This window comes from Agromyces badenianii (assembly GCF_003070885.1).
GTDB classification, from domain to species: domain Bacteria; phylum Actinomycetota; class Actinomycetes; order Actinomycetales; family Microbacteriaceae; genus Agromyces; species Agromyces badenianii.
In genome coordinates, this window is sequence record NZ_CP028913.1 from 964433 (window position 1) to 1191040 (window position 226608).

Here is a 226608-nt window from a genome sequence, read left to right on the forward strand (position 1 = left end):
GCGTTGTCGCGAGCCGGAGACAGGGTGCCCCACTGCTCGTACGCGATGCGCACGTCGGGAAGCACGCGCCCCGACTCGAGCGGCACCTCGCCGAGCTGCACGAACCGGCGATCGCCGACGGGGTCGCCATCTCGCCACGCACCCGTGGCGGGGGCGCGACCGGCGAGCGATGCCGCCCGCGCTTCAGTGACGATGCTCGCGGGCACCGCGTCGGCCGTCGTCTGCCAGTCCATCTCTCGATTCTTCCCGAAAGGCCACCCGGTCGTGGTTTGTTACGTGCGCCACCGGTCGCGGTTCGTCACGTTGCGCCGGTCGCGAAGGATCGCGCACATGCCCCTCATCGATCCGTCGATCTTCGCCCTTTCCCGAGCGAGGAAGGGCCAAGATCGACGGATCGACGGATCGATGGATCGATGGATGGATGGATGGATGGATCGACGGATCGATGGATCGACGGATCGACGGATCGATGAGAGACGAACGGATGCCGCGAGCCCCCGGGCGGGCTCGCGGCATCCGTTCGTCGTCGCGTGGCGGACGTCAGATCCGCGAGGCGTCCGTGGCGGCGCGCGCTGCGGCGAATCCGGCCTCGAGGTCGGCCTTCAGGTCGTCGACGTTCTCGATGCCGACGGAGAGGCGCACGAGTCCGGGCGTCACGCCCGTCGTGAGCTGCTGCTCGGGGGTCAACTGCGAGTGCGTCGTCGAGGCCGGGTGGATGACGAGCGATCGCACATCGCCGATGTTGGCGAGGTGGCTGAAGAGCGAGAGGTTGTCGACGAGCGCACGGCCCGCGTCGACGCCGCCCTTCAGCTCGAACGAGAGCACCGCGCCGACGCCCTTGGGCGCGTACGCGTTCGCCGCGGCGTACCACGGGCTCGACGGCAGTCCGGAGTAGTTGACGCTCGCGACGTCGGGGTGGCCGTCGAGCCACTCCGCGATCTCCTGCGCGTTCTGCACGTGGCGCTCGATGCGCAGCGAGAGCGTCTCGATGCCCTGGATCAGGAGCCATGCGCTGTTCGGCGAGATGGCGGCACCGAGGTCGCGGAGCAGCTGCACCCGGGCCTTGATGATGTAGGCGAGCCCGTCGCCGACCGCTGCCGTGTAGCTCGCACCGTGGTACGAGGGGTCGGGCTCGGTGAGCCCCGGGAACCTCTCGACGTTCGCCGACCACTCGAATCGGCCGCCGTCGACGATGACACCGCCGATGGTCGTGCCGTGTCCGCCGAGGAACTTGGTGGCCGAGTGGATGATGATGTCGGCGCCGTGCTCGAACGGGCGGATCAGGTACGGCGTCGCGATCGTGTTGTCGACGATGAGCGGCACGCCGGCCTCGTGCGCGAGCTCCGAGACGAGGCCGATGTCGAGCACGTTGATCTTCGGGTTGCCGATCGTCTCGGCGAAGAAGAGCTTCGTGTTCGGGCGCACGGCCCGGCGCCACTCCTCGGCGTCGTCCTGGTTCTCGACGAAGGTCGCCTCGATGCCGAGCTTGGCGAGGGTGTACTTGAAGAGGTTGTACGTGCCGCCGTAGATCGACGACGACGAGACGATGTGGTCGCCGGCCTGCGCGATGTTCAGCACGGCGAACGTGGCCGCGGACTGCCCGGAGGCCACGAGCAGCGCACCGGTGCCGCCCTCGAGCGCGGCGACGCGCTCTTCGACCACGGCCTGCGTCGGGTTCTGGATGCGCGTGTAGATGTTGCCGAACTCGGCGAGCGCGAAGAGGTTCTGCGCGTGCTCGGCATTGTTGAACACGTACGACGTCGTCTGGTAGATCGGCGTGGCGCGAGCATTGGTCACCGGGTCGGGCGCGGCCCCCGAGTGCACCTGCTTGGTCTCGAAGCGCCAGTCGGCAGTCTCGGTCATGGAAGTCCCCTCAGTGAACGGCTCGGGCGGGTCCGCCGCAGCTTTCGAGCCACGTTAGGGGGGTGCAGTAGGGCGGGCAACGGATGCCGCAACACGGCGTCACGCGCGAGGCATCCGGTCGCCCGGCTCGCCCGTTCGCCCGGTCGCGCGCGTCGCTACCGCCGCTCGCCCTCGGGCGGCAGCACGATCGTGCCGGTCGCGGTGGAGGGCTCGGGACGGAACAACCACCGCGCCCGAGGCTCGACGAGGGGCCGGAACACCCGACGAACGGGTTTCAGCGAGAGCACGATCGAGATCGCGACGCAGAAGACGATCATCGCGGGCAGCACCCAGAACGGCTGCTGGCCCGCGAGCACGCCGGTCTCCCGGAACGGGAACAGCACGAAGGTGTGCAGCAGGTAGATGTACAAGGTGGCGGTGCCGAACGGCGTGAACCACTGGGCGCTCCGCGGCATCAGCACGAGGAAGGCCACGGTGAGCAGCATGGCGAAGAGGAGCAGCCCGAGCCGGATGGCGCCCGACCACGGTTCGTCGTAGCCGATGCCCTCGTACGACTCGTCGTAGAGCATGAATCGGCGCAGCTTCAGGTCGCGCCAGGTCTCGATCGCCGCGGGCATGACGGCGAGCGTCGTGCCGAACAGCAGGATCGCGCCCGCCCGCCAGCGCCAGGCGACGGCCCGGCCGAGCTCGAGCCAACGGCCGGTGAGCTGCCACTGCCGCAGCTTCCACCCGAAGACGAAGAAGGGGAGCATGCCGAGCGTGCGCGAGAGCGCCAGGGTCGAATCGATCGTCTCGGCGTAGCCGGCACCGATCGAGATGGCGATCGAGATGAGCAGCGGATAGCGCAGCAGCACGAGGTAGGGCAGCACGATGCGCCACACCGCGAGGGCGATGAGGAACCAGAGCGTCCACGAGGCGGTCGTGAAGTCGAGTGCGAGCTCGCCGCCGAGGAGCCACCGGATCACCGACCAGATCGTCTCGAAGATGAAGTACGGAAAGACGATGTCGGTGAGGATCTGCCGCAGCGCCCGCGAGTTCGGCGGGCCCGATTTCGCGAAGTAGCCGCTCACGGTCACGAAGACCGCCACATGGAAGGAGTAGATGAAGAGGTACACGCTGTAGGCGCTGTTCGACTCGCCGATGAGCGGCAGGATGCCGTGCCCGATCACGACGAGGGTGATCGCGATCCAGCGGGCGTTGTCCCACAGGGGGACACGTCTGCGCTTGGTCGGAGTCGCCTGCGGCCTCGTGTCCATCAGTCCATTCAACCGCACACGGGTTGCCCGGCACGGCAGAATGGGCGCATGGGTGAGTTGAGGGCGGTCGTGACGGGTGCGAGTTCGGGCATCGGTGAGGCGACGGTGCGCGCCTTCCGCGCCGCCGGATGGGACGTCGTCGGCGTGGCCCGCCGCGAAGACCGTCTGCAGGCGCTCGCCGCCGAGACCGGGGCATCCGTCGTCGTCGCCGACCTCACGAGACAAGAGGACGTCGACCGCCTGCGCGACCACCTGGCTGCGACCGGGCCCGTGCACGCGCTCGTCAACAACGCCGGCGGCGCGAAGGGCCTCGACTCCGTCGAAGCCTCCGAGATCGACGACTGGGCGTGGATGTTCGAGGTCAACGTGCTCGCCCTGAAGCGCGTGACGAGCGCCCTGCTGCCGTTGCTGCGAAAGGGCGCCGTCGACCGCGGCGTCGCCGACATCGTCAACGTCACCTCGATCGCGGGGCACACGGCCTACGTGGGCGGCGGCGGGTACAACGCCGCGAAGTTCGCCGCGCACGCCCTCACCGAGGTGCTGCGGCTCGAACTCAACGGCGAACCGCTGCGGGTCATCGAAGTGGCTCCGGGAATGGTGAGGACCGACGAGTTCGCCCTAGTGCGCTTCGGCGGCGATCGCGCGCGAGCCGATGCCGTCTACGACGACGTGCCCGAACCGCTCGTCGCCGACGACATCGCGGCCGTCATCGCCGACGCGGTGCAGAAGCCGCGGCACGTCGACCTCGACCTCATCATCGTCAAACCCGTCGCCCAGGCGGCACCGCATCGGCTCACGAGGGGGCCGCTCGCCGTGCGCGCAGACGGCGACCGGTCATGATCAGGCCCCTCGCACCGGCCCCGCGCCGCCTCGCGTGGGAGCGATTCACAGCGGGGCCGCTGTTCGCGCTCGGCGCCGCGTTCATCGTGGCCTACTCGGCGCTCGTGCTCGATCCGGACCTCCCGGCCGACGTGAGCTGGGTGCTGAGCCTCGTGCTCATCGTCACGTGGATCGTCTTCATCGTCGACCTCGCGGCGCGCATCGTGCTGACCCCGCGCGGCGACAGGTGGCACTTCGTGTGGACGCATCCGATCGACGTGCTCTCGGCGGTCCTGCCGGTGTTCCGCGCGTTCCGGGTGCTCGTGCTGCTTCGCGAGGTGCCCTACCTGCAACGCCGCAGCGGCGCCGCCGTGCGCACGAACATCGTCGTCTCCGCGATCTGCTATTCGGTGTTCTTCATCTACTTCATCTCGCTCGCCACGCTGTCGGCCGAGCGGAACGCTCCCGGCGCCACGATCACGAGTTTCGGCGAGGCGCTCTGGTGGGCGGTGGTCACCGTCGCGACGGTCGGCTACGGCGATGCCTACCCCATCACGATCGCCGGCCGGCTCTACGCGGTGCTGCTCATGATCGGTGGGGTCGCGATCGTCGGTACCGCGTCGGCGACGATCATCTCGCTCATCAACGAGCGCATCGGGCAGGCGCGGCACGAGCGTCACGGCGAGACGCGCGCCGTGTCGCCGATCGAGCCGACGACCGTGTCGACGGCCGAGTCGCCGGCCGACCCGTCGGCCGCGCCGCCTGCCGACCCGCCGGCCTGACTCGAGGCCGACGCCGGCTGCGTGCGCCGGATGCTCGGCGGATACCCTGAGGGCATGACCTTCGATGCCAATGACGCCGGCCTCGGATCGGGCGCCGTCCGGCGCGAGATCCTCACCTGGGACGAGTTCGGCGATGCCGCGCGATCGCTTGCCGAGGATGTGCTCCGCTCGGGGTTCCGCCCCGACGTCGTGATCGCGATCGCCCGCGGCGGCCTGCTGCTCGCGGGGGCGATCTCGTACGCCCTCGGCACGAAGGCGTGCGGCTCGATCAACGTCGAGTTCTACTCGGGCATCGACGAGCGCCTGCCCGAGCCGGTGCTGCACCCGCCGATGCTCGATGCGCCGGCGCTCGGCGGCAAGCGCGTGCTGCTCGTCGACGACGTCTCCGACTCGGGGCGCACCCTCGCGAAGGTGCTCGGCCTGCTCACCGACGAGGGCGCCGACGTGCGCACCGCGACGCTCTACACGAAGTCGCACACCGTGCTCGCACCCGACTTCGACTACCGCCGTACCGACGACTGGATCGTCTTCCCGTGGTCGGCGTTGCCGCCAGTGGCGGCAACGGCGGCCGACGCCTCGACCGGAGCGGCGTGAGCGCCCGCCCGGCGCTGTTGCCGTGCTCGTCGCGTGGCGCGATCGGGGGTTGAGATGGCCGCCACGCTCGACGAGCTCGCGGCAGCCGGAATCGTCGATGACGAGTGGGCCGCCGCCCTCGCCCCCGTGGGCCCGCAGCTCGCCGTGCTCGGCGAGTTCCTGCGCGCCGAGACGGAGGCCGGACGCGGGTACCTGCCGGCCGGCGACCGGGTGCTGCGCGCCTTCGCTGCGCCGCTCCGCGACGTGCGGGTGCTCATCGTCGGCCAGGACCCGTACCCCACGCCGGGGCATCCGATCGGCCTCTCCTTCGCCGTCGATCCGCACGTGCGCCCGGTGCCGCGGAGCCTCGCGAACATCTACCGCGAGCTCGCCGACGACCTCGGGGTCGTGCCGCCGACCCATGGCGATCTCACGCGCTGGAGCACGAACGGCGTCATGCTGCTGAACCGGGTGCTGACCGTGCAGCCCGGCGCCCCGGGTTCCCACCGCGGCAAGGGGTGGGAGCAGGTCACCGACCATGCCATCCGCACGCTCGTCGCACGGGATGCCCCGCTCGTCGCGATCCTGTGGGGGCGGGACGCGCAGCACCTCAAGCCGCTGCTCGGCGACACGCCGCTCGTCGAATCGCCGCACCCGAGCCCGCTCTCGGCATCGCGCGGCTTCTTCGGGTCGCGGCCGTTCAGCCGCGCCAACGCCCTGCTCGAGGCGCAGGGCGCCGACCCCGTCGACTGGAGCCTGCCGGGCTGAGCGGCGGGGCCGGCAGGAGCGCGATCGCGTAACCCGTCGGCAACACGCCGCGGGTATTCTGGGCGCCATGCTGGAAGAGGAATACCAGGAACGCCGGGTGCTGCCGCCGCACCTTCGAAAGCCGGCGACCCCCGAGGCACCCTTCGAGTACACGCTCCGCGATGCTCGCGCCGCCGACCTTCCGGCGGTGCGCGAGATCTACAACTACTACGTCGCCAACTCGACGGTCACCTTCGACGAAGACGCCATGACGCTCAAGGAGTGGAAGGCGAAGTTCGCCTACCTGAGCAAGCTCGGCATGCCCTTCCTCGTGGCGGAGTCGCCCAGCGGTCAGCTTCTCGGCTACGCCCTCGTCTCGCCGTGGAAGCAGAAGCGCGCCTACCGCTTCACGGTCGAGAACTCGATCTACCTCGGCCCGGCCGCATCCGGCAAGGGGCTCGGCCGGGCGCTGCTCGCCGAATTGATCGAGCGGTCGAAGGCGGCGGGCCTCAAAGAGATGATCGCCGTCATCGCCGATCAGGGCGCCGAGGCGTCGATCGGGCTGCACGAGAAGTTCGGCTTCGAGGAGATCGGGCGCATGGGCCGAGTCGGCTTCAAGTTCGAGCGCTGGCTCGGCACGGTGCTGTTGCAGAAGTCGCTGAAGTAGCGAGCGGGCGAGGTCGCAGGCCCGAGCGAGCGGATGCCTCGGGCTCGCGTCAGACGACGAGGCCGAACTCGACCTCGGCGGCGAGCATCGCGAGCAGCACGGAGGCGAGCCCGGTCGCGAGCAGCAGGCCCGGGTGGGCGAGCCCGATCACGATCCGGCGCAGCCGGGGGCGCCCCTCCAGCAGTGACACCGGCACCTCGGTCGCCGCCGGAACACCGCCCCATCCGCGCAGGCGCGCGAGGAACCAGGAGCAGCGCACGATGAGCGCCGCCCAGAGCACGCCGGCCGCGACCGGGGTGAGGGCGGCGAGCACTTCGAACCCGATGCCCGTCAGCTCGTCCTCCTTGCCGTCGGCGGCGAGCTGGATCGAGGTCGAGATCGCGGCGCCCAAGACGACCGAACCCGACCAGGCGACGAATGCGAGCACGAGCGTGAGGTAGCGCGCGAAGAAATGACCGAACACGGACTCACGGTGCGCGAGATGGTCGCGGGGCGTCGCCCGCAGCACCACGATCGTCGCGACGAGGCTCGGGGCGACGAGCAGCACGAGCAGCAGCGCCCAGGCCCAGGTGGGCCAGTCGAGGAACGCGGCGAGCACGATCACGGCGCCGAGCAGCGCCGCCCACGCCGACCCCCACAGCAGGGGATGCCGCGTGATCGACCCGCCGATCGCTGAAGCCCTGCCGGGAGAGTCGCGTCGCCGAGACGCCGGGCCATCGGCTCGGGCCTCGGCGGGTCCGGCCGGCGCCGGGGACTCGTTCCCTGCATGCATGGGCCCACGATAGCGCCGTCGTGCCGCCCTTGGCCGTAGGCTCGAAGTCATGACGGCGCTGCACGATCACACGGCCCTCGAACTCCACCAACTGCTGCAGCGCGGCGACGTCTCGCCGGTCGAGCTGACCGAGCACTATCTCGCCCGCATCGAACGGCTGAACCCCGAGGTCGGCGCCTTCGCGACCGTGACCCCCGAGGCCGCGGTCGAACGAGCGCGGCAGGTGACGTCGCAGTTGCCGAAGGCGGCGCCGCTCTGGGGGCTGCCGCTCGCCGACAAAGACCTGCACCGGCGAGCCGGCGTGCCCGCCGGGTTCGGTTCGCGGGCCTTCACCGGTTTCGTTCCCGACGACTCCGACGAGCTCGTGCGGGCCGTCGATGCCGCCGGCGCCGTGAGCCTCGGCAAGTCGCAGACACCCGAGTTCGGGCTCCCCTCCTATACCGAGGGGGCCGGCGTGCCGCCGACCCGGAACCCGTGGAAGCTCTCGCTCGGCGCCGGCGGCTCGAGCGGGGGAGCGGCCGCGGCCGTGGCATCCGGAATGCTGCCCTTCGCGCCGGGTTCCGACGGCGGCGGGTCGATCCGCATCCCCGCCGCCTCGTGCGGGCTCGTCGGCGTGAAGCCCTCGCGCGGCAGAGTGCCCGCCGGCTCGGGGCTCACGAGCCTCGCCGGTCTCGGGGTCGCCGGGCCGATCGCCCGCACGGTCGCCGATGCGGCGCTCCTCCTCGACGGGCTGATCGCCCCGACCGGCTATCCGGCGGCCCATCGCTTCTCGGTGCGGGCGCCCGGCGACGACGGCCCGTTCCTCGGCGCCGCCATTCGCGGAGAGGGCCGGTTCCAGGTGGGGGTGATGACCGACTCGCCGTGGGATGACGCATACGAGATCGTGATCGCCGCCGAGGCGCGAGCGGCGCTCGAAGTCGGCATCGAGGCGCTCGACGGGCTCGGTCACGGAATCGAGGCGATGGCTCCGGTTCCCGAGCCGGGCTACGCCGCGGCGTTCCGCACGATCTGGCAGGCGGGGGCCGCGACGATTCCCGTCGACGGCGAGGCCGAGGCCCTCCTCGAACCGCTCACGCGCTGGCTGCTGCTGGTCGGTCGTGCGGTGCCGGCGCGTCAGCTCGCCGAGGCGCTCGCCTGGCTGTCGGGGTTCGAGGAGCGGGTCATCCGCCGATTCGCCTCGTTCGACGCGGTGCTCACGCCCGCGCTCGCCCTGACCCCGCGGCCCGTCGGCTGGTACGACCCCGACGACGGCGAGCGGAACTTCGGGCAGCAGGTGCAGTTCACGCCCTTCACCTCGTTCGTGAACGTGGCCGGCCTGCCGGCGATCACGGTGCCGGTCTCCGAGACCGTCGACGGTGTGCCGATGGGGGTGCAGCTGATCGGGCGTCCAGGCGGGGAGGCCACGCTGTTCGCCCTCGCCGCACAGATCGAGCGTCGAGCGCGACGGAGCAGGCGGACCCCGGCGCTCTGGTGAGCGCTGCGGGCTCCGCCCGCGGCGGCGATTCTGACGGAGATGACGCCGCCCGAATTGACGAACTTAGGTAAGCCTCACCTATAGTGGGAACATGCTCGGTCTCGACCTCACCCTCTCCTACAACGGCGCCCCCGTCGTGCACGGGGCGGAAATCCACCTCGAACCGGGCAAGGTCACCGCCCTCGTCGGCCCCAACGGCAGCGGCAAGTCGACGCTCCTGCGTGCGCTCGCCCGGCTGCACCAGCCCGACGCGGGGCGCGTGCTCCTCGCCGCCGACGACGGGCACACGATCAGCGAGGCAGAGGCAGAGGCAGTGCCGGGGGCCGGGCCCGCCGAGCTGCTCGATCACGGCATCGACGCCGCCACCCTGAGCGGCCGCGACTTCGCCCGCCGGGTCACCCTGCTCGCCCAGAGCCGTCCCACCCCCGGCGGCATCACCGTGCGCGAGCTCGTGGAGTTCGGTCGGCACCCGCACCGCGGTCGGTGGATCGCCGGCGACGCGGGCGGAGCCGGCATCGTCAGCCGGGCCATGGAGCTCACCGGGGTCACGGCCTTCGCCGATCAGCCCGTCGACCGGCTCTCCGGCGGCCAGCTGCAGCGGGTGTGGCTCGCCTCCTGCCTCGCGCAGGACACCGGCGTGCTCCTCCTCGACGAGCCGACGACCTACCTCGACCTGCGCTACCAGGTCGAGCTCCTCGACCTCATCCGCGAGCTCGCCGACGAACACGGCGTGACGATCGGCGTCGTGCTGCACGACCTCGACCAGGCCGCCGCCGTCGCCGACCGCGTGGTGCTGCTCGAATCGGGCCGCGTCCGCGCCGTCGGCACGCCCGCCGAGGTGCTCGTCTCCGATGTGCTGAGCTCGGCGTACGGCATCCGCGTCGACGTCGAGGTCGACGACCGCGGCTGCATCACGACCTGCCCCATCGGGCGTTACAACACCCGCGCACGTACCGAACGTCTCGTCGTCGCCTAGCGACGCCACGACCCATCCACCCCCCTCGCGTGGGACACCCCTGCCTGCGCGCCGATCGAAGGACATCATGAGAAGAGCTGCCGTGATTCGGCCGACCATCGCCCTGACCGCTGCTGCGGCCTCCGTGCTGCTGCTCGCAGGCTGCGGCACCACCGAGAACGCCGGCGAGGCGAGCGGCGAGGCCGCGATCGTCGTCACCGACGACCGCGGCGAGAGCATCGAGCTCTCGGCTCCGGCCGAGAAGATCGTCGCACTCGAGTGGAACACCGCTGAGAACCTCGTCGCACTGGGCGTCATGCCGGCCGGCGTCGCCGACGTCGAGGGCTACACGGACTGGGTGAAGTCCGAGCCGCTCGACGAGGGCGTGACGGATGTCGGCGACCGCGGTGAGCCCTCGGTCGACGCGATCGCCGGGCTCGCCCCCGACCTCGTGCTGACCACGACCGACCTCTCGGAGTCGGTCATCGCCCAGATCGAGGAGTTCGCCCCCGTGCTCGTGGTGCGCGGTGCCGACGCCTCGAACCCCATCGGCCAGATGGAGCTGAACCTCGAGCGCATCGCCACCGTCACCGGCCACGAGGCCGAAGGCGAAGAGGTGCTCGCGGGCTTCCACGAGAAGCTCGCCGAGGGCACCGCCGCGCTCGAAGAGGCCGGTCTCGCCGCTGCGCCGTTCATGATGAGCGACGCCTGGCCGAACGGCGGCCAGGTCTCCATCCGCCCCTTCGCCGAGGGCGCACTGCTCACCGCGGTGACCGAGGAGCTCGGCCTCGAGAACGTCTGGACTGGTGAGGGCGACGCCGACTACGGGCTCGGTTCGACCGACGTCGAGGGCCTCACCACGGTCGGCGACGTGGAGTTCCTCTACATCGCCAACGGCGACATCGACCCCTACCAGAACGAACTCGCCGGCAACGCGGTCTGGCAGTCGCTGCCCTTCGTGCAGAGCGGCAAGGTGCACCGTCTGCCCGACGGCGTCTGGATGTTCGGCGGCCCTTCGTCGATGAACGACTACATCGATGCCGTCGTCGCAACTCTCGCCGCCTGATCAGGCCGCAGCGCTGAATCCCGCGCCGGGCGGGGCCGCTCGGCCCCGCCTCGGCGCGGTACTCCTGCTCGCAGTCGGCCTCGTCGTGGCGACCCTGCTCGCCGCGGTGCATGTCACGCAGGGTTCTGCGAGCGTCGGAATCGTCGAACTGCTCGGCCTCCTCACCGGCGGTTCCGACGACCAGACCGCGGCGGTGCTCGTCGCCTCGCGGATGCCCCGGCTCGCCGCCGGCGTGCTCGTCGGCGTCGCGCTCGGCGTCGCCGGGCTCGTGATGCAGAGCGTCTCGCGCAACGTGCTCGCCTCGCCCGACACCCTCGCGGTGAACGCCGGCTCGTACCTGGCCGTCGTCGCGGTGGCGGCGTTCGGCATCGCCCTGCCGGTCGCGGGCGGCGGAGTCGTCGCCTTCATCGGCGGACTCGCCGCAGCCGGCCTCGTGCTCGCGCTCTCCGCCGGCGGCGGGCGCGGCGGCGGCACCGTGCGGCTCGTGCTCGCCGGGTCGGCCATCGCATTGGCGCTCAGCGCACTCACGACGATGCTGCTCCTGCTCTACCCCGAGCGCACCGAAGGCCTCTACGCGTGGGGCAACGGCTCACTCGCCCAGACGGGCATGGCGCCCATGCTGCAGCTGGGCCCCGTGGTCCTGGTCGCGGTCGCCGCGCTCTTCCTCTTCGCCCGCCAGTTCGACCTCATCGCGCTCGGCGACGACACCGCCACCGTGCTCGGCGTGCAGGTGCGGCGCACTCGGCTCATCGGCATCCTCATCGCGGTGCTGCTCTCGGCCGCCGCGGTCACCGTGGCCGGCCCCATCGGCTTCGTGGGGCTCGCCGCCCCCGCGATCGTGCGACTCATCGCCGTGCGCGTGCCGGGCATGCAGAAGCACGTGCTACTGATCCCCGCGGCGGCCCTGATGGGCGTCATCGTCGTGCTCGGCGCCGACGTGCTGCTGCGACTCGCCTTCGGCGGGCAGACGGCCGTCGAGGTGCCGACGGGCGTCGTCACCACGATCTTCGGCGCGGTGTTCCTCATCGCCCTCGCCCTCAGGGCACGCGCTTCCTCCGAGAGCGGCACCGGTTTCGTGATCGGCGCCGGGCTCTCCCCGCGCGGTCGAGGGCTCGTCATCGCGGCATCCGCGGTGCTGCTCGTCGTGCTGGCCTTCGTGTCGCTGCTGCTCGGCGACGCGAAGCTGCTCGGCGGCGACGTGCTCAACTGGGTCACCGGTCAGGCCGGCCCGCTCGTGGAGTTCGTGATGAACACGCGTGCGCCGCGCGTGGCGGCGGCGATCCTCGCAGGCGCGGCGCTCGCGCTCGCCGGCACGGTCGTGCAGGCCGTCTCGCGCAACCCGCTCGCCGAGCCCGCGATCCTCGGCGTCACCGGGGGAGCGGGCGTGGGCGCCGTGTTCGTGATCACCTTCTGGCCGTTCGCGACATTCCTCGGCGTGACGACCGGCGGCCTCCTCGGTGCCGCACTGGCCGCGCTCATCGTCTTCGGACTCGCACTGCGCGGAGGCCTCGCCTCGACCCGGCTCATCCTGATCGGGCTCGGCGTCTCCGCGGCCGCGGCCGCGATCACCTCGATGCTCATCATCGCGACCGATCCCTACAACGCGGCCAAGGCGCTGACGTGGATGAACGGGTCGACGTACGGCCGCACGTTCCCGCAGCTCATCCCGCTCGCGATCGTGATCCTCGCCTCGGTTCCGCTGCTCGCCTCGGCCCGCCGCGAGCTCGACCTGCTCGCCTTCGACGACGACACCCCCCGGGTGCTCGGCGTGCGGCTCGGCTCGGCACGGCTCGGTCTCCTCGCCGTGAGCGTCGCCCTCACCGCGACCGCTGTCGCCGCGGTCGGCGTGATCGGCTTCGTCGGTCTCGTCGCCCCGCACGCGGCCCGGGCGCTCGTCGGCTCGCGTCATGCCCTCGTGCTGCCGCTGGCCGCACTGCTCGGTGCGCTGCTCGTGTGCGTCGCCGACACCCTCGGCCGCACGATCATCGCTCCGGCGCAGCTGCCCGCCGGCCTCCTCACGGCGGTCGTCGGCGCCCCCTACTTCGTCTGGCTGCTGTGGCGTTCGCGCCGCACCGCCTGATCCCGTTCCGATAGGAGAGACACCCGCATGGCCAAGCCCGGATACCGCGTCTTCGACACCGAGGTCGGTGAGCTCCGACGGATGTCGCCGCACTTCGTGCGAGTGACGTTCCGCTCCGACGACCTCAGGGAGCTCGGCTGGGACGGCCCCGACCAGCGCATCAAGGTCGTGCTGCCGCTCGAGGGGAGCGGATTCGACGCGGTGCCGAGCGATGCCGACTGGTTCTCGGCGTGGCGGGCCCTGCCAGACGACCGGCGAAACCCGATCCGCACGTACACGATCCGCGATGCCCGCCCCGACGCGGGCGAGCTCGACGTCGACTTCGTCGCCCACGGCGACAGCGGCCCGGCGTCGCGCTGGATCTCGGCGGCTCGCGTGGGCGACCGCATGCTCGTCATCGCTCCCGACGCCACGAGCGACGAGGACTCCGGCGGCTGGGAGTGGCACCCGGGCGCCGCACGCACGCTGCTCATCGCCGGCGACGAGACGGCGGTGCCGGCGGTCAGCGCGATCCTCGAGCAGCTGCCGGCCGGCGCGCGAGGCGCCGCGTTCCTCGAGGTGCCCGAGGCCGGGGATGCGCTGCCGCTTCGTGCGCCGGCCGGCGTCGAGGTGCGCTGGCTCCCGCGCGGCGAGCGGAGCACCGACTACGGCGCACGCCTCGTCGAGGCGGTCACCGAATGGGCCGATGCGTGGGTGGCCGCCGACCCGGGGGCGGCGACCGTGCCCGCCACCGCCCCCGCAGCGGTGCGCGAACTCCCGGCGCTCGACGACGACGACGTCTTGTGGGAGGTGCCGGAGGCGGCCGACGACGGCGGCCTCTACGCCTGGCTCGCCGGCGAGGCCTCGGCGATCACGACGCTTCGGCGCCACCTCGTCAAGGGCCTCGGCGTCGATCGCCGACGCGTCGCCTTCATGGGGTACTGGAAGCTCGGCCGCGCCGAGGGGTAGGAAGGTACCCGCCGGCCTCGAGGCCGGCCTCGATCTCGAAGCGGTTCTTCAGCGGGTCGCGACCGGCGATGAAGTACAGCAACGGGAAGAGCATGCCGTACGTCAGCCATTGCTGCCTGTGCACGGCCTCGTGCCCGAGCACCCGGTCGCCGGCATTGTGGTTCGTGAGGTAGCAGCCGCCGACGCACGAGCCGCCACGGCCGAAGGTCCACTTCGGCATGCCGGTGAAGACGATGAGACCGTGCCGGCGCTCGATCGGACCGGTGCTCCAGATGAACCCCCAGATGAAGCCGACGGCCGTCGCCCACCAGTAGCCGAGCCGGCTGACGGGGGAGTCCGTCAGCCTGATGCGAAGCGTGCGGCCGGCGGTGCGGTCGGGCATGGCCCCGCTCACGCGGCCTCCTCCGATTCCGGCTCCGAGGCATCCTTCGCAGCAGGCCTGCCGAGCGCTTCGAGCAGCCGCAACCACACCTCGCTCATCGTCGGGAAGGCCGGAACCGCGTGCCAGAGCCGGTCGATCGGCACCTCGCCGACGATCGCGATGGTCGCCGACTGCAGCAGCTCCGCGACATCCTGCCCGACGAAGGTGGCTCCGACGACCGTGCCCCGCTCCTCGTCGACGACGAGGCGCGCCCGGCCCTCGTAGTCGTCGGCGAGGATGCCGGCGCCGCTGACCGAGGAGAACGCGACGTCTGCGGCGCGCACGTGCAACCCCGCGCGCTCCGCCGCCGCGACGGTGAGGCCGACCGAGACGGCCTCGGGCTCGGCGAAGACGACCTGCGGCACGGCGGAGTGGTCGGCGGTCGCGACGTGCGCGCCCCACGGGTTCGTCTGCTCCGGTCGGCCGAGCGCCCGCGCGGCGATGAGGTCGCCCGCCGCCCGCGCCTGGTACTTGCCCTGATGCGTGAGCAGAGCGCGGTGGTTGAGGTCGCCCACCGCGTACAGCCACGGGCGGTCGTCGTTGCCAGCGGCTCCGGTCACGAGCATCGTGTCGTCGACGTCGACCCAGCCGCCCGGTTCGAGGCCGATGGTCTCGAGTCCGAGGCGTTCGGTGCGGGGCTTGCGGCCCGTGGCGACGAGCACCTCGTCGGCGGTGATGCTCCCGCCGTCGTCGAGGGTGATGACGACCTCACCGGATTCACGGCGTTCGACGAGTGTCGGCTGCACCCCGAGCCGAACGGATGCCCCGAGCCCGCGCAGCCCCGCCGCGACGGCCTCTCCGGCGAACGGCTCCATGCCGCCCAGCAGGCCGCTGCGGGCGAGCACCATGACCTCGGTGCCGAATCCCGCGTAGGCGGTCGCCATCTCGACGGCGACGACCCCGCCGCCGATGATCGCGAGCCGCGCGGGGGGTTCGGTGACGCTCGTGGCCTCGCGGCTCGTCCACGGGCGGGCCTCGGCGAGTCCCGCGATCGGCGGAACGACCGGATCGGACCCCGTCGCGACGACGACCGCGTGGCGGGCGAGGTACACGATCTCGCCGCCGCCCGTGCGCTCGACGACGACGCGGCGCGCGCCGTCGAGGCGCCCGTGACCGCGCTCGAGGCCGATGCCGATGCTCTCGAGCCAGTCGGCGCCGCCCTGATCGCTCCAGTCGGAGACCCAGTAGTCCCTCCGGGCGAGCACTGCCGGCACGTCGAGACCGCCCGTGACCGCCTCACGCGCGCCGCCGACCCGCTGCACCGCACGCAGCGCCGCGGCGCTGCGCAGCAGGGTCTTCGATGGAATGCAGGCCCAGTACGAGCACTCGCCGCCCACGAGCTCCCGTTCGACCAGCACGACCTCGAGCCCGGCGGCACGCGCCCGATCGGCCGCGTTCTCGCCGACCGGCCCGCCTCCGACGACGATGACGTCGACCTCGCGTTGCATCTCGCTCCCCTCCGGCGTGCCGGCTCGTGCCGACGGCCTGCCCTCCAGCCTAGGCAGAAGGAGCGCCTGGGGCATCCCGAATCAGCCCGGTTCCGCAGCGCCCGAGGTGAGTGCGCCGACGAGACGGAGGATCGTCGGCAGATCGTCTTCGGCGGCCTGGGGCGAGGCCGGGGCGAATCCGGCGATCGCGGCGCCGGCGATCGGGAAGCGGGCGACGACGGCGCGCGCGAGCGCGACGAGCTCGGTCGCCCCGATGCCGAACGGCATCGGATACGACAGACCCGCGAGTGCTGCAGGATCGAGCACGTCGAGGTCGATGTGCACGAACACCTGCGACGCACCGGTCGCCTCGAGCGCCGCGATCACGACCGAAGGGTCGGACAGGTCCTCCACCGTGAGCGTCGTCACGTCGTGCTCGTCGATGAAGCGCCGCTCCTCGTCGTCGATGGCACGGATGCCGCCGAGCACGAGCCGTTCCGGGGCGATGCGCGTCTCGGGGTCGAGGGCGAGCCCTGCGGCCCCCTCGCCGACGATCGCGCGCAGGGTCATGCCGCCGAACCCGCCCGAGGGCGAGGTCTCGGGGGTGTTCAGGTCGGGATGCGCGTCGAGCCAGAGCACGGCGAGATCGCCGGCGGCCCGCGCCGAGGCATGGCCGACCGCCGCGAGCGAGGCGCCGCAGTCACCGCCGACCGTCAACGCCCAGTCGGGAACGCGGTCGAGTGCCGCGGCCGTGAGATCTCGCACCCGCACGAGCGTGCTGTAGCGCAGCACGCCGGTGCCGAGGGACTCGCCGGCCTCGACCGGGACCTCGACGGCGACGGTCGACGCGGACGGCAGGTCGCCGAGAATGGCGGCGGCGCCGTCGGCGTGGCTCATGGCGCGGGCGGAAACGGACCCCTGCCACTGGGGGACGACGACGAAGGTTGCTGGCATGTTCTCAAGTATCGCGCGATGCGCGGTGATCCGCTCCGTCGAGCCGCTCGAGACGAGCCCCGCAGGCGAAACGGCCGTGCCGCGCGACTCAGCGCGCGGCACGGCCGTGGTGGTCTCCGTCGCTCCGGAGACGGTCGCTCAACCGGAGATGGCGCCCTGGCCGGAACCGCCCGCCTTGAGCGCGGCGAGCCGTGCGTCGACCTCGGTGAGTTCGCCGAGGTCGTCGAGCTCGTTGAACTGCGCGTCGAGGCTCGATGCGGCGAGCTCGGCCTGGCCGCGCACGACGGCCTCCTCTCGGCGGATCTTGTCTTCGAAGCGGCCGATGTCGCTCGTCGGGTCGAGGATGTCGATCGACTTGACGGCGTCGTGCACCTGCTTCTGCGCCGCCGCGGTCTTCGCCCGCGCGACGAGCTCGGAGCGCTTGTTCTGCAGCTGGACGAGCTTCTCCTTCATGCCGTTGAGGCCCGACTTCAGCTTGTCGACGACCTCGGTCTGTGCGGCGATCTGCGGCTCGGCGGCCTTCGCCTCGTTCTCGGAGGAGATCTGGCGGCTCAGGGCGACCTTGGCGAGGTTGTCGAACTTGTCGGCGCCCGACGCGTCACCGGCGGTGCGCAGCTCGTCGCCCTTGCGGCTCGCCGCGACGGCCTTCTCGCCCCACTCGCGGGCGGCCTCGACGTCTTCGCGGTGGTCGTCTTCGAGCAGGCGCAGGTTGCCGATGGTCTCGGCGATGGCGGCCTCGGCGTCGACGATCGAGTTGGTGTAGTCGCGCACCATCTGGTCGAGCATCAGCTGCGGGTCTTCCGCCTGGTCGATGAGGTTGTTGACGTTCGCCCGCAGGAGCTGCGAGATGCGTCCGAAGATGGACTGCTTTGACATGGTCGTTCCTTTCGTGGTGGTCGGGAGTCGGTCGTGACGATGGCTGGCGGGAGGTCGGTCGTCGCTCGTCGAGCGCAGCGCGAGCCTCAGAATCGGCCTCCGCTTCCGCGCCGGGAGCGTGTCGCGGAGCCGCCGAAGCTGCCGGCGGAGCGGCCGCTCGACCGGCCGCCGCCGAACCCACCGGAGGAGCGGCCGCCGCCGAAGCCGCCGCCGAAGCCGCCGCCGAAGCCGCCGGACGAGCGCCCGCCGCCGCCGAGCACCGAGTTGATGAGGATGCCGCCCAGCACTGCGCCGAACAGGTCGCCGCCCGAACCACCGCCGACGTTGCCGCCGAAGCCGCCGCCCATGCCGCCCATTCCGCCGTCGAAGCCGCCGACGTCGCGCTGGGCGAGCGCCATGGCCTCGGCCGCAAGTCGTTCGGCGCGCTGGGCGGAGGCGAGCGCACTGGGCGGGTCGCTCGCGGCGGCGCCCTGGGCCTCGACGAGCAATCGCCCCGCCTCGGCGAGTCGCGTGCGTGCCTCTGCGCCGATCGCTCCGCGCCGGGCGACGAGGTAGTCCTCGGTGGCCTGCACCTGCGACCTCGCGGTGACGAGCGCGCGGCTGAGCTGCGCCTGCGTGCGGGCGGCCTGCTCGGCGGCATCCCGAACGCTCTGGATGGTCGCATCGATCTGTTCGTCGACCTGCACGAGCCTGGCCTGCAGGGCGATGGGGTCGCGCCCGGCGGCGCCGATGGCCGCACGGATCGAGGAGGCCTCCGACGCGACCTGGTCGGCGAGCGTCGTGGCTGCGGGGTCGGCGAGCCCCCTGGCGGTCGCGACATCCCGGTCGAGGTCGTCGACGCCGGCCGCCACCGACTTGTCTGCGGCCTCGAGGTCGGCGGCGAGTCGCTCGATGGCGGCCGTCAGCAGCTCGGCCTGGTCGACCGCCTCCTCGGCGGCACGGATGCCGACGGCGGCCTGGGCCGCGTCGCCGGCGGCGATCTCGGCGCTCGCACCGGCGAGGGCCTCCCGCGCGAAGCCGATGCGCGACTGCGCCTGCGCGGTGTTGTCGGCGACGGGGGCGATGGCGGATGCCGCATACTGCGCGCTCAGCGCTGCGAGCCGTTGCGCGGCCGGGGCGATCGTCGCCTCGGCCGCGCTCGCCGCAGCCTGGACCCGCGCGAGCTCGGCCGGCGCATCCCGTTCGAGCGCTCGCAGCTCGTCGAACTGCTCGGCCTGCTCGTCGAGGAGCGCATCGGCCTCACCCGACAGCCTGATGATGCCGCCGTACCACTCGCGCCGCTGCTCGTCGGTGTCGGGCGTCGCGTCGTCGAGCTGCTGCTGCAGGGTGAAGGCCTCGGCGAGCTTGGCCTTCGCGTCGACGAGGGCGGCCCTGAACGATTCGGTCGCCGATTCTCCGTAGGAGGCCACGGCGAAGCCGAGCTCCTCCTCGCTCGTCTTCACGGCGTCGTCGGCCTGCACCAGGGCGCTGCCGGCCTGGCGGCGCAGCTCGTCGATCGAGGGGAGCTGCACCTGGGGGCCGGCGCCGACCGCGGTGCGCTTCTTCTTGCGCCGGGCGAGCACGATCGCGATGATGCCGACGACGACGGCGGCGATCACGATGAACCAGACGAATCCCCAGCCGCCGCCCGAGTCGCCGCTGCCGGAGTCTGCGCCGCCACCGGCGATCGCCTCGGCGCCGGCGATCGCGGCGCCGGCCCAGTCTTCGGCGCGGAGCCTCGGCTCGATGACGTCGACGCTGATGCGATCGAGTTCGTCGTCGGAGAGTGCCGCGTCGCTCGCCGCCGAGAGGAAGTAGGCGCGGCCGTCGACGGCGACCGCGAGCAGGTAGTCCGCACTGCCGAGGTTGTTCGACACGGCGGTCTCGTCGGCCCATTCCACCGCTGACGAGGGGTTCGTGAACTCGTCGACGTACGCGACGAACAGCTGGCGACCGCTGCGGTCGGCAGCTGCGTCGAGGGCCGCGACCACTTCATCGGTATCGCCGCCCAGGGCGCCGACCAGGTCGACCACGGGCGACGAGCCGAAGGCGACCGGGTCTTCAGCCCACGCGACGGTCGTTGCGCCGGTGCCGATCACCGCCCCCGCGATGATCGCGAGAGCCGCGGACCACTTGCGTACTGCGTGCATGCACCAGTGCCTTTCCCCGTCCGAACGGACGATTCCGAGTCTATGGCGAGGCCGTGCGCGCCGTCCACGCCGCCCGCCCGCTCGGCTCGGGGGAGTCAGCCGACGACGATCGGCGCCGGTCGCGAGATGAGGTGGCCGGTCGACCCCTGCCGCGCCTTCGAGAACATGACGACGGCGCTCACCTCGTACGCGCCGGGGGAGAGGGCGGGCAGGTCGGCCGGCAGCGCGGGGCCGAGCTCGTCGTCGGCCGAGCATCGTCTCGTCTCGAAGGTGCCGGTGAGTTCGATCGACGCACCGGGTGCGAGTTCGATGGCTCGGCTCTCGGGGGCGGCATCGCCGCTCGAGTGCCATACGGCGATGCCCGCCTCGGCGACCGTGAGCGCCGGGGCGAGCCTGAGCTCGCCGCCGACCGGGGCATCTCCCGTGTTCGTGACCGTGACGAGGGCGTCGACGGATGCCCCGGCCCCGACGGTCGCGGGAGTGGTCACCGTCACCGTGAGCGGAACCATCGCGGCGTCCGTCGCAGCGGCGATGGGAGCGCCGCACAGGTTGACCCGCTCCGGGGCGGCGAGTTTCAGGCCGAGGGCATCGCCGGTCGCCGACTCCGGAACCGTGCCGGCCGCCGGCGACTCGCTGAGCGAGGCATCGCCCGCCGTCGTGGACACACCCGGTCCGAGCCCGCCGAGGCCCGCACTGACGACGATGCCGCCGGCGCCGAGCACGATCACCGCCGCCGCTGCGCCGCCCACGATCGCCGTGCGCCGGGAACGCCGCCGGGCCCGGCTCGCCGAGAGCACGGCGTCGACGTCGATGGGCCGCGGCGCCGCGGCATCCGCCGACGCTGCGAGCCTCTCGCCGATGCCGTCGCCCGAACCGTTGCGCTCGGGTGCCGAGCCGTTCCGCTTACCTGCCGACATGGGTGCCTCCTGTTCGCGCGGCGCGCTCGCCCGCCGGATCCATCGCCGAGGAAAGCGCCTTCAGCCCGTCACTGAGGTATCGCTTGACCGCGCCCGAGCTGATGCCGAGCACCGCGGCGATCGCGTCCACCGTCAGGTCGTCGTAGTAGCGCAGCACAATGCACGCCGCCTGGCGAGGAGCCAACTGCCGCACGCGGGCGGCGAGGTCGAGCCGCTCGTCGCTCCGTGCCGCAGGGGACTCGACCGAACTGGGAGCGAGCGCGAGGTGCCGCACCCGACGCCAGGTTCCGTTGCGCCGCGAACGGTCGATGACGGCGTTCAGGATCGCACGGCGCACGTAGGCCTCGGCGCGGGGCAGAGTGAGCCCCATGCGCGGGCGACCGAAGGTGCGCACGAGGGCATCCTGCACGAGGTCGGCCGCATCGTCGACACTGCCCGTCAGGAGATAGGCGTAGCGGCTGAGGGCATCGCCGCGCTCGACGACGAGCGCTGTCGCCACGGCGTCCCACGACCCGGTCACGCGAACTCCTCCCGACGGCGGTGATCGACCCGTCACCTGTTCAGACGATCGAGCGAGAGGATTCGTTGGGGCCGGGGACGAGAAAAGCCCCGGCCGACGGCCGAGGCTTCTCGATTCCGGTGCTGAACCGACGCGAAGCGCCACCACCACCCACAACGTGCCCCCGGAGGGATTCGAACCCCCGACCTACGGTACCGGAAACCGGCGCTCTATCCCCTGAGCTACGGAGGCGCACAGCTAGAGACATTACCACTTCACGCACCTGCTCCCGACCCGCCGACGACGCTCGGCAGCGTCAGGAGAGGCTGAGCCGGGCGACGGTGCCGAGCAGGTCGTCGCGCACCTTCGCGGTCAGGAACGCCCTCGCGCCGTGCAGCACCGGGTCATCCTCGACCCGGGTCGAGACGACCTCGGGATACCAGCGGCTGAGGCGGCGGATGCCGCGTTCCACGGCCGCGGCGAGCGCCTGACCGCCGACGATCGCGGTGGGCCCGGCGAGCACGAGGCGGCCGGGATCGAGGGTCGCGAGCAACGGCAGCGAGATGTGGGCCACGCGCTCGCCGAGCTCTTCGATGATCGCGTCGCGGGCCTCGCTCGCCGCGATCGCCTCGAGTGCCGAGCGGTGGTCGACGGAGGCGAGTCCGTGTGCTGCGGCCATCCGGCGCACCGCAGCAGCGCCCGCCAGGTCTTGACTCGTGACGGCGTGCTCGTCGAGGGCCTGCGCCGCAGCCGAGAGGGGAAGGAAGCCCACTTCGCCGGCGCCGCCGAAACTCCCGCGGTGCAGGTCGCCGGCGACGTCGAACGAGGCGCCGACGCCGTTGCCGAGCCAGAGCAGCGCGAACACGTCACGCCCTTCGCCGGCACCGGATTCGCGCTCGGCGATCGCCGCGAGGTTCACGTCGTTCTCGACGAAGACGGCCACGCCGAGCTCGGTCTCGAGGGTGCGGCGGAGGCCGGTGACCGGCCAGCCGGGGAGGGTCTCGCTGAAGAGCGTGCCCGCTTCGCCGGGGTCGACGTACCCGGCCGTGCCGATGCACACCGAGTGCACGACCGCCGGATCGGTGCCCGCGGCCTCGCTCGCGTCGCGGATCGCGTCGCGGACCTCGCGCACGGCGTCGCGCTGCGCGGGGTCGGCCGACAGCGTGGTGCGCACGACCGGCCGCTCGCCGCCGGCCGCGTCGACGACCGACGCACGCAGTTCCTCCGCCTCGATCGCGATCGCCACGCCGAGCGGCCGGTCGGTGCGCGCGGCGTAGAGCGTGGCGCTGCGGCCGGGGTTGCCGGCGACCTGGCCGCGCTCCTCGATGACGCCGGCGGCGATCAGCCGGCTCATCATCATCGAGGCAGTGGGCTTGGAGACGCCGACGAGCTCGCAGATGCGGTTGCGGGTCAGCGGTCCGTGGTCGAGCAGCGCCGAGAGCCCGACGCGGTCGTTGACCGCGCCGAGCCACGACGGCGTGCCCTGTGCTGTTCGCATGTTCGGTGCAGCGGCCGTCAGGCGGCAGGAAGATTCCCGAGCACGGCGGAGACGAGCTGGCCCGCGTCACCCGGCTCGAAGAGCACGGGGGAGTCGATGACGATCCAGTACGGACCGCTGAAGACCTGTGCCTCGCCGTGACCACCGGTCTGGCTGAAGTAGCCCTCGATCTCGGGAGGCGTGCCGTAGGTGGGCACCGGGGACGACCCCATGGCCGCGTCGTTCTTGCGTGCGTCGAGCGCCGCGGCAGGGGGAGTGGCGACGCCGATCTCGATGATCTCGCCGCTCGTCTGGTTGACCCAGCCGCACGCGGTGCCGGCCTGTTCGACGACGGCAACGACGCCCTCGCCGCTCGGTTCGAAATCGGGGGAGCCGCCGAAGTTCGGGTTGAACTCGTACACCTGCTCGAGGGTGAGCAGCTCGTCGCAGCCGATCGCGAACGGCACCGGCGGCTCGGCGGCCTCGGTGGGCTCCGCGCTCGCGGACGGCGTCTCGATCGCGGACGGCGGAGCGGCGGTGGCGCTCGGCTCGGGGGTCTCGCCGGTGCATCCGCTCAGCAGCATCACGGATGCCGCGGCGACGAGTGCGATGACGGTGGGGCGGGTGCGAGACGACTGGAGCGAGCGCGGCATGTGACGAACCTTATCAATGGCGCGGGTAGGATTTGCGGGTGACTCCCGCAGACCTTTCGCGCGCCCTGTACGACCTCGTCCTCGCCCTCGCCGAGCGACGTCGTGCAGCAGGCGACGAGGTCGAGCTGGAGCTCTCCGCGGCCGACGTCACGCTCGAGCGGCCGAAGCTCCGCGAGCACGGCGACTGGGCATCGAGCATCGCGATGCGGGTGGCGAAGCCGCTCGGCACGAACCCCCGCCAGATCGCGACCGAGCTCGCAGCGGGGCTCGCCGAGATCGACGGCGTCGCGAGCGCCGAGGTCGCCGGCCCCGGGTTCATCAACATCAGGCTCGATGCCGCCGCCGCAGGCGCGCTCGCCAAGACGATCGTCGACGCCGGCGCCGAGTACGGGCGCGGCGACTCGCTCGCCGGGAGCGTCATCAACCTCGAGTTCGTCTCCGCCAACCCCACGGGCCCGCTGCACATCGGCCACACCCGCTGGGCGGCACTCGGCGATTCGATCGGCCGTGTGCTCCGCGCCGCGGGCGCCGAGGTCGCCAACGAGTACTACATCAACGACGCGGGCACCCAGATGGAGAACTTCGGGGCATCGGTGCTCGCCGCCGCGAAGGGCGAACCGACACCCGAGGGCGGGTATCCCGGCAGCTACATCGGCGATCTCGCCGCGCAGGTGCTCGAGCGCGAGCCGAAGCTCCTCGAGCTCGACGAGCCGGTCGCGCTGCACACCGCCACCGAGATCGCCTACGAGTTGCAGCTCGCCGAGATCCGCGCCTCGCTCGACCGCTTCAACGTGCACTTCGACGTCTGGACGAGCGAGCGCCGGCTGCAGCTCAAGGGCGAAGACGGGCTGTCCGACGTCGACACCGCCGTCGAGCGCCTCCGCGCGCAGGGCCACGTCTTCGACGAAGACGGCGCCATCTGGGTGCGCACGACCGACTTCGGCGACGACAAAGACCGAGTGATCCGCCGCGGCAGCGGCGCCTACACCTATTTCGCGGCCGACGCCGCGTACTACCTCGACAAGAGAGATCGCGGCTTCCAGCACAAGATCTACCTGCTCGGCGCCGACCACCACGGCTACGTGCACCGTCTCAAGGCGCTCGCGGGTGCGGCGGGCGACGATCCCGAGCGCGACATCGAGGTGCTCATCGGCCAGCTCGTGTCGATCAACGGTGCGAAGCTCTCCAAGCGCGCCGGCAACATCATCGAACTCGACGACCTGCAGGCCTGGCTCGGCACCGACGCCCTGCGGTACACGCTCGCGCGGTACCCGGCCGACTCGCCGCTCACGATCGATCCCGAGATCCTGACCCGTCGCACGAACGACAATCCCGTCTTCTACGTGCAGTACGCCCACGCCCGCACCTGCGCGGTCGACCGCAACGCGGCATCCGTCGGTCTCGACCGCTCGGCGTTCGCGCCCGAGCTGCTCACGCACGAGACCGAGTCGGCCCTGCTCGGCGCCCTGCAGGAGTTCCCGCGCATCGTGGCCCAGTCGGCCGAACTGCGCGAGCCGCACCGGGTGGCCCGCTACATCGAGGAGCTCGCGGGGCTCTACCACCGCTGGTACGACAACTGCCGCGTGCTGCCCCTCGGCGAGGAGCCGATCGGCCCGCTGCACCACACGAGACTCTGGCTCAACGACGCGACGGGCCAGGTGCTCCGAAACGGGCTCGGTCTGCTCGGGGTGTCGGCGCCCGAACGCATGTGACCCATCGACCCGATCCGGAGGCACCGATGCCCGAGCACGAGGCGAGCGAAGCTCCGAAATCGCCAGCGGACGCGCAGCCGACCGAGGTGATCCCACCGGTCGCGGATCGCACCGCTTCGTCGACGCGCCGGCCGCTCCGCCGCGCCGCTCAGATCTGGATCGTCATCGTCGCGGTGCTCCTCGCGCTCGTCGCCCTCGCCGTCGTGGCCGATGTCGTCGCCCGCAACGTCGCCGAGCAGCAAGTGGCCGAGGCGATCGAGGCGAACCTGCCCGACGGCGTCGAGGGCGACGTCGAAGTGACGATCGGCGGGTTCTCGGCGATCGCGCAATACCTGACCGGCACGATGCAGCGGGTCGAACTCGACGCCCCGCAGCTCAGCGTCGACGGGGCGCCGATCGACGTCTCGGTCGTCGCCGAGGGGCTGCCGGTCGACTTCGAGTCGCCGGTGCAGAGCCTGAGGGCGACGATCGCGGCCGACGAGACGTCGGTCAACCAGCTGGTCGCGGTGGCCGGCGTCGAGACGGGGTTCACGCTCGGCGACGGCACGGTCGGCTACGAGGGGGAGCTGTCGATGCTGGGCCTGCCGATCTCGTACCAGGTCACGGCCACTCCGACGGCCGCCGGCGACTCGGTGCTCCTCGAACCGGCCGGCGTCGAGGTCGCGGCCGGCGGTGCGTCGATCGACGTCTCGGGGGTCATCGACCGGCTGCTCGGCGGCGAGCCGCTCGCGGTGTGCGTGGCCGACCGGCTGCCTGAGGGCGTGCAGCTCGACTCGATCTCCGTGACTCCGGGAACGGCCGTCGTCGGGCTCGACGCCGATGGCCTCACGCTCGACGCCGCGAGCCTCGAGCAGACGGGGAGTTGCCGGTAGTCGCGGCATCGACCGTCGCAGCGGCGGGCGAACGCGCCGCCGCGGATTCGGCACGGCATGTGAGCCTCGATAGACTCGCCGTACGCCGACCCACAAGGTCGGCGCGCACAGCAGGCTTCAGGAACCGATCCGGGTTCGCTCGCCGCGAGCGATCCGTGCCCGCCGTTTCCGTCCCGTGAGGTTCCCCGTGGCATCACCCGCACCCGTACCCGGCTGGCTCCGTGTGCCCGTCGACGCCAATGCGCTCGCGCCGCTCGTCTGGCCGTCGACCGCGACGCGCGACGACGCAGGCCGGCTGGTCGTCGCCGGTCGGGACGCGGCCTCCCTCGCCGCCGAGTTCGGCACGCCGCTCTACGTCGTCGACGAGGCCGAGGCTCGCGCTCGTGCGGCGCGCATCAAGCGGGCGTTCGACGATGCCGCTGCCTCGGTCGGCACGACTGTGACGGTCTATTACGCGGGCAAGGCGTTCCTTTCGGGCGCGATCGTGCGCTGGGTCACCGACGAAGGACTCGCGGTCGACGTCTGCACCGGCGGCGAACTCGCGGTCGCGCTCGCAGCGGGCGCCGATCCGGCCAGGCTCGGTTTCCACGGCAACAACAAGTCCATCGCCGAGATCGAGCGAGGCGTCGGCGCGGGCGTCGGTGCCATCGTCATCGACAGCGAGATCGAGATCGAACGAGTCGCGGATGCCGCGGCGCGCGCCGGTCGAGTGCAGGCCGTGCGGCTCCGCGTCAACAGCGGCGTGCACGCCTCGACCCACGAGTTCCTCGCGACGGCTCACGAGGACCAGAAGTTCGGCGTCTCCCTCGACCGCGCGGTCGAGCTCGGCACCCGCATCCGTTCGCACCCCTCGCTCCACTTCCTGGGCCTGCACTGCCACATCGGGTCGCAGATCTTCGATTCCGCCGGATTCGCCGAATCGGCCGAGCGACTGCTCGCCGCGCATGCGGAGCTCTCCCGGCTCGCCCCGGTGCCCGAACTCAACCTCGGCGGCGGGTTCGGCATCGCCTACACCTCGGTCGATGAGCCGGCACCCATCGAGGAGATCGCGGCGGGCATCGTGCGCGCGGTCGCGATCGGATGCCGCGAGCACGACGTGCCCGTGCCGAAGCTCGCCTTCGAGCCGGGCCGCTCGATCATCGGCCCCGCCGGCGTCACCCTCTACACCGTCGGCACGGTCAAGCCCGTGCCGATCGAGGGCGGCGTGCGGCACTACGTCTCGGTCGACGGCGGCATGAGCGACAACGCGCGCACGGCGCTCTACGGCGCCGAGTACTCCGCTCGCCTCGCCTCCCGGGTCTCCGCCGCCGCGCCGGCCCTCGTGCGCGTGGCGGGCAAGCACTGCGAGTCTGGCGACATCGTCGTCGATGCCGAATACCTGCCTGGCGACGTCGCCCCCGGTGACCTGCTCGCCGTGCCGGCGACCGGCGCCTACTGCTGGTCGCTCGCCTCCAACTACAACCACGTGCCGCGGCCGCCGGTGGTCGCCGTGCGGGAGGGTGTCGCACGGGTCATCGTGCACGGCGAGACCGAAGCCGGGTTGCTCGCCCGCGACGCCGGGCTCACAGCGCCCGACGCACCGCCGACCGTCCGCCTCGTCGAAGGGAACCCCGCATGATCGAGTACCGCTCCATTCGAGTGGGCCTGCTCGGCGCGGGCTCGGTCGGCTCGCAAGTGGCACGCCTGCTGCTCGAGCACTCCGACGAGCTCGCCCAGCGCATCGGCGCACGCATCGAGCTCGTCGGCATCGCGGTGCGCGACGTCGAGGCCAGACGCGACGCCGAGCTGCCACGCGAACTGCTCACCACCGACGCCGACTCGCTCATCCTCGGATCCGACATCGTGATCGAGCTCATGGGCGGCATCGAACCGGCCCGCACGCTCGTGCTGCAGGCGATCGCCTCGGGCGCCGACGTCGTCACCGGCAACAAGGCGCTGCTGGCGAATCACGGTCCCGAGCTCTTCGCGGCCGCCGAACAGGTCGGCGCGCAGCTCTCCTACGAGGCGGCGGTCGCCGGCGCCATCCCGATCATCCGGCCGCTGCGCGAGAGCCTCGCCGGCGACCGTGTCGAGCGCATCCTCGGCATCGTCAACGGCACCACCAACTTCATCCTCGACCGCATGGACCAGACCGGCGCCTCGCTCGAGGACGCGCTCGCGACGGCGACCGAGCTCGGCTACGCTGAAGCCGACCCGACCGCCGACATCGGCGGCTACGACGCGGCGCAGAAGGCCGCCATTCTAGCGAGCATCGCCTTCCACACGAGCGTGCCGGTCGCGGCAGTGCACCGCGAGGGCATCACGGGGGTCTCGGCCGAGCAGGTCGACTCCGCCCGGCGGGCCGGCTACGTCGTGAAGCTCCTCGCCATCTGCGAACGCCTCACCGATGTCGAAACGGGTGAGGACGGCGTCTCCGCCCGGGTCTATCCCGCCCTCGTGCCGCGCAGCCACCCCCTCGCCGCGGTGCACGGCGCCAACAACGCCGTGTTCGTCGAGGCATCCGCTGCCGGGCCGCTCATGTTCTACGGCGCCGGCGCCGGGGGAGTGCAGACCGCCTCCGCCGTGCTCGGCGACCTCGTGGCGATCGCCCGCCGGCACGTGATCGGCGGCCCGGGCACCGCGGAGTCGACCCACGCCGAACTGCCGGTGCTCGACATCGGCCGCATCACGACCCGGTACGCCATCACGCTCGAGGTCGCCGACGAGCCGGGTGTGCTCGAGCAGATCGCGCACATCTTCGCCGAGCACGGCGTCTCGGTCGAGCAGTTGCAGCAGACCGTCAGCGAGGGCTCCGAGCGGGCTACGCTGGTCATCGGGACACATGAGGCGAGGGAGTCCGCGCTCGCCGAGACCGTCGCCACCCTCGCCAAGAGCCCCGTCGTCGCATCCGTCGCGTCCGTCCTCCGAGTCGAAGGAACGTAAGTGAACCACCCCACCCCCAAGGCCAACTCGCGCCAGTGGCGCGGAGTCATCCGCGAATACGCCGACCGCCTCGACGTCACCGACGCCACTCCGATCGTGACCCTCGGTGAAGGCGGCACGCCACTCCTTCCCGCCCCGGCGCTCTCGGCCCGCACCGGCGCCGACGTGTGGGTGAAGTTCGAGGGCATGAACCCCACGGGCTCCTTCAAGGACCGCGGCATGACGATGGCCGTCACGAAGGCCGTCGAGGGCGGTGCGAAGGTCGTCATCTGCGCATCGACGGGCAACACCTCCGCGTCGGCCGCCGCCTACGCCACGCACGCCGGCATCAAGGCCGCGGTGCTCGTGCCCGAGGGCAAGATCGCGCTGGGAAAGCTCAGCCAGGCCATCGCCCACAATGCCGAGCTGCTGCAGGTGCAGGGCAACTTTGACGACTGCCTCGACATCGCCCGTGACCTCGCAGCGAACTACCCGGTGCACCTCGTCAACTCGGTCAACAACGACCGCATCGAGGGTCAGAAGACCGCGGCGTTCGAAGTCGTCGAGGTGCTCGGCGACGCGCCCGACTTCCACTTCGTGCCGGTCGGCAACGCCGGCAACTACACGGCCTACACGCGCGGCTACCGCGAAGACATCGCGGCGGGCAACGCCACCCGCCTGCCCCGCATGTTCGGCTTCCAGGCCGCGGGCTCGGCGCCGATCGTGCGCGGCGAGCCGGTGAAGGACCCCGACACCATCGCGAGCGCGATCCGCATCGGCAACCCCGCCTCGTGGGAGCTCGCCCTGCAGGCCCGTGACGAGTCCGACGGGTACTTCGGCGCGATCGACGACGACAAGATCCTCGAGGCGCAGCGCATCCTCTCGGCCGAGGTCGGCATCTTCGTCGAGCCGGCATCGGCCATCTCGGTCGCCGGTCTCCTCGAGCGCTCGGCCGCCGGGGTCGTGCCCCCGGGCGCCCGTGTCGTGCTGACGGTCACCGGCCACGGCCTGAAGGACCCGCAGTGGGCGCTCCGCACCGCCGACGGCTCCGACGTGCAGCCGACCATCGTGCCGGTCGACACCGCGCAGATCGCCTCGGTGCTCGGGCTCGTCTCATGACCGGCGCCGTCGCGGCGGGCACCGGCATCTCGCCGTCGCTCGCCGGTCGCCGCGTGCAGGTGAAGGTGCCGGCGACCTCGGCGAACCTCGGCCCGGGCTTCGACACCCTGGGGCTCGCGCTCGCGAAGTACGACGAGCTCGAGGTCTCGGTTCCGACTGAGTCGACGGGGCAGGATGTCCCGAGGCTCGACATCGAGGTGCACGGCGTGGGCGCCGGCGAGGTGCCGCTCGACGAGACGCACCTCGTCGTGCGGGCGATCGCGCACACCTTCGCGCGGGCCGGAGTGCCGCTGCCGCCGCTCAGGCTCGTGGCGCACAACAGCATTCCGCACGGGCGCGGCCTCGGTTCGTCGGGCGCCGCGATCGTCGCAGGCGTCGTCGCCGCCCAGGGGCTGCTCGACGGCATCGTCGAGTTCAGCGCCGATGAACTGCTCGACCTCGCCACCGAGCTCGAGGGTCATCCCGACAACGTGGCACCGGCCCTGTTCGGTGGACTCACGATCGCCTGGGTCACCCCCGAGGGCCCGCGGCACAAGAAGCTCATCGTGCACCGCGGCGTCTCGCCGCTCGTGCTCGTGCCCGAACACGAGATGTCGACGGCGCTCGCGCGCTCGCTGCAGCCCGAGTCGGTGCCGCACGAAGACGCGGTGTTCAACGTCTCGCGTTCGGCGCTGCTGATCGCCGCGCTCATCCAGAGTCCCGAGCTGCTCTTCCAGGCCACCGAAGACAAGCTGCACCAGCACTACCGGGCCAAGGCGATGCCCGAGACCGACCGGCTCATCCGCGTGCTCCGCGAGGCCGGGCACCCGGCCGTCGTCTCCGGCGCCGGCCCCTCGATCCTCGTGCTCGCGAGCGACCCGAGCGAGCGGGCCGCGGCCATCGCCCTCGTCGAAGCCTCGGCCGACACCGCATGGCAGGCGCTGCCGCTCGCCGTGGACTTCAAGGGCGCGACGGTGGTCAACGCGGAGCGTTGACGACCGTCGCGCAAGGCGGCAGCCCCACGGCGACATCGTCGACGTCGTCGGCGCAGCCGACGGGATCCGGCAGACGGCTCTGGTGACGCCGCCGCTCGCGGGAGACCGGCGCGTGAGCGGTGGACATCGCTCACGCGGCGTACTCTCCACAGGCGCGCGGCGCGTGTCGGGACGAACGGCTCGGTGGTGCTAGACTGGCGATGCACCCGGCAGGCGACGCATTGTTCGCGTTTCCGCTCGCTCGTGCAATTCCCGGCAATCTATTGCTTTCGCTCTCGCGCGTGTCTGCGCCTTCGTGCGCACCGTCATCGCTCGTGCAAGCGATCAGCTCTCCTGGATCCGCAACTCTTGCGCCAGGGGAAAGGAACATACCCAGTGACCAACGGAACCGACCACGCCGACCGCGTGGCCAACACCGCCCGCCTGTCCTCCATGAAGGTCGCCGAGCTCCAAGAGCTCGCCGCATCCCTCGGCCTCGGGGGCGGATCGAAGCGCCGAAAAGGAGAGCTCGTGGAGTTGATCTCCGCCCACCAGGAAGGGGCCGCCGGCGCAGAGCCGACCGCACCGGTCGAGGAGATCGCAGCCGACACCGTGCCGCCTGAGGCGACCGCGCGGGTCGAACTCGACGTGCCCGGGCTGACCGAGCCGCGCATCGAGCGCGACGCTCCGGCCGAGGCCGCGCCTGTCGCGCCGGAGGCCGCGGCCGACGCCGCGCCTACGGCCGACGCCCCGGCAGACGCTCCCGCCGCCCGTCAGCGGCGCCAGCCCCGTCGCGCCACGAGCGCGACCACCGCTGCGGTGCAGCACGTCAACGGCGGCGGTGCCGGCGTCGGCCTCGTTCCCGAGACCGACGACGCCCGCGAGGCGGCCCGCGCCGCCGTGCGCGAGGAGCTCGCTGCCGCGACCGGCGAGGGCGCCCGCGGCGCCCAGTCGGGCGATGGCGATGGCGAGAGCCCCGCTGCAGAGGAGCCCCGCCAGGGTCGCAGCCGCAACCGCGGTCGACGCGGAGGCGAGCGCGGAGACCGCGGCGAACGCGGCGACGACGCGCAGAAGGCCGAACAGCAGAAGCAGGGCGAGCGCCAGCCCGGCCGGCAGAACGGCGACCGCCAGAACGGCGACCGTCAGAACGCCGAGCAGCAGGGCGCGAAGGCCGGCGAGCCCCGTCAGGGCGGCGAGGCCGACAAGGCGAAGCAGAACGATGGCGGCCGCGGCCGTGACACGCAGGCCCGTGATTCTCAGGCCCGCGACGCGCAGGCCCGCGACAACCAGGCCCGCGACGCGCAGGCCCAGCTCGAGGGCGAGGGCGGGCGTCGCAACCGCTACCGCGACCGCAAGCGTCGTGGCCAGGGTGTCGGTGACGAGCTCGAGCCCGAGATCCTCGATGACGACGTGCTGATCCCGATCGCGGGCATCCTCGACGTGCTCGACAACTACGCGTTCGTGCGCACCACCGGCTACCTGCCCGGCCCGAGCGACGTGTACGTCTCCCTCGGCCAGGTGAAGAAGTACAACCTGCGCAAGGGCGATGCCGTCGTCGGCGCGATCAAGCAGCCGCGTGACGGCGATTCGAACAGCCGCCAGAAGTACAACGCGCTCGTGAAGGTCGACTCGATCAACGGCCAGACCGCCGACGAGGCCGCCGCACGCGTCGAGTTCCAGAGCCTGACGCCGCTCTACCCGCAGGAGCGCCTGCGGCTCGAGACCGAGCCCACCAAGCTAACGCAGCGCATCATCGACCTCGTCGCTCCCATCGGCAAGGGCCAGCGCGGCCTCATCGTCGCGCCGCCGAAGGCCGGCAAGACGATCGTGCTGCAGCAGATCGCGAACGCCATCTCGATCAACAACCCCGAGGTCCACCTCATGGTCGTGCTCGTCGACGAGCGCCCCGAAGAGGTCACCGACATGCAGCGCACGGTGAAGGGCGAGGTCATCGCCTCGACCTTCGACCGCCCGGCCGAAGACCACACGACGGTCGCCGAGCTCGCCATCGAGCGCGCGAAGCGCCTCGTCGAGCTCGGCCACGACGTCGTCGTGCTGCTCGACTCGATCACCCGCCTGGGCCGTGCGTACAACCTCGCGGCACCGGCATCCGGTCGTATTCTCTCCGGTGGCGTCGACGCGTCTGCGCTGTACCCGCCGAAGCGCTTCTTCGGCGCAGCGCGCAACATCGAGAACGGCGGCTCGCTCACCATTCTCGCGACTGCGCTCGTCGAGACCGGCTCGAAGATGGACGAGGTGATCTTCGAGGAGTTCAAGGGCACCGGCAACTCCGAGCTGCGCCTCTCGCGTCAGCTCGCCGACAAGCGGATCTTCCCGGCGGTCGACGTCAACGCGTCGTCCACGCGCCGCGAAGAGATGCTGCTCTCGGCCGACGAGGTGAAGATCACCTGGAAGCTGCGTCGCGCCCTCGCCGGTCTCGAGCAGCAGCAGGCGCTCGAAGCCGTGCTCGGCCGGTTGAAAGAGACGCAGTCGAACGTCGAGTTCCTCATGCTCATGCAGAAGTCGATGCCGGTCGCGGCCGGGCACGGCAACTCGCACGGGCACGAGACCGACCACCGCTGAGGCTCGACGTGTTCGAGTCCGTCCAAGGCCTGCTCGCCGAGCACGCGCAGCTCCAAGAGGAGCTCGCCGACCCGGCGCTGCACGCCGATGCCGCGCGGGCGAAGAAGGTCAATCGTCGCTACGCCGAGCTGAGCCGCATCGTGCACGCGCACGAGATGTGGCAGCAGGCGCAGGAGGACCTCGTCGCGGCGAAGGAACTCGCGAAGGAGGACGAGGCCTTCGCCGAGGAGGTTCCCGCGCTCGAGGAGGCTCTCGCCGAGGCGCAGGAGAAGCTGCGGCGACTCCTCATTCCGCGGGACCCCGACGACGGCCGTGACGTGATCATGGAGATCAAGGGTGGCGAGGGTGGCGCGGAGAGCGCCCTCTTCGCCGCCGACCTGCTCCGCATGTACATGCAGTACGCCCAGTCCAAGGGATGGAAGGTCGAGCTCCTCGACCAGAACGAGTCCGACCTCGGCGGCTACAAAGACGTGCAGGTGGCGATCAAGTCGAACGCGAGCGATCCGTCGCAGGGCGTGTGGGCGCACTTGAAGTACGAGGGCGGCGTGCATCGCGTGCAGCGCGTGCCCGTCACCGAGACGCAGGGTCGCATCCACACCTCGACGACGGGCGTGCTCGTCTTCCCCGAGGTCGACGAGCCCGAAGAGGTCGACATCAACCAGAACGACCTCAAGATCGACGTCTACCGTTCGTCCGGTCCCGGCGGTCAGTCGGTCAATACGACCGACTCCGCGGTGCGCATCACCCACCTGCCGACCGGCATCGTGGTTTCGATGCAGAACGAGAAGTCGCAGTTGCAGAACCGCGAGGCCGCGATGCGCGTGCTCCGTGCGCGCATCCTCGCCCGCCAGCAGGAGGAGATCGCGGCGGCGGCGTCCGACGCCCGCAAGTCGCAGATCCGCTCCATGGACCGTTCAGAGCGCATCCGCACCTACAACTTCCCCGAGAACCGCATCGCCGATCACCGCACCGGGTACAAGGCCTACAACCTCGACCAGGTCATGAACGGCGCCCTCGACCCGATCGTCGAGTCCGCCATCCAGGCCGACGAAGAAGCTCGGCTCGCGCACCTCGGCGACCAGTAGACGAGCCACGACGAGCGGATGCCCCGGACACTCGATGTCCCGGGGCATCCGCTCGTTCTGCATGGTGCGGTGTCTAGATGTGCCAGTCGTGGATGCCGCGGGCCGCGTCGGCGGTCTCGTGCGAGAGCGGCTTGAACGTCGCCGGAATGCCGACGACGAGCGAGTGCGGCGGGGCGTCCTTCGTGACGACCGCGTTCGCGCCGATCGCGCTCCAGGCGCCGATCGTGATGTCGCCGAGCACCTTCGCGCCGGCACCGACGGTCACGCCGTCGTCGAGGGTCGGATGCCGCTTCGTTCCGCGATCTGCGCCGCGTGCGGCCTTTCCGCCCAGGGTGACGCCGTGGTACAGCATGACGTCGTCGCCGACGACCGTGGTCTCGCCGATGACGACGCCCATGCCGTGGTCGATGAAGAAGCGTCGCCCGATGGTCGCGCCGGGGTGGATCTCGATGCCCGTCAGGAACCGGATCAGCTGTGAGACGAGCCTGGCAGGCAAGCGGAATCCCGCTCGCCAGAGCCGGTGCGTGAGGCGGTACCCCCAGATGGCGTGCAGTCCCGAGTACGCGAGGAACACCTCGGCGTCGCTTCGGGAAGCGGGGTCATGGGCGCGTGCCGTCGCGATGTCTTCGCGGAGCGCTCGGAAGAAGCTCACTCCCATAGTCAATCAGTCCGCATGCCGATCGGGCGCCCCATGACGCGAGCGCCTCGGCACTGCGGCACCACCATCGCGATTCGCGTCGGTGCCGCTGCTCAGTCGCGGAGGTCTTCGTAGAGCACCGTCGAGACGTACCGCTCACCGAAGTCGGGCACGACCACGACGATGGTCTTGCCGTCGTTCTCGGGGCGCCGGGCGACCTCGAGGGCGGCCCAAACTGCTGCGCCGGACGAGATGCCGCCGAGGATCGCCTCGTCGCTCGCGAGCTTGCGGGCGGTGGCGATGGCGTCACTCGTTGCGACGTCGATGACCTCGTCGTAGACCTCGCGGTCGAGCACATCGGGCACGAAGTTCGCGCCGAGGCCCTGGATCTTGTGGGGGCCCGGAGTGCCCTGCGTGAGGATGGGGGAGTCGGCGGGCTCGACCGCGACGACCTGCAGGCCCGGCTTCTGCTCCTTGAGGTAGCGCCCGGCGCCCGTGATCGTGCCGCCGGTGCCGATGCCCGATACGAGGATGTCGACGTCGCCGTCGGTGTCGGCCCAGATCTCGGGGCCGGTCGTCGCGTAGTGGATCGCGGGGTTGGCCTCGTTCTCGAACTGGCGAGCGAGGATCGCGCCGGGCGTCGACTCGACGATCTCGTTGGCCTTGGCGACGGCGCCCTTCATGCCCTCGGATCCCGGCGTGAGCACGATCTCGGCGCCGTAGGCGCGCAGCAGCACGCGGCGTTCGATGCTCATCGTCTCGGGCATGGTGAGGATCACGCGGTACCCGCGGGCCGCGCCGACGAGCGCGAGCGCGATGCCGGTGTTGCCGCTCGTGCCCTCGACGATCGTGCCGCCCGGGGTGAGCACTCCCGACTTCTCGGCCGCGTCGATGATGGCGACGCCGATGCGGTCCTTCACGCTCGCAGCAGGGTTGTAGAACTCGAGCTTGGCGAGCACCGTGGCGCCCGCACCCTCGGTCAGCCGGTTCAGGCGCACGAGCGGCGTGCGACCGACGACCTCGGTGATGTTCTCGTAGATCTGCGCCATGTGACTGCCTCTCGTGTTCGGGTACTCGCGCTCAAGACTAGGCCGGGGCCGAGGTGGAGGCGAGTGCGTTACATTCCATTGCGTGGATACGACGACCCCCGGCGCCCGAGCGCGTTCCCTGCGAGAGCTCCGCGACGAGGTCGTCGCGGGGCTGGCGTCCGCCGGCGTCACCGACCCCGAGGTCGACGCCGAACTCTTGATCGGCCACGTGCTCGGCCTCTCGCGTGGTGCGGTGCAGGCGCGCATGGTGATCGGCGGCGAGGTGAGCGAAGCGGATGCCGCGGCGCTGGCCGAGCTCGTCGCTCGGCGTGCCCGGCGCGAGCCGCTGCAGCACATCACGGGGCGCGCGGCGTTCCGAAACCTCGAGCTGCATGTCGGCCCGGGTGTCTTCGTGCCGAGGCCCGAGACGGAACAGGTCGCCCAGCTCGCGATCGACGCGCTCGGCTCGGCGGCGGAAGCCGAGCCGATCGGCATCGACCTCGGCACCGGCAGCGGCGCGATCGCGCTCGCGCTCGCGACGGAGGTCCCGCACGCGAGGGTCTGGGCGGTCGAGAACTCGCCCGAGGCCTTCGTGTGGACGCGACGCAACGTCGATGACGTCGCCGCGCCGAACCTCGAGCTCGTCTTCGGCGATCTCGCGGCGGCGCTGCCCGAGCTCGACGGGCGGGTGGCGGTGGTCGTCTCGAATCCGCCGTACGTTCCCCTCAGCGCGGTTCCGCGCGACCCCGAAGTGCGGCTCTACGATCCCGAGCGAGCCCTCTACGGCGGTGCTGACGGGCTCGACGTCGTGCGAGTGCTCTCGCAGCGCGCCCGCGCCTTGCTGCGGCCCGGGGGAGTGCTCGTGATCGAGCACGGTGAAGAGCAGTCGGCCGAGATCGCCGCCATCATCTCCGCCGACGGCTGGCGGGCGATCGCCCATCACCGCGATCTCACGACTCGCGACCGGGCGACCACGGCCGTTCGCTGAGCGGCCGTGGCCGCGGCTACTTGCCGCGCTCGGCCCGCTCGCGGGCGACCTTCTCGCGTTCGAGCGCATGCTTGATCGCCTCGCGCTCGCGCTTCTGCGCCTCGCGCAGTGCCTTCTCGGCCTCACGTCGCGCCTTCGCCGCCTCGCGGACCTCCCTGTCGCGTGGCAGGTCGAGCGCCGGCGGCAGCTCGCCTGGTGCTGCGGGGGTCTCGCCGGTTCCGACACGGCCGACGTGGTACTCGATGCCGTCGAGGATGCGCTGGAGCCCGAACTCGAAGTCCTCGTCGGTGTCACCGGGGTCCGTGCCGGGCGGTACCACGTAGCCGCCCGCGGCGAACAGCGGGCTCAGATGCGGGAATCGCTCCGACGTCACGAGTTCGGCGAGCGCCTCGAAGAAGCTCGTCCCGCTGATGTCCGCCGGGTCGGCCGCTGCCGCTGCTGCCGCGCCGAGATCTCGCTCCTGTGCGCTGGTGGCACGCCCGTAGCTCGTGAGCAGGAGCAGGGCCGACATCTTCTCGCCGTCGCTGAGCGGGAGTGAGCGCACTTCGCGAAGGAACCAGTCGACGATGAGCAGGCTGTTCGGCGTGATCGGCGCGCCCGAGATCGGGATGTCGACGAGCCACGGGTGCTCGCGGTAGGCGGCGCGCATCGCGAGCACCCAGGCCGTGACGCCGTCGCGCCATCCTCGTTCGATCGACTCGTCGGGCACGGGCGGCTCGACAGCGTCTTCCTGCATGAGCAGGATCAGGTCGTCTTTGCTCGTGACGTACCGGTAGAGCGACATCGTCGTGAAGCCGAGCGATGCGGCCACGCGGCTCATCGAGACGGCGGGCAGGCCCTCGGCGTCTGCGATCTCGATGGCCGCATCGACGATGCGCTCGATCGACAGCTCGCGCTTCGGCCCGCGCTGCGGGTTGACCGCCACGCCCCAGGCGAGCGCCACACCTCGGGGCAGCTCGGGATCGCGTCGCTCAGGCGTCACAGGGGTTCCGTTCTCGAGAGGTGTTGACGACAGTCTAGAACTGTGTATTACTTAAACAACAGTGCACCACATAAACAGTTTGCGCCATACGCAGGTGGACGCGGCGCAGACATGAGAGACGGGAAGATCCATGCCAGTCGCGATCGACACGCACGGGCTCCGCAAGCGCTTCGGCAAGACCGACGTGCTCGCCGGACTCGACCTCAGCGTGCCCACGGGCTCCGTGTTCGCCCTGCTCGGCCCGAACGGCGCCGGCAAGACGACCACCATCAACATCCTCACGACGCTCGTGCGGCCCGACTCGGGCATCGCCCGGGTCGCGGGATTCGACGTCGCGAGTGCACCCGAACAGGTGAAGCAGCGCATCGCCCTCACCGGCCAGTCGGCCGCCGTCGACGAGGTGCTGACCGGCATCGAGAACCTCGTCATGATGGGCCGCCTCTCGGGCCTCGGGCGGCACGCCGCACGCGATCGGGCCGCCGAACTCCTCGAGCGCTTCGACCTGACCGAGGCGGCACGCCGGCGGGTCGGCACCTACTCGGGCGGCATGCGCCGCCGTCTCGACCTCGCGCTCAGCCTGGTCGTCGACGTGCCGATCCTGTTCCTCGACGAGCCGACGACGGGCCTCGACACCCGCAGCCGGCAAGAGCTCTGGCGCGTCATCCGATCCCTCGCCGAGGCGGGCACGACGGTCTTCCTGACGACCCAGTACCTCGAAGAGGCCGACCGGCTCGCCGACCGCATCGCCGTGCTCGACCGTGGCCGCATCGCCGCCGAAGGCACCGCCGACGAGCTGAAGTCGCGCGTCGGCGGCGTCGTCGTCGAGCTCCGCAGCGCCGACGGCGCGCTCCTCCTCGAACTGCCGACCGACGGCAGCGTGCACGGACTCCGGGCCGCCATCGACGAGCTCGACCGTTCGCCGGCGGCGGCGGCGGCGGTCGGCGCCCAGGTCGCCATCCGCCGCCCGAGCCTCGACGACGTGTTCCTCGCGATCACCGCCCGAGCTGCGGCATCCGCCCCCGAACTCATCGAATCGAAGTGAGCGCCATGACGACCATCGCCGCACCCGAAGCCCCCGTCGCACCCGCTGTCCCCGTCGCACCGGCTCGCGTCCGGCTCGGCGCGTTCACCGCCGAGTCGACCTTCATCGCGCGCAGCTTCCGCCACTCGGTGCGCGACATCGACGCGATGCTCATGGCGGTGCTGCTGCCGACGATGCTCATGCTGATGTTCACCTTCATCTTCGGCAACGCCATCGACCCGTCCGGCGGGTACGTCGACTACGTCGTGCCGGGCATCATCCTGCTGTGCGCCGGGTTCGGCGCCTCCTCGACCGCCATCTCGGTCTCGCGCGACATGACGACGGGCATCATCGACCGATTCCGCACGATGCCGCTGCGCAGCGGTGCGGTGCTCACCGGCCACGTCGTCGCGAGCCTCGCCCGGAACCTCGTGGCGACGGGGGTCGTCATCGCGGTGGCGCTCCTCGTCGGATTCCGCCCGGTCGCGACCCCGCTCGAGTGGATCGCGCTGGTCGCGCTCGTCGCCCTGTACATCCTCGCGATCACCTACCTGTTCGCAGCGATCGGCCTCGCGGCCTCGAGCCCCGAAGCAGCGAGCGGCTACGGCTTCATTTTGCTGTTCCTGCCGTATCTCTCCAGTGCCTTCGTGCCGGTCGAGACGATGCCCGAGTGGTTGCAGTGGGTCGCCGAGAACCAGCCGATCACCCCTGTCGTCGAGACGATCCGAGGGCTCCTGATGCACACCCCGGTCGGCGATCAGGGGTGGTGGGCGCTCGGCTGGTGCGCCGGCATCATCGCGGTCTCGGTCGTCTGGGGCGCCTGGCTGTTCCGCCGCAGGGCAGGCCGCCGCTGAGCGGTCGACGGGCTCGGATGCCGCGGTGCCGCCAGCACCGCGGCATCCGCTGTTCGCCGACTGCCGGCCAGACCGCTGGTCTAGAATCGGCAGGTCATGACTGCCATCTACGACTGCTCGGTCGACTCAGAGCTCCTCACCGGTATGCGCATCGCCCGAGCCGCGATCACGCGGGGAGAACTCGTCGTGATCCCCACCGACACGGTCTACGGCGTTGCAGCCGACGCCTTCAACGCGAAAGCCGTGACCCGGCTGCTCGAGGCGAAGGGCCGCGAGCGCACCTCGCCGCCGCCAGTGCTGATCCCCGGCATTCCCACGCTCGACGCGCTCGCGAGCGAGGTGCCGCCGGCCGTCAGGCTGCTGGTCGAGGAGTTCTGGCCGGGTGGGCTCACCGTGATCCTGCACGCTCAGCCCTCGCTGCAATGGGATCTCGGCGAGACGCGCGGCACCGTGGCGCTGCGCATGCCGGCCAACCCGATCGCCCTCGAGCTGCTCGCCGAGACCGGACCGCTCGCGGTCTCCTCGGCGAACCTGTCGGGCATGCCGTCGGCGACGTCGGCGGCCGATGCCGCCGAGATGCTGGGTGACGCGGTCACCGCATACCTCGACGGCGGCCCCGCCGGGGTGTCGTACGAGCCGGTCGGCGAACGAGTGGGCGACACCTCCTCGACGATCATCGACGCGACGGCGCTCGCCCACGAGGGCGGACGCCTGCGCATCGTGCGTGCGGGCGTGATCACCCGCGAGCGCATCGCCGCGGTCGTGGGGGAGGAGCTTCTCGAGCCCGCGGGCGGCGCCGCCGCCGGGAGCGACGACGCCCCTGCCGGCGACGACGACGCCGCGGCATCCGAGGAGCCCGCGAGCCTCGACGCCGCGCCATCCGCCGACGAAGCGGACACCACCACCACATGACCCTCTTCCTCGTACTGGCCCTGCTGACGGCACTCGTGACCTTCGGCGGATCGATCCTCGTCTGGAAGCTGAGCCTGAAGTACCGCCTCTACCCGACGATCCGCGAGCGCGACGTGCACACCCGGCCGACACCGCGGCTCGGCGGCGTCGCGATGTTCATCGGCATCCTCGTCGCGTTCGGCGCCGCGGCGTTCATCTCGACACTCGGCTCGTCGCGGTTCTCGAACATCGCGATCGTGTTCCAGAACCCGGGCCAGATCCTCGCGATCCTCGGCGCGGCGCTCCTCATCGTCGTCGTCGGCGTGGCCGACGACATCTGGGACCTCGACTGGACGACGAAGCTCGCCGCCCAGTTCCTCGCCGCGGGCCTCATCACCTGGCAGGGCGTCTCGATCGTGTCGCTGCCGATCGGCGGCATCACCGTCGGGTCGTCGTGGATGTTCGCCATCATCACCGTGTTCGTGATCGTGCTCGTGATGAATGCGGTGAACTTCATCGACGGGCTCGACGGGCTCGTCGCTGGCGTCGCGTTCATCGCGAACGGCGTGTTCTTCCTGTACTCGTACCTCCTCGTGCAGCAGACCTCGCCGACCAACTACTTCAATCTCGCCTCGCTCGTGGCCATCATCCTCGTCGGCGCCTGCGCGGGGTTCCTCCCGCTCAACTGGCGCCCAGCGAAGCTCTTCATGGGTGACGCCGGGGCGCTGCTCATCGGCCTCCTCATGGCGACGTCCGCCGTCGCGGTCACGGGCCAGCTGAATCCGACCGGTGTCGGTCTCAACCAGTTCGTCGCCGCGTTCATCCCGATCCTCCTGCCGTTCGCCGTGCTCGTGATCCCGTTGCTCGACTTCGGGCTCGCCGTGATGCGTCGCCTGCGCGCCGGCAAGTCGCCGTTCTCCGCCGACCGGAAGCACCTGCACCACCGGCTTCTCGACATGGGCCATTCGCACCTCAATGCGGTGCTGATCCTCTACGGCTGGACCGCGGTCGCCTCGGTCGGATGCCTCCTCACCTATGTCTTCCCGGTCTACTTCCACATCTCCTCGTTGTGGGCCCTCGCGGCGCTCTTCGTCGGCTTCGTCATCTGCGCGGTGATCACCCTCGCCCCGTTGGGCAGGCGCAAGCGACTGACCGTCGCGGCAGAGGCCGAGACCCCCGAGGCGGATGTCGCGGGGTTCGACGAGCTCGACGGCGTCGCGGCATCAGCGGGCACACCGCCGGCCCAGGGCCCGGTTCGCGCTCAGGACGGATCGCTAGAATCGGGCGACCCCGAACCTGGAGCACGATGAACGACGCACGAGCTGAAGCCGACCGCACCCCGACCTCGAACCCCGTACTGCGCAGGGCGCTCGCATGGGGAGCCCTGCTCGCCGGGGTGATCCTCGTCGTCAGCGCGGTGCTCGGCCTCGTGTTCGCGGGCGTTCCCGGGCTGCTCGGCGCCCTGATCGGCACACTCATGGCCGTGGTCTTCATGGGCATCACCGCGGCGAGCATCCTCGGCGCCAACCGATTCGCCTCGAGCGACCTCTTCGTCGGTGCGTTCTTCGGCATCGTGCTCGGCGGCTGGATCCTGAAGTTCATCGTCTTCATCGTGCTCGTCGTCGTGCTGCGCGACGCCGACTGGCTGAACCCCACGGTGCTCTTCCTGAGCCTCGTCGCCGGCGTGCTCGCCTCACTCGTGGTCGACGTGCTCGTCGTGGCGAAGTCGCGCCTGCCGTACGTGAGCGACGTCGAACTGCCCAAGGCGCCCACCGAGGAATGAGACCCCTCGGCGATTCGTCGGTTGCCCGAAGTATTGCTAGAGTAATGGCGATCCCCCCACGGTTCTGCCCAGCTCACGCATGGGCGGCCGCGGTCCATGTTCGTCGCTGCGAGAGCCGAGCTCCACGCCCCGAAACAGGAGAAAGCGCTGCTAGCTAACGCTCTGAACCTGCTGGTTCCGATGTCAACCGATGATGGTGGCTTCCACGGGCCGTCGATCGACGAATTCTTCCCCGGGCCGTTGTTCTTCGAAGGCACCGACTTCGAGATCAACCGCATCATCCTCGTCCGCTTCGTCGCGGTCGTCGCGCTGCTCCTCGTGTTCTGGCTCGGCACCCGCCGCATGAGCGTCGTGCCCGGGCGCTTCCAGAGCCTCGTCGAGATGGGTCTCGACATGGTGCGTGTGAACATCGCCGACGACCTGCTCGGCAAGAAAGACGGCAAGCGCTTCCTGCCGATCCTCACGACGATGTTCTTCATGATCCTGTTCATGAACCTGACCGGTGTCATCCCGTTCCTGAACATCGCCGGCACCTCGACCATCGGCGTGCCGCTCGTGCTCGCGATCGTCGCCTACGTCACCTTCATCTACGCGGGCGTCAAGAAGAGCCCGAAGAACTTCTTCAAGAACTCGCTCTTCCCTTCGGGTGTTCCGTGGCCGGTGTACATCATCGTCACGCCGATCGAGCTCATCTCGACGTTCGTGATCCGCCCGATCACCCTCACGCTCCGACTCATGATGAACATGATCGTCGGGCACCTCCTGCTCGTGCTCTTCTTCGCGGCGACCCAGTTCTTCGTCGTGCAGATGAGTGGATGGTGGACCCTCCTCGGTGTCGGAACGCTGGCCTTCGGCTTCGCCTTCACGCTGTTCGAGATCCTCGTCGCCGTCCTGCAGGCCTACGTCTTCGCACTCCTCACCGCGGTCTACATCCAGCTCGCGGTCGCAGAAGAGCACTGAGCCCGGGCATCCGCCCAGAACATTCCCTAGGAAAGGAAACCCAACGTGGACGCAACCACCGTTCTCGCTGAGATCAACGGCAACATCGCGACGGTCGGCTACGGCCTCGCGGCGATCGGCCCGGCAATCGGCGTCGGCATCGTCGTCGGCAAGACGATCGAGGGCGTCGCCCGCCAGCCCGAGCTGGCCGGCCGCCTCCAGGTCCTGATGTGGATCGGTATCGCCTTCACCGAGGCGCTCGCCTTCATCGGCATCGCCACCTACTTCATCTTCGTCTGATCCATTCGCCGCAACTGAGGAGGCCAACGTGCTTCATGCAGTACTGAGCGCTGCAACCGAGGGTGGCGAGACCCACAGCCCGGTGATTCCGGAGTCGTACGACATCATCTGGTCGTCGGTCTGCTTCATCATCATCCTCATCTTCTTCTGGAAGTACGTGCTGCCGCGCGTGCAGAAGCTGCTCGACGAGCGCGGCGAGGCGATCGAGGGCAACATCGCGAAGGCCGACGAGGCGCAGCGCAAGGCGGAGGCGGCTCTCGAGGAGTACACCGCCCAGCTCGCCGATGCACGCGCTGAGGCCGGTCGCATCCGCGAGACGGCTCGCGACGACGGCAAGAAGATCGTCGCCGAGGCGAAGGATGCCGCAACCGTCGAGGCCGCTCGCGTCACCGCGAGCGCGCAGGCGCAGATCGAGGCCGAGCGTCAGTCGGCACTCGTCTCGCTCCGCTCCGAGGTGGGCACGCTGGCCATCGACCTCGCGTCCGGGGTCATCGGCGAGTCGCTCTCCGACGACGCCAAGGCGACCGCGGTCGTCGACCGGTTCCTCGCCGACCTGGAGGCCTCCGAGGTCGCCGCCGGAGGGAAGAAGTAGTCCATGGGTAGCGCTACGAGAGAGGCCCTGGCGGCATCGCGGTCCGCGCTGGCCGAGCTCGGTCGCGCCGAGCTGCCGGTCGCCGAGGCACTTCTCGCCGCCGGCCGGGTCATCGGCGAGTCCGCGCACCTGCGCAAGGCACTCATCGACAACGAGGCCGACGTCGCGCAGAAGCGTGCACTCATCGAGGCCGTGTTCGGCTCTCGTGTCCCCGCTGAGGCCGCCTCGCTCCTGGTGAGCGCGGCGTCGCGCCGGTGGTCGTCGGGCGATGACTTCCTCGCCGGCATCGAGGAGATCGGCATCCGCGTCGCCGCGGACTCGGCTCCCGACGGCGTCGATCTCGACTCCGAGCTGCTCGCGTTCGAACGTGCCGTCGCGAGCGACGCCGAACTCGAGCTCGCGCTCGGTTCGAAGCTCGCCGAATCGGCGGCCAAGACGAAGATCGTCGACCGCCTGCTCGTGGGCAAGGCGTCGCCGCAGACGGTCGCGATCGTGACGCACCTCGTGCAACAGCCGCGCGGCCGCCGCATCGGCGAACTGCTCCGGCACGGTGCATCCGTCGTCGCAGACCAGCGCGGATTCGACATCGCGACGGTCACGAGCGCGGTCCCGCTCAGCGCCGCCCAGCTGGGCCGGCTCGAGCAGGGACTGGTCGCTCAGGCGGGCCGCCGGGTCCGCTTCGACACCATCGTCGATCCCGCCGTGCTCGGCGGGATCCGCGTGCAGATCGGCGACGACGTCATCGACGGCAGCGTCGCCTCGCGCCTCAGCTCGCTGCGGCAGAAGCTTGCCGGCTGACGCCGGTTGAAACGACCGGCGTCCGCGCCGCGACACACCAGTAGCTGTACAACCGGTACAGAAAAAGGGAAAAGACAATGGCAGAACTCACCATCAGCCCCGACGAGATCCGTTCGGCTCTCTCGGAGTTCGTCTCGTCGTACGAGCCGGGCCAGGCGCAGAAGACCGAGGTCGGATATGTGACCGACGCCGCTGACGGCATCGCCCACGTCGAAGGCCTGCCATCGGTCATGGCGAACGAGCTCATCCGCTTCGCGGACGGGACGCTCGGCCTCGCGCAGAACCTCGACGAAGACGAGATCGGCGTCGTCGTGCTCGGCGAGTTCACCGGCATCGAAGAGGGCATGGAGGTGACCCGCACGGGCGAGGTCCTCTCCGTCCCGGTCGGTGAGGGCTACCTCGGCCGTGTCGTCGACCCGCTCGGCAACCCGATCGACGGCCTCGGAGAGATCACCGGCATCGAGGGCCGTCGCGCCCTCGAGCTGCAGGCGCCCGGCGTCATGCAGCGCAAGTCGGTGCACGAGCCGCTGCAGACCGGCATCAAGGCCATCGACGCGATGATCCCGGTGGGTCGCGGCCAGCGTCAGCTCATCATCGGCGACCGCCAGACCGGCAAGACCGCCATCGCGATCGACACGATCATCAACCAGAAGGCCAACTGGGAGTCGGGCGATCCCTCCAAGCAGGTGCGCTGCATCTACGTCGCGGTCGGCCAGAAGGGCTCGACCATCGCCTCGGTGAAGGGCGCCCTCGAAGACGCCGGAGCCATGGAGTACACGACGATCGTCGCGGCTCCCGCCTCCGACCCCGCCGGCTTCAAGTACCTCGCGCCGTACACGGGCTCGGCCATCGGCCAGCACTGGATGTACGACTCCAAGCACGTGCTCATCATCTTCGACGACCTGTCGAAGCAGGCCGAGGCCTACCGCGCGGTGTCGCTGCTGCTCCGTCGTCCGCCGGGACGCGAGGCGTACCCCGGTGACGTCTTCTACCTGCACTCCCGTCTGCTCGAGCGCTGCGCGAAGCTCTCCGACGAGCTCGGTGCGGGTTCGATGACGGGCCTGCCCATCATCGAGACCAAGGCCAACGACGTCTCGGCGTACATCCCGACCAACGTGATCTCGATCACCGACGGCCAGATCTTCCTCCAGTCCGACCTGTTCAACTCGAACCAGCGGCCCGCGGTCGACGTCGGCATCTCGGTCTCCCGAGTCGGCGGCGACGCACAGGTCAAGTCGATCAAGAAGGTCTCGGGCACGCTGAAGCTCGAGCTCGCGCAGTACCGCTCGCTCGAGGCGTTCGCGATGTTCGCCTCCGACCTCGACGCGGCCAGCCGCCGTCAGCTGGCTCGTGGCGCACGCCTCACCGAACTGCTGAAGCAGCCGCAGTACTCGCCGATGTCGGTCGAGAAGCAGGTCGTCTCGATCTGGGCCGGTACGAACGGCAAGCTCGACGAGGTCCCCGTCGAAGACATCCTCCGTTTCGAGAGCGAGCTGCACGACTACCTCGCCCGCAACACCGAGGTGCTGAACTCGCTGCGCGAGACCAACGTGCTCTCCGACGAGACCGCGGGCGAACTCGCCGCAGCCGTCGACGCATTCAAGCTCGAGTTCCAGACGGGCGAGGGCAAGCCGCTCGCTTCGGTCGGTTCCGAGCAGTTCGAGGCGATCGCTGAAGAAGAGGTCGTCCAGGAGAAGATCGTCAAGGGTCGCCGCTAGTCATTCCGAGGTTCCCTGAGGCTCTCGACGGGAACTGACCCCACCGGGTCGCGTCGAGAGCCTCAGCACCAGGACGACAGGACACAGGAGAAACATGGGAGCGCAGCTTCGGGTCTACCGGCAGAAGATCAAGTCTGCCCAGACGACCAAGAAGATCACGCGGGCGATGGAGCTCATCTCCGCCTCGCGGATCCAGAAGGCCCAGGCGCGCGTTGCGGCGTCCGAGCCCTATTCGACCGCCATCACGCGGGCCGTCTCGGCCGTCGCGAGCTACTCGAACGTCGCACACGTGCTGACGACCGAGCCGGAGCGCATCGATCGCGCTGCGATCGTGATCTTCACGTCGGACCGCGGTCTCGCCGGCGCCTTCAACTCGCAGGTGCTGCGTGAAGCCGAGGAGCTCACCGAACTCCTGAAGAGCCAGGGCAAGCAGGTCGAGTACTTCCTCGTCGGACGCAAGTCCGTCGGATACTTCAACTTCCGTCGCCGCTCCTTCGAACGGAGCTGGATCGGCGGCACCGACAACCCCGACTTCGACACGGCGAGGGAGATCAGCGACGCCGTGCTCGAGGCGTTCCTCCGGGACGCGAGCGACGGCGGCGTCGACGAGATCCACATCGTCTACAACCGCTTCGTGAGCCGCATCACGCAGGTGCCGGTCGTCACCCGGCTGCTGCCGCTCGAGGTCGTCGAGAGCGACGAGGCCCCCGAGACCAAGCACGAGGTCTTCCCGCTGTACGAATTCGAGCCCGACGCCGAGACCGTGCTCGACGGCCTCCTGCCCGTCTATATCGAGAGCCGCATCTACAACGCGATGCTGCAGTCTTCCGCGGCCAAGCACGCGGCGACGCAGAAGGCGATGAAGTCGGCATCCGACAACGCCGACAAGCTCATCACCGACTACACGCGTCTGGCGAACAACGCACGCCAGTCCGAGATCACCCAGCAGATTTCCGAGATCGTGGGCGGCGCTGACGCGCTGTCGTCCGCCAAGTAGCCCCTTACGAAGAGAGAGAACACATGACTGACACCGCTACCGCCCCGGCCGCGGCCGCGCCTGTGGCCGGCGCCGTCGGCCGCGTCGCCCGGGTCACCGGCCCCGTCGTCGACATCGAGTTCCCGCACGACTCGATCCCTCCGATCTACAACGCGCTGAAGACCGAGATCACGATCGAAGGCAACACCACGGTGTTGACGCTCGAGGTCGCACAGCACCTCGGTGACGACCTGGTCCGCGCGATCGCCCTGAACCCGACCGATGGTCTCGTCCGTGGCCAGGAGGTCACCGACACCGGCGCATCGATCTCGGTCCCCGTCGGCGATGTCACCAAGGGCAAGGTCTTCAACGTCATCGGCGAGGTGCTGAACGCGGCTCCCGGCGAGCAGATCGAGATCACCGAGCGTTGGCCCATCCACCGCAAGGCCCCGGCCTTCGACCAGCTCGAGTCGAAGACGTCCATGTTCGAGACCGGCATCAAGGTCATCGACCTCCTCACGCCGTATGTGCAGGGTGGGAAGATCGGTCTCTTCGGTGGTGCCGGTGTCGGTAAGACCGTCCTCATCCAGGAGATGATCCAGCGCGTCGCGCAGGACCACGGCGGTGTGTCGGTGTTCGCCGGTGTCGGCGAGCGCACCCGTGAGGGCAACGACCTCATCCACGAGATGGAGGAGGCGGGCGTCTTCGACAAGACCGCCCTCGTCTTCGGCCAGATGGACGAGCCGCCGGGAACGCGTCTTCGCGTCGCGCTGTCTGCCCTGACCATGGCGGAGTACTTCCGCGATGTGCAGAAGCAGGACGTGCTCCTCTTCATCGACAACATCTTCCGCTTCACGCAGGCCGGTTCCGAAGTCTCGACGCTGCTCGGCCGCATGCCGTCGGCCGTGGGCTACCAGCCGAACCTCGCCGACGAGATGGGCGTTCTGCAGGAGCGCATCACCTCGACGCGCGGACACTCGATCACCTCGCTGCAGGCGATCTACGTGCCCGCCGACGACTACACCGACCCGGCTCCGGCGACCACCTTCGCCCACCTCGACGCGACGACCGAGCTCTCCCGCGCCATCGCGTCGAAGGGCCTCTACCCGGCCGTCGACCCGCTGACCTCGACCTCGCGCATCCTCGACCCCCGTTACCTGGGCGAGGACCACTACCGCGTGGCCACCACGGTCAAGCAGATCCTCCAGAAGAACAAGGAACTGCAGGAGATCATCGCCATCCTCGGTGTTGACGAACTCTCCGAGGAAGACAAGATCACGGTGTCGCGTGCGCGCCGCATCGAGCAGTTCCTCTCGCAGAACACCTACATGGCGAAGAAGTTCACCGGTGTCGAGGGCTCGACGGTTCCGCTCAAGGACACGATCGAGTCGTTCGACGCGATCGCGAAGGGCGAGTTCGACCACGTGGCCGAGCAGGCCTTCTTCAACGTCGGCGGCATCGGCGACGTTGAAGAGAAGTGGGCGCAGATCCAGAAGGAGAACGGCTGAGCATGGCCAGCCTCAACGTGAGTGTCGTCTCGGCCGACCAGCAGGTCTGGTCGGGCGAGGCGGCCATGGTGGTGGCCCGCACCGTCGAAGGCGAGATCGGCATTCTGCCGGGTCACGAGCCGATGCTCGCGATCCTCGCCGGCGGTGAGGTGCGCGTCACGCTGCCGGGTGGTGAGAAGATCACCGCCAGCGCCGAAGATGGATTCCTTTCCGTGCAGGCGAATGCGGTGCAAGTCGTCGCCTCCCGGGCCCAACTCGTCTAGGAGGCGCGGATGCAGGGGGAGCAGCCGATCGACCGCCAGTTCGGTGACCTGAGCGTCACCCAGCTCATCGTGATGGCCGGGTTGCCGGGTGCGGGAAAGTCGACGATCGGGCAGATCATCGGCGCCCGCCTCGGTGCCACGGTGGTGTCCGTCGATCCGATCGAGTCTGCGATCCTGCGTGCCGGCATCGATGCTGATCAGCCGACCGGTCTCGCCGCCTACCTCGTGGCCGAAGAGATCGCCGAGAAGGAGCTCGACTCGGGCCGAACGGTGATCGTCGATGCGGTGAACGCGGGTGAGGCGGCGCGTCTGCAGTGGCGCGATCTCGCCGAGCGCGCCGAAGTGCGGTTGCGAGTGATCGAGGTGGTGTGCTCCGACGAGGCGCTCCATCGAGCGCGTCTCGAGAAGCGCGAGCGCAAACTGCCGCATCTCGAAGAGACCACCTGGCGGGCCGTCGAGCAGAGCCTTGAGGGATACGCCGCCTGGACCGGTCCGTCGTCGGCGCTGCCTCGTGTGACGATCGACAGCATCGAGTCGCTCGGATCCAACGTCGACGCGGCCCTCGCCTTCATCGGTTCGTAGTGCGACTGCTCCTCCCGCCGTCCGAGACGAAACGTGACGGCGGCGCCGGCGACTCGCTCGAGCTGGATCGCCTCTCGTTCCCAGTACTCACTCCGCAGCGAGTCGAGTCGACCGCTGCTGTCGTCGGACTCTCTGGTGAGCCGGCGGCGATGATGCGTGCGCTGAAGCTCGGACCCCGGCAGGCGCACGAAGTCGATCGCAACCGGTCGTTGCGGGAATCGGCGACGATGCCGGCGCTCGATCGGTACACCGGGGTGCTCTTCGACGCCCTCGATGCTCCGACCCTCGACGAAGATGCCCGCGCGTTCGCCGCTGAGCACGTCGTGGTGCACTCGGCCCTATTCGGCTTGGTCGGGGCCATGGACGAGATTCCGGCGTATCGGCTCTCACACGACTCCCGCGTGCCCGGACTGCGCCTCAGGCAGCACTGGCGCGCGGCGATCGTCGCGTTGCTCGAGTCGGGGGCCGACGCGGGAGTGGTCCTCGATCTCCGATCGGAGGGCTACGCCGAGCTCGGGCCGGCACCGGCGAGGGGCGAATCGGCCTTCGTGCGCGTGGTGGCCGTGGATGCGTCGGGTCGAAGTCGGGCACTGAATCACTTCAACAAGCGTGCGAAGGGGCTCTTCACCCGCGCCCTGCTGACGTCGCGCCCGCAGATCGCCTCGATCGACGAGCTGATCGAGTGGGCACACGATGCCGGGTTCACCCTCTCGTTCGCCCCGCAACACGACGCGGGTCTGCGCGAGCTCGAGCTCGTGGCCTGACGGCCGAGCACTCGAACTCGTCACCTGACCGCCTCGCAAGATCGACTGCGCCGGGCGGTCATTGCTCACGCCGCCGTCGCGTGCGTCGACCGGTGGCATCCCGCGAGGTGATCGTCGACCATGCCGGCGGCCTGCATGAGGGCGTACATCGTCGTGGGGCCGACGAAGCGGAACCCGCGCCGACGCAGCTCCTTGCTCATCGACGTCGACTCGGGCGTGGTCGCGGGAACTTCGGCGAACGAAGCGGGAGGCACGGTTCGCGGCGGAGGAGCGAAGCTCCAGAGCAGATCGTGGATCGGCAACTCGAGCTCGAGCGTCGCACGCGCATTCTGGATCGTTGCTTCGATCTTGCCGCGATGCCGGATGATGCGTTCGTCGCCGAGCAGTCGCGTGATGTCGTCGTCGCCCATCGCCGCGACCCGCTCGGCGTCGAAGTCGTGGAACACCTCGCGGAAGGCGGGGCGTCGTCGCAGAATCGTGATCCACGAGAGGCCGGCCTGAAACCCCTCGAGGCAGACCTTCTCGAAGAGCCGCACTGGATCGTGCTGCGGTGTGCCCCACTCCTCGTCGTGGTACCGGCGGTACTCGGGATCGGAAGCCCCCCACCCGCACCGGGCGAGGCCGTCGTCGCCGACGATGATCTCGGGTTTCGGGATCACGCTCACGCGGCGAACCCGATCTGCTCGTGGCCGAGCAACCAGAGCTTCGTCGAAACGCCCTCACCACCGGAGTACCCGGTGATGCGGCCGTCGGTCGCGAGGACGCGATGACAGCCGACGATGATGGGCACCGGGTTCGCGCCCACCGCGCCGCCGATGGCTCGCGCCGAGCCCGGGCGACCGACCGCGGCGGCCAGCGCGCCGTAGGAGGTGGCCTCGCCCCAGTGCAGGCGCGCGAGTTCGGCCCAGACGGCCTGCTGGAATGCGGTGCCGGTCAACCGAACAGGAACGTCGAAGTCGAGTCGACGGCCGGAGAAGTACTCGGCGAGCTGATCGCGCGCTTCGTCGAGCACGGCGTTGGGCCGCTCGGGTTCGCCGTCGTGGGGCAGCACGCCGCCGCACTCGATGGACAGGCTCGTGACGGCCTCGTCGTCGGCGACGAGTTCGAGGCGCCCGATCGGGCTGCCGAGTCGGATGAGGTACACGTTCGTCATGTTTCGAGAGTAGCCGCGGCATCCGACAGCGGCTCGCGGAAATCGGACATCGGGGAACGGGCGCGCGGAGGCGGTGCTGGGGAGGACGAGTCGACTCTGCCTCGACAGGCGTCAAGAGGCGCCCGGTCTCCACCTTCGTCGCCTCGACCGGCCTTCGCCGGCAACCGGAGCGGCATGCTCGCCGGCATGACGACCATCATCCGCGCCGAGGCGCCGCACGATCTGCTCGCACTGATTCCGTCACTCGCCGGGTTCCGGCCGGAGCGCTCCGTCGTGTGCGTCGCCTTCGCGGGCAACCGCACGGTCGGCGTGCTGCGGCACGACCTGCCACGCCAGGTGCGCGACCGCGCCCCACTCGTCTCTGCGATCGTCGGCACACTCTGCCGCATGGGCGGCGTCGATGCGATCGTGCCCATCGTCTACACCGACGCCCGATTCGACGCCGGTCGAGGTTTGCCGCAGCGGGCGCTGCTGAGCCTCCTCGTCAAACGCAGCGAGCAAGCCGGGTTCCTCGTGCGCGACGCGCTGTGCCGAGCGGCCGACGCCTGGGGGTCGCTCCTCGATCCGGACACCCCGACGACGGGGCATCCGCTCGCCTTGATCGACGAGAGTCCCGTCACCAGGCTCGTACCGGAAGCGTGCCCCGTGCTCGCCTCGGCGAACGAAGCCGCCGATCTTCCAGCGGTCGACGCCGCTGCGTCGACCGCGCTCGCCGCCGCCCTCGATGGACTCGCGGGGGACTCTCGCGGTGCCGCCCTGACCAGGCTCGGCCCGAACGGCGACCCGGTCGTGCTCGTCGAGACGCTGCTCGACCGCAGCTCCGTGCACCCGCCGCTGCGTCTCGCCTGGTTCGTGCACCTGGCGTCGCTGCCGGCCATGCGCGACGCGATGATGCTCCAGTTCGCGTTCGGCGTGGTGGTGGGCGAGGCTGCGCACGACGATGCGATGTCGACCGCCGACCGCGCCGAGGCACTCGACGAGACGGTCGACGGGCTCGTCAGGCGGGAGATGGCGAACGGCACGGTCGGCGAGGTGAGTGAGATGCTCTCGCGGCTCATGCTCGGGCAGACGAGCCTGCGACCTGACGCACGCCGTGTGGAGCGCGCACTTTCGATGCTGCGCCCGGTGATCGCCAACGCGCCCGCGACCCATCGCGTCGGACTCCTCTGCATGGCGGCATGGCTCGCCTGGTCGCTCGGCCGCGGCTCGGTGGCCGGGGCGTTCATCGATCGGGCACTGGAGATCGACGAAGGCCACTCGATGGCCGGTCTTCTCGCGGCATTCATCGGCAGCGGTGCGCTGCCCGACTGGGCCTTCAGTGCCCGGTGAGCCGGCCGACCGCGCGGGCGACGAGGGACGGCCGTTGCGTCAGCTGTTCCTCGGCGTCGGCGAATCGCATGCCGATCACCCCGAGGTTCGCCCCGATGTAGCGCAGCGGCTCGGGTTCCCAGAGCGGCGAGCGGTGGTTGACCCACGGCAATCGCGTGAGCTCGCTGTCGACGCCGTGCACGAGATCGGCCATCGTACGGCCGGCGAGATTCGTGGTCGAGAGGCCGTCGCCGACGTAGGCGCCCGCGAAACCGACTCCGGTCTTCGGGTTGTAGCTCGCCGTGGCATTCCAATCGCGGGCGACACCGAGGGGACCGCCCCAGCGATGCGTGATCCGTGCCGCGCCCAGCGACGGGAAGAGGTCGTGCAACGCGGAATGCAAGTGCGCGAAGACCGAGTCCACACGTTCGTACGCCGGATCGAGGGCACTGCCCCAGTGGTAGCTCGCGCCTCTCCCGCCGAACGCGAAGCGATTGTCGGCGGTGCGCTGGCCGTAGACGAGCAGGTGCCGGTAGTCGCTGAACGTCTGGCCGTGATCGATGCCGATCTCCTGCCAGACCTCGTCGGACAGCGGTTCGGTGGCGATCATGAGGGAGTAGAGCGGAAGGATGCGTCGGCGGACCCGCGGCAGTCGGGCGCCGTATCCCTCGGTCGCGACGATGACGTGTCGTGCCGAGACCGTGCCCTCCGCCCCGCCGGCGTCGAGCGCACGGAACCGCACTCGGCCTGCCGACCAGTCGACGACCTCGGTGCGCTCGAACACCGCGACGCCGAGGCGTTCGACGACACGTGCGAGTCCGCGGACGAGTTTCGCAGGGTGCACCCGGGCGCACGACGGGTCGAACATCGCCGACGGGGCATCCTCGTCGAGGCTCGTCGCGCCGAACCGAGCACCGACGGCGTCCTCGTTCCAGTACTCGAGCGGGTCGACGCCGAAGCGGCGGGCCTCCTCGACCTCGCCGGCGGCGAGCTCGCGCTGCGGTCCGTTCCGGGCGAAGACCAGCGTGCCGCCCATCGCGTAGTCGCAGTCGATGCCCTCGAGCGCCGTTGCACGGCCGACCTCCTCGACGGTGTCGATCATCGCGCGGCGCATCGCCACCGCCTGGTCGAACCCGTGATCGCGCTCGATCGCCGCCGCCGACTGCGGGAACAGCGCCGAGCACCAGCCGCCGTTGCGGCCGGAGGCGCCGAAGCCCGCGAACTCCCGTTCGAGCACCGCGATCCGCAGGCTCGGATCGGCCTTCGCGAGCGAGTACGCCGTCCAGAGCGCGGTCAGCCCGCCGCCGATGAGACACACGTCGAACCGTGCATTCGCAGCGAGAGCCGCACGCGGACGGAGATCGTCGAGCCCCTGGACGACGAGGTCGTCGAGCCAGAAACTCACCCGGCGGGCGGCATCGGGTGAGGCATCCGTCACCGCCGGGAGCGTTCTCGACATCAGAGCCGGTTCGAGGCTTCCGTGAGCACGCCGCGGAGCTTCTGCTCGATCTCGGCGAACTCCGCCGGGCCGATCGTGAGCGGCGGCGCGAGCTGGATCACGGGATCGCCGCGATCGTCTGCTCGACAGTAGAGCCCGGCGTCGAACAGGGCCTTCGACAGGAACCCGCGCAGCAGCTTCTCGGACTCGTCGTCGTCGAACGTCTGCCGAGACTCCTTGTCTTTGACGAGTTCGATGCCGAAGAAGTAGCCGTCACCGCGCACGTCGCCCACGATCGGCAGATCGAGCAGCTTCTCGAGTTCCGCACGGAAGAGCGGCGAGTTCTCGCGGACCCGCTCGTTCAACCCCTCCTCCTCGAAGATGTCGAGGTTCTCGAGCGCCACCGCCGCCGACACCGGGTGCCCGCCGAAGGTGTAGCCGTGGTAGAACGACGTGTTGCCCTCGGCGAACGGCGCGTAGAGCTTCTCGGAGACGATCGTCGCCCCGATGGGGGAGTAGCCCGAGGTCATCGCCTTCGCGCACGTGATCATGTCGGGCACGTAGCCGTACGCGTCGCACGCGAACATGTGGCCGAGGCGGCCGAAGGCGCAGATCACCTCGTCGGAGACGAGGAGCACGTCGTACTGGTCGCAGATCTCGCGGACCCGCTTGAAGTACCCGGGCGGCGGCGGGAAGCAGCCCCCCGAGTTCTGCACGGGCTCGAGGAAGACGGCGGCCACCGTCTCGGGGCCCTCGAAGAGGATCATCTCCTCGATGCGGTTCGCGGCCCAGAGGCCGAAGGCCTCGACGTCGTCTGCGGGAGCGCCCATCTCGGCAGCGCGGTAGAAGTTCGTGTTCGGCACCCGGAAGCCGCCCGGGGTCACCGGTTCGAACATCTCTTTCATGGCCGGGATGCCCGTGATCGCCAGCGCGCCCTGGGGTGTGCCGTGATACGCGACCGAACGCGAGATGACCTTGTGCTTCGTGGGCCGGCCCTGGAGCTTCCAGTAGTACTTCGCGAGCTTGAACGCGGTCTCGACGGCCTCGCCGCCGCCGGTGGAGAAGAACACCCGGTTGAGATCGCCGGGCGCGTACCCGGCGAGCCGGTCGGCGAGCTCGATCGCCGAGGGGTGCGCATACGACCAGATCGGGAAGAACGCGAGCTGCTCGGCCTGCTTGGCGGCGACCTCGGCGAGACGCTTGCGCCCGTGGCCGGCGTTCACGACGAAGAGCCCGGCGAGCCCGTCGAAGTACTCTCGGCCCTCGACGTCGTAGACGTGGTGCCCCTGGCCCCGGGTGATGATCGGCACCCCCGACGTCGCCATCGTCGACTGCCGGGCGAAGTGCATCCACAGATGGTCTTTCGCCTTCTGCTGCAGCGCATCGTTGTCATAGACCGTGTCGGTCATGGCCTTCCCTTCTCGATGAGCACCCGCCTTCTCAGCGAGTGCCCCAGTTGTAGAACTGCTTCTGGAGCTTCAGGTAGACGAACGTCTCGGTCGACTGCACGCCCTCGATCACGCGGATTCTCGTGTTCAGGAGTTCGAGGAGCTCCTCGTCGTTCTCGCAGACGATCTCGGCCATCACGTCGAAACTGCCCGCCGTGAGCACGACGTAATCGATCTCGGGGATCTCCGCGAGTCGCTCGGCCAGCACCCGCGTGTCGCCCGAGGTGCGGATGCCGATCATCGCCTGCGTCGTGAAGCCGAGCTGCATCGGGTCGGTCACGGCCACGATCTGCATCACGCCGGCTTCGGTCAGGCGTTGCACGCGCTGGCGCACCGCAGCCTCCGAGAGGCCGACCGCCTTGGCGACGTCGGCATAAGAACGGCGGCCATCGGCCTGCAATTGCTCGATGATCGCCTTCGAGACGTCGTCGAGCTGCACAGGCCGGTGCGCCGCGGACCGGGTTCCGTTCGTCATCCGTCGATTGTGACAGTGGCGGATGTCGCGAGCAAGCGATTCCGTCGAATTATCGCGGTCATGCAACTGATTTCGATGGATTCCCTGGCGATGAGCCAGGCGTCGTCGGTAGCATGGCCGCGAGTGGCGACCATCACGTCGCGGTCCGGGAGCGAGCCGGGCCGAGCCAGAATCGAGGACCCGAGCAATGACCATCGACACACTCCGGAACTTCGTCGGCGGCGAGTACGTCGACGGGCGCGGGGAAACGACCATCGACCTCGTCGACCCCGCCACCGAGGAGGTGTACGCGCAGTCGCCCGTCTCGACCCCTGCCGACGTCGACGCGGCGTACCGCGCGGCATCCGATGCCTTCGCGTCGTGGGGCGAGACGACCCCTGCAGTGCGTCAGCTCGCCCTCTTCCGCATCGCCGACGCGATGGAGGCGCGGGCCGAGGAGTTCGCCGACGCGGAATCCCAGGACACCGGCAAGCCGCGGGCGAGCCTCGTCGACGACGAGATCCTCCTCTCGGTCGACCAGATCCGGTTCTTCGCCGGAGCTGCCCGCAATCTCGAGGGCCGGTCGGCGGGGGAGTACCTGCCCGACCACACCTCGTTCGTCCGGCGGGAACCGATCGGGGTCATCGGCCAGGTCACGCCGTGGAACTACCCGCTCAACATGGCGGTGTGGAAGTTCGCACCCGCGATCGCCGCGGGCAACACGATCGTGCTGAAGCCCTCGGACACCACCCCGCTCGCAACACTGCTGCTCGCGGAGGTCGCCGCGGAGTTCCTGCCGGCCGGGGTCATGAACGTCGTGACCGGCGACCGCACCACCGGGGCGGCGATGATCGACCACCCGACGCCGCAGATGGTCGCGATCACGGGCTCGGTGCGGGCCGGCATGGAGGTCGCGAGAGCGGCGGCATCCGACCTCAAGCGAGTGCACCTCGAACTCGGCGGCAAGGCGCCCGTCATCGTCTTCGACGATGCCGACATCGCAGCCGCCGTCGAGGGCATCGCCGCGGCAGGCTATTTCAACGCCGGTCAGGACTGCACCGCGGCGACTCGCGTGCTCGTGCACGAACGCATCGCCGAGGAGTTCACTGCCGCGCTCGCAGCACACGCGGCAACGCTGCGCACCGGCCCGCCTCGCGAAGACGGCGTCTTCTTCGGCCCGGTGAACAACGCGAACCAGCTCGCGCAGGTCTCGGGCTTCATCGATCGGCTGCCCGATCATGCCGTCGTCGAGACCGGCGGTCGGCGCCAGGGCGATCGCGGGTACTTCTGGACGCCGACCGTGGTCTCCGGTCTGGCGCAAGACGACGAGATCATCCAGCGCGAGGTGTTCGGTCCGGTGATCACGGTGCAGCGCTTCCGCGACGAAGGCGAGGCCCTGCGCCTGGCCAACGACGTGCAGTTCGGGCTCGCCTCGTCGGTCTGGACGACCGACCACGCCCGCGCCATGCGCTTCGCGAAGCACCTCGATTTCGGCTGCGTGTGGATCAACACGCACATCCCGATCGTCGCGGAGATGCCGCACGGCGGATTCAAGCACTCGGGCTACGGCAAGGACCTGTCGAGCTATGGATTCGAGGACTACACGCGCGTCAAGCACGTGATGAGCTACATCGGTCGCTGACCCCGGGCGAACCATGGCGGGCGTTCGTTCGCCGCGCGGGCATGATGCCAGAATGATCGGCATGGTCGCAGGTCGCGTTTCGAGTTCGGCCGTGGCCGGTGCACCCGCCTGGGACGTGATCGTGGGCGACCGGTTCCTCGCCGCCCTCGCCGCGCCGGCTCCCGAGCGGGTGCTGACCGCGCTCGCCGAAGCCGCGAGCGACGGCGGGCTCTCCCTCGAAGCGCTCGTCGGGCTGATCCCCTCGGGTCGCGTCGACCCGATCGAATCGTTCGGCATCGTCTGGTGGGCCGCAGGTGCGACCACGAGCGTCACGGCGGTCGTGCGCGGCGACGCCGTCGTCGACCTCGCCTCGCCCGGCGGCAGCCGGCGCTTCGATGCGCGAGGCATCCGGCCCTGGCACCTCGCCGACTTCCGCGACGTCGTCGCGCTGCGCATCACGGACGCCGCATCCGCGCTCGATCACGTCGGGCTCGCCGGCGAGCCGGTCGTGCCGGTGCGGGCGAGTCTCCGGGCCTCGGCCGTCGAATGGGCGGCGTCGCGGTCGGCGGACGCCGAGCCCGACCCGCCGTTCGATCTCGACGCCGACACGGTGCTCGCACCGCGCCTCCACGAGTCGGGCCTGCACGGAGCCGTCGCCGACACCATCATCACCCCGCGCCGGGCTCGGGTCTCGCGCACGGCAGTTCCGCCGTCGGCGCAACGGACGGATCCGCCGCCTTCGGCCGTGCCGCGGTCGGCCCCGCAGCCGTCGGACGCGCCGCCCTCGGGCACGCAGGGTGAGGGTGCCCCGCCGGCCGGTGCGGCGGAAGCCACCGAGGTGCCTGCCGCGTCCACGGCGACGAGTATCCCGCGATTCCGGGTCGGCGACGGCGCACCCGTACCGGTCACCGCGCCGGTGCTCATCGGCCGGCGCCCGCTGCCGCCGCGCATCGCCGAAACGGGTCCGCGGCCGGAACTGCTGACGGTCGGCTCCCCGCGCGGGGTCGTCTCGGGCACGCACCTCGAGCTGCGCCTCGTGGGCACCCGGCTCGTCGCCACCGACCTGCGATCGACGAACGGAACCGTGGTGCGCACCCCATCAGGGACGCGTCGGCTGCGCGCCGGCGAGTCGATCGTCGTGCTGCCGGGCACCATTCTCGATCTCGGAGACGATACGATCATCGAGATCCTCTCCGCCCAGAGCTCCCCGGGCGCTTGACTCGAACAGACAGCAGGCTTCACAGGTGACGCAGATCGGCAACGGCAACGCCCGCCATCGGGTCACACTGCCCGACGGCTCCGAGATCACCCTCGCATGGGCCGCCGTCACCGATACCGGCCTTCGCCGCGAGGTCAATGAAGACAGCTTCATCGCGCAAGCTCCCGTCTTCGCCGTGGCCGACGGCATGGGCGGCCACGCTGCCGGCGATTTCGCGAGCGCCGCGGTCGTCACCCGCCTCGCCGAGCACGGGGGCAAGACCCTCGTCGGCACTCCCGAGATCGACCAGGCGCTCCGGCTCGCCGTGCAAGACATGGAGCGCGGCACCGGGGTCACCGATGAAGGCAGCGGAACCACGGTCACGGGCGCCGCCCTCGGAGCGATCTCCGACGAGCCCGCCTGGATCGTGTTCAACATCGGCGATTCACGCGTCTACCGGCTCGTCGGCGGCGTGCTCGAGCAGCTCACCGTCGACCACTCGATCGTGCAGGAACTCGTCGATGCCGGCCAGATCACCCGCGAAGAGGCCGACACCCACCCCCACTCGAACGTGATCACGCGTGCCGTCGGATTCCACGAGGCGCCCATCCCCGACTATCGCGCGATCGCCGTGGAACCGGGCATGCGCCTGCTGATCTGCTCCGACGGATTGACGAAAGAACTGACCTCCTACGGAATCCGGCACTTCCTCGTGGCCAATCCGAAGGCCGAGAAGGCAGCGAAACAGCTGCTCGACGCGGCTCTCGGCAACGGCGGGCGCGACAACGTCACCGTGATCGTGATCGACGTGCTCAAGGTGGTGCGACCGGCGGGTGCGCGGCGCTCCGACGACGGCGAACTCGAGTACGCCTGACGGATGCCCGGGGCGGGTGTCCGCCTTGTGCACAGGGCCCGTCGGGGCATCCCTGACGCAGATACAATGAGGGGCACCGGGCACCGGGCACCGGGCACCGCCGCCGCCGGCAACCGGGCGGTGTTCCATCGACCCGAGAGCAGGGAGGACCGTGTCGCGTCGACTGCCGTCCACCCCGCCGAACCTGCCGGGGTTCGCGTTCATCCGTGTTCTCGGCTCGGGGGGCTTCGCGGATGTGTTCCTCTACGAGCAGAACATGCCGCGGCGTCTCGTCGCCGTGAAGGTTCTGCTCGCCGAGGTCGTCAATGACGAACTCCGGCAGATGTTCCAGGCCGAGGCCAACCTCATGGCCCAGCTCTCTTCGCACCCGTCGATCCTCACGGTGTACCAGGCGAGCGTCGCCGCCGACGGCCGGCCGTACCTCGTGATGGAGTACTGCTCCGCATCGCTCGGCCAGCGGTATCGGGCCGTGCAGTTGCCGATCGCCGAGGTTCTCGCTGTCGGCGTGCGCATCGCGAGCGCAGTCGAGACCGCGCACCGGCAGGGCGTCCTGCACCGCGACATCAAGCCGTCCAACATCCTCACGACCGCCTACGGCCATCCCGTGCTCTCCGACTTCGGCATCGCCGCCACGCTCGGCCAGGCCGAGTCCAGTGACGCCATCGGCCTGTCGATCCCATGGTCGGCGCCCGAGGTGCTGCACGACGAGGTGTCGGGAACCGTGGCGAGCGAGGTCTGGTCGCTCGGCGCGACCGTGTACTCGCTGCTCGCCGGGCGCAGCCCGTTCGAGGTGCCCGGCGGCGACAACGGCTCTGGTGCTCTCATGGCACGGGTCGACAAGGCGAAGATCACTCCGACCGGGCGAGCCGACGTGCCGAAGGACCTCGAGGCGGTGCTCGCCCGCGCGATGTCGCGCAACCCGTCTGCGCGGCAGTCCAGCGCGCTCGAATTCGTCCGCGACCTGCAGTCGGTGGAGGAAGGACTCGGGCTCACCCAGACGCCGCTCGAGGTCGTGATGGACGACTGGGCGCTGACGACCGCCGTCGACCTCGACGAACGCACCCGGATCAGCGGCGCGCATGGTGTCGCAGCACCACCCGCGCGCCGACGGCGGGCTCGGGGTGCTGCCGCCCAGGGGGCCACTCAGCTCGGCGCAGACTCGCGCTCGCACGAGCCCAGCACCGGCCGCTCCCGCACGATCCCGCCGACGACGCGCCGATTGGCGTGGGGGATCTCGATCGTCTCGGTGCTGCTCATCGCGCTCGTCGGCGCGGGCGCGTACGCCGTGATCCAGGGCACTCGGTCGATTCCCGTGGTGACCGACGTGCAGGGGTTCGCCGATGCCGGTGCGGTGACCTTCGCCTGGGACGATCCGGGCCTCCAGAGCGGCGACGCCTACGTCGTGACCGTCGACGGGGAGCGTTTGCCGATGCAGCGCGAGTCACGCGTGACCGTGCCGGCCGAAGACGGCGACCACGTGTGTGCGAGCGTCGCGGTCACCCGTGACGGCAAATCGGGCGCTCCGAGCGCAGAGCGCTGCGTCGACGTGGTCATCGACATCGACGAAGGCGCATGATGGTGAACGGTCCCGCACTCTCGCGCCTGTCTCGGCCACGATCCGCGATCATCACGGCGGCAGCGACGACCGCGGTCGTCGTGCTCGTCGCGGGGGTCGCCATCGCCTCCGGTGGATACGCCGCACAGCGGGTCGACCTGGGCGACGCCGCCGTCTGGGTGGGCAGCAATGATCATCAGTCGATCGGACGTGCGAACACGGCGGTGCTCGAGCTGAACTCGGTCGTCGAAACCGGCTCCACCGACGCGGAGATCGTGCAACAGGGGGCCACCGTGCTCGCGCTCGATGCGGCGAGGGCGACGGCCGGAATCATCGATGCGACCACCTCGACCCTCACCGACAGCGTGGCCGTTCCTCCCGACGACGCAGAGCTCTCCCTCGCCGGCACGCGCGTGATCATCGCCTCCGGCGGCGACGTGTGGTCGGCGCCCGTCGCGCAATTCGCGCAGTTCGACGTCGGCACCGAGCCGATGCTGGCCTTCGGCGCCGGATCCGTGACCTCGGTCGATCCCGACGGCACGCTCTTCGCCTACACGCCGTCGACGGGTGATATCGCGCGGGTCGACGCAGCCGAGGCAGAGACCGTGGCCGCCCGGTGGCAGATCGAACCGGTCGTCGGCGAGCCCGAAGTGCAGATCACCTCGGTCGGCGACGGTTGGGCGGTGCTCGACGTCGACACCGGCCGGCTCCACCTCGAGCGAGGAGCGGTCGATCTCAGCTCGCTGATCGAGCCGAGTGACAGCCCGGTGCTCCAGAGGGCTTCGAGCGCCGGCGACGAGGTCGCGATCGCGACCCGCCAGGGACTCGTCACCGTCGGACTCGACGGAGAGGCGCCGCGCGTACGGGTGGAGGGGCGCTCCGGCCTGCCCGCCGCTCCCGTGGTGCACAACGGCTGCCTGCACGCCGCTTGGGGGTCGGGTACGGCATGGCGCTCCTGCACCGCCGGCGATCGAGCACCGGGCGACCTATCGACGGCCCCGACCACGGGCGACTACGTCTTCGTGGCGAACGGCGGCTCGATCGTGCTGAATGAGCGCACGAGCGGAAAATCCTGGGCCGCCGCCGACGAGTACGGCCTCATCGACAATTGGGATGAACTCCTCGAGATCGAGCGCGACGAGGAGACCGTCGAGCAGAACGACCCCGAAACGCAGCCGACGGTCGAGAAGAGCCAGGTGCCGCCCGTGGCCGTCGACGACGAGTTCGGCGCCCGTCCCGGTCGCACGACGACCCTGCCGGTGCTGCTGAACGACTACGACGCCAATGGCGATGTCATCGTCGTCGACGCGGTCGACGGAGACCTCCCCGCCGGCGTCGACCTCGACCTCGTCGCCGACGATCAGCAGCTGCAGCTGAAGCTCGACAACGAGGCATCCGGGGTCATCGCGGTCGGCTACACGATCGATGACGGATTCGGCGGCACCGCGCGAGCGACGGTGCGTGTGACCGTGCGCGAGGCCGACGAGAATTCACCCCCGGTGCAACACCGCCCCACGAGGGCGTTCGTCGAGGCCGGTGGCCGGGTGACGACCCCGGTGCTCGCCGACTGGGTCGACCCCGACGGCGATCCGTTCTTCCTGCAGCAGGGCACTGCCGGCGAGCCGGATTCCCTCTCATCGACCGCCGACGGCGTCGTCGTCTTCGACGAGAAGGGCGGCGCCGGTGCGGAGCGCACGGTCTCGCTCGAGGTCTCCGACGGACGCGACCTCGCCGTCGGCACGCTCGGCATCGGCGTGCGCGCGCCCGGCGATGTTCCCCTCGTGGCCGATCCGTTCGTCGTGCTCGCGACCGCCGGCCAGGAGATCCGTGTCGAACCGCTACGGCACGTGCGAGGCGGCTCCGGTCGAATCCAGCTGAGCGCGGTGCCGGCCAAGCCCGACACCCAGCTCACACCTGACTTCGACGGCGGCACCTTCAGATTCACGAGTGCCGCGGTGGGCACCCACTACCTCGAGTACACCGTGACCGACGGCGCCCACACGACGACCGGACGCGTGCGGGTCGACGTCTCCGCTCCGCCCGAGCGCGACACGACCCCGATCACGGTGCCGCACACGGCCTTCGTCCGATTGACGCAGTCGGTCGACGTCGACGTGCTCGCGACCGACATCGACCCGACGGGCGGAGTGCTCATCCTCACCGGACTCGGCGAACCCGCCGCAGAAGCCGGTGTGCAGGTCGAGGTCGTCGAGCATCGCATCCTTCGGGTGACGCTGACGCAACCCCTCGACTCGGGTTCGACCGTGTTCGGGTACCGCGTGAGCAACGGCCTCGCCGAAGCCCAGGGCGAGGTGACCCTCGTGGAGATGCAGGAACCCGAGCGCAAGCAGCCGCCCGTCGCCGTGCCCGACACCGTCTCCGCGCGCACCGGAGACGTCGTCGACATCCCGGTGCTCGCCAATGACGAGCATCCCGACGCGTTCCCGATCACCCTCGACCCCGCTCTCGAGCGCGAGCCCGATGCCGGGCTGCTCTTCGTCGACGGCGATCGTCTCCGCTTCTTCGCGCCCGACACGGCGGGGGAGTTCGAAGCGGTCTACCGCATCAACGGGCCCGACATGCAGTCCGCGACGGCCACGGTGCGCATCTCGGTGCGTGCGGCCGATCCCGAGACGAACAGCTCGCCGGTGCCGGCGACCGTGACGGCGAGAGGGCTGGCCGGCGAGACCGTGCGCATCCCGATCCCGCTCGGTGGGGCCGACCCCGACGGCGACAGCGTGCAGTTGCTCGGGCAGGAATCGAATCCCGAGCGCGGCAGCGTCACCTCGCGCGGCGCCGACTGGCTCGAGTACGAGGCAGGCGAGTACTCGGCGGGCACCGACGAGTTCCAATACGAGGTCGTCGACGCGCTCGGAGCGCGCGCGACCGGCACGGTGCGGGTGGGCATCGCGCCGCGGCTCGACGGGGCCAGGGCGCCCATCGCCGTCGGCGACTCCGTGAACGTACGCCCCGGACGCACGATCTCGGTTCGAGTCCTCGAGAACGATTCGGATCCCGACGGCGGTGCCCTCACCTTGCAGAGCGTCGAAGTGAACACGGGCGACGCGACGGCGGAGATCGTCGACGATCGACTCGAGATCGAGCTCCCCCCGGGTGAGCACGAGTACAGCTTCACCTACACGATCGAGAACGAGCAGCTCGGCTCAGCCTCGGCCTTCGTCAAGATCGTGGCGAGCGACGACGCGCCCCTCGCCCGCCCCGAAGCCTCCGATACCGTCCTGACCCTGAGCGACATCCTCGGCGAAGACCACATCGACGTGCCGGTGCTGCGCAAGGTCTTCCTGGCCGACGGCGACGAGTCCGACCTCCTCGTCGGTCTCGTCGACGGCTACGACCGAGGCGCGACGGTGCGCGAAGACGGCAGCATCCGCGTGAAGGTCGAAGACCGCCGGCGCGTGATCCCCTTCTCCGTCGCGCATCCCGAAGACCCCGCCATCGTCGCCTACGCCTTCATCTGGGTGCCCGGCCGCGACGATGCGCTGCCGCAATTGCGCTCCGATGCCCCGGCCGTGCGCGTCGTGAGCGGCGAGGCGGTCACGATCGAACTCGAGGAGTTCGTCATCGCCGCATCGGGCCGGCCGGTCAAGATCACGGATGCCGCGACCGTGCGTGCCTCGCACAGCGACGGGACGGAACTGGTCGTCGACCAGGACACGCTCCGGTACCGCAGCGAAGAGGGGTACTTCGGTCCGGCTTCCCTCTCGTTCACCGTCACCGACGGCGAGTCGGCAGCGGATCCGTCGGGGCGCACCGGGACCATCGTCATCCCCATCGTGGTGCAGCCGACCGAGAACCAGCCTCCGGCTTTCACGGGCGGAGTCATCGACTTCGAACCGGGCCAGTCGAAGACGATCGATCTCCTGAAACTCACGAACTATCCCTACGCGGATGCTCGCAAGGAGCTCGTGTACCGACTGCTCCCGCCGCCGGTCGAGGGGTTCCGATTCACGCTCGACGGCGACGAGCTCACGATCCGGGCCGAGGAGTCCACGGCCAAGGGCAACCGGGGTGCCGTCGCAGTCGGGGTGTCCGACGGCGCCGGCGACGGCAAGCCCGGGCGCATCGAGCTGCGGGTCGTGCCGTCGACGAAGCCGATCGCCCAGCCCGTCGCAGACAGCGCGGTCGCTGCGCGGGGCCGCACGACCTCGATCGACGTGCTCGCGAACGACGGGGCCACGAACCCGTTCCCCGACGTGCCGCTCCGGGTCGTCGACGTGCGCGGACTCGACTCCGACAGCCTCCCCGACGGCGTCTCGATCGTGCCGAGTGACGACCGTTCGACCCTGAACGTGACCGTCGCCGCCGGAGCAGCTCCGGTCAACTCATCAGTGCAGTACCAAGTGGCCGATGCCACCGACGACCCCAGCCGGTATGCGTGGGGAACCGCCACGATCTCCGTGCAGGACCGGCCCGATCCCGTCACTGGCGTGCAGGTGACCGGGTTCGGCGACGAGACCCTCGATGTCGTCTTCGGCGCCGGGGCGTTCAACAACTCGCCCATCACCGGCTATGAGATCGCGCTCGTCGACGCGAGCACCCGTGACGTGCTGCGTTCGTCGGATTGCGCGGCGACCACGTGCACGGTTCCGACTTCCGGCAACGGCCAATCGAACGCGGTCTTCCTGCGGGTGCAGGCGCGCAACGGGATCGGACTCTCCGACCCGGTCGAGGCGCCTGGCCCGATCTGGTCGGACGTCATCCCGCCTCCGCCAGGCGGCCTGCGTGCGCTGCCGCGCGACGGCCGGCTGCTCATCGAGTGGACGCCGGTGTCGACGGGTGCCGGCAGCGCCGTCGGCTCCTACGTGGTCACGGTCGCCGGCGTCTCGAACGAGGTGTCGGCGGGTGCGGCGTGCACGGCGACGCTCTGCTCGACCGAGTCGCAGCCGCTCGAGAACGGCAGCCAGGTGCCGATCACGGTCAGCGCCCGCAACCAGGCGTACCCGGCGCTCGCGGTCTGGACCGAGGCCGGCGGCTCAGGCACGCCGTTCGGTCCACCGGTCGCCGGCGGCATCTCGGTCAACGGCGACGCGACGGCCGGCACGGTCACCGTCTCCTGGGAGCCGTTCGCGGCGAACGGCGACGCGATCGGCGGGTACTACGTGCAGCGTCTCGTCGACGGTGCGACCAGTGTTCCGAGCGGCGCCCAGGCGTGCTCGGTGACCACCCCGGCGCCAGGCTCGGTCGTGGCGCCGTCGGGCGGCGGCAGCGTCGCCGAGGTCGTGCAGGTCGGCCCTGAGACGACGAGCGTCCAGTTCGCGGGCACCGCGGCCGAGTCCACGCGCTACTCGTTCCTCGTCTGGGGGTTCAACCGTGCCGCGTGCGTGAACACCGAAGTCGCCGGCACCGTCGTGCGCCCGGCGCCCGGGAGCGTCCAGAGCGTTGACAGTCGTATGCTCTTCCGCACCACCGAGCTCTACGACCGGTACATCGACGGTGTGTCGCCGGGGGCATGGCGGTACAACATCGTGGCCGTCGACCACAACGGCGCACAGATCCCCGGCACCCTCCGCAGCTTCGGCGGATCGGGATGGGCTCAGGATCTCTTCGCACGTCCATATGGGGAATCGGTGCGATTCCAGGTGCAGGCGTGCTCGGTCTGGGGCAGTTGCGGGCCGTGGTCGGCCGTGCTGCCGTCCGACTCGAGACCCTCACTCACCTTCGCACTGCCGAGCCGTGTCTGGGACGGCGCCTCGAAGCAGTGGTCGTGGACCGCGGCACCGTCGAACTCCGGCCTGCCCGCGGCGTTCCGGTGCGGCGTCGACGGCAACCCCGGCGGGCGCACCGCGCAGACCGAGACCAGCTGCCAGGTCCCCGAAGCCAGCCCCGATGACCGGGTCTGGTTGGATGTTGAGATCGCGGGCATCGTCGTCCGCTATGAGAACCGCTGAGAAGGAGCCGGACATGACCATGACCCCCGAGGAGGCGACGCGGTTCGCCGCGACGCTCGACCGGCTCGTCGGCGCGGTCGAGGAAGTGCTGCTCGGCAAGAACCGGGTCATCCGGCTCGCATTCACGGCATTCCTCAGTGAAGGACACCTGCTGCTCGACGATGTGCCGGGCACCGGCAAGACCTCGCTCGCCCGGGCCATGGCGCAATCGATCGAGGGCACGAGCAACCGGGTGCAGTTCACGCCCGACCTCCTGCCCGGCGACATCACCGGGGTCACGGTGTACGACCAGCGGTCCGGCGTCTTCGAGTTCCACCCGGGGCCGGTGTTCGCGAGCATCGTGCTCGCCGACGAGATCAACCGGGCGAGCCCGAAGACCCAGTCGGCGCTGCTCGAGGTCATGGAGGAGGGCCAGGTCACCGTCGACGGGCAGAGCCATCTGGTGGGGCATCCGTTCATGGTCATCGCAACGCAGAACCCCGTCGAGCAGGCCGGCACGTATCGGCTCCCCGAGGCCCAACTCGACCGGTTCCTGATGCGGACCTCGATCGGATATCCCGACCACGCCTCCACGATCCGGATCCTCGAGGGCGCCGATCAGCGCGCGCACGAGCACCGCGTCGAACCCCAGCTCGCCGCCGCCGAGGCAGTCGAGATGGCGGCGATCGCCCGCACCGTCTACGTCGACCCGACGATCCACGACTACGTCTCGCGGTTGGTCGACTCCACGCGCACCGCTCGCGAGGTGAGGCTCGGCGTCAGCGTGCGCGGGGCGCTCGCGCTCATCCGGGCCGCCAAGACCCACGCCGCCGGTCGAGGGCGCCACTACGTGGTACCCGACGACGTGAAGGCGCTCGCCGAACCCGTGCTCGCACATCGGTTGATCCTCGACCCCGAGGCAGAGTTCGACGGCGTCACGGCGTCGAACATGATCGCCCAGGTGCTCATCGAGACACCGCCGCCCTCGACCAGGCAGGCGGTGTGACGCTCACTCAGACTCGAACGACGATTCCCGAGGAAGCCAAGAAAGAGGGCCTGCTCGCGGTCGTCATCAGTCGCGCCGTCCAAGCGACACGCACGGCGGATGCCGCGGTCACGCGAGCGACCGAGGCCGTGCACGGTGTCGTGACACCGATCGGCTGGGCGGTGATCGCCGGTGCCGCGCTCGCACTCCTCATCGGATACGGGTGGGGCTGGCTCGAGCTCATCGCACTCGGCTGGGGACTGGCGGTGCTCGTCGCTGCGGCATCCGTGTGGCTCATCGGCCGCGGCGCCGGCTCCATCCGGCTCGTGCTGCCGTCGCCCCGAGTGGTCGTCGGGGAGCCCGCCGAAGCCCGGCTGATCGCGGCGAGTCCAGGTGGACGCAGGTTCGGCGGAGTCCAACTCGAGCTCCCCGTCGGCCGCCGTGTCGTCGAGCGGGTGCTGCCGGCGCTTCCCCGCGGCCGCGCCTTCGATGAACAGTTCCGCATCCCGACCGAACGCCGAGGCGTGATCGCCATTGGTCCTGCGCGCACCGTGCGCGCGGACCCGATCGGCCTCATGCGGCGCGAGTTCGTCTGGTCGGACACCGTCGATCTGCACGTGCACCCGCGAACGGTTCCGATCGCCGCTCTCAGCTCCGGCTTCATCCGCGACCTCGAGGGCACGCCGACCCGTGACCTCACCGCGAGCGACATCGCCTTCCATGCGTTGCGTGAATACGTGCCCGGCGACGACCGGCGATTCATCCACTGGCGAAGCTCGGCCAAGACCGGCACGTTCATGGTGCGCCAGTTCGAGGAGACCCGGCGCAGCCGGCTCATGGTGCTGCTCGACCTCGATCCGGGCGCCTACACCGACGAGGCGGAGTTCGAGCTCGCGGTCAGCGCCGCGGCATCCGTCGGCGCACGTGCGATCCGCGACGCCCGGACGGTCTCGTTCGTCGTCTCGGGGCACGCATCGACCGCCGGAATACGGCAGAACGCCATGCGGGAACTGCCGACGGTCTCGCGCGACCGCCTTCTCGATGCGCTCTGCCTCGTCGAGACCGAGGAGACCGCGGTGATGCTCCCCGACGTCGCACGTGCCGCCGCGGAATCGCTCGCGGGCGTCTCGCTCGCCTTCCTCGTGACCGGCACCGCTCGCGGAATCGCACCGTTGCGCTCAGCGGCGACCCGCCTGCCGCCCGGCGTCGAGACGATCGCCGTGCAGTGCGCACCCGAGGGTGAGGCGACCGCTCGCACGATCGCCGGACTCACCGTGTTCGGCATCGGGTACCTCGAAGACCTGCGTGCGATGCTCGCGAGATCGGCATCCGTCGCATGAGCGCCCGCACTCCCGCCGGCGCGACCCGATTCGGTCCCACGCTCGTGACGATCGTGCTCGTGGTCGCGATGCTCGCCGCGGCGATGGTGCCGTGGTGGCCGATCTACGAGAGCCCCGAGTTCGTCATCGCCGCCGCGGTCGGGATCGTCGCCGGAACGATCATCGGCGTCGTGGGCGCCCGCTACCGGCTCCAGTCCTGGATCACCGTGCTCTCCATGTTCGGTGCGTTCCTCGTGCTCGGCGTGCCGGCCGCGGTGCCGGGCCGCGCGATCGCCGGGGTCCTGCCGACACCCGCCGGCATCGTCGAGCTCCTCGCCGGTGCCGCGCTCTCGTGGAAGCAGCTCGTCACGATCTCGGTTCCCGTCGGCTCCTACCAGGCCCTGCTGGTGCCGCCGTTCCTCCTGGCGCTCGTGGCAGCGGTGATCGCGATCTCGATCGCGCTGCGGAGCCGGCGGCCCGCGGCGGCAGCACTGCCGCCCGCAGTGCTCCTCATCGTCGGCATCGCGCTCGGTGTGGTCCATTCGGCGCTGGCCGTCGAAGCCGGCATCGCGTTCCTCATCGCGGCGGTGGCCTGGCTCGTCCGCGTCGCGATCGCAGCTCGGCGGGCGATCACGAGCGGTCGCCGCGTCGAGGCCGCACTCACCGATGCGCGCCGAGTGCTCGGAGCTTCGGCGCTCGTGGCCATCGCGGTCATCGGGGCCACCGCGGCATCCCTCGCCCTGCCGGTGCCGCCGCGCAACGTCGTGCGGGCCGAGCTGCAACCGCCGTTCGAACCTCGCGACCACGACAGTCCGCTCGCGGGGTTCCGTGCCGCGTTCAGGGACGACGTCGCCGAGCGGACGATGCTCGACGTGCGCGGCCTCCCCGACGGAGCCGGCCTTCGCGTCGCGACCCTCGACACCTACGACGGCATCGTCTACTCGGTGGGCGGAGCCGACGGAGCCTCCGCCTCGGGTCGATTCACGCGGGTGCCGTACCGACTCGACCAGTCCGGCATCAGCGAACAGAACGTGCCCGTCGAGATCGAGGTCGAGGTGCAGGGGTATTCGCAGGTGTGGGTGCCGGGCATCGGCCGGCTCGAGCGGATGACCTTCGGCGGCACCCGGGCGGAGACGCTCACCGAGTCGTTCTTCTACAACGACGTGACGAGCACCGGTGCGGTGCAGAGCGCACTCCGCGCCGGCGATCGGTACACGGCGACGTCGGTGGTGCCGGTCGAACCCGCCGACCTCGTGACACTGAGCCCGGGCACGAGCGTGCTGCCCACCGCGCCCGATCTGCCCGAGAACCTGGCGCGGCTGCTCGACGAATGGGCGCCGGCGTCAGATGATCCCGGCGAGCGGCTGCGCGCGGTCGTCGAGGGCTTCCATGCGAACGGCTATGTCAGTCACGGCCTCGATGAGGAGGAGCCGAGCCGCTCGGGCCACTCGCTCGATCGCCTCGAGGAGCTCGCGGTCGAGAAACCGATGATCGGCGACGGCGAGCAGTACGCCGTGGCGGCCGCGCTCATGGCCCGGAGCATCGGCTTTCCGGCGAGGGTCGTCGTCGGCTACCTGCCGAGCGACGGCGTCGGTTCGGAGGAGCCGGACGGTTCGGAGGCGACGGACGGTTCGGAGGAGCCGGACGGGGCGGATGCCTCGACCCCACCCGTTCCGAACGGCGTCACGAGGTTGCAGAGCAACGACCAGCAGGCGTGGATCGAGGTGCAGCGGGCCGACGGAGCGTGGATCGCAGTGGACCCGAACCCGGTGCCGCGTGAGATCCCCGAGCGCGAGCCAGACCAACCGACGATCGTCTCGCGGCCGCAATCGGTTCTGCCACCGCCGGCGGAGCGCACACCGGTCGATGACCTGGGATCCGACTCCGAGACGCCCCCCGACGATCCCGATGACGATGCGCAGGCCTGGCTCCAGGTGCTGCTCGGGGTGTTCGGCGTCGCCGGACTGGTGCTCGCCGGCCTCGCCGTGATCGCGAGCCCGTTCCTCGCCATCATCGTCGCGAAGCTGCGGCGCAGGCGGCTCCGGCGCCGAGCCCCGACAGCGGTCGAACGCATCGAGGGCGGCTGGCAGGAGTTCGCCGATGCGGCCGCCGACTACGGCTACGCCATCAGCCCGACGGCGACCCGTTCCGAGCAGGCTGCGACCGTCGGGGGTCTCGCACCCCTCGTTCTCGCCTCGGTCGTCGATCGGGCGGTGTTCGCCCCTGACGGTCCGTCCGACGGCGACGATCTGCGCGTGTGGGATTCCGTCGATGAGCTGCAGCAGCGCCTCGGTGCGCCGCGACCGCTCCGCGAGCGGTTGCGGGCTTCGGTCTCGCTGACCTCGCTCGGCGGGTACGCTGTCTCCCGGAGAGGAGCGCGGTCGTGACGTGTCGGATCTGCGGGGCCGAGCTCCCCGACGGGGCCATGTTCTGCGGCGAATGCGGCAGCTCGACGAGCGCGACCCCCGAGTCCCGGCGTCGACCCGATCCGAGACCCGGCGACACCACGGTGATCGAGCGGCCGGCGAGGCGCAACAGCGGGGTGATCAGCATTCCGGTCGACGGTTTCCGCGCGGTCACGGCGATCGAGCCGGTGGATGCCGCGGGCCTCGCCTCGCCCGCTCCGGCGGCGCACCCCGAGACCGTCGAGCCGCCGGCATCGACGAGATTCGTGCTCACCTTCAGCACCGGCGAGACCCGCACGGTGTTCGGATCCGGCCTCATCGGCCGTCGGCCGATGCCGCAGCCCGGCGAGCAGTTCGATCACCTCGTGCAGATCGCCGATCGCTCGCTGTCGGTGTCGAAGACGCACCTGGAGTTCGGGGAGCACGACGGCACGCTCTGGATCGCCGACCGGTTCTCGGGCAACGGCACCATCGTGCGACGCCCCGATGACGGGGCGGTGCGCTGCGAATCCGGACGACGATATCTCGTTCCGAGGGGGAGCCGGGTGGAGCTGGCGGAGCAGTTCTTCGTCGTCGCTTGAGCGCCGGCGAAGCATCGGCCCGGCGTTTTCGGAGTGTCGAGGAGGGACCTGTCCTCCACAGCGGCCGGAGCCGTGCCGTGGCACCCTGAACGCGACGACGACGGGCGATGCCGCCGATCGCCGTGATCGGATCTGTTCGTGGAACGATTCGAGCATGCACCCCGGTCGGTCGAGACTCCGCTCGCGCTGCCGCCTGCGCCCGCTGAACCGGCCCGGGGCGGTTTCCCGGTTCTGGCATCACTCGCCCCAGTTGCGGGTGCGGTCGGGCTGTGGGCGATCACGGGGTCGGTGTTCTCGTTGCTCTTCGCGACGATCGGCCCGTTGGTGGCGATCGCATCGATGGTCGATGGGCGGAGGTCGGCACGGCGTCTGCGCCGGCGTGCGGCCACCGAGCGGCGGCAACGACTCGACGACCTCGCGATCGAGGTCGGCCACCGTCACGAACACGAACGGCGGTCGGCATGGCGCCGGTGGCCCTCACCTCGCCTGGTGCTCGAGAGCGATGACCACTCGGCCTGGCGCGATGGTGCTCCGCCGCCGATCGTGCTCGGCCGGGGCGCCGTGCCGAGCACGATGCGGGTCGATGGGAGCCCGGTCGATGACGCCGACCGGGAGTTGCTGCTCCTCGCGACGAGGCTCGATGCGGCTCCGGTGCTGGCCGATGCCGCAAGCGGCATCGGGTTCGTGGGCGAGCTGTCGCTGGCGCGAGCTGCGGCCCGCGCGGCGGTGGTGCAGCTCGCGTATCACGCGAGCCCGCAGGCCTTCACCATCGACGGCCCAGGCCGCTGCGGCGACGATCCGTGGGGATGGATGCGCGCACTGCCGCACACCGACGGCCCCGGCCGCGCGACCATGGTCGTCATCGACCGGGAGGTGCACGGAGCCGGCGACCGGGGCGAGTCCGCCCGAAGGGTCGGGAACCGCGGCGACCGCGGCCTCTCGGGGCGCGGGGCGGCGGGGTCGCCGGTTCCGCCGAGCATCCTGCGCGGCGATTCCCCGATCGCAGTCGTCGCGGTCGCGGGCGACGCCGCCGAACTGCCGCCCGGACTCGAGACGATCGTCGAGCTCGACGGTCCCGATATCGCGACCCTGCGGCGGCGGGGCGGTGCCGACGATTCGCCGCTGACGCCGTTCCTGATCGGCGTCGCCGAGGCATCGGAATGGGCTCGTTCGGCGCGGCTGGCGGCCGAACGATCCGGTTTGGGCGGCCGATCGCGTGCGCTGCCGCAGCACGTGAGGGTCGAAGAACTGCGCCAGCCGGTCGTCGCCGAGCGAGATCGTTCGACGCTCCTGGCAGCGGTCGGCCTCGTCGACGACGGCGTGCTCGAGCTCGACCTCGCGCGGGGAGGGCCGCACGCGCTCGTCGCAGGCACGACCGGTAGCGGGAAGAGCGAATTCCTGCTGGCCTGGATGGTCGCGCTCGCGGCGGTGTACCCGCCATCGCTCGTCTCGTTCCTCCTCGTCGATTTCAAGGGCGGCGCGGCGTTCGAGCCCATCCGCATGCTCCCGCACGTCACGGGCATCGTCACCGACCTCGACGAGGCGGAGGCCGAACGCGCGGTCTCGAGCCTGCGGGCCGAACTCAGGTATCGCGAGACCGTGCTCGCCCGGGCAGGAGCGCGCAGCATCGCCGAACTCAATCACGAGGTCGACTTGGCGAGGCTCGTGATCGTCATCGACGAGTTCCAGGCGATGATCGAGCGATTCCCCGACTTCGGCGCGATCATCGGCGACATCGCCGCGCGAGGCCGGTCGCTGGGCGTGCACCTCGTGCTCGCCTCCCAACGCCCCAACGGCGTCGTGCGCGAGCAGGTCACCGCCAACTGCGCCATGCGCGTATCGCTTCGGGTCATGCGGCGATCCGACAGCGAGGCCGTGGTCGGCAGTCCGTCCGCTGCGGAGATCCCGCCCGACTCCCCGGGTCGAGGGGTGGTCGATCGAGGCGACGGAATCCCCGTTCCCTTCCAGTCCGCCATCGCCGGGCCGGCGTCGATCGCGGCGACGGCCGCGGCAGCGAGAGGTCTCGCGCCTGCTCGTCGCCCCTGGCTCGATCCGCTGCCGGCGCCGCTCACACGGGCGGCACTCGCGGCACTCGCGGCGCTCATCGCCGAGCCGACGTCGCCGGCGCGCGAGTGGAGCACCCTGGAAACGGGGGAACCGGCGGTCACCGACGATCTCGTGATCGGCCTGCTCGATGAACCCGAGCTTCAGCGGCGCAGTCCCGCCGGTTGGTCGCCGCGCCGCGACGGTAGCCTGCTCGTGATCGGCGCGCAGGGCAGCGGCCGGAGCAACGCGCTCGCCGCGGTCGAGGAGGCCTCCGCTTCCATGTTCGGGCGGGGCGCCGTGCTCCGGCTCGAGGGCCGGCGCAGCGCGATCTGGGACGCACTCGTCGGCGCGCAGGCAGCCGTTCGCGATGCCACGGCGCCGCCTCGGCTCATCGTGGTGATCGACGACCTCGACACGTGCTTCAGGGCGTGGCCCGAGGAGTACCGCCATGCAGCGCTCGAGATGGTCGAGTCGCTGATCAGGGAGGGGCGCGGCCAGGGCGTCTCGGTCGTCGCATCCACGACGCATCTGCACGGGCTCGGCGCCGGTCTCCGCGACGGCTTCGGCGCGCGACTGCTGCTCCGCCATGCCACCCGTTCTGATCTCGTGCAGTCAGGTGGTCGGGGCGAGCTCTGGCGAGCCGCGGATGCCCCGGGATCGGGGCAGTGGCGAGACCACCGCGTGCAAGTGGTGCAGGCGGCGGGCCGCATCGCCGCGGCGCAGCCCGCCGTGCCGGAGCTTGAGCTGCATCCCGATCGGCTGTACGCGATCGCTGCGGCCGCTCCGCGCGCGGCTGCCGCCGTGGTCGCCGCACTGGGCCGGTCGCCGCTCCTCCTCACCGCCGGCGGTGAGGCCGTCGTGCGAGCCGCGCTCGCCGCCCATCCTGGCGATGCGCCGCCCGTGATCGTGGGTGACGGCGAAGCGTGGGCGGCGAGCTGGGGACTCGTCGCACAGCTCCGCGAAGACGCTGCGCTCGTCGTCCACGGCGGTGCCGCCGAGTATCGGGCCCTCGTGCGAACCCGCGAGCTGCCACCGCTCCTCGATGAAGGCGCGCGACAGTGCTGGGTCGTCGAGCCTGCCGCCCCGGTGCGACGCGCGACCTGGCCGAAACGGCTCGACGACTGAAACCGAGCTGAATCGCCCTCAACAGTGCTGATTCCGAACGAGATGTTCGCAGAAATTAACGATTCGGACATGATCGTGTGAAATCCGTTCGGCAGTGTGGCAGGATCTTCCCACCCTTGCACTGCCGCAAACCCGAACGGAGTTCCCCGTGAGTCGACGCCCTCTTCCCCAGGACCCGATGATCCGCGCGCTCATCGCGCAGGCCCGTCGAGCGCAGCTGAACCGCCGCACGCTGCTCGCCGGTGCCGGCGCGGGTGCTGCGGCACTCGCCCTCGCGGCCTGCTCGACCGGTGGTGCGCAGGGCAAGCCCGACGCCGCCGTCGATGATTCGGCCAACGACCCGACCCTCAATTGGGCGAACTGGGCGGCCTACATCGACGAAGACGACAGCGGCGCCTACCCCACCCTCGAGCGCTTCACCGAGGAGACGGGCATCACGGTCAACTACGAGGTCGCCGTCGACGACAACAACACCTACTACGGCAAGGTGAAAGACCAACTCGCCCTCGGCCAGGACATCGGCGCCGACACGGCGGTGCTCACCGACTGGATGATCGCGCGCTGGATCCGATTCGGCTACGCCCAGAAGCTCGATCACGCCAACATCCCGAACCTCGCGAACCTCAGTCCCGCACTTCGCGACCCCGACTTCGACGCAGGGCGGGAGTACTCGGTGCCGTGGCAGGGCGGCTTCGCCGGCATCTGCTGGAACACGGAGGCGATCCCGGGCGGCATCGAATCCGTCGATGACCTCTGGAGCCCCGATCTCAAGGGCCGCGTCGGGGTGCTCTCCGAGATGCGCGACACGATGGGCCTCATCATGCTGCAGAACGGCATCGACATCGCCGGCGACTGGGGCGACGACGACTTCACGGCCGCGATCGACGTGCTCCGCACGCAGGTCGACAACGGTCAGGTGCGCAACATCAAGGGCAACTCCTACCTCGAAGACCTGAAGAGCGAAGACACGCTCGCGGCGATCTGCTGGTCGGGCGACATCACGGTGCTCAACGCCGAGGCGGGCGACAAGTGGAAGTTCGCGCTGCCCACCGCCGGCGGAACGATCTGGAACGACAACTTCCTGGTGCCGATCGGTTCGCCGCGCAAGACCAATGCCGAGAAGCTCATCAACTACTACTACGAGCCCGAGATCGCGGCCGAGGTGGCGGCATGGGTGAACTTCATCACCCCGGTCGTCGGAGCCAAGGAGGCCGCCATCGCGATCGACCCCGAACTCGCCGAGAACCAGCTCATCTTCCCCAACGAGGAGACCCTGGCGAACGCGCACATCTTCCGCTCCCTCGACGGCGCCGAGGAGCAGAAGTACCAGGCGCAGTTCCAGAGCATTCTGCTGGGGGCATGAGCGTGGCGGTTCGCGAATTCGCAGAGCGCGGCGCAGACCTCCAGCTCGTCGGCATCCAGAAGCGCTTTCCGGGCTTCACGGCGATCGAAGAGCTCGACCTCACGATTCCGGCCGGCTCGTTCTTCGCCCTGCTCGGTCCCTCGGGCTGCGGCAAGACCACGACGCTCCGGCTCGTCGCGGGGCTCGAAGAGCCGACGAACGGCCGAATCCTGATCGGCGGCCGCGACGTCACCGACACGAAGGCGCACGAACGACCGGTCAACACCGTATTCCAGAGCTATGCGCTGTTCCCGCACATGTCGGTGCTCGAGAACGTCGCCTTCGGGCTCAAGCGTCGCCGCATCGACGACGCGACCGGCCGAGCCCACGAGGCGCTCCGGCTCGTCGAGCTCGACCATCTCGCCCAGCGTCGGCCCGCGCAATTGTCGGGCGGGCAGCAGCAACGCGTCGCGCTGGCACGCGCGATCGTCAACAGGCCGGCGCTCCTCCTGCTCGACGAACCCCTCGGCGCGCTCGACCTGAAACTGCGTCGGCAGATGCAGCTCGAGCTGAAGACGATCCAAGAAGAGGTGGGGCTCACCTTCCTGCACGTCACCCACGACCAGGAGGAGGCCATGACGATGGCCGACACCGTCGCGGTCATGAACAAGGGATCGATCGAGCAGATGGGAGCTCCCGCGGAGCTCTACGAACTGCCGCGCACGGTGTTCGTCGCGAACTTCCTCGGCCAGTCGAACCTCTTCACCGGCGAGGTCGTCGGGTCGACGGATGCCGCGATCACGGTCGACATCGGCGGTGCCCGTCTGGTCGTGCCCACGTCGCGAGCGCAGCGTCATCACGGGCAGGTGACCGTCGGGGTCCGCCCCGAGAAGGTCGCACTGCACCAGGACGCACCCGCCGAGGCATCCGATCGCAATATCATCGGGCCCGGCCGGGTCATCGACGTGTCGTTCTCGGGCGTCAGCACGCAGTACATCGTGGCGATCCCGGGCGCCGGCACGGTCACCGTGTTCGCACAGAACACGGGCTCCGGACCGGTGGTCGCCGAGGGCGGCGAGGTCTGGGTCTCGTGGCCCGTCGAGCACGGCTTCGGTCTCGACGACGTGCCCGCGCCCGCCGCTCGCTTCGCCTCAGACGACGACACGAACTCGATCGCCGTGCAGCGCCGCGAGGCGCTCGTCGCGGAGCTCGAGGAGGGCTGACCATGGCCTTCGCCGCCTTCCAGACCGCGGAAGCCGTGCCCCAGGCGCCGAGGAGACGCAGCCGGATCGCCCTCCTCCTGCTGTTGCCCGGCATCCTCTACCTGGTGCTGTTCTTCATCACGCCCCTCGTCTCCCTGCTGCTCACCTCGTTGCAGGCGCCGCGCGAGTTCGGCGACATCGGCCAGTACGACTACGCGTTCAACTGGCAGAACTACGTGGCGGTGGTCGAGGCGTACCTGCCGCACATCCTGCGCTCGTTCGGGTACGCACTCGCGGCCACGGTGCTCGCCCTGCTGTTCAGCTACCCACTCGCGTATTTCATCGGGGTGAAGGCGAGACGATGGCCGCTCCTGCAGGGGCTCATGCTCGTGCTCGTGATCGCGCCGTTCTTCATCAGCTTCCTGCTGCGCACCCTCGCGTGGAAGCAGATCCTCTCCGACGAGTCGTTCATCATCACCTCGCTGAAGGCGCTCTCGCTGATGGCGCCCGACGCGCACTTCACGGGCACCCCGTTCGCGGTGATCTTCGGCCTCACCTACAACTTCATCCCGTTCATGACGCTGCCGCTCTACACGACGCTCGAACGCCTCGACCTGCGCTACCTCGAGGCCGGCAGCGACCTGTACGCCAACCCATTCACGGTGTTCCGCAAGGTCACGGTTCCGTTGTCGATGCCGGGCATCGTGGCCGGCACCCTGCTCACCTTCATCCCGGCGGCCGGTGACTACGTCAACGCGAGCCGGGACTTCCTCGGCGGACCCGACACCCAGATGATGGGCAACGTGATCGAGGCGAACTTCCTCGTGCTGCTGAACTACCCGGCGGCAGCGGCGCTCTCGATCATCCTCATGGCCGCGATCCTCGTGCTCGTGGGCGTCTACGTCAAAAGAGCCGGAACGGAGGACCTGCTGTGAGCGGAGAAGTCCAGGCGGCTGCCGTGCTCGGCGGCTTCAGCGAGAGCCAGGAGCAGCAACCGGGCCGCCCCGGCGGACGTGCGCGCCCCCGCCGCATCGGGCTCGGCGACTGGTTGCTGCCCGCCTACACGATCATCGCGTTCGTGTTCCTCCTGATTCCGATCGCCTACACCTTCGTGTTCTCGTTCAACGACTCGATCAAGTCGAACATCGCCTGGCGCGGATTCACCCTCGACAAGTGGCTGAACGTCTGCAGCGTCGAAGGCGGGGCGGTGTGCGAGGCCTTCGGCAACAGCATCGTCATCGGCGTCGCCGCCACGGTCATCGCGACGACCCTGGGCACGATGATCGCGATCGCGCTCGTGCGATACCGGTTCCGTGCGCGCGGGGCGATCAGCCTGTTGCTCTTCCTGCCGATGGCGACCCCCGAGGTCGTGCTCGGCGCCGGGCTCGCGGCGCAGTTCCTCGCGGTCGGCGTCGCGAAGGACATGACGACCATCGTTCTGGCGCACACGATGTTCTGCATCAGCTTCGTGGTGGTCACGGTCAAGGCACGCGTCGCGAGCCTCGATCCTGCACTCGAAGAGGCGGGGCGCGATCTCTACGGTTCGCCGTCGCAGGTGTTCTGGCGCGTGACGTTCCCGTTGCTGCTGCCCGGCATCGTCGCGGCGGCACTGCTGTCGTTCGCGCTGAGCTTCGACGACTTCATCATCACGAACTTCAACTCGGGCTCCGTGTCGACCTTCCCGAAGTACGTGTACATCTCCGCGTCGCGGGGCATCCCGGCCGAGGCGAACGTCATCGCCTCCGCGGTGTTCCTCTTCGCCCTCGTGCTCGTGATCGTCGCGCAGGTCTCTCGCGCGGCGCGTGCGAAACGGCTCGCGGGCCTCGGCTGACCCGAGTTCGAAACAGGAACGGAGGACTGTGGTCGTCGTGCGCAGCCTGTTCTCGGGAGGCCGACGGCGAGTCATCCTGTTCCGGGGTCGATCGCGCCAGTCGTGCAGACGGCTCGAGCCGATCAGATCGTGGCGCGAACCGAACCGACCCGGCGGTCGCCGCCCATGACCCAGAGGTCGAGTTCGGTCTGCACGGCGTCGATGGCCTGGTCGTCGATCGCGCCGGCCTGCGCGAGGAGGCGCAACGCGATGATCGTCGACGCCCGCGACGAGCCGTCGAGCACCTTGAGGGCCACCGTCGTGCCGTCGGGCGCCGTCATGACCATGACGCCCTCAGCGCCGACCTTCGCGAAGACCCCGAGTCGCTCGACGGCGATCGTGTCGGGCTGACCCGGACCGCCGACGGCCCAGGCGTGCTCTCGAACCGCCTGGGTGAGCGCCGCCGCCTCGCGGTACAGGGCGAACGGCGAGCCGGCAGCGGCGGTCGTGATCTTCTGGATGCCGCGTGCGAGTCCGCCGAGGCTGATGGCGTGCACGGGCGCGCCGCATCCGTCGATCGCCGTGGCGGCCGGTCGCTCGCCGGTGAACCGCTCGATGACGTCGAGCACGCGCTTCTGCAGCGGATGCTCGGGGTCGAGGTAGCCCTCGAGCGGCCACTCGTTGGCGACGCAGGCGAGCAGCATCGCGGAGTGCTTGCCCGAGCAGTTCATGTAGACGCGCTCGCGCCGGCCACCGGAACGGATGAGCTGTTCACGCGCGACCTGATCGCCGGGCGACGCCGCAGGGCAGCCGAGGGCCGACTCCGGCAGCGACTCTCGTTCGAGCAGGCGCCGAACGAGTGCGACGTGCGCCGCGGTGCCCGAGTGGCTCGCCGTGGCGATCGCCGCGTCTTCGCCGCGGAGGCTGACCCCCGAGGTCATGACCGCGACCGCCTGGAACGGTTTCAGGCACGAGCGCGGGAAGATCGGCGTCGTCGTGTCGCCGAGGGCGCGCAGCACCTCGCCTTCGGGGGAGAGCACGACGGCGGAACCCGCGTGACGGGATTCGATGAAACCACTACGCTCGACCACGGCGAGTTCGACGGAATCAGTGACTGAGAATGTGCCGGCCACCTGCGCTATCCGAGGGTGGCGAGGGCGTCGTCGAGCACGCGGAGACCGTCTTCGATGAGCGCATCGCTCACCGCGAGACTCGGCAGGAAGCGCAGTACGTTGCCGTAGGTGCCGGCATTGAGGAAGAGCACCCCGTGCTGGGCCGCGTACGCGATGATCGCGGTGACCGCCTCGGCGTTGGGAGCCTTCGTCGTCTCGGCGGTGCCGGGCTGCACGAACTCGAGGGCGATCATCGCGCCCTTGCCGCGGATCTCGCCGATGATGTCGTAGCGCCGGGCCAGCTTCTCGAGGCCGGCGCGGAAGGTGGCTTCGATGCGCTGCCCCTCGGCGAGCAGGCCGTTCTCGTCGATCGACTCGAACACGGCGATCGCGGCAGCGCACGCGACCGGGTTGCCGCCGAACGTGCCGCCGAGGCCGCCCGGCTGCGATGCGTCCATGATCTCGGCACGGCCGGTGACGGCGGCGAGCGGCAGACCGCCCGCGATGCCCTTCGCCGAGAGCACCAGGTCGGGCTCCCAGCCGAAGTGCTCGCTCGCGTAGTAGCGGCCGGTGCGAGCCATGCCCGACTGGATCTCGTCGGCGATCATGACGACGCCGTTCTCGGTGCACCACGCCTGCAGCGCAGGGAGGAAGCCGTCGGCGGGAACCACGAAGCCGCCCTCGCCCTGGATCGGCTCGACGACGAGGCACGCGAGGTCGCTCGCCCCGACGACCTTCTCGAGGTATGCGACCGTGCGGGCCGCGGCATCGGCGCCCGACAGGCCGTCGCGGTAGGGGTACGAGTTCGGCGCGTGGTAGACGTCGCCGGCGAGCGGGCCGAAGCCCGTGGCGTACGGCATCGCCTTGTAGTTCATCGCCATCGTGAGGTTCGTGCGGCCGTGATACGCGTGGTCGAGCACGGCGACGGCACGACGGCCGGTGAACTTGCGGGCGATCTTCACGCCGTTCTCGACCGCCTCTGCGCCCGAGTTGACGAGCACGCTCTTCTTCTCCCAGTTGCCGGGCGTGTGCTCGGCGAGGAGCTCGGCGACTCGCACGTACTCCTCGTAGGGGGTGATCGTGAAGAGGGTGTGGATCACGTCGTGCAACTGATCGGCGGCGGCCGCGACGACCCGCTGCTCGGTGTGACCGACCGTGGTCACGCCGATGCCGGCACCGAAGTCGACGAACCGGTTGCCGTCGACGTCGACGAGGATCGCGCCGTTGGCGCGCTCGATGTAGACGGGCAGGGCCGAGGAGACGCCGGCCGAGACGACCTTCGACCTTCGGGCCTGCAGCTCCAGCGACTTCGGACCGGGAACTGCGGTCACGACGTTGCGCTCCTGCGGCACGGTGTACACCGGGGCGGCGGCTGTCTGGACGTCGATGGGGGTATCAGTCATGGTTCCTCCACCTTATCCCCGGGTCGGTGCAGAATCGGATGACGCGAGAACCGCACGATCGGAGGAAGAATGCTCGGCGAGCACCACTACGAGATCGAGGTCGAGTGGCAGGGCGACCGCGGCACGGGCACCTCCGGGTACCGTGCCTACGGCCGGCAGCACGCCGTTCGCGCGCCGGGCAAGCTGCACGAGATCGACGGGTCGAGCGACCGCACCTTCCACGGCGATCGCGAGCGGTGGAACCCCGAGGAGCTGCTCCTCGCGGCCCTCAGCGAATGCCACATGCTCGCGTACCTGCACGTCGCGACCAACCACGGCGTGATCGTGCGCGCGTACACCGACCGCGCCGTCGGGGTCATGCTGGAGGACGGCCGTGGCGGCGGTGCATTCACCGAGGCGGTGCTGCGACCGCAGGTCGAGGTGGCGGATGCCTCGATGCTCGAGCTCGCCCGGTCACTGCATGCCGAGGCATCCGAGAAGTGCTTCATCGCCGCTTCCGTCGCCTTCCCGGTGCGGCACGAACCGGTCACGACCGTCGCGGCGTCCGCGGGTTGAGCTCGTCGGCACGCTGAACGCGCCGAACCCCTTCAGCGGCGAACTCAGCCGGCCGGGGCCGCGATCGGCGGAACGGCCGGCAGCGTCGCCTGAGGGATCAGGCACGCATGCCCGCCGACGAGTCGGCTGCACGGCGGCAGGAAGCCCGGATACCGCTCGGCCTCGGGGTCGCCGAACCAGCGGTGCCAGAGCCGCCAGAAGTTCAGGTTGCCGAACGCCGAGCAGCCGTCGCCCGTCTCGGGGTCGGCGACGGCGGCGGGGTTCGGCTGGTAGGGCGTGTAGTTGTAGAGGTTCGCCGTCGCCTGGTTGGCGATGGCGACGGGCGCCGCACCGCACGCGGCATCCGGGTGGAACTGCACGTCGACGGCTCCGACCCGGTAGGCGCGCTCGGGCTCCTGGGTGTACTGACGGAACTGCCAGGCCGCGTTGTACACCTGGTTGAAGAATCCGAAGTACTTCGTGTCGCAGTCGGCCGTGTCGGGGCATCCGTAGCCGGTCGCACGGAGGTATCCCGACTCGCTCGGCCGGGTGAGCAGCGACTGCTCCTTCTGCAGCAGCACGAGCAGGGTCTTCGGGCTCACCCCGCACGCGGCGGCGACCTTGGAGACGATGCGGCTCGCGCGCTCCCGGATGCCGCCGCGATACTCGACGCAGTGCCCGGGTGCCGCGGCCGCTTGCGTCGTGGTGGTCTGCTTGTAGTCGGCGAGACAGGGAACGCTGTCTTTCGGCCGGCAGTCGAGCCCCTCGAGGAAGGCCTGGATCTCGCCCTCGCTCATCGCACCGCTGTCGTAGAACGAGTCGTCGCTCACGATGAGTCCGGGATCGAACTGCGTCGCAGGCGGGATGGGGAGCTCGGTGACGGCGGCGGCTTCGGAGACGGCGTCGGCTGCTCGAGGCACGTCGCTCGGGCCGGCGCACGCGGCGAAGGTGAGCACGACGAGCGCAGCCGCGGTGACGCGGGCGATGACCTCGGCGGTGCTCATCGGACCGAGGATACCGGGGAGAAGCGCGGCGCGGCTGGGAATCCGATCAGATCCGCTCTCGCGGCACCACGCGGTCGGCGAGCTTGGCGAGTGCGCCCTGCGGCGGCGTCTCGTTGTAGACGCCGGCGAGTTCTTGCCCGCTGAGCGCATGGATCGCCGCCATGATCTCGTCGGTCGCGGCCCGGCGTGCGCGCCCGGACGTCGCGTGTCCGTGCCGGCTGAGGTCGAGGGGCTCGCCGAAGCGCACGGTGACGGGCCGCACTCGCGGCAGCTTCGCACCGACGGGCTGGATCTGCTCGGTGCCGATGAGCCCGACGGGCACGACCGTCGCGCCGGTGGTCAGTGCCAGCCACGCGACCCCGGTGCGCCCGCGATAGAGGCGCCCGTCGAGCGAGCGCGTGCCCTCGGGGTAGAGCGCGAAGGCGTTGCCCGCGTCGAGGATGCGCCGGCCCGCGTCGAGGGCCTCCTGCGCCTGGGTTCCGGCGCCGCGTTCGACCGCGACGGCGCCGATCGCACCGAAGAAGGTGCGCGACACCCATCCCGAGAAACCGGTGCCCGTGAAGTAGCTCGACTTGGCGAGGAACTGCACGGGGCGCGGCGAGGCGAGCGGGATCACGATGCTGTCGACGAAGGAGAGATGGTTGGAGGCGAGGATGACCGGGCCGCGCATGGGCACGTGCTCGGCGCCGGTGATCTTCGGGCGATAGATGAGGCGCACGAGCGGGCGGAGGATGCCGCGAACGATGCGGTAGAGCGGGCCCTGCCGGACCGGTGCGGGCACGGCGTCGGCCTGGATCTCTGTCACCGTTCGACCCTATGTGCGCCGGCATGCGCTGAGCGGCATATCGGCTTCCCGCGCGAGTCGCCCGTGAATCGCGTGGGTGCGAGAGGATGGGGGCATGGATGTCGCGGGCGAGGGTGAGCTCATCGAGCTCGAGGCATCCGGTGTGCGCGTCATCGTGGTGATGCGCGGCCGCCGAGGGCCGGGCGCCGATGCCGTGCTGCGCGGACTCCTCGCCGATGCCACGGCGGTGCCCGCCGAAGACGTCGAACTCGTGCACGCCTGCCCCGAGTGCGGGGCGCGCCACGGGCGACCGTCGGTGGTGTACCCGCTGACGCCGTCGGGCGCCGTCTGGTATGCCGACATCGCCGTGGCCGGTGATGCGATCGTCGGTGCGGCGGGCACGCGGCACCCGATCGGTGTCGGCATCGAGACGGCCGCGCTCGACGCCGGAGCGGTCATCGACGAGGCCGCCTTCCACGCCAGCGAACGCGCCGCCCTCGACCGATTCGATCCGGCGAGCCGGGCGATCGCCCGAGCGACGCTGTGGGCGCGCAAGACCGCATTGCTGCGGGCCGTCGGGCACACCGAGTTCATCGAGCCCTCGCGCCTGGCGCTGACGCTGCCGAGCGATGACGGCGGGGTCGGGCGCATCGAGCGCAGCGTGCCCGAATTCGGATCGGGCTGGCGCGACATCCGGTTCCACGACATCGAGGTGCCGGGCAGCAGGGCCGCATCCGTGGCCGTGCTCGGCTGAACGCACGTTCTGGGCGTCGAGACAGGCGGCCGTGAGCCCCCATACAGTGGAGACGTGCGCTCCGTCATCATCCTCGGCTCATCCGGCTCGATCGGCACCCAGGCCCTCGACGTCATCAGGGCGAACCCACGACGCTTCGACGTCGTCGGGCTCGCGGTCGGCTCCAATCGTGCGCTCCTCGAGGCCCAGGCCGCCGAGTTCGGCGTCGAGCACACCGCGGTCGGCATCGAAGAGGCGGCGCAGCTCGTGCGCGACGTCGACGCCGACGTCGTGCTGAACGGCATCACGGGCTCGGTCGGCCTCGGGCCGACGCTCGCCGCACTCGAACGCGGCACGACCCTCGCGCTCGCGAACAAGGAGTCGCTCATCGTCGGCGGCGACCTCGTGACCCGTCTCGCGAAGCCCGGCCAGATCGTGCCGGTCGACTCCGAGCACTCGGCGATCGCGCAGGCGCTGCGGTCCGGCACCGACGACGAGGTGCGCCGTCTCGTCTTGACCGCGTCGGGCGGCCCGTTCCGGGGCCGCCGGCGCGACGAGCTCACGGCCGTGACCCCCGCGGAGGCGCTCGCGCATCCGACGTGGGACATGGGCCTCGTCGTGACGACGAACTCGGCGACGCTCGTGAACAAGGGACTCGAGGTGATCGAGGCGCACCTGCTCTTCGACGTCGACTACGACCGCATCGACGTGGTCGTGCACCCGCAGTCGATCGTGCACTCGATGGTCGAGTTCGTCGACGGCTCGACGATCGCCCAGGCATCCCCGCCCGACATGCGCCTGCCGATCTCGCTCGGCCTCGACTGGCCGAACCGGGTGGCGGCGGTCGGGGCGCCGATCGATTGGACGCGCGCGCAGGAGTGGACGTTCGAACCGCTCGACGGCGAGGCGTTCCCCGCGGTCGCGCTCGCCAAGCAGGTCGGCCGGGCCGGCGGCGAGTACCCGGCGGTCTTCAACGCCGCCAATGAAGAGGCGGTGACGGCGTTCCACGCCGGGCGCATCGGGTTCCTCGACATCGTCGACACGGTGCGCGACGTCGTCGAGCACCACGAGGCATCCGACGCGCGCCTCACCGTCGAGTCGCTCGCCGAGGCCGAGCGCGCCGCCCGGCGCGCCGCGGAGGCGCGCATCGCCGGCATCGCCCGCGCCTGACGGGTTTCGCCCGCTCGCACGGGTGCGCGCCCGGGAGTGCGCGCTCACAGCCGACCGCCAGCGCACTCGGAGCCTCGCGCACTACGCTTGCAGCCGTGGATTCCGTGCTCGCCTTCCTTCTCGGCGTCGTCATCATCGTGATCGGCCTCGCCGTGTCGATCGGGCTGCACGAGATCGGCCACCTCGTGCCCGCGAAGCTCTTCGGCGTCAAGGTCACGCAGTACATGATCGGCTTCGGCCCGACCATCTGGTCGCGCAGGAAGGGCGAGACCGAATACGGCCTGAAGGCGATTCCGCTCGGCGGCTACATCTCGATGATCGGCATGTTCCCACCGGCCAAGGGCGAGCGGGTGCACGCCGACAGCACGGGGTTCTTCCGCGGTCTCGTGCAGGATGCCCGCGATTCGAGCACCGAATCGATCACGCCGGGCGACGAGCACCGCGCGTTCTACCTGCTGCCGGTGTGGAAGCGCATCATCGTCATGTTCGGCGGTCCGTTCATGAACCTCCTCTTGGCGGTCGTGCTCTTCGGGGTGCTGCTCATGGGCTTCGGCGTCTCGCAGGCATCGACCACCGTCGGCTCGGTGTCGGCGTGCGCGCTGCCGGCCACGAGCGAGCGCCAGACGTGCGAGCCGGGCGACCCCGCCGCACCGGGAGCTGCCGCCGGCATCGAACCGGGCGACCGCATCGTCTCGGTCGCCGGTGAGCCCATCGAGTCGTGGAACGAGTCGACCGCGATCATCCGCGACCACCCCGCGAAGCCGGTCGCCTTCGTCGTCGAACGCGACGGCGAGACGATCGAGCTCGAGGTCACCCCGATGCTGAGCGAGCGCTTCGTGATCGACGAGAAGGGCCAGGTGGTGACGGATGCCTCCGGCGAACCGCTGGCCGAATCGGCGGGGTTCGTCGGCATCAGCGCCGCAGCCGAGACCGTGCAGCAGCCGGTCACCGCCGTGCTGCCCGCCGTCGGCGAGAACGTCGCCGGCGTCGCCGGAATCATCCTGAACCTGCCGCAGCGCATCATCGATGTGGCGAACGCCGCGTTCGGACCCGAGGAGCGCGACCCGAACGGCCCGATGTCGGTCGTCGGCGTCGGCCGACTCGCCGGGGAGATCGCGACCATCGACGAGATCCCGATCGCCTCGAAGGCCGCGACCATGGTCGGGATCCTCGGCTCGCTGAACATCGCGCTCTTCGTCTTCAACCTGATCCCGTTGCTGCCGCTCGACGGCGGGCACATCGCGGGGGCGCTCTGGGAGGGCATCCGGCGCGGGTTCGCCAAGCTGTTCCGGCGACCCGATCCGGGCCCGGTCGACCTCGCGAAGCTCATGCCGGTGACCCTCGCGGTCGTCGTCGTGTTCGGTGCGATGAGCGCACTCCTGATCTACGCGGACATCGTCAAGCCGGTGCAGCTGTTCTGAGCGCCCAGCCGACCGCCGCCGTCGCGGAACCCGCCGACTCGTACTCCCCTCGGAGTAGCGAGTGAGTCTTCGCAGGGCCGATCCCGGCCGGCGACACCGTGGATACGATCGGGGAATGCCCGTGCCGCCGTGGGACGGTCGCCCCGAACGATTCCGGCCGTCGCCGGGTTTCGTACTGTTCGCGCCCGTCGTCATCAGCCTGCTCGTGCAGGTGCCCGCGGCGATCGGCATCGCCGGATGGACCGGCGCGCCCTGGTCGGTCGCCATCGCCCAGGTGGCCCTCGCCGCCGCCGGGCCCGTCGCGCTCCTCGGCGCGAGGCGGTATCCGGGTCCGACCGTCGCGGTGGTCGCCGCGGCCGCGCTCGCCGATGTCGCGCTCGCCCCCGATCTCGGCCCGCCCTACGTCGCCGTCGGGTTCGCGATCGTGCTCGCCGTCGCGCGAGGCGCCGTGATCTGGGCGGTCTCCTCCGTCGTCGTCGCCTGGATCGCGGCGATCGTGCTGGGCCCGCTGCTCGGGCTGTCGTGGCATCCGTTCCGCATCGCCTTCACGACGCTCGCGCTCGCCGTGTGCTTCGGCATCGGCTGGTTCGTGCGAGTGCGCCGCTCTCGTGTCGCCGAGTATCGTGCGGAGGCTATGCGCCGTCGGCAGAGCGCCGAAGAACGGGAGCGGGTGCGCATCGCCCGTGAGCTGCACGACGTCATCGGCCACGCGCTCTCGCAGATCAACGTGCAGGCGAGCGTGGGCCTGCACCTCATGGACCGCGACCCCGAACAGGCGCGCACGGCACTCGGCAGCATCAAGGAGACCTCGAAGTCGGCGCTCGACGAGGTGCGCACCGTGCTCGGCGTGATCCGCGACGGTGAGGCGCCGCTCGCGCCCCAGGCGGAGCTCGCCGAGCTGCCCCGGCTCGTTCGAGGCATCCGCTCGCCCGACCTCGACGCGACGCTCGTCGACCGCCTGGCCGAGTCGCCGCGCCGTGCTGTGCAGTTCGCCGGGTACCGCATCGCGCAGGAGGCGCTCACGAACGTCGTGCGGCATGCGGGTGCCTCGCAGGCGGTCGTCACGGTCGAACGAGTGGGCGACGACTTCGTGCTCACCGTCGACGACGACGGGGCGGGTGCCGCGGCCGTCGTCACCGGCGACGGTGGCGCGGGCGAGGGCGAGGGCAGCGGGATTCTGGGCATGCGCGAGCGGGCGGCGCTCCTCGGCGGCTCGGTCGAGCTCGGCCCGTCGCCACTCGGCGGCACCCGCGTCACCGCCCGGCTGCCGTGGGCGGGCGCGTCATGATCCGGGTCGCACTCGCCGACGACCAGCTGCTCGTGCGGGCGGGCTTCCGAGCACTGCTCGACGCAGAGGAGGGCGTCGAGGTCGTGGGGGAGGCTTCGAGCGGCGAGGAACTGCTCGAACTCGTGCGCCGGGAACCCGTCGACGTCGTGCTGATGGACATCCGCATGCCCGACGGCGACGGCCTCTGGGCGACCGAGCAGATCGCCGCCGATCCGCGCCTCGCGGGGGTGCGGGTCGTCATCGTCACGACCTTCGAGCTCGACGAGTACGTCGCCCGAGCGGTGCGCGCCGGCGCGAGCGGATTCCTCGTGAAGGACACTGAGCCCGTCGACCTCATCCGCGCCGTGCGGGTCGTGGCGAGCGGTGAGGCGCTGTTGTCGCCCGGGGTCACGAAGCGGCTGCTCGAGCGCATGTCGATCGGGCTTCGCGACGCCCCCGACGAGGCGCGGCTCGCGGCGCTGACCGAACGGGAACGCGAAGTGCTGCGACTCGTCGGCCTCGGCCTCACGAACGACGAGATCGCGGCCCGGCTCGTGCTCAGCCCGCTCACCGCCAAGACGCACGTCTCGCGCATCATGTCGAAGCTCGCCGCCCGCGACCGGGTGCACCTCGTGGTCGTCGCCTACGAGTCGGGTCTCGTGGCGCCCGGGTGGCAGTAGCCGCGGCATCCGTCGGCTCGCACGCCGAGCCCGATGGCATGCTCCCGCGGGAGCAGCCGAAGTGACTCCGTCGGGCGGATTCGCGGATGCCGCGGGACTCACGAGACTCGACCCGACGGCCCGACCGCGGGTCGCACGATCAAGGGAGACATCATGCTCGCCACCCTCGCGACCACCGCAGTGGTCACCCACGCCGGCCCATGGGCGGCCGGCTTCGGATGGGTCTTCTTCCTCATTCCGATCTTCTGGTTCCTCGTCATCGGCCTGATCATCTTCCTCGTCGCCCGGAATCGTCGGCACTTCTGGGCGACCGGCGGCCCGAGCGGCTCGTACGGCCCGCCGTGGATGCGCGGCGGCAGTGCCGAGTCGACCCTCTCCGAGCGTTTCGCCAAGGGCGACATCGACGAGACCGAGTACCGCGCCCGCCTTGAGGTGCTGCGCGCGAATCGTCCGAACGCCTGAGCGTCGACGAGGGGCGGATGCCGCGGCATCCGCCCCTCGCACCGGGCCGGTTCCCGCTACTTCTCGAGCGCCCGCTGCAGCGCCGACGCCTGATGCCGGAATCCGACGGTCTCGTACCCGACGATGACGACGAGCGGCGCGCACGCCGTGAGCACGATGCCGGCGCCCATGCTCGCACCGCTCATGACGGCGAGCACCGCGATGCCGAGCGCCGCCATGCTGAGCACGAACAGCAGGATGTGGAACCGGTCGAACGCGCGCAGCAGCAACGAGTAGATCGCGAAGAGTGCGGTGAGGAAGACGCCGACGGGCACGACGACCGTCAGCAGCGCCGCCACCTCGCCGATGTGGGCGATCCCCTCGATCTCGTACGCGGCGACGTGCAGGCCTGCGCCCGTCGCCGCGAGGGAGCCGAAGATCACGAGGTGGCCGTAGCCCCACGTGAAGCCGCGTTCCCGGAATCGGTGCAGCACCTTGGCCGACGGGATCGTGAAGTAGACCCACCACAGACCGAACGCGAGCAGGGTGCCGCCGAAGGCGACGAGCGCGGCTTCGAACGTCCAGCCCTGCCGCTCGACCACGGCCGAGATGGCGAGGATCGTGCCGAGAACGACCTCGCCGAGGGTGATGATCACGAGCAGGCCGTAGCGCTCGGCGATGTGGTGCGCGTGCCACGGTGTGCCGCCGACGCGGCGTTCGATCACGAAGGGGCCGAGCAGCTCGAGGGTGCCGAGCACCGCGAAGATGCCGAGCATCACCGGCAGTGCCGGGTCGATGAAGATGGTCGTCACCCAGCCGACCTGGATCGCCCCGATGACGGTCGCGTAGGCGAGCGCCGAGCGACGGTGCTCGCGGTCGTGGCGTGCGACTCTCAACCAGAGTGCCACCGCCGCGACCCGCATGATCACATAGCCGGCGACCATCACGCCGTTGTCGAGGTGCTCGCCTTCATCGATCGAGTGGAACGCGGGCGGCAGGCCGAGCGCGAGCACGAGCACGCCGAGCATCTGCACCATGGTCGCGACGCGGAAGAAGACGTCGTCGTTGTCGTATGCCGACGCGAGCCACGCGTAGTTGATCCAGGCCAGGCAGATCGCGAAGACGGCGATCGTGAACCCGATGATCGCCGGCACGAAGTGTCCGAGCTCGAGCAGGTGGGCGGTCTGGGTGCCGGCCTGGCTGAATGCCACGACGAAGGTGAGGTCGAAGAGCAGCTCGAGCGGCGTGGCGGTGCGGTGCGCTTCGTCGGGGTCACGGCCGACCATGCGCCGCAGACGATGGTCGAGGGGCGGACGAGGGGGTGGGGGTGCCGCGGCGCCGTCGTATCCCGTGCTGTCGTCGACCATCCCGTGTCCTCCCACCGGCGTGGGGGCAGCGCCGGTGGCATCATGCTGCCACAGGCGCGGTCCACGCCGCACGACGGGTCGCTCGCGCTCAGCGGGAGAGCAGCAGCGCCTCGCCCTGGCCGCCGCCGCCGCAGAGCGCGACCGCGGCGTTGCCACCACCGCGGCGCGAGAGCTCGAGTGCCGCGTGCAACGCGAGCCGCGCACCGGACGCGCCGATCGGGTGCCCGAGGGCGATGGCTCCGCCGTGCACGTTGACGACATCGGCGCCGACGCCGAGCTCGCGCGCGGATTCGAGCGAGACCGCGGCGAACGCCTCGTTGATCTCGATGAGGTCGAGTTCGGAGGCCGTGCCGCCCGACTTCTCGAGCGCAGCGGCGATCGCGTTGGCGGGCTGGGCGTGCAGCGAGTTGTCGGGGCCCGCCACCTGGCCGGCGGCGCCCACGAGCGCGAGCCAGGGCAGTCCGCGCGATTCCGCCCACTCGCGGCTGGCGACGACGACGGCTGCTGCGCCGTCGGAGAGCGGCGAGGAGTTTCCCGCGGTGATCGTGCCGTCTGCGGCGAACGCCGGCCTGAGCTTCGCGAGCACCTCGACGGTGGAGTCGGGGCGAACGCCCTGATCTTCCTCGACGACCACCGGGTCGCCCTTGCGCTGCGGAATCTCGACCGGCACGATCTCGTCTGCGAAGACGCCCCCGGCCTGAGCGGCGCCGGCGCGCACGTGGGATGCTGCGGCGATCTCATCCTGTGCCGCACGGGTGAGCTCGTAGCGGCCGTTGAAGCGCTCGGTCGACGCGCCCATCGACTCGCGGTCGAAGGCGTCGGTGAGGCCGTCGTGGGCCGCGTGGTCGAGCATGTCCCAGGAGCCGTAGGCTTGGCCGCGGCGCGAGCCGGGGAGCAGGTGGGGTGCGTTCGTCATCGACTCCTGACCGCCGGCAACCACGACGGATGCCTCGCCGAGGCGGATGAGCCGCGCGGCATCCGTGATCGCGACGAGGCCGGAGAGGCAGACCTTGTTGACCGTGGTGGCGGGTACCCGCCACGGAATGCCGGCAGCGACGGCCGACTGCTTCGCCGGGTTCTGCCCCGCACCGGCCTGGAGCACCTGGCCCATGATCACGGCGTCGACGTCGTCGGGGGAGACCCCGGCCTTCTCGAGCGCCCCGCGGATCGCGACGGTGCCGAGCTCGACCGCCGTCTGGCCCGCGAGGTTGCCGTTGATGCGGGCGAACGGGGTGCGTGCCCCCGCGATGATGACGACGTCGGGGATGCTCATTTCCGGGACTCCTTCGTTCGGGTTGCGAGCTGCGCTGCTCTCAGCCTATTGTACTTTCCTGAGACCTGAACCAGCTGTCAGGTTTGCGATTCGCACCAACGATCCATCCCACCCACGTTCAGCCATTCACTGTTGAGAGGCACATCCATGCGGGCTACGAAGAAGTTCCTCGCGACGGCCGTCATCGCCGCCGCGACCATTGCACTGGTCGGGTGCGCCCCGACCGCCACCGGAGACTCCGGGTCGACGGATTCTGCCGCGCCCGTGAAGATCGCGATGCTGACGAGCCAGACCGGCCCGCTCGCCGCATACGGCGCCGCCTACACCGCTGGCTTCGAGGCCGGCCTCGACTACGCGACCGACGGCACCGGCACCGTCGACGGCCGCGAACTCGAGATCGAGTGGGCGGACGACCAGGGCAACCCCGACACCGCCGTCTCGAAGGCGAAGGACTTCATCGGCCAGGGCTACCAGATCCTCGCCGGCACCGCGGCATCCGGCATCGCCACGGCGCTCGCCGAACAGGCCGCGCAGAACCAGATCCTCTACATCTCGGGCCCCGCCGCGGCTGACGCCATCACGGGCGTCAACGAGTACACCTTCCGCTCGGGCCGTCAGACGTACCAGGACGTCGCGACGGCGGGCACCTTCATCGGCGACCCCGCCGGCAAGAAGGTCGTCGTCTTCGCGCAGGACAACGCCTTCGGCCAGGGCAACCTCGCCGGCGTGCAGGCCGTGCTCGGCGGCCAGGGCGCGACCGTCGAAGGCGTTCTCGTCGCCGAGGACGCGACCGAGTTCACGCCCTTCGCGCAGCAGCTCGTCGACGCCGCCCCCGACCTCGTGTTCGTGGCCTGGGCAGGCGCCTCCTCGGGCGCGATGTGGACGGCGCTCTCGCAGCAGGGAGTCTTCGAGCAGGTGCCCGTCGTGACGGGTCTCGGCGATGTCGCGACCTACGGCGCCTACGGCGACGCCTCGAGCGACATCTCATTCCTGAACCACTACTTCGGCGGCGCGGCGGGCACCGATGCCGAGGCTGCGATGGTCGAGCACCTCGAGGCCGCCGGCGCCACGCCCGACCTGTTCTCACCGGACGGCTTCGTCGCCGCGCAGATGATCGTGCAGGCCGTGCGCGAGGGCGGTGACACCGTCGACGGCATGATCGCCGCACTCGAGGGCTGGACCTTCGACTCGGTGAAGGGCGAGATCACGGTTCGCGCCGAAGACCACGCCATGATCCAGCCGATGTACCAGGCCAAGCTCGTGCAAGACGGAGCGAACTGGGTGCCCGAACTCGTCGACACCGTCGACGCCGAGTCGGTGGCACCGCCGGTCGCCGGCAAGTGACCCGTGCGGCGGCCGCGTTCCCGAACGCGGCCGCCGCCATTCCACCGACTCGCAGTAAGGCGACCATGACCAACGACGCGATGCTCAGCCTCGAGCACATCGGCCTCCGCATCGGCGGCGCCCGCATCCTCCACGACGTCTCGCTCGAGGTGCCGGCCGGCGAGATGCTCGGCGTGATCGGCCCAAACGGGGCGGGCAAGACGACCCTTTTCAACGTCATCTCGGGCGTCGTGCGCCCCACCGACGGTCGCGTCGCCATCGACGGAGACGATGTCACACGGGAGCCGATCCATCGCCGGGCGGCAGCCGGGCTCGGGCGCACCTTCCAGACCTCGAGCCTCTTCGCCGCCCTCAGCGTGAGGGAGAACGTGCGGCTCGCCGCGCAGGCGCACCTCGGCGGTGCCGCGTCGGTCTTCCGCATTCCACGAGCGACGGATGCCGCGAGCGCACGTGCACTCGAATGCCTCGCCGAGGTGGGGCTCGAGCACCGGGCCGACGCCGAGGCCGCCGGGCTCGCGCACGGCGAGAAGCGCAAGCTCGAGATCGCGATGCTCATCGCGACCGACCCCAAGGTGATCCTGCTCGACGAACCGATGGCCGGTGTCGCATCGGGCGATGTGCCGGCACTCACGGAGGTCATCCGAGGCCTCCACCACGGCGGGCGCACGGTGCTCATGGTGGAGCACCACATGGAGGTCGTGCTCGGGCTCGTCGACCGGGTCGCGGTCATGCACCACGGCGAACTGCTCGCCGTCGACACCCCGGAGGCCGTCATGGCGAACCCGACCGTGCAATCCGCCTATCTCGGGGAGGCGGTGTGAACGCGCCCGACCCGTCCGCGCCGATCCTCACGGTGCGCGGCCTCTCCGGCCGCATCGCCGGTCAGCAGGTCGTCGAGGACGTCTCGTTCGAAGTGCCCGCAATCGGAGTCACCGCACTGCTCGGGCGCAACGGCGTCGGCAAGACCTCGACGATCAAATCGATCCTCGGACTCATCGATCGGAGCGGCGAGGTGACGTTCGCCGGCACCCGCATCGACCGCCTGCCGACGCACCGCATCGTGCAGCAGGGCGTCGGCTACGTGCCGGAGGACCGTGAGGTCTTCGGCACGCTCACCGTCGCCGAGAACCTGCGCCTCGCCGAGCGCGACGACCGGCCTCGCCGCGAGCTCATCGCGGCGCTCTTCCCCGACATTCACGACCGCCGCGCACAACGTGCGGGCACACTCTCCGGAGGGCAGCAGCAGATGGTCTCCCTCGCACGAGCACTCGTCAACGAGAACCGGCTCCTGCTCGTCGATGAACCGACGAAGGGCCTCGCCCCGAAGATCGTCGACGAGGTCGCCGTGGCGCTCGCCGAAGCGGCGCGCACCGTGCCGATGCTCCTCGTCGAGCAGAACCTGCACGTCATCAGGGCGCTCGCCGACCGGGTCGTCGTGCTCTCGGGCGGCCGGGTCGTCTTCACCGGCGAGGCCGCAGAGCTTCTCGACGACGAGGATCGCATCCAGCGCTACCTCGGCGTCCACGATGCGGATGCCGCGCCCGAGGGGAGCACCCGATGAGCACCATCGTCCTCCTCGTCATCACCGGCCTCGGCCTCGGGGCCCTCTACTTTCTCGTCGCGAGCGGCCTCTCCCTCATCTACGGACTCATGGGCGTGCTGAACTTCGCCCACGGCTCGTTTCTCACGATCTCGGCCTTCCTCGGCTGGGAGGTCGGGCGCCGAGTCTCCGACGGCACCTGGTGGGGACTCGCGCTCTCGGCACTCGTCGGCGTCGCGGTCGGCGCGATCGTCGCGGCGCTCACCGAGTACCTCCTGATCCGCCGGCTCTACGAGCGCCACATCGAGCAGGCGCTCGTGACCGTGGGCCTCTCGCTCGCGAGCGTCGCCCTCTTCGAGGGCATCTGGGGCACCGACCCGATCTACACCGAGAAGCCCGACTGGCTCGGCCAGACCACCGTGATCCTCGGCGCGAAGATCCCGAACGATCGGTTCCTCCTCATCGCCTGCGCGCTCCTCGTGCTCGGCGGCATCGTGCTCTTCCTCCGGAAGACCAGGTACGGCCTCATCATCCGTGCGGGCGTCGAGAACCGCTCGATGGTCACTGCGCTCGGCATCGACGTGCGCCGCTCGTTCACGCTCGTCTTCGCCATCGGCGGCGCAGCGGCTGGGCTCGGCGGTGTGCTCGCCTCGGTCTACTACGGGTACGTGTCGGCGCACCTCGGCTCGACTCTGCTCATCTTCGCGTTCATCGTCACGGTGATCGGCGGCCTCGGATCCCTCACGGGCGCGGCGATCGCCTCGGTCCTCGTCGCCGTGCTGCAGCAGTTCGCCAACTTCTACCTCGGCGGAACGGGCGACCTCGTGGTCGTGATCGCGCTCGCCGCGGTGCTGCTCATCCGCCCGCGCGGACTCATGGGGAAGGTCGCATGACTCACCGACAGGGCACAGCCCAGCAGACGGCGGATGCCGCGGCATCCGTTCCCACGACGGCGCCGACCCGCACCGCGGCATCCGATCGGCGAACCCTGTGGCTCGCCATCGGCGGCGCGGCACTCGTGGCGCTGCTCGCCGTACTTCCGCTCCTCGCGATCGACATTCCGGGTGTGCTGCCCGGCCCGACGTACACGCCGGGTACGTTGCAGCTGCTCGCCTACGCGATGCTCATCGCCGCCCTCGCGCTCAGCTACCGCATGATGTTCGGCCTCGCGGGGCTGTTGTCGTTCGGGCACGCGCTCTTCTTCGCGGCCGGTGCCTACGGGCTCGGCATCACGCTCGACGCGTTCGCCCCCGTCGACTGGCCGAGCGAGCTCATCTTCCTGGGCTCGATCGTCGTCACGCTCGTGCTGGGCCTCGTGCTCGCCGCGACCGTCGGGGCGCTCGCGCTCCGGGTCACCGGCATCTCGTTCGCGATGGTGACCCTCGCCTTCGCGCAGGCAGGCTCGGTGATCATCCGGCGCAATCCCGGCGGAGCGACGGGCGGCGACGAGGGCCTCTCGCTCGACATCACGAACGTGCCTGACGCGCTCGTCGGCGTGCTCAACACCCGCAACCTCTACTGGGTCGCACTCGGGGTGCTCGTCTTCGTGTACCTCGTGGTGCTCTGGGTCGAGAAGAGCCGGGCCGGGCACGTCGCGGAGGCGACCCGCGAGAACGAGCTGCGGGTGCGTGTCATCGGCATCCGGCCCTACAACGTCAAGCTCCTCGTCTTCATCGTCGCCTCGGTTCTCGCGGCGGTCGCGGGCATGGGCTACCTGCTGCTGCAATCGGGAGCATCCCCGCGCGTTGCGACGGCCGACTTCACCCTCACCCTCCTCGTCATCGTCGTGCTCGGCGGGGTGGGGTATCGCTGGGGCGCGATCGTGGGCGGTATCGTCTACACACTGCTCGACCAGCGACTGACGGCGCTCGCAGGCTCGGACGCGATCGCGGCCCTGCCCGATGTGCTCCGGATCCCGCTCTCTGAGCCGTTGTTCATTCTGGGAACGCTCTTCATCCTCGTGGTGCTGTTCCTGCCCGGGGGGATCGCGGGGCTCCCGCAGCGCATCCGCACGGGGCGGAAGCAGCACCCGGCCGAAGCGGAGGAGACCGCAGATGCCTGACGCACTCCACACCCTGGGGCGGTGGACGCACGACCGCGCCCGAGCCACCCCAGAGCGCATCGCGATCGACGATCGCGGCGTCGTCGTCAGCTACCGCGAGCTCGACGAGCGTGCCGAGCGGCTCGCGGCGGCGTTCCGGGCCGCGGGTTTCACGATCGGCGACCGCGTGGCGACCCTCACGGGCAACAGCGCCGACCAGGTCGTGCTCTTCTTCGCCTGCGCGAAGGCCGGCCTCGTGCTCGTGCCGCTCTCGTGGCGGCTCGCTCCGCGGGAGCTCGCCGCCCAGCTCGAGATCGCCGAGCCGGCGCTGCTCCTCGTCGAGAGCGAATTCGAGTCGCTCGCCCGGGCGACGCTCGCCCGGGTCGTGCGCCGCGTCCCCGTCACCGCACTCGGCGCCCACGGCGTCGAATCCGAGGTGCCGGCGCCGGCGAGGGACGGCGCGGCCGCGCCGGCCACACGCACCGAGGTCGCCGACGACGATGCGCTCCTCATCATCTTCACCTCGGGCACCACGGCCACGCCGAAAGGAGCCGTGCTCACGCACGCCAACTGCTTCTGGACGAACCTGTCGTTCTCGCGCATCTCCGAGCTCCGCGCGGCAGACACGGTGCTCGCGGTCATGCCGCAGTACCACGTCGGCGGATGGAACATCCAGCCGCTGCTCGCATGGTGGACGGGCGCCACGGTCGTGCTCGAGCGCACCTTCGAGCCCGGTCGGGTGCTGCACCTCATCCAGGAGCGCGGCATCACCACGATGATGGGCGTGCCCGCGAACTACCTCTTCCTCGCCCAGCACCCCGACTTCGCCCGCACGGACCTCTCGAGCCTCGAGCACGCGATCGTCGGCGGCGCGCCGATGGCGCCGGCGCTGCTGCGAACCTGGCACGACCGCGGCGTCGCCCTCGCCCAGGGCTACGGACTCACCGAGGCCTCGCCCAACGTGCTCTGCCTGCCCGATGAAGACGCGCGCAGCCGCGCCGGATCGGCGGGCAAGCCCTACCCGCACGTCGACGTCGCCGTCGCCGACCCGGTGACCGGCGAACGCCTCGACGGCGAGGCCGACGGCGAGCTGCTCGTGCACGGACCCTCGGTCTTCGCCGGGTACTTCCGCGACCCGGCGGGCACTGCGGCGGCCCTGCACGACGGTTGGCTGCACACGGGGGATCTCGTGCGCCGCGACGCCGACGGCTACTTCACGATCGTCGACCGCATCAAGGACGTCTACATCTCCGGCGGCGAGGGCGTCGCCCCCGCCGAGGTGGAGGCCGTGCTGCTCGGCCATCCGGCCGTCGCCGACGTCGCCGTCGTCGGCGTGCCCGACGAGCGCTGGGGCGAGGTCGGCGTCGCCTGGGTCGTCATCGGCCGAGGCCGGGTCGCGGATGCTGCAGAGCTCATCGATTTCGCCCGTGACTCGCTCGCCCGCTTCAAGGTGCCGCGCGACGTGCACGTCGTCGATGAACTGCCGCGATCGACGGCCGGCAAGGTGCTGCGCCGGGTGCTCGTCGAGCGCTCCATCAGGTCGGCCGCCGCCCCAGCCACATCGGAGCCCGGCACCATGCACCACCGAGAGGACGCACGATGAGCGCCGCACCCCGCACCGCACGGGGCGAGAAGACCCGCCGCCGCCTGCTTGAGGCCGCAGAGCACGTGTTCGCTGCGCACGGCTACCACGAGGCATCCGTCTCGCGCATCACCGAGCGCGCCGGTGTCGGCCAGGGCACGTTCTACCTGTACTTCACCACGAAGCTCGACATCTTCAACGAGCTCGTCGAAGACCTGAACCATCGTGTGCGGCAGGCCATGAGCGAAGGGTCTCGTGGTGCGAGGAACCGCATCGAGGCCGAACGTGCAGGATTCGCGGCGTTCTTCCGATTCACGGCGGAGCACCCGGCGCTCTACCGGGTCGTGCGCGAGGCCGAGCTCGTCTCGCCCGACGCGCTGCGGCTGCACTACACGCGCATCGTCGACGGGTACATCGACGGTCTGCGGGAGGCGAGCGACGACGGCGAGATCGGCGACATCGACCCGACCGTCGCGGCCTGGGCGCTCATGGGCATCGGCGAGATGATCGGCATGCGCTGGGTGCTCTGGGGCGACGGTGATGCTGCTCCGGGCAACGACGCCGACCCGACGGCGAGCGGCACCCGGGCGGTGCCGCCGGAGGTGCTCGACGAGATGATGCGCTTCATCGAGGGGGCACTCGGTCGCCCGACCGCCGGCCGGAATCGGATGAGCGGCGATGACATCGAACCGCGCAGCGACGCGGCAGGCAAGGAGGAATCGTGACCGATCTCAGCGGGCGCCGAGCGCTCGTCACCGGGGGAGCGAGTGGCATCGGCGAGGCCTGTGCCCGCGCGTTCGCCGAAGCCGGCGCCCACGTCACCATCGCCGACCTCAATGGGGAGGCCGCCGAACGCGTGGCCGCCGAACTCGACGGCGAGGCATGGCAGGTCGACCTCGGCGACACCGCCGCGCTCGCCGAGCTCTCGCTCGACGCCGACATCCTCGTCAACAACGCCGGTATCCAGCACGTGCGCCCCATCGAGGAGTTCGAGCCCGAGCGTTTCGCATTCATCATGCGACTCATGCTCGAGTCGCCGTTCCTGCTCATCAGGGCCGCCCTTCCCGGCATGTACGAACGCGGCTTCGGCCGGGTCGTCAACATCTCGAGCGTGCACGGGCTGCGGGCCTCGCCGTTCAAGTCGGCCTACGTCGCCGCGAAGCACGGCCTCGAGGGGCTCTCGAAGGTCACCGCCCTCGAAGGCGGACCGCACGGCGTCACCTCGAACTGCATCAACCCCGCCTACGTACGCACCCCGCTCGTCGAGCAGCAGATCGCCGACCAGGCGAGGCTGCACGGCATCTCCGAAGCAGAGGTCGTGCCGAAGGTGATGCTCACCGAGTCGGCCGTGAAGCGACTCGTTGAGCCCGAGGAGGTGGCGAGTCTCGCGCTCTGGCTCGCCGGTCCGGCCGCCGGCATGGTGACGGGCGCGAGCTACACGATCGACGGCGGATGGAGCGCCAGGTGACCTCGACCACCTTCACGGCGCCCGTCGAGGGCGGCCTGCTGGCCGGCGGCCAATGGCGGTCGGATGCCCCGGGCCTGCCGGTGCTCGCCGTGCACGGGATCTCGGCGACCCACCGCAACTGGGATCTCGTGGCCGACGGCCTCGGCTCGCATCGCGTGATCGCACCCGATCTGCGCGGTCGAGGCCGCAGCAACGCGCTGCCCGGCCCCTACGGCCTCGAACGGCACGCCGACGACGTCGCGGCGATGCTCGACGGTCTCGGTGTCGACCGGGTCTACGTGCTCGGTCACTCGATGGGTGCGTTCGTGTCGGTGCGATTCGCCGAGCGGCACCCTGACCGGGTCATGGGCCTCGCGCTCGTCGACGGCGGACTGCCGGTGCCGAACCCCGCGGGCGTGCCCGAGGAGGAACTGCCTGCGCTGCTGCTCGGCCCGGCGCTCGAACGGCTCTCGATGACGTTCCCCGATCGGGCCGCCTACGTCGACTTCTGGCGGCGGCATCCGGCGCTCGGCCCGTACTGGAACGCGTGGATCGAGGCCTACGTCCAGTACGACCTCGACGGCGAGGAGCCGACGCTGCGGAGCTCGGCCGTCGCTGCCGCCGTCGCCGAGAACGCGATGCAGCTCGACGGATCGAGCGGCTATCTCGAGGCGCTCGAGGCGCTGCCCGGCCCGGTCGACTTCTTTCGCGCGCCCCGCGGCCTGCAAGACGAGGCGCCGCTCTACCCCGAGGCACTCGTCGCCGAGTGGGCCGAGCGGATGCCGCGGCTAGCCGTGCACGACATCCCCGATGTCAATCACTACACGATCGTCATGACCGAGCCCGGCGCGGGTAGCGTGATCCCTGTGATCCGTGCCCGCATCGAGGCGGCGGAAACACAGGAAGGTGCATCGTGACACTCGACAAAGTCGTCGGGTCCGCTCAAGAGGCGGTCTCCGACATCCCTTCGGGCTCCAGTCTCGCCGTCGGCGGGTTCGGGCTCTGCGGCATCCCGATGGTGCTGATCCAGGCCCTGCTCGACGCGGGGGTCGACGGGCTCTCCGTCGTCTCGAACAACTGCGGCGTCGACGACTGGGGTCTCGGGGTGCTGCTCGCGAAGCAGCGCATCGCGAAGATGACCTCGTCGTACGTCGGCGAGAACAAGGAGTTCGAGCGGCAGTACCTCAGCGGTGAGCTCGAGCTCGAACTCACCCCGCAGGGCACGCTCGCCGAGAAGCTGCGAGCGGGCGGCAGCGGCATCGCGGCGTTCTTCACCCAGACCGGCGTCGGCACGCAGGTCGCCGAGGGCGGGCTTCCGAGGCGCTACAACGCCGACGGGTCGATCGCCGTCGCGAGCCCGGTCAAACCCGTGCAGACCTTCGACGTCGCCGGCGTGCCGCGCGAGTTCGTGCTCGAAGAGGCGATCACGACCGACTTCTCGCTCGTGCACGCGCTGAAGGGCGACCGGTACGGCAACCTCGTCTTCGACAAGTCGGCGCGCAACTTCTCGCCGCTCGCGGCGATGGCGGGCCGGGTCTGCATCGCCCAGGTCGAGGAGGTCGTCGAGGCCGGCGAACTCGACCCCGACGCCGTGCACCTGCCCGGCATCTACGTCGACCGCGTCGTCGTCGTCGGCCACGACATCGAGAAGCGCATCGAACGTCGCACCGTACGAGAGGGGAACTGAGATGGCACTGACCCGCTTCGAGATGGCCGCCAGGGCCGCCCGCGAGCTCGCCGACGGCTCCTACGTGAACCTCGGAATCGGCCTGCCCACGCTCGTGCCGAACTACGTGCCCGACGGGGTCACGATCCTGCTGCAATCCGAGAACGGCATTCTCGGCGTCGGGCCGTACCCGACCGACGACGCCGTCGACCCCGACCTCATCAACGCGGGCAAGGAGACGGTGACGGTGCTGCCCGGAGCCGCGTACTTCGATTCGGCGGCGAGTTTCGGCATGATCCGCGGCGGCAAGATCGACGCCGCGATCCTCGGTGCCATGCAGGTGTCGGCGGCGGGCGACCTCGCCAACTGGATGATCCCCGGCAAGATGGTGAAGGGCCCGGGCGGCGCCATGGACCTCGTGCACGGCGCGCGCCGCAAGATCGTGCTCATGGAGCACGTCGCGAAAGACGGCTCGCCGAAGATCGTGCACGAGTGTTCGCTGCCGCTCACGGGTCGCGGCGTCGTCGACCGGATCATCACCGACCTCGCCGTCATCGACGTGACCCCCGAAGGGCTGCGGCTCGTCGAATGCGCCCCCGGCGTGAGCGTGGACGAGGTCGTCGCGGCCACCGAGCCATCCCTCATCACCGACTGACCGGAAGGCGCACGCATGGTCGAAACGATCTTCCGCGGCATCCGCACCCACCAGGTCGAGACCCCGCGCCTCGCCGCGGGCGTACTCGAACGGCGAGCGGAATCCCCGGCGAAGACCGTCGTCTTCGTGCACGGCAACGTCTCGTCGTCGTTGTTCTGGCAGCCGACGATGCTCGCATTGCCGCCCGAGATCGCCGCCTACGCCGTCGACCTGCGCGGATTCGGTGACAGCGAGACCCTGCCCGTCGATGCCACCCGCGGCCTTCGGGACTTCTCCGACGACGTGGCATCCGTCGTCGACGCCCTCGATCTCGGCGCCGTGCATCTCGTCGGCTGGAGCATGGGCGGCGGCGTGGTCATGCAGCTCCTGCTCGATCGGCCCGAGCTGGTCGCGAGCCTCACGCTGCAGTCGACGGTGTCGCCGTTCGGCTTCGGCGGAACCGCGCTCGACGGCTCTCTGCTCACCCCGGATGCGGCGGGCACCGGTGGCGGGGGAGTGAACCCCGATTTCGTGGCGAGGCTCGCGGCCGGCGACCGAAGCGACGAGGCCGGCTCGCCACGGGCCGTGTACCGCTCGAGCTACGTTGCCCCGGGTTTCGTCTCGGAGCATGAAGACGTCTGGGTCGAGTCGATGCTCTCGACCGCCATCGGCGCCGACAACTACCCCGGCGACTCGACCGCGACCGAGCATTGGCCGGGCTTCGCGCCGGGTGCTCACGGCGTGCTGAACACGATGGTGCCGACGGTCTTCGACACCTCGGGCATCGTCGATCTCGACGTGAAGCCGCCCGTGCTCTGGATCCACGGTGCCCAGGATGCGATCGTCGGCGACGCGTCGTTCTTCGACGCGAACCAGCTCGGCAGGGCGGGCGTCATCCCCGGGTGGCCGGGCGACGAGGTCGCCCCGCCGCAGCCGATGATCTCGCAGACCCGTGCCGTGCTCGCGCGGTACTCCGAGGCGGGCGGCGCGGTGACCGAGCTCGAACTCGAGAACTGCGGGCATTCGCCGCACCTCGAGCACCCGGAGGCGTTCCACGACGCGCTCGTGGCGCTGCTCTCCGACTGATCGACGGTGCCGGCCAACCGCATCAGGGTCGGCCCTGAGGAGCGGGCTCCGATCTGTGCCCGATTTCACACCGGTGCGCGGCGCCATCGCGGCCGCCGGAACGTTCGTGCTCGCGGCGGCCCTGCTCGCGGGCTGCTCTGCTGTTCCCCCTTCGCCGCCGGCGGCTGCGAGCGCGACGCCCGACCCGACGCCGGATCCGATGGCCCAGGTGGTCGCCCTCGCGAGAGTCGCCCGCTCGACGCGCAGAGACGCGACCCGAAGAGCACAGGCGACCATGCGTGATCGCAGCAGGCTCGAGCGCAGCTGCCGGAACCGGTGGGCACTATAGCGCGCGAATCGCCGGAACGGGAGTCCCTGTCTGCGATTCGAAGGGGAGCGAACACTGGAGGCGCGGGCGGATCAGCACCCGTGAGGTCGGCGCCCTGCTCGCCCGGCATGGTCGTCGCCTCGAGCACCGTGTATCGAGGAGGAAACCGTGGCCGACAAAGGAACGAGCCGAGAGCTGTCGGATGCCCCCGCACCTGACGACGACCGGAAGCCCGACTCACCCCGCGAGGTGACGAAGCGCTCGTGGATGTACGTTCTGCGCAAGAGCTTCCGCGAGTTCATCGACGACCAGTGCCCCGACCGTGCCGCGTCGCTGACCTACTACGGCGTGCTGGCGCTGTTCCCGAGCCTCCTCGCCCTCACCTCGCTGCTCGCGCTGGTGGGCCAGGGCCAGCGAGCGATCGACGCGCTGTTCGGCATCGTCGAGCAGGTGGCGCCCGGTCAGGCGCTCGACGTCATCCGCGAGCCGCTCGAAGACTTCAGCGCGTCGCCGGCCGCCGGACTCGGGTTCGTCACGGGTCTGCTGCTCGCGATCTGGTCCGCATCGGGGTACGTGGGGGCGTTCAGCCGCGCGATGAACCAGGTCTACGAGATCGACGAGGGGCGCCCGTTCTGGAAGCTCCGGCCAATGCAGCTCATCGTCACCGTCATCACGCTCCTGCTGATCGTCGTGATCGCCGTGATCCTCGTGATCTCAGGACCCGTCACGAATGCGATCGGCGACGCCATCGGTGCGGGCGAGGCCGTGAAGATCGTGTGGGAGATCGCGAAGTGGCCGTTGCTCGCGCTCGCCGTCATCCTCGCGATCGCGATCCTCTACTACGCCACCCCGAACGCGAAGCAGCCGAAGTTCCGCTGGATCAGCATCGGCGCGCTCGTCGCGATCGTTGCGCTCGTCATCGTCTCGGCCGGCTTCGCACTGTACGTCGCGAACTTCGCGAACTACGACCGCACCTACGGATCGTTCGGCGGAGTCATCGTCTTCCTGTTGTGGTTGTGGCTCGCCAACTCCGCATTGCTCTTCGGTGCCGAGTTCGACGCGGAGCTCGAGCGCGGACGGCAGCTCCAGGCCGGTATCGAGGCGGAGGAGGACATCCAGCTTCCGCCGCGCGATACGCGCAAGAGCGACAAGGCGGCGAAGAAGGAGCACGAGGACATCGAGATGGGGCGGCGGATCCGTCTCGAGCACGCCGACGACGCCGACGACGCCGACAGGGCCGATGTCGATACCGCGACCGGCGACGGGAGAAGTGCACAGGAGCGCTCGCGGCGCTGACGGGCATGCCGAAGCGCGGCTGCCGACGAGAGCCCGGGCAGGGCGTCATCCCTGGGGTGGCCGGGTGACGAGGTCGCCCCGCCGCAGCCGATGATCTCGCAGACCCGTGCCGTGCTCGCGCGGTACTCCGAGGCGGGCGGCGCGGTGACCGAGCTCGAACTCGAGAACTGCGGGCATTCGCCGCACCTCGAGCACCCCGATGCGTTCCGCGAAGCGCTCGTCGCGCACATCTCGGCCTAGAGAGACCGTGTGCACCGCCGTATCAGGGCATACCCCGACGCTCCCAGTCCGCGGAGTGCCCGATACTTGTCGCACACCATCAGGATCGAGAGGACCCGTGCACCGACGATGACCCGACCGACCTTGGCCCGATGGAGTCTCGCCGCACTGGCCCTCACGATGACCGCTGCACTGAGCGGATGCTTCGGACCTTCGCCGTCACCCACGCCGACCCCGACCACCACCGCCAGCCCGACGCCGACGGCGACCCCGACGCCGACTCCGGATCCAATGGCCCAGGTGGTGGCCCTTGTCGCTCGCCCGCAGGCACTCGAGCTCCGCGCCGCCGAGGGCGGAACCGTGGCTGCACTCGACTACATGTCGTCGCCTGCCGAAGCGATCGCCGTGCTGACGGATCTGTTCGACGCACCGCCGGTCGACGAGCCGTACGCCGGAACGAACCACACGCCCCCGGGCGTATCCCATGCGTGGGACGACTTCGTGCTCGACGAGCGGTTCTACGACGAGGAACGGCGCGCCGACGGCGACCTCGACTACGTCTGGCCGCGATTCGCCGTGTACTTCGACGGGCCGAGCGCGCACGGCCTAGATCTCACCACTGAACAGGGATTCCACGCTGCGGACCCGTGGTCGTCGCTTGCCGGTGACCCGGTGTTCGATGCGAATCTCTGGACGTGCATCGGGACCCCGATCGAAACTCTCGATTTCGCTCGTCCCGATGGTCAGCCGGAGACGGCGACCGTCGTCGCAACGCCCACCGACGACGGCTCGGCCGTGAAATGGCTCGGCGCGCCCGTCATGCTCGCCGACGGCTGCGCGTAGTGCGAAAGCGTGCTGAGACATCCGCTTCGCGACCCCCGGCCACTCGCACGGACGTAGACTCGAGTCGTGCCTGCTGTGAATCTCGGAATGCCCAAAGTCCCTGAGGTACTGGCCCCGCGACGCAAGTCCCGCCAGATCAAGGTGGGCAAGGTGCTCGTCGGTGGTGGTGCTCAGGTGAGCGTGCAGTCGATGACGACGACGCCGACGACGAACATCAACGCGACGTTGCAGCAGATCGCCGAGCTCACGGCGTCGGGCTGCGACATCGTGCGCGTCGCCGTTCCGAGCCGCGACGACGCCGAGGCGCTGCCGATCATCGCGAAGAAGAGCCAGATCCCGGTGATCGCCGATATCCACTTCCAGCCGAACTACGTGTTCCAGGCGATCGACGCCGGTTGCGCCGCGGTGCGCGTGAACCCGGGCAACATCCGCAAGTTCGACGACAAGGTCGGCGAGATCGCGGCGGCGGCGAAGGCCGCCGACGTCAGCCTGCGCATCGGCGTCAACGCCGGCTCGCTCGACCCGCGTCTGCTCGAGAAATACGGCAAGGCGACTCCCGAGGCGCTCGTCGAGTCGGCCGTGTGGGAGGCGAGTCTCTTCGAGGAGCACGACTTCCACGACTTCAAGATCTCGGTGAAGCACAACGACCCCATCGTCATGGTGAAGGCCTACCGGCTGCTCGCCGAGCGCGGCGACTGGCCCCTGCACCTCGGCGTCACCGAGGCCGGGCCGGCCTTCCAGGGCACGATCAAGTCGGCAACCGCGTTCGGCATCCTGCTCGGCGAGGGCATCGGAGACACCATCCGCGTCTCCTTGTCGGCCCCGCCCGTCGAAGAGGTCAAGGTGGGCCTCCAGATCTTGCAGTCGCTGAACCTCCGCGAGCGCAAGCTCGAGATCGTCTCATGCCCGTCGTGCGGTCGCGCCCAGGTCGATGTCTACAAGCTCGCGAACGACGTCACCGACGGACTCGAGGGCATGACCGTGCCGCTGCGCGTCGCCGTCATGGGCTGCGTCGTCAACGGCCCGGGCGAGGCACGCGAGGCCGACCTCGGCGTGGCATCCGGCAATGGCAAGGGCCAGATCTTCGTGAAGGGCGAGGTCATCAAGACCGTGCCCGAGTCCGAGATCGTCGCGACCCTCATCGAAGAGGCCAACCGCATCGCCGACGAGATGGGGGCGGATGCCCCGATCGGCACCCCCGAGGTGCTGACCCCGTAGTCGCGAGCGCCGCCCGAGCGTAGGGTGGGCGGCAACGGATGCCCCGTGGCATCCGATCGCGAGAGGAGACCGCGATGAGCGGCGACGGCAGCGAGTTCGAGTACCCGGACACGGCGGGATATCCCGACGGCATGGGCACCCTGCACGAGGGCACCGACGATGCCGCGACGGCGGCGGAAGAGGACCTCGAGGAGTTCGCACTCGACGAAGAGGAAGACGTCGAGGGCGTCTGACCCTTCGCACCGGAGCCGGCCGTCAGGCGGCGGTGGCCGCCCGGAAGGTCACCGTGCCCGCGCGGATGTCGGCGGCCTCCAGCACGACCTCGAGCTCCGTGCCCGCCCGGATGCCGTGCGGTGCCGGGCAGGTGGCCGACACCGCCGGCTCGACGAGCTGGATCACGGCCGAATCACCGCGCACCTCGAGCACCGTCGCGGTGAACCGCTCTCCCACATGTCCGTGCAGCACCGCGGCCTCCACCCGAGCCACGGACGCCGCGTCGAGCTGACTCGCGCGCTGCGACGACGCGCCCATGAGCGACGGCAGCTCGGCGAGGGATGAACGCGCCCACGCGGGCACTTCGCGACCGGCGCAGATCGCTTCGCACACGGCGAGCCCCCACCGGTCGACGAGGCGACGCAGGGGCGCGGTGACGTGTGCGTAGGGCGCCGCGAGCGCCGATTGCATCGGGTCGGGCGGAACCGTGCCGTCGAGCGCGACGTACCCGGCACCGCGGAAGAGTCCCGACGCCACCTGCATCACCGCGAGGGATGCCGGATCGTCACGGTCGAGCCCGCGCAGGTACTCGCCGTACGAGAGCGTGTCCGGCCAGGGCCGGCCGAGTGCGCGGGTCTGCGTGCGGAACGCGTCGATGCGTTCCGCGCTCGGCTTCGGCATGGTGCGGAGGATGCCGATGCGGCCGGCGATCATGAGCTCCGCCGCGGCCATGCCCGTCATCAGCGAGAGTTGGGCATTCCATTGCTCGACCGGCAGCGGATGGCGCCGCTCGAGCGCATAGCCGCCGTCGGGCGTGCGCACGATCTCCTCGTCGGGGGCGTTGAGGCTCGCGCCGCCGCGCGCTCGCTCGAGTTCGATGCGCAGCACCCCGACCTCGCGGAGGAGCGCGAGCGAGGAGTCGCCGTCGCCCGCATCGATGCGGGCCTGAGCCTCGCCGTAGCTGAGTTGCTCGCGTGATCGCACGGCAGCTCGCACCAGCCGCGTGCCGGTCACCGTTCCGGTCTCGTCGAGGTCGAACGACCAGACGAACGCGCTCCGATCGGCGCCGGGCAGGAGCGAGGCCCGATCCTCGCTCAGCACGAGCGGATGCAGCGGCACCCGCCCGTCGGCCGCGTACAGCGTCTGGCCCCGGCGCCGGGCCTCGCGGTCGACGGCCCCGTCGGGGCGCACCCAGCCCGGGACATCCGCGATCGCGTAGTGCACCAGGAACCCGCCGGAGCGTCGCGTGAGGTGCAGCGCCTGGTCGAGGTCGGTCGAACCGGGCGGGTCGATCGTGAGGAACTCGATCTCGCGCAGGTCGACTTCGGGCGGGGGAGTGGGGGCGAGCATCGCGGATGCCTCGGCGTCGGCGTCGGCGGGGAACTCCGCGGGCAGCTCGAGGGCGGCCCGGAGCTCGGCGAGCGCTGCGGCGAGCTCGCTCTGCGCGAGTGATGCGGCGACGTGGGCTCGACGGCCTGGCATGCGCCAAGCCTAGGGCGAGCGCCCGAACTAGAATCATCTGGTGCCCACACGCCTGACGAACTACTTCCTCCGTACGCTCCGCGAAGACCCCGCCGACGCCGAGGTCACGAGCCATCGCCTGCTCGTGCGCGCCGGCTACATCCGGCGCCAGGCGCCAGGCGTCTTCGCGTGGCTGCCGCTGGGGCTGCGCGTGAAGGCGAAGATCGAGGCGATCATCCGTGAAGAGATGACGGCCGCGGGCGCGCATGAGGTGCACTTCCCGGCGCTGCTGCCGCGCGAACCCTACGAGGTCACGGGCCGCTGGACCGAGTACGGCGACGCGCTGTTCCGCCTGCAGGACCGCAAGGGCGCCGACTACCTGCTCGCGCCGACGCACGAAGAGGCGTTCACGCTGCTCGTGAAAGACCTCTACAACTCGTACAAAGACCTGCCGCTGGCGATCTACCAGATCCAAGACAAGTACCGCGACGAGGCACGGCCGCGCGCCGGGCTCCTGCGCGGCCGCGAGTTCACGATGAAGGACGCCTACTCGTTCGATGCCTCCGACGAGGGGCTCGACGCGAGCTACCAGGCCCAGCGCGACGCCTACGAGCGCATCTTCGCGCGGCTCGGCCTCGAGTACGTGATCGTCAAGGCGGACGCCGGTGCGATGGGCGGTTCGAAGAGCGAGGAGTTCCTGCATCCGACCCCCGTCGGCGAAGACACCTTCGTGCGTTCCGCCGGGGGCTACGCGGCGAACGTCGAGGCGTTCGAGACGATCGTGCCCGAGTCGATCCCGTTCGACGGGCTCCCGGCTCCCGTCGTGCTCGACTCGCCGAACACGCCGACGATCGCCACCCTCGTCGACCTCGCGAACGCCGAGTACCCGCGGCCCGACGGTCGCGCGTGGACCGCAGTCGACACGCTGAAGAACGTCGTGCTCGCCGTCACCCAGCCCGACGGCACGCGCGAGGTCGTCGTCATCGGGCTGCCCGGCGATCGCGACGTCGAGATGAAGCGCGTCGAGGTCGCGTTCGCGCCCGGCGAGGTCGAGCCCGCCACCGACGCCGACTTCGCCAAGCACCCCGGACTCGTGAAGGGGTACATCGGGCCCTGGTCCGACGGCGGCGCCGTGCTCGGCGCCGAGTCGGCCACCGGCATCCGCTACCTCGTCGACCCCCGGGTCGTCGACGGCACCGAGTGGATCACGGGCGCGAATGTCGACCAGCAGCACGTCTTCGGGCTCGTGGCCGGCCGCGACTTCGTGGCCGACGGCACGGTCGAGGCGGCGAACGTGCGCGCCGGCGACCCCGCACCCGACGGCTCCGGCCCGGTCGAGCTCGCCCGCGGCATGGAGATCGGTCACGTGTTCCAGCTGGGGCGCAAGTACGCCGAGGCGCTCGGCCTCAAGGTGCTCGACGAGAACGGCAAGCTCGCCACGGTCACGATGGGCTCCTACGGCATCGGCGTCACCCGCATCCTCGCGATCATCGCCGAGGACAACAACGACGACAAGGGCCTCGTCTGGCCGCCGGCGGTTGCGCCGTTCGACGTGCACGTACTCGCGACCGGCAAAGACCAGGCGGTGTTCGACGCGGCCGAGACGATCGTGGATGCGCTCGAGGCATCCGGATTCGACGTGCTCTACGACGACCGCCCGAAGGTCTCGCCGGGCGTGAAGTTCGGCGACGCCGAACTCATCGGCATCCCGAAGATCGTGATCGCCGGCCGAGGCGTGGCCGACGGCATCGTCGAGGTCTGGGATCGTGCGAGCGGCGATCGCACCCAGGTGCCGATCGCCGAGGTCGTCGCAGCGCTCGGCTGAGCCGTTCAGTGGATGCTCCGGCGCCGATCGGCGCCGGAGCGCCGACGGTTCTCGACGCATTCACATCTCGTTCACTCCTCATCATGTGTCGCGACGGGTTCCCCGGGCATTGTGCTCGTGGAACCCCGACCACGAGCGTGAGGACGATCCGTGACGATCACCGACATCCAGTTGTTCCCGATGGCCGACCACGCGCGAGGCAAGCGTTCGCCCGTCACCTGCCACTTCAAGTGCGGAAACGCATGCCTCGGACCGGAGTGCAACACCTCCGACAACCCCAGCTTCCGTGACATCGCCTCGGCCGCACTGACGCGCCGTGCGCTGCTCGGCCTCGGTGCTGCGGGCGCCGTCGGAATCGCACTCGCGGCGGCGACCCCGAGCGGCTCCGCGATCGCGGCTCCCGGCGCCGGGTTCGCGAACGGCGGACTGAGCTTCGACCCGATCGCTCCCGTGCCGATGCTGGTCGACGACTTCAACGTGCCCGCCGGCTACTCCTGGAAGCCGATCATCCGCTGGGGCGACCCGCTCTTCTCGGGCGTTCCGGCCCTCGACTTCGGCAACCAGACGGCCGAGGCGCAGGCGGGTCAGTTCGGGTACAACTGCGACTACATCGACGTCATCGCCGACCGCAGCGGGCGCACCGCCGTGCTCGCGAGCAATCACGAGTACGTGAACCCCGGCATCATGTTCCCGCCGTCCGACGACGCCGCCGAGCTCGACCGCCGTGCCGCGATCTCCAAGGCCGCACACGGCTTCTCGGTGGTCGAACTCCGCCGCAGCAAGATCGGCCAGCCCTGGCGCTACCTGGTCGACGGCCGTCGCAACCGCCGGATCACCGCCGACACCGTGTTCGAGGCGACCGGCCCCGCGGCGGGCAGCGCGCTCCTGAAGACCGCGGAAGACCCCGAGGGCCGGTGGATCAAGGGCACGCTCGGCAACTGCGCGGGCGGCACGACGCCGTGGGGCACCGTGCTGTCGGGCGAGGAGAACTTCGACGGCTACTTCGCCTGGGCCGCGAGCACGGCCGGCCAGAAGCGGTACCGCGCCACGCCGAGCGCGAAGTCGACGTACACGTTCGAGCGCATCGACCCGCGGTTCAACGCCCACGACGCCGGATTCGTGAACGAGCCGAACCGCTTCGGCTGGATCGTCGAGATCGACCCCGAAGACCCGACGTCGACGCCGCGCAAGCACACCGCCATGGGCCGGTTCAAGCACGAGGGCGCCAACGTCATCATCGCCGAAGACGGCCGGGCCATCGCGTACATGGGTGACGACCAGGCGAACGACTACCTCTACAAGTTCGTCTCGAAGGGCGTCTTCGACCCGCGCCACACGCCGGTGGCACGCCGCAAGAACCTCGGCCTGCTCAGCGAAGGCGACCTCTACGTCGCGAAGTTCACGGGCAACTCGCCGGCCGCCGAGATCGTCGGCACGGGCGCGCTGCCGGCCGACGGACTCTTCGACGGTACCGGCCAGTGGATCCCGCTCACGCAGGGCGGGCAGAGCGTCATCCCCGGCATGACGACCGAGGAGGTGCTCGTCTTCACCCGCCTCGCCGCAGACAAGGTCGGCGCGACGAAGATGGACCGCCCCGAAGACGTCGAGCCGAACCCGAAGACGCGAAAGGTCTACCTGGCGCTCACGAACAACTCGTCGCGCACCGCGGCGAACGTCGACGAGGCCAACCCCGTCACCGGCAACCGCAACGGTCACATCATCGAGATGACCGAGACCGGCGGCCAGTCGGGAACGACGTTCGGCTGGAGTATCCTGCTGCTCTGCGGCGACCCGGCGGTCGACCAGAACACCTACTTCGCCGGCTTCCCGAAGGAGCTCGTCTCGCCGATCTCCTGCCCCGACAACGTCGCGTTCGACTCCGTGGGCAACCTCTGGATCTCGACCGATGGGGCACCGAGCAAGATCGGGTACAACGACGGCCTGTTCAAGGTGCCGCTCGAGGGGCCCGAGCGCGGCCACGTGCAGCAGTTCCTCTCGGTTCCTCGCGACGGGGAGACCTGCGGTCCGATCATCCACGATCAGGAGAGCATGGTCTACGTCGCCGTGCAGCACCCCGGGGAGAACGGCACGGTCGCCGCACAGACCTCGTACTTCCCCGACTACGTGCCGTCGCACCGGCCCGAGAGCGGGCTCGTGGCGGCCCCGCGGCCGTCGGTCGTGCAGGTCTGGCGCGGCTGAGAGCTGACGAAGCGGGCGAGGGATGCCGGAGCATCCGTCGCCCGCTTCGTCGTGCCGGGCGCTCAGGCCCCGAATGATCTGGATGCACCGCTTCACCACACCCGACACTTCGTCGCCCCGCTGCCGACGGCGTCCCGCGGCGGATGACCGGCACCGCGACATCCGGTAGCGTAGAGACGGTCCGCTCCGAGAGGAAGCGGCGTGAGAGCTGAATAGAGGAGGCCGGGTTATGGATATCGACCTCAGCGTGCTGCGGATGATGGAGCGCGAGAAAGAGATCCCATTCGACGAACTGGTGGAGATCATCGAGCAGGCCATCCTCATGGCCTACTTGAAGCACACCCATCCCGACCAGCACGGGCACGCGAACCCCGAGGGTGCGCGGGCACACCTCGATCGCAAGACCGGCCACGTCTCGGTGTACGTTCCCGAACTCGATGACGAGGGCAACGTCATCGGCGAGGCCGAGGACTCCCCGAGCGATTTCGGACGCATCGCGGCATTCGCTGCGAAGCAGGTCATCAACCAGCGACTGCGCGACATCGCCGACGACGCGGTGCTCGGCGAGTTCCGCGGGCGCGAGGGCGACATCGTCGCCGGCGTGATCCAGCAGGGGCCGAACCCTCGAATGGTGCACATCGACCTCGGCACGGTCGAGGCGATCCTGCCGCCCGAAGAGCAGGTGCCCGGCGAGGAGTACCTGCACGGTCAGCGCATCCGCGTCTACGTGACGAGCGTGGCCAAGGGCCTGAAGGGTCCGTCGATCACCGTCTCCCGTACCCACCCGGCGCTCGTGCGCAAGCTCTTCGCGCTCGAAGTGCCCGAGATCGCCTCGGGCGTCGTCGAGATCGTCTCGCTCGCCCGCGAGGCCGGCCACCGCACCAAGATCGCCGTGCGCGCCACGCAGCCCGGCGTGAACGCGAAGGGCGCCGCGATCGGCGAGCTCGGCCAGCGCGTGCGTGCCGTGACCGCCGAGCTCGGTGCCGAGAAGATCGACATCGTCGACTGGAACGACGACCTCGCCACATTCGTGGCCAGTGCGCTGAGCCCCGCGAAGGTCACGAGCGCATTCGTGATCGACGAGGCGACACGAGCCGTGCGCGCCCTCGTTCCCGACTACCAGCTCTCGCTCGCCATCGGCAAGGAGGGCCAGAACGCCCGCCTCGCGGCGAAGTTGACGGGCGCGAAGATCGACATCCAGCCCGACTCGGTCCTCGAGGCGGACTGAGCCGAAGGGCCGCCGAACGGGCGTCGGCCGGTCGCCGAACCGCCGCCGTCGGCGCACGAACAGCGCAGAGTGTAAGATGGAACCCGTCAGAACGTGCATCGGATGCCGTTCGCGTGCCTCGCGGTCCTCACTTCTGAGGGTCGTCGCCCAGAACTCCCACGTCATCGCAGATGATTCGGCTGTGCTTCCGGGCAGGGGTGCGTGGCTGCATCCGTCACTCGAGTGCTACCGGCTCGCTGTGCGGCGACGCGCCTTCGGGCGTGCACTCCGCATCCGCGGCGAGGTGGACACCAGCAACGTAGAGAACAGGCTGAACGGCGTGATCACTAATGAGTAACGACTCATGAGCGGCTCGAAATGAGACCCGTCCGTCATTGATGGTCTGCCCCTGTCCGGGGTCGGACCCGGAACAGGAGAGAAGTGGCTGCCAAACCACGCGTACACGAGATCGCATCCGAACTCGGTGTCGACAGCAAGATCGCCCTTGAGAAGCTCAAGGAGATGGGCGAGTACGTCAAGGGACCCTCGTCGTCCATCGAACCCCCCGTCGCCCGTCGCCTGAAGGCGGCGCTCGAGGCCGCAGGTGCCGCCTCGGCGGCAGCTCCCGCCGCTCCGGCCCCCGCCGCGGCGGCATCCGGGGCCAAGCCCGGCCCGAAGCCGGCTCCGAAGCGCCCGGCGGCCCCGGCCGCTCCTGCGGCTCCCGCCGCCGCCGAGGTCACCGAGGCTCCGGTCGCCGAAGCGCCGGTGCTGACCGTGGCCGAGCGTCAGGCCCAGGCCGAAGAGCGCGCAGCACAGGCCGCGGCCGAGAAGTCGACGGACGCCCCGGCGGCGTCGACCGAGGCCGACGTGGCCAAGCCCGCCGGTGGTCCGAAGCCCGGTGCCGCGGCTCCCCGCCCCGGCGCCCCGCGTCCCGGCGGCGGCGGCGGCGGTACGCCGCGCCCCGGCAACAACCCCTTCTCGAGCTCGCAGGGCATGGGCTCGCGCCCCGCTCAGCCGCGCCCGGGCAACAACCCGTTCTCGAGTGCGCAGGGCATGGGCCAGCGCCCGAGCCCCGGCAACATCCCGCGCCCGCAGGCCCCGCGTCCCGGTTCGCCGCGCCCCGGTGCCCCGCGCCCGGCAGGTGCCGGCGGTCGTCCTGGCGGCGGCTTCCAGCGTCCCGGCGGTGCCGGTGCCGGTGGCGGTGCAGGCGCACGTCCCGGCGGAGCCGGCGGCGGTTTCCAGCGCCCCGGCGGCGCACCTGGCGGCGGCTTCGGCGGCCCGCGTCCCGCGGGCGGTGGCGGTCGTGGTCGCGGCCCCGGCGGCGGCACGGCCGGTGCGTTCGGTCGCGGTGGCGGCAAGAGCAAGTCGCGCAAGTCGAAGCGCACGAAGCGGGCGGAATTCGAGATGCGGGAGGCCCCGTCGCTCGGCGGCGTGAGCGTTCCCCGCGGCGATGGCAACACCGTCATCCGTCTGCGTCGCGGCTCCTCGATCTCTGACTTCGCCGACAAGATCGACGCGAACCCCGGTTCGCTCGTGACCGTGCTGTTCCACCTCGGTGAGATGGCGACGGCGACCGAGTCGCTCGACGAGGCCACCTTCCAGGTGCTCGGCGAAGAGCTCGGCTACAAGATCCAGGTCGTCTCGCCCGAAGACGAAGACCGCGAGCTCCTCGAGGGCTTCGCGATCGACCTCGACCAGGAGCTCGAGGACGAGACAGACGAAGACCTGCAGCAGCGTCCTCCGGTCGTGACCGTCATGGGTCACGTCGACCACGGTAAGACCCGACTCCTCGACGCGATCCGCAACGCGAACGTCGTCGCAGGCGAGGCCGGCGGCATCACCCAGCACATCGGTGCGTACCAGGTGCACACCGAGCACGAGGGCATCGACCGGGCGATCACGTTCATCGACACCCCGGGCCACGAGGCGTTCACCGCCATGCGTGCCCGTGGTGCGCAGGTGACCGACATCGCGATCCTCGTGGTCGCGGCCGACGACGGCATCATGCCGCAGACGGTCGAAGCGCTGAACCACGCCCAGTCGGCGAACGTGCCGATCGTGGTCGCGGTGAACAAGATCGACAAGCCCGACGCCAACCCGGCCAAGGTGCGCCAGCAGCTCACCGAGTTCGGGCTCGTGGCCGAGGAGTACGGCGGCGACGTCATGTTCGTCGACGTGTCGGCTCGCGAGAACATCGGCATCCAAGACCTGCTCGATGCAGTGCTGCTGACCGCCGACGCCGGTCTCGACCTGCGTGCGAACCCCGACAAGGACGCCCGCGGCGTCGCCATCGAGGCGAAGCTCGACAAGGGTCGCGGTGCGGTTGCGACCGTGCTCATCCAGTCGGGCACCCTGCGGGTCGGCGACGCGATCGTCGCGGGCACGGCCTACGGCCGCGTTCGTGCGATGGCCGACGAGAACGGCGATGCCGTGCTCGAAGCCACGCCGTCGCGCCCGGTGCAGGTGCAGGGCCTCTCGACGGTCCCGCGCGCCGGCGACACCTTCCTCGTCACCGAGGACGACCGCACGGCACGCCAGATCGCCGAGAAGCGCGAAGCGGCCCAGCGCAACGCGCAGCTGGCCAAGGCGCGCAAGCGCATCTCGCTCGAGGACTTCACCCGTGCGCTCGAAGAGGGCAAGGTCGAGGCGCTCAACCTCATCATCAAGGGTGACGTGTCGGGTGCCGTCGAGGCGCTCGAGGAGTCGCTCATGAAGATCGAGGTCGATGACAGCGTGCAGCTGCGCATCCTCCACCGCGGTGTGGGTGCCGTCACCGAGAGCGACATCGACCTCGCGACGATCGACAATGCGATCGTCATCGGGTTCAACGTGCGCCCCGACGTCAAGGCTCGCGAGCGTGCTGCCCGCGAGGGTGTCGACGTGCGCTTCTACTCGGTCATCTACAACGCGATCGACGACATCGAGAACTCGCTGAAGGGCATGCTGAAGCCCGAGTTCGAAGAGGTGCAGTCGGGTGTCGCCGAGATCCGCGAGGTGTTCCGCTCCTCGAAGTTCGGCAACATCGCCGGTGTCATCGTGCGATCGGGAACGATCACGCGCAACGCCAAGGCTCGCGTCATCCGCGATGGCGTCGTCGTCGGCGACAACCTCGCGATCGAGTCGCTGCGCCGCTTCAAGGACGACGTCACCGAGGTCCGCACGGACTTCGAGGCGGGCATCGGCCTCGGCAAGTTCAACGACATCCAGGTCGGCGACGAGATCGAGACCATCGAGATGCGGGAGAAGCCCCGCGCCTAGGTGCTCGAGGGCCGGGGTCCCGTCTCTTCCTGAGCGAAGAGACGGGACCCCGCCCCGATTCACTCAGGAAGAGATCGTGACCCGTCCGGCGTCAGCCGGCACGGGTCGAGAGAAGGGCAGAGGACATGGCGGATCCGGCACGGGCCAGGAAGATGGCCGATCGCATCAAGGAGATCGTGGCGAAGCGGCTCGACAAGGGCCTGCGCGACCCTCGGCTCGGGTTCGTCACGATCACCGACGTGCGTGTCACGGGTGACCTGCAGCACGCCAGCATCTTCTACACGGTCTACGGCACCGATGAAGAGCGCGAAGACTCCGCCAAGGCCCTGAAGGCTGCGACGGGGATGCTCCGCAGCGAGGTCGGGCGCAACATCACGGCTCGACTCACGCCGTCGCTCGAGTTCATCGCCGACGCGATCCCCGAGAACGCCGAGCACATCGGCGCGCTCCTTCGCGAAGCGCAGACGCGCGACGCCGAGACGGCCGAGCTCGCCGCGTCGGCCGAGTACGCCGGCGAGGCGGACCCGTACGTCAAGCCGCGCGAATTCGACGAGGCGGGCGACGAACTGCTCGACGACGACGACGCGGTTGGTTCGCGCGTCGAGACCGGCGACGAGTCGGGTCTCGCGCGCTGAGCGGTTGACGCCGAACGGCGTCGCGACCGCCTGAGCGGGTCACGCCTCGGGCAAGCGGTATCCGTCGTTCTCGTGCACCGCGAGCCCATCGGCGACGAGGGTCGCGACGGCTCGATCGAGTTGGGCGGCATCCGCACAGAGCGGCGCGAGCTCCGATCGTGACACGGGTCGATGCGCGGCCCGAAGCTCGCGCATCACGAGCCCGCGCACCTGCCGATCTGAGCCCTCGAACCGGGCCTGCCCGGCTCGCTTCACGCCGCTGAAGGCGGGATACCCCGCGGCTCGCCAGGCGCACTTCGCCGCGATCGGGCACGCCTCGCAGCGCGGTGCCCGCGCGGTGCAGATCGTCGCGCCGAGCTCCATCGCGCCGGCATTGAATGCCCGCGCCGCGACGTCGTCACGGGGGAGCAGCGCCGACATCGCGGCGAGGTCGCGCCGTCGAAGGCGAGCCGGGCTCGGCCTGGCCGGCGACCGCGCGAGCGATCACTCTGCGAGTGTTCGTGTCGACCACGGGCACCCGCACCCCGAAGGCGAAGGCCGCGACGGCACGCGCCGTGTACGGTCCGACGCCCTGCAGTGCGAGCAGGGCATCGAGGTCGGCTGGCACCTCGCCGCCGTGCCGCTCGACGATCTCGACGGCGGCGCGGTGCAACCACAGCGCCCGGCGCGGGTACCCCAGCCGATCCCATGCACGCACGGCCTCCGACGGTGGTTCGGCGGCGAGTGCGGCCGGGGTCGGCCAGCGCTCGATCCACGCCTCCCACCGAGGAACCACGCGCGCGACCTGCGTCTGCTGCAGCATGAACTCGCTGACCAGCACGGCCCACGGCGACACCTCTGCTGCACGCCACGGCAGCGGCCGCGCGGCATCCGCGAACCAATCGATGACCGCGCTCGCGAGCGCATCGGGTGGGGTCCGGGGCATCAGTCCAGCCTACGGCGGTGCGGATGCCTCGGAGCTAGGCTCATGGCATGCGGCTTGTCACGACGCCTCGGGTCACGTTCCTCCGCTCGATCGCGGATGAGATCTTGCAGCACCACGGTCGCGGACGCATGATCGTCGCGATCGACGGGCCGCTGCAGAGCGGCAAGACAGCGTTCGGCGACGACTTGGCCGCCGTGCTCGAAGAACGCGACCACGCAGTGTTCCGCGCGAGCATGGAGGGCTTCCATCGCTCGCGCGAGGCGCAGGCCGCGTTCGGTGAGGATACGCCGGCGCGCTATCACCGCTACGGCTTCGATGAGTCGGCGTTGCGCCGGGTGCTCGTCGAGCCGTTCCGCCTCGGCGGTTCGACCGCGTTCGTGACCCGCGTCTTCGACCCGACCCGCGACACCTGGGTCGAGCCCAAGTGGAGCACCGGACCCGACGATGCGATTCTCGTGATCGACGGCCGGTTCCTGCTGCGGCCGCGGCTGGCCGACCTCTGGGATGTGCGGATCGCCTTGGACGGCGACCCGGTCGACCCTGCAGACGAGATCGCGTACGCCGAGAGCGACCCGCGCCTCGTGGCATCCATCGTCGTCGACAATCGCGACCCCGGGCATCCCCGGCGCCGGTTCTTCGACAGCTGCTGACCGCGTCGCCGCGCCTCGAGATTCAGTCATCTGACCCCCGAATGGGGGCCAATCCGAACTCGGAGTGAATATTCCGTGACGAGTCCTCCGTTGAGGGGACATAATGGTGAAATTGCCAGCCCCCCGGCTCCGCGAACCCGATCGCACCACCCGAAATACCCGACGTCAGTCGACGAGCACGACCGTGCCCGTCGACTCTGTTGCGCGCCCTGACTGCGCCATCTGTCACCCATCGGTTTCGTCGACCCAGCCGGGCCCGACCGATGGAGAAAACCCGAATGAGCAAGCCCGGCACCGCTCCGGCGCACGCCACCGGCGATGCACGCACCCGTGTGCGATGGTCGTCATCAAGCCCGTTCCGCCGCATCGCGGCGATCCTCACCTCGCTCGCGCTCGGCGCGGGCCTCGCCCTCGTCGGCGTCGCCGCGCCAGCAAGCGCGCACACCGGTGACCTGAAGGCAACCGTCGAGTGCGACACCGCCTCGGGCCTGTACAACGTGACCTACACGCTGAAGCTGTCGAACGTGTCGAGTGGCAACACGGGCACGACGAAGTGGCGCGTCGGCCGCACCTCGTTCGAAGGCACTCCCAAGAACGCGAACGGCATGGATCGCGGCCCGATCACCACGACCGGCAACAAGACGATCGTGCTCGGCACCGACACGCTGCCCGGCGCTACGAAGGGCAACGGACCCTGGGTCTACGCCTACACGAGCTGGGCCGACAAGTTCGGCAAGGGCTCCGACGGTCGCATCGAGGGCCTCACGGGCAATTGTGCGAAGACGCCCACGAAACTCCCGGTTGCCGCCTCGCCGGTGAAGCAGGACCTCTGTGGCACCGCGAGCGACCGCATCGTGCCGCCGGCGCCGACGACCGGCGTGGAGTGGACGATCACGCCGGTCGTCAACGGCTCGGCGACGGCGACCGCCACGACGAAGCCCGGCTATGAGTTTATCGACGGAAAGACCACGAAGACGTTCGAGTTCGCCTTCACCGACGAACCCTGCATCGTCACCGTCGAGGCCGTGCCCTCGGTGAAAGACGTCTGCGGCCCCGACAACGAGACAGTCGCCCTTCCTGCCGACACCGACAAGGTCGCGTGGACGTCTGCCAAAGCAGGCGGTGTCGTCACGGTGACCGCGACGGCGAAGAAGGGGTTCGTCTTCGCCGAGGGACCGACCAAGACCTGGGCGTTCCCCGTCGACGACGCACCCTGCGTCATCGAGGTCGTCGGCGCTCCGACGTTCTCGGACACATGCGGCCCGGACAACGAGACGCTGACCGTGCCCCCGAGCACCAGCGAGATCGCCTGGGCCTCTTCGGAGGAGGGCGGCGTCATCACGGTGACGGCGACCGCGAAGCCGGGCTACGCGTTCCCCGCGAACGCGAGGACCGAGTGGACGTACAAGATCGACGACAAGCCGTGCATCGTCGAGGTCGTGGGAGCTCCCACCTTCACCGACACGTGCGGTCCCGACAACGAGAAGCTCACACTTCCGACCGACACCGACACGATCGCGTGGAGTTCGAAGGAGCTCGACGGCAAGATCACCGTCACCGCGACGGCGAAGCCGGGCTCGGCCTTCCCCCCGGATGCGAACACGATGTGGACGTTCACCATCGACGACAGCCCCTGCGTGATCCCGCTCGTCGGTGAACCGACGTTCTCCGACACGTGCGGTCCCGAGAACGAGAAGGTGCTGGTTCCGACCGACACTGAAACGATCGAATGGAACTCCGTGCGGGCAGGTGGCGTCATCACGGTGACCGCCACGGCCAAGCCGGGCTACACGTTCGCCACGGGCGGCCCGTTCACCTGGACGTTCGCGTACTCCGACACCGCCTGCTTCGAGCCGACCCTGAGCGGCACGGTCGCCACCGGCGTCTGCGAGGCAGACTCGCCGTGGATCTACTACGACGTCGAGCTCATCGACCCCGACAAGCAGTCGACGAACGCGACCAACACCGCGTCGCTCGTGCTGACCGACGGCACCAACACTCACACGATCACGCTCGGCGACCTCGTCGACGGCAAGCTCGACGGCAAGGTGTTGTGGCCCGGTGCCTCGGTCGACGCCGACGGCAAGGCAAACGGCTGGCCGGGCTGGGCGCTCGTCGGCGGCCAGTGGATCGAGGTCGACGACAACTTCGCCTGGACCCGCACCGTCACCGAGGCGAAGATCGTCGTGAACCCCGAGGCCACCGTGGCGATCTCGTACCCGAAGGCCGCACCCGAGTGCGCCACCGCGCCGAAGGGCTCGGGCGGCGCGGGCAGCACGCCGACCGCGTCGAACGGCCCTGGGCTCGCGAGCACCGGCTTCACGGGCACGACGATCGCGATCGTCGCGGGCGTCATCGTGCTCGCCGGCATCGCGTTCCTCGTGATCGCCCGGATCCGCCGCAAGCGCTCGTAGCGTCCGCCGAGCTGCTCCGAAGGGGGCCCGGTTCGCCGGGCCCCCTTCGTCGTGTCAGCTGCTCAGACCGGAACGTCGGCGAGCACGCGCTCGGCCGGCAGCGAAGCCGCTCGCTGCTCGACCTCGTGCACGAGCGCCGTGAGCGCCCGGTTCACGGGGGCGTCGAGACCGGCGACGGATGCCTCGCGCACCACGGCCCCGTTCAGGAAGTCCACCTCGGTCGGCTGCCCGCGGCGCAGGCTCTGCTGGGTGGACCCGAGGTTCGGCACGCCGCCCATGCGCACCCGCATGAGCCAGGGCAGCACCTGGCCGAGCGTGAGCGGCACGCGGGCGAAGAGCCGCAGCCGGCGGTCGCCGAGCCCCTGGAGGGCGCCGAAGCGCACGCCGCGCGCGATGCCGATGCGCACCGTCTCGCGCATCGAGGCGGTGACGACGCGTCGAAGTCGTCGATCGTCGACGACCTCCTGCACGCTGCGGCCGACGATCGCGGGCACCGCGTTCAGCATGTTCACCACGAGCTTGGTCCACTGGGCGCCGCGGAAGCCGCCGATCGCGACGACCGGAACGGCCTCGGAGAGCAGCGCCGCGATGCGCGTGCACTCGGCGTCGGCCGGACCGTCGCCGCGGCCGAGGTAGCTCGTCGCGGGCGTGGTGATGCGCACGACGCCGGGCTCGGTGTAGTTGGCGGCGATGATCGACAGCACTCCCATGCACGATGACCGGGGGAGCAGGCGCGCGGCGGTGGCGACCCCGTCGAGGCCGTTCTGCACGACGACGACCGGTGCGCCGTCGATGAGCTCGGCGTTCGATTCGATGGCGGATGCCGCGTCTTGCGCCTTCGTGCACACGAGCACGAGCTCGGGCGCGGCCGTGAGCCGCTCGCCGGCCGCGACCCGCGCGTGCACGTCGCCGTAGGCCCCGCTGAGCCGGATGCCCGATGCCCGGATCGCCTCGAGGCCCGCGCCGCGGGCCGTGACCTCGACGTCGTGCCCTGCCCGCGCGAGCAGTGCGGCGAACGTGCCGCCGAGCGCACCCGCGCCGATGATGCCGATCCTCACCGCTCCAGCGTAGGCGCGCGGCGCGGGCCGGCGGTGCACGGCTGTTAGCCTGTACGGCGTGAACAGCGGCATCCTCCTCGTCGACAAGCCGCAGGGAATCACGAGCCACGACGTGGTCTCGCGCATGCGCCGCCTCGCCGGCACCCGCAAGATCGGGCACGCGGGCACGCTCGACCCGATGGCCACCGGGCTCCTCATCCTCGGGGTGAACGGTGCCACGCGCCTGCTGCACTACCTGGTGGGACTCGACAAGGAGTACCTCGCCACGATCCGCCTCGGCTGGAACACGACGACCGACGACGCCGAGGGCGAGCCGCTCGAGGCGGCCCCCGCCGATGCCGTCGCCGCCGTGACCGACGACGCGGTGCTCGCGGCCATCTCGCCGCTCACCGGCGAGATCTCTCAGGTGCCGAGCGCGGTCAGCGCCGTGAAGGTCGCCGGCAAGCGGGCGTATCAGCGGGTGCGCGACGGTGAGACGGTCGAACTCGCGGCACGCCGGGTCACGGTCTCGGCGTTCGAGCCGCTCGCGTTCCGCGCCGGCGACGGCCACCTCGACATCGATGTGCGCGTCGAGTGCTCCTCGGGCACCTATGTTCGCGCCCTCGCCCGGGACCTCGGCGCGGCGCTCGGCACCGGCGGCCACCTGACCGCGCTGCGTCGTACGCGCATCGGCCGGTTCGAGGTCGGCGAGGCGGGCGAGCTCGAGGGATTCGACGTCGCGAAGTCGATCATGACCCCGACGGATGCCGCGCGCCGGGCCCTGCCCGTCGTGACGCTCACCGAGCAGCAGGCCGTCGATCTCGGGCACGGCAAGCGAGTCGACGTCGCGGCGATCGGCGGGCTCGAGGCATCCAACGCCGCCGCGCCGATGTCACCGGTGCTCGCCGCAGTGGCTCCCGACGACCGGCTGATCGCGATCGTCGAGCCGCGCGGCCGGCAACTGAAGGTCGTCACCGGATTCCCGCCCGCCGAGTCGCAGGAGGACGACGCATGATCGAGTGGTTCACGTGGGTGCAGCTCGCCGTCGCGGTCGCCGCCGGGCTGCTCTGCATCGCGCTCGGCCTCGCCGGGCGGGTGCCGAACGACCTCACGATCGGCGCGCTCGCCCTCGTCGAGGTGCTGCTCGTCGCCCAGCTCGTGGTGGCGATCGCGGCTCCGGCGTTCGGCAACGAGCCGACCGGAAGCACGCTGGAGTTCTACACCTATCTCGTCGGAGCGCTGCTCCTGCCGCCCGCGGCGGCGTTCTGGGCGCTGCTCGAGCGCAACCGGTGGTCGACCGTCATCCTCGGCGTCGCGGCCCTCGCCGTCGGCGTGATGGTGTACCGCATGCTGCAGATCTGGACCGTGCAGCAGGCGTGAGCACGGGTCTGAGAGAATCGAACGACATGAGTGACGTGCGGAGTGCCCAGCCAGAAGCGCAACAGGGCCGGCGGATGAGCGGCATCGGGCGTGTGCTGGTGGCCGTCTACGGCGTGCTCGCGCTCGCGGCGATCGGCCGCTCGTTCGTGCAGATCGCCTCGAAGTTCGATGAGGCGCCCCTGGCCTATTCGCTGTCGGCCCTCGCGGCGGTCGTCTACGTCGTGGCGACCATCGCCCTAATCCGTCCGGGCATCGCCTGGTACCGCGTCGCGTGGGCGACGATCGTGTTCGAGTTCACGGGGGTCGTCGTCATCGGCGTGCTGAGCGTCGTCTTCCCCGAGCTCTTCCCGCACGACACGGTGTGGTCGTGGTTCGGTCGCGGCTACCTGTTCATCCCGCTCGTGCTTCCCGTGCTCGGCATGTGGTGGTTGGCCGGGCACCGGCCGGCGTCGCGGGCGGATGCCTCGTGAAGACCTTCAAGGGGCTGGGCGCCGTGCCCGCCGGCATCGGGCCGTCGGTCGTCACGATCGGCAAGTTCGACGGCGTGCACCGGGGGCACCGCGCGGTGATCGAGCATGCCAGGCGACTCGCCGATGAGCGCCGGCTCTCGACGATCGTCGTCACGTTCGACCGCAACCCGCTCGCCCTGCTCGCACCCGAGAAGTGCCCCGAAGAGCTCGTGAGCGTGCGCCAGAAGCTCGAGCTGCTCGCCACGACCGGGGTCGATGCGACCCTGATGCTGCCGTTCGACCGGGCGCTCGCCTCGGTGCCCGCCACCGAGTTCGTCGAGCGCGTGCTGGTCGACGGCCTCGATGCGAAGGCCGTGCTCGTCGGCAGCGACTTCCGCTACGGTGCCCGCGGCGCCGGCGATGTGCCGCTGCTCGTGGAGCTCGGCGCGAAGTTCGGCTTCTCCGTCGAGGTCGTCGACGACGTGCGGCCCGCGGGGGAGCGGCGGGTCTCCTCGACGTGGATCCGCGAGCTGCTCGCCGAGGGCGACGTGCGACGGGCGACCGAGTTGCTCGGCCACACGCCGACGGTGTCGGGCCTCGTCGTGCACGGCGCCGCTCGCGGCCGGGAGCTCGGGTTCCCGACGGCGAACCTCACGCCCGAGTCCGAGGGGCTCATCCCAGCCGACGGCGTGTACGCCGGCTGGCTCACCGACGCGGGCACGCGGTACCCCGCCGCGATCTCGGTCGGCGACAATCCGACCTTCGAGGGCGTGGCCAAGAAGCAGGTCGAGGCATACGTGCTCGACCGCGAGCTCGACCTCTACGACCACCTCGTCGACGTCGAGTTCGTCGAGCGCATCCGCGGCATGGTGGCGTTCACGAGCATCGAGGCGCTGATCGACACGATCCGCGACGACGTGGAGCGTTCGCGCGGCATCCTCGCCGGCTGATCCGTTCGTCCGCCGCATCTAGACTCGACGGAATGACGTCGTTCCCGCCCCGGCCGCTGTGGGCGGGGCGCACCCTCGCCCTCGTCGGCATCGTGCTCGTCGCGTTCAACCTCCGCAGCGCGGTGGCATCGCTTTCGCCGATCCTCGGTCAGCTCGAAGCCGAGCTCCCGCTCGCTCCGGCGATCGTGGGCTTCCTCGGCATGCTGCCGCCGCTCTGCTACGCGCTCTTCGGCATCCTGACGCCGATGGTCGCGAAGCGTCTCGGGCTCGAGGTGACCCTCATCGGCGCGCTCGTCGCCCTGTCGCTCGGACTCGCCGGCCGCGGCCTCGCGGGCTCGGCGCTCTGGCTCGTGGCGGCATCCGCCCTCGTCTTCGCGGCGATCGGGGTCGGCAACGTGCTGCTGCCGCCGCTCGTGAAACGCTACTTCCCCGATCGCATCGGCCTCCTGACGACGATCTACGTGACGGCGATGTCGATCGGCGCGTTCCTGCCGCCGCTCATCGCGGTGCCGGTGGCGGATGCCGCGGGCTGGCGCGTCTCGCTCGGCGAGTGGGCGCTCCTCGCGGCGATCTCGCTCGTGCCGTGGGTCGCGATGCTGCTGCATCCCGGGCGCCGGGCGCCTGCGGCGCTGCCCGAGGGGGCCGACCGCGGTCAGCTCCGAGACGCCCTGCGCTCCCCGCTCGCGTGGGCGCTCACCATCGTCTTCGCCGTGTCGGGGTTCAATGCGTATGCGGCGTTCGCCTGGCTTCCGACGATCCTGCACGACATCGCGGGCGTCTCGCCGGCCGAGGCCGGCGCGCTGCTCTCGCTGTACGCGGCGATGGGCCTGCCCGCGGGGCTGTTCGTGCCGCTCATCGCGGCCAGATTCGGCAAGGTGCGATTGCTCATCGGCATCGCCGTCGTGACCTTCCTCATCGGCTATCTGGGGCTGCTCGTCGTTCCGGGCTGGGCGACGTGGCTCTGGGTTGCGCTCGCCGGCATCGGCCCGCTGACGTTCCCGCTCGCGCTCGTGCTCATCAACCTCCGCACGAGAACCCACTCCGGGGCCGTCGCGCTCTCCGGGTTCGTGCAGTCCGTCGGCTACGTGATCGTTGCCTTCGGGCCACTCCTCGTAGGGCTCCTGCACGAGTGGTCGGGAGGGTGGACGTGGCCCCTGCTCTTCCTCCTCGCCTCTGCGGTGCCCGCGGCGATCGCGGGCGCCGTCGTCGCGCGGCCCCGGTTCTTCGAAGACGAGCGTTCTCGCGAGGAGTGAGCGCGGTTCGTCCTGAGCGCCGACCGCCGCTCGCCTGCTCATATGAGCAGCATCTGCTACGAGTGTTGCCGATGCGCACTCGCCTGCCTACGCTGAGATGAGGAACAGGACGGAGGCGCATGGACGAGATCGATGAACTGCTCTCGATCAGGGCCGCTGAGCTCTACTACGAGGAGAACAAGACCCAAGACGAGATCGGGCAGGCTCTGCGCCTCACCCGGTGGAAGGTCGGGCGGCTCCTCGCGCAGGCGAAGCAGCGCGGGTTCATCCGCATCGAGATCCTGCACCCGCGCGCCAGGCGACTGGCGATCGAGCGGCGACTGCGCGACGAGCACGGTCTCTCCGACGCCATCGTGGTCTCGACCGCCGGGGTGACCTCGCCCGAAGAGCTGCAGGCCCGCGCCGCGCAGGCGGCGGCCGACTACCTCACCGCGTTGCGTCCGGTGCCCCGCACTCTCGGCGTGAGCTGGGGGCGCACGCTCTTCGACATCTCGCAGCACCTGCGCAGCGGCTGGGCGACCGGCGTCAACGTCGTGCAGATCAACGGCGGCGTGAGCCTCAACCGTCGGCCCGGCACCGCCGCGGCGACGGCCGTCGGCATCGCCCAGAAGGGCGGCGGCAGCGCGACCCTGCTGCCGAGCCCGGCCATCCTCGAGCGCCTCGAGACGAAAGAGGCGATCGAGTCCGACCGCGTCGTCGCCGGGGTCATCGACCTCGCCCGCTCCGCCGACGCCTACCTGTTCAGTGCCGGAGCCGCAGACCGCTCGTCGGTGCACGTCGAGAGCGGCTACCTGTCGGTGGACGATGTCGATCTGCTCGTGCAGAAGGGCGCGGTCGGCGACGTCGTCGGCCGATACATCGACTCCGACGGCAACATCGTCGACCCCGCCCTCGATGCGCGCACGGTCGGCCTCACGCTCGACGAGCTGCGCCGCGCACAACTCGCGATCGCCGTCATCTCCGGTCCCGCCAAGCACGCCGTGGCCGACGCGGTCGTGCGAAGCCGTCTCTGCTCGGTGCTCGTCACCGACGAAGCAACCGCCCTCCACCTCCTCGACGGCTGACGCCACTCGCGCCGGCCGCCACCTCATCACGAAAGCCAGGTCCTTCCTCATGTCAGGCACCTCCCTCGTCTCCGCTCGCGAGCGGGCCATCGCCGTGCTCGGCGGCGAGCCCGACGACGCGACCCTGCGGCGCTACCTGCACGGCATCTCGGGCGTCGACGCCGTCGGCCTCGAGCAGCGCGCCGCCGGCCTCGGCAGCCGCTCCATCAAGACGAGCTCCAAGCAGTGGGCGCTCGATCGCATCATCTCGCTCATCGACCTCACGACGCTCGAGGGCGCAGACACCCCCGGCAAGGTGCGCTCCCTCGCCGCCAAGGCGATGAATCCCGACCCGGCCGACGCCTCGACCCCGCGGGTCGCGGCGGTCTGCGTCTACGGCGACATGGTGCCGTTCGCCGTCGAGGCGCTCGGCGGCGCCCACGGCGACCCCGACGACGGTCTCATCTCCGTGGCCGCGGTCGCGACCGCGTTCCCGAGCGGCCGGGCATCGCTCGACATCAAGCTCGCCGACACCGCAGAGGCCGTCGCGGCCGGCGCCGACGAGATCGACATGGTCATCGACCGCGGCGCATTCCTCGCCGGCCGGTACGGACTCGTCTTCGACCAGATCGCCGCCGTCAAAGAGGCATGTCGCCGCGCCGACGGCTCGAGTGCGAGCCTCAAGGTGATCCTCGAGACGGGCGAACTCGTCACCTACGACAACGTGCGGCGCGCGTCGTGGCTCTCGATCCTCGCGGGGGGCGACTTCATCAAGACCTCGACGGGCAAGGTGGCGCCCGCAGCGACACTGCCGGTCACGCTCCTCATGCTCGAGGTCGTGCGCGACTGGCACCTCGCCACCGGCCAGCGCATCGGCGTGAAACCGGCCGGCGGCATCCGCTCCTCGAAAGACGCGATCAAGTACCTCGTGACGGTCGCGGAGATCGTCGGCGAGGAATGGCTCCAGCCGCATCTCTTCCGCTTCGGCGCCTCGAGTCTGCTCAACGACGTGCTGCTCCAGCGTCAGAAGATCGCGACCGGGCACTACTCCGGCGCCGACTACGTGACGATCGACTGATTCCCGATGCGGCCCCGGTGGGCCACCTCGACCACCGAAACACCCACATCCGCAACAATCCACGAACCGAAAGGTTCCCGCTATGAGCTTCCTCGACTACGCACCCGCCCCCGAGTCGCGGGCGATCCTCTCGCTGCGCGACAGCTACGGCCTCTTCATCGACGGCGAGTTCGTCGACGGCCGCGGCGCATCCTTCCAGACGATCAGCCCGGCCACCGAAGAACGCATCGCGACGATCTCGAGCGCGAATGCGGCCGACGTCGACGCCGCCGTGGCCGCGGCCCGGCGTGCCTACGACCGCACCTGGTCGAAGATGAGCGGCCGCGACCGCGGCAAGTACCTCTTCCGCATCGCCCGCCTCGTGCAGGAGCGAGCCCGCGAGCTCGCGGTCGCCGAGTCGCTCGACAACGGCAAGCCGATCAAGGAGTCGCGCGACGTCGACGTGCCGCTGGTCGCTGCATGGTTCTTCTACTACGCCGGTTGGGCCGACAAGCTCGATCACGCGGGCCTCGGCGCGAACCCCCGGTCGCTCGGCGTGGCGGCCCAGGTCATCCCGTGGAACTTCCCGCTGCTCATGCTCGCGTGGAAGATCGCCCCCGCGCTCGCCGCCGGCAACACCGTGGTGCTGAAGCCCGCCGAGACGACGCCGCTCACGGCGCTGATCTTCGCCGAGATCCTGCAGCAGGCCGAGCTGCCGGCCGGCGTCGTGAACATCATCACGGGTGCCGGTGACACCGGCGCAGCGCTCGTCGCCCACGACGGCGTCGACAAGGTCGCGTTCACGGGATCGACCGCGGTCGGTCGCGCGATCGCCAAGCAGATCGCCGGCACCGACAAGAAGGCGACCCTCGAGCTCGGCGGCAAGGCCGCGAACATCGTGTTCGACGATGCGCCGATCGACCAGGCGATCGAGGGCATCGTCAACGGCATCTTCTTCAATCAGGGGCACGTCTGCTGCGCCGGTTCGCGACTGCTCGTGCAAGAGAACATCCACGACGAGGTCGTCGAGCGGCTGAAGCTGCGTCTGTCGACGCTTCGCCTCGGCGACCCGCTCGACAAGAACACCGACATCGGGGCCATCAACTCGAAGGAGCAGCTCGAGCGCATCCGCGAGTTGTCCGACGTCGGCGTCGCCGAGGGCGCCGAGCGCTGGACCGTGCCGTGCGAGATCCCCGAGAACGGGTTCTGGTACGCGCCGACGATCTTCACGGGTGTGCAGACCTCGAGCCGCATCGCACGCGAAGAGGTCTTCGGCCCGGTGCTGTCGGTCCTGACGTTCCGCACACCCGCCGAGGCGATCGCGAAGGCGAACAACACCCCCTACGGCCTCTCTGCCGGCATCTGGACCGACAAGGGCAGTCGCATCCTGGCGGTCGCCGACCAGCTTCGCGCCGGGGTCATCTGGGCGAACACCTTCAACCGTTTCGATCCGGCTTCCCCGTTCGGCGGCTACAAGGAATCGGGCTACGGCCGCGAGGGCGGCCGGCACGGGCTCGGTGCATACCTGACGCCCGCGCCCATCGGCCAGGCGACCGGTCGCGCGACGATCGGCCGCACGACACCCGCCGCCGCGATCGAAGCGATCGAAGCGGATGCCGCTGCACCCGCCAAGCGCGCCCGAACGACCAAGTCCGCGACGAAGGGATCGAAGCGATGAGCCGTCTCGCCGTGCCGAAGACCTACAAGCTCTACATCGGCGGCGCCTTCCCGCGCAGCGAGTCGGGGCGCACCTACGAGGTGCTCGCCGCCGACGGCGGCTTCCTCGCGAACGCCGCCAAGGCCTCCCGCAAAGACGCGCGCGACGCGATCGTCGCCGCCCGCGGCAGCGTCGCCGGCTGGACGGGCGCCACCGCGTACAACCGCGGCCAGGTGCTGTACCGCATCGCCGAACTCCTCGAGGGGCGTCGGGCGCAGTTCATCGCCGAGATCGAGGAGGCCGAGGGCGTCACGCGCGCCGCGGCATCCGCTCAGGTCGACGAGGCGATCGACCGCTGGGTCTGGTACGCCGGTTGGGCCGACAAGTTCGCCCAGGTCACCGGCAACGCCAACCCCGTCGCCGGGCCGTACTTCAACATCTCGGTGCCCGAACCGACCGGCGTCGTCGCGGTCATCGTGCCGCAGGACTCGTCGCTGCTCGGCTTCGTCTCGGCCGTCGCCCCGGCGCTCGTGGCCGGAAACGCGGTCGTCGCCGTGGCGAGCGAGCGATTCCCGCTCTCGGCGATCAGCCTCGCCGAAGTGCTCGCGACGAGCGACGTGCCGAAGGGCGTCGTCAACGTGCTCACCGGCTCCCCGGCCGAGATCGCGCCGTGGCTCGCGAGCCACTCCGACGTCAACGCGCTCGATCTCGTCGGAGCGGGCGATCTCGACTGGGTCTCGCTCGAGATCGACGCGGCCGACACGCTGAAGCGCGTGCTCCGACCCGAGTCCGGCGCGGATGCCGCGGCGCCGGCCCTCGGCCGCATCGCCGCGTTCACCGAGACCAAGACGATCTGGCACACGAAGAGCCTGCGATAGGAGCGAGATGTCCGGACGCAATGGCGCGTCAGACGAACGGGCGCGGCTCGCGACCGACCCGTTCGAGTACCGCCTCACGAAGCAGGGCGGGGTGATCGTCTCGCGCGGTGGTCAGGCGGTGATGACCGTCGGCGGGCGCGATGCGGCGCGGCTCGTCGCAGCGCTGCAGCGTGCCGACGACTCGCAGGCGCAGCACCTGCTGGCGCGGGCGAGCGGCAACTATCGTCGAGGCAACGAACGGGCGTAGCTTCGTTCCCCTGGTGAGGAGGTCACCCGTGCGCATGCTCGTCACCGGCGCGACCGGATACATCGGAGGGCGGCTCGTTCCGAGACTCCTCGCGGCCGGGCACGACGTCCGCGTGCTCGTCCGCCGGCCCGAACGTCTGCGCGACGTGCCGTGGCGGCGCGACGTCGACGTCGTCGCGGGCGACCTCGACGACCGGGCATCCGTCGACGCCGCGATGGAGGGCATCGAGGTCGTGTACTACCTGGTGCACTCCATGGGCGGGCGCGGCGACTTCGAGTCGACCGAGCTCAGCATCGCCTCGAACGTCGCGGATTCGGCCCGTGGACACGGGGTCGCCCGCATCGTCTACCTCGGCGGCCTGCATCCCGACGGCGAGCGTCTCTCGCGTCACCTCCGTTCGCGTGCGCAGGTGGGCGAGATCCTGCTCGCCTCGGGCGTGCCGACGATCGTGCTGCAGGCGGGGGTGATCATCGGTTCGGGGTCGACCTCGTTCGAGATGATCCGGCATCTGACCGAGGTGCTCCCGTACATGCCCGCGCCGCGCTGGGTGCGCAGTTTCATCCAGCCGATCGCGGTGCGCGACGTGCTGCACTACCTGATCCAGTCGGCCGAGGCGCCGCACGACGTGAGTCGGGCCTTCGACATCGGCGGTCCCGACATCTTCCGCTACGGGCAGCTCATGAACGGGTACGCGGTCGAGGCGGGGCTGCCGCAGCGTCCGATCGCCGCGCTCCCGGTGCTCACCCCGTGGCTCGCCGGGCAATGGGTGAACCTCGTGACTCCGATCCCGCGCCGGCTCGCCGTGCCGATCATCGAGTCCCTCCAGTTCGACTGCGTGATGCGTGAGCACGACATCGACCAGGTCATCCCGCCGCCGCCCGAAGGGCTGCTTCCGTACCGTGACGCGGTTCGGCTCGCGCTCGAGCGGGAGCGAGCGGGCGAGGTGGAGACGAGCTGGCGCAACGCCGAGGTGGCCGGAGCCCCGAGCGACCCCCTGCCGAGCGACCCCGAGTGGGCGGGGCATACGGTCTACGTCGACGAACGAGCGCGTCGCACCTCGGCACCCGCACCCGACCTCTGGCGCGTCATCGAGGGAGTCGGGGGTGAGAACGGCTGGTACTCGTTCCCCCTCGCCTGGGCGCTTCGCGGGTGGCTCGACAAGCTGAGCGGCGGCGTCGGGCTCCGACGAGGGCGGCGCGACCCCGAGACGCTGCACGTCGGCGACGCCGTCGACTTCTGGCGGGTCGAAGCGATCGAGCGGGGGAGCTTCCTCCGGCTCCGTGCCGAGATGAGAGTGCCCGGCCGGGCCTGGCTGGAACTGGCGGCCGTGCCGTCGGGCGGCGGCGCCGACTACCGCCAGCGCGCGGTCTTCTTCCCGAAGGGGCTTTCGGGCCGTCTGTACTGGTGGGCGATCCTCCCGTTCCACGGGGTCATCTTCGCGGGCATGGCGAACCGCATCACCGCCGAGGCCGGGGCGACGCGCGTCGACCCTCGCGACTCCGAGGAGTGAACCCGCTCGCCGCCGAGGTCTGATGTGCCGCGAACTGGAGACAACGAAACGGTAACGGGCTTGCTAGCGAGCCTCTGCTGGCTGGCCGTCACGGCGCCCGGCACCTGACCGGCGTGTTCTCAGTCGGCGGATGCCGCGGCGACGCCGAACTCTGCGGCGGCGTCGGCGAAGACGCGGTGCATGCCGGGGGAGAACAGCACGAACCGGATGAGCTCGGGCGCCCGCGCAGCGGCGGCGGTCGAGAGCGCGACGCGGGCGGCATCGGCCGCCGGCCAGCCGTAGACGCCGGCCGAGACGGCGGGCAGTGCCACTGAGGCGGCCCCGAGCGACGCGGCGAGGGCGAGCGAGTTGCGGTACGCGGCGGCGAGCAGCAGACGCCGGGCGCCGGCCTCGGGTCGGGGGCCGGGCCACACCGGGCCGACGGTGTGGATCACCCATCGCGCCGGCAGCCGCCCGGCGCCCGTCGCCACGGCGTCGCCGGTGGGCAGGCCGTCGGGCAGGCGGCTCTCACGAAGGCGGCGGCACTCCGCGAGGATCTCGGGTCCGCCGGCGGCGTGGATCGCGCCGTCGACACCTCCGCCGCCGAGCAGCGAGGAATTGGCCGCGTTCACGATCGCGTCGACCCGCTGCACGGTGATGTCGCCCGTGACCAGTTCGATGCGCGGCATCCGCTCGCCTACCCGCGGTTGTTGGAGAGCTCGAAGATGCGCACGAGTTCGGCCACCGCCGCTTCGCGCTGCTCGCCGCCCGCCTCGTACATCTCGGTCACGTGGGTTCGCAGGTGGTTCTCGACGAGGAGCTTGTTGAGTGACGCCAGCGACTTCTGCACGGCGAGGGAGAGCGTGATGATGTCGACGCAGTAGTCGTCGTTCTCGATCATCTTCTCGATGCCGCGCAATTGGCCCTCGATGATCTTCGTGCGGTGCAGTGCGCGCTTCTTGATGTCCTCGATCACGTAGACAGGATACCTCGCTTGCCAATGATACCCCCTAGGGGTACGGTTGGGATTCGGCGACGACAGGGAGAGACGGATGACGCTGCAGCACGAGACCCGCACGATCGACCTCGGCATCGAGGGCATGACGTGCGCGAGCTGCGTCTCCCGCGTCGAGAAACGGCTGGGCCGGCTCGACGGCGTCGAAGCGTCGGTCAACCTGGCGACCGAGAAGGCACGAGTGCATTTCCCTGCGGCCATCTCGATCGACGAGCTGCTCGAGGCCGTGCGCGCAGCCGGCTACCGGGCGAGCGTGTCGGCCGCAAGCGCGGCGCCAGCGGCGCCGGCCGCGGCCACGGTGTCGGCGGCAGGCCCGGCGCCCGACGCAGACCGGGCGCACGCGGCATCCGACCCGCTGCTCACCCGACTCGTGATCTCGGCCGTGCTCACCGTGCCCGTCGTCGTGCTCGCCATGGTTCCGGCGCTGCAGTTCCCCTTCTGGCAGTGGCTCTCGCTCGTGCTCGCGGCGCCGGTCGTCGTGTGGGGCGGATGGCCGTTCCACCGCGCCGCGGCCGTGAACCTGCGACACGGTGCCCTCACGATGGACACCCTCGTCTCGCTCGGCACGCTCACGGCGTTCGCCTGGTCGCTGTGGTCGCTCTTCTTCGGTCACGCCGGGATGCCCGGCATGACCCACGAGTGGACCTTCGGCGTGCGCGGCACGCCCGGCGGCGACATCTACCTCGAGGTCGCCGCGGGCGTCATCACGATCCTGCTGCTCGGCCGCGTGCTCGAGGCGCGCTCGAAACGACGCGCCGGCCAGTCGCTGCGCACGCTCCTCGACCTCGCGCCGCTCGAGGTCTCCGTGCTGCGGGGCGGCGATCGCGACGAACACGAGGAACGCGTGACGGTCGCGGGGCTCCGCCCGGGCGACCGCTTCGTCGTTCGCCCCGGCGAGCGCATCGCGGCCGACGGCGTCGTCGTGCGCGGCGAGGCCGGCGTCGACGAGAGCATGCTGACCGGAGAGCCCGCCCCGGTCGATGCGCGGCCCGGCAGTGCCGTGACGGCGGCGACCATCGTGCACGGCGGCAGCCTCGTGGTCGAGGCGAGGCGCGTCGGCGCCGACACCCGGCTCGCCCAGATCGCCCGGCTCGTCGAAGACGCCCAGCTCGGCACGTCTCGCGCCCAGCGCCTGGCCGACCGCATCTCCGCGGTGTTCGTGCCGATCGTCATCGTGCTCGCAGCGGCGACCGCGATCGTCTGGGTCGCCACCGGCAGCCCCGTCGAGCAGGCCGTCACCGCCGCGGTCGCCGTGCTCGTCATCGCGTGCCCGTGCGCGCTCGGTCTCGCGACCCCGGTGGCGATCCTCGTCGGCACCGGTCGCGGCGCCGAGCGGGGCATCCTGATCACCGGACCCGAGGCGCTCGACCGTGCCGGCGATGTCGACACGATCCTCCTCGACAAGACCGGCACGCTCACGACCGGACGCATGAGCGTCACCCGGGTCACCGTCGCCGACGGCGTCGATGCGGCGCACGCCGTCGGCATCGCCGCGGCGCTCGAGCGCGGATCGGAGCACCCGATCGCCCGGGCGATCGTCGAAGCGGCGGATGCCTCGGGCTCCGCCGCCGGCGGCGCCCGAGCGAACGGATTCCGCGCCCACGCGGGGCTCGGGGTCGACGGCGTGGTCGACGGCGTGGCGACCGCGGCGGGGCGACCCGGGTTCCTGACCGAGCTCGGCTTCCTCATGCCGACCGGGCTCGCGCGGCGCGCGGCGGACTCCGACGACACGATCGTCGCCGTCGGCTGGGCGGGCGAGGTGCGGGCGGTGATCGAGGTCGGGGACACGGTGCGGGATGGCGCCCGCGAGGCGATCGAGCGGCTTCGCTCGCTCGGCCTGCGCCCGGCCCTCGTGACCGGCGACGCGGAGCGCCCGGCGGCTCGGGTCGCCGCGCAGCTCGGCATCGACGAGGTGCACGCCGGGGTGAGCCCAGAGGGCAAGCTCGAGATCGTGCGCGCAGCGCAGTCGCGCGGGCACCGGGTCGCGATGGTCGGCGACGGCGTGAACGACGCCGCCGCGCTCGCCGCGGCAGACCTCGGCATCGCGATGGGCGGCGGCACCGATGCCGCAGCCTCGGCGAGCGACCTCGCCCTCACCCGAGACGAGCCCGGAGCGATCGCCGACGCCGTCTCGCTCGCTCGGGCGACGCTGCGCACCATCCGGGGCAATCTGTTCTGGGCCTTCGCCTACAACGTCGCCGCGATCCCGCTGGCGGCGGCGGGCTTCCTGAACCCCATGATCGCGGGCGCGGCCATGGCGTTCTCGAGCGTGTTCGTCGTGCTCAACAGCCTGCGGCTGCGTCGGGCCTGATTGGATCCGCCGGGCCTGATCGGTTTCGCCGGGCGGCCTGAGCGCTCGGTCCACGAGTGCGTGCAGGCGGCGCGTTCGCGCCGCGCGCCGCGCTAGCGTAAGGGCATGCGCAGCCACCGTCCCGCCGCACTGCTCGCCGCCGCGATCGCCGCCACGGGGCTCTTCGTGGCGCTGGGTGCCGGAGCCTCCGCGTTCGGCGGCGAGGCGTCGTCCGGCAATCCTGAGGCTCGAGCGGGCACCGAGCCCGCGGTGTCCGTGGTCGGAGCCGTCGCGGGCGGCGTCGACGACTTCACGTTCGACTCCTTCGACGCGGTCTACGAGCTCTCACGCGACGAGGGCGGGCACTCGGTGCTCGACACGACGGAGACGATCGTCGCCCGGTTCCCCGAAATCGACCAGAACCGCGGCATCCGCCGAGCGATCCCGAGTTCCTACCGTGGACACCCGACCGACATCGAGCAGATCACCGTGACCGACGCGAGCGGTGCCGCACGGTCGTTCGAGGTCGAAGAAGACGACGACGACGAGGACTTCGTGTACATCACGATCCGCGCCGACGGCTACGTGCACGGCGTGCAGAGCTACGTGATCGACTATCGGCAGCACAACGTCACGCTGCAGCCCGACGACGCCGCGATCGACGAGTTCTACTGGGACGTGAACGGAACGGGGTGGGCGCAGCCCTTCGGCCGGGTCAGCGCCGAGCTGCGCCTGAGCGACGACGTGGCGGCCGCGTTCACCGGCGCGGTCGCCTGCTACCAGGGCGGGAGCGGTTCGGCCGCGAGCTGCGACTCGATCGAGATCGCCGAGTCGCAGCCTCCGGTCATCACGGCCGAGGCCCTCGACCTCGGCCCGTTCGAGAACCTCACGATCGCGGCCGCCTTCACCGAGGGCACGTTCGTGCCCCGTGACGAGTCGTTCGGTTCGTCACCGGCCGCGATCGCTGCGGCCGTCGCCGCCGGGCTCGCCGCACTCGCCGCCGGCGTCGCAGCGTTCCTGCGCGGCACCCGCTGGCGGAGCCATCCCGGCCGGGGCACGATCATCGCCCAGTACGAGCCGCCGGCCGGCGTCTCGACGATGGTCGCCGCCGAACTGGTCGGGCGACCGGACAAGGGCGTCACGGCCACGATCCTCGATCGGGCGGTCGCCGGGCAGCTGCGCATCGTCGAATCCGGTCGCAAGGAGTACGCGGTCGAGTATCGAGGCGCAGCGGCGAGCCCGGCCGATGTCGACGCCGAGGCCGTCGTCGCCGCCCTCTTCGATGATCGTCACGAGGGCGCCCGGCGTGAGCTCACGAGCGACACGGCGCTCGGCAAGCGTCTGCTGGCACTCCGCCAGGCGGTCAGGAAGCAGGTGCTGGCAACAGGACTCCGCCGGACCCCGCGGGTGGCACCACGTGTGCTCCTCGCCGCGGTCGCCTTCGTCGGCGCCCTGGTCTCTCTGATCACCGGCATCATCGCGCTCGAGAACCAGATGGGCGGGTTCTGGCCGGCGGCGTGCTTCATCGTCGCGATCCTCGCCGCGATCGCGACGCTCGTGATGGTCGTCGAAGTGCGCCAGTTCACCGAGAGCGGCCGGGCGATCCGTGACCACCTCGAGGGCCTGCGCCTCTACATCCGCCTCGCGGAGGCCGATCGGCTCCGCGTGCTGCAGAGCCCGAGCGGTGCGCTTCGGGTGCAGCAGCCCGCGGCATCCGCTGTGCCGGTTCCGGCGACGGATGCCACGGGCGCGCCGGCGACGCCCTCTCGACTCGACCCGGTGACCGTCTTGAAGCTCAATGAGCGCCTGCTGCCGTATGCGGTGCTCTTCGGCCTCGAGCGCGACTGGAGCCGGGAGCTCTCGGCGCTCTACGAACAGGTGGGCGCCGAACCGTCCTGGTACGCCGGACGCGACGGCTTCAACGCCGGGCTGCTCGCCGCCGGCGTGGCGTCGTTCGCGTCGGCCTCGAGCACCTCGTGGTCGGGTTCGAGCTCGAGTTCGTCGTCGAGCGGCTCGGGCGGCGGCGGTTCATCCGGCGGCGGCGGCGGTGGCGGCGGTGGCGGCGGCGTCTGACGACCGATCGCACCGGTCATTCGCCGGCGGCGGACTCGCCTTCGTCGGCCAGGTCGACCCGGCGTTCCTCGTCGATGCCCGGTGTCTCGTCGGCGAGGCTGTCGTCGAGTGAACGTTCGTCGTCGTCGGCCACCTCATCGACCTCGTCGAACTCGGTGTCCTGTGCCACGGTGAATTCGTCATCGGGTGCGACGTCGTTCCCGGATCCTGCGCGATCGTCCATGAGGCAAGGGTAGGCCTGTCGCAGCGATCACGCACCGGGTTGACGCTAGACTGGGGTCGCGCACGGCGAATCCGTTCTTCGGCCGACCGCGTGAGCCAGGGCTCACGCGATGCTCGGTTCGGGATTCGTGCACCGCGCGCCACCGATTCGTTCGGGGCGACCGGGGCCTCGATCATCGGGTGATGTCGAGGGGTGTGCCGGATTCGGCCCAGATACTGGAGGACCATTGGCCCAGACGAGGCAGCGCCAGCGTACGCGATCACGCGACGATGACGCACCGATCATCCCGATCCTCGCACGCAAGGTGCGAGAGGTGGAGCAGAAGGCGCAGAAGGGCAAGCTCGGCCCCACGAACCGCACGAAGTTCCAGGTGATCGCGCTCCTCATGCGCGAGGAGCGCGCCCGCGTGAAGGCCGACACCGAGGTGTCGGATTCCGCACGGGCGGAGTTGCTCAAGCGTCTCGACGGCATCGCGCAGATCCTCGCGAAGACCGCCGCCCGCGACACCAGCCTCATCGCCCTGCTCGAGCCGGATGCCTCGATCTCGACGGTCGCGCAGCGGTTCCGCCGCGACTGGCTGCTGGAGTCCGGCGCCGAACTCTCGCCCGACGAGCTGATCATCACCCGCGAGCCCGAGGCCAAGCCCGAGCTCAGCGAGAATCAGGTGATCCCGGCATCCGTTCGCTCGCGTCAGCTCGCGAACCCCTTCCTCGCCCCCGACTTCTCCAAGCCGGTGGCGCCGGTGATGCCGGTGCGCCGGCTCGCGAACTGGGAGCTTCTCGGGCCGCTGTTCAAGTCGTTCGAGGTCGGCTCGGGCGGCCAGGCCGCCTCGATGGAGCTGCCCGAGGCGCCCAGGGTCGACCGGCTGTCGCCGCGCGGGCTCGAGCTCATGAAGCACCAGGCGCGCTTCATCGAGAGCGCCCGCGAGGGGCACCGCACCTTCCTGCTCGCCGACGAGCCGGGCCTCGGCAAGACGGCGCAGTCGGTGCTCGCGGCATCCGTCGCGGGCGCGTACCCGCTGCTGGCGATCGTGCCGAACGTCGTGAAGATGAACTGGGCCCGCGAGGTCGAGCGGTGGACCCCGCATCGTCGTGCGACCGTCATCCACGGCGACGGCGACACGCTCGACGCCTTCGCCGACGTCGTCATCGTCAACTACGACGTGCTCGACCGGCACATGGCGTGGCTGTCGACCCTCGGCTTCAAGGGAATGGTCGTCGACGAGGCGCACTTCATCAAGAACCTGCAGTCGCAGCGTTCGAAGAACGTGCTCGCCCTCGCCGACCGCATCCGCCGTGCCGCGCCCGGCGGCGACCCGCTGCTGCTCGCCCTCACGGGCACACCGCTCATCAACGACGTCGACGACTTCCGTGCCATCTGGAAGTTCCTCGGCTGGATCGAAGGCGACCGGCCCTCGCCCGAGCTGCTCGGCAAGCTCGAGGAGACCGGCCTGACCCCCGCCGACCCCGGCTTCTACAGTGCGGCCCGTCAGGCCGTCATCGATCTCGGCATCGTGCGCCGGCGCAAGGTCGACGTCGCCGCCGACCTGCCCGCCAAGCGCATCGCCGACCTGCCCGTCGAGCTCGACGACGAGCTCGGTCGATCGGTGCGCGCCGCGGAGCGCGAGCTGGGCAACCGTCTCGCTGGGCGGTTCCGTGCGCTCGTCGAGGCGCGCCACCTGCGGGTCGGCGACCTCGACGAGGAGCAGCGCGACCAGTTCATCCGCGCGGTCGCGAGTGCCGAGCTCGAGGAATCGAAGTCGACGAAGTCGGGCGAGAACGTCTTCACGATGGTGCGCCGCATCGGCCAGGCGAAGGCCGGCCTCGCGGCCGACTACGCCGCCCAGCTCGCCCGCTCGGTCGGCAAGGTCGTCTTCTTCGCCAAGCACATCGATGTCATGGACCAGGCCGAGGCCGCCTTCGCCGCCCGCGAGCTGCGCACCGTGTCGCTCCGCGGCGACCAGACGGCGCTGCAACGCCAGGCCGCGATCGACGCCTTCAACAACGACCCCGAGGTCGCCGTCGCCGTATGCTCGCTCACTGCGGCGGGTGTCGGCGTGAACCTGCAGGCCGCGTCGAACGTCGTGCTCGCCGAGCTCAGCTGGACTGCCGCCGAGCAGACCCAGGCGATCGACCGCGTGCACCGCATCGGCCAAGACGAGCCCGTCACCGCGTGGCGCATCATCGCCGCGCACACGATCGACGCCCGCATCGCCGAGCTGATCGACTCGAAGCAGGGTCTCGCGGCGCGCGCGCTCGACGGCAGCGATGTCGAGCCCGGCTCGGCCGATTCGGTGCAGCTCGACGCGCTGCAGCACCTGCTGCGGCAGGCGCTCGACGGTGCGCTCTAGCCCGACGCGTCCGGCGGAACGAGTTTCGCTAGACTTCCCGAAGTCGTGCCCCGATGAAGCGGCTCCCGCGACGTCTTCCCACTGCAAGGAGTCCCACGAGCCATGAAGATCGGCATTCTTACGTCGGGCGGCGACTGCCCCGGCCTCAACTCCGTCATCCGCGGTGCGGTGCTGAAGGGCGTCATCTCGCACGAGGCCGAGTTCGTCGGGTTCCGCTGGGGCTGGAAGGGCGTCGTCGAGGCCGACATCATGCCGATCACCCGGCATGACGTGCGCGGTCTCGCCAAGCAGGGCGGCACGATCCTCGGATCGAGCCGCACCAACCCGTTCGAGGGCGAGGGCGGGGGCCCCGAGAACATCCAGCGCATGCTCGACGAGCACGGCATCGACGCGATCATCGCGATCGGCGGCGAGGGCACCCTGACGGCGGCGCGCCGCCTGCACGACGAGGGCGGCATCAACGTCGTCGGCGTGCCGAAGACCATCGACAACGACCTCGCAGCGACCGACTACTCGTTCGGATTCGACACCGCGGTCGAGATCGCCACCGAGGCGATCGACCGCCTGCGCACCACCGCCGACTCCCACGGCCGCTGCATGGTGCTCGAGGTCATGGGCCGCCACGTCGGCTGGATCGCCCTGCACTCCGGCATGGCCGGCGGCGCCCACGCGATCCTCATCCCCGAGCAGCCGCAGTCGATCGAGCAGATCTGCGAGTGGGTCGAATCGGTGCGCGATCGCGGCCGGGCGCCGCTCGTCGTCGTCGCCGAGGGGTTCACGCTGCCGGGCATGAACGAGGCGCACTCGCACAAGGGCCTCGATGCGTTCAACCGGCCCAGGCTCGGCGGCATCTCCGAGCAGCTCGCCCCGATGATCGAGGAGCGCACGGGCATCGAGTCGCGGGCGACCGTGCTCGGCCACATCCAGCGCGGCGGCGCCCCGTCGGCATACGATCGCGTGCTCGCCACCCGACTCGGCATGGCCGCCGTCGACGCCGTCTACGACCAGGCGTGGGGGTCGATGGTGACCCTTCGCGGCACCGACATCCGCACCGTCTCGATCGCCGACGCGGTCGGCACCCTCAACCGGGTGCCGCAGTCGCGCTACGACGAGGCGAGGATCCTCTTCGGCTGAGCATGTCACTGCCCCAGGTGTGCGTCTGCTACCTCCTGCGCGAGCACGGCGGGCGCACCGAGGTGCTGCTCGGCCGCAAGAAGCACGGCCTCGGCATGGGCTACTTCGTCGCGCCCGGGGGCAAGCTCGAGCCGGGCGAGTCGGCGACGGATGCCGCGGTGCGCGAGGTCTTCGAGGAATCCGGCCTCTCCGTGGCCGCCGCCGACCTCGAGCCGCGCGGAGTGCTGAGCTACCTCTTCCCGCACCGCGAGTCATGGAGCCAGGAGTCGAACGTCTTCGTCTGCCGTCGCTGGACGGGCGTGCCCGAGGCATCCGACGAACTCGATCCCGAGTGGTTCGACGTGCGCGAGGTTCCGCTCGGCCAGATGTGGGATGACGCGAGCAGATGGCTCCCCGAGGTGCTCTCGGGCGGCCGGGTGCGACGCACGTTCGTGTTCGGTCCCGACCTCGCCACGGTGGTGGAGGAGCGTAGTTCGGTCGCGTAGTATCGACGGGTGCACGGCGAACGCAGCTTCTGCAAGGCACTTCCCATGAACATCTGGTGACAGTTCATTCCCACAGCTTGGGCATCACCGATCCCAGAGAAAGACGCCGGTGGATCTCACCCTCATCGTCGTGCTGGTCATCGTACTGGCGCTCTTCTTCGACTTCACCAACGGATTCCACGACACCGCCAACGCCATGGCCACTCCCATCGCCACGGGAGCGCTCAAGCCGAAGGTCGCCGTCGGACTCGCCGCGATCTTGAACCTCATCGGCGCATTCCTCTCGACCGAGGTGGCCAAGACCATCTCGGGCGGCATCATCAAAGAGGGCGACGGGGGAGTGCTGATCACCCCCGAGCTCATCTTCGCGGGGCTCATCGGCGCGATCGTGTGGAACATGATCACCTGGCTGCTCGGCCTGCCCTCCTCATCGAGCCACGCGCTCTTCGGCGGCCTGATCGGCGCGGCGCTCGTCGGGTTCGGCGTCGGCGCGATCGACTTCGCCGTCGTGCTGTCGAAGGTCATCCTGCCCGCGCTGCTGGCGCCGCTCACCGCCGGACTCATCGCCTTCACCGCGACGAAACTCGCCTACGCGATCACCCGCCGCTACGACGGCAAGCCCGACGGCCGTGACGGCTTCCGGCACGCCCAGGTGTTCTCCTCCTCTCTCGTCGCGCTCGCGCACGGCACCAACGACGCGCAGAAGACGATGGGCGTCATCACGCTCACCCTCGTCGCCGCGGGGCTGCAGCCGGCGGGCGGCGAAGTGCCGTGGTGGGTCATCGTGACCTGCGCCATCGCGATCGCGCTCGGCACCTACATGGGCGGCTGGCGCATCATCAAGACGCTCGGCACCGGGCTCACCGATGTGAAGCCCGCGCAGGGCTTCGCCGCCGAGACGGCCACGGCCGCGACGATCCTCGCGTCGAGCCACGTGGGCTTCGCGCTGTCGACCACGCAGGTCGCCTCTGGGTCGGTCATCGGCTCGGGGCTCGGCCGTCGCGGCTCGAAGGTGCGCTGGCGCACGGCCGGCCGCATCGGCGTCGGCTGGCTCCTGACCCTGCCCGCCGCCGGCGGCGTCGGCGCCCTCGCCGCGTTCGTCGCCCACCTCGGCGTCGTCGGCATCATCATCGACGCCATCATCGGCGTCGCCGTCATCGCCGGCATCTTCCTCTGGTCGCGTCGCAACGAGGTCTCCCACCACAACGTGGTGAGCGAAGTGGCCCACTCCGGCCGCGCCGTCAAGATCAAACGCAACCCGAAGCCGAAGAAGAAGGTGGCCTCGTGATCGACTGGCTCGCGTTCCTGCTCGTCTTCGTCTCGGCGCTCGTCGGCACCGTCGTCGTCGTCTCCTCGTATTCGCTCGGCGTGCGACTGCTCACGATCTCGGGCCGCACGCCCATCGTGACCCCCGCCGAGTTCACCGACGCGATCACCGTGGTGACGCCCGCCGAGATCCGCCAGGCTGAGAAGCGGGCGGCCAAGGCGGCGAGGAAGAGCCCGTTGAGCGAGAGTCAGAAGCGAGCTGCGCTCGTCGGCGCGTGGGCGTGCTTCACCCTCAGCGGCATCGCCGTGATCTTCGGCATCTACTTGATCGTCGGCGAGCACCTCATCAAGATCTTCAGCTGAACGAAGACCAGTCCACCCGTCGCGCCGTGCCCGGCGCGTCCCTCATCGAAGGTTCCCGGATGACCACTGAAACGACTCACCAGACCGCCCCGCAGAGCGAGCAGCCCGCCGAGCCCGTCAAACCCGCCAATCCCGTCGATCGATTCTTCGAGATCACCAAGCGCGGCTCCAGCGTCGCCACCGAGGTGCGCGGCGGCATCGTCACCTTCGTGACGATGGCCTACATCGTGATCCTCAACCCGATCATCCTTTCGGCGGGCGTCGACATCGACGGCGACCAGCTCGGATTCGCCCAGGTCTCCGCCGTCACGGGCCTCACCGCCGGCGTCATGACGATCCTCTTCGGCCTCGTGGCACGACTGCCGTTCGGCTTCGCCGCGGGCCTCGGCATCAACTCCTTCCTCGCGGTGTCGGTCGTGGGGCAGGTCACCTGGCCCGAGGCCATGGGGCTCGTGGTCATCAACGGACTCATCATCGTGCTGCTCGCCGCCACCGGGCTGCGGCGGCTGATCTTCGACGCCGTGCCGATCCAGCTGAAGATCGCGATCACGGTCGGCATCGGTCTCTTCATCGCCTTCATCGGATTCGTCGACGCCGGGTTCGTGACGGCGACGGGTGCGAGTTCGCCGCCGGTGGGCCTCGGCATCGACGGATCCGTCAGCACCGTGCCGACGCTCATCTTCGTCTTCACCCTGCTGCTCACGGCGATCCTCGTCGCGCGCAAGGTCAAGGGCGGCATCCTCATCGGCCTCGTCTCCGGCACGGTCGTCGCAGTCGTCGTCGAGGCGATCTGGAACATCGGCCCGAAGTTCGCCGGTGACGAGGTCAACCCGGGCGGCTGGGGGCTCTCGGTGCCGGAGCTGCCCGCGCAGTGGGTGAGCCTGCCCGACCTCTCGCTCGTCGGTCAGGTCTCGTTCGGCAGCTTCGAGCGCATCGGCGCGCTCGCCGCCCTGATGCTCGTCTTCACGCTCGTCTTCACGAACTTCTTCGACGCCATGGGCACCATGACCGGTCTCTCGAAGGAAGCGGCGCTCGCCGATGAGCGGGGCGACTTCCCGCGCCTGAAGTCGGCGCTGGTCGTCGAGGGCGTCGGCGCCGTCGCCGGCGGCTTCGCCTCATCGTCGTCGAACACGGTCTTCATCGAGTCGGGAGCCGGCATCGGTGAGGGCGCTCGCACCGGCCTCGCGAACGTCGTCACAGGCGTGCTGTTCCTGGTCGCGATGTTCTTCACCCCGCTCGTCTCGATCGTGCCGACCGAGGTCGCGGCGGCCGCGCTCGTCATCGTCGGTGCGCTCATGATGGCGCAGATCCGCTCGATCGACTTCAGCGAGTTCTCGGTGCTCGTGCCGGTCTTCCTCACCGTCACGGTCATGCCGCTCACGTACTCGATCGCCAACGGCATCGGGGCGGGCTTCATCGCCTGGGTCGTGATCCGTTCACTGTCGGGCAAGGCCCGCCAGATCAGCCCGCTGCTCTGGGTCGTCGCAGCAGGCTTCCTGGTCTACTTCGCCCGCGGCCCGGTCGAAGCACTGCTCGGCGGCTGATCACCGCGTGAACGACGGATGCCCCGGAGCCGATCGGCCCCGGGGCATCCGTCGTTCGTGGTCGCGTCAGCTCGTGCCGCGCGCCTTGGCGATGCCGTTCATGAGGTGGTAGATCACGATCGCCGCGATCGTGCCGAGCGCGATGCCGTTGAACGAGACCCCGCCGATCGCGAAGGTGAAGTCCGCGATGCCGATGATGAGCGCCGTGGCCGCCGTGAACTGGTTGACAGGCTTCGAGAAATCGACCTTGTTGTCGAGCCAGATCTTCACGCCGATGATGCCGATGAGGCCGTAGAGCGCCGTCGTGACGCCGCCGAGCACGCCCGCGGGGATCGTGTTGATGACCTCGCCGAACTTGGGGGAGAGGCCGAGCAGCACAGCCACGATGCCGGCGACCCAGTACGCCGCGGTCGAGTAGATGCGCGTCGCGGCCATGACGCCGATGTTCTCGCCGTAGGTCGTCGTGCCCGAGCCGCCGAAGAAGCCCGCGACGGTGGTGGCGAGCCCGTCGGCGAAGAGCGCCCGCCCGGTCGACTTGTTGACCGAGGGGTCGGTCATCTGCGCGACACCCTTGATGTGGCCGACGTTCTCGGCGATGAGCACGAGCACGACCGGCAGGAACGCGGGGAGGAAGCCCCACACGGCGGCGTCGGCGAAGGGATTCGCGGCCAGGTGGAAGGTCGGCAGACCGACCCAGGCGGCCTCTTCGATGCGGGCGAAGTCGATCTCGCCCTGGATCGCGGCGGCGAGGTAGCCGATCACGACGCCGACGAGGATCGACATGCGCCCGAGGATGCCGCGGAACGCGACGCTCGCGATGATCACGGCGAGCAGCGTGATGAGCGCGGTGAGCGGCGCCGCCATGAAGTTGTTCTTCGCGGCGGGCGCGAGGTTGAACCCGATGAGGGCGACGATCGCACCGGCGACGACGGGCGGCATGAGCACGTCGATCCAGCGCGTGCCAACCCACTGCACGAGGACACCCACGAGGGCGAGCAGCACGCCCATCACGACGATGCCGAAGAGCGCCGCCCCCATCGGATCGGCGATGCCCTTCGCGCCCATCGCGGCGCTGATCGGCGCGATGAACGCGAACGAGGAGCCGAGGTAGCTCGGCACCCGGTTCTTCGTGATGACGAGGAAGAGGATCGTGCCGAGGCCCGAGAAGAACAGGGTCGTCGCGGGCGGGAACCCCGTGAGGATCGGCACGAGGAAGGTCGCGCCGAACATGGCGACGACGTGCTGGGCGCCGAGACCGATCGTGCGCGGCCAGCTGAGGCGCTCGCCGGGGGCGACGACCTCGCCCGGGTCGACGTTCTTGCCGTCGCCGTGGAGGGTCCAGGGCAGGGTCATGCTGCTCCGTTCAGGAGGAGGGGGCGGGGGATCCTTCAGATCGTAGCTGCTCCGAGAACCCGCAGACGTGCGCGGGACGACCGCCGCGCAGAGGTGTGCAGGCCCGCCGAGGGATCGGGGGGATAGCCCCATGTCGCCGGCTTCGGGCCATCCGTAGCGTGGAAGCACACCCACGAACAGGAGCAGCACACCATGACCACCCTCACCGACTCCGCAACCCAGGCGCCGTTCACGGAGCCGAACCCGTACGCCACGCCGGCGGCCGAGAACCGCGGCTTCAGCATCTCGAGCCTCGTGCTCGGCCTCGTCTCCATCGTCGCGAGCTACACCTTCTTCGTGCCCGCGATCGGACTCGTGCTCGGCATCATGGCCCTCAACCGCGAGCCAGCGGCGCGAACGATGGCGATCTGGGGCATCGTGCTGAACGCCGTCATGCTCGCGGGCGCCGTGCTGGCCACCCTCGGATTCCTCGTCTTCGGGCTGGCCATGCTGCCCTTCGCGTTCCTCTGAGCACGAGCACCGCGCGGAGAGCGCGAGAGCTACGCGGAGAACCCTCGAAGGAGCGCTTCGGTGCCCTCGAGATGGCTCAGCGCCGCCTCGGGGTCTGCGAGAGCTCGTTGCGCAGCACCACGGTGCGCGGCGGGCCGCCCTCGCCCGCGATGCGACCGAGCAGCATCGACGCGGCGGTCCTGCCCATCGCGCGTGCCGGCACATGCACGACGGTCATGCCGGCGGGGGCGAACGCGGCGAAGGGCAGATCGCCGAACGCCGCGAAGCCGAACGACTCGGGCGTGAGCCCGGCGGAGTAGAGCGCTTGAAGGGCGCCGACGCTCATGAGGTTGTTCGCCACGAAGACGGCGTCAGGTGGTTCTGGCAGCGCGAGCAGAGCCTGCATCGCGGCGCGACCGCCGTCGACGCGATAGTCGGCGGGGGCGAGCAATCGCTCGTCGACCACGAGTCCGCCCGCTCGCAGGGCGTCGCGCCAGCCGTCGGTGCGGTGCTGGGCGGTCTCGACATCACTCGGGCCGGTGATGCATCCGATCCTCGTGAAGCCGTGCGCCACGAGCGCGGCCGTCGCGGCCGCACCGCCGGCGCGGTTGTCGACCATGACGGCGTCGATGTCGAGCCCGTGCGGGCCGCGGTCGACGGCCACCACGGGGCGCGAGCGGGAGAGCAGCGGATGCAGGTCGCTGTCGTCGCTCGCCGCGGCGATGATGACGCCGGCCATGTTCTCGAGCACCGCGATGTCGATGTACTTCGCCTCTTTCGCGACGTCTTCGTCGGAATTGCAGAGCACGACCGAGTACCCGGCCGCACGTGCCGCGTCTTCGACGCCGCGCGCGAGCGAGGTGAAGAAGGGGTTCTCGATATCGGGGATGATGAGGGCGATCACCTCGCTGAGCCGGCGGCGCAGCGTGCGGGCCGCGCGGTTCGGCGTGTACGCCAGGTGGTCGGCGGCGTCGCGCACGAGTTTCGCCTTCTCGGCCGAGACGCTCGTGCCGTTGAAGACTCGTGAAACGGTCGCCGGCGACACCCCGGCGAGGCGCGCGACCTCGTAGATGGTGGCCACGTCATCCCCCGTTCTGCATGTCGACCCGGTTCGTTCACCGCCGGCGGCTCTCCCTGCTGTGAACCCTACTTCGCTGAAATCGATTGCATGGGGCAGGCGGACGGCGTCGTCGAAAGCTCTCGCCGTATTTCGCGGAAAGACGCCTCGCCGTCGGACGGCGCGTGTTCGACCAGTCGGCGATGCGAAAGCGATTTCGTCTGTGCTCGCGAATCAGGCATCGCCATGCCCGTGCATCGCCGGAAGTCGCGCCCGAAATCGATTGCGGCGCGCGCGGCCCGAATCCGGGAACGGCGTGCCGCAGAGCGAGGCCGAACTCGAGACGATCCGATCGATGACGACCCGGGAACGGACGGATCGCGTCCGTGGCGGGTCGTTCGCGGCGATAAGCTCGATGGTGAGATCGAGCGCGGTGAACCCCCGCGCTGACCCATGGCGATGGAGCCGGCTGCGGTGGCGGCGACGCCCACTCGAGCACGACTCCGTGGAGGAAGAGATGCACGAGCCCGAGATCACCGACGACACGTACACCGACCCGACGCTCGTCACCGTCGGGGTGACCGGCGCACAGCCGCCGACTCGCACCGAGACCGACTCGCTCGGCTCGGTCGAGGTGCCGGCCGATGCGTACTGGGGCGTGCACACGATGCGCGCGCTCGAGAACTTTCCGATCTCGAAGCGCCCGATCTCGGTCTACCCCGACCTCATCGTCGCGCTCGCCTCGGTCAAGCAGGCCGCCGCCCGAGCCAACCGCGAGGTCGGAGTGCTCACCGAGCAGAAGGCCGCTCTGATCGACGAGGCCTGCCAGCGCATCATCGACGGCGAGCTGCACGACGAGTTCGTGGTCGGCGTGATCCAGGGCGGGGCCGGCACCTCGACGAACATGAACGCCAACGAGGTCATCGCCAACCTCGCTCTCGAGATCGCCGGCTACCCCAAGGGCCGCTACGACGTGCTGCACCCGATCGACGATGTCAATCGCAGCCAGTCGACGAATGACACCTACCCGACCGCGCTCAAGCTCGCGATGACCTTCTCGCTGACCACGATGCTGCGCGAGCTCGACCTGCTGCGCGTCTCGTTCGGCCGCAAGGGCCACGAGTTCCACGAGGTGCTCAAGGTCGGTCGCACCCAGTTGCAGGACGCCGTGCCGATGACGCTCGGGCAGGAGTTCCACGGCTTCGCGACGACCCTCGGCGAAGACCACGAGCGACTCAGCGAGACCATCAAGCTGCTGTCGGAGGTCAACCTCGGAGCGACCGCGATCGGCACCGGCATCACCGCGGATCCCGGCTATGCCGCGGCCGCCGTGCGGCACCTCAGCGCGATCACCGGTCTACCCCTCGAGTCGGCACCCGACCTGATCGAGGCGACGAGCGACACCGGCGTGTTCATGACGTTCTCGAGCGCGCTGAAGCGCAGCGCGATCAAGCTCTCGAAGATCTGCAACGACCTGCGCCTGCTGTCGTCGGGGCCCCAGGCCGGATTCGGCGAGATCAACCTGCCGCCGCGACAGGCCGGGTCGAGCATCATGCCCGGCAAGGTGAACCCCGTCATTCCCGAGGCGGTCAGCCAGGTCGCCTACGCGGTGGCCGGGGCGGATGTCACGGTGATGATGGCGGCCGAGAGCGGCCAGTTGCAGTTGAACGCGTTCGAACCGGTCATCGCGCACTCGCTGCTGCAGTCGATCACGTGGATGCGACAGGCGTGCTGGACCCTGCGGGTCAACTGCGTCGACGGCATCACGCCGAACTACGAGCGGCTCGGCGCCATGGTCGCCTCGAGCGTCGGTGTCATCACGGCGCTCATCCCGTTCATCGGCTACACCGAGGCATCCACGATCGCCAAGCTCGCGCTGAAGACGGGCCGACCCGTCGCCGATCTCGTCGTCGAGGCGAATCTCATGAGCCGGGAGGCCGTGATCGCCCAGTTGCAGCCCTCGAAGCTCTCGGGCATTCGTCCGATCACGATGGCGATCCCGCTCATCGACCTGCAGGGTGAGCCGTCGGAGTGAAGCTCGCGCGACGCGCGGTGCCCGGCTACGCCGGGCGCCGCGCGGTCGGCAGGCTCAGACGACCCGGCAGTGGGTCGTCAGCGAGCCGATGCCCTCGATCGTCACGGTGACGGTCGAGCCGTCGCACAGGAAGACCTGCGGGTTGCGAGAGTAGCCCGCGCCGCCGGGGCTGCCGGTGGAGATGAGCGTGCCGGCCGGGATCGTCGCCGAGCGCGAGAGGTACGAGATGATCTCGGCGACCCCGCGCACCATCTCGCTGGTCGAGGCGTCTTGCAGGATGCGGCCGTCGAGGTTCGTGGTGAGCCACAGGTCTTGCGGGTCGGCGACCTCGTCGGCGGTCACGACGACCGGGCCCGTGGGGGTGAAGCCGTCGAACGACTTGCAGCGCGACCACTGCGCCTCGCTGAACTGCAGGTCGCGGGCCGTGATGTCGTTGACGACGGTGTAACCCCACACGTGGTCGAGGGCGTCGCGCACGTGCACGTCGCGGGCGGTCCGGCCGATGATGACGCCGAGTTCAGCCTCGTAGTCGACCTGCGTGGTGAGGTCTTCGGGCCAGGTCGTGGTGGCTCCGTGGCCGGTCAGGGAGTTCGGCCAGAGCGAGAAGATCGTCATCGCCGTCTCGGAGCGGAGCTTCAGCTCTGAGGCGTGCGCGGCGTAGTTCGCACCGATTGCGATGACCTGCGCAGGGCGCAGCACGGCCGAGGAGTGCCGCAGGTCGGCCACGGGTGCCAGCTCAGCGCCGAGCGCGACCGCCGAGTCGACGACCTCCCGAACCTCGCTGAGGCCCTCGGGCCCGCGCTCGATGAGGTCTTGCAGGTCGCGGGGCGGGCGCTCCATGAACTCGTCGAGGAAGATCGCGGACTCGGCGATGACCGCCGCGAGTCGAGGGGTGGTCTGGCCTTCGACTCTCAGGTGCGCGAACTTCACGTCTTCAGGCTATCGGGCGCCACGGCGAACACCCTGTGCACGATGTACAACGAACGTCGCCGACTGCACCGCCCCGTCGACAAACGAGTGCCTGGGGCGTCAGGTCGACGCCGGCCGGAGGTGGGGTGATCGCGCGGGAGGACGGTTCTCGCGTCGGAGGCACCGGATCCGCGTCCTCCGACGCGAGAACCGTCCTCCGGCGCGACGACCTCGGAGGGCTGAGAGCAGCCAGTGCTCGACGCCGCTGACGGTCGTCGTGGAGGTCGGCGACGAACGACATGGCCTCGAACAGCAAGTGCGGTTCGTCGAGCACGCGGATCACCTCGAGCGCCTCGACGGACTCGCGAAGCGAGGAGCGCGAGAGGCCGAGCCGTTCGCTCAGCTCCTTCGCTGGAGGCAGCCGGTCACTAGACGCGAGCGCGCCGGGCCAGACATCAGACCTTCGTGCCGGCGGCGCGCCAGAGATGCATCGAGGCGTAGCTGCGCCAGGGCGCCCACCGCCCGCCTCGGTGCGCGAGCTCGGTCGCGGTCGACGGCAGCGCCAGCCGCTCAGCGCCGTTGCGGAGCGCCAGATCGCCCGTGAGCAGCACGTCGGGCGCCCTGGTCACCCGCATCGCGACATACCCGGCCGTCCACGGGCCGATGCCGGGCACGGCGAGGAGCTCGGCCTGCAACTCGTGGCGCTCGCGCTCGGCCGCGACGACGAGGGCGCCCGTCTCGAGCCGGGCAGCGACGTCGAGGATGGTGCGCACGCGCGCCACGGGCCCCTTCAGCACCGCGCGACCATGCTCTGCGATCGCCGCCGCCGACGGGAAGAGCACCGACGGTGCGCCGTCGTCGTGCGGCACGACGCGCTCGCCGAGCTCGGCCGCGAGCCGTGCGAGCGAGGTGCGTGCCGCCTTCACCGACACCTGCTGCCCGACGAGCGCGCGGAACACGAGTTCGTGCGGATCGAGGCATCCTGGCACCCGGATGCCCGGAGTCTCGGCGACGGATGCCGCGAGCGCCGGGTCGCGGGCGAGCACGGCGTCGATGGCGACCGCATCGGCGTCGAGGTCGAAGAGCCGCCGAACGCGCGCCACGAGCGGGGGCAGGTCGGCGAGGGTGGCGAGGCGGGCCTCGACGTCGATGGCGGGCGCCGCGGCATCGCCTGTGGCGGCGAAGGCGACGACGGCCGTTCCGCCGGGCAGCCGCAGCGTGCGCTCGTAGCGGTCGTCGCCGGCCCGCTCGACACCGTCGAGGGCGCGGGCTGCGAGCCAGGCGAAGACGCCCGCGGCATCGAACGGCGGCCGCGCGGGCAGGCGCAAGCGCACGACTCCGCCCACGGCAGGGGCGTCGGGAACGTCGGGAACGTCGGGCAGGCTCGAGGTCGGCGCCGCGGACGCACGCGACGGACCCCGCTCGCGCTCGCGCACCCGGGCTGCGGCCCGCAACTCGAGCGGGCTGCGCTCGTAGACCTCGCGGATCGTGTCGTTGAACTGTCGGATGCTGCCGAAACCCGAGGCGAATGCCACGTCGGCCGCCGGCAGCCCGGTCGAGGTGAGCAGCGCCCTCGCCGTCTGGGCGCGATGCGCGCGGGCCAGGGCGAGCGGACCTGCGCCGAGTTCGGCCGTGAGCACACGCGTGAGGTGACGCGGCGTGTAGCCGAGACGTGCCGCGAGCCCGGGCACGCCCTCGCGCTCGACGACGCCGTCGGCGATGAGTCGCATCGCCCGGGCGGCGAGGTCGTCGCGCAGGTCCCACTGCGGCGAGCCCGGCACGGCGTCGGGCAGGCAGCGCTTGCACGCCCGGAGTCCGGCCTCGTGCGCGGCGGCGGCCGTGAGGTAGAAGCTGACGTTGCCGGGCTTCGGCGCGACCGCCGGGCAACTCGGGCGGCAGTAGATGCCGGTGGAGTGGACGCCCGTGATGAACTGGCCGTCGAAGCGGGCGTCTCGAGCCTGCATCGCCCGGTAACGCTCGGCGAACTCGGGGTCGTCGAGCGGATCGCTCGGTCGTCGACGGGTGCTCGCGGTCGTGGTCATGTGCCCAGCCTCGCACGCCGTACCGACATCGACCAGCGGAAATCGGACACGAGCGGCGCCCGCTTAGAGTGGAGGGATGCCGCACGCTGTCGTGACCCTTCTGCAAGACGCTCTCGGGGCCGCCGTCTCGATCGAGCCGGCCGATCTCGAAGCCTCCCGAGAAGACCGATCCGGGTGGCGGAGCGCCACCGCGCCGCTCGCTGTCGTGCACGCGACATCCATCGACGAGGTGCAGGCGGTCATGCGCATCGCCCACGACACGGCGACGCCGGTCGTGCCGCGCGGCGCCGGCACGGGCCTCGCCGGGGGCGCCATCGCCAGCCCCGGCGCGATCGTGCTCGACCTGTCCCGCATGAACCGGGTGCTCGAGATCTCCGAGGCCGATGAGCTCGCCGTGGTCGAGCCCGGGGTGCTCAACGGCGCGCTGAACGACGCCCTCGCCGAGCGCGGGCTCTGGTTCGCGCCCGATCCCGCGAGCCGCGCGATCTCCACGATCGGTGGCAACATCGCCACGAACGCCGGCGGCTTGCTCTGCGCGAAGTACGGGGTGACCCGCGAGGCCGTGCTCGGACTCGCCGTGGTGCTCGCCGACGGCCGGCTCCTGCGCACCGGGCACCGCACCGTGAAGGGGGTCACCGGCTACGACCTCACCGCGTTGTTCACCGGCTCCGAGGGCACGCTCGGCGTCATCGTCGAGGCGACCGTGCGGCTGCAGCCGATCATCCCCGGTGCGACCGTCACCGTCGCCGCGGTGTTCCCCGACATCGAGGCGGCGGCCGCGGCATCCGCTGCCGTCACCGCAGCTCGGCTGAGACCGGCCGTGCTCGAACTCATCGATGCCGCGGGGCTGGCCCGCGTGGCGGCCTTCCTCGGTGCCGACGAACTCGCCGGCACGCCGCTCGAGTCGCTCGCGCCGCACGAATCGTTCCTGCTGGCGCAGTGCGACGATGCGGGCGCCGCCGACGAGGCCGCCGAGATCGCTCGCCTCTTCGCCGCCGCGGGCGGGCGCACGACCCTGTCGACGGATGCCGCGACGGGCGAGCGTCTGCTCGGCATCCGCCGGGCCGTGCATCCCGCGTTCGCCGCATCGGGCCAGGTGCTCATCGAAGACGTGGCGGTGCCTCGCTCGCGGCTGCCCGAGATGTTCCGGGCGATCGAGGAGATCGGCCGGCGCCACGGCATCGAGATCCCGACCATCGCGCACGCCGGCGACGGCAACCTGCACCCGAACTTCGCGTTCTCGGGCGACGAGGTGCCGGCGCACGTCTGGGCGGCCGCCGATGACATGTTCCGCGCGGCGGTCGCACTCGGGGGCACGCTCACGGGGGAGCACGGCGTCGGCATCCTGAAGCGACGCTGGCTCGCCGCTGAGCTCGGCGACGACTCGTTCGAGCTGCAGCACGGCATCAAGGCGCTCTTCGATCCGACCGGCATCCTGAACCCCGGTGTCATGTTCGAGTCGTCGGCAGCCCCTGCTCGATAGGCTGCCCGGGTGACCTCCGTGTCCCCGAATCCGAGCTCGAATCCGACCCCGAACCCGTCGCCGGCGCCGCCGATCTGGAACGCCCCGCCGACGGCGCGCCGGGGCGGATTGGTGTTCGCGATCATCGGCATCGTCGTCGCCGGCCTGGTCGGGCTCCTCGTCGTCGCCTACCTCGCGAGCGGGCTGGGGGTGCCGACGCTGCTCATCGGCTCGCTGCTCGCACTCGTGCCGCTCGCCCTCGTGCTGCTCGCGGTGCGCTGGGTCGACCGCTGGGAGCCGGAGCCTCGCTGGGCGCTCTGGTTCGCGTTCCTCTGGGGCGCTGCCGTCTCCGTTGCGATCGCCCTGGTCGTCGACCTGGGGCTCCAGCTCGCGATGGCCTTCGCCGAGCCCGGGGGCACTCCCGATGAGGCGTTGCAGGCGGTCGTGCAGGCGCCGATCGTCGAAGAGCTCGCGAAGGGCATCGGCGTGCTCCTGATCTTCGCGTTCTCTCGCTCGCACTTCGACGGCCCGGTCGATGGGCTCGTCTACGCGGCCACGGTCGCGGCCGGTTTCGCGTTCACCGAGAACGTGCTCTATTTCGGTGCGGCACTCGCCGAAGGGGGTGCCGAGACCCTCGGTGCCACGTTCGTCGTGCGCGGCCTGTTCTCGCCGTTCGCGCACGTGCTCTTCACCGCATGCACCGGGCTCGCGATCGGCATCGGCGCGCGCCGCGGCGGGGGAGCGGGGGTCATCGGCTGGTTCCTCCTCGGCCTCCTCGGCGCGGTGCTGCTGCACGCGCTCTGGAACGGCTCGCTCGCATTCGCCGACGACGCCATCGGGCTGTACTTCACCGTGCAGGTGCCGATCTTCATCGCCGCGATCCTCCTCACCGTGCTGCTCCGCCGCCAGGAGGAGCGCGTCACGCGGGCGCGCCTCGCGGAGTACGGCGCTGCGGGCTGGTTCAGCCCGGCCGAAGTGGAGATGCTCGCGACGCAGGCAGGGCGCAGGCAGGCCCGCGCGTGGGCCCGCGCGCAGACGCCGCCCCGCACCGCGATCATGCGCCGGCTCATCGCCGATGCCACGCACCTCGCGTTCACGAGACAGCGGCTGTTGTCGGGGCGCAGCGGGCCGCAGGCCGCCGTCGACGAGCACGCACTGCTCCAGGCGGTCGTCGCCGATCGGGCCGAGCTCCTCCGCTGATCCGGAGAGGTGCGAGCCGTGAACCGGACAACACCGGGCGACGGATCGTGCATTCGACCGGGCTTCGCCAGTAAACACGCGCTCTACTAGGATGGCGATAATCCGGACTCGCCGGCGATCGGAGACGGCATGAACGTGCCGCAGCACCCGCAGCACGAACTGCGTGATCAGCTCCTGCGTGCGCAGCAGTCGGCGATCGCCACCGGCACCGTCCCGCCCGTGCTGCGCCCGGTCATCCGGGAGTCGTGGGAACGCGCCATCCGCGGCTCGATCGACCCCGACCGGGCCCTGCCGAGCCTCGAGCTCGACGAGGACGCCTTCCGCGAATACCGTGCCGCCCATGCGCTCGCGCCCGTGCTGCCGGTCATCCGCCGCCTCCTCGTCGACGGGGCGGATGACGCCGGGCTCGTGGTCGCGGTGGGCGACTCGCGAGGTCGGCTGCTGTGGGTCGAAGGCGACGCGGGCCTGCGCCGTCGTGCGGAGGACATGCTGTTCGTCGCGGGAGCCGACTGGTCGGAAGCGCGCGTCGGCACGAGCGCCCCGGGCACCGCCCTCCAGCTCGACCGTGCGATGCAGATCCGGGGGGCCGAGCACTACAACCGCATCGCGCACCCGTGGAGTTGCACGGCCGCGCCCGTGCACGACCCCGTCGATGGTGCGCTGCTCGGCGTCATCGACATCACGGGCACCGATCACGCCGTGGCCCCGCACACGCTCTCGCTCGTCTCGGCGACGGTCGCCGCAGTCGAGGCGGAGCTGCGCATCGTGAGCCTCGAATCCACCGTCCGGGCCGCCCGTCGCACGTCCCGGACGACGGCGATGCCCACCGCGAAGCCGGTCCGCACCCCGCTCAGCGTGCTCGGCGGGCGCCGGCCGCAACTCGGCTCCCGGGAGCTGAGCCGGCGTCACGCCGAGATCCTGGTGCTGCTGGCCTGGCACCGGCAGGGGCTCGGCGCCGAGCGGCTCGCATCGCTCGTCTACGAGTCGGATGCCTCGCCCGTCACCCTGCGCGCCGAGATCGTGCGGCTGCGCCGCGTGCTCGAGGCCGCCGGGGAACCGCCGCTGGAGTCGCGCCCGTACCGGCTCGGCCGCGAGCTCGACCTCGATGCGGCATCCGTCGCGAAGCTGCTCGGACAGGGTGCGCTGCGTCGCGCCGCCGAGCGGTACGCGGGCCCGGTGCTGCCCGATTCGACGGCTCCGGGCGTCGTCGAGCTCCGCGACGACCTCGCGGGGCGGCTCCGCGAGTCGATGCTGTCGGATGCCTCGCCGGAACTGCTGCTCGCCTACGCCGACCGCGACGAATGCCGGTACGACACGGAGGTCTGGCGGGCGCTCCTCGGCATCCTCCCGCCGCGCTCGCCACGGCGGGCCTCGGTCGTCGCCCACCTCGAACGCATCGAGTCCGCGCTGCGCTGAGCCGCGGCATCCGCGTTGCAACCCGACTGCAACGTTCGGGCAACCCTGCCGCAACCCCCGCGCGCCTACCGTGACGATCGCCCCTCAACGGGGATGACGACGACGTCACGAGGAGACACGATGACCGTGTATGCCGCGCCCGGCACCGCCGGCGCATTGATCGAGTTCAAGCCCCGCTACGAGCACTTCATCGGGGGAGAGTGGGTGAAGCCGAAGGAAGGTGCCTACTTCGAGAACATCTCGCCGGTGAACGGCAAGCCGTTCACCGAGGTCGCCCGCGGCACCGCGGCGGACATCGACGCCGCCCTCGACGCCGCCCACGCCGCGGCGCCCGCCTGGGGGCGCACGAGCGCTGCGCACCGCGCCGGAATCCTGAACGCCGTCGCCGACCGCATCGACCAGAACCTCGAACTGCTCGCGGTCACCGAGACGTGGGACAACGGCAAATCGATCCGCGAGCCGCTGAACGCCGATCTGCCGCTCGCGAGCGACCACTTCCGCTACTTCGCGAGCCTCATCCGCGCGCAGGAGGGCAGCTTCACGCAGCTCGACGAGGACACCGTCGCCTACCACTTCACCGAGCCGCTCGGCGTCGTCGGCCAGATCATCCCGTGGAACTTCCCGATTCTCATGGCTTCGTGGAAGCTCGCGCCCGCCCTCGCCGCCGGCAACTGCGTAGTGCTGAAGCCGGCGGAGCAGACGCCGACATCGATCCTCGTGCTCGCCGAGCTCATCGCCGACCTGCTGCCCGCCGGCGTGCTCAACATCGTCAACGGATTCGGCGTCGAGGCCGGCAAGCCGCTCGCATCGTCGAACCGCATCCGCAAGATCGCGTTCACGGGCGAGACCTCGACCGGCCGGCTGATTCTGCAGTACGCGTCGAACAACATCATCCCGTCGACCGTCGAGCTCGGCGGCAAGAGCCCGAACCTCGTGTTCGAGTCGGTCGCCGACCGTCGCGACGGCTTCTACGAGAAGACCCTCGAGGGCTTCAGCCTCTTCGCGTTCAACCAGGGCGAAGTCTGCACCTGCCCGAGCCGCTCTCTCATCCAGAAGTCGATCTACGACACGTTCCTCGACGACGCGATCGAGCGCACGAAGCTCGCGAAGCAGGGCAACCCGCTCGACACCGAGACGCAGGTCGGCGCACAGGCGTCGAACGAGCAGCTCGAGAAGATCCTCGGATATATCGACATCGGCAAGGAGGAGGGCGCGAAGCTGCTGCTCGGCGGCGATCGCGTCGACCTCGGCGGCGACCTCAGCGGGGGCTACTACGTGGCACCGACGATCTTCGAGGGCGAGAACCGCATGCGGCTCTTCCAGGAGGAGATCTTCGGGCCGGTCGTCGCGGTCACGAGCTTCCAGGACTACGACGAGGCGATCTCGATCGCGAACGACACGCCCTTCGGGCTCGGCGCCGGCGTCTGGAGCCGCAACGGCAACGAGGCCTACCGCGCCGGTCGTGACATCCAGGCCGGTCGCGTGTGGGTGAACAACTACCACGCCTATCCGGCGGGGGCGGCATTCGGCGGCTACAAGTCGTCGGGCATCGGCAGGGAGAACAACAAGCTGGCGCTCGACCACTACCAGCAGACGAAGAACCTGCTCGTCAGCTACAGCGAGAACCCGCTCGGGTTGTTCTGATCGAGAGCTGGAGATGTCTGTCGTCGAATTGGCCCGCCGCATCGCCGGCTCGGCCATGCCCGCCGGGGAGGCGCCGCTCGTCATGAGTACGAAGCGGTTCGCCCACCGGCGGCACACAGAACTGGTCGTGGACGTCGTGCCCGGCCGGGGGAGCGGATTCTCAGTCGAAGCACCGGGGGGCTGCGCTTACTGATCCGCTCCCGGCTCACGGGGGGATGAGCCGCGGGGTCGGTGCCGCTGGGGGCGGTGCCGACTCCGCAAATCACGCGGCACGCGCCGCGCGCGGCGTGTGCCGCGTGCGCGTTGCCGGTCGCGGGCGGTTTGCACCCCCCGTGCCCCGACACGAAGAAACTCGCCGCCCTGTGGTGTGGCACTGCCGACATCTCTACCAGGCGGCGAGTTCTCGAATTCCAGACTGCAACGTGTTCGCAGTCAGCGCAAGGGCCGGGTGGACGGTTGTCCGCGATTGCGGCTGCGCCGCGAACCTGTTTGGCTTGACGCATGACCGATACGAACAGCAAGCCCGAGATCGACGCCCCCGAGGGTCCGGCTCCCGTCGACCTGGTGATCGAAGACCTCGTCGTGGGCGACGGCGCCGAGGCGCAGCCCGGCTCGACGGTCGACGTGCACTACCTCGGCGTCGAATACGACAGCGGCGAGGAGTTCGACTCCTCGTGGGGTCGTGGCCAGTCGATCAACTTCCCGCTCCAGGCGCTCATCAGCGGCTGGCAGGAGGGCATCCCCGGCATGAAGGTCGGCGGCCGGCGCAAGCTCACCGTGCCCCCGCAGAAGGCCTACGGCCCCGCCGGCGGCGGCCACCAGCTCTCGGGCAAGACGCTCATCTTCGTGATCGACCTGCTCGGCGTGAGCTGAGTCCCGACATACGCAGCGAAGGCCGCCGGCTCGTGCCGGCGGCCTTCTCGCGTTTCCGGCCGGATAGCATCGAGGCACCCGACCGAGAGGCACGACGACGTGACCGAACCGATTGCCGCCATTCCCGCCCCGCTCCAGGCTCGCCGCCGCGTGCTGTCGGCGTTCGCGCCCTACCTCCTGCTCTCGGCGGCCCATCTCGTGTTCCAGTACGTCGGACCGGCCTGGACCGACACGGCGACCAAGGCGTTGCTCATGCCCGCCCTGCTCTTCGCGGTGCTGGTCGCGGCACCGTCGTTCCGCGGCGCTCTCGTGCTGCTCAGTGCGGGCATCGTGTTCTCGTGGGGCGGCGACGTGCTGCTGACCTTCCGCGGCGACGGATGGTTCGTTGCCGGCCTCTGCTCGTTCCTCCTCGCGCACGTCGCCTACATCGTGCTCTTCCTCCGGATGCCTCGTGCCCGGCGCCGGCCCCCGCTCTGGTCGTACCTCTACTGGGCGTGGATGATCGTGCTCCTCGGCCTGCTGCTGCCCCATGCCGGCGTGCTCGCCGCGCCGATCGTGCTGTACGCGGCCATCATCGGCACGATGGCGATGTCGGCCTCGATGCACGGCGGCTGGATCGCGCTCGGAGGCGCGCTGTTCGTCGTGTCGGACTCGGTGCTCGCGCTCGGCCGGTTCCTGCCGGGCTACGAGTTCTTCGGGCATGACTTCGCGGTCATGTCGACCTACCTCGCCGCCCAGGGCCTCATCGCGTGGGGCGTCGTGTCGGCGTCGGGCGCTGCCCGGGCCGCTCGGGCTCGGATCGCTCCTGCACGAGATCGACGAGTTTCCGCCACGGCCCCGTGAGTTGACGTTCGGCGAGCGTCGCCTCGTGCGGCTCGCACCGGATGCGGTACACGAATCGGTCGGGCTCGGGCGGCACGGGCGGTGGCGCGGTCCACGGGATCTCCTCGATCAGGAGATACCAGTCGGCGGAGTCGGGCTGCTCGTCGACCCGCACGTGCCAGGTCAGGCGCAGGCCGGCCAGCCCACCTGATCGCGACACGATGACGTCCATGCCCGCGATGCTACTCCGGGCGGCGTGCCGCAGACAGGCACGGGGCGCCGCCGCAGACCGGCACGGCCCACCGCTGCCGCTCTGGGGCCGGGATGTCGCCGCGGCTCACGGCGCCGCGGGAGGAACCTCGATGCCCACCGCCGACCAGCCGCGGGCGACCGCGCGAACCTCGTCGCTGTCGCGGCCGTAGCGCTCCTGCGCGGCACGCACGGTCTCGGCCGCGAACCGGGCGAAGTCGGCGTCTGCGGGCAAGCGCCCCGAGGTGAGCACGTCGTACCAGATGCGGCCGACGTGCTCCCACGCGAAGCCGCCCAGCTCGACGGCCGCGAGAGCGAACGCCCGGTTGGGAATGCCCGAGTTCAGGTGCACGCCGCCGTTGTCGTCGTTCGTCTCGATGTAGTCGCGCATGTGGCCGGGCTGCGGATCGCGCCCGAGCACGTCGTCGTCGTAGGCGGTGCCGGGCTCGAGCATCGACCGCAGGGCCCGCCCCTGCACCTCATCGGTGAAGATGCCCTCGCCGATGAGCCAGCTCGCGGCGGCGGCGTCTTGGCCGAGCGAGTACTGCTCGACGAGCGCGCCGAACGCGTCGGAGACGTGCTCGTTGAGCGCCCCCGATTGACCCCGGTAGCGCAGCTTCGCCGTGTGCTCGATGACGCCGTGCGTGAGCTCGTGGCCGATCACGCTCAGCGAGTCGGTGAACCCGCGGAAGACCTCGCCGTCGCCGTCGCCGAACACCATGCGCTCGCCGTCCCAGAAGGCGTTGTCGTAGCGGTCGCCGAAGTGCACGGTGGCCTCTAGGGGCATGCCGGCGCCGTCGATCGAGTCGCGGCCGAAGACCCGGTCGAACATGCGGTGCGTGTCACCCAGCCCGTCATACGCGTCGTCGACGGCCTCGTCGCCCGTGGCGCGCTCGCCCTCGCGGCGCACGAGCCGGCCGGGCAGCACCTCGCGGCCCTCGGCATCGGAGATGCGGCGGTCGGGGTGCGACGGGGCGTCGGGCAGCACGCTCGGAAGTTCGGGCAGCGCCTCGGTGCCGAGGCGCGCCGAGGGTGCACGCAACAGCGCGCGCCGCGCGGCCTCGGCAGCGAGCGGGAACCGCGGACCGGCGGCTTGGGCGATGCGGTCGAGCAGGTAGGGGGGCACGATCTGCTGCATGGCTCGATGCTCCCATCTGCCGATGACATTGGCGGGGCGCCGCGCCATAGGCTGGAGGGGTGACCACCACCCCACTCCTCGGTCTGCTGCTCGATGTCGACGGCCCCATCGCGAGCCCCGTCACCCGGTCGATCGCGATCCCGTCGATCGCCCGCGACCTCGCGGCGCTCGCGAACGCCGGCAACCCCGTGATCTTCAACACGGGCCGCTCCGACGCGTTCATCGCCGAGCAGGTCGTGCCGCCGCTGCTCGCCGCGGGCCTCGAGCCGGGCGCGCCCGTCTGGGCGATCTGCGAGAAGGGCGCGGTCTGGGCCGAGATCGACCGCGACGGGCTGGGCGAGGTGTTCGTCGACCTCGACCTCGCGATGCCCGCCGACTTCGCCGCCGACATGCGCGCCTACGTCGAGGCGCACTTCGACGAGTTCGGGTTCTTCGACGGCACGAAGCGCGCCATGGTCTCGGTCGAGCAGCACGTGCACTTGGCATCCGATGCCTATCTCGCAGCCCGGCCGCGCTTCGACGCGCACGCGCACGAGACGCTCGCCTCGCGCGGGTTCGGCACGGTCCGCGAGGGCGATGAACGACCGGATGCCGCCGGGCGCGTGCACTGGCGCATCGACCCGACGATCATCTCGACCGACGTCGAGTCGGTGCGGCTCGGCAAAGACCTGGGCGCCGAGCGCGCCGTCGAGCTGCTCGCCCAACGCGGCATCCGCCCGCAGCACTGGCGCACGATGGGCGACTCGCGCGGCGACTACCGCATGGCCGACTGGCTGGCCGAGCGCGGCGAGAGCGTGCGCCATGTCGACGTGCGCCCGGCCGAGGGCATTCCGGCGACCGCGTATCGGGTGCTCACCGCCGCAGACCTCATCCACGACGAGGCCGGTGCCGTGTTCCTCTCCCGATGGGTCAGGGCCTCGCGTCGCGGCGAGCTCGGAGACGACGACTGAGGAGGGAGCAGATGCCGCGCACAGACGACGACCAGACACCAGACGCCCGCGACACGGCGCCCGGTGCTCCGGCCGCGCTGCGGACGCATCCGATCGCCGTCGTGCCCGCGCTGCTCGTCTGCGGGGCCGCGGTGCTGCTGTTCGGGTTCATGGTGCCGATCGCGGGCTACGCGATGCTCGCCGCGGGCCTCCTCGCCGCGTGGCTCTGCGACCGTTCGGGCCGCACCGAGCGACTGCTCGCCGACCTCGCGCTCATCGCCGTCGGCCAGATCATCATCTCGACGGTGTCGCTGAAGGCCGATCTCAGCAACGAGGGCATGGTGCGATTCGCCGTCGTGCTCGGGCTCGCCGTGCTCGTGCCGTACCTCATCTCGAGGTACGTCTACCGCGAGCACGTCATCCGATTCCCGTGGCGCACCGGCAGGCGCTGGAATCGCACGCAGTGGCTCTACCTGATCTTCGTGACGCTCGCCGGATGGCTCATCCTGCCGTTCTACTTCATCACCTCGGGTGTCTACGAGAACTGGCCGACGGTGACCGAGCCCGACACGATCGCGCGCCTCTTCGTCGGCGTCGCCGCCGTCGGCACGTGGGACGAGTTGTTCTTCGTCTGCACCGTCTTCGTGCTGCTGCGCCGGCACTTCCCGTCGTGGCAGGCGAACCTGCTTCAGGCGATCGTGTTCGTGTCGTTCCTGTGGGAGCTCGGCTACCAGTCGTGGGGGCCGCTGCTCACGATCCCGTTCGCGTTGATCCAGGGCTACACGTTCAAGCTCACGAAGTCGCTCACCTACGTGTTCGTCGTGCACATGCTCTTCGACGCAGTGGTGTTCGCCGTCATCGTCTATGCGCACACGGGGTGGCCGGCGATCTTCCTGCTGGCGCCGTAGCGGTCACGGTCGCGCCGGTCAGCCGATCGGCTCGACGGATGCCCCGTGCGCGCCGAGCCACTCGAGCAGCACCGCAGCGTGGTTGACCTGTTCGTCGCGGGCGCCGAAGAGCAGCGTGACCCGATCGTGTTCGGTGCCGAGCGCGAGGAGCGCCCGCGCTGCCTCGCTCGCGTCGAGCTCGTCGCGGTACCGCGACGCGAACTCCTCGAAGCGCTCGCGGTCGTGGTGCCACTCGGTGCGGAGTTCGGGGGAGGGCGCGACGTCCTTGTCCCACAGCTCGAGCTCGGCGCGCTCCTTCGAGACGCCGCGCGGCCAGAGCCGGTCGACGAGCACGCGGTAGCCGTCGGATGCCTCGGCCGGCTCGTAGACCCGCTTGATGACGAACCCCATGCGGCCAGTCTGCCCCGGGGCATCCGCCGCGCCAAGCACGCCGAGTCGGCGGCCGTCGAAGTGGTCTACTCACTCCCGGCTCGTCGGGCCGCCGCGCAACCCGACGACGATGAGCGCGATGCCGACGAGTGCGATGATCGGCCCGACGACCGCCCACACCGCGGAGCCCGTCATGGCGCTGCCGCCGATGAGTCCGAACCCCTGGAACATGAAGACCAGGCCCATGACGGCGAGCAGGGCGCCGATCGTGACGAACACGGGCTTTCGCATGCGGGCAGCATCCCGCACCTCGGGTCGTGCCGCAAGCGAGGTCTCCCGCTAGCCTCGGAGCACGCGGAACCCGAGGAGAGGTGGCGACTCCGTGATGCGTGCGATCGTGCTCGACCGATACGGCCCGCCCGAGCGGGTCCTGCGCCTCGCCGAGCTGCCCGAACCGGTGCCCGCTCACGGGGAGGTCGCCGTGCGCATCGCTGCGGTGTCGCTCAACTCGTGGGACGTCGACCTCGCGATCGGCGCGATGCTGACGCGTCTCGCGGCGCCGTTCAGTCCGAAGCATCGGGTGATCGGTTCGGATGTCTCGGGCGTGGTCGTCGCCGTGGGGCCCGGCGTCACCCGCCACCGTGTGGGCGATCCCGTCTTCGGCGAACTCTCGGCGTCGGGCTGGGGCGGTTTCGCCGAGATCGTCGTCGCGGCCGAGGGTGCGCTCGTGGCCAGGCCGCGGGGACTCGACGACATCACGGCCGCCGCGCTGCCGCAGGCCGCGAGCATGGCCTGGCAGGCGCTAAGCGGTGCAGAGGCCATCGCCCCCACCGAGGCCATCGCCCCCACCGAGGCCATCGCCTCAGGAGGCCCGCTGCACGCGCGACGCGTGCTCGTCGTCGGTGCCGGCGGGGGAGTCGGCACGTTCGCGATCCAGCTCGCGATCCTCGGCGGGGCGCACGTGACGGCGGTCGAACGGGCGGCATGGAAGCTCGACGCGCTCGCCGAGCTCGGTGCGGGCGCCGTCGGCACGAGCATCGACGACACGGCGACCTCGTCCGGGCGCTTCGACCTCATCCTCGACGTCGTCGGCGCACTGCCGCCGGCCCGAGCTCGAGCGCTGCTCGCGCCGGGCGGGCGCGCCGTCACGATCGGCGGCAGCCCGCGTCGCATCGCCCAGGTGCTCGGCGCGAGCGCGAGACCCGGTGGCACCGCGGCGCGGGTCGGGCTGCTCGTCGCCGTGCCCAACCGCGACCTGCCCGAACTCGCCGCGCTCGCCGTGGCGGGCGAGCTGCGGGCACTCGTCGACGGCCCGCACCCGCTCGAACAGGTTCCGCGTCAGCTCGCGCGGCTCCGCGCCGGCGACGTGCTCGGCAAGGCCGTCATCGAGATCGGCTGACCCCAGCGGGCGCTCGCCGGGTCGGGCGGCCGCAGGCGGCGTCCGCGCGGCATCCGCTCTGGTAGAGTATTGAGGTTGCCGTCATGACGGCCGCGCACAAAGAGAGCCCAGGCATTCGGCCACGGGCAGCGCGCAACAAGGAGAAAGGGGATCCCATCTATGGCACTTGAAGCCGATGTCAAGAAGGCGATCATCGAAGAGTACGCGACGCACCCCGGTGACACTGGATCCCCCGAGGTTCAGATCGCGCTCCTCACGAAGCGAATCAAAGACCTCACCGAGCACCTGAAGGAGCACAAGCACGACCACCACTCGCGTCGTGGCCTGCTCCTCCTCGTCGGTCAGCGTCGTCGTCTGCTCGGCTACCTCGCCGACGTCGACATCAACCGCTACCGCAAGCTCATCGAGCGTCTCGGTCTGCGCCGCTAAGCGTCGTTCCGACGCGGCTCTCGTTGAACCCGCGAACTTCTTGCGAAAGCCCCCGCCTCGGCGGGGGCTTTCGTCATTCCCGCGGTGCTACTCGGCGCGAGCCCGGTGCGCCCGCGCAGCCATGCGGTTGCCGCACCGCGTGCTGCAGAATCGGCGGGAGGCGTTCCTCGACACGTCGACGAAGACGCCTTCGCAGTCGTCGGCTTCGCAGGCGCGCAGACGGTCCATGCCGTCGGCGCGGATGACGTCGACGAACGCCATCGCCGCCTCGACGAGGATGCGCTCGGCGAGTGGAGCCTGCAGCGAGGTGGCGTGCACGTGCCAATCGATGTCGTCATGGCGCACGAGCCTCGGCACGGCCCTCGCCTCGGCGAGGATCGCGTTCACCTCGGTCACCGCGTCGTCACGGTCGAGGCGCCAGAGCGCGCGCAGGCGGTCGCGCGCGGCGGCCACGGCTGCGACCTCAGCGGCGTCGCCGTCGCGTCGCCCGGAGTATCGCCAGGCGTCGAGGATCGCGGTGAGCTGCTGCGCTGTCGCGAGCTCGTCGGCGCCCGATTCGGATGCCTCGGGCACGGTGTCGCCGAGCGCTGCGACGAAGCCGAGTGCGGCGATGGTGTCATCGGTGAAAATCATTTGACTCCTGACGGCTGGTGCCGGTACAGTCACGAGCATAACGTCGTTCGGTCATGACATGGGCCTGACGCCCGAAGTGGACGAGGAGACGCGGATGCGCGGTTCGAAGGGTGCCCTCGGCATCGCGCTCGGCCTCGGCGCCGGGCTCGCCTTCGGCGCGGGCGGTGCGGTGGTGAAGCCGCTCCTCGAGGCGGGGTGGTCGCCGGGCGCCGCCGTCTTCGCGCGCATCGGCATCGCGGCACTCGTGCTCGCCGTTCCCGGGCTCATCGCGCTGCGATTCGACCTCCGGCCGTTGTGGCGGGCCCGCTGGACGGTGCTCGCCTATTCGCTCATCGCGGTCGTCGGCACGCAGCTCGCCTTCTACGCCTCGATCGCGCTCATCCCCGTGAGCACGACCCTGCTCATCGAGTACCTCGCGCCGGTCGCCCTCGTGCTCTTCGCATGGGCGCGTCAGCGCCGGGCACCCCAGCTGGTCGTGGTCGCGGGCTCCGTGCTCGCGATCGGGGGCCTCGTGCTCGTGATCGGACCGGGCGGCGGCGGCCTCGACGTCGTCGGACTGCTGCTCGCCGGCATCGCGATGCTCGGCGTCTGCGTCTACTACGTCCTTGGTGAGCGGGCGGATGCCTCGGTGCCGCCGATCGCCCTTGCGGCGAGCGGCTTCGTGGTGGGCGCCATCGTGCTCGGCGCCACCGGTGCGATCGGCCTCGTGCCGTTCACGGCGGCCTTCGTCGAGGTGCCCTATCTCGGCACCGTCGCGCCGTGGTGGGTGCCCGTGCTCACGGTCGGCGTCGTCTCGACGGCGTTCGCATACGTCGCGGGCATCACCGCCATCCGCCTGCTCGGCACGCGGCTCTCGTCGTTCCTCGGGCTCTCCGAGGTGATCTTCGCCGCGATCGTCGCGTGGTTCGTGCTCGGCGAGGCGATCGCACCGCTGCAGGCGCTGGGCGGGCTGCTCATCCTCGGCGGCATCGTGCTCGTGCGCTTCGAGCGCCCGAGCGGTGCCGCCGCCATCGCGCTCGACATCGATCTCGTGCCCGTGCCGGCCGACGCCCCGCGCACGGAGACGCGGCGTGCTGAGCGACGTTCGCCGTCATAGTCGGCCGTGCAGGGCGTAGCGTCGAGGCATGACCCGCGCCGATTGGACCCGACTCGCCGACACCACCCAGGCGGTGCACGCCGGCAATGCCGTCGATGGCGGTTCGGGGGCGATCCGCACTCCGATCGTGATGGCGAACTCCTACGCGCTGCCCGACGATCCGTCGACGATGAGCTGGTCGGGCACCGAGGCGCCGCTGTACACGCGCAACTCGGGTGCGAACCAGATCGGCCTGCAGAAGAAGCTCGCGATCCTCGAGCACGGGGAGGACGCCGTCGTGCTCGCTTCGGGCGTCGCAGCGCTGCACGCCGTCTTCTTCACATTCCTGAAGTCGGGCGACCACGTGATCGTGTCGGATGTCTCGTACGAGGCGACGTACCGGCTGTTCACGGAGCTCCTGCCCGACAAGTACGGCATCCACGCCGACTTCGTCGACACGAGCGACCTCGCGGCCGTGCGCGCGGCGCTGCGGCCGAACACCCGACTCGTGCACATCGAGGCGATCGCGAATCCGACGACGAAGGTGACGGATGTCGCCGGCGTCGCGGCGATCGCCCACGGGGCAGGCGCCCTGCTCAGCGTCGACTCGACGTTCACGCCGCCGCCGTTCTTCCGCCCGCTCGATCACGGCGCCGACCTCTCGGTGCACTCGCTCACGAAGTACATCAACGGGCACGGTGACGCCATGGGCGGCGCCGTGATCGGCCGCCGCGAACTCGTGGCCGAGCTGAAGTCCGACGCCATGGTCGACGTCGGCGGGGTGATCAGCCCGTTCAACGCGTGGCTCATCATGCGCGGATCCGTGACGCTGCCGCTGCGACTGCGGCAGACCTTCGCGACTGCGCTGCGCGTCGCCGAGGCGCTCGAGTCCGACCCGCGCATCGCGTTCACGGCGTACCCGGGGCTCACGAGCCATCCGCAGCACGAGGTGGCGACCGAGCAGTTCGGCGGTGCATACGGCGGGGTGATGTCGTTCGCGGTCGATGGCGGCCCCGAAGTGCAGAACGCCTTCGTCGCGGCCCTGCGCATCGTGACCTCCGCGGTGTCGCTCGGGCACGACGAGTCCCTCATCGTGCACGTCGGCACCACCGGGCCGCGCGTCGCGTTCTACCCCGATGGATTCAAGCGCTACGGACACCTGCGCTTCTCGATCGGGCTCGAAGACGCCGACGACCTCATCGCCGACCTGCGTCAGGCCCTCGACGTCGCCGTCGGGCCCATCGAAGCCTGAGCGGCGCTGCCTAGACTCGGGTTCATGCGTTTCGGAATCGTCATCCTCCCGCAGCACGACTGGCCCGCCGCCGCCCGGTACTGGCGCGGCGCCGAAGAGCTCGGCTTCGATCATGCCTGGACCTACGACCACCTCTCGTGGCGAGGTCTCGCGGGCGAGCGGTGGCACGCGACGGTGCCCACGCTCACCGCGGCCGCGATGGTCACCGAGCGCATCGGGCTCGGCACCTTCGTGGCGAGCCCGAACTACCGGCATCCGGTGCCCTTCGCGAAGGATGTCGCGACCCTCGACCAGATCTCGGGCGGCAGGCTGCTGCTCGGCCTCGGTTCCGGAGGAACCGGGTTCGACGCGTACGTGCTCGGCCAGCCCGAGTACACGCCCCGGCAGCGCTTCGAGCGGTTCGTCGAGTTCAGCGAGGCCCTCGACGTGCTGCTGCGGTTCGAACGACCGGGGTCGGGCGGCATCTCGTTCGAGGGGCAGTGGTTCACGGCGTCGGGGGCGCGCATGGTCGGCGAGCCGGCGCAGCGCCCGCGCATGCCGCTGCACCTCGCCGCCGACGGCCCGAAGGGAGTCGCTTTCGCGGCGCGCCTCGGCGACGGCTGGGTGACCACGGGCGGCGCCGACGACGGCACGGATGCCTGGTGGCGCCGCGTGGCGGAGCTGAGCGCGCGGCTCGACGAGGCCTGCGCGGCCGGCGACCGGGATCCGTCGAGCCTCGATCGCACGCTGTTGCTCGATTCCGAGGCGCGGTACAGCCTCGCGAGTGCCGCGGCCTTCGAAGACGCCGTCGGGCGGGCGGCCGAGGCCGGCTTCACCGACGTCATCTCGCACTGGCCGCGGGAGCACGGCCTCTACGCCGGCGACGAGTCGGTGCTCGACGAGGCCGCGCGGCTCATGAGCACCTGGCGGTGAAGCGGGCGGCGGCCGCCTCGAGCGGCCGTTGGTGCCGAGGCATCCGGTGCCCGAGGTAGCCTGACTCTCATGCCTGCGCCCCGTTCGAAGCCGTTGCTCGCCTGGGAGCCGCTCCCGTACCTCGTCGTGTTCGTGCTGCTGATCCTGACGGGCATCGTGCGACCGGATGCCGCGCCGTGGCTGCTCTGGCCCTTCCTCCTGCTGCTCGTCGCGGCCGTCGTCTGGCTCGTCGTCGGACTCGTGCGCGGGGCGCGAACGGCGAACCCCGATCTGTGGGGCGACCTCGCGAGCCTCGACGGCCTCGACATCGTCGAGGTGCCGCGGGTCGAACGCGAGGTGCGGGCGGTTGCGCCGGTGGCCGACACGCATCGCCACCAGCCGGCGATCGAGCTGGCACGCCTGTACGGCGGGCCCGAGCAGCAGGCCGTGCTCGTGCCGCGGGCGAGTCGCTGGCTCTCACGTCGGTACCGCATCGGGGTGCAGCTCGTCGGCGGCGATCGCCCTCGTCATGCCGGCTTCCTCGGCGAAGCGGTCGACGACCGCTGGCGCGAGTTGCTCGACGAGCTGCTCGAGCGGGGCCGATTCGTGCGGGTGCCGGCGCTCATCACCGGTGACTCGCGCCCCTACGGGGTAGAGCTCGATCTCAGCGGCCTCGACCGCATGGGCGGCGCCGCCGACGGGTGAGGTACCTACCCGCCAGCACTGCGCGGGCGTTCGGCCGGCTCAGGCCGACGCTTCCTCGGCTTCCTGCTTGTCGAGGTCGGCGCGAACCTGTTCCATGTCGAGCTCCCGCACTTGCGAGATGAGTTCGTCGAGCATCGGCCGGGGCAGGGCGCCGGCCTGCGCGAAGACGCCGATGCCGTCTTTGAAGGCCATGATGGTCGGAATCGACGTGATGTTCATGGCCGCGGCCAGCTGCTGCTGGTCTTCGGTGTCGACCTTCGCGAAGGTGAGGTCGGGGTTCGCCTCGGCGGCGGCCTCGTAGTTCGGCGCGAACTGCAGGCACGGCCCGCACCACCCGGCCCAGAAGTCGACGAAGACGGTGCCGCCCTCGAGGATGGTCTTCTCGAAGGTGTCCAGGGTGAGCGCCACGGTAGCCATGCATCCAGACTAGGCGGGCTCGCTGTGGCCGCGCCCGGTGTTCGCTCAGCGCGAGCGATGCGGAATCACGACGGTGGGAAATCGTCGGCGGTGTTCCGTGCATGGGGCCGGTCGTCGCCGGTATCGTGAGGGCGTGGTCGCATTCGGAGGCGCACGCGGGTCATTCCGTCGGCGCGGCCCGGCGACCGAGGGGGCATCGGGGCCGGAGGCCGCCGTCGATTCCGCGCGCCTCGCCGACGAGGCCATTCCCGACATCGACTGGCGGATCTTCCCGGAAGACGCCGAGCACTCGATGTTCGAGGCGCCGAGCGGTGCGCTCGCCCGAGTCGCCGTGGGCCCATCGCACGGGCCGCGCGTCGTGCTCGTGCCCGGGGCCACGGGTTCGAAAGAGGACTTCGTGCTGATGATGCCGCTCTTCGCAGGGGCCGGCTATCGGGCGGAGTCCTTCGACCTCGCCGGGCAGTACGAGTCGTGGCGCGCCGGGCCGTCGAACCTCGACCCGCCGCGAAGCCGCTACGACGAGCGGCTCTTCCTCGACGACCTGCTCGCCGTGCTCGACGACGGGTCGGCTCCGGCGCACGTGCTCGGCTACAGCTTCGCCGGCACGCTCGCCGAGCTCGCGTTGCTCGAGCGGCCGGAGCTGTTCGCGAGTCTCACCCTCTTGAGCGCCCCGCCCGAGCCCGGGCAGGCGTTTCGCGGGGTCAAGCGCATCGGGCCGATCAGCGCCTTCACGTCGCCGCGTCAGGGTGCATCGCTCATGCTCTGGGGCATCCGGAACAACCTCAATCGGGTTCCGCCGCGTCGGCTCCGGTTCGTGCGCGACCGATTCGCCCTGACCCGCCGCGAGAGCGTCGACGACATCATCGCGCTCATGATGCGCACCCCCGATCTGCGCGCCGGGCTCACCGCCGCCCATGTTCCGAAGCTCGTCGCAGTCGGGGAGCACGACCTGTGGCCGCGAGAGCTGCACGAGCGGTTCGCGCGCGAGATCGGTGCGCGCCTGGCGGTGTATCCGACGGGACACAGCCCGTGCGAGACCGCGCCCCACCAACTCGTGCGCGACATGCTCGAGCTGTTCGCCGAGACCGACGCCACGCCGTAGCCCGCCATGGCCCGAGCGTCGCGCGGCCCGCGCGGCCGCGCGGTCAGGCCGGGACCGGCTCCTCGCCGTCGGCCTCGGGATTCGTCGGTGCAACGGGCGCCCCCTCCCAGACCCACGCGGCGGCGCTGCGGCGCTCGCTGCGCCGGGTCAGCGGCGGCCATTCGCGCGACTCCACCGACATCGTGTGGAAGGCCATCCGCACCCGCCGGGCGAGGCCGCTGAAACTGTCGAACGGCCGCGCGGAGACGCCGACGAGGAGGTGACGGTCGCGCACGACCGTCATCCCGGGCTGCATCCACCAGGCGAGGTCGAGGTCGTCATGCAGGTCGGCGCGATCGCGGTGCACGATATCGCGCAGCCGGCTCCAGGCGTCGGCCCGGATCGCGTAGTTCGATCCGAAGATCGGCGGGTGGCCGAGCAGGGCCCCGATGACCGTGAAGTAGCCGCCGATGTAGATGTTGCGGGCGATCCAGCGCACGAGCGCGTTCCTGCCGTAGAAGGTGCCGCCGTTGGTGACGACCGTCGGCCGGTCGGCCCGGTTCATGCGTCGCTCGACCTCGGCGAGCCAGTCGGGCGCGGGCACCGAGTCGGCATCGAGACGGGCGAGCAGCTCGCCGGATGCCGCGTCGAAGCCCGCCGCGGTCGCGGGCCAGATGCCGCGCCGCGGTTCGTGCACGACCCAGGCGCCCGCCGCTCGGCCGACGTCGGCCGTGGCATCCGTTGAACCGTTGTCGACGACGATGATCTCGTCGGCGCGCCGGGTCTGCTTCGCGAGCGCGTCGAGGCAAGCGGTGAGGAACTCCGCGTCGTTCAAGCTCGGAACGATGACCGAAATCGTGCGCATCACGGCGAGTCTAGCCATCGGGCCGCGTTGTGACGCAGGTTCCCCGCGTCATGTCGGCCGATTCGAATCAAGGGCTGTCGCGCATGGGAGACAAACTCATATGCTAACCCCCGACCGGGGGTCGACGGAGACGAACCGGTGACGGAAGGCGAGACGATGTACCCATCTGCAACACTTTCCAGGCGCGTCAAGACGGCGGTGATCGCGACCGCGGCGGTCGCCGGACTTGCGCTCGTGCCGACCACCGCCGCGATGGCAGCGCCATCGGGCAACGGCTGCGACAACCGCAACAACAACACCTACGAGAAGCTGCTCGAGTGCGTCCGCGTCGATGGCGTGCTCGAACACGCGCAGGCCCTTCAGGCCATCGCCGACGCCAACGACGACAACCGCTCGGCGGGAACCTCGGGCTACACCGAGAGCGTCGAGTACGTCGTCGAGACGCTGCAGGCGGCCGGATGGAGCGTCGAACTCGACGAGTTCGACTTCACCTACGTGCCGCCGCCCGAGCTCGAGCAACTGACCCCGGCACCGGCCGCGAGCTACGAGACCGGCGTGTTCACCGGCACCGGGTACGGCGAGGTCACCGGCACGGTCATCCCCGTCGACATCGTGACCGCCCTGCCGCGCGACCCGGTCACGAGCGGCTGCGAGGCGTCGGACTTCACCGGGCTCGACTTCACCGGCAGTGCCGACATCGCGCTCATCCAGCGCGGTACCTGCGAGTTCGGAGTGAAGGCGGTCAACGCCCAGAACGCGGGCGCCGAGGCCGTGATCATCTTCAACCAGGGCAACACGCCGCTGCGCGAGGGTCTCGTCACCGGCACCCTGTTCGGCGTCAACACCGAGCCGCTCGACATTCCCGTGGTCGGCGCGAGCTTCGCCGACGGCGTCGCGATGACGGCGGCCGGCTCGACGGCGAGGATCCTCGTCGATGCGCCCGAGCAGCGCCCGCAGGTCAACGTGATCGCCGAACTGCCGGGCAAGAACGACGCGAACGTCGTGATGGCCGGTGCGCACCTGGATTCCGTGCAGGCGGGCCCGGGCATCAACGACAACGGCAGCGGCTCGGCCGCACTGCTCGAGATCGCCCAGCAGATCTCGAAGGTGAAGCCCGAGAACACCTTGCGGTTCGCCTGGTGGGGCGCTGAGGAGAGCGGCCTGCTCGGTTCGCGCGCCTATGTCGCCGACCAGGTCGCCGCCGGTTCGATCGACGAGATCGCGCTGTACCTGAACTTCGACATGGTGGCCTCGCCCAACTACATCTTCATGGTGTACGACGGCGATGAGTCGGGCTTCCCGGCCCCGGTGGTCGTGCCCGAGGGCTCGGTGCAGATCGAGGACCTCTTCGAGAGCTACTTCACGAAGATGGGAATCCCGTACGACGACGCGGAGTTCAGCGGCCGGAGCGACTATCAGGCGTTCATCCAGAACGGCATCCCGGCGGGCGGCCTCTTCACGGGTGCCGAGGTCGTGAAGACCGAGGAGCAGGCGGCCATCTGGGGCGGTGTCGCCGGTGAGCAGTACGACCAGTGCTACCACCTCGCGTGCGACACGATCGACAACCTCGCCCTCGATGCGCTCGACGTGAATACGGATGCGATCGCGACGGCGGTGCTGACCTACGCGTACTCCACCGAGACGGTGAACGGCGTCGTCGGCAAGAAGGTTCCCGGCGGGTTCACCCTGCCGGCGCCGGCCGGACCCGAGGGCACCGTCGGCAGCGACGGCGGTCACGAGCACCAACCGACCGACTGACCCGGAGGCAGTGCGAGGCGGGGGTGCCGGTCGGCGCCCCCGCCTTTCGTTCGTTCGCCTTCCGCGCTGTCGGAGCCCCCCTCGCGCCCGACGAGACGCGGGCGTGCGCGGCGGGCGCCGATCGGGAATAGTGGGCGGGGGGCATCCGTTGCGCCAGATGTATGCATAAGCATGCAACTCGGAATCCTCAGAGGACGAGCCCAGGAGGGCACCATGCAGTTCGGAATCTTCACCGTCAGCGACATCACGCAAGACCCGACGACGGGACGCACGCCGAGCGAGCACGAGCGCATCACCGATGTGCTGACCATCGCCCAGCACGCCGAAGAGGTCGGCCTCGACGTCTTCGCGCTCGGCGAGCACCACAACCCGCCCTTCTTCTCCTCCTCGCCGACCACGACGCTCGCCTACCTCGCCGCGAAGACCTCGACGATCCAGCTCACGACCTCGACGACCCTCATCACGACGAACGACCCGGTCAAGATCGCCGAGGACTTCGCGATGCTCCAGCACGTGGCGGGCGGCCGCGTCGACCTCATGCTCGGGCGCGGCAACACCGGGCCGGTCTACCCCTGGTTCGGCAAGGACATCCGGCAGGGCATCAACCTCGCCCTCGAGAACTACAACCTGCTCCACCGCCTGTGGCGAGAGGACTTCGTCGACTGGGAGGGCCAGTTCCGCACGCCCCTGCAGGGCTTCCAGTCGACCCCGCGCCCGCTCGACGACGTGCCGCCGTTCGTCTGGCACGGCTCGATCCGCAGCCCCGAGATCGCCGAGCAGGCCGCGTACTACGGCGACGGCTTCTTCGCGAACCACATCTTCTGGCCCGCGTCGCACACGCAGCGCATGGTGGCGCTCTACCGCCAGCGCTTCGAGCACTACGAGCACGGCACCGCCGAGCAGGCGATCGTCGGACTCGGCGGCCAGGTGTTCATGCGCAAGAACTCGCAAGACGCGGTGCGCGAGTTCCGCCCGTACTTCGACAACGCGCCGGTCTACGGGCACGGCCCGAGCCTCGAGGAGTTCACCTCCCAGACCCCGCTCACGGTCGGCAGCCCGCAGGAGGTCATCGACAAGACGCTCGGCTTCCGCGACTACGTCGGCGACTACCAGCGCCAGCTGTTCCTCATGGACCACGCGGGCCTGCCGCTGAAGACGGTGCTCGAACAGCTCGACCTGCTCGGCTCCGAGGTCGTGCCGGTGCTGCGCCGCGAGTTCGCGAAGAACCGCCCCGAGACGGTTCCGGATGCCCCGACGCACGAGTCGCTCGTCGCCGCACGCAACGCGGCGAAGGCCGCAGGCGGGGCGAACGACGCCACGAAGGGCGCGGCGTTCGGCGCCGCGGCCGTGAAGGGAGCCTGACGATGACCACCCGCACCCTCGCCGTCGTCTCGGCCGGCCTCAGCCAGCCCTCCTCGACGCGGATGCTCGCCGACAAGCTCAGCGACGCCACCGTCGCCAAGCTCGCCGAGCAGGGCATCGACACGACCGTCGAGACCTTCGAGCTCCGGGATGTCGCGACCGACATCATGAACCACATGCTGACGGGCTTTCCGAGCCCGAAGCTCGAAGCGGTGATCGAAGCCGTGACCGGTGCCGACGGCCTGATCGCCGTCACGCCGATCTTCACGACGAGCTACTCCGGGCTCTTCAAGTCGTTCTTCGACGTGATCGACAGCGGCGCGCTCGCCGAGCTGCCCGTCGTGATCGGCGCCACCGCCGGCACCCCGAGGCACTCGCTCGCGCTCGACTACGCGCTGCGCCCGATGTTCACCTACCTGCACGCGATCGTCGCCCCGACCGGCGTGTTCGCCGCGACCGGCGACTGGGGCGAGTCGGCCGACAGCGTGAAGACGCTGCCGGCGCGCATCGATCGGGCCGCCGGTGAACTCGCGGCGCTCGTCGCGGCGAGCGATCGCTCGGCGTCGGTTCGAGATCCGTTCGCGCTCGAACGCCCGTTCGGCCACCTCATCGGCGGTCTCACGGGGGAGTGACACCGCGGCCGAAACGGCCCAGGCCCGAGATGCTCGGGTCCTGGGCCGTTTCGGCGGTCGCTCAGGGCAGCTTCGACGGGGACGCGCCCGACGGGGACGCGCCCGACGGGGCGTCGCCCGATGACGCATGCTGCTGCGCCGTGTGCTTCGCCTCGTTCTTCACGTCGGCCGCGGCCGACTCGCCTTCCTCGCGGACGATGTCGACGGCTTCCGCAGCCCGGTCCTTGACGGCATCGGCCGCCTCTTTCGCGGGTTCGCGGAGGTGGTCGGCGGTCTCGGCGGCGATGTCCTTGACCTGGCCGACCAGGGGAGCCGCGGCATCCTTCGCATGCTCGGCCGCGTCGCGCTCGACCTTCGACGCCGGCACCAGCGATGCCGCGAGCCAGCCGACGCCGAAGGCGATGAGGCCGACGGCGATCGGGTTGCCCCGTGTCGTCGAGGCGAGCTTGTGCGGAGAATCGGCCACCGCGTCGCCGGCGCCGCCGATCATGTCCTGCGCCGAGTCGGTGGCGCTGGATGCCGCGCCCATGACCCGATCCTTCAGCGACGTCACCGCGTTGCGCATCCGCCGCGTCTGCCGTTCGGCCATCTTCGAGGGCGACACCTTGTCGGCCAGGGCGTCGACGTCTTGGCCGAACTCTGCTCGGGTCCGTTCGATGTCATCACGGATCTCATCGGGATTGCTCATCGGTTCTCCTCATTCCTCTTCAGCGCATCTGGGATCTCCTTGACGGTGTCGACCGTCTGCGGGAGTCCCGAGATCTGCTCGATCTGCTTCTTTCCGGTCAACGCGAGCACGAGCGCGACGATGCCCCACAGCACCGCCACGATGACGGCCGACCAGGCGTTCCCCATCAGGTAGCCGAGCGCCCACCAGAGCGCCACGGAGAGGAACGCGAGCGCGAGGATCCCCGCGACGCTCGCACCGCCGAGCAGCCCCGCACCGCGACCGGCCCGCTTGGTGGTCTCCCGGATCTCGGCCTTCGCCAGCTCGACCTCCTGACGCATGAGCGTCGAGACGTCGCGGGAGACCTCCGCGAGGAGGTCGCCCAGCGACGTCGTCTCCGCCTGGCGCTCGGAAGGCGTCTGCGTTCCGTTGGGAAGATACGGCTCGGTCATCATGCACCACCGACCGTCGGAGCCGATCCGGCGGCGCCGACGGTCGTGGCCCGCGGCGGGGACATCTCGGGCGTGGGTGGCACCGGCCGTGCCGAGAAGCCGGCATCGTCCGACAGTCTGCCGGTCCGGGCGTTCGCGCCGGTCCCGCCGGCCACGCTCGACCTGCCGGAGGTGCTCGCGCCCGTTCCGGATGAATCGCCCGATGCCGTGATGGCGCGGGTCAGTCGCCCGGCGACCACGCCGACGCCGACGGCGATGGCGATGAACACGCCGGGGCGCCGTCGCGCGAAGCCCTTGACCTCCTCGACCAGCGACTGCGGGTCGCGATCCTGAAGCCAGCGGGCGGCGTCGCCGACGCGCTCACCGGCCCCGCGCACGAGTTGGCTCGCGTAGCCGGACTGCGTGGAGCCGCTCGCCATGTCGGTGAACTCCGAGCCGACGGACTGCAGGCCCTCGGCGACCTTGGACTGCTGTGCGGCGGCCTGGCCCCTGAGCTCGTCGCCGACCTTTCCGAGGAACTGGCGTGCTTGCTGCTTGGTCTCCGAGGCGACGGATCGCGTCTCGTCCTTGGCGACGTCGACCACTTGGCGGCCTGCCTGACCGGCATCCGAAGCGAGGGTCGAGACATCCTCTCGGACGTCTCCAGATCGCTTCGGCGTCGTGCCGTCGGCGAGCCCGCCCGCTTGGCCGGCACTGGTATTCGACAGAGATTGTTCGCTCATCGTTGGCACTCCTCCTTCATCTGCGACCGTCGGTGCCCGTCGTGATCCTGTCGTCAGGGGGCTGTCGCCGGTCGGTTCGCACCCACGCTAGGCACCGGTTCGAACCGAATGAAGACCCTTGCCAGATTGGCCTGCTGCGCGTATAACCACGCGCGCCCACGGCAGCGCCATGACCACCCACTCGGCGCGGCAGCGCTGCTGCGGCGCGGCAGCACTCACTCGGCGCGGCAGAACCGCCTCGACGTCTCGCCGATCAGCTCGAGCGATCGGCCCCGGCGTCGGGAAGACCCTCGATCGCGCCGCGGCGCGCGTCGAGCAGCGCGACGGCGCGATCGACCGTGACCCCGAGCGCGATGGCGATCGGGATGGACACCGCGATCGCGAGGAGCGGCGAGTCGCGGAGCACGTTGCCGACGATCGCGCCGATCGCGACGTTGTAGCAGGCCCAGGCGACACCCGCTGCGGCCGAGAGCGGCAGGTACCGTCGGAGCGGCACGCGTCCGGCGCCGGCGGCGAGGTTCACCGCGATGCGGGCGAACGGCACGTACCGCGCCGTGAAGAGGAGTACGGCGGTGCGCCGGTGCACGGCGATGCGCATCTTCGCGATCGTCGCGCCGATGCGTCCGGTGCGCTGCCAGCGCCAGCGGTCGAGTCCGACCCGGCGCCCGATCAGGTAGCAGAGCGCGTCGCCGACCACGGCCCCCGCAGCGGCGACCGGCAGGATCACACCGAGCGACGGCGATCCGGTCGTCGCCGACAATGCGCCGAGCGCGACCACTGCCGTCTCGCTGGGCAGCACGACGAAGAACGCATCACCGACGACGAGCGCGAACAGCAGCGGCACGAGCCAGTGCGACTCCGCGAGGTCGCGGATCCATGCGTCATCCACTCGCCCGTTCTAGTCGCGCGAGGTGAACAGCGGATGTCTCGGTGCCGTCGTCAGTCGTCGAGCACGAAGGTCACTTCGAGGGTGACCGACCACCCGGTGATCCTGCCGTCGGTGGCCTCGACCTTCTGCTCCTTGACCCAGGCGCCGCTCACATTGCGGAGTGTTTCCGACGCTCTCGCGACGCCTGCTGCGACGGCATCGTCGAAGCTGGTGTCGGAACGGACGGTGATGGTGGTGACACGTGCAACGGAAGCCATGGCATTCCTCCTCGAATGATGGTGCATGCGTACCCTCCATCATCCGCTTCGCCCAGTGCGAGCGCGAGGCCTTGACGGATGCTGCCGCGACGTGCGGTCGCCGCACCGGGGAACGGGAGCCGACGAGTCGGTGAATCCTCGGCGTTCGAGGGCGTTTTCGTCGAACTGCGGGGTGCGCGGGCCTCACGCTGGAGGCGTGAAGGTCGTCCTCCTCGCAGAATCGTTCCTCCCCCACATGAACGGCGTGACGCATTCGCTCCTCCAGGCGCTGCGACACCTCGAGCGTCGGGGGCACGACGCCCTCGTCATCGCTCCGCGTTCCGGCCCGATCGACCACTCGCTGTACGGTGCCCGTGCCGTGCTGCTGCCGTCGATGCCGCTGCCGAGCTACCCCGACGTGCGCGTCACCCTCGCGAGCGCGCAACGCCTCGCCTCGGTGATGCGGGAACACGACGCCGATGTGGTGCACCTCGCCTCGCCGTTCGTGCTGGGCTGGCGCGGCGTCCTCGCGGCCGAGTCCCTCGGAATTCCCACCGTCGCGGTCTACCAGACCGACATTCCGTCGTATGCCGAGCGGTACGGGGTGCCCGGCGCCGCGCCCGCGCTCACGCGGCACCTCGGGCGACTGCACCGGCGCGCGACGTTGACGCTCGCGCCGTCGACGTCGGCGGTCGAGCGATTGGAATCGGTCGGCGTCGAGCGGATCCGACTCTGGCGCCGCGGCGTCGACACGGAGCGGTTCTCGCCGGCCCGGCGCGACGAGGCATGGCGGCGCGAGATCGCTCCCGGCGGCGAGATCCTCGTCGGGTACGTCGGTCGTCTCGCGCCCGAGAAGCAGGTCGAAGACCTTCGGGCGATCGCCGAGTTGCCCGGGGTGAAGCTCGTCGTGATCGGCGAGGGCCCGGCGCGACCCGCGCTCGAGCGCATGCTGCCGACGGCCGCGTTCATGGGCTTCCTCGGCGGCGACGAGCTCGCGCGTGCGATGGCGAGCCTCGACGTGTTCGTGCATCCCGGTGAGAGCGAGACGTTCTGCCAGACCGTGCAGGAGGCGCTCGCCAGCGGCGTGCCGGTGGTGGCGACGGGTCGCGGCGGCCCGCTCGACCTCGTGCAGAACAGTGCGACCGGCTGGCTCTATCGCCCGGGCGACCTCGACGACCTCCGCGACCGCGTGCGCGACCTGACGGGCGACGACGCGAAGCGCCGCGCCTTCGGCGAGCAGGCTCGCGCCTCCGTCGCCGGTCGCGGTTGGGACCGGCTCGGCGACGAGCTCATCGGGCACTACGAGGAGGCGATGGGGCGGCGTCCGGCTCCGGTGGCGGAGGTCGCCGCACCTACGCCGGTCGCGGCGCCTGCGCCGTCGCCGTCGGCGGCATCCGCACCGCCGTCGCCCGCAGCCCCGCGCTGGACCCGCTACGTCGCGGTCGGCGACTCCTTGACCGAGGGCCTCTGCGACGAGTCCCGCATGCCCGCCGGCCAGTACCGTGGCTGGGCGGACCGGCTCGCGATGCTCCTCGCCGTCACGCGCACGACGGCCGAACCGGTGGCCTATGCGAATCTCGCCGTGCGCAGCCGTCGCGTGCGCGACGCGGTCGAGGTGCAGCTTCCGCGGGCCGCTGCCCTCGACGCCGACCTCGTCTCAGTGCTGATCGGGGCCAACGACCTCGTCGGGCGTCGCGCCGACCCCCACGCACTCGCGACCGAGCTCGGCGATGCCGTGACCCGGCTCCGCATGACCGGTTGCGATGTGCTGCTCGTCACGGCGTTCATGCCGCGCCGCCCCGCCGCGCGCCTGTTCGCGCGTCGCTTCCGGATCTTCAACGCGCGGCTCCGTCAGCTCGCCGAGGCCACCGGTTCGATGCTCCTCGACGTCGACGCGCGCCCCGAACTCGCCGACGACGACCGCTGGGCCGAGGACCGCGTGCACCTGAACGCATCGGGACACCGGGGCATCGCGTATGCGGCCGCCCGTGTGCTCGGTGTGCCCGATGCGCGCGAACTCGGCGCGCTGGAACTCGCCGTGCACGATCCGGCCGAAGATCGCGGTCGCACGGTCGTGGGCGATGTCGAGTGGATTCGTCGGCACGCGGTGCCGTGGATGCGCCGGCGCCTCCAAGGGCGCACGGCCGGCGACGGCCTCGGGCCGAAACGTGCCGAGCTGCTGCCCGTCATCGTTCCGGCGTCGAACCCGGGCCCGGCCGCCCTCCCACCGACGAACGCGGCGCCGGCCGCCAGGCCGGCACCCGTCGAGTGAGCGGGCTCAGCCGCTCTTGCGACGGAACTCGCGCTTGTGCTCGGCGGGGCCCTGGGTGTGCTGTGCCGCGCCGCCGCCGTCGAGGTGGGCCTCTCCCTCGCGCTTCTTGGCGGCGTTGTTCTTGCGATCGAGCGCTTCGCGGAACTTGCGCTTCGTCTCGTCGGACGGGCCCGGTGTGCTCTGCTCGTCGGAACTCATGCGTTCGAGTCTGGCATGGATGCCGCACGCCCGCGCACGCCGCGGCCCCCTGCGGCCGACGCGCCCAAGCGGCATCCGCTGTTCACGGGCGGAAAAGCGCTGCTCTGCTAGCATGGGAGCGGTTGCCCGATGGGTTGCCGGCGTCTGGAGTGCCGAGAAGCGGGAATCCGTTCCGGCAGGCGCACAACTGAATATCGAGCACTGTGCTCATGTGGGGCTCTGTGCTCACGCGAGCACCTGGAGCAGGCCGGCAGGAAGCTGGTCCCCTGTGGTGGATTACCAAGCCGTGGCGGTTTGGTGGACTTCTACTGGTGGCCAGCGTGAACGCATCGACCGATGCGATTCGTATTGCCTGTTCCTGCTCCTCTGTATGAGTCGCGCCCACACGGGGTGCGACGGTAAACAAAGGAGACGACCTCTTGGAAGGTCCTGAAATCACGTTCGCCGAAACCGTCATCGACAATGGCAAGTTCGGCACTCGCACGATCCGCTTCGAGACCGGACGTCTCGCGCAGCAGGCGCAGGGCTCCGCCGTCGCCTACATCGACGAAGAGACCATGCTGCTCTCGGCGACCTCGGTCTCCAAGCAGCCGAAGGAGCACTTCGACTTCTTCCCGCTCACGATCGACGTCGAAGAGCGCATGTACGCCGCGGGCCGCATCCCGGGCTCGTTCTTCCGTCGCGAGGGCCGCCCCTCGACCGAGGCGATCCTCACCTGCCGTCTGATCGACCGGCCCCTGCGCCCCTCGTTCGTCGAGGGCCTCCGCAACGAGGTGCAGGTCGTCGTCACCGTGCTCGCCATCGAGCCCGACGAGTACTACGACGTGCTCGCGATCAACGCCGCGTCGCTCTCGACCCAGCTCTCGGGCCTGCCGTTCTCCGGCCCCGTCGGCGGCGTGCGCGTCGCCCTCATCGACGGTCAGTGGGTCGCCTTCCCGAAGTACTCGCAGATCGAAGACGCCGTGTTCAGCATGGTCGTCGCCGGTCGCGTCGTCACCGAGGCCGACGGCTCGCAAGACGTCGCGATCATGATGATCGAGGCCGAGGCCACCGACAACGCGTGGAACCTCATCAAGGCCGGCGGGGTCAAGCCCGACGAGACCGTCATCGCACAGGGCATCGAGGCTTCGAAGCCCTTCATCAAGCAGCTCGTCGAGGCGCAGCAGCAGGTCGCGAAGACCGCGGCGAAGCCGACCGCCGACTACCCGACGTTCCCGCCCTACCAGGCTGAGACGAAGAGCGTCGTCGAGGCGCTCGCGCTCGAAGAGCTCAAGGGCATCTACCAGATCGCCGGCAAGGTCGAGCGCCAAGACGCCGACGACGCGCTCAAGGCTCGCGTCAAAGAGCACGTCGCAGCCAAGGTCGCCGCGGGCGAACTGCCCGAGTCCGCCAACGCCGAGGTCTCCGCGGCGTACAAGTCGGTCACGAAGCACGTCGTGCGTTCGCGCGTGCTCGAAGACGGCGTTCGCATCGACGGTCGCGGCCTCGCCGACATCCGCCCGCTCGACGCCGAGGTGCAGGTCGTGCCCCGCGTGCACGGTTCGGCCATCTTCCAGCGCGGTGAGACCCAGATCCTCGGCGTCACGACGCTGAACATGCTGAAGCTCGAGCAGTCGATCGACTCGCTGAGCCCGGTCACCAAGAAGCGCTACATGCACAACTACAACTTCCCGCCCTACTCGACCGGTGAGACCGGTCGCGTCGGGTCGCCGAAGCGTCGCGAGATCGGGCACGGCGCACTCGCCGAGCGCGCGCTCGTGCCCGTGCTGCCCACGCGCGAGGAGTTCCCCTACGCGATCCGCCAGGTGTCCGAGGCGCTCGGCTCCAACGGTTCGACCTCGATGGGTTCGGTCTGCGCGTCGACGCTCTCGCTGCTGAACGCGGGCGTGCCGCTGCGCGCACCCGTCGCGGGCATCGCGATGGGCCTCATCTCCGACACCGTGAACGGCGAGACCCGCTACGCGGCGCTCACCGACATCCTCGGTGCCGAAGACGCGCTCGGTGACATGGACTTCAAGGTCGCCGGCACCTCGGAGTTCGTCACCGCGATCCAGCTCGACACGAAGCTCGACGGCATCCCCGCCTCGGTGCTCGCCGGCGCGCTGACGCAGGCGAAAGACGCTCGCACGACGATCCTCGCCGTGCTGAACGCCGCGATCGACGGCCCCGACGAGATGGCCCCGACCGCGCCCCGCGTGATCTCGGTGCAGATCCCCGTCGACAAGATCGGCGAGCTGATCGGCCCGAAGGGCAAGACGATCAACGCCATCCAGGATGAGACCGGCGCCGACATCTCCATCGAGGAGGACGGCACCGTCTACATCGGCGCGACCGACGGCCCGTCGGCCGAGGCCGCCCGCGCCCAGGTCAACGCGATCGCGAACCCCACCAACCCCGAGGTCGGCGAGCAGTTCCTCGGCACGGTCGTGAAGATCGCCGCCTTCGGCGCGTTCGTCTCGCTGCTCCCGGGCAAAGACGGCCTGCTGCACATCTCCGAGGTGCGCAAGCTCGCCGGCGGCAAGCGTGTCGAGAACGTCGACGACGTGCTCGGCGTCGGCCAGAAGGTTCTCGTCGAGATCACGAAGATCGACGACCGCGGCAAGCTCTCGCTCGCCCCGGTGCTGGCCGAAGACGCCGACACCGAGGGCCGCGAGACCGCGGGCACGCACTCCGAAGAGCCCGCCGAGGGCGTCGACGCGTAGTCGCATGGTCTGAACCGCGGATGCCCCGCCCGATTCGTTCGGGCGGGGCATCCGTCGTTCTCGTGGACGTCTCGGCCGGCGGCGGTGCTCCTCGGCCGTTGGCGCCGAGCCGTCAGCGCAGCGGCAGGAGGTCCGTTCGGCGCATGGTCGCCTCGTAGTCGGCGACCGCCTGCTGCGCCTCGCGCCGCACTGCGGCGGTGCGGAGGATCTCATCGCGCGTCGGGCGGGCCGCTGCGCGTCGTGATCCCCAGCGCTCGAGCGCGAGGCCGGCACGGACGGCGAGGCCGGCCACGCCGGTGGGGAACGCGGGGCGGGAGGTCGAGCCGCCCAGGGTCGCGGTGTTCATGGTGATGCCTCCTCGGATGATGGGGGAGTGATGTCGCCTCGCACGAGCGGGAACGCGTTGATGTGCAGCTGCACCGGCCGAGAGCCCGGTGTCGGGGTGCGCTTGTAGGCATCGATGTACTTCTTCAGCACGACGTCGATGTCGGCGACGAGCGCGTGCAGCTGCGCGGGCGTCAGGCGCAGGTTGATCGTGTCGGAGGTGGCGACATCGAGCCACTCGCTGCCGAAGACGTGTTCGCCCTCGGTGACGTACTCGCGGAAGTTCTGCTCTCGACTCCGGAACCACTCGTCCTCCACGAGTCGCACCGCGAGGCGGTCGGCGCTGCCCGGCGGCAGGTCGCGGGCATCGGGGATGCTGATGGAGCCCGGCCGGCGTTCCCACCAGCGCTCGCGACCCTTGCCGCGAGACTCGTCTTCGCGCACCAGGCCGGCGCGCGCGAGCTGCCTGAGGTGGTAGCTCGTTGCGCCGCTCGACTCGCCGAGCCGGGCGGCGAGGGCGCTCGCGGTGAGCGGACCGTATGCCGAGAGCTCGTCGTAGATCCGAACGCGGAGCGGGTGGGCGAGGCTCTTCAGGCTCGAGCTCGTGAGCGTGTGGTCGATGCCGGGGTGCCGCGTGCTGCTCGGCTGCGACTCGAGGTCGTCGGGGGTCGTCTCGTCCATGTTGCAAAGAATGCTCTGCAAAGAAATGTTTGCAAGCGTTTCTTTGCAACTGTGTTCTGCAACTCCGATGTCAGCGCTCGAGCAATGGTCCGAGTCGATAGGGGATGAGTTCGCCCATCGCGAGGGAGGTCTCGGTGCGCTCGACCCCGTCGATCTCGAGGATCTCGCCGTCGATGCGGAAGAGATCGTGCGCGTCGCGGCACACGACTCGCACGAGCAGGTCGATCGAGCCAGAGAGGCCGTGCCCCTGGATCACCTCGGGGATGCGCCCGATCTCGTCGACGACCTGGCTGAGCAGCTTCTGCTGCACGTGCACGGCGATGAACGCCTCGAGGGGGTAGCCGAGGGGCGCAGGGTCGATGCTCCGCTCGAAGGAGAGGAAGGCGCCGGATGCCTCGAGGCGTGCCATGCGAGCCTGCACCGTGTTTCGCGAGAGTCCGAGGCGATCGGCCAGCGCCACCACCGTCGCGCGCGGGTCGGGGGCGAGGGCGGCGAGGAGTGCCTTGTCGACGGCGTCGTAACCGGTCATAACGCCAGACGATAGCACTGGTGCGGCCGTCTTGACCATGCAACATGCTCAATGCTGCATCCGTTGGTTGAGCTGTGTGCCACTCCGACGTACGCTCTCGGTAACCGGCAGTGCTGCCGGACGCGGGCAGCCCACGAAGCACGCCTGCCGAGAGCGAGGATCGACGATGACCCCATCCGACCGAGACGCCACCGGGCTCCTGACCAAGCCCGACGACTTCGTGCAGCTCGTCACCGCGACGGGCGAGCGCCGCCCCCACGCCGACTTCGATCCGTGGGTCGCCGACGTCGACCTCGGGGCGCTCGGCCGCCTCTACCGCGACATGGCGATCATCCGGCGCATCGACGCCGAGGCCACCGCCCTTCAGCGCCAGGGCGAGCTCGGCCTCTGGCCGCCGCTCGCCGGCCAGGAGGCGGCGCAGATCGGCTCCGGTCGCGCACTCCGCGATGACGACTTCATCTTCTCCAGCTACCGCGAGCACGCGCTCGCCTGGTGTCGCGGGGTCGAGCCGGCCGAGCTGCTCTCGGTGTGGCGCGGCAGCGCGGCATCGGGATGGAATCCGTTCGAGCACGGCATGGCCGTGCCGCAGATCATCATCGGCGCCCAGGCGCTGCACGCCACGGGGTACGCGATGGGCGCCGCCTGGGAGGGCTCCGATGCCGCGGCCATCGCCTACTTCGGCGACGGTGCGACGAGCGAGGGCGACCTCAACGAGGCGCTCGTGTTCGCCGCGAGCTTCGACGCCCCCGTCGTGTTCTTCTGCCAGAACAACCAGTGGGCGATCTCGGAGCCGGTCGGCCTGCAATCGAAGCAGCATCTCGCCCGCCGAGCCGACGGCTTCGGCATGCCTGGTGTGCGCGTCGACGGCAACGACGTGCTGGCCGTGCTCGCGGCGACCCGCATCGCCCTCGACCGTGCCCGGCGCGGCGAAGGACCCACGTTCATCGAGGCGGTCACCTACCGCATGGGCCCGCACACGACCGCCGACGACCCCAAGCGCTACCGCACCGACGAGGAGCTCGCCGAATGGAGCGGACGCGACCCGCTCGCGCGAGTGCTCGCCCTGCTCGACGCGTCGGGGGTGGATGTCGCGGGGCTCGAGCGCGACGTGAAGTCGGAGGCCGACCGGGCCGCAGCCGAGCTTCGGGCCGCCCTCACGACGATCACCGACCCCGAGCCCCTCTCGGTCTTCGACCACGTCTACGCGGAGCCGAACAGCCACGTCGACCGGCAGCGGGAGCACTACGCGCGCTACCTCGCGATGTTCGACGACACGGATGCCGCGGCATCCGCCACCGCCGAAGGAGGCGTGCGGTGACCGCGCTGACGCTCGCCAAGGCACTGAACGCCGGGCTCCGCCGCGCGCTCGCCGACGACGACAAGGTCGTGCTGATGGGGGAGGACATCGGCACGCTCGGCGGCGTCTTCCGCGTCACCGACGGGCTGAAAGCCGAGTTCGGGCCGAAGCGGGTCGTCGACACGCCGCTCTCCGAGGCCGGCATCGTCGGCACCGCGGTCGGGCTCGCGTACCGGGGATTCCGCCCCGTCGTCGAGATTCAGTTCGACGGATTCATCTACCCCGGCTTCGACCAGATCGTCGCGCAGGTCGCGAAGCTGCACTACCGTTCTCGCGGCAACGTGCGCATGCCGATCACGATTCGGGTGCCGTTCGGCGGCGGCATCGGTGCGGCGGAACACCACTCCGAGTCGCCCGAGGCGTACTTCGCGCACACCGCGGGCCTTCGGGTCGTCGCGTGCTCGAATCCCGCCGACGCCTACGTCATGATCCGCCAGGCGATCGCGAGCGACGACCCGGTGCTCTTCTTCGAGCCCAAGCGGCGTTACCACGTGAAGGGAGAGGTCGACGAGACGGCGAGCCTCGCCGACGCCCGGCCCATGGGCGTCGCGACCACGATCGCGGCGGGCACCGACGTCACGCTCGTGACGTACGGTGCCCTCGTGCAGACCGCGCGCGACGCGGCGATCGCGGCTGCGGAGGACGGCGTCTCGATCGAGGTCATCGACCTGCGCTCGCTCGCCCCGGTCGACTACGCGACGGTCGAGGCATCGGTGCGACGAACCGGCCGCATGGTGATCACGCACGAGGCCGGACAGCAGGGCGGCGTCGGCGCCGAGCTCGCCGCCGCCATCACCGAGCGCTGCTTCGAGTTCCTCGAGGCGGCTCCGGTCCGCGTCACCGGGCACGACATCCCCTACCCGCCGGCGAAGCTCGAGCGGCACCACCTGCCCGATCTCGATCGCATCCTCGACGGCGTCGACCGCGTGCTCGGTCGACCGAACTCGATGAGCGGAGTGGAGGCGTGAGCGCGATGATCCGCGACTTCCCGCTGCCCGATCTCGGTGAGGGGCTCACCGAATCCGAGATCGTCGCCTGGCGCGTCGCGGTCGGCGACCGGGTCGAACTGAATCAGATCATCGCCGACGTCGAGACGGCCAAGGCGGTCGTCGAGCTGCCCTCGCCCTTCGCCGGGGTGGTGACGGCACTGCACGCCGCCGAGGGTGAGACGGTCGACGTCGGGGCGCCGCTCTTCTCCTGCGACACGGGTGACGGCGACGCCGGGGCCGACACAGGGGCCAACGCAGACGCCGATGCCGCCGCCGCTGCCGTCGCTGGCGCGGCGCCCGGCTCGACTGCGCACGCCGCCGAACAGCTCGAAGCGGATGCCTCGCCCGGGCCGAACCTCGTCGGCTACGGCGCCGCAGCTGAGACCGGGCCGACGCGTCGAGCCAGAAGCACCGCGCTCTCGGCCGATCTCGTGCCGCCGGCGCCCACGACGGCCGAGACCGAGAACGCCGCGCCGGTCGCCGTGCCCGCCGCACGCGGTTCGGAGCGTCCGCGTTCGACACCGCCGGTGCGCAAGCTCGCTCGCGACCACGGCGTCGACCTCGAACGGGTCACCGGCACCGGGGAGCGCGGCCTCATCACGCGCGACGACGTCGAGCACGCGGCCTCCTCGTCGCGCTCGGACGCCGAGCACGCCGAACACGCCGCGCTCGGCCGGCCCGCAGAGACCCGCATCCCCATCCGCGGCGTGCGCAGGCACACCGCCGCTGCGATGGTGCGCAGCGCGTTCACCGCGCCGCATGTCACCGAGTTCCTCACGGTCGACGTGACCGGAACCATGGAGCTTCTGCGAAGCATCCGAGACGACCGTGCGTTCTCTGGCCACAAGGTCACGCCTCTCGCGGTCGTCGCGAAGGCGCTCTGCATCGCCGCTCGCCGCACCCCCGAGGTCAACGCCCGGTGGAACGACGAGGCCCAGGAGATCGTGCGGTTCGGCGGAGTCAACCTCGGCATCGCGGCCGCCACGGAACGCGGCCTGGTGGTGCCCAACGTCAAGGCTGCCGAGCGGATGACCCTCATCGAGCTCGCCGACGCCATCGCGGCGCTCGCCGAGACGGCGCGGGCGGGGCGCACGAGCCCGGGCGAGCTCGCCGGCGGCACGATCTCGATCACGAACATCGGCGTCTTCGGCATCGACGCCGGCACGCCGATCCTGAACCCGGGCGAGGCGGCGATCCTCGCCATGGGCGCGGTGCGCCGGCAGCCGTGGGAACACCGCGGCGAGATCGCCCTGCGCGAGATCATGACCCTCAGCCTCTCGTTCGACCATCGACTGGTCGACGGGGCGCAGGGGTCGCGGTTCCTCGCCGACATCGGCGCGATCCTCCGGGAACCGGGAGTCGCGCTGACCATGGCGTGAGTCGCCCCCGGCGGTCCGGCAAGGGCGACCGTAGCGCGATCACTGCTCTGGCGAGAGGATGGGCACATGAATGAACGCAGCATCCTCTCGCCGGCCGAGACCGCCGACGAACTCTCCGGTACGGCCTTCGTTCACATCGACGAGCGGCTGATCGGCGCATACTCGACCGCCGACTTCACGAGCGCCGTACGGCTCCTCGACGCCGTGGCGGTGGCGGCGGAGGAGCTGAACCACCATCCCGAGGTGCAGGTCGGCTGGGGGCGCGTCGTGTTCGAGCTGAGCAGCCACGACGTCGGCGGCGTCACCTCGCGCGATCTCGCCCTCGCCCGGCGCATCGGGGGTATCGCCGCCGAGCAGGGAGCGCGCGTCGGCAACTGAGCACAACGGCCGCCGGGCGACGGGTCGGTCGAACCTCGGGTTGCGGCCGCTGACGAAGCCTCCCTGCGCCGTCACCCGAGCGAGTAGATGAACTCCTCCATCTCGATGCCGCGGGCGTTCGCGAACGCGAGGTCGAGGCCCACCCGGCGAAAGCCGAGCTTGTCGAGCACGGCGATGGATCCGGCGTTGTCGACGGCGACCCTGGCCTGGAGCGGGCGCACCGTCAGCTCGTCGAGCACCAACCGCACAGCTCTGGTCGCGATGCCGCGGCCCCAGTGCGCCCGGTCGATCCAGGAACCGAGGCACCAGCCGTCGTCGGCGTGCCAGACGACGACGTCGCCGACGATCTGTCCATCGGCCCGCACCGTGCGCAGCGCGACCTCGGGGTCGGCGATGAGCCGCTCCCATCGTTCGACGAACGCGGCCAGATCCGCGGGGTCCTCGGACGCGAACCCGGCCATCTGCCGCGCTTCGGGATCCTGGCGGAATCGGAACAGTACGTCGAGATCTCCGGCGCGGGTCGCGCGCAGGGTCACGACATGAGGCTCGCCCATGCCATTTCCTCCAGGATGCCGCGGACGACGCCGTCGGCAGGTCGACGCCCGGGAATGCGGGCGCTGTGCGGAGTGGAGTTCAGGAGTCCGAAGGCGGCATGTGCCCGGAACCTGAGCTCCGTCTCGGCCCGGTCGGGCCGGAGTCTGGAGAGGGTGTCGACCCAGTGCTCGACGTAACGACGCTGCAGCAGACGCACCTCGTGCCGCGCCTCGACGTCGAGCTGTTCGAGTTCGCGGTCTTGCACGAGGATCACGTCGGCGTCGCCGAGGGCGAATTCGACATGGAAGGCGATGAGCGCACGCAGTGCGGAGGCCTGATCGGGGGCGCGGTCGAGCACGCGCTCGGCACCGTTGAGGAGGCTGCGGCTCGCGCCGGTCAGGATGGCGGCGAGCACGGCGGCCTTGCCGGGGAAGTGCCGGTAGACGGCCGGCCCGCTCACGCCGACCGCGGAACCGAGGTCTTCGATCGTGACGCCGGCGTAGCCGCGTTCGGCGAAGAGCGTCGCCGCGGCAGCGAGGATCGCCTGGCGCCGGTCGGCCTTCTGCCGGCTGCGCTCGGTGCCGAGGCCCGGCTCGGCACCGGCGCCCGTGCCGGCATCGGCGCTGGTGCCGGTGGATGCAGTAAGGGCGACGACGGCCGTGTCGGCGGCGTCGGCGGTGCTCGGAGTGGTTGCCATCTCGGTTAATGCTCGCTAACATCAGGAATCGAGTTAGTGCACACTAACCGAAATCATGCGCCGGCCACAAGGGGGCGCGCCGTCGACGAGGACCGGTGGAACGCATGTCCATCCTGCAGACGAGCATAGATGCCACCGGTGACGCCGCGCGGCTGAACGCCGAGGCGCAATCCGCGCTCGTCGCCGAACTGCGCACCCGGCTCGCCGCCGCGGCCCAGGGCGGCTCCGAGGCATCCCGAGAGCGCCACGTCGCCCGGGGCAAGCTGCTGCCCCGCGCCCGGGTCGAGCGCCTGCTCGACGAGGGCAGTCCGTTCCTCGAGCTCTCGCCTCTCGCCGCCGACGGACTGTACGGCGGCGACTCCCCGGGCGCCGGCATCATCACCGGCATCGGGCTCGTGCACGGGCGTCCGGTCATGGTCGTCTGCAACGACGCCACCGTGAAGGGCGGCACGTACTACCCGATGACGGTGAAGAAGCACTTGCGCGCGCAAGAGGTCGCGAAGGAGCATCGCCTACCGTGCGTCTACCTCGTCGACTCCGGCGGCGCGTTCCTGCCGCTGCAAGACGAGGTCTTCCCCGATCGCGATCACTTCGGACGCATCTTCTTCAACCAGGCCACCCTCTCGTCGATGCGCATCCCGCAGCTGGCGGCCGTGCTCGGCTCCTGCACGGCCGGCGGCGCCTACGTGCCGGCGATGAGCGACGAGACCGTGATCGTGCGAAACCAGGGCACCATCTTCCTCGGCGGCCCTCCGCTCGTGAAGGCCGCGATCGGCGAGAGCGTGACGCCCGAAGAGCTCGGCGGCGGCGAGCTGCACGCGAGGGTCTCCGGAGTCACCGACCACCTCGCCGAAGACGACGAGCACGCCCTCGAACTCGTTCGCGACATGGTCGCGACCCTCCCGGCGCAAGCGCCGCGGGCGTGGGCCGTGCGGGAGCCCCGGCCGCCGGCCGTCGATCCGTCGACCCTCGCCGCGGTCGTGCCGGTCGACGTGCAACAGCCCTACGACGTGCGCGAGGTCATCGGGCGCCTCGTCGACGGCAGCGAGTTCGCCGAGTTCAAGCGCGAGTACGGCGACACGCTCGTGACGGGGTTCGCGCACCTCGACGGCCACCCGATCGGCATCGTCGCGAACAACGGCGTGCTGTTCAGCGAGTCGGCCATGAAGGGCGCGCACTTCATCGAGCTCTGCGACCAGCGCGGCATCCCGCTGCTCTTCCTGCAGAACATCTCGGGCTTCATGGTCGGCCGTGACGCGGAGGCGGGCGGCATCGCCAAGCACGGCGCGAAAATGGTCACCGCCGTCGCGACGACCCGGGTGCCGAAGTTCACGGTCGTCATCGGCGGCTCCTTCGGTGCCGGCAACTACTCGATGTGCGGGCGGGCGTACTCGCCGCGGTTCCTCTGGATGTGGCCGAACGCCCGCATCTCGGTGATGGGCGGCGAGCAGGCGGCATCCGTGCTCTCGACCGTCAAGCGCGACCAGCTGGCGGTGAACGGCGAGGCGTGGCCGGATGCCGCGGAGCAGGCGTTCAAGGATCCGATCCGGGCTCAGTACGACGAGCAGGGCAGCCCGTACCACTCGACGGCCCGGCTCTGGGACGACGGGATCATCGCTCCCGAAGACACTCGCACCGTGCTCGCGCTCGCCCTCGAACTCGCGAGCCGCACGCCCCTGCCCGAGCCGGCGTTCGGCCTGTTCCGCATGTGAGCGTGCCGGGTGACCGTCTCGCCGGTCAGCGTGCGCGCGCGGCCGCCTGCTCGACCTCGCGCACTGCTTCGTCGACGCCGCGGTTCCACGGCCTGCCGTGCCCGGGCAGCACCCAGGTGGCCCGGAGCCCGTCGAGTCGTCGCAGTGATGCGAGGGCCTCGGCGGGGTCGTCGGTGAACGGCGCGGGCTGAGGGCCGAGTGCGCCGGTGAGCACGTGACGGGTGGTCAGCGCGTCGCCGACGAAGACGGCATCGGCGGCGGGCACGTGGATCGCGATGCTGCCGGGGGAGTGGCCGGGCAGCCCGATCACCCTCGGGGCGCCGGGCAGCGCGAGCACGTCGCCGTCGTTCACCGGCACGACCTCGGTCAGCGGCGTGGTGCGGAGCCCCTTGTGGGTGAGCGCGTACCAGAGGAACCTCACCGTCGCGCCGAGTTTCATGCTGCCCCATCCGGGCTTCGTCGACACTTCGCCGCGAGCGCGCGCGGCGTCGGCCGCGTGCACGTGGACGGGAACGCCGTGGTCATGCCGAAGGCGCTCGGCGAAGCCGATGTGGTCGGAGTCGCCGTGGGTGAGCACCACTCCTCGGATGTCGCTGAGTGAACGGCCCATCGCGGCGAGCTCGGCCGTCAGCTCGCTCCACTGGCCGGCGAGCCCGGCGTCGATGACGGTGATGCCGTCGGGCGTCTCGACGAGGTAGACCGCGACGAGGTCGGAGCCGATGCGGTGGAGGGAGGGGCCGAGCTTCATGGAGTGCCTCGCTGGTGATGGTGGGAAGATGATGGCTATGCTACATAGCCATCATGGCTACGCGCAATAGCCTAGAGTCGGATCAACGAAAGGGCGGATGCATGCCGACACCGGACCGGACCTCGCTCGACGCCATCGTCGGCGCCGGGCGCTCGATCCTCGAGGCCGATGGGCTCGGGGGGCTGACGATGCAGGCGGTCGCCGAGCGCGTCGGCGTTCGCGCGCCGTCGCTCTACAAGCGGGTGCGGAGCCGGGGCGAACTCGTGCGGCTCATCGCCGCGGCGACCGTCGACGATCTCGCCGGCCGCCTCGATGGAGCGATCAGCGTGAACGGCCAGGATGACGGCCAGGGCGACGCGCTCGTCGACGACGCGCTCGTCGACGACGCGCTCGTCGACGTGGCTCGGCTCGCCCGCGCCGTGCGCGAATTCGCCCATGAGCGGCCGGCGGCCTACGCGCTCGTGTTCACGCCGAGCGATGAGTCGGGGCTCGAGGTCGAGGCGCTTCGTGCTGCGAGCGCGCCCCTGCTGGCGGTCGCAGCCAGGATCGCCGGCCCCGAGCATGCGCTCGACGCCGCGCGCACGCTCACCGCGTGGGTGACGGGGTTCGTCGCCATGGAACTCTCCGGGGCGTTCCGCCTGGGCGGCGACGTCGATCGGGCGTTCGAGTTCGGCGTCGAGCGCATCGCCGCCGCCCTCGTGTCGACGCGCGCCTGAGCGGCCGGTTGGGCCGAGGCATCCGCTGCTCTCGATCTCGCGCGCCGGCCTTGTGATTTCAGTTAACGAGCACTAACATCGAATCCAGTTAGTGCGCGTTAACTGATGTTCGCGCGTCGAGCGCAGGGAGGCGCGGATGGGCACGGGCGACGGCCGCAGCGAGGCACGACTGCCGCGCCCGTTCGAGCGCGTGCTCGTCGCCAACCGCGGCGAGATCGCGGTGCGCGTCATCCGCACCCTCCGCCGGCTCGGCATCCGCTCGATCGCCGTCTACTCCGACGCCGACGCGGATGCCCCGCACGTGCGCCTCGCCGACGAGGCCGTGCGCATCGGTCCCGCCGCGGCCGCCGCGAGCTATCTCGATCCGGCCCGCATCATCGACGCAGCGCGAGCGAGCGGCGCCGAGGCGATCCACCCCGGCTACGGTTTCCTCTCGGAGCATGCGGGATTCGCCGAGGCATGCCGCGACGCCGGCATCGTCTTCGTCGGCCCGGGCGTTCGAGCCCTCGAGATCATGGGCGACAAGATCAAGGCCAAGCGGCACGTCGCGGCCTCCGGGGTGCCCACCGTTCCCGGCATCGCCGACGCCTCGCTCGACGACGTCGCCCTCGCTGCCGCGGCCGAGTCCGTCGGCTATCCGCTGCTCGTGAAGCCGAGCGCCGGCGGCGGCGGCAAGGGCATGCACATCGCCCGTGACGCAAGCGAACTCGCGGCCGCCCTGCCCGCGGCGCGCCGCGTCGCGCTCACGGCGTTCGGCGACGACACCCTCCTGCTCGAACGGCTCATCGAACGGCCGCGGCACATCGAGGTGCAGGTGCTCGCCGACGAGTTCGGCGAGGTGATCCACCTCGGCGAGCGCGAGTGCTCGTTGCAGCGGCGCCACCAGAAGGTCATCGAAGAGGCTCCGTCGCCGTTGCTCGACGCCGAGACCCGCGCCCGCATCGGGCAGGCGGCGTGCGATGCCGCACGCAGCGTCGACTACCGCGGCGCCGGCACCGTCGAGTTCCTCGTGTCGGACACCGCGCCCGACGAGTTCTTCTTCATCGAGATGAACACCCGGCTGCAGGTCGAGCACCCGGTCACCGAACTCGTGACGGGCATCGACCTCGTCGAGCAGCAGTTGCGCGTGGCCGCCGGCCAGCCGCTCGGGCTGAGCCAGGCCGAGGTGCGCCTCCGCGGTCACGCCATCGAGGCGAGGGTGTACGCCGAGAGCCCTGCGCGCGGGTTCCTCCCATCGACCGGCGAGCTGCTCGTGTGGCGCGAACCCGTCGCAGCGGGCGTGCGGGTCGACGGCGGCATCCGCTCGGGGCAGCGGGTCACCGCCGACTACGACCCCATGCTCGCGAAGGTCATCGCGCACGGCGCAGACCGTGCCGAGGCCCTCGCCCGGCTCGATGCCGCGCTCGCCGACACCGTCGTGCTCGGCGTCGAGACGAACCTCGGCTTCCTGCGCCGTCTGCTCGCCGACCCCGCCGTGCAGCGCGGCGATCTCGACACAGGACTCATCGATCGGCTGCCCGCCCCCGAGACGGATGCCGCTCCGCCCGCGGTGCTCGCCGAGGTTGACGCGTTCCGCGCCGAGTCGCAGATCGAGGCCGCTCGCGCTGCGGGCGAGCACGCCTGGCGGACCGCCCGTGGCTGGCGTCTGGGCAGCAGCTCGGAGCCGGTGCCCGATCGCGACGGCGAGGCCGTCTTCGCGACCGACGACGACGGCACGGTCTGGGTGCACACGGGTGCGGGCAACTGGGGCGTGCCGGCCGTCGATCGCCGCGTCGCACTCGACGCCCGCCTCGCCACGATCGAGCGTGGCGGTCATGCCGACCCCGAGCTGCGCGCGCCCATGCCCGGCACCGTCACCGCCGTGCTCGTCGCAGACGGCGATGCGGTCGACATCGGCGATGCCGTCGTCGCGATCGAGGCCATGAAGATGGAGCACCGCGTCACGGCGTCGGTTGCCGGCATCGTGCGACTCGCCGTCGCCGTGGCACAGCAGGTCGCTCGCGACCAGTCCGTCGCCCGCATCGAGCCGCACCCCGAGACATCCCCCGAGGCGTCCGCCGAGACATCCGCCGAGGCACCGGCCGCAGTGCCCGCCGCCGCATCGCCGACCGCGCCGCACGACGGCGCGCGCCGGACCGAAACCCACGAACAACGAGGAGCACGACCGTGAACTACGAACTGAGCACCGAGGAGCAGGGGCTCTTCGACCGCGTCAAGGACTTCGCCGACACCGTCGTCGCCCCTGCCGCCTACGAGTACGACACGAAGCGCCGCCTGCCCATGGAGATCATCGCCCAGATGGGCGAGCTCGGCCTCTTCGGGCTGCCGTTCCCCGAGTCGGTCGGCGGGCAGGGCAAGAGCTACTTCCAGCTCTGCCTCGCGGTCGAGGCGCTCGGCCGGGTCGACCAGTCGATCGGCGTCACCCTCGAGGCGGGCGTCGGTCTGGGCGTCATGCCGATCTACCGGCACGGCACGCCCGAACAGCAGGCCGAATACCTGCCCGACCTCGTCGCCGGCCGCGCGCTCGCCGGATTCGGACTCACCGAGGCGAAGGCCGGCTCCGACGCCGGGGCGACGCAGACGACCGCGGTGCTCGACGGCGACGAGTGGGTGATCAACGGCTCCAAGCAGTTCATCACCAACTCGGGCACGCCCATCACGCGATTCGTCACGATCACGGCCGTCACGGGTGAGAAGACCGCACCCGACGGCAGCGTGAAGAAGGAGCTCTCGACGATCATCGTGCCGAACGGCACTCCGGGCTTCACCGTCGAGGAGGGCTACGACAAGGTCGGCTGGCACACCTCCGACACGCACCCGCTGACCCTCACCGATGTGCGGGTTCCCGCGACGAACCTCCTCGGTGCGCGCGGCCGCGGCTACGCGAACTTCCTGCAGACCCTCGACGAGGGGCGTGTCGCGTTCGCGGCGCTCGCGACCGGCGCCGCCCAGGGCTGCCTCGAAGAGGCGCTCCGCTACGCGAAGGAGCGGGTGGTCTTCGGCGAGCCCATCGGATCGAACCAGCACATCGCGTTCAAGATCGGCCGTATGCAGGCGCGGGTGCACCAGGCGCGCCTCGCGTGGCACGACGCAGCACGCAAGCTCGATGCAGGCAAGCCCTTCAAACTCGAGGCCTCGATCGCCAAGATGGTCTCAGGAGAGGCCGCGATGGACAATGCCCGCGACGCCACGCAGATCTTCGGCGGCTACGGATTCATGAACGAGAACACCGTGGCGCGTCACTACCGCGATTCGAAGATCCTCGAGATCGGCGAGGGCACCACCGAGGTGCAGCTCATGATCATCACCCGCGAGCTCGGCCTCGCCGCCTGACGAGGGGATGCCGCGGGCCACCGCACGACACGAAGGAGCCGAGATGTCCGGTGACGCCGTACCACCCGTGTACCGCGAGGTCGTCGAGCGCGGGCTCTGGTTCGAGGAGTTCGAACCCGGCACCCGGTACCTGCACCGCCCGGGCCGCACGGTGACCGAGGCCGACAACGTGCTGTTCACGACGCTCACGATGAACACGCAGGCCTTGCACCTCGACGCGGCCTGGTCTGCGACGCAGCCCTTCGGCGAGCGGCTCGTGAACTCGATGTTCACCCTCGCGACGATCGTCGGGGCATCCGTCGCCCAGCTCACGCAGGGCACGATCGTCGCGAACCTCGGCTTCACCGAGGTCGTGTTCCCGGCGCCGCTCTTCCACGGCGACACGCTGTACAGCGAGACCGTGGTCGTCGAGACGCGGCCGTCGGCATCACGACCGGGGCAGGGCATCGTGACCCTGCGCCACACGGGCCGCAATCAGCGCGGCCTCGAGGTCGCGCACGCGACGCGTTCGGTGCTCGTGTGGTTCCGCGAGGCGGGCGAGCGGCAGGCGGCCATCGCCGACGCGGCGACGGTCGCCGGGGCGGCCGACGAGGAGGCGAACGGATGACGCATCAGCCCTTCCGCTTCGGCCCGGCCCTGCTCTTCTGCCCCGCCGACCGGCCGGACCGCTTCGCGAAGGCCCTCGAACGCGCCGACGCCGTGATCCTCGACCTCGAAGACGCGGTCGGCGAGGAGGCCAAGCACGCCGCCCGGCTGGCGCTGCTCGGCACCCCTCTCGACCCCGAGCGCGTGGTCGTGCGGGTCAATCCGGCATCGAGCACCCACTTCGACGACGATCTCACCGCGCTCGCCGAAACGGGGTATCGCACGGTGATGCTCGCGAAGTGCGAGGGCACCGCCGACGTCGTCGATCTCGCCGGGTACGAGGTCATCGCGCTCTGCGAGACCGCTCGGGGCGTGCTCGCGGCGCCCGAGATCGCGAAACTGCCCAACGTCTCGGCGCTCATGTGGGGGGCCGAAGACCTGGTCGCCTCGCTCGGCGGATCGTCGAGCCGGTTTCCAGACGGTCGTTACCGCGACGTCGCGAGGCACGCCAGGTCCCAGGTGTGCCTCGCTGCGGCGGCGCACGACATCGCCGCGGTCGACGCGGTGCACCTCGCGATCGACGACGTCGACGGACTGCGGGCCGAGGCCGAAGACGCCGCCGCGCTCGGCTTCAGCTCGACCGCGTGCATCCACCCGCGCCAGGTCGACGTCGTGCGCGAGGCGTACCGTCCCGACCCCGATCGACTCGAGTGGGCCCGCGCCGTGCTCGCCGCGGCCGAGGACGGGCCGGGGGCATTCGCCTTCCGTGGGGGAATGGTCGATGCTCCGGTGCTCCGGCAGGCCGCTGCGCTCGTGCGCCGGGGCGGCGGCTGAGCAAACGATTCGGTAACGGTTCGCACGTCGTTCCGGAGAAGGCATACCCCGAGCACGTATTCTCGGAATCAATCCTGGGGAGGAGGGGAAGGTGGCACGACGACACGTCTACCGGGCGGGCGCGGCGAGCACTGCGGGGGCAGCACTCGCCGACTCGATGACGCACGAGCAGCCCGCTGAGACGTTCGACGACCTCCAGCCCGAAGTGATGGCATCCAACCCGCTGTCCGGCCCCATCAGCGTCGCCCGACGTGTGCCGATCGGCGACACCGGACTCGAGATCCACCCCCTCGCACTCGGCGGCAGCACCTTCGGCTGGACCCTCGGCACCGAGCAGGCCTTCGACGTGCTCGACCGCTTCGCCGGCGTCGGCGGTTCGTTCCTCGACACCGCCGACAGCTACGCGGCCGGTCGCAGCGAGTCGATCATCGGCAAGTGGATGGCGGCGCGGCGCACACGCGGCCGCATGGCGATCGCGACGAAGATCGGCCACCACCCCGATCATCGCGGACTCTCGCCGGCAGACATCGCCGCGTCCGTCGACGCTTCCCTCGAGCGGCTCGGCATCGAGCGCATCGACCTCCTGTACTTCCACGGCGACGACGTCGCAGTGCCGCTCGAAGAGAGCCTCGGCGCCGTCGACGCCCTGATCACCGCCGGCAAGGTCGGTGCGATCGGCGCCGCCGACTTCACCCCCGAACGACTGATCGAGGCGCGGGTGCTCGCCGCCAACGGGTTGCCGCGCTTCCAGGCGTTCACCACGAAGTACAACCTCATGGAGCGCCGGCCCTTCGAGGGGGCGCCCGAGCTCGTGGCGCACGCCCAGGGCCTCGCGGTGATGCCGTACTTCGGGCTGGCGAACGGATTCCTCGGCGGCCAGGTGCGCCGTCGCGCCGACGTGCGCCACGACGCCAGGGGTGAACGACAGGCGCGTCACCTCGGCCGCCGCGGCCACCGCGTGCTCGCCGCGGTCGACGAGGTCGCATTCGCCCACGGCGTGCAGCCGGCGACGATCGCCCTCGCGTGGCTGCTCGCCAAGCCGACGGTCGTGGCACCGGTCGTCAGTGCGAGCCGGCCCGATCAGGTCGATGCGCTGGTCGCCGCGGCATCCGTCGAACTGCAGCGTTCTGAGATCGTCGAACTCGACCGCGCCTCCGAGTGATCGCGTCGCAGCAGTCGTCGCGGCGCCGGCGTCGATGAGCGGTGCGCAGCGATGCGATCACCCGGGCGTTCGCGAGCGTGTGGCATAGGCTGGGCAGGATGAACGGCGCCGTCGACCTCCCACTCGGCCAGGCCGAGCTCTCCTTCACCGCCGCAGGCGACGCGCGAGTTCGGCGCAGCGTGCTCCCGTCGGGTGTGCGGGTGCTCAGCGAACAGGTGCCCGGCAGTCGCAGCGCGACGATCGGATTCTGGGTCGCGGTCGGTTCGCGCGACGAGCAGCGAGCGGATGCCGCGCATCCCGCGACGTACGGATCGACGCACTTCCTCGAGCACCTGCTCTTCAAGGGCACGCCGACCCGCACCGCCCTCGACATCGCCATCTCCTTCGACGCGGTCGGCGGCGAGCACAACGCGCTCACCGCGAAGGAGTACACCTGCTACTACGCCAAGGTGCAAGACAGGGACCTGCCGATGGCGGTCGCCGTGCTCGCCGACATGTTCACCTCGTCGCTCCTCGACCCGGTCGAGTTCGAGAGCGAGCGCGGGGTCATCCTCGAAGAGCTCTCGATGGCCGGTGACGATCCCGGCGACGTCGCGAACGAGCGGTTCTTCGATGCGGTGCTCGGTGCGCACCCGCTCGGCCGGCCCATCGGAGGCAGCCCCGAGACGATCCGCGCCGCCACCCGTGACGGAGTGTGGGAGCACTACCGGGCGAACTCCCGCCCGCAAGACCTCGTCGTCACCGTCGCCGGTGCCGTCGACCACGACGTGCTGCTCGCCGAACTCGACCTGGCGCTCGCCGCGGCCGGGTGGGATCCCTCGGTCGCCGGGCGGCCGGTCGACCGCCGTCCGGTCGAGCCGGCCGAGCTCGAGACCGGTGCCGAGATCACCGTCGTCTCACGCCCGACCGAACAGGTGAACCTGTTGCTCGGCGTGCCCGGACTCGTCGCGACCGACGACCGGCGCCCCACGATGAGCGTGCTGAACGCGATCTTCGGCTCGGGCATGTCGTCGCGACTCTTCCAGCAGGTGCGCGAGCGTCGCGGCCTCGCCTACTCCGTCTACTCCTTCGCGCCCGGATACTCCGATGCCGGCCTCTTCGGCATGTACGCCGGCTGCGCACCGGCGAAGGCCGGCACGGTCGCCGCCCTCATGCGCGAAGAACTCGAGCGCCTCGCCGAGCACGGCGTCACCGCCGACGAACTCCGTCGGGCCGCCGGCCAGCTCGCCGGCGCGTCGGCGCTCGCCCTCGAAGACTCCGACACGCGGATGTCGCGGCTCGGCCGCGCCGAACTGACCCTCGGCGAGTTCGCCGATCTCGATGAGGCCCTTCGGCGCATCGCACTCGTCACCGCCGACGATGTGCAGCGGCTCGCCGGTGACCTCGTCGCCCGACCGTTCTCGCTCGTCGCCGTCGGCGCGATCGACGAATCGGCCTTCACCGGAGCGGCCGACGCGGTCGCCCCCAGCTCCGACGTCGCCTGATCGCGGCACCCACCCTGCACCCAGAGGAACCGATACCCGTGGCCCACCATCTCTACCTCGTCCGGCACGGCGAGCAGCTCGACGCCGAGCACGGCCTGCCCGACGGACCGCTGTCACCGCGCGGACGTCGGCAGGCCGAGCTCCTCGCCGAACGCCTCGGCGGGGTGCCCTTCGATCACGCGTGGCATTCGCCGTTGCAGCGGGCCGAGGAGACGGCGAAGATCATCGCGGCGAAGATGCCGGCGCTCCGCCCCGAGCCCTCGCCCCTGCTCTTCGACTGCATCCCGTCGGGCCCCGCGCCTGAGACTCCGAAGACGTACGACGCCTTCTTCGGCTCGGTGACCGAGGCCGAGATCGAGGCGGGCAGTGCGCAGATGGAGGACGCCGCTGCGGAGTTCCTCCGCTCGCACCGCGAAGACCGGCACGAGCTGCTCATCACGCACAACTTCGTCATCGGATGGTTCGTGCGCGAGGTGCTCGGGGCGCCCGACTGGCGATGGGTCTCGATCAACCAGGCCAACTGCGCGCTCACCGTGCTCACGCAGAAGCCCGGCCGGCCGTGGAGCCTCGTGACGCACAACGACATCGCCCACCTGCCGCCCGAGCTGCGCACGGGGCTGCCCGAGCCCTACGCGATCTGACGCGTCCGGTCGGCGCCGCAGGTCAGTCCAGGTGCTTGCCGAACCAGTGCGTCGCGTTCGGGTTGTCGTTGTACGGATCGATCTCTGCGTAGCCGCTCGAGCGGTAGAGGCCGCCGGCCGCCTCGAGACTCGCGTTCGTGTCGAGCACGACCTCGCGCGCGCCGAAGGCCGCTGCTCGCCGCTCGAGCTCGCCGAGCAGCCTGCGTCCCTCGCCGGCTCCTCGTGCCGCGGGTGCGAGCCAGAGGTGCTTCACCTCGAAGCGCACCTCGCCACTGCCGTCTCGTGGCGGGATGCGTCGCACGCCGCCGCATCCGACCGCTGCACCGGACGCATCGACCGCGACCACGAAGACGCCGGCCGGCGGCGTGAACTGCTCGGCTGCCGGCCACGTCGGGCGGTAGGCGCCCTGCGCTGCCGGGAACCCGGCGGCGCGCTCGGCGAAGTAGTCGCCGAGCAGCGCGTGCGCGTCGGCGTCGGTCACTGAGGCGTCTCGGAAGCGCAGCATGCATCCACACTATGACGGGCCCTGCAGCGGATGCCGCGGTGCCGGCGCCCGGCAGAGGCATCCGTCGCCCGGCGTCGCGCTTGCTAGGGTGAAGCCGTGACGATACGGGTCGCCGTGGCCGGAGCCACGGGCAAGATGGGGCAGCTGGCGGTTCGACTGATCGAGGAGGCCGACGACCTCGAGCTCCACGCCGCACTCGACTCGCGATCGAGTCTCGACCTCATGCTCGGCGCCGACGTCGCGCTCGATGTCACGCATCCCGGTGCGAGCGCACAGATCGTCGAGTTCGCCGCCGGTGCCGGCATCCCGATCGTCGTGGGCACCTCGGGCTGGTCGAGCGACCGCATCTCCGACATCTCCGCCTTCGTGCGCGGGCACGCCGATGCCGGCCCGGTGCTCTTCATCCCCAACTTCTCGATCGGCAGCGTGCTGGGCAGCGCCTTCGCGGCGCTCGCCGCACCGTACTTCGACTCGATCGAGATCGTCGAGGCGCACCATGCCGGCAAGGTCGACTCGCCGTCGGGCACCGCCGTTCGCACGGCCGAGCTCATCGGCGACGCCAGGGGCGAGAGCGGCCCGGTCGCCGCGCCGCATGCCGACCAGCGTGCCCGCGGGCAGCTCGTGAGCGGCGTGCCCGTGCACAGCCTGCGCCTGGCCGGCATCGCGGCCGAGCAGCGGGTCGTCTTCGGCGGCGACGGCGAGACCCTCACGATCACGCACTCCACGCTCTCGTCGAGCTCCTACGAGGCCGGCATCCTGCTGGCGCTGCGCAGCGCCCCCGCGGCATCCGGCGTCACCGTCGGACTCGACTCGCTGCTCGATCCCGGCCTGCCCGGCACGGCCCGATGACCACCAGGCTCGGCGCGCTCATCATGGCCGCGCTCCTCGTGCTCTACCTCGCCCTCGTGGGCTGGCGCGCAGTGCAGTTCATGGCGACGGGTGAACCGATCGCGATCGCCATGGGAATCGCGTTGCTCGTGCTGCCGCTCATCGCGCTCTGGGCGCTGTGGCGCGAGCTGTCCTTCGGCATCCGCTCCCAGGAGCTCGTGCGGCGGCTCGACGCCGAGGGCGGACTCGATCTGCAGTTGCCGCTCATGCCGAGCGGGCGCCCCGAGCGAGCTGCCGCGGTCGCCGCCCTCGACGGGTTCCGTGACGCGGCCTCGGCCGAGCCCGACTCCTGGCGGGCCGCCCTGCGTCTGGGCCTCGCCTGCGACGCCGCCGGAGACCGGCGGAGCGCCCGCCAGGCCGTGCGGCGGGCGATCGAACTGGAGCGCGCGAAGCGCTGATCGCTCGGGCGGTGCCGTTCGAGCGGTGCCGTTCGAAGGGGCGCTAGCGAACGGCGGTCGGCGGGGCGCTCAGCATCGCGTCGAGGGCCGACTCCACCGTGGGGTGCTTGAACCGGTAGCCGTCGTCGATGAGTCGCTGCGGCCGCACCTTCTGGCTCGCCAGCAGCAGCTCGTCGGCCGCACGACCGAGGGCGGCCTCGAGCATGCGCTCGGGCACGGCGAAGGTGTAGGGCCGGTGCATCCGCTCGGCCATCCCCGTCATCACCCGATCGGCCGTCGCCGGCGTCGGGCCCGCGATGTTGACCGGCCCCGTCAGGTGCGAGTCGAGCAGGTGCACGAGCGCGCCGACCTCGTCGTCGAGTGCGATCCACGGCCAGTGCTGACCGCCGGTGCCGAGCCGGCCCGAGACTCCCAGCCGGGTGAGGGTGCCGACGCGCTTCAGCGCGCCGCCATGGCCCACCACGACGCCCGTGCGGAAGACGACCGTGCGCGTCTCTTCGGGCGCGAGCTGCGCGGCCGCCTCCCACCGGCTCACGACGTCGGCGAGAAAGCCGCTGCCCGCGCTCGAGTACTCGGTGAGGAGTTCGCCGGGCCGGTCGCCGTAGTAGCCGACCGCTGAGGCGTTCAGGAACACGGCGGGCGGCCGGCGGGCCTTGCGCATCGCATCGCAGAGCGTGCGCGTGGCCGTGATGCGGGAATCGAGGATCTCGCCGCGGTACGACCTCGTCCACGGCAGGCGGGCGAGCGAGGCGCCCGAGAGATTGACGACCGCGTCGACGCGGTCCATGACGGTGAAGTCGATGATGCCGGCCGCCGGCGACCACGCCGCCTCGTCGGCACCCTGTGCGCGGCGGCGCACGAGACGCACGACCTCGTGCCCGTCGGTGGTCAGTGCAGCGACGAGCGCGGTGCCGATGAATCCGGAGGCGCCGGCGAGGAGAACCCGCATGGGTCAGGCGAGTTCGGCTTCGATCGTGATCGGGATGCCGGTGAGCGCCTGCGAGATCGGGCAGTTCTTCTTCGCGTCATCGGCGAGCGCCTCGAACTGCTCTTCCGAGAGGCCCGGCACCCGTGCACTCACGAGCAGGTGGCTGCCGAGCACGCCCTTGCCGGCCTCGAACGTGACCGCGGCCGTCGTCTGGATGCTCTCCGCCGGGGTGCCCGCCTGTGCGAGGGCGAGCGAGAGGGCCATCGAGAAGCACGAGGAGTGCGCTGCAGCGAGCAGCTCCTCGGGATTCGTCGTGCCGGCCGCACCCTCGGCGCGCGCCTTCCAGTTGACGGGGAACGTGGCGAGGCCGGAGGAATCGAGGGCGACGTCGCCCGATCCCTCGAACAGCGTGCCCTTCCAGACTGTGGTCGCTTCGCTCGTGACTGCCATGTGGTCCTCCTCGTCGAGCCGGAATCCCAGCCTATCGGCGAGCGGCGCGCACGGTCAGGTTCCGGGGAGGATCCGAGCGCGCGCGAGCAGCAGGTAGATCTGGCAACCGAGGCAGAAGCCGAAGACGGCGTTGAGGAATGCGGCGAGGAAGGCGATCGCCGCGGCGATCGGCACCGCGGCGCTCACGCCGAGGAGTGCGAGGATCACGCCCGCGAAGGCGACCGCGAAACCGACCCCCTGTGCGAAGGTCGGCGGCCGGGGGTCCTCGAGTTCGGCGGGCGGCGCGAGCCGCGGGCGCACGAGCTTCGCGAAGAGCAGGCCGAACGGGTGGCGCCGGATGCCGGCGATCGCACCCCAGGCGAAGAGCAGGGTGATGGCGACGAGCAGCCAGAACGCCGCCGGGGTGACGCCGGCGACCGCGAGCACCACGACGAGGAGGAGCAGCGTCGCCGTGATGGCGGCGCCGAAGCGCGGGCCACGGGGGTCGATGCCCTGCCGGGCGGATGCCGCGGGGCCGGCGGTGACCGGTGCGTGATCAGATGACACTGGAACTCCTCAGAAGGTCGTCGAGCCGCTGCCGCACGGCCGCGGCACGGGGCAGGCCCGCGATGCGGGCGCGGATCGCACCCTCGCCGTCGAGCACGAGCGTCGTCGGCGTCTCGGTCACGTGGAAGCGGCCGGCGAGGTCGGGTCGGTGCGTGAGGTCGACCTCGACGTGGGTCGCCCCGTCGTGCTCGTGCGCGAGTCGCGTGAGCAGGCGCCCGGTCGCGGGGCAGCGGGCGCAGAACTCGGTCGAGAACTGCACGAGGGTGGCCCGCTCGCCGAACGCGGCGACGCCGAGCTCGTCGGGCCGCACCAGGTCGCCGGAACCGCGTCGGGCGACGCCCTGCCGAGCGCGCCAGAGCAGACCGATCGCCGTCGCGCCGAGCAGCAGCGCGGCGCCCGTCGCGAGTGCGGTGATCCAGTCCATGGCGTCGAGCGTACGCAGCGCTCGCCACGGGCAGGGGAGTGTGACCACTGATGACAGGGCCGGGGCATCCGCTCGCCCGCGAAGTCGGCCGACGCGCCGATTCGCACTGAAGGGCTTCCGCCGCCATGTCGCCGGCTCGCGTTAGCCTTGACGCGATGGCCGAGACGATTCCCACTCCGTACGAAGACCTGCTTCGCGACGTGCTCGAGCACGGTGCGGTCAAGACCGATCGCACGGGCACCGGCACGCGCAGCGTGTTCGGGCGGCAGCTGCGCTTCGACCTCTCGCAGGGCTTCCCGCTCATCACGACGAAGCGCGTGCACTTCAAGTCGATCGCCTACGAGCTGCTCTGGTTCCTGCAGGGCTCGTCGAACGTCGGCTGGCTGCGCGAACACGGCGTCACCATCTGGGACGAATGGGCCGACGCGGCGGGCGAACTGGGCCCGGTCTACGGCGTGCAGTGGCGCTCATGGCCGACGCCGTCGGGCGAGACGATCGACCAGATCAGCGAGGTCGTCGAGCAGATCCGCACGAACCCCGACTCGCGCCGCCTCATCGTCTCCGCGTGGAACCCCGCCGACATCCCCGACATGGCGCTCGCGCCGTGCCATGCGCTCTTCCAGTTCTACGTCGTCGACGGCAAGCTGTCGTGCCAGCTCTACCAGCGCAGCGCCGACCTCTTCCTCGGCGTGCCGTTCAACATCGCCTCCTATGCGCTGCTCACGCACATGATCGCGGCGCAGACCGGACTCGAGGTCGGCGACTTCGTCTGGACCGGCGGCGACTGCCACATCTACGACAATCACGTCGACCAGGTGCGACTGCAGCTCGAACGCGACCCGTATCCCGCCCCGACCCTGCGCCTCGCGCGCACGCCCGAGTCGGTGTTCGACTATGAGTACGACGACATCGTCGTCGAGGGCTACCAGCACCACCCGCCGATCCGCGCGGCCGTCGCCGTATGAGCGAAGCGGATGCCGCGGTGCCCCAGCTGGGCCTCATCTGGGCCGAAGCCCATCACGGGGTCATCGGGGCCGGCGGCGTGATGCCCTGGCACCTGCCCGAAGACCTCGCCCATTTCAAGGCCGTGACCCTCGGCAGCCCCGTCGTGATGGGCCGCAAGACCTGGGACTCGCTGCCCGAGCGGTTCCGTCCGCTGCCGGGCCGCGCGAACATCGTCGTCACCCGCAACGAGGAGTGGGCGGACGAGGGGGCGATCCGCGCCGGCTCGATCGACGACGCGCTGGCGTTGGCCGCGGCATCCGACCCCGAATGGATCTGGGGCATCGGCGGCGGCGAGCTCTACGCCAGGCTCATCGATCGCGCAGACCGTCTCGAGGTCACCGAACTCGACCTCGACATCCCCGGTGACGCCTACGCCCCGTCGATCGACCTGAGTTGGCGGCTGGTCGACACCGACGAGGCCGGAGCGAAGGTCTCGCGCGAGGGTGTCGGCTACCAGTTCCGCCGCTACGAGCGGCCCTGACGCCTGCCCCCCTGACCCGTGGCGCCTACCCCTGACCCGTGGCGCCTACCCCTGATCATCGGCGCGCCCGGGCGCTCCGGCGCCGGACGCGCGACGCCCATGTCGTTCCTGCGGATATACGATCCGCCGCGCCGCAGGTGCCCACGATGTCCCGGCGTGGCAGATCGCATATCCGCAGGAACGGCCTCGGAAAGGGGTTGAGCCAGCCGAACGGACCCGTCCTCCACATGGCGCTGTCCGTCGACTCGGACACCGATCCTGCACGCGACGTGCCCGTGTCATCCGCACGACGGCATGCTCGCCCGATGGCGACGATTTCCCCGAGAACGGTCCACTCCGTCTGCGCTCTTCTCGGAGGGCTGGCCAGCGCCCGTGAGCTCGCGGCGCACGGCATCGGGCGGGCAGCGATCGCGCATGCGCTGCGTTCCGGCACGATCGAACGCGCACGTCGCGGTGTCTAAGTGGCGAGCGATTCGCCCGACGAACTCCGCATCGCGGTCGCCCACGGTGGTGTTCTCGGCTGTGCCTCGGTGGTACGCGAGGCCGGGCTGTGGGTGCTCCCGCTCGACGACCACGTGCATGTGGCGCTCCAGCCGCATGGCCATGTGTCTCCTCACGGCGGCTGCACGTGCGTGAGTCATTGGGGCGAGGCGGATGTCTCGGCGGGCCGAGTCTGCCTCGTCGATGCTCTCGCGCAGTTGCTGCTCTGCCTCGGTGAGGATGCCTTCTTCGCCGCGCTCGAGTCCGCCCTCCGGCTGCGGCGGCTGACGCGAGCAGAGCTGTCCCGGTTGAAGTCGCGCATCGCCGAGTCCAGATCCTGGCTCGTCGAGCTGGCCGGTGCCGAGTCGGAGAGCGGGCTCGAATCTCTGATGAAAGTGCGAATGCACCGACTCGGGATCGCACTCGCGGCGCAGGTCGAGATCGTCGGGGTCGGTCGCGTCGACTTCGTTCTCGGCGACCGTCTGATCATCGAGGTCGACGGTCGTCCGGGACATGAGGGCGGTGAGAGTCGCCACAAGGACCGGGTGCGTGACGCAGCGGCTGCCGGTCTCGGATTCGACACCCTTCGGTTCGACTACGCCCTCGTCGTGCACGACTGGCCCCTGGTCGAAGCAGCGATCCTCGAGAAGTGCCGTCGGGGGTTGCATCTCGACAGCTGGGCCGAAGGCGTCCGCGAGGCGGCAGGGGCAGGGGCAGTCTGAGGCCGAGCTGAAGCCAGTCGCGGCAACCGCACGGCAGCGACCCGTGCCGTCTGCGCTGCAGTAGCGCGGATATACGATCCGACACCCTGATGATTCCGTGCTGTGAGCGGCGTGCCGGATCGTATATCCGCAGGAGAGTTTGAGTGGTGGAGGCGGAGGCCGGCGCGAGGCGGCGGCCGTGGTGACCATCGTCGCCGGGTCGAACCGTTACGCTGGAGGGCGTGACTTCTGAGAATCCCTTCGGACAGGTGCTCGTCGCGCTCGTCACGCCGATGACGGCGGACGGCGAGGTCGATTGGCCTGGAGTCGAGAAGCATATCGACGACGTCATCTCGGCGGGCGCCGACGGCATCGTCGTCACCGGCACGACGGGCGAGACGTCCACGCTCACCGACCCCGAGAAGATCCGTCTCGTCGAGGTCGGCAAAGACGTGGCGGCGGGCCGCGCGAAGATCATCACGGGCGGCGGCTCGAACGAGACCGCGCACGCCATCGAGCTGTACAAGCACAGCGAGCAGGCCGGCGCCGACGGCATCATGATCGTCACGCCGTACTACAACAAGCCCACGCAGGCGGGCATCCTCACGCACTTCCGGCTCGTGGCCGACGCCACCGACCTGCCGGTCATCGTCTACGACATCCCCGGCCGCACGGGCGTGCCGATCAAGTACGAGACGATCCTGCGGCTCGCCAAGCACCCGAACATCCTCGCCGTGAAAGACGCCAAGGGCGATTTCTCCGAGGTGAGCCGGGTGCTGAACCAGACCGACCTCATGTACTTCTCGGGCGACGATGCGAACGTGCTTCCGCACCTCGCGATCGGCGCCTCGGGCCTCATCGGCGTCACCGCGAACATCGCGCCGGCGCCGTACCGCCAGATGATCGACGCCGTCAACGCCGGCGACCTCGCGACGGCGACCGCCGCGCACCAGCAGCTCGAGCCGCTCGTGCGCGCCGTCATGACCCACGTTCCCGGCACGGTCGCGGCGAAGTACATCCTGCACGGACTCGGCCGCATCGGGAGCCCCCGCGTGCGGCTGCCCCTCGTCGGACCCGAGGAGTGGGAGGCCGCGCTCATCGAAGACGAGATCGACCACGTGCAGGGCATTCCGGGCGTCGACTTCCACAGATTCCGTCCCGACCGCAACGCCGCCGCCGGTGGTGCGTTGCCGAAGGTCGCGGGCACCACGCGCTAGGCGCGTGCGAACGAACCACGCGCCCCCGAGACATCCGCGGCCCTGAATGGCCGCACCGAACTGAACACCGCAACAGAAGGAGGGCACATGCCCGACGTCGTCATCGATCCTGCTCCGCTCGAAGCCGGAACGCTCCGCATCATCCCCATCGGCGGCCTGGGGGAGGTCGGCCGCAACATGACCAGCTACGAGATCGACGGCAAGATCCTCATCGTCGACTGCGGCGTGCTGTTCCCCGAAGAGCACCAGCCCGGCGTCGACCTGATCCTGCCCGACTTCGGCTTCCTCAAGGAGCGCCTCGACGATGTGGTCGGCGTCGTGCTCACGCACGGTCACGAAGACCACATCGGCGCGGTGCCCTACCTGCTGAAACTGCGCGGCGACATCCCCCTGCTGGGTTCGCAGCTCACGCTCGCGCTCGTGGAGGCGAAGCTCAAGGAGCACCGCATCCAGCCCTACAGCCTCACGGTCAAAGAGGGCCAGCACGAGCAGATCGGCCCGTTCCGGCTCGAGTTCATCGCGGTCAACCACTCGATCCCCGACGCGCTCGCCGTGGCGATCAAGACCGATGCCGGCACCGTGCTCGCGACCGGCGACTTCAAGATGGACCAGCTGCCGCTCGACGGCCGCCTCACCGACCTGCGCGAGTTCGCGCGGCTCGGCGAAGAGGGCGTCGACGTGTTCATGGTCGATTCCACGAACGCGGATGTCCCGGGCTTCACCCCGCTCGAGCGCTCGATCGGTCCCGTGCTCGACGAGGTCATCAACCGTGCGCCCCGCCGGGTCATCGTCGCGAGCTTCTCGAGCCACGTGCACCGCGTGCAGCAGGTGCTCGACGCCGCGTGGGCGAACCACCGCCGGGTCGCCCTCCTCGGCCGGAGCATGGTTCGCAACATGACGATCGCAGCCGACCTCGGCTACCTGAATGTGCCCGAGGGTGTGCTGATCGACTACAAGAAGGCCGGCAACATCCCCGACGACCAGATCGTCTACATGTCGACGGGATCGCAGGGCGAGCCGATGGCCGTGCTCTCGCGCATGGCCAATCGCGACCACCAGATCGAGATCGGCGAGGGCGACACGGTCATCCTCGCGTCGAGCCTGATCCCCGGCAACGAGAACGCGGTCTACCGGGTGATCGACGGCCTCACGAAGCTCGGCGCGAACGTCGTGCACAAGGCGAACGCGAAGGTGCACGTCTCGGGTCACGCGGCGGCCGGCGAGCTGCTCTACTGCTACAACATCCTGAAGCCGAAGAACGTGCTGCCGATCCACGGCGAATACCGCCACCTCTTCGCGAACGCGAAGCTCGCGCAAGACACCGGCATCCCCGCGAAGAACACCTTCATCGGCGAGAACGGATCGGTCTACGACCTGCGCGACGGCCGGCTCCGCGTCGTCGGACAGCTCGACCTCGGGTTCGTCTACGTCGACGGGTCGACCGTCGGCGAGATCACCGACGCCGACCTGAAAGACCGCCGCATCCTCGCCGAAGAGGGCTTCATCTCGATCATCGTCGTCGTCGACGCGTCGACGGGCCGGGTCATCACCGGGCCCGAGATCCACGCGCGCGGCTTCGCCGAAGACGCGTCGGTGTTCGACGACGTCAAGCCGAAGATCGCCGAGGCCCTCGCCGAGGCGGCGCAGAACGGCGTGCGCGATTCGCACGCGCTCTCGCAGATCGTGCGCCGGGTGCTCGGCGGCTGGGTGAACCGGCGCCTGCGTCGTCGTCCGATGCTCGTGCCGCTCGTCATCGAGGCATAGCCAGGCGAGCTCGCGCATCACGCTCGATGCCATCGCGGAACGGCCCGTCATCCGACGGGCCGTTCCGCATTCCGGCTCCGGCCGGACGACAGCCATCGGGGATGACCCCGAATCCTCCCTGAGTACGATGCCGCATGCCGTGCGCACTCCATAGGGTTGGGGAGATGCCCGGCGGCCTGACAGCCGGGCGACCCGACGAAGGAGTGCAGTGGGCGTCTGGCGCAAGTGGATCTTCCCGACCATTCGAATCGTGCTGGTGGCGGTGATCGCGATCGCACTCGCGAAACTCGCGTTCTTCCCCGATCGTGCCGAGGCCGACGCCGAGTCGCTCTCGCCGACGGGCACGGTGACCGAGCCGCAGGTGCCGGTGGCTCGCGGATCGATCGCGAACGACGTGGTGCTCACGGGCACGGTCACCCCGGATGCCTCGGCACCTGTCAAGGCGACCGGCACCGGTACGGTCGACGAGGTCTTCGTGTCCGCGGGGCAGCAGGTCGCCGCCGGGCAGAAGCTCTACGACATCAAGGTCGAAGACCAGGTGGAGCCGGTCGAGTCGGTCGGGCCCGACGGCATCCCGATGATGACCACGCCGAAGCCCTCGTTCCACTTCGAGAAGGTGCTGGCGCCGTCGGCGGGGGTGCTCTCCTCGCTCGACGTCATCGCCGGCCAGCCGGTGGCGACGGGCGATGTCACGGGCCAGGTGGCTCCGCCGAGCTTCAACGTCACGGCGACGCTCAGCCCCGAGCAGCAGTACCGATTGACGAGCGCGCCGACCGAGGCGCTCGTGACGATCGCCGGCGGTCCGGCCCCGTTCACGTGCGGCGGCCTCGTGATCTCGACGCCGCTGTCGGGAGCCGGCAGTTCGAACGGCGCGGGGGCCGGTGCGGGAGGCGCCGGCGGTGCGGGCGGTGCGGGTGGTGCGGGCGGTGCGGGTGCCGAGGCAGCCGGTGGCACGACCGTGCGTTGCGCGGTGCCCGGCGACGTGCGCGTCTTCCCCGGGCTCTCAGCTCAGGTGAAGATCTCGGCGGGCAGTGCCGACGACGTGCTCGTGGTGCCGATCACGGCCGTCGAGGGCGGCGCGGAGACGGGCGTCGTCTGGCGCGTGACGCCCGACGGCGAGCGCACCGAGCAGCCGGTGCGCCTGGGACTCAGCGACGGCACCCAGGTCGAGGTCGTCGAAGGTGTCGCCGAGGGCGACCAGGTGCTGCAGTTCGTGCCGGGCGCACCCGGCGAGGCCGGCGCGGAGGGGTGCGTGCAGTCGCCCGACGGCGCGATGATGTGCGGAACCCTGACCGAATGACGCTCGTCGAAGCACGCGGCGTCGGCCGCACGGTGGAGCTGCCCGACGGGCGTCCGCTCACGATCCTCTCGGGCGTCGACCTCACCGTCGCCGAGGGCGACCGGGTCTCGATCGTCGGCCGCTCCGGTTCGGGCAAGTCGACCCTCCTGAATCTCCTCGGCCTCCTCGACGCCCCGACCGAGGGCGCGCTCGCCTTCCTCGGCCACGACGTGCGCCGCATCGGCAGCGGCGCCCGCGATCGACTGCGCGGCCGCGAGGTGGGGTTCGTCTTCCAGCAATTCAACCTGCTGCCGGGCCGCACCGCGCTCGAGAACGTGCAGACGCCGCTGCTCTACTCCGGGGGAATGGAGTTCTGGCGGCGCGAGCGCATCGCCCGTGACATGCTCGAGCGCGTCGGGTTGGGGGAGCGGCTCACGACGAAGCCCGAGCGACTCTCGGGCGGCGAGCAGCAGCGCGTGGCGATCGCTCGCGCGCTCGTGCGCAAGCCGCGCCTCATCCTCGCCGACGAACCGACGGGCGCACTCGACCTCGAGACCGGCGCCGAGGTGATGGCGCTCATCGAGGCGGTGGCGGCCGAGACGGGCGCGGCGCTCGTGACGATCACGCACGATCCCGCGATCGCGGCGCGGTCGAGCCGCCACTTCCTGCTGCGGGGCGGCAGGCTCGAGGCAGCGGATGCCGCGGCCGAGGCCAGCGCCGACGAGGGCGCCGTCGGCATCGACCCGGCAGAGGCCGCCGCATGAGGCGCTGGCTGTCCGGTACGGCGACCGGCATCGTGAGCACCATCGTCGAAGCCCTCGAAGAGCTCCGCATCCACCGAGGCCGCGTGCTGCTCTCGCTGATCGGCGTCGCGGTCGCCGTCTGCGCGCTCACGACCGTCGTCGGCGCCGGCGCCATCGCCGAGCAGGCGGGCCGCGAGATGTCGGAGCGTTCGGGCGGGCGCCCGGCCACGGTGACGCTGAACGCGAGCTCCGCCGATGGGGCTCTCGATGCCCGAACGGCCGACACCGCGTGGCGCACCGCGCTCGACCGGCACGGCATCGAATATGCGAGCCGGGTCGGGTACGGAAGCCTGACCGTGCAGTTCGCCGACGGCGCCGTTCCCGTGTCGATGCAGATCGTTGACCCCGACTTCGGCCTGATGCACCGTGTCCGACTCGCGGAGGGTGCCTGGTTCACCGAACGCGATGCCGATCGAATGGCTCCTGCGCTCATCGTCAATGAGGCGTTCTGGACGCGGCTCGGCAATCCTGAGCTCGCCACGCATCCCACCGTGGAGCTGATCGGCCGGGGGGCGACCATCGGGGTCGTCACGGGCGTCACCCCGGCGCAGGGCGAGTGGGACACCGAGCCGACGGCGTTCATGCTGACCGACTCCTATCTGCCGCTGCAGACCGCGACCCCCGATCCCATGATGGGCGGGCCCTCGACGTCGTTCGAGATGTGGATCCCCGACGGGTCGGTCGATGAACTCACCGAATCGATGAAGCGGGCGTTCCAGGCGGAACTCGGCGAGGGGGCCGCGGTCGACGGATGGCGCAGCGATTACGGCGCGATGGAAGGCGATCCGTTCCTCCCGATCAAGCTCATGGTCGTCGGGGTCGCGGTCGTCATCCTGCTGCTCGGCGCCCTCGGACTGCTCACGATCGCCCTCGTGACGGTGCGGGGACGCATCCGTGAGATCGGCATCCGGCGGTCGTTCGGCGCCACGGCGGGGCGGGTGTTCTTCTCGGTGCTCATGGAGACCGTGGTGGGCACCTTCGTCGCCGGCGTCGTCGGTGTCGGGGTGGCGATCGCCCTCGTGCGAAGCCCGCTCATGGGCATGGCGCTCGGAGGCGCCGAGGTGCAGGACATGCCTGGGTTCCCGGTCGAGGCCGCGTTGATCGGCATCGGGGCGGCGGTCGCGGTCGGGGCGCTCGCGGGCCTGCTGCCGGCCCTCGGCGCGGTGCGCGTGAAGGTCATCGACGCGATCAGGTTCTGAGGGCAGCGCGAAACATCGCCGTAACATCGTGCAGGTAACCTCCGCGCATGGCGGCATTCACGGTGCGGCCGGCCATCCCGAACGACGGCTCGTTTCTCGCTGAGATGGTGGTCGAGGCTGCGAACTGGCGGTCGGGCGGCACCCGGCCGAGGCCGACGGTGCTCGCAGACCCGGTCTATCGCGGCTATATCGCCGGCTGGCAGCGCCCCGCCGATCGTGGCGTGGTGGCGATCGATGACGGCGGGAGGCCCGTCGGCGCCGCCTGGTACCGGTTGTTCGCCTCCGATGCGGCGGCTCACGGCTTCGTCGCGGTGGGCGTGCCCGAGCTCATCATCGGCGTGCGGCCGCTCTGGCGGGCCCAGGGCGTCGGGCGCGCACTCATCCGGTCGCTCGCCGATACTGCACGCTCGGCCGGATTCGCGCGGCTGACCCTCAGCGTCGAGCACGGCAACTTCGCCGAGGCCCTGTATCGCTCGGAGGGCTTCTCGATCGTCGGTGCCGGTGCCGGTGCCGGTGCCGCTGCCTCTGCCGGTGCCGGTGGTGCTGCCGGTCGCGCCCCCGGGCGCGACACGATGGTGCGATCGCTGAGGTAACCGAACCTCACGGATCGCGAACACTCGCGCTCAGCTGTCACCGGGTGTGGGCGCGCGGCCGTAGCCTTATGGGCATGGCTACGAGCACCAGGTCGAACGGACGTGCCTCGGGCACGCCCTCGCGTGCTTCGAGTTCACGCACCGCGCCCACGAAGAAGCTGCCCGCTGCGAGCACCCGTGCCGCCGCGTCGAAGAAGGCGCCTGCTGCGCCCGAGGGGCCGAATCTCCTCGTGCGTGCCTGGATGGGTCTCGCGCACCTGACCGGCGGCGCCGCGCGTGCGCTCGGGCCCGAGACGCTCTCGAAAGAAGAGCGACGCGACGGCCTGCCCTTCTTCATCGTCGTGCTCGCCATCGTCGGCGCGGTCGTCGAATGGTTCTTGATCAACGAGCCGATCGCCCAGACACTCGACTCGTGGACGTTCGGCGGCCTCTTCGGCCGGGTCGCGTTCGCGCTGCCCGTCGTCATGCTGCTCTTCGCTGTCTGGCTCTTCCGGCACCCGAGCTCGGTGCACGACAACACGCGCATCGGCATCGGCCTCGGACTCCTCCTGCTGACCGTCTCGGCGCTCTGCCACCTCTTCGGCGGACTTCCCGAGCCGCGCGAGGGCATGGCCGTGCTCGCGAGGGCCGGCGGCATCCTCGGCTGGATGGTGGCTGCGCCGCTCACCGTGCTCATCACGCAGGCCGGCGCGACGGCCGTCGTGGTCGTGCTGCTGCTCCTGGCCCTGCTGATCATCACCAAGACGCCGCCGAACCGCATCCCGGCTCGTTTCCGTGAGCTCTACGAGTGGCTCTTCGGCGCGACGCACGACGAGCCCGTGACCGAGGTCGGGCCGAAGCCCTCGAAGCGCGATCGCAAGAAGTCCGAGCAGACCGAACTCGACGGCATCGACGCGCTCGGCGCCGACGGCGACGACGAGCCCGCCCGCGGGGGCCTGGTGCCGTGGTGGCGACGCAATGACTCCAATCGTGAAGAGGACCCGGGCTTCGAGGCGCCCGGCGTCGACGGGCTCACCGAGGTCTTCGGTGCAGGCTCTGCCGCGGGCAGCTTCGAGACGCCCCTCGAGGGAGTGGCCGGGCCGAGCACGTACAACACCGAGGTGCTCGGCGATCTCGAGCGCGCCGAATCGGCCCTCAAGCACTTCACCGGCGACGTGCCGCGCGGTGGCACCGGGCTGCGCGGTGACGACGCCGGTGCCACGAACGTGCTCGCGGTATTTGACGGCGCCGACGACGGTGGCGCCGGGCCGGCGTCCGCGAATGCGACGGCTCCCGACCTCGAAGCCGAGGCGGCATCCGAGCCTGATCGCCCCTACCATCTGCCCGCCGCCTCGACGCTCGCGGCCGGGGCGCCGGCGAAGACCCGATCGCAGGCCAACGACGACGTCGTTCGGCAGATCACGGGCGTGCTCGACCAGTTCTCGGTCGACGCGAAGGTCACCGGATTCTCGCGCGGCCCGACCGTCACGCAGTACGAGATCGAGCTCGGCCCGGGCGTCAAGGTCGAGCGCGTCACCGCCCTCTCGAAGAACCTCGCCTATGCCGTGGCCTCCAACGAGGTGCGCATCCTCTCGCCCATTCCCGGCAAGAGCGCGATCGGCATCGAGATCCCGAACGCCGATCGTGAGATCGTCACGCTCGGCGACGTGCTGCGCTCGGGCAACGCCGCGAATGCGAATCATCCGATGACCATCGGCGTCGGCAAAGACGTCGGCGGCGGGTACGTCGTCGCGAACCTCGCGAAGATGCCGCACCTCCTCGTCGCCGGTTCGACGGGCTCCGGCAAGTCGAGCTTCGTGAACTCGATGATCACCTCGCTCCTGATGCGGGCGAAGCCCTCAGACGTGCGCATGGTGCTCATCGACCCGAAGCGCGTCGAACTTGCCCCGTACGCTGGCGTGCCGCACCTCATCACGCCCATCATCACGAACCCCAAGAAGGCCGCTGAGGCGCTCTCGTGGGTCGTGAAAGAGATGGACATGCGCTACGACGACCTGGCGTCGTTCGGCTTCCGGCACATCGACGACTTCAACAAGGCGGTCGTCAACGAGGAGATCGTGCTCCCCGCCGGTTCGGAGCGCAAGCTCAAGCCCTACCCGTACCTCCTCGTCGTGGTCGACGAGCTCGCCGATCTCATGATGGTCGCCCCGCGCGACGTCGAAGACTCGATCGTGCGCATCACGCAGCTCGCCCGCGCCTCGGGCATCCACCTCGTGCTCGCGACGCAGCGCCCGAGCGTCGACGTGGTCACGGGCCTCATCAAGGCCAATGTGCCGAGCCGTCTCGCCTTCGCGGTGACGAGCGTCACCGACTCCCGGGTCATCCTCGACCAGCCCGGAGCCGACAAGCTCATCGGCCAGGGCGATGCGCTCTTCCTGCCCATGGGCGCTTCGAAGCCGCTCCGCGTGCAGGGCGCGTGGGTGAGCGAAGACGAGATCGAGCGGGTCGTCAAGCACGTCACCCGGCAGGCCCGGCCCGAGTACCGGCAGGATGTCGCAGAATCCGCCCCGCGCAAAGAGATCGACGCCGACATCGGCGACGACCTCGAGCTGCTCCTCGCCGCGGCGGAGCTCGTGGTGTCGACCCAGTTCGGCTCGACGTCGATGCTGCAGCGCAAGCTCCGCGTCGGCTTCGCGAAGGCCGGCCGCCTCATGGACCTGCTCGAGTCCCGCGAGATCGTCGGCCCGTCCGAGGGGTCGAAGGCGCGCGACGTGCTCGTGACCGCCGAGCAGTTGCCCGGTGTGCTCGCGCGACTCCGCGGCGAGGAACCGGCCGGTACGCCGGCTCCGCGCGCCGCGCCGGCGCCGGCCTCCGTGCAGGCCGGGCCGCTGGGCGACGGCATCGCCGCGACCGAGGCCTACGATGCTCCCGATGCCCGCTACGACGACCCTGTCGCGCGCATGAGCGAGGGGCTCCCCGAGGTCGACGGCGACGCCGACGAAGACGCATGGGGGCTCACGGGGCGCGACTGAACAGGCGGTGAACGCGCACGACCCTCGGTGCGCCACCCCGATAGTCTGGGCTCATGACCTCCCCCGCCGGCCTTCCCGCGCGATCGGCGAACTGGAACCTTCCGAACGCGATCACGGTCGTGCGCATCCTGGCTGCGCCCGTGTTCTTCTGGATGCTGCTCGCCGACGAGGGCGCCGACGGCTGGCTGCGCTGGGCCGCGGCCGTGCTCTTCATCCTCGCGATCGCCACCGACGGCATCGACGGGCACATCGCACGGTCGCGCGGCCTCGTGACCGACCTCGGCAAGATCCTCGATCCGATCGCCGACAAGCTGCTGACGAGCGGGGCCCTGATCTGCCTCTCGATCCTCGGCGAGCTGCCATGGTGGGTGACCGCGATCATCGTCGTGCGCGAGGTCGGCATCACCGTGTGGCGGCTCGTGGAGTTGCGCCGCGGCAACGTCGTGCCCGCGTCATCCGGCGGCAAGCTCAAGACCGTCGTGCAGTCGGTCGCGATCTCGTTCGCGCTCGTGCCGCTCTGGACGTTCCTCGGCGACTGGGTGTACTGGGTCAACGGCGTGCTGATGACCGCGGCGGTCGTGCTCACGCTCTGGTCGGGCCTGCTCTACGTGCGCGATGCCGTGCGACTCGCACGAACGTCACGCGACGCGAGCTGAGACGGGCGAGCGGATGTCCCGTGCCACCGAAGACCCGGCCGCCCGGCTCATCGCCGAGCTCACCGCTCGCGGCCTGCGAGTCGCGGTCGCCGAGTCGCTGACCGGCGGGCTCGTCGTGGCGGAGCTCACGAGCGTCCCCGGGGCATCCGTCGTCGTCAACGGCGGTGTCGTGGCGTACGACACCGCGGTGAAGCGCTCGGTGCTCGGCGTGTCGGCGGAGCTGCTCAAGCGCGAGGGAGCCGTGCACCCCGAGGTGGCCCGGCAGATGGCCGACGGCGTGCGGCGGGTGCTCGCGATCGACGACCGTGCCGCTGATCTCGGCATCGCGACGACCGGGGTCGCCGGGCCCACCGGTCAAGACGGCAGGCCGCCGGGCACCGTGCACGTGGGCATCGCGTTCGGCGGCGAGGTGGAGTCCCTCGATCTCGCGCTGCACGGCACCAGGGCCGAGATTCGTGCGGCGACCGTGCGGGCCGCGATCGAGGCGGCACTCGCGCGCGTCACGAGCGTCTGATCTTCTGCACCGGGGGCGGAATAGTCATCGTGAACACCCTGTTACATGTGGCAGGTTCACACGAAAGCCCCAGTGTGCGACGCTAGATTGGAAGCACGGAGAGTCGGCTAGACTGACGCTCCGGTTTCCGGCTCCAGCGGAGTCGCAGGCAGAGAGAAGGAGGTTCCCGATGGTCCTGGTTCGACAGGAGATCGGCGATGTGCTGAGGGACTTCCGCCTGCAGAAGGGGCGCACCCTTCGTCAGGTCGCGTCGAAGGCGAGCGTGGCGCTCGGTTACCTCAGTGAGGTGGAACGCGGCCAGAAAGAGGCCTCGTCCGAGATTCTCGCCTCCGTCGCCGACGCACTCGACACGCCCATCTCGGTGATCATGCACGAGGTCGGCGATCGCATCGCAGTGCTCGAGGGTCTCTCGGTGGTGCCCGACAGCCTGCCCGACGAGCTCGTGGCCGAGTTCGACGCCGACATGATGGTCCGCTGACCACCCACACACGAAACATCGATCGGCCGGTCCTCGGACCGGCCGATCGTCTGTCCGGGAGGTGCCACGTGAAGCAGAGCGAGTTCCAGCGCGCCGTCGACGCCGAGTTCGGCGCCGGGTACGGCGGGGTGGTCGTGGGCGACCTCGTGCTCTCGGCGCTCGGCGGGCGCACGGCGCGCGAAGCGCTTGCGGCGGGTGTTCGGCCGCAAGAGGTGTGGCTGGCCCTCTGCGAGGCGACGGATGTCCCCGAGGAACGCCGGCACGGCGCCGGCCGCCCGGTGCCGGGGGAGTCCGGGCCGCCTCGGCACGAGTAGTCGGCCGCGCTCCCGCTCGCGCTCCCGCTCGCGCTCTCGATCTCGCTCCCGTGTCCGAAAGCGTGTTCGACACGCTGGTGTTTCTTCGAACATGCGTTCGGAGCCTGCGCTAGGCTCCTCAACAGCAGGAGCAACAGCGCATCTCTCCACATCCTCGTCGATCTCGGTGTCGGATGTCGGTGGCCGGTCATACGGTCGATGCGTCGGAACACACCGCAACCGCCTTGTCGCAAGACGCAGCGGGTCACGGCCCGCAACGTGGAACGACAGCCTAGAGGCAGCAGCAATCGAGCATCGAAGGAGCCCCACCATGGCATCACCAGCAGACCGCGAGAAGTCACTCGAGACCGCCCTCGCGCAGATCGACCGCCAGTTCGGCAAGGGCTCGGTCATGCGCCTCGGCAGTGAAGACCGCGCTCCCGTCGAGGTCATCCCCACGGGCTCGATCGCCCTCGACGTCGCGCTCGGCATCGGCGGGCTCCCGCGCGGCCGCATCATCGAGATCTACGGCCCCGAGTCGTCGGGCAAGACGACGCTGACGCTCCACGCCATCGCCAATGCGCAGCGCAACGGCGGCATCGCCGCGTTCATCGACGCCGAGCACGCGCTCGACCCCGAGTACGCGAAGAAGCTCGGCGTCGACATCGACGCGCTGCTCGTCTCCCAGCCCGACACGGGTGAGCAGGCGCTCGAGATCGCCGACATGCTCGTGCGCTCCGGCTCCATCGACCTCATCGTCATCGACTCGGTCGCGGCGCTCGTGCCCCGCGCCGAGATCGAGGGCGAGATGGGCGACTCGCACGTGGGTCTGCAGGCCCGACTCATGTCGCAGGCGCTCCGCAAGCTCACCGGTGGTCTCAGTCAGACGAACACCACGATGATCTTCATCAATCAGCTGCGCGAGAAGATCGGCGTGTTCTTCGGCAGCCCCGAGACGACCGCCGGCGGCAAGGCGCTGAAGTTCTACGCATCGGTGCGCCTCGACATCCGTCGCATCGAGACGCTGAAAGACGGCACTGACGCGGTCGGCAACCGCACGCGTGTCAAGGTCGTGAAGAACAAGATGGCGCCGCCCTTCAAGCAGGCCGAGTTCGACATCCTCTACGGTGTCGGCATCTCGCGCGAGGGCAGCCTCATCGACTACGGCGTCGACCAGGCCATCGTGAAGAAGTCGGGTGCGTGGTACACGTACGACGGCGACCAGTTGGGTCAGGGCAAAGAGAACGCCCGGAACTTCCTGCTGCAGAACCCCGACATCGCCGCCGATATCGAGCAGAAGATCTTGGTCAAGCTCGGCATCGGTCAGCCGGCAGGAGCGGCGGCCGCGCCGTCGAACGTCGAATCCATCGAGCCGAAGCTCGGGCGCAAGGGCGCCTGACGCATCGACGAAGCACACGACCGGGGCGAGGCAGGCATGAGCGACGAATCATCGGAACGGCTCGCACCGGTCACCTACCTGCCATGGGCGAAGGAGGCTTCGGCCCCCGAGGCGCGCGGATCCCGTCGGCGGCAGAGTCCGTCCGGCGGCTCCGCCGGCTCTAGCGGCTCCGGCGGCCTTCGGAGCATCGGGCGTGACCGCTCGTCGCCCGCTGATGAGGCCGGCGAGGCGGCGGCTCGAATCGACGAGGCGCCGGATGAGACCGGAGCAGAGCGCGACCAGCGCATAGATCGACTCGTGGTCTCACGGCTCCGACGCTCGGCGCTCTCGGAGTCGGAGGTTCGAGCCGTGCTCGTCGAGCACGGACTCGACGATGTCGAAGTCGAAGAATGGATCGCGCGCTACGAACGGCTCGGCTATCTCGACGACGCCCGGCTCGCCGAGCAGCTCGTGCACAGCCATGGGGTGCGCCGCGGCCGGGGCAGCGGGGCGATCCTGCAAGAGCTCGGGCGGCGCGGGGTCGACAACACGCTGGCGCGCGCGGCGGTCGAAGACCTCGACCCCGAGACCGAACTCGAGAACGCTCGCGTGGTCGCCGAGCGCCGGGCTCGTCAGCTCCGTGGTCTCGATCGACAGACGGCGGAGCGTCGCCTCTCGGCATTCCTGCAGCGGCGGGGGTATC

General features: G+C 70.4%; 214 protein-coding genes, 1 tRNA gene and 3 pseudogenes (2 of these 218 only partly in view). 155 read left to right on the forward strand and 63 right to left on the reverse strand.

Going from position 1 to position 226608, the window contains the following annotated elements:
• The 3 genes from metX to DCE93_RS04615 all read right to left on the reverse strand — a co-directional run.
• On the reverse strand, positions 1 to 233 hold the start of the coding sequence (gene metX / locus DCE93_RS04605; RefSeq protein WP_108594846.1) for a homoserine O-acetyltransferase MetX. It extends 973 nt beyond the left edge of the window; the window shows 233 of its 1206 coding nt (coding positions 1-233); it begins with the start codon at positions 231 to 233; the stop codon falls past the left edge of the window.
• 307 nt (positions 234 to 540) lie between these two features.
• Positions 541 to 1863: a bifunctional o-acetylhomoserine/o-acetylserine sulfhydrylase gene (locus DCE93_RS04610; protein ID WP_108594847.1), complete on the reverse strand. Its 1323-nt coding sequence runs from the start codon at positions 1861 to 1863 to the stop codon at positions 541 to 543.
• 155 nt (positions 1864 to 2018) lie between these two features.
• Positions 2019 to 3119, reverse strand: a complete 1101-nt coding sequence (locus DCE93_RS04615) for an acyltransferase family protein (RefSeq protein WP_108594848.1) — start codon at positions 3117 to 3119, stop codon at positions 2019 to 2021.
• Between the two features lie 48 nt (positions 3120 to 3167).
• On the opposite strand from DCE93_RS04615, the gene DCE93_RS04620 reads away from it, so the two are divergent.
• The 5 genes from DCE93_RS04620 to DCE93_RS04640 all read left to right on the forward strand — a co-directional run bounded on the left by DCE93_RS04620 (position 3168) and on the right by DCE93_RS04640 (position 6707).
• Positions 3168 to 3959, forward strand: a complete 792-nt coding sequence (locus DCE93_RS04620; RefSeq protein WP_108594849.1) for an SDR family NAD(P)-dependent oxidoreductase — start codon at positions 3168 to 3170, stop codon at positions 3957 to 3959.
• Positions 3956 to 4720 carry a potassium channel family protein gene (locus DCE93_RS04625; RefSeq protein WP_108594850.1) on the forward strand — a complete coding sequence of 255 codons (765 nt, stop codon included), beginning with the start codon at positions 3956 to 3958 and terminating at the stop codon, positions 4718 to 4720. The genes DCE93_RS04620 and DCE93_RS04625 overlap by 4 nt, the downstream gene beginning before the upstream one ends.
• A gap of 54 nt (positions 4721 to 4774) precedes the next feature.
• A complete protein-coding gene (locus DCE93_RS04630) occupies positions 4775 to 5314 on the forward strand; it encodes a phosphoribosyltransferase (RefSeq protein ID WP_108596590.1) in 540 nt (179 codons plus the stop codon).
• Positions 5315 to 5368: 54 nt separating this feature from the next.
• Positions 5369 to 6061, forward strand: a complete 693-nt coding sequence (locus DCE93_RS04635) for a uracil-DNA glycosylase (protein ID WP_108594851.1) — start codon at positions 5369 to 5371, stop codon at positions 6059 to 6061.
• 67 nt (positions 6062 to 6128) lie between these two features.
• Positions 6129 to 6707 carry a GNAT family N-acetyltransferase gene (locus DCE93_RS04640; RefSeq protein ID WP_108594852.1) on the forward strand — a complete coding sequence of 193 codons (579 nt, stop codon included), beginning with the start codon at positions 6129 to 6131 and terminating at the stop codon, positions 6705 to 6707.
• Positions 6708 to 6756: 49 nt separating this feature from the next.
• Here the strand turns inward: DCE93_RS04640 and DCE93_RS04645 are convergent, their stop codons facing one another.
• On the reverse strand, positions 6757 to 7479 hold the full coding sequence (locus DCE93_RS04645; protein ID WP_108594853.1) for a hypothetical protein: 723 nt from the start codon (positions 7477 to 7479) through the stop codon (positions 6757 to 6759).
• Positions 7480 to 7528: 49 nt separating this feature from the next.
• Here DCE93_RS04645 and DCE93_RS04650 point away from each other — a divergent pair, with 49 nt between their 5' ends.
• The 5 genes from DCE93_RS04650 to DCE93_RS04670 all read left to right on the forward strand — a co-directional run bounded on the left by DCE93_RS04650 (position 7529) and on the right by DCE93_RS04670 (position 14002).
• Positions 7529 to 8953 (forward strand): amidase, encoded by a 1425-nt coding sequence (locus DCE93_RS04650; RefSeq protein ID WP_108594854.1) that lies wholly within the window; start codon positions 7529 to 7531, stop codon positions 8951 to 8953.
• 91 nt (positions 8954 to 9044) lie between these two features.
• Positions 9045 to 9929: an ABC transporter ATP-binding protein gene (locus tag DCE93_RS04655; RefSeq protein ID WP_108594855.1), complete on the forward strand. Its 885-nt coding sequence runs from the start codon at positions 9045 to 9047 to the stop codon at positions 9927 to 9929.
• A gap of 82 nt (positions 9930 to 10011) precedes the next feature.
• Entirely contained in the window at positions 10012 to 10974 is a 963-nt protein-coding gene (locus tag DCE93_RS04660; protein ID WP_338027610.1) for an iron-siderophore ABC transporter substrate-binding protein, read from the forward strand.
• The gene (locus DCE93_RS04665; RefSeq protein ID WP_108594857.1) at positions 10946 to 13054 is read left to right on the forward strand and encodes an iron ABC transporter permease; all 2109 of its coding nucleotides are present in this window, start codon (positions 10946 to 10948) and stop codon (positions 13052 to 13054) included. Before DCE93_RS04660 ends, DCE93_RS04665 begins: the two co-directional genes overlap by 29 nt.
• A gap of 27 nt (positions 13055 to 13081) precedes the next feature.
• Entirely contained in the window at positions 13082 to 14002 is a 921-nt protein-coding gene (locus tag DCE93_RS04670) for a siderophore-interacting protein (RefSeq protein ID WP_108594858.1), read from the forward strand.
• Here the strand turns inward: DCE93_RS04670 and DCE93_RS04675 are convergent.
• The 10 genes from DCE93_RS04675 to DCE93_RS04720 form a co-directional block, all read right to left on the reverse strand.
• A complete protein-coding gene (locus DCE93_RS04675) occupies positions 13965 to 14384 on the reverse strand; it encodes a Fe-S oxidoreductase (protein ID WP_108594859.1) in 420 nt (139 codons plus the stop codon). The genes DCE93_RS04670 and DCE93_RS04675 overlap by 38 nt on opposite strands.
• An 8-nt stretch (positions 14385 to 14392) precedes the next feature.
• Positions 14393 to 15871, reverse strand: a complete 1479-nt coding sequence (locus DCE93_RS04680; RefSeq protein ID WP_108594860.1) for a dihydrolipoyl dehydrogenase family protein — start codon at positions 15869 to 15871, stop codon at positions 14393 to 14395.
• 81 nt (positions 15872 to 15952) lie between these two features.
• Positions 15953 to 16804: an arginase family protein gene (locus tag DCE93_RS04685; protein ID WP_108596591.1), complete on the reverse strand. Its 852-nt coding sequence runs from the start codon at positions 16802 to 16804 to the stop codon at positions 15953 to 15955.
• A 138-nt stretch (positions 16805 to 16942) separates the two neighbouring features.
• Positions 16943 to 17680 carry a PspA/IM30 family protein gene (locus DCE93_RS04690; RefSeq protein ID WP_108594861.1) on the reverse strand — a complete coding sequence of 246 codons (738 nt, stop codon included), beginning with the start codon at positions 17678 to 17680 and terminating at the stop codon, positions 16943 to 16945.
• An 86-nt stretch (positions 17681 to 17766) separates the two neighbouring features.
• Positions 17767 to 19809, reverse strand: a complete 2043-nt coding sequence (locus DCE93_RS04695; RefSeq protein WP_108594862.1) for a TPM domain-containing protein — start codon at positions 19807 to 19809, stop codon at positions 17767 to 17769.
• Between the two features lie 95 nt (positions 19810 to 19904).
• Entirely contained in the window at positions 19905 to 20726 is an 822-nt protein-coding gene (locus DCE93_RS04700; protein WP_108594863.1) for a hypothetical protein, read from the reverse strand.
• On the reverse strand, positions 20713 to 21246 hold the full coding sequence (locus tag DCE93_RS04705) for a sigma-70 family RNA polymerase sigma factor (RefSeq protein ID WP_108594864.1): 534 nt from the start codon (positions 21244 to 21246) through the stop codon (positions 20713 to 20715). Before DCE93_RS04705 ends, DCE93_RS04700 begins: the two co-directional genes overlap by 14 nt.
• A gap of 158 nt (positions 21247 to 21404) precedes the next feature.
• Positions 21405 to 21477 (reverse strand) — tRNA-Arg (locus DCE93_RS04710).
• Positions 21478 to 21541: 64 nt separating this feature from the next.
• The gene (locus DCE93_RS04715; protein WP_108594865.1) at positions 21542 to 22723 is read right to left on the reverse strand and encodes an ROK family transcriptional regulator; all 1182 of its coding nucleotides are present in this window, start codon (positions 22721 to 22723) and stop codon (positions 21542 to 21544) included.
• A gap of 17 nt (positions 22724 to 22740) precedes the next feature.
• On the reverse strand, positions 22741 to 23355 hold the full coding sequence (locus DCE93_RS04720; protein ID WP_108594866.1) for an iron ABC transporter ATP-binding protein: 615 nt from the start codon (positions 23353 to 23355) through the stop codon (positions 22741 to 22743).
• Positions 23356 to 23393: 38 nt separating this feature from the next.
• Here DCE93_RS04720 and argS point away from each other — a divergent pair, with 38 nt between their 5' ends.
• The 8 genes from argS (at position 23394) to prfA (ending at position 34580) form a co-directional block, all read left to right on the forward strand.
• The gene (argS, locus tag DCE93_RS04725) at positions 23394 to 25067 is read left to right on the forward strand and encodes an arginine--tRNA ligase (protein WP_108594867.1); all 1674 of its coding nucleotides are present in this window, start codon (positions 23394 to 23396) and stop codon (positions 25065 to 25067) included.
• 26 nt (positions 25068 to 25093) lie between these two features.
• Positions 25094 to 25939, forward strand: coding sequence for an LmeA family phospholipid-binding protein (locus tag DCE93_RS04730; protein ID WP_108594868.1), 846 nt, complete (start codon positions 25094 to 25096; stop codon positions 25937 to 25939).
• Positions 25940 to 26126: 187 nt separating this feature from the next.
• Positions 26127 to 27557 (forward strand): diaminopimelate decarboxylase, encoded by a 1431-nt coding sequence (gene lysA, locus DCE93_RS04735; RefSeq protein ID WP_244284241.1) that lies wholly within the window; start codon positions 26127 to 26129, stop codon positions 27555 to 27557.
• Complete coding sequence (locus tag DCE93_RS04740; RefSeq protein WP_108594870.1) at positions 27554 to 28861, forward strand: homoserine dehydrogenase; 1308 nt, start codon at positions 27554 to 27556, stop codon at positions 28859 to 28861. The genes lysA and DCE93_RS04740 overlap by 4 nt, the downstream gene beginning before the upstream one ends.
• Positions 28862 to 29959, forward strand: coding sequence for a threonine synthase (gene thrC, locus DCE93_RS04745; RefSeq protein ID WP_108594871.1), 1098 nt, complete (start codon positions 28862 to 28864; stop codon positions 29957 to 29959).
• Positions 29956 to 30933 (forward strand): homoserine kinase, encoded by a 978-nt coding sequence (gene thrB, locus DCE93_RS04750; protein WP_108594872.1) that lies wholly within the window; start codon positions 29956 to 29958, stop codon positions 30931 to 30933. The genes thrC and thrB overlap by 4 nt, the downstream gene beginning before the upstream one ends.
• Before the next feature lie 432 nt (positions 30934 to 31365).
• Complete coding sequence (gene rho, locus DCE93_RS04755) at positions 31366 to 33495, forward strand: transcription termination factor Rho (RefSeq protein ID WP_420836972.1); 2130 nt, start codon at positions 31366 to 31368, stop codon at positions 33493 to 33495.
• An 8-nt stretch (positions 33496 to 33503) separates the two neighbouring features.
• On the forward strand, positions 33504 to 34580 hold the full coding sequence (prfA, locus tag DCE93_RS04760) for a peptide chain release factor 1 (RefSeq protein WP_108594874.1): 1077 nt from the start codon (positions 33504 to 33506) through the stop codon (positions 34578 to 34580).
• Between the two features lie 73 nt (positions 34581 to 34653).
• Here the strand turns inward: prfA and epsC are convergent, their stop codons facing one another.
• Together epsC and cysK are read right to left on the reverse strand one after the other, a co-directional pair.
• A complete protein-coding gene (gene epsC, locus DCE93_RS04765) occupies positions 34654 to 35232 on the reverse strand; it encodes a serine O-acetyltransferase EpsC (RefSeq protein WP_108596592.1) in 579 nt (192 codons plus the stop codon).
• Positions 35233 to 35330: 98 nt separating this feature from the next.
• The gene (cysK, locus tag DCE93_RS04770) at positions 35331 to 36266 is read right to left on the reverse strand and encodes a cysteine synthase A (RefSeq protein WP_108594875.1); all 936 of its coding nucleotides are present in this window, start codon (positions 36264 to 36266) and stop codon (positions 35331 to 35333) included.
• 118 nt (positions 36267 to 36384) lie between these two features.
• Here cysK and prmC point away from each other — a divergent pair, with 118 nt between their 5' ends.
• A complete protein-coding gene (prmC, locus tag DCE93_RS04775) occupies positions 36385 to 37233 on the forward strand; it encodes a peptide chain release factor N(5)-glutamine methyltransferase (RefSeq protein WP_244284273.1) in 849 nt (282 codons plus the stop codon).
• 16 nt (positions 37234 to 37249) lie between these two features.
• Here the strand turns inward: prmC and DCE93_RS04780 are convergent, their stop codons facing one another.
• Complete coding sequence (locus DCE93_RS04780) at positions 37250 to 38215, reverse strand: TetR/AcrR family transcriptional regulator (RefSeq protein ID WP_205647477.1); 966 nt, start codon at positions 38213 to 38215, stop codon at positions 37250 to 37252.
• Between the two features lie 130 nt (positions 38216 to 38345).
• Between DCE93_RS04780 and DCE93_RS04785 the strand changes: the two genes are divergently transcribed.
• From DCE93_RS04785 to DCE93_RS04855, 15 genes are all read left to right on the forward strand, one after another.
• Positions 38346 to 39257 (forward strand): ATP-binding cassette domain-containing protein, encoded by a 912-nt coding sequence (locus DCE93_RS04785; RefSeq protein ID WP_108594877.1) that lies wholly within the window; start codon positions 38346 to 38348, stop codon positions 39255 to 39257.
• A gap of 5 nt (positions 39258 to 39262) precedes the next feature.
• Complete coding sequence (locus tag DCE93_RS04790; protein ID WP_108594878.1) at positions 39263 to 40090, forward strand: ABC transporter permease; 828 nt, start codon at positions 39263 to 39265, stop codon at positions 40088 to 40090.
• Positions 40091 to 40186: 96 nt separating this feature from the next.
• Complete coding sequence (locus DCE93_RS04795) at positions 40187 to 41002, forward strand: L-threonylcarbamoyladenylate synthase (RefSeq protein ID WP_108594879.1); 816 nt, start codon at positions 40187 to 40189, stop codon at positions 41000 to 41002.
• The gene (locus DCE93_RS04800; protein ID WP_108594880.1) at positions 40999 to 42291 is read left to right on the forward strand and encodes an MraY family glycosyltransferase; all 1293 of its coding nucleotides are present in this window, start codon (positions 40999 to 41001) and stop codon (positions 42289 to 42291) included. The genes DCE93_RS04795 and DCE93_RS04800 overlap by 4 nt, the downstream gene beginning before the upstream one ends.
• Positions 42288 to 42764 carry a Cg1360 family ATP-synthase-associated protein gene (locus DCE93_RS04805; RefSeq protein ID WP_108594881.1) on the forward strand — a complete coding sequence of 159 codons (477 nt, stop codon included), beginning with the start codon at positions 42288 to 42290 and terminating at the stop codon, positions 42762 to 42764. The genes DCE93_RS04800 and DCE93_RS04805 overlap by 4 nt, the downstream gene beginning before the upstream one ends.
• Positions 42765 to 42944: 180 nt before the next feature.
• A complete protein-coding gene (gene atpB / locus DCE93_RS04810; protein ID WP_235825354.1) occupies positions 42945 to 43724 on the forward strand; it encodes a F0F1 ATP synthase subunit A in 780 nt (259 codons plus the stop codon).
• A gap of 45 nt (positions 43725 to 43769) precedes the next feature.
• Positions 43770 to 44003: an ATP synthase F0 subunit C gene (gene atpE, locus DCE93_RS04815; RefSeq protein ID WP_022888426.1), complete on the forward strand. Its 234-nt coding sequence runs from the start codon at positions 43770 to 43772 to the stop codon at positions 44001 to 44003.
• 28 nt (positions 44004 to 44031) lie between these two features.
• Positions 44032 to 44595 carry a F0F1 ATP synthase subunit B gene (locus DCE93_RS04820; protein WP_108594882.1) on the forward strand — a complete coding sequence of 188 codons (564 nt, stop codon included), beginning with the start codon at positions 44032 to 44034 and terminating at the stop codon, positions 44593 to 44595.
• Positions 44596 to 44598: 3 nt separating this feature from the next.
• Complete coding sequence (locus tag DCE93_RS04825) at positions 44599 to 45393, forward strand: F0F1 ATP synthase subunit delta (protein WP_108594883.1); 795 nt, start codon at positions 44599 to 44601, stop codon at positions 45391 to 45393.
• A 77-nt stretch (positions 45394 to 45470) separates the two neighbouring features.
• Positions 45471 to 47111, forward strand: a complete 1641-nt coding sequence (atpA, locus tag DCE93_RS04830; RefSeq protein ID WP_108594884.1) for a F0F1 ATP synthase subunit alpha — start codon at positions 45471 to 45473, stop codon at positions 47109 to 47111.
• 94 nt (positions 47112 to 47205) lie between these two features.
• Positions 47206 to 48108 (forward strand): F0F1 ATP synthase subunit gamma, encoded by a 903-nt coding sequence (locus tag DCE93_RS04835; RefSeq protein WP_108594885.1) that lies wholly within the window; start codon positions 47206 to 47208, stop codon positions 48106 to 48108.
• A gap of 23 nt (positions 48109 to 48131) precedes the next feature.
• Positions 48132 to 49595 carry a F0F1 ATP synthase subunit beta gene (atpD, locus tag DCE93_RS04840; RefSeq protein ID WP_108594886.1) on the forward strand — a complete coding sequence of 488 codons (1464 nt, stop codon included), beginning with the start codon at positions 48132 to 48134 and terminating at the stop codon, positions 49593 to 49595.
• Positions 49596 to 49597: 2 nt separating this feature from the next.
• Positions 49598 to 49858, forward strand: coding sequence for a F0F1 ATP synthase subunit epsilon (locus tag DCE93_RS04845; protein WP_108594887.1), 261 nt, complete (start codon positions 49598 to 49600; stop codon positions 49856 to 49858).
• 9 nt (positions 49859 to 49867) lie between these two features.
• Positions 49868 to 50440, forward strand: a complete 573-nt coding sequence (locus DCE93_RS04850) for a P-loop nucleotide/nucleoside kinase family protein (protein ID WP_108594888.1) — start codon at positions 49868 to 49870, stop codon at positions 50438 to 50440.
• Positions 50440 to 51204 (forward strand): YaaA family protein, encoded by a 765-nt coding sequence (locus DCE93_RS04855; RefSeq protein WP_108594889.1) that lies wholly within the window; start codon positions 50440 to 50442, stop codon positions 51202 to 51204. The genes DCE93_RS04850 and DCE93_RS04855 overlap by 1 nt, the downstream gene beginning before the upstream one ends.
• Positions 51205 to 51269: 65 nt before the next feature.
• On the opposite strand, the gene DCE93_RS04860 is transcribed toward DCE93_RS04855, so the two are convergent.
• Together DCE93_RS04860 and DCE93_RS04865 are read right to left on the reverse strand one after the other, a co-directional pair.
• A complete protein-coding gene (locus DCE93_RS04860; RefSeq protein ID WP_420836973.1) occupies positions 51270 to 51863 on the reverse strand; it encodes a DNA-3-methyladenine glycosylase I in 594 nt (197 codons plus the stop codon).
• A 2-nt stretch (positions 51864 to 51865) separates the two neighbouring features.
• Entirely contained in the window at positions 51866 to 52357 is a 492-nt protein-coding gene (locus DCE93_RS04865; RefSeq protein WP_108594890.1) for a methylated-DNA--[protein]-cysteine S-methyltransferase, read from the reverse strand.
• A gap of 186 nt (positions 52358 to 52543) precedes the next feature.
• Here DCE93_RS04865 and DCE93_RS04870 point away from each other — a divergent pair, with 186 nt between their 5' ends.
• A complete protein-coding gene (locus DCE93_RS04870) occupies positions 52544 to 53686 on the forward strand; it encodes a DUF4192 family protein (protein ID WP_168186165.1) in 1143 nt (380 codons plus the stop codon).
• Here the strand turns inward: DCE93_RS04870 and DCE93_RS04875 are convergent.
• Genes DCE93_RS04875 through DCE93_RS04885 form a run of 3 tightly spaced genes read right to left on the reverse strand, consistent with a single transcriptional unit; the run spans position 53673 to position 57026 of the window.
• Positions 53673 to 55124, reverse strand: a complete 1452-nt coding sequence (locus DCE93_RS04875; protein ID WP_108594892.1) for an NAD(P)/FAD-dependent oxidoreductase — start codon at positions 55122 to 55124, stop codon at positions 53673 to 53675. The two genes, DCE93_RS04870 and DCE93_RS04875, sit on opposite strands and share 14 nt — an antisense overlap.
• Entirely contained in the window at positions 55124 to 56512 is a 1389-nt protein-coding gene (locus DCE93_RS04880; protein WP_108594893.1) for an aspartate aminotransferase family protein, read from the reverse strand. The genes DCE93_RS04875 and DCE93_RS04880 overlap by 1 nt, the downstream gene beginning before the upstream one ends.
• Positions 56513 to 56543: 31 nt before the next feature.
• The gene (locus DCE93_RS04885) at positions 56544 to 57026 is read right to left on the reverse strand and encodes an Lrp/AsnC family transcriptional regulator (RefSeq protein WP_108594894.1); all 483 of its coding nucleotides are present in this window, start codon (positions 57024 to 57026) and stop codon (positions 56544 to 56546) included.
• Between the two features lie 187 nt (positions 57027 to 57213).
• Here DCE93_RS04885 and DCE93_RS04895 point away from each other — a divergent pair, with 187 nt between their 5' ends.
• The 14 genes from DCE93_RS04895 (at position 57214) to DCE93_RS04960 (ending at position 80977) form a co-directional block, all read left to right on the forward strand.
• Complete coding sequence (locus tag DCE93_RS04895; RefSeq protein WP_108594896.1) at positions 57214 to 58647, forward strand: gamma-aminobutyraldehyde dehydrogenase; 1434 nt, start codon at positions 57214 to 57216, stop codon at positions 58645 to 58647.
• A 91-nt stretch (positions 58648 to 58738) separates the two neighbouring features.
• On the forward strand, positions 58739 to 59845 hold the full coding sequence (locus DCE93_RS04900) for an FHA domain-containing protein (protein WP_146184938.1): 1107 nt from the start codon (positions 58739 to 58741) through the stop codon (positions 59843 to 59845).
• Between the two features lie 25 nt (positions 59846 to 59870).
• Positions 59871 to 60698: a PP2C family protein-serine/threonine phosphatase gene (locus tag DCE93_RS04905; RefSeq protein WP_108594898.1), complete on the forward strand. Its 828-nt coding sequence runs from the start codon at positions 59871 to 59873 to the stop codon at positions 60696 to 60698.
• A gap of 151 nt (positions 60699 to 60849) precedes the next feature.
• Positions 60850 to 62274: a serine/threonine-protein kinase gene (locus DCE93_RS04910; RefSeq protein WP_108594899.1), complete on the forward strand. Its 1425-nt coding sequence runs from the start codon at positions 60850 to 60852 to the stop codon at positions 62272 to 62274.
• Complete coding sequence (locus tag DCE93_RS04915; RefSeq protein ID WP_146184939.1) at positions 62271 to 68162, forward strand: Ig-like domain-containing protein; 5892 nt, start codon at positions 62271 to 62273, stop codon at positions 68160 to 68162. The genes DCE93_RS04910 and DCE93_RS04915 overlap by 4 nt, the downstream gene beginning before the upstream one ends.
• A gap of 13 nt (positions 68163 to 68175) precedes the next feature.
• Positions 68176 to 69147 carry an AAA family ATPase gene (locus tag DCE93_RS04920; protein ID WP_108594901.1) on the forward strand — a complete coding sequence of 324 codons (972 nt, stop codon included), beginning with the start codon at positions 68176 to 68178 and terminating at the stop codon, positions 69145 to 69147.
• Complete coding sequence (locus DCE93_RS04925) at positions 69144 to 70466, forward strand: DUF58 domain-containing protein (protein WP_108594902.1); 1323 nt, start codon at positions 69144 to 69146, stop codon at positions 70464 to 70466. The genes DCE93_RS04920 and DCE93_RS04925 overlap by 4 nt, the downstream gene beginning before the upstream one ends.
• Positions 70463 to 72832, forward strand: coding sequence for a transglutaminase TgpA family protein (locus DCE93_RS04930; protein ID WP_108594903.1), 2370 nt, complete (start codon positions 70463 to 70465; stop codon positions 72830 to 72832). The genes DCE93_RS04925 and DCE93_RS04930 overlap by 4 nt, the downstream gene beginning before the upstream one ends.
• On the forward strand, positions 72829 to 73431 hold the full coding sequence (locus DCE93_RS04935) for a zinc-ribbon domain-containing protein (protein WP_108594904.1): 603 nt from the start codon (positions 72829 to 72831) through the stop codon (positions 73429 to 73431). The genes DCE93_RS04930 and DCE93_RS04935 overlap by 4 nt, the downstream gene beginning before the upstream one ends.
• 138 nt (positions 73432 to 73569) lie before the next feature.
• Complete coding sequence (locus DCE93_RS04940; RefSeq protein ID WP_146184940.1) at positions 73570 to 76602, forward strand: FtsK/SpoIIIE domain-containing protein; 3033 nt, start codon at positions 73570 to 73572, stop codon at positions 76600 to 76602.
• Between the two features lie 148 nt (positions 76603 to 76750).
• A complete protein-coding gene (locus DCE93_RS04945) occupies positions 76751 to 77965 on the forward strand; it encodes an ABC transporter substrate-binding protein (protein WP_244284242.1) in 1215 nt (404 codons plus the stop codon).
• Positions 77962 to 79167, forward strand: a complete 1206-nt coding sequence (locus tag DCE93_RS04950) for an ABC transporter ATP-binding protein (protein WP_205647479.1) — start codon at positions 77962 to 77964, stop codon at positions 79165 to 79167. The genes DCE93_RS04945 and DCE93_RS04950 overlap by 4 nt, the downstream gene beginning before the upstream one ends.
• 2 nt (positions 79168 to 79169) lie before the next feature.
• Positions 79170 to 80081, forward strand: coding sequence for an ABC transporter permease (locus DCE93_RS04955; RefSeq protein WP_108594908.1), 912 nt, complete (start codon positions 79170 to 79172; stop codon positions 80079 to 80081).
• Positions 80082 to 80176: 95 nt separating this feature from the next.
• A complete protein-coding gene (locus tag DCE93_RS04960) occupies positions 80177 to 80977 on the forward strand; it encodes an ABC transporter permease (protein WP_235825369.1) in 801 nt (266 codons plus the stop codon).
• 122 nt (positions 80978 to 81099) lie between these two features.
• On the opposite strand, the gene DCE93_RS04965 is transcribed toward DCE93_RS04960, so the two are convergent.
• Both DCE93_RS04965 and gabT read right to left on the reverse strand, forming a co-directional pair.
• Positions 81100 to 82089 carry an asparaginase gene (locus tag DCE93_RS04965; RefSeq protein WP_108594909.1) on the reverse strand — a complete coding sequence of 330 codons (990 nt, stop codon included), beginning with the start codon at positions 82087 to 82089 and terminating at the stop codon, positions 81100 to 81102.
• Positions 82090 to 82094: 5 nt separating this feature from the next.
• Positions 82095 to 83471 (reverse strand): 4-aminobutyrate--2-oxoglutarate transaminase, encoded by a 1377-nt coding sequence (gene gabT, locus DCE93_RS04970; protein ID WP_108594910.1) that lies wholly within the window; start codon positions 83469 to 83471, stop codon positions 82095 to 82097.
• A gap of 69 nt (positions 83472 to 83540) precedes the next feature.
• On the opposite strand from gabT, the gene DCE93_RS04975 reads away from it, so the two are divergent.
• On the forward strand, positions 83541 to 84026 hold the full coding sequence (locus DCE93_RS04975; protein WP_108594911.1) for an OsmC family protein: 486 nt from the start codon (positions 83541 to 83543) through the stop codon (positions 84024 to 84026).
• Positions 84027 to 84070: 44 nt separating this feature from the next.
• Here DCE93_RS04975 and DCE93_RS04980 read toward each other — a convergent pair whose 3' ends face one another.
• Positions 84071 to 85009 carry a hypothetical protein gene (locus DCE93_RS04980; protein WP_108594912.1) on the reverse strand — a complete coding sequence of 313 codons (939 nt, stop codon included), beginning with the start codon at positions 85007 to 85009 and terminating at the stop codon, positions 84071 to 84073.
• A gap of 46 nt (positions 85010 to 85055) precedes the next feature.
• Positions 85056 to 85814, reverse strand: a complete 759-nt coding sequence (locus DCE93_RS04985; protein ID WP_108594913.1) for a lysophospholipid acyltransferase family protein — start codon at positions 85812 to 85814, stop codon at positions 85056 to 85058.
• 94 nt (positions 85815 to 85908) lie between these two features.
• Between DCE93_RS04985 and DCE93_RS04990 the strand changes: the two genes are divergently transcribed.
• The 6 genes from DCE93_RS04990 to DCE93_RS05015 all read left to right on the forward strand — a co-directional run bounded on the left by DCE93_RS04990 (position 85909) and on the right by DCE93_RS05015 (position 91526).
• Positions 85909 to 86547 carry a 4'-phosphopantetheinyl transferase family protein gene (locus DCE93_RS04990; protein WP_108594914.1) on the forward strand — a complete coding sequence of 213 codons (639 nt, stop codon included), beginning with the start codon at positions 85909 to 85911 and terminating at the stop codon, positions 86545 to 86547.
• 54 nt (positions 86548 to 86601) lie between these two features.
• Complete coding sequence (dxr, locus tag DCE93_RS04995) at positions 86602 to 87696, forward strand: 1-deoxy-D-xylulose-5-phosphate reductoisomerase (protein ID WP_108594915.1); 1095 nt, start codon at positions 86602 to 86604, stop codon at positions 87694 to 87696.
• A 95-nt stretch (positions 87697 to 87791) separates the two neighbouring features.
• Positions 87792 to 89117: a M50 family metallopeptidase gene (locus DCE93_RS05000; RefSeq protein WP_205647480.1), complete on the forward strand. Its 1326-nt coding sequence runs from the start codon at positions 87792 to 87794 to the stop codon at positions 89115 to 89117.
• Between the two features lie 115 nt (positions 89118 to 89232).
• A complete protein-coding gene (locus tag DCE93_RS05005; RefSeq protein ID WP_108594916.1) occupies positions 89233 to 90405 on the forward strand; it encodes a sensor histidine kinase in 1173 nt (390 codons plus the stop codon).
• Positions 90402 to 91064, forward strand: a complete 663-nt coding sequence (locus tag DCE93_RS05010; RefSeq protein WP_108596598.1) for a response regulator transcription factor — start codon at positions 90402 to 90404, stop codon at positions 91062 to 91064. Before DCE93_RS05005 ends, DCE93_RS05010 begins: the two co-directional genes overlap by 4 nt.
• 153 nt (positions 91065 to 91217) lie before the next feature.
• A complete protein-coding gene (locus DCE93_RS05015; protein ID WP_108594917.1) occupies positions 91218 to 91526 on the forward strand; it encodes an SHOCT domain-containing protein in 309 nt (102 codons plus the stop codon).
• A gap of 56 nt (positions 91527 to 91582) precedes the next feature.
• Here the strand turns inward: DCE93_RS05015 and DCE93_RS05020 are convergent, their stop codons facing one another.
• Positions 91583 to 92872, reverse strand: coding sequence for a low temperature requirement protein A (locus tag DCE93_RS05020; RefSeq protein WP_244284243.1), 1290 nt, complete (start codon positions 92870 to 92872; stop codon positions 91583 to 91585).
• Positions 92873 to 92960: 88 nt separating this feature from the next.
• Complete coding sequence (locus DCE93_RS05025) at positions 92961 to 94145, reverse strand: acetyl-CoA C-acetyltransferase (protein ID WP_108594919.1); 1185 nt, start codon at positions 94143 to 94145, stop codon at positions 92961 to 92963.
• A gap of 147 nt (positions 94146 to 94292) precedes the next feature.
• Between DCE93_RS05025 and DCE93_RS05030 the strand changes: the two genes are divergently transcribed.
• From DCE93_RS05030 to DCE93_RS14545, 17 genes are all read left to right on the forward strand, one after another.
• The gene (locus DCE93_RS05030; RefSeq protein WP_108594920.1) at positions 94293 to 95489 is read left to right on the forward strand and encodes a substrate-binding domain-containing protein; all 1197 of its coding nucleotides are present in this window, start codon (positions 94293 to 94295) and stop codon (positions 95487 to 95489) included.
• A gap of 65 nt (positions 95490 to 95554) precedes the next feature.
• Complete coding sequence (locus DCE93_RS05035; RefSeq protein ID WP_108596599.1) at positions 95555 to 96310, forward strand: ABC transporter ATP-binding protein; 756 nt, start codon at positions 95555 to 95557, stop codon at positions 96308 to 96310.
• The gene (locus DCE93_RS05040) at positions 96307 to 97050 is read left to right on the forward strand and encodes an ABC transporter ATP-binding protein (protein ID WP_108594921.1); all 744 of its coding nucleotides are present in this window, start codon (positions 96307 to 96309) and stop codon (positions 97048 to 97050) included. The genes DCE93_RS05035 and DCE93_RS05040 overlap by 4 nt, the downstream gene beginning before the upstream one ends.
• The gene (locus DCE93_RS05045) at positions 97047 to 97922 is read left to right on the forward strand and encodes a branched-chain amino acid ABC transporter permease (RefSeq protein ID WP_108594922.1); all 876 of its coding nucleotides are present in this window, start codon (positions 97047 to 97049) and stop codon (positions 97920 to 97922) included. Before DCE93_RS05040 ends, DCE93_RS05045 begins: the two co-directional genes overlap by 4 nt.
• On the forward strand, positions 97919 to 99091 hold the full coding sequence (locus tag DCE93_RS05050; protein ID WP_108594923.1) for a branched-chain amino acid ABC transporter permease: 1173 nt from the start codon (positions 97919 to 97921) through the stop codon (positions 99089 to 99091). The genes DCE93_RS05045 and DCE93_RS05050 overlap by 4 nt, the downstream gene beginning before the upstream one ends.
• Positions 99084 to 100673, forward strand: coding sequence for a class I adenylate-forming enzyme family protein (locus DCE93_RS05055; protein ID WP_108594924.1), 1590 nt, complete (start codon positions 99084 to 99086; stop codon positions 100671 to 100673). Before DCE93_RS05050 ends, DCE93_RS05055 begins: the two co-directional genes overlap by 8 nt.
• Positions 100670 to 101377, forward strand: coding sequence for a TetR/AcrR family transcriptional regulator (locus tag DCE93_RS05060; protein ID WP_108594925.1), 708 nt, complete (start codon positions 100670 to 100672; stop codon positions 101375 to 101377). The genes DCE93_RS05055 and DCE93_RS05060 overlap by 4 nt, the downstream gene beginning before the upstream one ends.
• The gene (locus tag DCE93_RS05065; RefSeq protein WP_108594926.1) at positions 101374 to 102120 is read left to right on the forward strand and encodes a 3-hydroxybutyrate dehydrogenase; all 747 of its coding nucleotides are present in this window, start codon (positions 101374 to 101376) and stop codon (positions 102118 to 102120) included. The genes DCE93_RS05060 and DCE93_RS05065 overlap by 4 nt, the downstream gene beginning before the upstream one ends.
• Complete coding sequence (locus DCE93_RS05070) at positions 102117 to 103016, forward strand: alpha/beta fold hydrolase (protein WP_235825359.1); 900 nt, start codon at positions 102117 to 102119, stop codon at positions 103014 to 103016. Before DCE93_RS05065 ends, DCE93_RS05070 begins: the two co-directional genes overlap by 4 nt.
• Positions 103013 to 103786 (forward strand): CoA transferase subunit A, encoded by a 774-nt coding sequence (locus tag DCE93_RS05075; RefSeq protein ID WP_108594928.1) that lies wholly within the window; start codon positions 103013 to 103015, stop codon positions 103784 to 103786. Before DCE93_RS05070 ends, DCE93_RS05075 begins: the two co-directional genes overlap by 4 nt.
• Before the next feature lies 1 nt (position 103787).
• Positions 103788 to 104420: a CoA transferase subunit B gene (locus DCE93_RS05080; RefSeq protein ID WP_205647481.1), complete on the forward strand. Its 633-nt coding sequence runs from the start codon at positions 103788 to 103790 to the stop codon at positions 104418 to 104420.
• Between the two features lie 15 nt (positions 104421 to 104435).
• Entirely contained in the window at positions 104436 to 105485 is a 1050-nt protein-coding gene (locus tag DCE93_RS05085; RefSeq protein WP_108594929.1) for an alpha/beta fold hydrolase, read from the forward strand.
• A 475-nt stretch (positions 105486 to 105960) separates the two neighbouring features.
• Positions 105961 to 107088, forward strand: a complete 1128-nt coding sequence (locus DCE93_RS05090; protein WP_108594930.1) for a YihY/virulence factor BrkB family protein — start codon at positions 105961 to 105963, stop codon at positions 107086 to 107088.
• A gap of 90 nt (positions 107089 to 107178) precedes the next feature.
• Positions 107179 to 107328 (forward strand): alpha/beta fold hydrolase, encoded by a 150-nt coding sequence (locus tag DCE93_RS05095; protein ID WP_205647482.1) that lies wholly within the window; start codon positions 107179 to 107181, stop codon positions 107326 to 107328.
• Between the two features lie 279 nt (positions 107329 to 107607).
• On the forward strand, positions 107608 to 108150 hold the full coding sequence (locus tag DCE93_RS05100) for a hypothetical protein (protein WP_168186166.1): 543 nt from the start codon (positions 107608 to 107610) through the stop codon (positions 108148 to 108150).
• An 87-nt stretch (positions 108151 to 108237) separates the two neighbouring features.
• Positions 108238 to 109368: a flavodoxin-dependent (E)-4-hydroxy-3-methylbut-2-enyl-diphosphate synthase gene (gene ispG, locus DCE93_RS05105; RefSeq protein WP_108594932.1), complete on the forward strand. Its 1131-nt coding sequence runs from the start codon at positions 108238 to 108240 to the stop codon at positions 109366 to 109368.
• Between the two features lie 74 nt (positions 109369 to 109442).
• Positions 109443 to 109601: a hypothetical protein gene (locus DCE93_RS14545; RefSeq protein ID WP_168186167.1), complete on the forward strand. Its 159-nt coding sequence runs from the start codon at positions 109443 to 109445 to the stop codon at positions 109599 to 109601.
• Positions 109602 to 109623: 22 nt separating this feature from the next.
• On the opposite strand, the gene DCE93_RS05115 is transcribed toward DCE93_RS14545, so the two are convergent.
• A complete protein-coding gene (locus DCE93_RS05115; RefSeq protein ID WP_108594934.1) occupies positions 109624 to 111063 on the reverse strand; it encodes an RNB domain-containing ribonuclease in 1440 nt (479 codons plus the stop codon).
• Positions 111064 to 111103: 40 nt separating this feature from the next.
• Between DCE93_RS05115 and DCE93_RS05120 the strand changes: the two genes are divergently transcribed.
• The 6 genes from DCE93_RS05120 (at position 111104) to rbfA (ending at position 120166) form a co-directional block, all read left to right on the forward strand.
• Complete coding sequence (locus DCE93_RS05120) at positions 111104 to 112867, forward strand: proline--tRNA ligase (RefSeq protein WP_205647483.1); 1764 nt, start codon at positions 111104 to 111106, stop codon at positions 112865 to 112867.
• A 180-nt stretch (positions 112868 to 113047) separates the two neighbouring features.
• Positions 113048 to 115066, forward strand: coding sequence for a PhoX family protein (locus DCE93_RS05125; protein ID WP_108596602.1), 2019 nt, complete (start codon positions 113048 to 113050; stop codon positions 115064 to 115066).
• Between the two features lie 229 nt (positions 115067 to 115295).
• Positions 115296 to 116294, forward strand: coding sequence for a transcription termination factor NusA (gene nusA, locus DCE93_RS05130; protein WP_108594935.1), 999 nt, complete (start codon positions 115296 to 115298; stop codon positions 116292 to 116294).
• 76 nt (positions 116295 to 116370) lie between these two features.
• The gene (locus DCE93_RS05135) at positions 116371 to 116631 is read left to right on the forward strand and encodes a YlxR family protein (RefSeq protein WP_108594936.1); all 261 of its coding nucleotides are present in this window, start codon (positions 116371 to 116373) and stop codon (positions 116629 to 116631) included.
• Between the two features lie 83 nt (positions 116632 to 116714).
• Complete coding sequence (gene infB / locus DCE93_RS05140; protein ID WP_108594937.1) at positions 116715 to 119531, forward strand: translation initiation factor IF-2; 2817 nt, start codon at positions 116715 to 116717, stop codon at positions 119529 to 119531.
• A gap of 125 nt (positions 119532 to 119656) precedes the next feature.
• A complete protein-coding gene (gene rbfA, locus DCE93_RS05145) occupies positions 119657 to 120166 on the forward strand; it encodes a 30S ribosome-binding factor RbfA (protein ID WP_108594938.1) in 510 nt (169 codons plus the stop codon).
• A gap of 39 nt (positions 120167 to 120205) precedes the next feature.
• Here rbfA and DCE93_RS05150 read toward each other — a convergent pair.
• Positions 120206 to 121091, reverse strand: a pseudogene (locus tag DCE93_RS05150) (HhH-GPD family protein).
• Between the two features lie 47 nt (positions 121092 to 121138).
• Between DCE93_RS05150 and DCE93_RS05155 the strand changes: the two are divergent.
• Both DCE93_RS05155 and DCE93_RS14755 read left to right on the forward strand, forming a co-directional pair.
• Entirely contained in the window at positions 121139 to 121741 is a 603-nt protein-coding gene (locus tag DCE93_RS05155) for a nucleoside/nucleotide kinase family protein (RefSeq protein WP_108594939.1), read from the forward strand.
• A gap of 278 nt (positions 121742 to 122019) precedes the next feature.
• The gene (locus DCE93_RS14755) at positions 122020 to 124155 is read left to right on the forward strand and encodes an InlB B-repeat-containing protein (protein WP_244284244.1); all 2136 of its coding nucleotides are present in this window, start codon (positions 122020 to 122022) and stop codon (positions 124153 to 124155) included.
• Between the two features lie 62 nt (positions 124156 to 124217).
• Here the strand turns inward: DCE93_RS14755 and DCE93_RS05165 are convergent, their stop codons facing one another.
• Positions 124218 to 125213, reverse strand: a complete 996-nt coding sequence (locus DCE93_RS05165; protein ID WP_108594940.1) for a ketopantoate reductase family protein — start codon at positions 125211 to 125213, stop codon at positions 124218 to 124220.
• A gap of 58 nt (positions 125214 to 125271) precedes the next feature.
• Here DCE93_RS05165 and truB point away from each other — a divergent pair, with 58 nt between their 5' ends.
• The 11 genes from truB to DCE93_RS05220 all read left to right on the forward strand — a co-directional run bounded on the left by truB (position 125272) and on the right by DCE93_RS05220 (position 135616).
• The gene (gene truB, locus DCE93_RS05170; RefSeq protein ID WP_420836965.1) at positions 125272 to 126207 is read left to right on the forward strand and encodes a tRNA pseudouridine(55) synthase TruB; all 936 of its coding nucleotides are present in this window, start codon (positions 125272 to 125274) and stop codon (positions 126205 to 126207) included.
• Entirely contained in the window at positions 126204 to 126572 is a 369-nt protein-coding gene (locus DCE93_RS05175) for a hypothetical protein (protein WP_108594942.1), read from the forward strand. The genes truB and DCE93_RS05175 overlap by 4 nt, the downstream gene beginning before the upstream one ends.
• Positions 126573 to 126598: 26 nt before the next feature.
• Entirely contained in the window at positions 126599 to 127042 is a 444-nt protein-coding gene (locus DCE93_RS05180; RefSeq protein WP_108594943.1) for a hypothetical protein, read from the forward strand.
• Positions 127039 to 127971 carry a bifunctional riboflavin kinase/FAD synthetase gene (locus DCE93_RS05185; RefSeq protein ID WP_108594944.1) on the forward strand — a complete coding sequence of 311 codons (933 nt, stop codon included), beginning with the start codon at positions 127039 to 127041 and terminating at the stop codon, positions 127969 to 127971. The genes DCE93_RS05180 and DCE93_RS05185 overlap by 4 nt, the downstream gene beginning before the upstream one ends.
• Positions 127972 to 128003: 32 nt before the next feature.
• Positions 128004 to 129224: a CynX/NimT family MFS transporter gene (locus tag DCE93_RS05190; protein WP_108594945.1), complete on the forward strand. Its 1221-nt coding sequence runs from the start codon at positions 128004 to 128006 to the stop codon at positions 129222 to 129224.
• A 119-nt stretch (positions 129225 to 129343) separates the two neighbouring features.
• Positions 129344 to 130288 carry a sugar-binding transcriptional regulator gene (locus DCE93_RS05195; protein WP_108594946.1) on the forward strand — a complete coding sequence of 315 codons (945 nt, stop codon included), beginning with the start codon at positions 129344 to 129346 and terminating at the stop codon, positions 130286 to 130288.
• Between the two features lie 49 nt (positions 130289 to 130337).
• The gene (deoC, locus tag DCE93_RS05200; RefSeq protein ID WP_108594947.1) at positions 130338 to 131345 is read left to right on the forward strand and encodes a deoxyribose-phosphate aldolase; all 1008 of its coding nucleotides are present in this window, start codon (positions 130338 to 130340) and stop codon (positions 131343 to 131345) included.
• 82 nt (positions 131346 to 131427) lie between these two features.
• The gene (locus tag DCE93_RS05205) at positions 131428 to 133002 is read left to right on the forward strand and encodes an aldehyde dehydrogenase family protein (protein WP_108594948.1); all 1575 of its coding nucleotides are present in this window, start codon (positions 131428 to 131430) and stop codon (positions 133000 to 133002) included.
• Entirely contained in the window at positions 132999 to 133859 is an 861-nt protein-coding gene (locus tag DCE93_RS05210; RefSeq protein WP_108594949.1) for an aldehyde dehydrogenase family protein, read from the forward strand. The genes DCE93_RS05205 and DCE93_RS05210 overlap by 4 nt, the downstream gene beginning before the upstream one ends.
• Positions 133860 to 133866: 7 nt before the next feature.
• Positions 133867 to 134106 carry a hypothetical protein gene (locus tag DCE93_RS05215; protein ID WP_108594950.1) on the forward strand — a complete coding sequence of 80 codons (240 nt, stop codon included), beginning with the start codon at positions 133867 to 133869 and terminating at the stop codon, positions 134104 to 134106.
• A gap of 34 nt (positions 134107 to 134140) precedes the next feature.
• A complete protein-coding gene (locus DCE93_RS05220; RefSeq protein WP_108596604.1) occupies positions 134141 to 135616 on the forward strand; it encodes an SDR family oxidoreductase in 1476 nt (491 codons plus the stop codon).
• Between the two features lie 119 nt (positions 135617 to 135735).
• Here the strand turns inward: DCE93_RS05220 and DCE93_RS05225 are convergent, their stop codons facing one another.
• On the reverse strand, positions 135736 to 136284 hold the full coding sequence (locus tag DCE93_RS05225; RefSeq protein ID WP_108594951.1) for an O-acetyl-ADP-ribose deacetylase: 549 nt from the start codon (positions 136282 to 136284) through the stop codon (positions 135736 to 135738).
• 8 nt (positions 136285 to 136292) lie between these two features.
• Positions 136293 to 136571 (reverse strand): metal-sensitive transcriptional regulator, encoded by a 279-nt coding sequence (locus DCE93_RS05230; protein WP_108594952.1) that lies wholly within the window; start codon positions 136569 to 136571, stop codon positions 136293 to 136295.
• Positions 136572 to 136647: 76 nt separating this feature from the next.
• Between DCE93_RS05230 and DCE93_RS05235 the strand changes: the two genes are divergently transcribed.
• Entirely contained in the window at positions 136648 to 138921 is a 2274-nt protein-coding gene (locus DCE93_RS05235; protein ID WP_108594953.1) for a heavy metal translocating P-type ATPase, read from the forward strand.
• Between the two features lie 105 nt (positions 138922 to 139026).
• The gene (locus DCE93_RS05240; protein ID WP_108594954.1) at positions 139027 to 140973 is read left to right on the forward strand and encodes a DUF2207 domain-containing protein; all 1947 of its coding nucleotides are present in this window, start codon (positions 139027 to 139029) and stop codon (positions 140971 to 140973) included.
• A 16-nt stretch (positions 140974 to 140989) separates the two neighbouring features.
• On the opposite strand, the gene DCE93_RS05245 is transcribed toward DCE93_RS05240, so the two are convergent.
• Positions 140990 to 141196: a hypothetical protein gene (locus tag DCE93_RS05245; protein ID WP_108594955.1), complete on the reverse strand. Its 207-nt coding sequence runs from the start codon at positions 141194 to 141196 to the stop codon at positions 140990 to 140992.
• A 226-nt stretch (positions 141197 to 141422) separates the two neighbouring features.
• Here DCE93_RS05245 and DCE93_RS05250 point away from each other — a divergent pair, with 226 nt between their 5' ends.
• From DCE93_RS05250 to DCE93_RS05275, 6 genes are all read left to right on the forward strand, one after another.
• Positions 141423 to 143546 (forward strand): DEAD/DEAH box helicase, encoded by a 2124-nt coding sequence (locus DCE93_RS05250; protein ID WP_235825361.1) that lies wholly within the window; start codon positions 141423 to 141425, stop codon positions 143544 to 143546.
• A gap of 102 nt (positions 143547 to 143648) precedes the next feature.
• Positions 143649 to 144680 (forward strand): 6-phosphofructokinase, encoded by a 1032-nt coding sequence (locus DCE93_RS05255; RefSeq protein ID WP_108594957.1) that lies wholly within the window; start codon positions 143649 to 143651, stop codon positions 144678 to 144680.
• A gap of 2 nt (positions 144681 to 144682) precedes the next feature.
• On the forward strand, positions 144683 to 145165 hold the full coding sequence (locus DCE93_RS05260; protein ID WP_108594958.1) for an 8-oxo-dGTP diphosphatase: 483 nt from the start codon (positions 144683 to 144685) through the stop codon (positions 145163 to 145165).
• Positions 145166 to 145274: 109 nt separating this feature from the next.
• Complete coding sequence (locus tag DCE93_RS05265; protein ID WP_108594959.1) at positions 145275 to 146453, forward strand: inorganic phosphate transporter; 1179 nt, start codon at positions 145275 to 145277, stop codon at positions 146451 to 146453.
• Entirely contained in the window at positions 146450 to 146794 is a 345-nt protein-coding gene (locus tag DCE93_RS05270) for a peptidase (RefSeq protein WP_108594960.1), read from the forward strand. Before DCE93_RS05265 ends, DCE93_RS05270 begins: the two co-directional genes overlap by 4 nt.
• Positions 146795 to 146853: 59 nt before the next feature.
• Entirely contained in the window at positions 146854 to 148338 is a 1485-nt protein-coding gene (locus DCE93_RS05275) for an NCS2 family permease (RefSeq protein WP_108594961.1), read from the forward strand.
• A gap of 66 nt (positions 148339 to 148404) precedes the next feature.
• Here the strand turns inward: DCE93_RS05275 and DCE93_RS05280 are convergent, their stop codons facing one another.
• On the reverse strand, positions 148405 to 149691 hold the full coding sequence (locus DCE93_RS05280; RefSeq protein WP_108594962.1) for a uracil-xanthine permease family protein: 1287 nt from the start codon (positions 149689 to 149691) through the stop codon (positions 148405 to 148407).
• 192 nt (positions 149692 to 149883) lie between these two features.
• Here DCE93_RS05280 and DCE93_RS05285 point away from each other — a divergent pair, with 192 nt between their 5' ends.
• Complete coding sequence (locus DCE93_RS05285; protein WP_108594963.1) at positions 149884 to 150201, forward strand: DUF4190 domain-containing protein; 318 nt, start codon at positions 149884 to 149886, stop codon at positions 150199 to 150201.
• Positions 150202 to 150277: 76 nt separating this feature from the next.
• Here the strand turns inward: DCE93_RS05285 and DCE93_RS05290 are convergent, their stop codons facing one another.
• On the reverse strand, positions 150278 to 151261 hold the full coding sequence (locus DCE93_RS05290) for a LacI family DNA-binding transcriptional regulator (RefSeq protein WP_108594964.1): 984 nt from the start codon (positions 151259 to 151261) through the stop codon (positions 150278 to 150280).
• Between the two features lie 493 nt (positions 151262 to 151754).
• Here DCE93_RS05290 and DCE93_RS05295 point away from each other — a divergent pair, with 493 nt between their 5' ends.
• A complete protein-coding gene (locus DCE93_RS05295) occupies positions 151755 to 153272 on the forward strand; it encodes an aspartate ammonia-lyase (RefSeq protein WP_108596605.1) in 1518 nt (505 codons plus the stop codon).
• A gap of 54 nt (positions 153273 to 153326) precedes the next feature.
• Here DCE93_RS05295 and DCE93_RS05300 read toward each other — a convergent pair whose 3' ends face one another.
• The 3 genes and pseudogenes from DCE93_RS05300 to DCE93_RS05310 form a co-directional block, all read right to left on the reverse strand.
• A complete protein-coding gene (locus DCE93_RS05300) occupies positions 153327 to 154202 on the reverse strand; it encodes a fumarylacetoacetate hydrolase family protein (RefSeq protein WP_235825362.1) in 876 nt (291 codons plus the stop codon).
• Positions 154203 to 154449: 247 nt separating this feature from the next.
• Positions 154450 to 154668, reverse strand: a pseudogene (locus DCE93_RS05305) (GntR family transcriptional regulator); the annotation flags it as partial.
• Positions 154637 to 156223 carry a DNA-3-methyladenine glycosylase 2 family protein gene (locus DCE93_RS05310; RefSeq protein ID WP_108594965.1) on the reverse strand — a complete coding sequence of 529 codons (1587 nt, stop codon included), beginning with the start codon at positions 156221 to 156223 and terminating at the stop codon, positions 154637 to 154639. The pseudogene DCE93_RS05305 and the gene DCE93_RS05310, both read right to left, overlap by 32 nt.
• Before the next feature lie 76 nt (positions 156224 to 156299).
• Here DCE93_RS05310 and DCE93_RS05315 point away from each other — a divergent pair, with 76 nt between their 5' ends.
• The 7 genes and pseudogenes from DCE93_RS05315 to DCE93_RS05345 all read left to right on the forward strand — a co-directional run bounded on the left by DCE93_RS05315 (position 156300) and on the right by DCE93_RS05345 (position 163661).
• Complete coding sequence (locus DCE93_RS05315; protein WP_108594966.1) at positions 156300 to 157706, forward strand: FAD-binding oxidoreductase; 1407 nt, start codon at positions 156300 to 156302, stop codon at positions 157704 to 157706.
• A 9-nt stretch (positions 157707 to 157715) separates the two neighbouring features.
• Positions 157716 to 158885: a PrsW family intramembrane metalloprotease gene (locus tag DCE93_RS05320; protein ID WP_244284245.1), complete on the forward strand. Its 1170-nt coding sequence runs from the start codon at positions 157716 to 157718 to the stop codon at positions 158883 to 158885.
• A gap of 129 nt (positions 158886 to 159014) precedes the next feature.
• On the forward strand, positions 159015 to 160301 hold the full coding sequence (locus DCE93_RS05325; RefSeq protein WP_108594967.1) for a GAF domain-containing protein: 1287 nt from the start codon (positions 159015 to 159017) through the stop codon (positions 160299 to 160301).
• A 120-nt stretch (positions 160302 to 160421) separates the two neighbouring features.
• Positions 160422 to 161945: an acetaldehyde dehydrogenase ExaC gene (gene exaC / locus DCE93_RS05330; RefSeq protein ID WP_108596608.1), complete on the forward strand. Its 1524-nt coding sequence runs from the start codon at positions 160422 to 160424 to the stop codon at positions 161943 to 161945.
• 112 nt (positions 161946 to 162057) lie between these two features.
• Positions 162058 to 162164 (forward strand): annotated as a pseudogene (locus DCE93_RS14760) (DUF779 domain-containing protein); the annotation flags it as partial.
• A 282-nt stretch (positions 162165 to 162446) separates the two neighbouring features.
• A complete protein-coding gene (locus DCE93_RS05340) occupies positions 162447 to 162818 on the forward strand; it encodes an FKBP-type peptidyl-prolyl cis-trans isomerase (RefSeq protein WP_108594968.1) in 372 nt (123 codons plus the stop codon).
• A gap of 99 nt (positions 162819 to 162917) precedes the next feature.
• A complete protein-coding gene (locus tag DCE93_RS05345) occupies positions 162918 to 163661 on the forward strand; it encodes a lysoplasmalogenase (RefSeq protein WP_108594969.1) in 744 nt (247 codons plus the stop codon).
• Here DCE93_RS05345 and DCE93_RS14980 read toward each other — a convergent pair.
• Both DCE93_RS14980 and DCE93_RS05355 read right to left on the reverse strand, forming a co-directional pair.
• Positions 163561 to 163872: a protealysin inhibitor emfourin gene (locus tag DCE93_RS14980; protein WP_338065496.1), complete on the reverse strand. Its 312-nt coding sequence runs from the start codon at positions 163870 to 163872 to the stop codon at positions 163561 to 163563. The genes DCE93_RS05345 and DCE93_RS14980 overlap by 101 nt on opposite strands.
• 105 nt (positions 163873 to 163977) lie before the next feature.
• On the reverse strand, positions 163978 to 165027 hold the full coding sequence (locus DCE93_RS05355; RefSeq protein WP_108594971.1) for a M4 family metallopeptidase: 1050 nt from the start codon (positions 165025 to 165027) through the stop codon (positions 163978 to 163980).
• Between the two features lie 59 nt (positions 165028 to 165086).
• Between DCE93_RS05355 and DCE93_RS05360 the strand changes: the two genes are divergently transcribed.
• On the forward strand, positions 165087 to 165977 hold the full coding sequence (locus tag DCE93_RS05360; protein WP_108594972.1) for a hypothetical protein: 891 nt from the start codon (positions 165087 to 165089) through the stop codon (positions 165975 to 165977).
• A gap of 11 nt (positions 165978 to 165988) precedes the next feature.
• On the forward strand, positions 165989 to 166864 hold the full coding sequence (locus DCE93_RS05365) for a CPBP family intramembrane glutamic endopeptidase (RefSeq protein ID WP_168186168.1): 876 nt from the start codon (positions 165989 to 165991) through the stop codon (positions 166862 to 166864).
• Between the two features lie 18 nt (positions 166865 to 166882).
• Here the strand turns inward: DCE93_RS05365 and DCE93_RS05370 are convergent, their stop codons facing one another.
• Together DCE93_RS05370 and DCE93_RS05375 are read right to left on the reverse strand one after the other, a co-directional pair.
• Positions 166883 to 167254 carry a DUF488 domain-containing protein gene (locus DCE93_RS05370; RefSeq protein ID WP_108594973.1) on the reverse strand — a complete coding sequence of 124 codons (372 nt, stop codon included), beginning with the start codon at positions 167252 to 167254 and terminating at the stop codon, positions 166883 to 166885.
• Positions 167255 to 167323: 69 nt separating this feature from the next.
• Positions 167324 to 167524, reverse strand: a complete 201-nt coding sequence (locus tag DCE93_RS05375; RefSeq protein ID WP_108594974.1) for a hypothetical protein — start codon at positions 167522 to 167524, stop codon at positions 167324 to 167326.
• Between the two features lie 94 nt (positions 167525 to 167618).
• On the opposite strand from DCE93_RS05375, the gene DCE93_RS05380 reads away from it, so the two are divergent.
• A complete protein-coding gene (locus tag DCE93_RS05380; RefSeq protein WP_108594975.1) occupies positions 167619 to 168632 on the forward strand; it encodes an NAD(P)-dependent alcohol dehydrogenase in 1014 nt (337 codons plus the stop codon).
• Between the two features lie 159 nt (positions 168633 to 168791).
• Positions 168792 to 169061 carry a 30S ribosomal protein S15 gene (gene rpsO / locus DCE93_RS05385; RefSeq protein ID WP_056658110.1) on the forward strand — a complete coding sequence of 90 codons (270 nt, stop codon included), beginning with the start codon at positions 168792 to 168794 and terminating at the stop codon, positions 169059 to 169061.
• Positions 169062 to 169148: 87 nt separating this feature from the next.
• Here the strand turns inward: rpsO and DCE93_RS05390 are convergent, their stop codons facing one another.
• Positions 169149 to 169694 (reverse strand): CGNR zinc finger domain-containing protein, encoded by a 546-nt coding sequence (locus DCE93_RS05390; protein ID WP_108594976.1) that lies wholly within the window; start codon positions 169692 to 169694, stop codon positions 169149 to 169151.
• 94 nt (positions 169695 to 169788) lie between these two features.
• On the opposite strand from DCE93_RS05390, the gene DCE93_RS05395 reads away from it, so the two are divergent.
• From DCE93_RS05395 to DCE93_RS05410, 4 genes are all read left to right on the forward strand, one after another.
• A complete protein-coding gene (locus DCE93_RS05395) occupies positions 169789 to 170790 on the forward strand; it encodes an EamA family transporter (RefSeq protein WP_108596610.1) in 1002 nt (333 codons plus the stop codon).
• A gap of 28 nt (positions 170791 to 170818) precedes the next feature.
• Positions 170819 to 172021 (forward strand): trans-sulfuration enzyme family protein, encoded by a 1203-nt coding sequence (locus DCE93_RS05400; RefSeq protein WP_108594977.1) that lies wholly within the window; start codon positions 170819 to 170821, stop codon positions 172019 to 172021.
• A 24-nt stretch (positions 172022 to 172045) separates the two neighbouring features.
• Positions 172046 to 172933, forward strand: a complete 888-nt coding sequence (locus DCE93_RS05405) for an LLM class flavin-dependent oxidoreductase (RefSeq protein WP_108594978.1) — start codon at positions 172046 to 172048, stop codon at positions 172931 to 172933.
• Between the two features lie 69 nt (positions 172934 to 173002).
• Positions 173003 to 173617: a hypothetical protein gene (locus tag DCE93_RS05410; RefSeq protein ID WP_146184942.1), complete on the forward strand. Its 615-nt coding sequence runs from the start codon at positions 173003 to 173005 to the stop codon at positions 173615 to 173617.
• Between the two features lie 39 nt (positions 173618 to 173656).
• Here DCE93_RS05410 and DCE93_RS05415 read toward each other — a convergent pair whose 3' ends face one another.
• Positions 173657 to 174034 carry a thioredoxin family protein gene (locus DCE93_RS05415; RefSeq protein ID WP_108594980.1) on the reverse strand — a complete coding sequence of 126 codons (378 nt, stop codon included), beginning with the start codon at positions 174032 to 174034 and terminating at the stop codon, positions 173657 to 173659.
• A 133-nt stretch (positions 174035 to 174167) separates the two neighbouring features.
• Here DCE93_RS05415 and DCE93_RS05420 point away from each other — a divergent pair, with 133 nt between their 5' ends.
• A complete protein-coding gene (locus DCE93_RS05420; RefSeq protein ID WP_420836966.1) occupies positions 174168 to 175136 on the forward strand; it encodes an alpha/beta fold hydrolase in 969 nt (322 codons plus the stop codon).
• Positions 175137 to 175179: 43 nt separating this feature from the next.
• On the opposite strand, the gene DCE93_RS05425 is transcribed toward DCE93_RS05420, so the two are convergent.
• A complete protein-coding gene (locus tag DCE93_RS05425) occupies positions 175180 to 175980 on the reverse strand; it encodes a glycosyltransferase family 2 protein (RefSeq protein ID WP_168186169.1) in 801 nt (266 codons plus the stop codon).
• Between the two features lie 156 nt (positions 175981 to 176136).
• On the opposite strand from DCE93_RS05425, the gene DCE93_RS05430 reads away from it, so the two are divergent.
• The 3 genes from DCE93_RS05430 (at position 176137) to DCE93_RS05440 (ending at position 179732) form a co-directional block, all read left to right on the forward strand.
• Positions 176137 to 177738, forward strand: coding sequence for a M28 family metallopeptidase (locus DCE93_RS05430; RefSeq protein WP_108596612.1), 1602 nt, complete (start codon positions 176137 to 176139; stop codon positions 177736 to 177738).
• A 213-nt stretch (positions 177739 to 177951) separates the two neighbouring features.
• Positions 177952 to 179100 (forward strand): LLM class flavin-dependent oxidoreductase, encoded by a 1149-nt coding sequence (locus DCE93_RS05435; RefSeq protein ID WP_108594982.1) that lies wholly within the window; start codon positions 177952 to 177954, stop codon positions 179098 to 179100.
• A 2-nt stretch (positions 179101 to 179102) separates the two neighbouring features.
• On the forward strand, positions 179103 to 179732 hold the full coding sequence (locus DCE93_RS05440; RefSeq protein WP_108594983.1) for an FMN reductase: 630 nt from the start codon (positions 179103 to 179105) through the stop codon (positions 179730 to 179732).
• Positions 179733 to 179793: 61 nt separating this feature from the next.
• Here DCE93_RS05440 and DCE93_RS05445 read toward each other — a convergent pair whose 3' ends face one another.
• The 5 genes from DCE93_RS05445 to DCE93_RS05465 all read right to left on the reverse strand — a co-directional run bounded on the left by DCE93_RS05445 (position 179794) and on the right by DCE93_RS05465 (position 182719).
• Positions 179794 to 180420: a DUF3618 domain-containing protein gene (locus tag DCE93_RS05445; protein WP_108594984.1), complete on the reverse strand. Its 627-nt coding sequence runs from the start codon at positions 180418 to 180420 to the stop codon at positions 179794 to 179796.
• Positions 180417 to 180851, reverse strand: a complete 435-nt coding sequence (locus DCE93_RS05450) for a phage holin family protein (RefSeq protein ID WP_205647512.1) — start codon at positions 180849 to 180851, stop codon at positions 180417 to 180419. The genes DCE93_RS05445 and DCE93_RS05450 overlap by 4 nt, the downstream gene beginning before the upstream one ends.
• Positions 180851 to 181573, reverse strand: a complete 723-nt coding sequence (locus DCE93_RS05455; RefSeq protein ID WP_133411889.1) for a hypothetical protein — start codon at positions 181571 to 181573, stop codon at positions 180851 to 180853. Before DCE93_RS05455 ends, DCE93_RS05450 begins: the two co-directional genes overlap by 1 nt.
• 253 nt (positions 181574 to 181826) lie before the next feature.
• Positions 181827 to 182462, reverse strand: a complete 636-nt coding sequence (locus tag DCE93_RS05460; protein ID WP_108594987.1) for a DedA family protein — start codon at positions 182460 to 182462, stop codon at positions 181827 to 181829.
• 50 nt (positions 182463 to 182512) lie between these two features.
• On the reverse strand, positions 182513 to 182719 hold the full coding sequence (locus DCE93_RS05465; RefSeq protein ID WP_108594988.1) for a dodecin family protein: 207 nt from the start codon (positions 182717 to 182719) through the stop codon (positions 182513 to 182515).
• Positions 182720 to 182915: 196 nt separating this feature from the next.
• Here DCE93_RS05465 and DCE93_RS05470 point away from each other — a divergent pair, with 196 nt between their 5' ends.
• Positions 182916 to 184970 (forward strand): glycosyltransferase, encoded by a 2055-nt coding sequence (locus DCE93_RS05470; RefSeq protein WP_108594989.1) that lies wholly within the window; start codon positions 182916 to 182918, stop codon positions 184968 to 184970.
• A 6-nt stretch (positions 184971 to 184976) separates the two neighbouring features.
• On the opposite strand, the gene DCE93_RS05475 is transcribed toward DCE93_RS05470, so the two are convergent.
• Positions 184977 to 185168, reverse strand: coding sequence for a DUF5302 domain-containing protein (locus tag DCE93_RS05475; RefSeq protein WP_108594990.1), 192 nt, complete (start codon positions 185166 to 185168; stop codon positions 184977 to 184979).
• Positions 185169 to 185587: 419 nt separating this feature from the next.
• Between DCE93_RS05475 and DCE93_RS05480 the strand changes: the two genes are divergently transcribed.
• On the forward strand, positions 185588 to 187870 hold the full coding sequence (locus tag DCE93_RS05480; protein ID WP_108594991.1) for a polyribonucleotide nucleotidyltransferase: 2283 nt from the start codon (positions 185588 to 185590) through the stop codon (positions 187868 to 187870).
• Between the two features lie 112 nt (positions 187871 to 187982).
• Here the strand turns inward: DCE93_RS05480 and DCE93_RS05485 are convergent, their stop codons facing one another.
• The 3 genes from DCE93_RS05485 to DCE93_RS05495 form a co-directional block, all read right to left on the reverse strand.
• The gene (locus DCE93_RS05485) at positions 187983 to 188216 is read right to left on the reverse strand and encodes a hypothetical protein (RefSeq protein WP_108594992.1); all 234 of its coding nucleotides are present in this window, start codon (positions 188214 to 188216) and stop codon (positions 187983 to 187985) included.
• Positions 188213 to 188875 carry an ArsR/SmtB family transcription factor gene (locus tag DCE93_RS05490; RefSeq protein ID WP_108594993.1) on the reverse strand — a complete coding sequence of 221 codons (663 nt, stop codon included), beginning with the start codon at positions 188873 to 188875 and terminating at the stop codon, positions 188213 to 188215. The genes DCE93_RS05485 and DCE93_RS05490 overlap by 4 nt, the downstream gene beginning before the upstream one ends.
• A gap of 70 nt (positions 188876 to 188945) precedes the next feature.
• Entirely contained in the window at positions 188946 to 189404 is a 459-nt protein-coding gene (locus DCE93_RS05495; RefSeq protein ID WP_108594994.1) for an Lrp/AsnC family transcriptional regulator, read from the reverse strand.
• A 166-nt stretch (positions 189405 to 189570) separates the two neighbouring features.
• Between DCE93_RS05495 and pdhA the strand changes: the two genes are divergently transcribed.
• The 4 genes from pdhA (at position 189571) to DCE93_RS05515 (ending at position 193507) form a co-directional block, all read left to right on the forward strand.
• Positions 189571 to 190722: a pyruvate dehydrogenase (acetyl-transferring) E1 component subunit alpha gene (gene pdhA / locus DCE93_RS05500; RefSeq protein WP_108594995.1), complete on the forward strand. Its 1152-nt coding sequence runs from the start codon at positions 189571 to 189573 to the stop codon at positions 190720 to 190722.
• Positions 190719 to 191729: an alpha-ketoacid dehydrogenase subunit beta gene (locus DCE93_RS05505; protein WP_108594996.1), complete on the forward strand. Its 1011-nt coding sequence runs from the start codon at positions 190719 to 190721 to the stop codon at positions 191727 to 191729. Before pdhA ends, DCE93_RS05505 begins: the two co-directional genes overlap by 4 nt.
• A 5-nt stretch (positions 191730 to 191734) precedes the next feature.
• Positions 191735 to 193129, forward strand: a complete 1395-nt coding sequence (locus DCE93_RS05510; RefSeq protein WP_108596613.1) for a dihydrolipoamide acetyltransferase family protein — start codon at positions 191735 to 191737, stop codon at positions 193127 to 193129.
• 66 nt (positions 193130 to 193195) lie between these two features.
• Entirely contained in the window at positions 193196 to 193507 is a 312-nt protein-coding gene (locus DCE93_RS05515; RefSeq protein WP_108594997.1) for a 4a-hydroxytetrahydrobiopterin dehydratase, read from the forward strand.
• 71 nt (positions 193508 to 193578) lie between these two features.
• On the opposite strand, the gene DCE93_RS05520 is transcribed toward DCE93_RS05515, so the two are convergent.
• Positions 193579 to 194061: a GNAT family N-acetyltransferase gene (locus tag DCE93_RS05520; RefSeq protein ID WP_108594998.1), complete on the reverse strand. Its 483-nt coding sequence runs from the start codon at positions 194059 to 194061 to the stop codon at positions 193579 to 193581.
• Complete coding sequence (locus DCE93_RS05525) at positions 194040 to 194738, reverse strand: TetR/AcrR family transcriptional regulator (RefSeq protein WP_108594999.1); 699 nt, start codon at positions 194736 to 194738, stop codon at positions 194040 to 194042. The genes DCE93_RS05520 and DCE93_RS05525 overlap by 22 nt, the downstream gene beginning before the upstream one ends.
• A 104-nt stretch (positions 194739 to 194842) precedes the next feature.
• Here DCE93_RS05525 and DCE93_RS05530 point away from each other — a divergent pair, with 104 nt between their 5' ends.
• Positions 194843 to 196450, forward strand: coding sequence for a carboxyl transferase domain-containing protein (locus DCE93_RS05530; RefSeq protein ID WP_108595000.1), 1608 nt, complete (start codon positions 194843 to 194845; stop codon positions 196448 to 196450).
• Between the two features lie 25 nt (positions 196451 to 196475).
• Here the strand turns inward: DCE93_RS05530 and DCE93_RS05535 are convergent, their stop codons facing one another.
• The gene (locus DCE93_RS05535) at positions 196476 to 197198 is read right to left on the reverse strand and encodes an MBL fold metallo-hydrolase (RefSeq protein WP_108595001.1); all 723 of its coding nucleotides are present in this window, start codon (positions 197196 to 197198) and stop codon (positions 196476 to 196478) included.
• Between the two features lie 101 nt (positions 197199 to 197299).
• Between DCE93_RS05535 and DCE93_RS05540 the strand changes: the two genes are divergently transcribed.
• From DCE93_RS05540 to DCE93_RS05575, 8 genes are all read left to right on the forward strand, one after another.
• Entirely contained in the window at positions 197300 to 197914 is a 615-nt protein-coding gene (locus DCE93_RS05540; RefSeq protein ID WP_108595002.1) for a TetR/AcrR family transcriptional regulator, read from the forward strand.
• 136 nt (positions 197915 to 198050) lie between these two features.
• Positions 198051 to 200084, forward strand: coding sequence for an acetyl/propionyl/methylcrotonyl-CoA carboxylase subunit alpha (locus tag DCE93_RS05545; RefSeq protein WP_108595003.1), 2034 nt, complete (start codon positions 198051 to 198053; stop codon positions 200082 to 200084).
• Positions 200081 to 201247, forward strand: a complete 1167-nt coding sequence (locus tag DCE93_RS05550; RefSeq protein WP_108595004.1) for an acyl-CoA dehydrogenase family protein — start codon at positions 200081 to 200083, stop codon at positions 201245 to 201247. Before DCE93_RS05545 ends, DCE93_RS05550 begins: the two co-directional genes overlap by 4 nt.
• Positions 201248 to 201290: 43 nt before the next feature.
• The gene (locus DCE93_RS05555) at positions 201291 to 201854 is read left to right on the forward strand and encodes a MaoC family dehydratase (RefSeq protein WP_108595005.1); all 564 of its coding nucleotides are present in this window, start codon (positions 201291 to 201293) and stop codon (positions 201852 to 201854) included.
• The gene (locus DCE93_RS05560) at positions 201851 to 202666 is read left to right on the forward strand and encodes an HpcH/HpaI aldolase/citrate lyase family protein (protein WP_108595006.1); all 816 of its coding nucleotides are present in this window, start codon (positions 201851 to 201853) and stop codon (positions 202664 to 202666) included. The genes DCE93_RS05555 and DCE93_RS05560 overlap by 4 nt, the downstream gene beginning before the upstream one ends.
• A 91-nt stretch (positions 202667 to 202757) precedes the next feature.
• Positions 202758 to 203828 (forward strand): aldo/keto reductase, encoded by a 1071-nt coding sequence (locus DCE93_RS05565; protein WP_244284246.1) that lies wholly within the window; start codon positions 202758 to 202760, stop codon positions 203826 to 203828.
• A gap of 98 nt (positions 203829 to 203926) precedes the next feature.
• Positions 203927 to 205312: a M16 family metallopeptidase gene (locus DCE93_RS05570; RefSeq protein WP_108596615.1), complete on the forward strand. Its 1386-nt coding sequence runs from the start codon at positions 203927 to 203929 to the stop codon at positions 205310 to 205312.
• A gap of 38 nt (positions 205313 to 205350) precedes the next feature.
• On the forward strand, positions 205351 to 205953 hold the full coding sequence (locus tag DCE93_RS05575; protein WP_108595007.1) for a histidine phosphatase family protein: 603 nt from the start codon (positions 205351 to 205353) through the stop codon (positions 205951 to 205953).
• A 22-nt stretch (positions 205954 to 205975) separates the two neighbouring features.
• Here DCE93_RS05575 and DCE93_RS05580 read toward each other — a convergent pair whose 3' ends face one another.
• The gene (locus tag DCE93_RS05580; RefSeq protein WP_108595008.1) at positions 205976 to 206458 is read right to left on the reverse strand and encodes a GNAT family N-acetyltransferase; all 483 of its coding nucleotides are present in this window, start codon (positions 206456 to 206458) and stop codon (positions 205976 to 205978) included.
• Positions 206459 to 206554: 96 nt separating this feature from the next.
• Here DCE93_RS05580 and dapB point away from each other — a divergent pair, with 96 nt between their 5' ends.
• Complete coding sequence (dapB, locus tag DCE93_RS05585) at positions 206555 to 207307, forward strand: 4-hydroxy-tetrahydrodipicolinate reductase (protein ID WP_108595009.1); 753 nt, start codon at positions 206555 to 206557, stop codon at positions 207305 to 207307.
• The gene (locus DCE93_RS05590) at positions 207304 to 207744 is read left to right on the forward strand and encodes a hypothetical protein (protein ID WP_108595010.1); all 441 of its coding nucleotides are present in this window, start codon (positions 207304 to 207306) and stop codon (positions 207742 to 207744) included. The genes dapB and DCE93_RS05590 overlap by 4 nt, the downstream gene beginning before the upstream one ends.
• 43 nt (positions 207745 to 207787) lie before the next feature.
• On the opposite strand, the gene DCE93_RS05595 is transcribed toward DCE93_RS05590, so the two are convergent.
• From DCE93_RS05595 to DCE93_RS05610, 4 genes are read right to left on the reverse strand one after another with little or no spacing between them, the layout of a single operon-like run.
• Positions 207788 to 208693 (reverse strand): TIGR01777 family oxidoreductase, encoded by a 906-nt coding sequence (locus tag DCE93_RS05595; protein ID WP_108595011.1) that lies wholly within the window; start codon positions 208691 to 208693, stop codon positions 207788 to 207790.
• A 3-nt stretch (positions 208694 to 208696) separates the two neighbouring features.
• Positions 208697 to 209122 carry an OsmC family peroxiredoxin gene (locus DCE93_RS05600; protein ID WP_108595012.1) on the reverse strand — a complete coding sequence of 142 codons (426 nt, stop codon included), beginning with the start codon at positions 209120 to 209122 and terminating at the stop codon, positions 208697 to 208699.
• 54 nt (positions 209123 to 209176) lie between these two features.
• Positions 209177 to 209668 (reverse strand): DUF4395 domain-containing protein, encoded by a 492-nt coding sequence (locus DCE93_RS05605; protein ID WP_108595013.1) that lies wholly within the window; start codon positions 209666 to 209668, stop codon positions 209177 to 209179.
• Positions 209658 to 210092: a TlpA family protein disulfide reductase gene (locus tag DCE93_RS05610; protein ID WP_108595014.1), complete on the reverse strand. Its 435-nt coding sequence runs from the start codon at positions 210090 to 210092 to the stop codon at positions 209658 to 209660. The genes DCE93_RS05605 and DCE93_RS05610 overlap by 11 nt, the downstream gene beginning before the upstream one ends.
• A gap of 155 nt (positions 210093 to 210247) precedes the next feature.
• Between DCE93_RS05610 and DCE93_RS05615 the strand changes: the two genes are divergently transcribed.
• From DCE93_RS05615 to DCE93_RS05700, 17 genes are all read left to right on the forward strand, one after another.
• Complete coding sequence (locus DCE93_RS05615) at positions 210248 to 211057, forward strand: thymidylate synthase (RefSeq protein ID WP_108595015.1); 810 nt, start codon at positions 210248 to 210250, stop codon at positions 211055 to 211057.
• A 17-nt stretch (positions 211058 to 211074) separates the two neighbouring features.
• The gene (locus tag DCE93_RS05620) at positions 211075 to 211578 is read left to right on the forward strand and encodes a dihydrofolate reductase (protein WP_108596616.1); all 504 of its coding nucleotides are present in this window, start codon (positions 211075 to 211077) and stop codon (positions 211576 to 211578) included.
• Positions 211579 to 211883: 305 nt separating this feature from the next.
• Positions 211884 to 212039 (forward strand): type IV toxin-antitoxin system AbiEi family antitoxin domain-containing protein, encoded by a 156-nt coding sequence (locus DCE93_RS14985; RefSeq protein ID WP_420836974.1) that lies wholly within the window; start codon positions 211884 to 211886, stop codon positions 212037 to 212039.
• On the forward strand, positions 212040 to 212780 hold the full coding sequence (locus DCE93_RS05630) for an endonuclease domain-containing protein (RefSeq protein WP_108595017.1): 741 nt from the start codon (positions 212040 to 212042) through the stop codon (positions 212778 to 212780).
• 221 nt (positions 212781 to 213001) lie between these two features.
• Positions 213002 to 213976, forward strand: coding sequence for a 4-hydroxy-tetrahydrodipicolinate synthase (gene dapA, locus DCE93_RS05635; protein ID WP_108595018.1), 975 nt, complete (start codon positions 213002 to 213004; stop codon positions 213974 to 213976).
• Between the two features lie 87 nt (positions 213977 to 214063).
• Positions 214064 to 215740, forward strand: coding sequence for a ribonuclease J (locus DCE93_RS05640; RefSeq protein WP_108595019.1), 1677 nt, complete (start codon positions 214064 to 214066; stop codon positions 215738 to 215740).
• Positions 215741 to 215948: 208 nt separating this feature from the next.
• Entirely contained in the window at positions 215949 to 217040 is a 1092-nt protein-coding gene (locus DCE93_RS14550) for an efflux RND transporter periplasmic adaptor subunit (protein WP_168186139.1), read from the forward strand.
• The gene (locus DCE93_RS05655; RefSeq protein ID WP_108595022.1) at positions 217037 to 217783 is read left to right on the forward strand and encodes an ABC transporter ATP-binding protein; all 747 of its coding nucleotides are present in this window, start codon (positions 217037 to 217039) and stop codon (positions 217781 to 217783) included. Before DCE93_RS14550 ends, DCE93_RS05655 begins: the two co-directional genes overlap by 4 nt.
• Positions 217780 to 219021: an ABC transporter permease gene (locus tag DCE93_RS05660; RefSeq protein ID WP_108595023.1), complete on the forward strand. Its 1242-nt coding sequence runs from the start codon at positions 217780 to 217782 to the stop codon at positions 219019 to 219021. Before DCE93_RS05655 ends, DCE93_RS05660 begins: the two co-directional genes overlap by 4 nt.
• Before the next feature lie 47 nt (positions 219022 to 219068).
• Complete coding sequence (locus tag DCE93_RS05665; protein ID WP_108595024.1) at positions 219069 to 219614, forward strand: GNAT family N-acetyltransferase; 546 nt, start codon at positions 219069 to 219071, stop codon at positions 219612 to 219614.
• A 74-nt stretch (positions 219615 to 219688) separates the two neighbouring features.
• On the forward strand, positions 219689 to 222586 hold the full coding sequence (locus tag DCE93_RS05670; RefSeq protein ID WP_108596617.1) for a DNA translocase FtsK: 2898 nt from the start codon (positions 219689 to 219691) through the stop codon (positions 222584 to 222586).
• A 53-nt stretch (positions 222587 to 222639) separates the two neighbouring features.
• A complete protein-coding gene (gene pgsA, locus DCE93_RS05675; RefSeq protein ID WP_108595025.1) occupies positions 222640 to 223242 on the forward strand; it encodes a CDP-diacylglycerol--glycerol-3-phosphate 3-phosphatidyltransferase in 603 nt (200 codons plus the stop codon).
• Positions 223243 to 223255: 13 nt separating this feature from the next.
• Positions 223256 to 223756 carry a CinA family protein gene (locus DCE93_RS05680; protein ID WP_108595026.1) on the forward strand — a complete coding sequence of 167 codons (501 nt, stop codon included), beginning with the start codon at positions 223256 to 223258 and terminating at the stop codon, positions 223754 to 223756.
• Between the two features lie 169 nt (positions 223757 to 223925).
• Positions 223926 to 224234 (forward strand): helix-turn-helix domain-containing protein, encoded by a 309-nt coding sequence (locus tag DCE93_RS05685; RefSeq protein WP_022893434.1) that lies wholly within the window; start codon positions 223926 to 223928, stop codon positions 224232 to 224234.
• Between the two features lie 68 nt (positions 224235 to 224302).
• On the forward strand, positions 224303 to 224548 hold the full coding sequence (locus DCE93_RS05690; protein ID WP_108595027.1) for a DUF3046 domain-containing protein: 246 nt from the start codon (positions 224303 to 224305) through the stop codon (positions 224546 to 224548).
• A gap of 310 nt (positions 224549 to 224858) precedes the next feature.
• On the forward strand, positions 224859 to 225926 hold the full coding sequence (gene recA / locus DCE93_RS05695; protein ID WP_108595028.1) for a recombinase RecA: 1068 nt from the start codon (positions 224859 to 224861) through the stop codon (positions 225924 to 225926).
• A 36-nt stretch (positions 225927 to 225962) separates the two neighbouring features.
• Positions 225963 to 226608, forward strand: partial view of a regulatory protein RecX gene (locus tag DCE93_RS05700; protein ID WP_108595029.1) — the 5' portion only. 56 nt of this gene lie beyond the right edge of the window; 646 of the gene's 702 nt are visible here — the first part of the coding sequence; the start codon lies at positions 225963 to 225965; its stop codon lies off the right edge, out of view.

Bases quoted from the DNA above. Each gene is read 5' to 3' on its own strand.
- ispG (WP_108594932.1), top strand. From the start codon at position 108,238: ATGCCCAAAGTCCCTGAGGTACTGGCCCCGCGACGCAAGTCCCGCCAG.
- DCE93_RS04655 (WP_108594855.1), top strand. From the start codon at position 9,045: ATGCTCGGTCTCGACCTCACCCTCTCCTACAACGGCGCCCCCGTCGTG.
- DCE93_RS05380 (WP_108594975.1), top strand. From the start codon at position 167,619: ATGCGTGCGATCGTGCTCGACCGATACGGCCCGCCCGAGCGGGTCCTG.
- DCE93_RS05295 (WP_108596605.1), top strand. From the start codon at position 151,755: ATGCACGAGCCCGAGATCACCGACGACACGTACACCGACCCGACGCTC.
- DCE93_RS04615 (WP_108594848.1), bottom strand. From the start codon at position 3,119: ATGGACACGAGGCCGCAGGCGACTCCGACCAAGCGCAGACGTGTCCCC.
- DCE93_RS04785 (WP_108594877.1), top strand. From the start codon at position 38,346: ATGCCAGTCGCGATCGACACGCACGGGCTCCGCAAGCGCTTCGGCAAG.
- DCE93_RS05060 (WP_108594925.1), top strand. From the start codon at position 100,670: ATGAGCGCCGCACCCCGCACCGCACGGGGCGAGAAGACCCGCCGCCGC.
- DCE93_RS05180 (WP_108594943.1), top strand. From the start codon at position 126,599: ATGAGTGACGTGCGGAGTGCCCAGCCAGAAGCGCAACAGGGCCGGCGG.
- DCE93_RS05190 (WP_108594945.1), top strand. From the start codon at position 128,004: ATGACGTCGTTCCCGCCCCGGCCGCTGTGGGCGGGGCGCACCCTCGCC.
- DCE93_RS05475 (WP_108594990.1), bottom strand. From the start codon at position 185,168: ATGAGTTCCGACGAGCAGAGCACACCGGGCCCGTCCGACGAGACGAAG.
- DCE93_RS05415 (WP_108594980.1), bottom strand. From the start codon at position 174,034: ATGGCTACCGTGGCGCTCACCCTGGACACCTTCGAGAAGACCATCCTC.
- DCE93_RS05260 (WP_108594958.1), top strand. From the start codon at position 144,683: ATGTCACTGCCCCAGGTGTGCGTCTGCTACCTCCTGCGCGAGCACGGC.
- DCE93_RS04850 (WP_108594888.1), top strand. From the start codon at position 49,868: ATGCAGGGGGAGCAGCCGATCGACCGCCAGTTCGGTGACCTGAGCGTC.
- DCE93_RS04630 (WP_108596590.1), top strand. From the start codon at position 4,775: ATGACCTTCGATGCCAATGACGCCGGCCTCGGATCGGGCGCCGTCCGG.
- DCE93_RS04955 (WP_108594908.1), top strand. From the start codon at position 79,170: ATGGCCTTCGCCGCCTTCCAGACCGCGGAAGCCGTGCCCCAGGCGCCG.
- DCE93_RS05590 (WP_108595010.1), top strand. From the start codon at position 207,304: ATGACCACCAGGCTCGGCGCGCTCATCATGGCCGCGCTCCTCGTGCTC.
- DCE93_RS05610 (WP_108595014.1), bottom strand. From the start codon at position 210,092: ATGGACTGGATCACCGCACTCGCGACGGGCGCCGCGCTGCTGCTCGGC.
- DCE93_RS05600 (WP_108595012.1), bottom strand. From the start codon at position 209,122: ATGGCAGTCACGAGCGAAGCGACCACAGTCTGGAAGGGCACGCTGTTC.
- DCE93_RS05355 (WP_108594971.1), bottom strand. From the start codon at position 165,027: ATGCAGCAGATCGTGCCCCCCTACCTGCTCGACCGCATCGCCCAAGCC.
- DCE93_RS05085 (WP_108594929.1), top strand. From the start codon at position 104,436: ATGGTCGAAACGATCTTCCGCGGCATCCGCACCCACCAGGTCGAGACC.
- cysK (WP_108594875.1), bottom strand. From the start codon at position 36,266: ATGGCGCAGATCTACGAGAACATCACCGAGGTCGTCGGTCGCACGCCG.
- DCE93_RS05440 (WP_108594983.1), top strand. From the start codon at position 179,103: ATGACCACCCGCACCCTCGCCGTCGTCTCGGCCGGCCTCAGCCAGCCC.
- DCE93_RS04915 (WP_146184939.1), top strand. From the start codon at position 62,271: ATGATGGTGAACGGTCCCGCACTCTCGCGCCTGTCTCGGCCACGATCC.
- DCE93_RS04825 (WP_108594883.1), top strand. From the start codon at position 44,599: ATGGGTAGCGCTACGAGAGAGGCCCTGGCGGCATCGCGGTCCGCGCTG.
- DCE93_RS05555 (WP_108595005.1), top strand. From the start codon at position 201,291: ATGTCCGGTGACGCCGTACCACCCGTGTACCGCGAGGTCGTCGAGCGC.
- DCE93_RS04730 (WP_108594868.1), top strand. From the start codon at position 25,094: ATGCCCGAGCACGAGGCGAGCGAAGCTCCGAAATCGCCAGCGGACGCG.
- DCE93_RS05045 (WP_108594922.1), top strand. From the start codon at position 97,047: ATGAGCACCATCGTCCTCCTCGTCATCACCGGCCTCGGCCTCGGGGCC.
- DCE93_RS04665 (WP_108594857.1), top strand. From the start codon at position 10,946: ATGCCGTCGTCGCAACTCTCGCCGCCTGATCAGGCCGCAGCGCTGAAT.
- DCE93_RS04645 (WP_108594853.1), bottom strand. From the start codon at position 7,479: ATGCATGCAGGGAACGAGTCCCCGGCGCCGGCCGGACCCGCCGAGGCC.
- DCE93_RS05545 (WP_108595003.1), top strand. From the start codon at position 198,051: ATGGGCACGGGCGACGGCCGCAGCGAGGCACGACTGCCGCGCCCGTTC.
- DCE93_RS05435 (WP_108594982.1), top strand. From the start codon at position 177,952: ATGCAGTTCGGAATCTTCACCGTCAGCGACATCACGCAAGACCCGACG.
- DCE93_RS05410 (WP_146184942.1), top strand. From the start codon at position 173,003: ATGCCTGCGCCCCGTTCGAAGCCGTTGCTCGCCTGGGAGCCGCTCCCG.
- DCE93_RS05050 (WP_108594923.1), top strand. From the start codon at position 97,919: ATGACTCACCGACAGGGCACAGCCCAGCAGACGGCGGATGCCGCGGCA.
- DCE93_RS04800 (WP_108594880.1), top strand. From the start codon at position 40,999: ATGACCCTCTTCCTCGTACTGGCCCTGCTGACGGCACTCGTGACCTTC.
- DCE93_RS04885 (WP_108594894.1), bottom strand. From the start codon at position 57,026: ATGACGAACGGAACCCGGTCCGCGGCGCACCGGCCTGTGCAGCTCGAC.
- DCE93_RS05680 (WP_108595026.1), top strand. From the start codon at position 223,256: ATGTCCCGTGCCACCGAAGACCCGGCCGCCCGGCTCATCGCCGAGCTC.
- DCE93_RS05025 (WP_108594919.1), bottom strand. From the start codon at position 94,145: ATGAGCATCCCCGACGTCGTCATCATCGCGGGGGCACGCACCCCGTTC.
- DCE93_RS04695 (WP_108594862.1), bottom strand. From the start codon at position 19,809: ATGCACGCAGTACGCAAGTGGTCCGCGGCTCTCGCGATCATCGCGGGG.
- DCE93_RS04975 (WP_108594911.1), top strand. From the start codon at position 83,541: ATGCTCGGCGAGCACCACTACGAGATCGAGGTCGAGTGGCAGGGCGAC.
- rpsO (WP_056658110.1), top strand. From the start codon at position 168,792: ATGGCACTTGAAGCCGATGTCAAGAAGGCGATCATCGAAGAGTACGCG.
- DCE93_RS04740 (WP_108594870.1), top strand. From the start codon at position 27,554: ATGATCGAGTACCGCTCCATTCGAGTGGGCCTGCTCGGCGCGGGCTCG.
- DCE93_RS05465 (WP_108594988.1), bottom strand. From the start codon at position 182,719: ATGGCTTCCGTTGCACGTGTCACCACCATCACCGTCCGTTCCGACACC.
- DCE93_RS05425 (WP_168186169.1), bottom strand. From the start codon at position 175,980: ATGCGCACGATTTCGGTCATCGTTCCGAGCTTGAACGACGCGGAGTTC.
- DCE93_RS05670 (WP_108596617.1), top strand. From the start codon at position 219,689: ATGGCTACGAGCACCAGGTCGAACGGACGTGCCTCGGGCACGCCCTCG.
- DCE93_RS05365 (WP_168186168.1), top strand. From the start codon at position 165,989: ATGCCGCGCACAGACGACGACCAGACACCAGACGCCCGCGACACGGCG.
- DCE93_RS04650 (WP_108594854.1), top strand. From the start codon at position 7,529: ATGACGGCGCTGCACGATCACACGGCCCTCGAACTCCACCAACTGCTG.
- DCE93_RS04895 (WP_108594896.1), top strand. From the start codon at position 57,214: ATGACCATCGACACACTCCGGAACTTCGTCGGCGGCGAGTACGTCGAC.
- atpA (WP_108594884.1), top strand. From the start codon at position 45,471: ATGGCAGAACTCACCATCAGCCCCGACGAGATCCGTTCGGCTCTCTCG.
- deoC (WP_108594947.1), top strand. From the start codon at position 130,338: ATGTCAGGCACCTCCCTCGTCTCCGCTCGCGAGCGGGCCATCGCCGTG.
- DCE93_RS04805 (WP_108594881.1), top strand. From the start codon at position 42,288: ATGAACGACGCACGAGCTGAAGCCGACCGCACCCCGACCTCGAACCCC.
- DCE93_RS05655 (WP_108595022.1), top strand. From the start codon at position 217,037: ATGACGCTCGTCGAAGCACGCGGCGTCGGCCGCACGGTGGAGCTGCCC.
- DCE93_RS05530 (WP_108595000.1), top strand. From the start codon at position 194,843: ATGTCCATCCTGCAGACGAGCATAGATGCCACCGGTGACGCCGCGCGG.
- DCE93_RS05490 (WP_108594993.1), bottom strand. From the start codon at position 188,875: ATGGACGAGACGACCCCCGACGACCTCGAGTCGCAGCCGAGCAGCACG.
- pgsA (WP_108595025.1), top strand. From the start codon at position 222,640: ATGACCTCCCCCGCCGGCCTTCCCGCGCGATCGGCGAACTGGAACCTT.
- DCE93_RS05525 (WP_108594999.1), bottom strand. From the start codon at position 194,738: ATGGCAACCACTCCGAGCACCGCCGACGCCGCCGACACGGCCGTCGTC.
- DCE93_RS05155 (WP_108594939.1), top strand. From the start codon at position 121,139: ATGCGGCTTGTCACGACGCCTCGGGTCACGTTCCTCCGCTCGATCGCG.
- DCE93_RS05255 (WP_108594957.1), top strand. From the start codon at position 143,649: ATGAAGATCGGCATTCTTACGTCGGGCGGCGACTGCCCCGGCCTCAAC.
- DCE93_RS05685 (WP_022893434.1), top strand. From the start codon at position 223,926: ATGGTCCTGGTTCGACAGGAGATCGGCGATGTGCTGAGGGACTTCCGC.
- DCE93_RS05010 (WP_108596598.1), top strand. From the start codon at position 90,402: ATGATCCGGGTCGCACTCGCCGACGACCAGCTGCTCGTGCGGGCGGGC.
- DCE93_RS04700 (WP_108594863.1), bottom strand. From the start codon at position 20,726: ATGTCGGCAGGTAAGCGGAACGGCTCGGCACCCGAGCGCAACGGTTCG.
- recA (WP_108595028.1), top strand. From the start codon at position 224,859: ATGGCATCACCAGCAGACCGCGAGAAGTCACTCGAGACCGCCCTCGCG.
- DCE93_RS04635 (WP_108594851.1), top strand. From the start codon at position 5,369: ATGGCCGCCACGCTCGACGAGCTCGCGGCAGCCGGAATCGTCGATGAC.
- gabT (WP_108594910.1), bottom strand. From the start codon at position 83,471: ATGACTGATACCCCCATCGACGTCCAGACAGCCGCCGCCCCGGTGTAC.
- DCE93_RS05005 (WP_108594916.1), top strand. From the start codon at position 89,233: ATGCCCGTGCCGCCGTGGGACGGTCGCCCCGAACGATTCCGGCCGTCG.
- DCE93_RS05560 (WP_108595006.1), top strand. From the start codon at position 201,851: ATGACGCATCAGCCCTTCCGCTTCGGCCCGGCCCTGCTCTTCTGCCCC.
- DCE93_RS04690 (WP_108594861.1), bottom strand. From the start codon at position 17,680: ATGTCAAAGCAGTCCATCTTCGGACGCATCTCGCAGCTCCTGCGGGCG.
- DCE93_RS05395 (WP_108596610.1), top strand. From the start codon at position 169,789: ATGCGCGGTTCGAAGGGTGCCCTCGGCATCGCGCTCGGCCTCGGCGCC.
- DCE93_RS05660 (WP_108595023.1), top strand. From the start codon at position 217,780: ATGAGGCGCTGGCTGTCCGGTACGGCGACCGGCATCGTGAGCACCATC.
- DCE93_RS05030 (WP_108594920.1), top strand. From the start codon at position 94,293: ATGCGGGCTACGAAGAAGTTCCTCGCGACGGCCGTCATCGCCGCCGCG.
- DCE93_RS05015 (WP_108594917.1), top strand. From the start codon at position 91,218: ATGCTCGCCACCCTCGCGACCACCGCAGTGGTCACCCACGCCGGCCCA.
- DCE93_RS05245 (WP_108594955.1), bottom strand. From the start codon at position 141,196: ATGGACGATCGCGCAGGATCCGGGAACGACGTCGCACCCGATGACGAA.
- DCE93_RS04865 (WP_108594890.1), bottom strand. From the start codon at position 52,357: ATGACGAACGTGTACCTCATCCGACTCGGCAGCCCGATCGGGCGCCTC.
- DCE93_RS05430 (WP_108596612.1), top strand. From the start codon at position 176,137: ATGTACCCATCTGCAACACTTTCCAGGCGCGTCAAGACGGCGGTGATC.
- DCE93_RS04640 (WP_108594852.1), top strand. From the start codon at position 6,129: ATGCTGGAAGAGGAATACCAGGAACGCCGGGTGCTGCCGCCGCACCTT.
- DCE93_RS05570 (WP_108596615.1), top strand. From the start codon at position 203,927: ATGAACGGCGCCGTCGACCTCCCACTCGGCCAGGCCGAGCTCTCCTTC.
- DCE93_RS05375 (WP_108594974.1), bottom strand. From the start codon at position 167,524: ATGCGAAAGCCCGTGTTCGTCACGATCGGCGCCCTGCTCGCCGTCATG.
- exaC (WP_108596608.1), top strand. From the start codon at position 160,422: ATGACCGTGTATGCCGCGCCCGGCACCGCCGGCGCATTGATCGAGTTC.
- DCE93_RS05225 (WP_108594951.1), bottom strand. From the start codon at position 136,284: ATGCCGCGCATCGAACTGGTCACGGGCGACATCACCGTGCAGCGGGTC.
- DCE93_RS05325 (WP_108594967.1), top strand. From the start codon at position 159,015: ATGAACGTGCCGCAGCACCCGCAGCACGAACTGCGTGATCAGCTCCTG.
- DCE93_RS04620 (WP_108594849.1), top strand. From the start codon at position 3,168: ATGGGTGAGTTGAGGGCGGTCGTGACGGGTGCGAGTTCGGGCATCGGT.
- DCE93_RS14980 (WP_338065496.1), bottom strand. From the start codon at position 163,872: ATGGACGTCATCGTGTCGCGATCAGGTGGGCTGGCCGGCCTGCGCCTG.
- DCE93_RS05175 (WP_108594942.1), top strand. From the start codon at position 126,204: ATGATCGAGTGGTTCACGTGGGTGCAGCTCGCCGTCGCGGTCGCCGCC.
- DCE93_RS04980 (WP_108594912.1), bottom strand. From the start codon at position 85,009: ATGAGCACCGCCGAGGTCATCGCCCGCGTCACCGCGGCTGCGCTCGTC.
- DCE93_RS05515 (WP_108594997.1), top strand. From the start codon at position 193,196: ATGAATGAACGCAGCATCCTCTCGCCGGCCGAGACCGCCGACGAACTC.
- DCE93_RS05595 (WP_108595011.1), bottom strand. From the start codon at position 208,693: ATGCGGGTTCTCCTCGCCGGCGCCTCCGGATTCATCGGCACCGCGCTC.
- DCE93_RS05055 (WP_108594924.1), top strand. From the start codon at position 99,084: ATGCCTGACGCACTCCACACCCTGGGGCGGTGGACGCACGACCGCGCC.
- DCE93_RS05450 (WP_205647512.1), bottom strand. From the start codon at position 180,851: ATGACCGAGCCGTATCTTCCCAACGGAACGCAGACGCCTTCCGAGCGC.
- DCE93_RS05280 (WP_108594962.1), bottom strand. From the start codon at position 149,691: ATGACCCTGCCCTGGACCCTCCACGGCGACGGCAAGAACGTCGACCCG.
- DCE93_RS05235 (WP_108594953.1), top strand. From the start codon at position 136,648: ATGACGCTGCAGCACGAGACCCGCACGATCGACCTCGGCATCGAGGGC.
- pdhA (WP_108594995.1), top strand. From the start codon at position 189,571: ATGACCCCATCCGACCGAGACGCCACCGGGCTCCTGACCAAGCCCGAC.
- DCE93_RS05540 (WP_108595002.1), top strand. From the start codon at position 197,300: ATGCCGACACCGGACCGGACCTCGCTCGACGCCATCGTCGGCGCCGGG.
- DCE93_RS05510 (WP_108596613.1), top strand. From the start codon at position 191,735: ATGATCCGCGACTTCCCGCTGCCCGATCTCGGTGAGGGGCTCACCGAA.
- DCE93_RS05405 (WP_108594978.1), top strand. From the start codon at position 172,046: ATGCGTTTCGGAATCGTCATCCTCCCGCAGCACGACTGGCCCGCCGCC.
- DCE93_RS05115 (WP_108594934.1), bottom strand. From the start codon at position 111,063: ATGCCAGGCCGTCGAGCCCACGTCGCCGCATCACTCGCGCAGAGCGAG.
- DCE93_RS05205 (WP_108594948.1), top strand. From the start codon at position 131,428: ATGAGCTTCCTCGACTACGCACCCGCCCCCGAGTCGCGGGCGATCCTC.
- DCE93_RS05390 (WP_108594976.1), bottom strand. From the start codon at position 169,694: ATGATTTTCACCGATGACACCATCGCCGCACTCGGCTTCGTCGCAGCG.
- DCE93_RS05275 (WP_108594961.1), top strand. From the start codon at position 146,854: ATGACCACTGAAACGACTCACCAGACCGCCCCGCAGAGCGAGCAGCCC.
- DCE93_RS04685 (WP_108596591.1), bottom strand. From the start codon at position 16,804: ATGCCAGCAACCTTCGTCGTCGTCCCCCAGTGGCAGGGGTCCGTTTCC.
- DCE93_RS05665 (WP_108595024.1), top strand. From the start codon at position 219,069: ATGGCGGCATTCACGGTGCGGCCGGCCATCCCGAACGACGGCTCGTTT.
- DCE93_RS04790 (WP_108594878.1), top strand. From the start codon at position 39,263: ATGACGACCATCGCCGCACCCGAAGCCCCCGTCGCACCCGCTGTCCCC.
- DCE93_RS05315 (WP_108594966.1), top strand. From the start codon at position 156,300: ATGCCGCACGCTGTCGTGACCCTTCTGCAAGACGCTCTCGGGGCCGCC.
- DCE93_RS14545 (WP_168186167.1), top strand. From the start codon at position 109,443: ATGAGCGGCGACGGCAGCGAGTTCGAGTACCCGGACACGGCGGGATAT.
- DCE93_RS05135 (WP_108594936.1), top strand. From the start codon at position 116,371: ATGGAACCCGTCAGAACGTGCATCGGATGCCGTTCGCGTGCCTCGCGG.
- DCE93_RS04875 (WP_108594892.1), bottom strand. From the start codon at position 55,124: ATGTCGAGAACGCTCCCGGCGGTGACGGATGCCTCACCCGATGCCGCC.
- DCE93_RS04675 (WP_108594859.1), bottom strand. From the start codon at position 14,384: ATGCCCGACCGCACCGCCGGCCGCACGCTTCGCATCAGGCTGACGGAC.
- DCE93_RS04625 (WP_108594850.1), top strand. From the start codon at position 3,956: ATGATCAGGCCCCTCGCACCGGCCCCGCGCCGCCTCGCGTGGGAGCGA.
- nusA (WP_108594935.1), top strand. From the start codon at position 115,296: ATGGATATCGACCTCAGCGTGCTGCGGATGATGGAGCGCGAGAAAGAG.
- DCE93_RS05615 (WP_108595015.1), top strand. From the start codon at position 210,248: ATGGCCGAGACGATTCCCACTCCGTACGAAGACCTGCTTCGCGACGTG.
- DCE93_RS05535 (WP_108595001.1), bottom strand. From the start codon at position 197,198: ATGAAGCTCGGCCCCTCCCTCCACCGCATCGGCTCCGACCTCGTCGCG.
- DCE93_RS05400 (WP_108594977.1), top strand. From the start codon at position 170,819: ATGACCCGCGCCGATTGGACCCGACTCGCCGACACCACCCAGGCGGTG.
- rbfA (WP_108594938.1), top strand. From the start codon at position 119,657: ATGGCGGATCCGGCACGGGCCAGGAAGATGGCCGATCGCATCAAGGAG.
- atpD (WP_108594886.1), top strand. From the start codon at position 48,132: ATGACTGACACCGCTACCGCCCCGGCCGCGGCCGCGCCTGTGGCCGGC.
- DCE93_RS05215 (WP_108594950.1), top strand. From the start codon at position 133,867: ATGTCCGGACGCAATGGCGCGTCAGACGAACGGGCGCGGCTCGCGACC.
- DCE93_RS05125 (WP_108596602.1), top strand. From the start codon at position 113,048: ATGGCCGACCACGCGCGAGGCAAGCGTTCGCCCGTCACCTGCCACTTC.
- DCE93_RS04795 (WP_108594879.1), top strand. From the start codon at position 40,187: ATGACTGCCATCTACGACTGCTCGGTCGACTCAGAGCTCCTCACCGGT.
- DCE93_RS04950 (WP_205647479.1), top strand. From the start codon at position 77,962: ATGAGCGTGGCGGTTCGCGAATTCGCAGAGCGCGGCGCAGACCTCCAG.
- DCE93_RS04870 (WP_168186165.1), top strand. From the start codon at position 52,544: ATGACGACCATCATCCGCGCCGAGGCGCCGCACGATCTGCTCGCACTG.
- DCE93_RS05640 (WP_108595019.1), top strand. From the start codon at position 214,064: ATGCCCGACGTCGTCATCGATCCTGCTCCGCTCGAAGCCGGAACGCTC.
- DCE93_RS05020 (WP_244284243.1), bottom strand. From the start codon at position 92,872: ATGGTCGACGACAGCACGGGATACGACGGCGCCGCGGCACCCCCACCC.
- DCE93_RS04720 (WP_108594866.1), bottom strand. From the start codon at position 23,355: ATGCCGCGCTCGCTCCAGTCGTCTCGCACCCGCCCCACCGTCATCGCA.
- DCE93_RS05220 (WP_108596604.1), top strand. From the start codon at position 134,141: ATGCTCGTCACCGGCGCGACCGGATACATCGGAGGGCGGCTCGTTCCG.
- DCE93_RS04835 (WP_108594885.1), top strand. From the start codon at position 47,206: ATGGGAGCGCAGCTTCGGGTCTACCGGCAGAAGATCAAGTCTGCCCAG.
- DCE93_RS05195 (WP_108594946.1), top strand. From the start codon at position 129,344: ATGGACGAGATCGATGAACTGCTCTCGATCAGGGCCGCTGAGCTCTAC.
- DCE93_RS04845 (WP_108594887.1), top strand. From the start codon at position 49,598: ATGGCCAGCCTCAACGTGAGTGTCGTCTCGGCCGACCAGCAGGTCTGG.
- DCE93_RS04610 (WP_108594847.1), bottom strand. From the start codon at position 1,863: ATGACCGAGACTGCCGACTGGCGCTTCGAGACCAAGCAGGTGCACTCG.
- thrB (WP_108594872.1), top strand. From the start codon at position 29,956: ATGACCGGCGCCGTCGCGGCGGGCACCGGCATCTCGCCGTCGCTCGCC.
- DCE93_RS05095 (WP_205647482.1), top strand. From the start codon at position 107,179: ATGATCTCGCAGACCCGTGCCGTGCTCGCGCGGTACTCCGAGGCGGGC.
- DCE93_RS04715 (WP_108594865.1), bottom strand. From the start codon at position 22,723: ATGCGAACAGCACAGGGCACGCCGTCGTGGCTCGGCGCGGTCAACGAC.
- DCE93_RS14985 (WP_420836974.1), top strand. From the start codon at position 211,884: ATGGCGACGATTTCCCCGAGAACGGTCCACTCCGTCTGCGCTCTTCTC.
- DCE93_RS05455 (WP_133411889.1), bottom strand. From the start codon at position 181,573: ATGAGCGAACAATCTCTGTCGAATACCAGTGCCGGCCAAGCGGGCGGG.
- DCE93_RS05340 (WP_108594968.1), top strand. From the start codon at position 162,447: ATGACCGATACGAACAGCAAGCCCGAGATCGACGCCCCCGAGGGTCCG.
- DCE93_RS05495 (WP_108594994.1), bottom strand. From the start codon at position 189,404: ATGACCGGTTACGACGCCGTCGACAAGGCACTCCTCGCCGCCCTCGCC.
- rho (WP_420836972.1), top strand. From the start codon at position 31,366: ATGAAGGTCGCCGAGCTCCAAGAGCTCGCCGCATCCCTCGGCCTCGGG.
- DCE93_RS05080 (WP_205647481.1), top strand. From the start codon at position 103,788: ATGGCACTGACCCGCTTCGAGATGGCCGCCAGGGCCGCCCGCGAGCTC.
- DCE93_RS05035 (WP_108596599.1), top strand. From the start codon at position 95,555: ATGACCAACGACGCGATGCTCAGCCTCGAGCACATCGGCCTCCGCATC.
- DCE93_RS04920 (WP_108594901.1), top strand. From the start codon at position 68,176: ATGACCATGACCCCCGAGGAGGCGACGCGGTTCGCCGCGACGCTCGAC.
- DCE93_RS05445 (WP_108594984.1), bottom strand. From the start codon at position 180,420: ATGAGCAATCCCGATGAGATCCGTGATGACATCGAACGGACCCGAGCA.
- DCE93_RS14755 (WP_244284244.1), top strand. From the start codon at position 122,020: ATGAGCAAGCCCGGCACCGCTCCGGCGCACGCCACCGGCGATGCACGC.
- DCE93_RS04930 (WP_108594903.1), top strand. From the start codon at position 70,463: ATGAGCGCCCGCACTCCCGCCGGCGCGACCCGATTCGGTCCCACGCTC.
- DCE93_RS04680 (WP_108594860.1), bottom strand. From the start codon at position 15,871: ATGCAACGCGAGGTCGACGTCATCGTCGTCGGAGGCGGGCCGGTCGGC.
- DCE93_RS05310 (WP_108594965.1), bottom strand. From the start codon at position 156,223: ATGACCACGACCGCGAGCACCCGTCGACGACCGAGCGATCCGCTCGAC.
- DCE93_RS05285 (WP_108594963.1), top strand. From the start codon at position 149,884: ATGACCACCCTCACCGACTCCGCAACCCAGGCGCCGTTCACGGAGCCG.
- DCE93_RS05485 (WP_108594992.1), bottom strand. From the start codon at position 188,216: ATGAACACCGCGACCCTGGGCGGCTCGACCTCCCGCCCCGCGTTCCCC.
- DCE93_RS04670 (WP_108594858.1), top strand. From the start codon at position 13,082: ATGGCCAAGCCCGGATACCGCGTCTTCGACACCGAGGTCGGTGAGCTC.
- DCE93_RS04990 (WP_108594914.1), top strand. From the start codon at position 85,909: ATGGATGTCGCGGGCGAGGGTGAGCTCATCGAGCTCGAGGCATCCGGT.
- DCE93_RS05370 (WP_108594973.1), bottom strand. From the start codon at position 167,254: ATGGGGTTCGTCATCAAGCGGGTCTACGAGCCGGCCGAGGCATCCGAC.
- atpB (WP_235825354.1), top strand. From the start codon at position 42,945: ATGTCAACCGATGATGGTGGCTTCCACGGGCCGTCGATCGACGAATTC.
- DCE93_RS04880 (WP_108594893.1), bottom strand. From the start codon at position 56,512: ATGACCGACACGGTCTATGACAACGATGCGCTGCAGCAGAAGGCGAAA.
- DCE93_RS05520 (WP_108594998.1), bottom strand. From the start codon at position 194,061: ATGGGCGAGCCTCATGTCGTGACCCTGCGCGCGACCCGCGCCGGAGAT.
- DCE93_RS05210 (WP_108594949.1), top strand. From the start codon at position 132,999: ATGAGCCGTCTCGCCGTGCCGAAGACCTACAAGCTCTACATCGGCGGC.
- DCE93_RS05580 (WP_108595008.1), bottom strand. From the start codon at position 206,458: ATGCTGCGCTTCCGAGACGCCTCAGTGACCGACGCCGACGCGCACGCG.
- DCE93_RS05240 (WP_108594954.1), top strand. From the start codon at position 139,027: ATGCGCAGCCACCGTCCCGCCGCACTGCTCGCCGCCGCGATCGCCGCC.